This is a genomic window from Sarcina ventriculi, assembly GCF_900456775.1.
GTDB lineage: Bacteria > Bacillota > Clostridia > Clostridiales > Clostridiaceae > Sarcina > Sarcina ventriculi.
Genome location: NZ_UAUL01000001.1, coordinates 57,672 through 288,357, shown reverse-complemented (window position 1 = coordinate 288,357; position 230,686 = coordinate 57,672). Strand labels below are relative to the sequence as shown.

The following is a 230,686-nucleotide window of genomic DNA, read 5'->3' as shown; positions in this document are numbered from 1 at the left end:
TGCGACAGAAGGAACAATTGGTATTAATCCATATATCAAGAAGATAAGATATATTATAATTCCAGATACGGTGTTTTATGAATTTATTCCTTTTGAAGAAATAGATAATGACAATCCAAAAACTTTGTTGATAAATGAATTAAAAGTTGGAGAGAAATATGAGATAGTTATTACTAATTATGCAGGGTTATATAGATATAGATTAGGAGATATAGTTAATGTTGTTAGTTATTATAACGATTCTCCGGAAATTGAATTTGTATGTAGAAAAAATCAAGTATTAAATATGGTGTCTGAAAAAACTAATGAGGAACAATTAACAACTGCCATAAAGAATTCTATGAAAAAATTTAATTTAATGGATTATACAACAATTCCTGATAATTCAATTACACCTGGTAGATATGTTTTTTACTGCGAGTTTAAAGAAAAATTGTCTAAAGAAGAGGTTAATTTATTAGAGAAAAAGTTAGATAAAGAACTTAGAAAGTCAAATTTAGCTTATGATAGAGCTAGGAACAATAAAAAACTAGGAGAAATTAAAATAATAGTTTTAAAAAATGATACTTTTAAGCTTGTAAGTGAAGCTTTATTTAAAAAGGGTGTATCAAAAAATCAAATTAAAATTCCAAGAGTGGTAATTAACAATAAAGATATATTAAATATTTTAAATGAATGCGCTATAAAGTTTTAAAAGTATGCTTTGTTGTATTTATATAAAAAACAATTAAATTAAATGTAATAAATTTTGATTCAAACATAAAAACAAAACATCTATAATAAGATGTTTTGTTTTTATAAATATTATTTTAATTCTAAAGCATTTAATTTGTTAATAAGATACTGTGAGCAAAGTCCTGTAAATGTACCAGAAATTATTGCAGACACCGTAAGGATAGGGAAATAATATATTAAAGATATTGTATTTGTAATTAAAATAGCAACAGTTATTTGTCCGATGTTATGAAATATTGCCGAAATAACGCTGCAAATCCAAATTTGTTTTAATGTTAGAAAATTTCTAATAATCAACATGGATGTATAACAAAATAGTCCTCCAGAAAAACTGTATAAAAGAGTAGACATATTACCAGAGAATATACTTCCAAGAATAATCCTACAAAGAAGTATAAGAAAAGTATCCAATGGCCCAAGAGTAAATATAGCATAAACAGTTATGATGTTTGAAAGACCAAGTTTTATGCCAGGTATGGGGGTTAGTGATGGAAGATTCGCTTCTACAATAAATATTATAAGAGCCATACTAGTTAAAAGAGACATTGTTGTTAGACGTTTAGTATTCAAAAAAATCCCCCCCTTTTTATTGTGACAATGCATCAAACATTTGTGAGTCTTTGGCTGTACTTTCAAGCTTTATTGTAATTTTATGTGGTAAACATACTATAGGAGTTACAGAGTTTGAAATCCAACCTTGATTTACACAAATTTGGTCAGAGCAATCAGCAAAACTGATAGATATTCTACCATTTTCCACAGAAATTACGTTTGTTCCATGCTCAGTTTTTATAGTAAATTCATAAGGTTCTATGACATTTGATAAATTAATTGATTTTATACAGTTCCCATCTTCATAAATATTTGCAATCGTACCTTTAGCAGGTGCTTTGAATATTAAGATACTTGATATTAATGAAATTAAAAAAACAATCCCTATTATAAATATCCAAATTTTTGATTTTTTCATCTATTTATTATATTAGGACAGATATCACTATAACCCTCTAAAAGAGTAATATCATCCTTTATCCCTTCTGTAATATATAATTGATTATCCTTAGTTATAAAGACAGCTTCAAAATTATTATGAGTTTTATAAAAATCAATAGCTTTATCTAAACCTAGAACAAAAAGAGATGTAGATAAGGCATCGCATAAAACACTATCATCACCAATTATTGTAACAGATAAAAGGTCACTTTCAGTTGGTTTTCCGGTTTTAGGATCGATTATATGACCATATACGTTACCTAAGTCATCTGTGAAATATCTCTCATAAGCACCAGATGTTATAACTCCTTTATCTATAACATTAATAGATAGTATATTTGAGTTATTTGTTGGGCTTTTAACAGCTACTTTCCAAGGAGTGTTGTCTAGTTTAGAGCCTAAAGTATGAACATTTCCTCCTAAATTAATTAAGGCAGATTTTACATTGTTTTCTTTTAAAATTTTAATGATTTCACTGCTTGTATAACCTTTAGCAACACTACCTAAATCTATTTCCATATTGTTAGGTATTGTTATTTTATTTTCATCAAAATTAATTTTTGTATAATCTACTGTATTTAGTAAATCATTAATTTCATTGCTATTTAAAACATTATAGTTTCCTGTGGTAAACCCCCAAGCCTTTAAAACAGGGTAAATAGAAATATCTAAAGCACCATTAGTTTCGTTAGATATTTCTATAGCTTTTTTTATAAGCAATGAAGTATCCTTAGATGGAGTTAATTCTTTGTTTGTATTTAGAGTTGAAATCTCACTATTCATATCTGTTACTGAAAAAAGATTTTCAAGTTCTAAAATTCGTTCTTTACATAAATTAAGAATTTCTTCATTAGAATTATAAATAGTAATACTCATAACTGTATCCATTGCAAATACTTGAGTGGATAGTTTTTTTATATCTTTTGAAGCAGATGTAGTTGTTAAAAATGGTGTAATACTTTTATAAACAGTTATAAGCAATAAAATTAGTAAGATAAAAAATACAGTTATTTTTTTAAAGTTAGCCTTTAGCATTTATAAGAGCTGCCTTTACTGCGTTTATTATTCCTTTAGAACTAAATGTTGCGCCAGAAACTGTATCTACATCTGTGTTTTGAGAATTTATAATATTTTCTGTAACACCTGAAATTGCTTCATCTATAAAAGGTTCATCATCTACGTATTTTGTAATTTTTATGTCTGAAATAGTGTTATTAGAAACAGTAACTTCAACGCTAATATTTCCATTATATCCAGAGGCTGTTCCTGTATAAGTTCCATCAACATAAGTAACAGATTGAGAAGAAGGAATTTCTGTTGCAACTTCAGCATCAACATTTTCACTATCTTCATTTAAGATTTTATCCTCAGTAGAGGAGTCTTTCTGTGATAGTGAAGTAGAGCTTTGTATATCTTTATCTATTTTTGGTGTATAAAAAATAGATACGCAAACTAAAGCAAAAACTATAATAGATGCAAAAATTGGTGAAGATGCTTTCTTTTTTGAAACTTTATTTTTTAAAAGTGCTTTTCTAATACGCATTGAAGCATATATTAAAAATACTATACTATAAGCTAAAACGTTGATAATATATTGAGTAATCCCTTTTTTAGCTAAAGGAATTGCTATAATCATTACATGTAAATAAATAAGTCCATAAAAAGGATAAGCTAATTGCTGAAGTTTTTTCCATGATTTAGCTTTCATCTTTTTTCTAACTTTAGGTAAAGAAGTAATCATAAGAGGAAGCATAATTAAAATAAGTAAAATACTTGCAATTGAAGCCATAATCATATTAGTTGACATAGATTTTGGATTTGTAAAAAGTGTAACAAAATGTGTTCTTCCATAAATAATATTATGAGTTAGTGCCAAAATACATCCAATAATGGATAGTTGGGCTCTAATTGGCATTAAAAATTTAATAGCTTTACTACCATTTTTAAGGGCTCCAGTATACATTACCACAACAAAAAATGATGTTGCTAGACTACTTTTTGAAAATAAGGGCAATATATAATTTTTAAGCCATGAAGGTGCATTAGATATGATTCCAGAGTATGTAAGAACAATCAATGATATAGATATTAAAAATGTTATTATATAGCAAAAATTCGAATGTTTTTTAATAAAATTGCGTCCGATAGAAATTAAAAATAAGACGATACATAAAGAAATTAAAAATGACATATTTTCCTCCTTATTAATTAAAGTATAATATCACAAATAAAATAGATATTTGTGATATTAATACTTATTAAGTTTTATTCAGCCATTGTTGTAAATGTTAGTGGTTGATAATCGTTAAGAGTTATTGAAATATTATATTCTGTTCCTTTTTCAAGAGCATTAGAACTTGTATATGTTAATCCAGTTAAATCATCACCATCAACAACAGTTACTGTATTTCGACCAGAGCCAGAAGTTATAGTGATTTTAGAATCCTTAAGTTCATCTTGCCCTATTCCATTAATAGTTATTGTATTATCTTTTATAGTTGCTGTTGTTTCATTTGGGTATGAATCTTTAAAACAAACTAATGCTTCAATATCTTCATAACCATTTGCAATTAAAGTAATTTTATAGTATCCACTGCCAGAACCTTCAAAACGATCAAAATCATAATTTATACCACAATCTATACGATGCCCGTGGTTTGTACTCCACCAAGAATCAGATGAATGTTTGCTTCCATAAGTAGCAACTAAATTAGTATAAGTTTCATCATTGCCATAATATTCATATTTTGCAGTGATAAAATTAGCGCAGTATTCTAAAAACTCAGAATCTGATAATTCTTCACCATTTTTATTTTTTAGATAAACATAAGCTTCAGCATCAGAACCATATTTGGTATTATAAGCGTAATCTGTTTTATCAGTATCAGCGACAACTGTAATTTTAGAAGTTACACTACCAGATGTTTTTCTAGCTCCATAAGTACCGTTAGAATTCATAGTTTTTAATCCATAAGTATCAGATGAAACATTGCTATCTTCAACAAAGCCATTTTCTTTAGCTGAGTCTACCATATCAGATGGTATTGCAACAGGAATATTATTAAATCCTAAAACTTTATACTCTGCGACCTTATATTGAGTAGCTGAATCACCTTCGCCAATAGTAAATATTGAAGATACATCTTCAAATACAACATTATCGTCTACAGGTGCAGTTGTTATTGTACCCTCTGAATCAACTCCATCAAAGGAAGCTTGTACAGTTACAGTTTGTGTATCATTAGAGTCAGTAGTATACTTTGTAGTTTCTTTTCCATTTTCTTCAACAACTTCACTGCTTATAACCTTTTCTCCAGTCACTTCAACTATATATTGAAACTGTTGTCTATATATACCATGTTTTGCTGTCGCACGAGTAACAGCATCAAACATGCCTGCATCATTTACTCCTTCGCTATCTGTTTTATCTGATGATTTACTTAATTCTTCAACAGATTTATCTAGTTCTCCAGCCCAATATTGTGCATAGCTTAAAGGTGCATATCCGTATACATATGTTACATTTTCATCAATTGAAGAATTAGTTGATACATTTGAACTATTATCATCTTTAGCATTATCTGTAGTCCCACATGCAACAAATGATGACATTAAAGCTACTGTCATTATTGTAGATAAAAATAATTTACTTCTTTTTTTCATAATTTTAAAAAACCCCTTAAATATATATTTTTAACCTATTTAGGTTTATATACAATAAAAATAAATAATTGGAAATTAATACTTATAAAAGTATACTATATAAACATCAAATAATCAAGAATCATTTTCAATTGAAATGAAAAATTAATTTAAAGAAGTAATCAATAAATATATATTAAATATCAAACGCCAATATTTATATAAATTATAAATATTACGAATAAAAATTGTGATAAGAAAAATCCATAAGCTTATAGAGCATGTAATATAAATCTTAAATAAAATGATATATACTATTAATTGAAATGAAAGTTTTATAGATACAGTATTTGATAAGTGAATGAATTTAAATAAAAATAATAAAATTTAAGATAAATAAGGAGAATTAGAATGAAAAAGGATTTAGTTATTGTACTTGCACCAGATTCTTTTAAGGAGAGTATGACAGCAAAGGAAGTTTGTGTAGCTATGGAAAGAGGAATAAAAAAGGTAAATTCTAATATTCGATGTATTCATGTTCCTATGGCAGATGGCGGAGAAGGAACTATGCAATCTTTAGTAGATGCAACAGGTGGAGAAGTGTATTCTTTAGAAGTTGTTGGACCACTTGGAAATAAAGTTAAAGCAGAGTATGGGATTTTGGGTAATGGAGAAATTGGAGTATTAGAGATGGCTAGTGCAAGTGGCATACATTTGGTATCGCTTGAAGAAAGAAACCCTCTAATAACTACTACTTATGGAACAGGTGAACTTATAAAAGCTTGTTTAGATAGAGGAGTTAAAAAATTATTAATAGGTATAGGTGGGAGTGCTACAAATGATGGGGGAGTCGGAGTTATACAGGCTCTTGGCGGAAGGTTGTTAGATAAGGATGGTAATGAACTAGGTTTTGGTGGTGGAGAATTAGAAAAGTTAGATAGGATAGATTTAACTAATTTTGATAGACGGTTAAAAGATGTTGTAATAGAGGTAGCTTGTGATGTTAGTAACCCTCTTTGCGGAGAAAATGGAGCTTCTTATATATTTGGCCCCCAAAAAGGAGCAAGCGTTGAAATGATTAAAATTTTAGATAATAATTTAAAGCATTATGCAAAAGTTATCAAAGAACAGTTTGGTAAAGATGTTTTAGAAATTGCAGGAGCTGGAGCAGCAGGAGGACTTGGTGCAGGACTTATGGTATTTTTGAATGGTAATTTAAAAAAAGGTATTGAAATAGTAATTGAATATTCTGGACTTGAAAAAAAGATTAAAAATTGTGATATGGTTTGGACTGGTGAGGGGAGCATAGATTTCCAAACTCAGTATGGCAAAACACCTTTAGGAGTTGCTACGGTTGCTAAAAAATACAATAAACCAGTTGTGGCTTTGGCGGGAAGAGTTGGAGATGATATAGACATTTTGTATGAAAAAGGCATAGATTCAATATTTGGAATTATGAGAGGGGTAACAACTATTGATGAAGCTTTGAAAAATGGAAAAGAAAATATTGAAAGAACTTCTGAAAATATAGTAAGGCTTATGGAAATGTTATAAATTGATAAGTTTGTTTAGAAGTAAATTAAAAACTAGAAATAAGGGATATTTTATTTCTAGTTTTTTTATTAATAAGTTATTTCAGATTGTATTATTTTATAGAAGTAGATTGTGAGTAAAACTGAGTATGTTTATAATGATAGATTATTTTTGAAAAGTTAAACATTATACCTGAGGATAAGTAAATTTGTTCTAAAACACTCATGGCTGGGTCATTAGGGTTTAATTCAAGTAAATTTGCTATATGCTTATCAAGTTTAATTACATTAAAATATCTATCAGAAAATCCCATATTTAAGTTTAAAGCGCTGTTTAAATATTCAAAAATAGATTCTTTTGCGATTTCTTTAGTTAAGTATGGAACAACACTTTTTTTATAATAGGATTCTTCATAGCACATAATTTCATTATTTATATATCTAATTCTTTTAATTTTGTATATTTCATCATTAAGATTACATTCAAGTAATTGAGCTATTTTATTATCTGCTTTTATAATATCAAAATCTAATACTTTTGATGTTATTTTAAATTCTTTTAAGCTACTAGTAAATCCTGCTAGTATATTAAAATCTATATATCCAGTACGGTTTCTTCTTCTAACAAAGATTCCACTTCCTTGAACTTGATAAATAATTCCTTTTAGAACTAAGGATTCTAATGCTTTAACTATAGTACTTTTACTGACCTTATAGTCAAAAGCAAAGTTTTCTACTGTTGGTAATTTTGTTCCTTGAGGCAAGGAATTGCTGTATATATAATTTTCTATTTCTTTTGCTATTTGCTGATATTTAAGCATTTTTACTCCCTTTTAGTTTAAGATATTTGTTTTTTAGTATAGCATAAATAATAACTAAATCCAACTTTAGAAATTGTTTTCAAAAATATATTGACAAATTATACTGGTATAATTATTATATAAATATACAATATAATTATACTAATATATTTAAGGGGGACAGTTATGTCAAAAGCAATTCGTGATTATGATAAGTTAGCGGTGGATATAATAGAGGCGGTTGGAGGAGAAAAAAATATTGTTAAGGCATCAAGATGTGCAACTAGGCTTAGATTAGTATTAAAAGACACACCAAATGATGCTAATAAAAGGGTTTCAGCTCTTACTGGGGTAATAACAGTAGTTGAAAATGGAGGTCAATTTCAGGTTGTTATAGGAACTCATGTGGGTAAGGTTTTTGATAAGGTAGCAAGTGAGTTAAACTTGGAAGATATAGAAGATAATGATGCTCCAAAGTCTAGTATTTTAAATAGAGTAATTGCAACAATGTCGGCAGTATTTGCTCCATTTATTTATATTCTAGCCGCTGCTGGGATATTGCAAGGTGGTTTGATATTAATTAATATGATAAATCCTACATTTCAAACTACTGGGACATATGAAGTTTTAAGTTTTATATCGTGGGCTCCATTTACTTTTTTACCAATATTCATAGCTATTACTGCATCTAAGCATTTTAAGTGTAATACTTTTATTGCAGTAGCTTGTTGTTGTGCACTTGTAAGTCCAACTTGGGGAGAAATTGCAACAAGAATAGCTGGGGGAGAAGCAGTTAAATTTTTAGGTATTAAATTATCAGAAACAACTTACACATCATCAGTGTTACCTCCATTATTTTTAGTATGGATATTATCATATGTTGAAAGATTTGTTGAGAAAAAATTACCAGACGTAGTTAAATCGTTATTTACACCTCTAATATGTATGTTAGTTATGGTTCCTTTTACAATAGTTTTAATAGGACCAGTATCAGACGGGTTAGCTACAGCGATAGCAAATGGATATAATGCTTTATATAGTTTTGCACCTGCAGTTGCAGCGGCAGTTATAGGTGGGCTATGGCAAATTGTAGTTATATTTGGGGTGCATTGGGGTGTTACACCAATGTGTTTAGCTAATTATGATATGTATGGTATGGATACGTTTCAAGCTTTCCAAACAATGGCTGTTATAGCGCAAACAGGTGCAGTAATTGGTGTATTTATAAAGGCTAGAAACAGAGAAACTAAAAGCGTAGCTCTTTCTTCTGGAATTACTGGATTTTTTGGTATAACAGAACCAGCAATATATGGAGTAAACTTAAAACTAAAAAAACCATTTATATGCGGATGTATAGCAGGTGGTATTGGAGCGATAGTAGCATCATTTTTTAATGTAGCTTATTATGCATATGCTGGTCTTCCAGGAGCTTTAACAGTAGTAAATGCTATTAATCCAGAAAACCCAAGTTCAATTATAGGAATGTTGTTAGGTGGTGCAATATCATTATTTGGTGCGATTATACTAGTTCAAGTAATAGGAATTGGAGAAAATGTAAAGGAAATCAAAGAAAATAAAAAAGAAACTATTGAAGTGTCACAAAGCAGTATAATTGGTGGAAAAAAAGAAATAAAAAGCCCTATTGCTGGAAAAGTAATAGAATTATCAAAAGTTGATGATCCAGTATTTTCGTCAGGGGCAATGGGAAATGGAGTAGCAATAAAACCAAGTGATAACAAAGTATATTCACCATTTAATGGAACAGTTCAGTTTATTGCAGATACTAAACATGCAATAGGATTAATTTCAGATGATGGGATAGAAATATTAATTCATGTAGGAATGGATACTGTTAAAATGAATGGAAAAGGATTTGATGTGAAAACAGCAGTAAATTCAAGGGTGAAAGAAGGAGAGCTTTTATTAGAATTTGATATAAAAGCTATAGAGAAAGAAGGTTACCAAATAGTTACTCCAGTTATAATTACAAATAGTGATGCGTATAATCAAAATCTATTAGCTGTGGATATGGATGTGGACAATGGTAAACCAATAATTGATTTAAAAGAATTAAGTGTAAGTATGTAAAAAGATAAGGGGGAAAATTATGAGTAAATTACCGAATGATTTTTTATGGGGTGGAGCATTTGCCGCTCATCAATTTGAAGGGGGCTGGAATGCTGGAGGTAAAGGGCCAAGTGTCGTAGATGTAATGACAGCAGGAGCTCATGGAGTGCCAAGAGAAATTACTGAAAGTGTTATGGAAGATAAGTTTTATCCAAATCATGAAGCTATAGATTTTTATCATAGATACAAAGAAGATATAAAATTGCTTGCTGGAATGGGAATTAAATGTTTAAGAACTTCAATAGCATGGTCTAGAATATTTCCAAAGGGTGATGAACTAGTTCCTAATGAAGAAGGACTTAAATTCTATGATGATTTATTTGATGAATTATTAAAGTATAACATAGAGCCAGTTATTACATTATCTCATTTTGAATTGCCATTGCATTTAGCTAGAGAATATGGTGGCTTTAGGAATCGTAAAGTAGTAGATTTTTTTGAAAGATTTGCAGAAGTATGTTTTAAAAGATATAAAAATAAAGTTAAGTATTGGATGACTTTTAATGAAATAAATAACCAAATGGATACTGAAAATCCACTATTTTTCTGGACAAATTCAGGTGTAACTGTAAAAGAAGGAGAAGATAAAAAAGCTGTTTTATATAAGGTTGCACACAATGAATTATTAGCTAGTGCAAAGGCAGTTATAAAGGGTCATGAAATAAACCCAGAATTTAAAATAGGATGTATGATTTCACATGTACCTATATATCCATATTCATGTAATCCAGATGATATAATGGCGGCAGAAGAAGCAATGCGTCAAAGATTCTTTTTCCCAGATGTCCATGTGCGTGGACATTATCCAAAATATGCGTTAAAAGAATTTGAACGCCAAGGCTATGATATTGGTATAGAAGAAGGCGATTTAGAAATATTAAAGGCTGGAACTGTAGATTATATAGGATTTAGTTATTATATGTCTACTGTTGTAAAAGCAGATGTTAAAAATGATAATGCTGGTGATGTTGTAAATGGAGCATTACAAAATTCAGTAGAAAATCCTTATATAAAAGCTAGTGATTGGGGATGGCCAATAGATCCAGTTGGTTTAAGATATACTTTAAACCGTTTATATGAAAGATATGAGCTTCCTATGTTTATAGTGGAAAATGGATTTGGAGCAATTGATAAAATCGAAGAAGATGGGAAAATTCATGATTCATATCGTATAGATTATTTAGCAAAGCATATAGAAGAAATAAAAAAGGCTGTAAATTATGACGGTGTAGAATTAATGGGATATACTCCATGGGGAATTATAGACTTAGTATCTTTCACAACTGGAGAAATGAAAAAAAGATATGGTATGATTTACGTAGATCGTGATAATGAAGGTAACGGTAGTATGGAGAGACTATGTAAAGATTCATATCTATGGTATAAAGAAGTTATTGATTCAGATGGAGAAAATATATAAGGTGATATTTAAAATATAAAGAAGTAATTAAAGAAACACTTATGTTAATCATAAGTGTTTTTTGCCAAGTTTAAATTATATTGTTTCTAAATTTAAGTTTATATCCAAGTTATATCCGCATCTTTTCTTGGAGTAGTTCTTTTATATGTTACATCAGGGTATCCAAGTACTAAACATGCAATTATTTTTTTATCTTTAATTTTAAGAAGTTCTAATATTTCTTTATTGTCTTTAGCTGCAAGTTGGATAAATCCACTAAAGAAAGTTCCAAGGTTTAAGGCATTAGTCATAAGTTCCATGTTAGATGAAGCTAAAGCGCCATTTATTTCAGTATTAGCTGTAATTATTATAACGGCAGGAGCATTAAACAAGATTCTATCATTTTTTATAGGATCTTCTTTATATAGCTTATAGGAGTTAATCCATAGTTTAGCATATTTTTCTAAATATTTAGTTTCAGGTGTTAAATTAGCTAGTATATATTCACCTTTTTTATTTAAAGCTTCGTAAGTTAAATCTCTAAGTTCGTTAAGTTTGTTAGTTACTATAGTAAAAGAAACATCTTGACTATTAGTTGCAGTTTCTGTAACTCTACCAGCTTCGATAATTTTATGTAGTTTTTCTTTTTCTATTTCTTTATTTTTAAACCTTCTAACACTTCTTCTAAATTTTATAAAGTTTAATAAGTTATCAGCATCTACTGAAAAATTTTCTTTATTGTATTCAATTACATCGTCCATGTTGTAATCATTTGTTGAAACTGCCTTTGTTGGGCATATAGCAATGCAGTGACCGCATTTTATACAAGATTCATTTTTTATATAAGCTTTACTATCTTTTAATAATATGTCACTAACTGGACAATCTTTTATACATTGAGTACATGCAACACATTTTTCTCTATTTACGTTAAACATGATTAAATATCTCCAATCTTAATTTTTTTATAAATTTATTTAAGTTATTATATATATTTATAATTTAATTATACTTATAATAGAAATGAAAAGTCTAATTTATATTATTCATAGAATTATAACCAAAAGTTATAGAAAGAAAATGTTATTAAAAGAGGGAGATTATATTTGTGAATTTACAGCAGTTAGAATATTTAAAAGGGATAGCTGAAACGAAAAGTTTTACTTTAGCAGCTGAATATGCTCATGTAACCCAGCCAGCTTTAAGTAAAGCAATATCTAAATTAGAAGAGGAATTGGGAGTTACTTTAATTAAAAGAGATGGACGAGATATAAATCTTACAGAGTTTGGAGAAATATTTTTAAAACATGGGAAATCTGCTTTAAGTAGTATTAAGGATGGAATAAAGGAGATAGAAGATTTAAAAAAGAAGAATGAAAATAATATTTATATTTCATCGACTCCTTGTATAAGTGCAAGTTTTATACATTTTGTAATAAGTGATTTTTTAAATCTTTATAATGGTACGAAGTTTCAGTTTAGCAATGAGTCTACAAAAAATATATTACATAATTTAAATAATAATAAAATAGATATAGGTTTTTTTGAGTCTATTGAAAATATAGAAGATTTTAGAGAAGTAGAATTTGAAAAAATAAAAAAAGAAAAGTATGTATTGGTTGTGCCTAAGAATCATCATCTTGCAAGCAAGCATGAAGTTTCATTAAAGGATTTGAAAGATGAGTTTTTTATTATGGTTGATGAGTATAAAAATAAGATTGTAAAATATCATGAAAAGATAGGATATATTCCTAAAATATTAGTACAGCCAAAAGAAGCAGGGGTTATAGGAGTATTAGTACTAGTTGCAGCAGGAGCAGGTGTTACAATACTTCCTAATACACAGATGATTAATGTAGATAAAATATCTATATTAAATATAAAAGAAGATATAGGATATAAAACTATTTATATGGGATGGAATAAACATAAAAGTGAAGTAGCCATTGTGAAGAATTTTAAAGAATTTGTAATTAAAAAATATAAATAATACATTTAATAATAGAAAAATAAAATGGTTTAGATAAAATTTTATTGCTATATACATAGAATATTAATAAGTAATATTTGTGGAGCGTTATTAAGTGAATTTAAGTAGAAAAAATATAGTAGCTGATGAAAGTACAAAAGAGAATATAATATTATATCCAGCAATGAAAAATACTATAAATGGAAAAGTTTATGGGTATATTAATAATAAAGGATTGTTTGTTATTAAACCTAGATTTCAAATAGCTTATGATTTTAAATATGATGTAGCAGTAGTTTTAGAAAATAATAAGTTTGGAGTTATTAATACTAATGGAGAATATCTTGTAAAACCAGTTTATGATAGTATAGGAGAGTTTAAGGAAGGAAGGGCTGTATTTAGCTTAAATGGTAATGTAGGAGTTATAGATGATAAAGGTAATGTTATAAGTGAAAAAAAATATGATTTTATAGGTGAATTTAACGATGGATTAGCTCTTATTGCAAAAAGCTATAAAAATGGGGATTATAGATATGGTTATATTAATTTAAAAGGAGAAGAAGTAATTTCGCCCAAATTTATAATGGCTTATCCATTTAAAGATAGAATAGGTTTAGTAAAATTAGATTATACAAATTATGCACTTATTAATGAAAATGGAGAGATTTTAAAAACATATAAACATATATTTCTTTATGGATATAATGATGGGGTTATGGTTTATGCAGATAATTTTCAAGGACCTTATGGATATATAGATAACAAAGGGAAAGAAATAATTAAAGCAAAATATAGTGAAGCATCAGCTTTTAATGATGGTGTTGCAATTGTAAGTTATGATAAAAATTATGAAAAACGTTATGGGGTAATTGATTTAGAAGGAAAATATGTTTTTGAGCCTATATTTAGTAGTATATTAAGTTTGGGTGAGGGAAGAGTGGCTTTAGGCTTACCTATGGGAGAAGATACTTTTATCAATAGAAATATTTATGCCATAGCGAGTACAGATGGAAAAATTCTTACTAATTTTTTATATTTATATGTTGGAATTTATAAGGATGGATTAGCTTGTGCAAGTGATGAAGAGTATAGCTTTTTTATAAATTTAAATGGAGAGAGAAATAAAAATTATCCAAAGGTTAAAGGTAGTGGTCAACTTTTAAAAAAGGAAAATTTAATCTATGCAGATATTGATTATATGCCTTATTATATAGGGAAGTATAATGAAGTAGTATACAAACCAAATGATATTATAAAGTTAGATAATAATTATTCTGTTTTTATGAAAAAATATAAGCCCAATATTAATTATTTAATTTATGTACCCAATATTTTGGAACATGAGAGTAGAAAGTTAGGAAAGATAAATAAAAGATTAGAAGAGGATTCTTATTTTAGCCCTTACAGTGAAAATAAAAATCAAGAAATAACCAAAGATACTATTTTAGAATATAATTATTATGGGACTTTTGATATAAAATTTTTTAAGAAAAATTTTATAAGTATAGAGCTTAATGGTAGTTACTATGTTTTGGGTTCAGCACATCCAATGCCTGTTAGAAAAGCAGAAAATATAAATTTAATAACGGGAAAATTTTATATTTTAGAAGATTTATTTATAAAAAATTCTCCATGGAAAGAATATTTAAATACATTAATTAAATCTATGATAAATTTTGATAAAGAATATAATTATGTATTTAAAGACTCTTTTACAGGAATAGATAACAATCAAAATTTTTATATTGATGAAGATAATCTATATATTTATTTTAAGCCGTATGATATAGCCCCATATTCAGCTGGATTTGTTACTTTTAAAATACCTTTTACACAATTAAATAAAATTATAAATAAAAATAGTGAATTTTATATGTCATTTAATTAAAATTTTTATTGTTAAAATTAAAAAGTCATGAATTGCTCATGACTTTTTGTTTATGAGTTATAAATATCTTCATTTAAGCAGTTTTCAGATTTTGCAACTACCAAAGCTGTTGCGGCATCTCCTATAACGTTTAAAGAAGTTATTAGCATATCTATTGGTCTATTAATAGCTAAAATAAGTGAGTATGCTATTAATGTAGATGGATTATTATATCCCATTCCTGTTAATATTGAAAATAATATAATTGATGAAGAGCCAGGAGCAGATGGCGTACCAATTGATGCAATAAGTGCAAGAGCTGATATTACAATCATATTTTGAAGTGTAATATTATAGCCTGAACTAGATGCTATAAATACAGTAGCTATAACTTGCATTATGGCTGTTCCATTCATGTTTATTGTCATGCCAAGTGGAAGAGTAAATGATGATATATCTTCACTAATACCAAGTTCTTCAACAGAAGTTTTTTGATTTAGAGATAGTGCAGCAGCAGATGATGCAGCTGAAAATCCAAGTAGTGCAACTTTAGACATTTTTCTCATAAATATAAAAGGGTTTAAGCCTGTTTTTACATATATGAATAATGGATATCCAATAAGTAAAAATAAAATGGATGCGATCGCTACAACTAGCATATATGATAATGCAGAGCTTAAGTGGTCTAAACCATATACTGCAAAAGTTCTTGATATAAGAACAAAAACTGCAATAGGGCTAAATTTAGTTATTATAAAGTTCAAAAAAACAGTTATTATGCTATTAATATCTTCAAGCAGTTTTTTTAAAACTAATATTTTATCTCCTAAACAATTTATACAAAGTCCTGTACAAATAGCTAAAACGACTACAGCCAAAACTCTTGAATTGGTTGAAAATATAGCTGTAATATTACTTGGAACAGCATCTATTAGCACAAGAAGTGGATTAGATGAACTAGCAGTTTGAGCTGATGCTACATTCCCACCGATATTTACAGTAAATAATCCTAAAGTATTTGCTATGTAACCAAATATTATGGCTACAATTAATGCAAGAATTGAAGTGGTAAGAAAGTTTAATAGAGTTTTTTTAGATATTCTACCTAACTTTTTAGTATCACTTATATGGCACATGGAAAGTGCTATTGATGAGAAAATCATAGGAACTATTATTAGTTGTAATGAATTTAAAAACAATTGTCCTATTATGTAAAATAGTCCAATAGCATTTTTACCTTCATCTACGCTTATATCTTGAAAAAATATACTATTTATTATATTCCAAACATTAGTGTTACCGCTAGATATTAAATTGCTTTTTAAAATAAGAATTAATATGCCAACAACTACTCCAAGTAGAAGAGAAATAGTCATTTTAAAGCTTAAACTTGTAGTTTTTTCTCTTGAAGTTTTGGATTTAAAAGCTATATTCATAATTACCTCCTTAAATCAGAAATACACTTTAATTATAAAAATATGGTTTAATATATTATTTTACAATATATATTAAAATTTTACAGCAAATTTATAATATATTACAAAATATTCAATGTCAAGATAAGCTATTTTAAATAGATAGTTCCAAATTCTTCACATGTTTAATAAATGTGTTAATAGCGTGAGGAAAATATCTATCTTTTAGATAAGCTAAATAAATATATCTATTTTGTTTTATATTATTTATAGAAATTTGTTTCACATTAAAGTTATTAAGTTGAGGAATTTTTGCAACTACGGCTATTCCAAAGCTTTCAGCTACTAATCCGGCAATGGCATTTTCATCTTCACACTCAAAAATGATTTTAGGGTTTACATTACAATCTTTAAATAGCTTTGATGTAAATTTCCCAAGCCCACTATTTTTGTTGTAGGTAACCAAAGGATAATTTTGAACCTCTTCAATATTAATAGATTTTAATTTAGATAATTTATGATTATTTGGGACAATTAAAACAAGTTCTTGCTTTAATATTGGTTCAAAAATAATCGAAGGTTCTTCTTTCACAAAAGAACAAAAACCTATATCGTATTTTGATGATTTTAAACCTTCCACAACTTCAGTTGTTAATTCTTGTTTGAAAGTAAATGTAACATCTTTATTTTCATCTTTTTCTAAAAAATTTCTAACTGCTTTTGGAATATAATATGAAGATAGTGGCGCAACATAAGCTATATCAATATTTCCTTTTGTATTACTTGTAAACTTTTTAAGCTTTTCTTCACCTAATTCTAGAGTATCTAAAGATTTTTCTACATAATTTAAAAATATTTTTCCATATTTAGTTAATTTAATACATCTACCTTGTTTTTCAAATAATTTTGTACCTAATTCATCTTCAAGAGCAGATATTGAATAACTAAGGCTAGGTTGAGAAATGTGAAGTTCTTTGGCTGCATTTCTAAAGTGTTCAAGTTTAGCTACGGTTTTAAAATAATAAAGTTGATTTAAATTCATTTACGTCATTACCTCCTAAGAACATATTTTTAATATTTATGATATTTTTACTTATTATACTATAAATGATAAGATATATCTATCAAAATTAATAGAAATAAGTATTATATTTATTTGAAAAATAGTTATATAATCTAGCTATAGAAAAGATTAGTAATATTATATTGTAAAAAATGTTAAAAAATTAACATCAAGAATATTATCTAAATGGATAAGGAGATAAAATGATGAAAAAAACTGTTGTAGTTAGAGATTTAATATTAGGTGAAGGAATCCCTAAAGTATGTGTACCACTTGTAGGAAAGACTAGAGAAGATATTATAAATGGTGCAAGAGATTTACAAAGTGTTAATTTAGATTTAGTAGAGTGGCGTGTTGATCATTATGTAGATGTTTTAGATATAGAAAAAGTTAAAGAAACTTTAGTAGAACTTAGAGAAATTTTAGATAATACACCGATCTTATTTACATTTAGAAGTTTAAAAGAAGGTGGAGAAAAGGAAATATCTACTGATTTTTATGCTAAATTAAACAAAGAAATTTCATTAACTAAAAATGTTGATTTAATAGATGTAGAGTTATTTACAGGAGATGAAGTAGTAAAGGAAATAGTTGAATTTGCGCATAGTAATGGGATAAAAGTTGTAATGTCAAATCATGATTTCTTTAAGACTCCAGAAAAAGAAGAGATAGTTAATAGATTATGCAAAATGCAAGACTTAGGAGCAGATTTACCTAAAATAGCTGTTATGCCTCAAAGTACAACAGATGTACTTACTCTTTTATGTGCAACAGATGAAATGGCAACTAAATATGCGAAAACTCCGATAATAACAATGTCTATGGCAGGTCTTGGAGTTATAAGTCGTCTAGCTGGAGAAACTTTTGGTTCAGCTTTAACTTTTGGAGCAGCAAAACAAGCATCAGCACCAGGACAAGTTGCTGTTGATGAATTATATAAAGTATTAAATCTTCTTCATGAAAATAAATAATTAAAAAAGGTTAATTTAAGGGGGAAATAAAAAATGGCAGAAAGAATAACAGGACATACAGAACTTATAGGATTAATAGCAAGACCAATAAGGCATTCAAGTTCACCAGCAATGCATAATGAGGCTTTTGCAAAGTTAGGTTTAGATTATGCTTATTTAGCATTTGAGGTTGGTAATGAAGAGTTAGAGGATACTATTAAAGGATTTAGAGCAATGAAAGTTAGAGGGTGCAATGTGTCTATGCCTAATAAGACAGTTGTTCATAAATATTTAGATGGATTATCAAAGGCTGCGGAACTTTGTGGTGCTGTAAATACAGTAGTAAATGATAATGGGGTTTTAACTGGACATATAACAGATGGAATTGGATACATGAGGGCATTAAAAGATGCTGGTGTTGATGTAATTGGAAAGAAAATGACTATAGTAGGAGCAGGCGGAGCTGCAACTGCAATAGAAATTCAAGCAGCATTAGATGGTGTTAAGGAGATTTCTATCTTTAATATAAAAGATGATTTTTATAAGAGAGCAGAGCAAACAGTAAGAGATATAAATGAAAAAACATCTTGTAAAGCAACTCTTTATGACTTAGCAGATTTAGATAAGCTAAAAGAAGAAATAGCTACAAGTTGTATATTCACAAATGCTACAGGTGTAGGAATGAAGCCATTAGAAGGACAAACATATATACCAGATTCAAGTTTTTTAAGACCTGATTTAATAGTGTCAGATGTTGTATATTCTCCAAGAGAAACTGCACTTTTAAAAATGGCTAAAGAAGTTGGTTGTAAAACTTTAAATGGGTTAGGCATGATGTTATTCCAAGGCGCAGCAGCTTTTGAACTTTGGACAGGAAAAGAAATGCCAATAGAATATATGAAAGAAAAATTAGATATTAAATATTAAAAAATATCTAAAAATTAGGGGTAAATTATGAATACAACAGTAAATACAAAAAAAAGCGCAAGTAAGTACTTTTATTTAACTGCCTTTTGTGTGTATGTAAATTATTTTGTTCATGGTATGGGTGCTTCTATACTTGCACAAAATTCAAGTTCATTACAATCTTTATGGCATACAGATGCAGCTGCTGTACTTTATGTAATATCAGCTATTGGAATTGGGAGGTTTATAGCCCTTCCTTTTTCAGGAGTAATGTCAGATAAATTAGGTAGAAAAAAAACTATTTTAATAGGTATAGCATTTTATATTGCTTTCTTTGGTGGAATATTAGTTACACCTAATGTGCAAATAGCTTTTGCAGTAGCATTGCTTGCAGGAATAGCAAATTCATTTTTAGATTCTGGATGTATTCCAGCTGTGATGGAAATATTAACTGAATCAACAGGGTTAGCTAGTATTTTAACAAAATTATTTATATCAGTTGGACAATATACTCTTCCATTAATAATCGGATTTTTAGTGGGAAACAATATGTATTTTGGATATTCATTTATTTTATGTATAGCAATATTAATTGTAAATTCATTATTTTTATTAAAAATGCCATTTCCACAAATAGAAAATGTAAAGAAATCTTCGGATAAAAAAGATGTCCAAGTTGAGGAAACTGTAAAATCAAATTTCTTTATAGAAGGTATAGCGTTAATTGCGATAGGATTTACATCAACTGCAACATTTCAAATTTTCTTAAATGTTAACAAAACATTTGGTATAGATGTGGTTGGAATGAGTGAAGTTGCAGCAGGTAAAATTCAATCTAACTATGCATTAGGATCAATATGTGCGGTGCTTTTAACAGCAGTACTTGTTAAAAAGTTAATAAAACCAGCTAGATTTTTATTTATATACCCACTTATATCATTAGTAATTTTAATTGCAATGTTTATGTTAAGAACAGAAACAATTTGTATTATAGGAGGATTTATAATAGGATTTTCAGCAGCTGGAGGGGTACTTCAACTTGCAGTATCAACAATGTCAGATTTATTTCCTGTATCTAAAGGAAAAATAACAAGTATGGTAATGATGGCATCTAGTATAGCAACATTTAGTGTTACAGCTATTGCTGGATTTGTTACTCAAACTATGGGAACTGAGTATACTCTTTTATTAGCAGCTATAGTAACAGCAGTTGGAGTTTTACTTTCTATAGTGGTTAATATAAGATACAACCAATTATCAAGATTAAAGAAAAAATAATGAAATTGAAATTTTATTTTAAATCAGTATTGAATCAATAAATTAAACTAAAGGATAATTTTATGGGGGAATTTTTGTAATGAAAAAGTATCAAAATATTTTTAATCCATTAACAGTAAAAAATATGACTATTAAAAATAGAATAGTGATGACACCTATGGGAACTAATTATGGTGAGCAAAATGGTGAAATGAGTTTTCTTCATATGGATTATTATGAGCAACGTGCAAAAGGTGGCGTTGGTTTAATAATAGTTGAAAATGCAAGTGTTGATTCACCACAAGGTTCAAATGGAACAACTCAACTTAGAATTGACCATGATAATTACATTCCAAGATTGTTTAAATTATGTGAAACAGTTCATAGTCATGGAGCATGTATTGCAGTTCAAATAAACCATGCTGGGGCATCAGCTCTTTCATCAAGGATAAATATGCAACCTGTTTCAGCATCTAACTTGCCTTCAAAAAAAGGTGGAGAAATTCCAAGACCTTTACAAAAAGAGGAGATAACAGCTATTGTAAAAAAATATGGTGAAGCGGCTAAAAGAGCCCAAGTAGCTGGTTTTGATGCAGTTGAAATCCATGCAGGACATTCATATTTAATAAGCCAATTTTTATCCCCAACTACTAATAATAGAACTGATGAGTTTGGTGGAAGTAAAGAGAATAGAGCACGTTTTGCAAAAATGGTTATGGATGAAGTTAGAAGTCAAGTTGGACCAATGTTTCCAATAATGATTCGTATAAGTGCTGATGAGCTTGTTGAAGGTGGAAATACTTTAGAAGATACTTTAGAACTTTTAGAATATTTTGCAGAGGAAGCTGATATAATAGACGTTTCAGCTGGTCTTACTGGTTCAATACAGTATCAGATAGATGCCAACTATCTAAAAGATGGATGGAGATCATTTATGGCTAAGGCTGTTAAAGAAAAGTTTAATAAACCAGTTATAACAACAGGAAATATAAGAAATCCTAAAATTGCAGAGAAAATATTAGAAGATGGTGATGCCGATTTAATTGGAATGGGACGTGGACTTATAGCTGAACCAGAATGGGTAAATAAGGTGGAATCAGGAAGAGAAGATGAACTTCGTAAATGTATATCTTGTAATATAGGATGTGCAGGACATCGTATAGGAATAAATAGACCGATACGTTGTACAATAAACCCAGCTATAAATATTGGAGAAGGATATAAAAAGGAAAAAATTAAGAATTCTTGTAATGTAGTAGTAATAGGTGGGGGAACAGCTGGTCTTGAAGCAGCTTGTACTGCTGCAGAAGTTGGATGTACAACATTCTTGATTGAGAAGAAAGATGTTTTAGGAGGATTAGCTCATGAAATATCAAAAATACCAGATAAAAATCGTTTAGCGGATTTTCCAAACTACTTAATAAATAGAGCGAGTAAATTAAATAATCTTTTTGTATTTAAAAATAGAGAAGCTGATATTAAATTTATAGATAGTTTAAATCCTAATATAATAGTAAATGCAACAGGTTCAAATCCTTTACTACCTCCGATAAAAGGGTTAAAGGAAGCTATGGAGAAAGAAAATTCAAAGGTTGCATCTATAAAAGAGATGATTGAAAATATTCCTAATTATCCAGAAGATATGACTGGTAAAAAAGTTGTGGTAATAGGTGGAGGAGCAGTTGGATTAGATGTAGTTGAGTTCTTTGCACCTAGAAATGCTAAAATTAGTATAGTTGAAATGCAACCAGTTATAGGTAAGGATTTAGATCCTGTAACTAAGGTTCAAACTTCTACATTAATAGAAAAGTATGATGTTTTAGAGTTAACTAATACAGCACTTTTAGAAGTTAAAGATAATTTGTTTATTGTAAGACGTGATGGTAAGGAAGAAGAATTAGAATTTGATTATGGTTTTGTATGCCTTGGAATGAGAGCAAATGCACCAGTTTTAGAGAGTTTAAGAGAGAATTTTGATTCTTCTAAAGTTGAAATAGTAAATATCGGAGATAGTGTTCGTGCAAGAAGAATAATAGAAGGTGTACAAGAAGGTAGAAATATATTAAATACATTAAGAAAAAGAAATTATTTATAAATAAAAAGAATCCTAAACTTAGTTTAGGATTCTTTTTTATATAAAGATTTATTGTATAATTCTATAGCAAATTTGAAACAAAAAAATTATTTTATATGTTATATTAAATTAACATAATAATCTTTAAGTAAATTTTTTATAGATTTATTAGGTAAAGTTTCTGTAATAATACCATTAAAATCAACTATATTTGAAAAAATAAAACTAGAACTTGTTTCAAATTTATCATTTAGCATTACTAAAAATAATTCTTTAGAAATACTTATAATTGTTCTTTTTGTTGATGCATCTTCTGATAAATTAGTACTTATACTCCCATCTCTAAGGTCAAATCCTGTGCAACCAATAAAAGCTTTATCACAGCGATATTTTTTGATTTGAGAAATTGCATACGAACCAATGCTCCCACCTACAAAAGGGTTGTAATCTCCACCTATAAATATAAATTTAGCTTTTGAATCTACGGGGATTAATGATGATATTTCGTACATATTCGTTATTAAAGTTATTTTTTTATTATTTTTTACTATTAATTTTGCAATCATGTAAGATATAGTAGAAGAATCTAAAAATATAGTTTCATTATCTTTTATTTCTTTAAATGCTTTTTTCGCAACTATCTCTTTTAAATCAATATTTTTTTCGACACGTTTATTAAAACTTTCACAGCTACTTATAGTATTTTTTATGTTTATTGCTCCGCCATATGTACGTTGTAATAAATTTTCTTTTTCTAAAAATTGTAAATCCTTTCTAATCATACTTTCACTTATATTAAATTCTTTACTTAAATCCTTTACTAGAACTTTTCCGTTTTTTTCAAGAAGATCTAAAATATATTTGTAACGTTCCTCTATAAACATCCATATTCTCCTTAATAATTATTGTTTATTCTCATTATAATATATAATTTGAAATAAATTAAAATACAATTGACAAATGATAATAAAAATAATAAAATGATAATAAAAATAATATAATAATAATAAATAGTAATTAGGGGGATTGTTATGAGGAGAGCTGTATTTTTTGATATAGATGGAACCCTTTTAGATTGTATTAATGGTTTAATAGATATATCGCCAAAGGTTAAGAAGGCTATTAGAGATCTTCAAGAAAATGGGGATTATGTTTTTATTGCCTCAGGGAGACCTTATGCTTTTTTAAACAAAACTATATTAGATTTTGGATTTGATGGCTTTGTTTTATGCAATGGAGCTTATGTAAAAGTAAAGGATGAAGTTATTTATAGTGAAGAAATTGATAAAGAGTTTTTAAGAAAAATGACAACAAAATTTAAAGAGAATAATATTCAATATATTTTAGAGGGACAACCTTATTCATATATAAGTGAAAATAATGATGATTTTATTAATTTTTACAAGAGTATTGGAATTGAGAGCAATTTGATTTTGAATGGTTGTTGTGATATAGAAAATACTAATGTTTATAAAATAGAAGCTTTTTGTTGTGATAAAAATGATAGAAGCGTATGTATGGATTTGGTTAATGCTAATTTGGACTATGGATATTTTAATAGTATAGATGAAAGATTTTTTGAAATTTATTTAAAGAAAAATCACAAAGCAAATGGAATATTAAAAGCATTAGAATATTTAGAAATTCCTCTTGAAAATAGTTATGCATTTGGAGATGGCGATAATGATGTAGAAATGTTTGAAACAGTGGGTTGTGGAATAGCTATGGGAAATGCATCAGATAGAGTTAAAAGTTATGCTAAAGAAATAACAGATACAGTAGCAAATGATGGAGTAGCTTTGGGTATAGAAAAATATATAGGGATTCCTGTATTAAAATAGAGGGTTTTATCTATTATAATGTAATATTTTTATTAAATAAAATTGTCTAAATAGCAGTTTCTATTGAGTTGGAAACTGCTATTATTTTGTTGTTTTATATTATTTTAAAATAGGTGTTAATAAAATCTTTCTATAATATCTTCTTCTTTAATATAATCTATTATTTTTTCAAGTTTTAAAATAGTATGATAAGATTATTTATTATAATTTACAATTGAAACTTTTATACCTGCATTTTGAAATTTATGAACATTTTCAACGGTAATATCCTCATCAGTTATTAGATTAGAAACTTTGTCAATATCACCACTTGAGAAATTAAAATGTCTTCCTATTTTAGAGCTATCAGTAACTACATATACGGAACCAACAGTATGATTAATCATTTCTTTATTAACTAATGTTTCTTGAAGAATTGATGTGCTTATTCCAGAATCGACTTCTATGCCACTAACACCTAGAAAGCATTTTGAAGCAGAAATTTTAGAAATAATATGTGTTGCGAAATCTCCAACCATTGATTGCTTACGTCCATAAACTTGACCACCTGTTAAAACTAAGTCAACATTGGGGGGGAGAGTGACTTTCAATGCTTTACTATTGTTTGTTACAACAACTACATATTTGTTTTCTAAATATTGTAGAATAAGTAATGCTGTAGAACTAGTATTTATAAAAATGGTATCCCCATTATTTATTAAGCTAGCAGCATATTTTGCAATAGCATGTTTTTGCTTTAGTTTATTTTCATTATTTTTTAAATTAGTACTATAGTGCATATTATCTATAGGTGTAGCACCACCATGATATCTTTTAACTAATCCTTCATTTTCTAGTGCTTGTAAATCTCTTCTAATTGTAAGAGGTGATATATTTAGCAAATTTGCTAGTTCTTCATTTTTTATATCTTTATTTGTTTTTAAATATTGCAGTATTTCTTTACGGCGATTATATACTATACTTTTAGATTTTTTCATATTTATTCCTTTCTTAGTAATATTTTCACAAAGATAAGTATATTATACAATAAAGAATCAAAATAAACAATTATATGAATGAATTGAATGTTAATAATAAAAAATTAAATTTTTTAATAAAAGATATTGATTTTTTTGAACATTTAATTTACAATAAAAGTATAAAAAGTAATAAAAAAACAATGAGTTATGCGGGGGAATTATAATGTCACAGATAGAAGATATTACAAGAGAATCATGGATATTAAATACTTTTCCAGGGTGGGGTACGTGGTTAAATGAGGAAATAGAACAAGAAGAAGTAAAGACAGGAACCTTTTCTATGTGGTGGTTAGGTTGTACAGGAATATGGGTTAAATCAGAAGGCTCAACAAACTTGTGTATTGATTTTTGGTGTGGAAGTGGTAAAAAAACTAAAAAAAATCCGTATATAAATCCAGAACATCAAATGGCAAGAATGTGTGGTGGAAAAAAACTTCAACCTAATTTAAGAGTTGCTCCATTTGTGCTAGATCCATTTGGAATTAGAAAAATAGATGCTATATTATCAACTCACGATCATAATGATCATATAGATGTAAACGTTGCTGCAGCAGTTATGCAAAATTGTAGTAATAATGTACCTTTTATAGGACCACAGGCATGTGTTGATAAATGGAGAGAATGGGGAGTACCAAAAGAAAGGTGTATAGTTGTTAAACCAGGTGATGTGATTAAAATTGGAGATATTGAGATAGTAGCTTTGGAAGCATTTGATAGAACTGCACTTATAACAGCACCACCAAATGGCAGTTTAATTGGAACTATGCCGATTGATATGGATACTAAAGCTGTAAATTATTTAATAAAAACTCCTGGTGGTAACTTATATCATAGTGGGGATTCACATTATTCAAATTATTATGCTAAACATGGAAATGATCATAAAGTTGATGTAGCGTTAGGATCATATGGAGAAAATCCAAGGGGAATTACAGATAAAATGACTTCAGTTGATATATTAAGAATGGCAGAGGCTTTAAATACTGAAGTTGTTATTCCGTTTCATCATGATATATGGTCTAATTTTCAAGCTGATACAAATGAAATATTAGCATTATATAATATGAAGAAAAATAGATTACAATATAAATTTAAACCATTTATATGGCAAGTAGGAGGTAAATTTACTTTCCCAACGGATAAAGATAATATGGAATATCATTATCCAAGAGGATTTGATGATTGCTTTGCGACTGATATAAATTTACCATATAAATCATTTTTATAATATAACTACTTATGAGAGCTATAGCTTAGCTCTCATAAAAAAATAATAAAAGGGGAAAAGAAAATGTTAAATGAAATAATAGAAAAAGGAAGATATTCATTTCATAAAGGGTTTAAGAAATGGGAGGATGCAGTAGAGGCTTCTTGTAAACCTTTAATTGATGAAGGGGTTATAGAAAAACAGTATGTTAATTCAATAATAGATAGTGTGAATAAGTATGGACCTTATATTGTAATAGCTCCTAACATATGTATACCTCATGCGCAAGAAGGAGAGGGAGTTAATGAAACAGCTATTTGTTTTATGAGAACTGAGGAAAGTGTTCATTTTAGTGATGATCCAGAGCAAGACGCCAGATTATTTTTTGTATTAGCATCAACTAACAATGAACAGCATATGAGCAATCTAGTAAATATGGTTGCTTTAATAGAAGATTCAAAAGTTGTAGAAAAGTTACTTAGTGCTAATTGCGTAGAAGATTTAAAGTCTATATTATAAATTTTTAATTGATTGTAAATAAAAATATGGGGGAAAAGTAAATGAATTTTTTAATATCAATATGGACATTTTTTGAAGTAAATATATTAACTAACCCTGCTTTTTTTATAGGATTAATAGTTTTTATAGGATATTTATTGCTTAAAAGACCATTATATGATGCATTTGCTGGATTTATAAAGGCAATGGTTGGTTATTTAATATTAAATGTTGCATCTTCTGGATTAGTATCAAATTTTAGACCAATATTGGCTGGATTGAAAGATAGATTTAACTTAACAGCAGCAGTAATAGATCCGTATTTTGGACAAACAGCTGCACAGTCTGCTATAGAAAATGCAGGAAAATCTTTTTCTATGATGATGATAGTTTTACTTGTAGCTTTTATGATAAATATAGTATTAGTTTTGTTTAGAAAGTTTACTAAAATTAGAACTGTATTTATAACAGGTCATATAATGGTTCAGCAATCAGCTACTGCACTATGGATAGTATTTTTTTGCTTCCCCGATTTAGTTAATTCAGCTGTTGTAGCTATGTTAGGCGTATTACTAGGTGTTTATTGGGCTGTATCTGCAAATCTTACAGTAGAAGCTTGTCAAGAGATGACTGAAGGTGGTGGTTTTGCCATAGGACATCAACAAATGTTTGGAGTTTGGTTAACTAATAAAATTGCAGGAAAAGTAGGTAATAAGAAAAAATCAATAGAGGATTTAAATCTTCCAGGCTTTTTATCAATATTTAGCGATAATGTTGTTGCCACAGGAACGTTAATGATGATTTTCTTTGGAACTATAATGTTTATATTGGGAAAAGATTTATTACTTACAATAGATACTAGCTTTAAAGTAGAAACTAATTTTCTATTTTATATAATTGAAAAATCCTTATATTTTGCAGTTTATTTAAGTATTTTACAACTTGGAGTAAGAATGTTTGTGTCTGAACTTACTGAATCTTTTCAAGGAATATCCAATAAAATATTGCCAGGTTCTGTTCCAGCTGTAGATTGTGCAGCAGTGTATGGATTTGGTCATCCAAATGCAGTTACAATTGGATTTTTATTTGGTGCTTTAGGACAATTTATTACTATTATAGGGTTGGTAGTGTTTAAAAGCCCAGTATTGATAATTTCAGGATTCGTACCACTATTTTTTGATAATGCTACATTTGCAGTTTTTGCTAATAAAAAAGGTGGGTTAAAAGCAGCTATAATAATTCCTTTTGTATCAGGAATAATTCAAGTTTTAGGCGGAGCACTTGCGGCTAGTTATTTTGGATTAGCTCAATATGGTGGATGGCATGGAAACTTTGATTTTGCTACATTATGGCCAGTTATAGGTGTTTTAATGAATAATTTCAAATATGTAGGTTTGGCAATAGCAATAGTTGGATTGCTTGCAATACCACAAATACAGTATTTAAAAGATAAAAAGGGATATTTTAAGATAGTTGAAGATTATGATGGATACTTAGGAGATAAGCAAGCTGAACTTGGGAATGTAGTTGAAGCTTTTGATAATTAAAATATAGAATGTGGGGGGATAATTATGAAATTTGAAAAAAAATTCTTAACTAATTTGTTTAGATGCTATGCGACAAGCAGCACTATTGTAGATGGAAAAAGAAATATATTATTAGCAACAGAGGGCGAAGGGGCATGTTATAGCTATACGGGTGATGATTTTAAACAAAATATAGTTTGGGATGGTCCAGGAGGCACTATGTCTATGGTAGCTATTCCGGGTAAAAATGGTGATTTTTTGGCAGTACAAAATTTTTTCCCAACGTTTCAATCGGAAAATGCAACTATAGTTTGGTCAAAGCCTAATGGAGATGGAAGTTGGGAAACAAAAACTTTATTTAAATTACCATATGTTCATAGATTTGATATATTACAAGCAAATGGTAAAAATTATTTTTTGGGGGCAACACTTTGTACTAGTAAGCAGTTTAAAGATGATTGGTCAGATCCAGGGAAAATTTATGTTGGAGAAATACCAGAAGATTTAAGTAATCCTATTGAATTAACTGTTATAAAAGAAGGATTAACAAAAAATCATGGTTATTGTAGAACTGTTTGGAATGGGGTAATGGCAGGGTTAACTACTTCAGAAGAAGGAGTATTTGTAGTAATACCACCTCAAAATGAAAATGAAGAGTGGTCAGTTGAGCAAATAATGAATAAACCAGTAAGTGATATTGCAGTTGTTGATATTGATGAAGATGGAGAGGATGAATTAGTAACAATAGAAGCATTTCATGGTAAGAACTTTATAATAAATAAAAAAATAGATGGAGAATATAAGGAAATTTATAAATATCCTAAGGAAATGGACTTTGGACATGTTGTATGGGGTGGAAAATTAAGGGGGATTCCGACTATAATTGGAGGTTATAGGAGAGTTGAAAAGGAATTATTTATAATTCAATGTGAAGATAAAGAAAACCTTACATTCAAAACTCAGGTTATAGAAGCTGGAATAGGCCCTAGTAATGTAGCGGTAATAAATGAACATGATAGAGATATTATAGTTTCAGCCAATAGAGAGTTAGGAGAAGCAGCTTTATATTTTGTTACAGATTAAAATGAGTATAAATTAAGATTAATAATAGTTTGATGGAGGGGTATGAGTGTTAGAAGAGTTAAAGAAAAAGGTTTATGAAGCAAATATGTTACTTCCAAAGTATAATTTGGTTACATTTACATGGGGAAATGTTTCAGAAATAGATAGAGAGAAGGGACTTATAGTAATTAAACCATCTGGAGTTGAGTACGAAAAAATGAGTGCTGATGATATGGTTGTTGTTGATCTTAATGGAAAGGTAGTAGAGGGAAAGTATAAACCATCATCAGATACGCAAACTCATGTTAAATTATATAATGATTTTTATGATATAGGAGGAATTGTTCATACCCATTCAAGATGGGCAACGATATTTGCTCAATCAGGCAGGGCTATTAAAGCATATGGCACAACGCAAGCTGATTATTTTTATAATGAGATTCCTTGTACAAGGGATATGACAAAATCAGAAATACAATCTAATTATGAATATAATACAGGATCTGTTATAGTCGAATCATTTAAACAATTAAATCCATTACAAGTTCCAGCTGTATTAGTTAAAAATCATGGTCCTTTTGCATGGGGCAAGGATGCTTTAGAAGCTGTTCATAATGCTGTTGTATTAGAAGAAGTAGCTATGATGGCGTGGAATACAGAAATATTGTCAAGATATGAAATAAATTCTATGCCTCAAGAATTAATGGATAAGCATTTTATGAGAAAACATGGTCCTAATGCTTATTATGGACAATAATTTCAAAGGTAGGGATGTTGATATTATGAGAAAATATGCTTTAGGATTATACGAGAAATCAATGCCAAATACTTTAAGTATTGCTGAAAAATTATTGTGTGCTAAAGAATATGGATTTGATTATTTAGAGATAAGTATAGATGAAACTGAAGAAAAACTTTCAAGACTTGATATGAGCAAGGAAGAAAAAAAGTATCTTTTAAATATTATGAATAATTGTGGAATATCAATAAGAACTATGTGTTTAAGTGGTCATAGAAAATATCCTTTAGGAAGTTTAAACGAAGAAATAAGGACAAAAGGAATGGAAATTATGAAAAAAGCGATAGAATTTGCGGATGATTTAGGAATTCGTATAATTCAAATTGCAGGGTATGATGTTTATTATGAGGAGGGAAATGAACAAACAGAAAAATATTTTAAAGAAAATTTAGAAAAATCAGTAGAATTAGCTGCGAAAAAAGGTGTAATACTAGCATTTGAAACTATGGAAACTAAATTTATGAATACAGTAGAAAAAGCTATGAAATATGTAAAAATGATAAATTCTCCGTATTTACAGGTTTATCCTGATTGTGGAAATGTAACTAATGCAGTTATAGAAAAAAATATTAAAGCTAGTGATGATTTTAGGCTAGGTAAAGGTCATTTAGTTGCAGTTCATTTAAAAGAAACAATACCTGGGAAATTTAGAGAAATACCGTTTGGAAAAGGACATGTAGATTTTGAAGATATAATAAAGACTGCTTGGCAGTTAGGGGTAAGAAGGTATACATTAGAATTTTGGTATGTTGGTAATGATGATTGGAGAGAAGTAATACAATTTAATAAAAAATTTATTGAAGAAAAATTTGTGGTTTAAAAGGATTGGTGAATTGATGAACAAGGATAAGTTGGTTTTAATTTCGAAAGAGGTTAGAAAAAATATTATAGAAATGCTTTATGAATCAAAATCAGGACATCCAGGTGGATCATTATCATGTGCTGATATATTAACATATTTGTATTTTGAGAAAATGAAGGTAAATATAGATAATCCAAAAGAAGAAGACAGAGATAGATTTGTTTTAAGTAAAGGACATGCAGCACCCGCATTATATTCCGTTCTTGCTGAGAAAGGATTTTTTGATAAAAAGGAATTAAAAAGTTTAAGGAAAATAGGAGCAAAACTTCAAGGGCATCCAGATGCTAAAAATATACCAGGAGTTGATGTTTCAACAGGATCATTAGGTCAAGGCATATCAAATGCGGTGGGAATGGCATTAGGACTTAAATGTAGAGATAGTCAATCTAAAGTATATGTGATTTTAGGAGATGGTGAAATTCAAGAAGGTCTTGTTTGGGAAGCCTTTATGGCAGCGTCACATTATAAACTAGATAATTTGGTAGCAATATTAGACTATAATGGATTACAAATAGATGGGAAAAACGAAGAGGTAATGAACATAAATCCTATTGATGATAAATTAAAGAGCTTTGGATGGAATGTAGTATCTTGTGATGGACATAATTTTAATGATATTAATGAAGCTTTTAACAAATTTGAGAAGGATAAGCCAACAATAATTATTGCTAAAACTATAAAAGGCAAGGGTGTAAGTTTTATGGAGAATCAAGTTAGCTGGCATGGGCAAGCACCTAGTTTAGAGCAAAAAGAACAGGCATTAAATGATATTTATTGTAAAAGGAGTTAGAGTTATATGGGCAAGGCGACAAGAGAATCTTATGGAATAGCTTTAGTTGAATTAGGGAGAGAAAATAAAAATGTAGTTGTATTAGATGCAGATTTATCTAAATCTACAAAAACAGCAGATTTTAAAAAGGAATTCAATAATAGATTTTTTAATGTAGGAATAGCAGAGCAAAATTTAATGGGGATGTCGGCAGGGTTTGCGAATATAGGATATATACCATTTGCTAGTACATTTGCGGTATTTGCAACAGGAAGAGCTTTTGAAGTGATAAGAAATTCAATATGCTATCCAAAAATGAATGTAAAAATAGCGGCAACACATGCTGGGATAACAGTTGGTGAGGATGGAGGCTCACATCAATCAATAGAAGATATTGCATTAATGACATCTCTTCCGAATATGACGGTAATAGTACCAGCAGATCATAGAGAAGCTATGCAAGCTACAAAAGCAGCAGCTAAAATGGAGGGCCCAGTATATTTAAGATTTGGAAGATGCAATACAGAAGATGTATTTGATGATAGTTATGAATTTGAAATTGGAAAGGGGGTTGAATTAAGGAGTGGAAATGATGTAGCGATAATAGCAACTGGAATAATGGTTCCAAAGGCTATTGAAGCATCTAAAAAGTTAAAATTAAGGGGGATAGAGGCAAGAGTTATAAATATTTCAACTATAAAGCCAATTGATAGAGAAATAATAATTAAAGCGGCTAGAGAAACAAAAGGGATAGTTACAGCAGAGGAACATTCTGTTATAGGAGGTTTAGGAGCTATGGTGTCTAGAGTTGTTTGTGATGAGAGCCCAACAATGGTTAAATTAGTTGGCATTAATGATATGTTTGGTCAATCAGGAACTCCAGATGAATTAATGGAAAAGTATAATTTAACTGTTGATGAAATTATTAATAAAGTTAATGAAATTTTAGATTAATATTTAAATAAAATTTAAGGGGAGTATAATATATGAAAATATTTATAGATACGGCTAATATAGAAGAAATAAGAAGAGCTAATGAATTAGGGGTAATTTGTGGTGTTACAACCAATCCATCCTTAATAGCTAGAGAAGGAAGAGATTTAAAAGAAGTAATAAATGAAATTTGTTCAATAGTAGATGGACCAATAAGTGCAGAAGTTATGGGATTAAAATCGCATGAAATGGTTGAAGAGGGTATAAAACTTTCTCAAATAAATAAAAATATAGTTATAAAAATTCCAATGTGTGAAGAAGGATTAAAAGCAACTAAAGAATTAGCAGCAAAGGGAATTAAAACTAATGTTACGTTAATATTTTCTCCAACACAAGCGTTATTAGCTGCAAAAGCTGGTGCAACATATGTAAGTCCATTTTTAGGAAGACTAGATGATATAGGTAACTCAGGAGTAAATATAATTAAACAAATAGTTGAGATATTTAAAATTCATAAAATAAAAACAGAAATAATATCAGCAAGTGTAAGAATTTCAATGCATGTTTTAGATGTAGCATTAAGTGGATCACATATAGCAACTATTCCTTATAATGTTATTTGCCAAATGATAAAACATCCTTTAACAGATGTTGGTATAGATAAGTTTATTAATGATTATAATAAAGTTTTTAATTGATTTTTAGTACATTAAAATGTTCAAAATTATAATATTAAATAAAAATTATTAAATTATTAAACAATTTCTTGAAATTGTATTATATATAAGGGGGAATTTAAAAATGTTAAAAGTAATTGCTGCATGTGGAAATGGAATGGGGTCAAGCCAAATAATAAAAATGAAAATAGAGAAAGTATTTAAAAAGTTAAACGTACCGGTATCTATTCATCATACTAGTATTGGGGCTGCTAAGAGTGAAGCTTCAAGTTATGATGTAGTATTTTGTTCAGAAGCTTTAAAGAGTAATTTTGCTAGAGCAGAGGCAAATGGCACTATTGTTATAGGGTTAAAAAATCTTTTGTCTGAACAAGAGATAGAAAGTAAAATAAAAGAAAAAGTTATAAAATAGTTTATAAAGTTAATTTAATTATTATAAAAGGAAATTAATTATCTAGTTAAAAGTTATAATTAATTTCCTTTTTAATTTAATAAATTTTATTTAAGCTCAATTACTTTATTTTCTTTTAAAGATTTAGAGGCATCTATTACTCTTTGATTAGAAGAACCTCTATATTTTAACATGATATTTCTATTAGCAATTTGAAATTTACCGTCTATTAAAACATCTACTTCATTTAATAATTCCAATCTTTTAGGGTTATTTATTATTTCTTCAAAAGTATATCCAGACCAAAGCCATATAGGTTTATTAGTTTCTTTTTTTATTCTTCTTAATAGATTTAATAAAGTACCATCTTTAATTTGTTGCATAGGTTCTCCGCCTAAAATATTAACACCTTTAACATGTGGATTTAATGTATATGAAATAAATTCATCTTCTTTTTCTTTAGTAAATTCATTGCCATAACTAAAATTTTGTTGGTCTTTATTAAAACAACCTTCACAATTATGGGTACAACCACTTACAAAAAGAGTAGTCCTAATATCAGGTCCATTAGTAACATCTAATTTTCTAATTTGTGCGTAATTCATTTTATCACCCTTTATATTTTTCTAAAACTAAACCATGTAAAACTTTAGTCTTTTCTCTTGTTGAAATATATGGAGTTTCAGAATTAATAATTTTTTGTATAAACTTATGGCTAACTCCATAGTGTAGTTCAAAATATTCCTTACATAAAAGTACAGAATCAAAAGAGAGTTCCTTACCATTTAGAAAGCCTTTAACTTTTCTAGATACTTGAGAAGAAATTTTTTCTTTGGTTTCTTTTAGGTGCGTTTTTCCTAGCATAGCTTCGCTTTTCTTTTTATTCCATTGTAATATTTGTTCTTCTGTCATATAATCTTTAACGTTTTTACCATACATGGGATTATTTTTACCTTTATACATTCCTTTTTTAGATTCACTCATTTTTTTCTTCGATTCTTCTGAATGAAAGTGACCTTTATTTTTACCTAAACAACTTAATCTCATTTTAGAAGAGTATAAAATCTTTTGTTCTGGAGACATCATAGATACGATATCTCCACCATCACCACCCCAAGTTTGGTTGGTTAATTTATAACCATATTGAAATATATATAAATCAATATACCAGCATTCTATTTGTAAAGCTTCTTTATCTGTAAGATTACTATTTAATATATTAATAGCAATTCCTATTGAATTTTCCTCGCAATATTTTAATATATCGCAAAAATGTTTATTTCTTTTTCTAATGGTAAAACATCTATCATTTTTTCCTTTTCCTATATAGAACGGTTCATTGGTATCTAATCTTATCCATTCATAAACATAGTAGTTTTTCAACTTAGTTCTCCTTAAAGGGCTAAAGGTGTAATACTCTATCACCTATTTCAGCTGTTCTTCCTTTATTCCAGAAATTTGTTCCTATATCCTTCCATACCCTCGGTTTCCCGATATTTAAATAGGGAGTGGACTATACCTTCACATTGAATGTGTTGCTATTATAGTCTCTGAACCTTCTCCATTTTAAAGGAGCTTGGATGCTGATTGCCCAATCTGTATAATTTTTAAACATTCACACTTATTGTTTCCAATTATGTTGTAGTTTATACAGCTCTAAGGGTGTTCCAGCAGTTTAAGCAATTTAACGTGAGCCTATATTGTTAACCCACAAGTTCTTCTCATAACTTGCATTTCATCTTGGTCGCTATTACCACAAGATGGGCAATGCCAAGTTAAATCTTCTTTATCTAATTGAATTTCACCAGTATAACCACATTTATAACATATATCTGGTTTTGTATTAATTTCAGCATATTGTACATTATGATATATAAAGTTTATTATGCTTTCAACAGCTTCAACATTTTTACTCATGTCGGGTACTTCTATATATGAAATGCATCCCCCTAGTGATATATCATGGAATTGAGATTCGAATTTTAATTTTGTAAATGCATCAATTTCTTCACATACATGTACATGATAAGAATTTGTATAGTATAGTCTATCAGTTACATTTTTTATTTTACCAAATCTTGCTGTATCTATTTTGCAAAATCTATATATTAGACTTTCAGCAGGAGTTCCATAAAGACTAAATCCAAGTCCTGTTTTATCTTTCCATTCATTGCATTTATCTGTCATGTATTTCATTACCTTTATGGCAAACTTTTCCCCTTCTCTTGTTGTATGACTAACCCCAAGCATTGCATAAGTTAACTCGCATATTCCAACATATCCAAGAGATAAAGTAGAGTAACCATTTTTAAGCAATTCATCTATTCTTTGTCCTTTTTCAAGTCTAGCTATGGCTCCATATTGCCAATGTATAGGACTCGCATCAGAAGTTATTCCAAGAAGCATTTTATGTCTAGTTAAAAGTGCCTCTTTACATAACTGTAATCTTTCGTCAAATATTTTCCAAAATAAATCCATATCGCCTTTAGCAAGTATTCCGATTTGAGGTAAATTTAGACTAATAACTCCTTGGTTAAATCTACCATACCATTTATAATCCCCATTATTATCTTTCCAAGGTGAAAGATGGCTTCTACATCCCATTGGTGGGAAAGTATTCCCTTCATAATTTTTTCTCATCATTTTAGCACTTTGATAATCAGGAACTAATCTTTTAACAGTACATTTTGCAGCAAGTTTAGTTATATAATCATATTTTCCACCTTCAAGACAATTGTGGCTATCTAAAAGATATACAAGTTTTGGGAATGCTTCTCCTATTTCTTGACCTTTATAATTTTTCATTCCCTCTAATCTTTGTTTTATCATTTCTTCACAAATTAATGCCATTTCCTCTTCGTATGGATGTCCTTGTTCAATTTCTAAATAAATTGTAGAAAATGGAGCTTGACCATTTGTTGTTTGTAATGTTGATAATTGATATCTTATAGTTTGTATGCCATCTTTAAGTTCTTTCATTTTAGCATCTAAAGATAGTTTTTTAGCTAAATTTTCATCACCTAATAATTCTAAATAGTGATTAAAAGCTTTTTCTTCTGTAACTTTAAGATATTTAGCTAAATGTTTAATAGTAATACTTTGTCCACCATATTGATTAGATGAAACTTGTGCTATGATTTGAGTTGCCACGGTACATGCAGTTCCAAAAGATTTAGGTTCTTCTACTAATTTTTCATTAATAACAGTTCCGTTTAAAAACATATCTTCTAAATTAACTAGGCAACAGTTAAACATAGGAGATAAACTATAATCCATATCATGCCAGTGAATAGCTCCTTCATCATGAGCTTGCACTATATATGCAGGAATTAATTTTCTTCTTGAAATATCTTTAGATACCTCACCTGCAATTAAATCTCTTTGAGTTGCTGAAACTACTGGGTTTTTATTAGAATTTTCATTCATTACATCTTCATTTTGTTTATTTAATAAATTTAATATACTTTCATCAGTAGTATTAGTATTTCTCTTAAATTCTTGAACAGCTCTATAACCTTCATAAGCCCTAGCGGTTTCTACTTGACCATAATGAACAAGTCTATCATATACATAACTTTCAATATTATAAATTGTACATGTTTCTTTTTGTTCATTAAAATATTTTTCTGCATCATTTGCTATAAGTTCTGCTATGTTTAATACGTAAATTCCACTACCATTTTTCATAGCTTTTGATATAGCCTCTTTAATTTTCTCCTTATTAAATTCTACTGTACTTCCGTCCCTTTTAATAACTTCCACAAAACCACTCCTAGACTTTATATTTATTTGAATTTTACATATTTAAAATAATATTTAAATATTAAACTAATATTTTTTAAAGACACAGGATATTGTACTATTATTTTTGAGTGCACACAAGATATAGAAGTTTTAAAATTTTAAGATTCTAAGCAATATTCTCACAAAGGCGTTATTTTTCTACCTAAGTTCTTATATTTTTAAAGTTTTTTTTGTTAATATTTATGTGTTATTTTTTGATAATAAGTGCTTATATATATCAATTAATGATTAAAAAAAGTGAATAATTTTAAATTATTTATTATAGTGGCAGGCAGATAAAAGAGGGTTTATAGTTATAAAATGTGGAGAATAATATATGTTGACATCTAAATAAAAGAATGCTATTATTTTGTTCATATAATGAACAGTTTGAATAAAAATAAATAAGGTGAGTTAAATATGATACTTGTAGATAGATGGATAGATATTTCGGAATACTTAAAAGAAAAAAAGTATGCTTCTATGGAAGAACTAATGCAAAAATTTCAGTTATCAAGGTCAACAGTAAGAAGAACTTTGATAGCTATGGAAGAGAGAAATTTATTAAAAAGAGTACGTGGTGGAGCCGAAGTAATAGAAGATGAAGTTCCACTTACAATAGTGGATTGCGAAAATATTTTTAATACTAATAAAGAGGCAAAAATTAAAATTGCCAAAAAAGCAGCGCAGTTGATAGAAAATAATGATGTAATATTTATAGATTCTGGTTCAACATGCTTTTATATGATAGACTATATAGAATCTAAGGGCATTACTGTGGTAACAAATGGAATAGTGCATATACAAAAGTTAATGTCAAAAGGTATAAATACTTATATTTTAGGTGGTTATGCAAAGCCAGAGAAAAATTTAATTATGGGTGAGGATATAATAAATAAGATAAGGGTTATGAATTTTGATAAAGTTTTTTTAGGTACCATGGGAATAGATGCAAGAAGTGGCTTTACAACAATGATGCTTGAAGATGGAGAAGTTAAAAAAGCGATTATAAAGTCTTCAGAGAAGTGTTATATTCTTGCGGATAAATCAAAATTTAATGTGAGAAGGTTTTATACTTATGGTGAATTTAATGAAGCAACAATCATAACTGATTCTAAAATAGAGTTTGAAGACGGGAGAGCGAAAATTATATATTAATAGTTGCTAAAAGCATATAAATAAGAAAAGCTGTGTAGAAAGAAATTTCTATGCAGTTTTTTTATATGATTAAGATATAAAAATTCTTTATTTGAATTTTAAATGGATTATTTATTGACAAAAGTTCAAAAAATAAATAAAATAAAGATGAAGAAAATGGATAAATTAATTAGTGAATAAATGGGAGGGTTTATTTATGAATAATGTTAAGTTTCCAAAAAATTTTTTATGGGGAGGAGCTACTGCTGCAAACCAATTTGAAGGAGCGTATAATGAGGATGGTAAAGGATTATCAATACAAGATATAATGCCAAAAGGAATAACTGGTCCTATAACTGAAATGCCTACAGAAGATAATATGAAATTAATAGGAATTGATTTTTATCATAGATATAAAGAAGACATAAAGCTATTTGCTGAAATGGGATTTAAAACATTTAGGATGTCAATTGCGTGGTCAAGGATATTTCCTAATGGAGATGATATTGAACCAAATGAAAAAGGGTTGGAATTTTATGATAATGTTTTCGATGAATTAGCTAAATATGGAATAGAGCCATTAGTCACATTATCACATTATGAAACTCCGTTAGCGTTGGCAAGGAATTACAATGGATGGACTGATAGAAGACTTATAGGTTTTTTTGAAAGATATGCTAGAACTGTATTTACAAGATATAAAGATAAGGTTAAATATTGGTTAACTTTCAATGAGATTAATTCAGCTCTACATTTTCCACTAATGAGTGCAGGAATATTAACTCCAAAAGAACAATTATCAAAACAAGATTTATATCAAGCAATGCATCATGAATTAGTTGCAAGTGCATTAGCTGTTAAAATTGGGCATGAAATTAATCCAGAATTTAAAATTGGTTGCATGATTTTAGGTGTTCCTAATTATCCTTTAACTGCAAATCCAAGTGATGTAATTAAAGCAATGGAACAAGATAGGGGAACATTGTTTTTTGGGGATGTACATGCTAGAGGAAAATACCCTAAATATATGAATAGGTATTTTAAGGAAAATAACATAGAAATTAAAATGGAGGAAGAAGATACTCAAATACTTAAAAATACAGTAGACTTTGTTTCATTTAGTTATTATATGAGTTCATGTGCAACAGCTGATCCAGAAAAAAATAGAGTTGGAAAAGGAAATCTTATTTCAGGGGTACCAAATCCGTATTTAAAATCTTCAGAATGGGGTTGGCAAATAGATCCTCAAGGATTAAGATATATTCTTAATTTTTATTATGATAGATATCAAAAACCATTATTTATAGTTGAAAATGGGCTTGGGGCAGTAGATAAGCTAATTACTGATGAAAATGGAAATAAGACTGTAAATGATGATTATAGAATTAACTACTTAAATGACCATTTAGTTCAAGTTGCTGAAGCGATTGAAGATGGAGTTGAACTTATGGGATATACTACATGGGGATGTATAGACTTAGTATCTGCATCAACAGCTGAGCTTAAAAAAAGATATGGATTTATTTATGTTGATAGAAATGATGATGGAACTGGAACTTTGGAAAGATATAAGAAAAAGAGTTTTAATTGGTATAAAGAAGTAATTGCTACTAATGGAGGCAGTTTAAATAAGTCTTGATTAGTGGTTTAGTAAGTTTTTGTTATGGTAAAAGGTAATTGTGCTAAATAATTTGGTATAATTACCTTTTTATTTTATAATTTTTAGAAAAATTTGAAAAGTTATTGAAAATTATTATTAATTGGGGTATATTTGTATAGTGAAAATAATAATGATAATTATTATCAACAAGATAGGGGGGATTACTTATGATGATAAATAAAAGGTTAATAAATCTTTGCAATAATTCAAAAAAGTATATAGGATTTACTGTTTTAGCAAATTGGATTTCTGTATTGTGTAATATAGGCATAGTATTTTTAATAGGTGGTTTTATTAATAATGTGTATCTAGGTAACACTTTAAATTTTTCTAATAGCAGTATTATAGAAAGTTTTAAATCTTTTAATATAATTGGTAATATTTCGTTGCTTAGTGGGAGTATTATTATAAGTGTACTTATAATAATTAGATGCATTTGCAATAGCTTATATACTAAATTTTCAAATTTAGCGTCATCTAACGCAAGAATAATTTTAAGAGATAGTTTATACAAGAAACTTTTAAACCTTGGACATTCTTATACATCTTATGAAAGCACATCTGGGATAGTTCAATTAGCAGTTGAGGGGATTGAACAATTAGAAATTTATTTTGGGAAATATTTACCTCAGTTTTTTTATTCTCTTTTAGTTCCTGTAACTTTGTTTATTTTTATGAGTTTTATATCAATAAAAGCTGCTTTAGTTTTCATTTTGTGTGTTCCTTTAATTCCAATATCAATTATAGCAATCATGAAAATAGCAAAAAGAATTTTAAAGGATTATTGGAAATCTTATTCGGATCTTGGTGGAACATTTTTAGAAAATCTTCAAGGGTTAACAACTTTAAAAGTATTTGATGTTGATGAAGATAGACATAAAAAAATGAATGAAGAAGCTGAAAATTTTAGAAAAATTACTATGAAAGTTTTAAGCATGCAACTTAATTCTATTACTATAATGGATTTAGTAGCTTTTGGGGGAGCAGCGCTAGGTACAATAGTTGCCTTAATACAGTTTAAAAATGGGCAGATAATGCCAGGAAGTTTATTTATAATAATTATTTTATCATCAGAATTTTTTATACCACTTAGACTTTTAGGTTCGTATTTTCATATAGCAATGAATGGCATGGCTGCTAGTGATAGAATTTTTAAAATTTTAGATGCTAAAGAGAGAGAAAAAAATATCAATAATGATATAGTTTGGAACAATGAAAATATGAGTGTTAGTTTGAAGAATGTTTCATTTAGTTATGATGGAGAGAGAGAGGTAATAAGCAATATAAATTTAAATATAGAAGATAAAGGTTTAACTGCAATTGTTGGTGAAAGTGGTTCAGGAAAAAGTACTATTGCATCTTTAATATTAAATGAGTACAGGGTAACACAAGGTAATATTTTGCTAAACAATGTGGATTTAGAGGAAATATCAATGGATAAGATATATGATAATATAGCAATAGTTTCGACTAATAGTTATATATTTAATGGAACCATTTTAGACAATTTAATGGTAGCTAATAAAAGCGCTTCAGAAAAAGAGATAGTAAAAGCATTAAAAACAGCTAGGCTGTATGACTTTGTAAATTCTTTAAAGGATGGCTTATTAACTTATGTAGGACAAAGTGGAAGCAATTTATCAGGAGGACAAAAGCAAAGGCTTGCTTTAGCTAGAGCTATCTTGTCTAATAGGGAAATGATTATATTTGACGAAGCTACATCAAATATAGATGTGGAAAGTGAGGAAAATATATGGAAGGCTATTTATGATCTTTCAAAGAAAAAAACAATTCTTGTAATATCTCATAGATTAGCAAACGTAAAAGATGCTAAAAAAATATATGTACTTAATAAAGGAAAACTAGTTGAAGAAGGAAGTCATGATAGTCTTATGCAAAACAAATCATATTATTTTGATATGGTAAATAAACAGGAAGAGTTAGAGAGTATAAGGGAGGTGTGCTAAAAATGAAAAGAAAGTCTGGTCTTCAAATTATGAAAAGACTTATACTAGAACTTAAACCATTAGTTTCAATCATGTTAATAACTATAACTATGGGGATTTTAGGATATTTAGCTGCAATATCTATAGCAAGTTTTGGTGTAATAGCTCTTGGTACAGTTTTAGGAGATGTAACATTTATAACATTTAAAGGTGCGATAGCTATTATGGTGATTTGTGCTGTTTTAAGAGGGTTATTAAGATATGCTGAACAACTTTCAGGGCATTACATAGCATTTAAAATCCTTTATATATTAAGAGATAAAATATTTTTAAAACTTAGAAAATTGGCTCCAGCAAAGCTTGAAGGAAAAGAAAAGGGAAAACTTATATCACTTATAACATCTGATATTGAACTTTTAGAGGTATTTTATGCTCATACAATAGCTCCAATTGCTATAGCTTTAATTACAAACAGTATAATTTCGATAGTTTTATATAGTATAAATCCGTTGTTTGGGATTTTAGCTTTGATATTCTTTTTAATAGTAGGATTTGTTATTCCTTATTTTTCATCTAATTTAGGCAAGGATGCAGGGGTTAAATATAGACAAGTTGTTGGGGATTGTAATAACTACGTTTTAGATTCTTTAAGAGGATTAAAAGAAGTTTTGCAATTTAAAAATGGTGAAGAGAGATTAAAAGAAATTAATAATTCTTCTAGAACAATGAACGAAAGTTTAGATAAAATAAAAAAACATGAAGGTTTAGTTAGGTCTATTACAGATTTAACTATAATGAGTGCAATATTAACTTTTATAGGGGTTTCTTTTTATCAATATTCATTAAATAATATAAGTTTTACATCAATGATTTTAGTAACAGTAATCATTGCGTCATCATTTGGTCCTGTTGTGGCTCTTAGCAATTTATCAAATACACTGCTTCAAACATTTGCATCAGCTCAAAGACTTTTTGATTTAATGGATGAAGAACCACAAGTTGTAGAAGTATTTAAAGGAGAAGAAATTGCTTGTGATTCAATTAGTTATAAAAATGTTGACTTTTCTTATGAAAATAGAGATAAGAGAGTATTTAATAAGGCTTCCATAGAGATAAAAAAAGGTGACAAAATTGCTTTAATTGGAGAAAGTGGGATAGGTAAGAGTACATTTGTTAAGCTTCTTATGAGATTTTGGGACGTAAATAATGGTGATATAAAAATTAATAATAAGAGTATTAAAAATATTAACACAAGTTCTTTAAGAAATTCTCAAACTTTAGTTAGTCAAGAAACTTATCTTTTTAATGAATCTATACTAGATAATATAAAACTTGGAAATAAAAATGCTACTAAGGAAGAGGTTATTGAAGCGGCTAAAAAAGCTTCTATTCATAGCTTTATAGAAACTTTGCCTAATGGTTATGAAACTAGGGTATCAGAACTTGGTGGGAATTTATCAGCAGGAGAAAGACAAAGAATAGGACTTGCTAGGGCATTTTTAAGAAATAGTGAAGTTTTAATTTTAGATGAGCCAACTAGCAATTTAGATACGTTAAACGAAGGTGAAATATTAAAATCTATAAAGGAAAATTGCAAAGATAAAACAATAGTTTTAATATCTCATAGAAAATCAACTACAGCAATATGTGATAAAACTTATAGATTAGAGGATGGAAATTTAGTAATTATTTAAAGAAGATACTTTATTAAAAAGTATAGATATATGGATAATTATATTTTTCAAATGATAATAATAATCATAATTAATTATATAAATTAGAGAGGAGTTTGTATGGGAAGGATTCAAAGAGAAAAAAAGATTATCAAACTTATGATAAATATTTATTGTAGAAAAAAGCATAAGAGTAAAAAGAATGAATTTTGTGATGAATGTAATGAACTTTTAGAGTATGCTCATAAAAGATTAGATTTTTGCAAGTTTGGAGATAATAAATCAACTTGTGGAAAATGTACAATACATTGCTATAAAAAAGATATGCGAGCAAAGATTAAAGAGGTTATGAGATTTTCAGGAATTAGACTTATTATATATAATCCAATAGAGCTTGTTAGGCATATGTTAGATATATAAATTTTTAGTTTATTTGATAAAAGATAATTAAAGATAAAGTTTAAATTAGTGTAAGGAGTTTTTTATATGAATAAAATTAAAAAATATATTTATATAGCAGTAGGATTAATTACATTTTTATTAGGGGCAATAGGAGTAATACTACCTGTTTTACCTACTACACCTTTTTTACTTTTGGCTTCTTTTTGTTTTGCTAAAGGCTCTGAAAGGTTTCATAAATGGTTTACTGAAAGTAAGATTTATAAAAAGCATCTAGAAAGTTTTGTTAAAGAAAAAGCTATGACATTAAAACAGAAGATTACAATTCTTGCTTTTGCAGATTTTATGATGGCTTTTCCGCTTATTTTATTAGATAACTTGCATGTAAAAATACTTTTAGTAGCATTAATATTTTTTAAATTTTATTATTTTATATTTAAAATAAAAACTATAAAACCAGTTAAAGAGGGGGATTTTTAAAATGAAAAAAAATACAATAGCATTAATGATAGCAGCATCTCTTATGGCAGGGTATATGCCGGTAGAAGTTTTTGCCACGGAAAATAATGAGATAGAGAGTTTTAGTAGCGAAAATAAAAAATATGCGCATGGGGTTTATAATGTATCTAATAGTACTTTAAGAGTTGATTCAGATGCTCAGTCATCAGCTAGAAAATACGTAACAGAAGAAAGTAAAATTACTATATCAGAAGATGGTATTAAAGCTAGTTTAGAGTTTACTGAGAAAAACATAATGACTAATATTAGAATTAAAGTAAATGGAGAAGAGGTTTCTTATTCACAAAAAGAAACTGGGGATAAATCAATTGAGGTAGAGTTTAACTTAAATTCTTTAGAAGATAATATTGAAGTTGCAACTGTCATAAATTTAGGTTTTCATGTAATGGATGTTTCGTTTAGAGTGTTATTAGATACTGCAAATATAGATATAGCACCAGATGATAATAATGGAAATATAGGAGATAATGAACAAGATTCTGAAAATACACCAGATGATAGCACTGAAACTCCAGATAATAATCCTAATAACACTCCAAATGATGAAAATAAAAATGAAAATATAGAAAATAACAAGGATAATGATCAAAATAATAATCAAAATAATACTACCCCACCTAATAATGATAATAGTAGCAATAATAAGCCTAATAATAACAATAATAAACCTAGTAGTGGAAATGATATAGGACAAAACAGTAATACATTGGGAAATGGAGTAGGTAATACAGGGGCAAATAATAATTCAAGTAGTATACAAGCTCCAACAGCAACACAAAATACAAATACTGTTATTTATAAAGTCCAAAATGAAATATTGTCAAATAGTCCGATTGGATATAGTGCAGCTAGGGCTGCTGTAAGTAGCACTTCTTATATAGAGGTTATAGATGGTGTAACGTATGTGACTTTAGGATTGTCACAGCTTGATGTTATGACTAATGTAAAAGTTTCTGTTGATGGTACTAATGTAAATTATGAAACTGTTAGAAGTAATAGCTCAAATAATACTAAAGATATAAGATTTAAAGTAGGTAGTGTAAATTCAAAGATAACTCTTTCAGCTTATATAACTATGTCAGATATGAATATATCATTTGGTGTGGATATTTTAGAAAATACTATGCAACAAATAAGCAAGACAGAGGCTAATAAATCTTTGGGAACAGCTAGTACTTTAGCAGTAACATCAACTAATTCTTCAAAAAATAATAATACTAGTAGTACTAGTGGCAATTCATCAAACAACGATTCAAATTCTAAATCATCTACAACAGGCGATAAAACTAGCAAAAGCAAAACGGAGAGTAATAGTGAATTAGAAGAAATAGAAGCAACAGAATATTTTAAAAAGTATACAATAGAAAATGAAGTTGTAAGTGATAGTGCTGTTGGAAAAATGATGGTTAAAAAATATTTAAATAGTACAAGTACTTTAGAGGAGATTGATGGAAAATATTACTTAACTCTAACTTTTGTAGGTACTAGTGCTATGGACAATATAAAAATAATGGTTAATGGTAGAGAAGTAGAATATTCTATGAAAAATATTAGTGATGAGGATAAAGGTACAAGCACTTTTAAGTTCGAAATAGGTAGTGTAAATGATGAAATAAAAATGTCTATGCTTATAGTGCCAATAAACAAAACAATAGAATTTGGAGTATCGCTTTTAGAAGATACTATGACATTAGTAGAAGAGGGTGAGGTAGCTAAAAATGAAGCAGAAGAAGATGAATCAGCAATTCAAACTTTAGCTTCACTAAATACACCTAGCAATGACAATGGAACAAGTGCCTTTAAAACTATTATAATATCAACATTAACAACAATGATAACAACTGGAATATTAGGAGGGTTAGCAGTAATATTCTTGAGAAATAAAAAGAAAAATATAAAAAAATAGTATGAATATTATTTTAACAAAAACTATATTAAAATAGTTGTTCTATTTTAATATAGTTTTTATACTATAATTTTACATATATTAAATTATTATTAAAATAATATATTAAAAACTTTTTTTCCTTAAAAATAAATGTTTTTGACTTTTTTTGAATGAAAACATTGACAATGTAAAAAATGTATTATAAAATAAATACAAGCAGTAGGAAATGCAAACGATTCGCAGATTAAATGTAAAATTAATCATAGTAGGGGTGAGGCTTAATGAATAAGACAATGAATTTTATAAAAAGAGTAATTTTATTTTTTATAGGTATGAGTGTTATACAGTTTGGGGTAGCTATGTTTTTAGAAACTAATATAGGTTCAGATCCATTTACAGTTTTTACACAAGGGTTAGCAAATACACTTGGTAAAACACCTGGACAAGCTAATAGAATAATATTAATTGTATTAATTGTTGCAATACTTTTTATAGAAAGAAAACGTATAAAAATAGGAACTTTAATCTGTGTTGTTGGGGTTGGTCCAATAATAGATTTATCTTCAAAAATTGTATCAATATTTCCAATAGCATCTGCAAACTTCTTTGTTAAAATGTTAATCGTTGTGCTTGGAGTATTTATAATAGCAGCAGGATTTTCATTAGTTTCTGAAAGTGATGTTGGAGTTGCTCCAAATGATATAGTTCCATTTATAATTCAAGATAAAACTAAAGTACAATATAAATATATAAGAATTGCTTTAGATGCAACATTTTTAATAGTTGGATTCTTAATTGGAGGAACAGTTGGAGTTGGAACAATAATTGCAATGCTTGCTATGGGACCATTTATACAATTTTGTTTACCTCATGGCAAAAAAGTTGTTGATTTAATAGTTGGTTCAAATAAAGAAGATAAAGTTGTAGCAGCTTAAAATAAATTAAAAGCTAAGGAGTATCCTTAGCTTTTTTTATATTTTATTATTATTGAAACTTAAAGTTATAAATTATTATAATAAAAGGTAAGATTTTAATTATAATAAAAAGGAAGTTTATAAGATGAAAGTAAGAGTACCAAGTTATTTTGATGATTTTAAGTGTATAGCACAAAAGTGTGAAGATACATGCTGTGCAGGATGGGGAATAGTTATTGATGAGATAACAAATGAGCGTTATAAAAATGTAAATAATGAATTTGGAGAAGTTTTAAAAAGTAAAATAATTAAAGATGAGGACGGAGATGTAGTTTTTCTTTTAGATAATGGAAATTGTTCATTTTTAAATAAACATAATCTATGTGATATTTACTCTAACCTTGGAGAGGATTATCTATGTCATACATGCAAGGAATATCCAAGATATACTGAAGAATTTTTTGACTTAAAGGAAGTTGGAATTTCTTTATCTTGCCCTGAATCTGCAAGAATAATATTAAAATCAGAAGAAAATTTTAATTTTAAATTAAGTGAGAGTACAACAGAAAATATTTTAGAGAGTGATATTGATAAGGATGTTTTTTTGAATTTTTTAAATTGCAGAAGTGTTATTTTTGGTATTTTACAAAAAAAACATTTAGGCTTAGATATTAGAATTTGTATAATACTTAAATTTGTTAAGGAGATTCAAGATAAAATAGATTTAGGAGATATGGCGGAAATAGTAGATGTCATAGAAGAATATAACAATGAGAAGTTTTTAGATAAAATAAAAAAAAGTTTATCTACTTATAAGCAAAAATGTGGTGATAAATATAAAAATATATATGAATATTTCAAAGTTTATAAGGATATTAGACATATAAATGAAAATGATCCACTATGTTTAAACAATGCATTAAAATATTTTAAAGAAAATGAGAATTTACTTACATATAAACATAAAGAATTTGATGATTATTATAAAAAAAGTTTATTTAAATTTGAAAATATTTTAGTTTATTTTATATTTAGATATTTTATGAAAGCAATATTTGATTATGATGTGTCTGCAAAAATAAAATTAGCTATAATAAGTATGTTGATGATTAAAGAATTATCTATTGTAAGATGGATAGAGAAAGGTAACTTTATAGAAGAAGATTTAGTTGATATAGCGCATATGTATTCTAAAGATGTAGAGCATTCTGATGAAAATATAGAAGCATTGCAAGAGGTGTTTGAAACTAGAGACATATTTGATAGTGATGAAATTATAGCTACAATACTTAACTAATTTATAAAACTTAATCAAATAATTTGTAGGGTAAATTAAAGTAGAAAGGAAATTTTATGTATATACAAACAGAGTTAGATTTAACAAGGTTAGATAATATAGAAGAAGAGGTACGGGAGCATAGTGAGGATTTTTTAGAACATAAGCTTATAACAAATGGTGAAGGTGAAAACTTTTTATTAGAATTAAAAGAAGCTTTTAAAACTTGCAAGGGCTTTTATTTTAGTGTAGCTTTTATTAATTTTTCAGGATTACAATTAATTTTAGATGACTTAAAAAATTTAGCAGAAAACAACATTAAGGGTACAATAATAACTTCAACTTATTTAAATTTTACGCAAGTTGGTGCTTTAAAAAAGTTAAAGGAGTTTAATAATATAGATTTAAGAATATTTGTTACTGATGAGAAATTAAGAGGTTTTCATACCAAGGCTTACATATTTGAATATGAAAAAGATTATAAAATATATATTGGTTCATCTAACCTAACTCAAAGTGCTTTAAAGAGTAATGAAGAATGGAATGTAAAAATAATAAGCAAAAAAGATTATGGATTTTCAAAGGATGTAATGGATGCTTATTATAAACTTTATAATGAATGCTATGAAGTCAATGATAATTTTATAAATGATTATGATACTTTTTTAAAGGATATAAAAAAGACTAATATAGAGGAGAGTACAAAAAAACTTTTATTAAAATATGAAAAGATAACACCTAATGTTATGCAGAAGGAAGCTTTAGAGAATTTAAGAAGATTAAGAGAGCATGGAGGGAATAAAAGTCTTGTTATAGCAGCGACGGGTACGGGAAAAACGTATATGTCAGCATTTGATGTGCAGGAATTTAATCCTAGAAAAATGCTTTTTATTGTACATAGAGAGGATATTTTAAGAAAAGCTATTTTAGATTATAAAAAAATAATGCCACATAAAGAATTTGGGTTATTTACAGGAAATATAAAAGAAAATGGAAAAGAATATCTTTTTGCCACTATTCAAAGTATGTCAACTTATTACAATGATTTTAAAGAAGATGAATTTGATTATATAGTTATAGATGAAGCCCATCATAGTGCTTCAGAAACTTATAAGAAAGTTATAGATTACTTTAAGCCTAAATTTTTATTAGGAATTACAGCAACCCCTGAGAGGACAGAAGGAAAAGATATATTTTCCATTTTTGATAATAATATTTCTTTAGAAGTTAGATTGAATGAAGCTTTAGAAAAGAAATTAGTAGTTCCATTCCACTATTTTGGGATAACTGATATAGATTTGATAGATTACACAGGGATAGATATTAATGATATACAAAGGCTTTCAAAACTTCTTGAAATTAATGAAAGAGTAGATTTTATAATAGAAAAAATGAATTTTTATGGCTTTGATGGATATAAGAGAAAGGCTGTTGGATTTTGCGCAAGTGTTGAACATGCAAAGTTTATGGCCAATCAATTTAATAAAAGAGGTATAAAAAGTATAGCATTAACAGGGGGTGATTCAGTTAATAAAAGGCAAGATGAAATTAAAAAATTAGAAGATGATAATAATGGATTAGAAGTTATTTTTACTGTAGATTTATTTAATGAGGGTATTGATATTCCATCTATAAATTTAATTTTAATGTTAAGACCAACTCAATCATCTATAATTTTTATACAACAATTAGGTAGAGGTCTTAGAAAGTACAAAGAAAAAGAATTCTTAACTGTGTTAGATTTCATAGGTAATTATAATAAAGCATTTCAAATTGCTATAGCTTTAAATGGTGCAAAGTATTATGACAAGGAAAGTTTAAAGGCTTCTATAAAAAGCAACTTTTCTAATATAGCAGGGTGCACAAATATTGAAATGGATGAAATAGCTAAGGAAAGAATACTTTCTCAGATAAATAGTGAAAACTTTAATAATATGAAGTATTTAAAAGAAGAGTATAATGAATTTAAAAAGATTAATGGTGGAAAAGTTGTGAATTTTTTAGCTGATTATTTTTTGTTTGAAGGAGCACCTAATCCTTTGAAATTTATAGGCGCTGTTCCTAGTAAGAGTTATCTTGGATTTTTAGAAAAGGTAGAAAAAAATTTTGAAGATACAAAGTTACTAAAAAATGAAAAATTTAAATTTGTTTTAAAAGATATAACAGGGAAGTTACCATTGAAAAGACCTTTTGAATTTTTAATTTTAAGATATCTTATAAAAAATGGTGTATCTACAAGAAATCAACTTAAAAATGATATAGAAAAGTATATAGATTTTATAGATGATAAAACTTTTAATTATACAATAGAGTGTTTAAGAGGAGATTATCATAGTAAAAAGGAAAGTAATTTTAATTTCATAGAAGATTATGGGGATAAAATAATTTTGGCATCTGAAATTAAAGAAGTTGTACAGGATGAGAAGTTTAAGGTGTATATAAATGATTGTATAAATTATGGGTTATTAGCTTATGAAAGAGAGTTTGGAAGGAAAAACTATGGTATGCCATTTTTGAAACTTTATAGTAGATATACAAGAGATGATGTTGTTAGAATGTCTAATGCTACTAAAAAATTTGGTGGATATGGCATGGGTGGTTTAAAGACTAATGGCAATGATTGGTACATGTTTGTAGGGATGGAAAAAGAAGAAGGAATAAAAGAGAGTATAAATCATGAAAATGAATTTATAGGAAGAGATATTTTTGTTTGGCAAAGTTCAAGTTCAACAACTTTAGAATCGGAAATTGGTCAAAAGCTTATAAATAATGTTGAAAAAAACATAAATATGCACTTATTTGTTAGAAAACACAGGCAAATTGATGGAATAATTGAGCCATATATTTATATGGGAATGGTAGATACTGTTTATCATGAAGGAGAAAAACCAATAACTGTACATTTAAAATTAAGAAATAAAGTAGCCACTAGAATATATAATGAATTAAAATAAAAAATAATTATAGAATTTATTAATCTTAAATAATGTTTGTAATTTGTAGATAGTAATTTTTTTAGAGATAAATAACTGTCATAAAATAAAACTGATTTTAAATATATATAATCTGTAGCTTAAATTTTAAAGTCGCCAATTTTGGCGGCTTTATTTTAAATTAAAAAGATATAGGAGGATTAACACTTTTGCTAAAAATATTTAAATATTTAAAATCTAAGGAATGGTTATTTGTATTTTTTAGTGTAATATTTATATTAGTTCAAGTATGGCTTGATTTAAAGCTTCCAGACTATATGTCTGAAATTACAACGCTTGTACAACTAGAAGGTAGTACTATGGAGGATATTTTGACATCAGGAGGGCACATGATGCTATGTGCGTTTGGAAGTTTAATTTCTTGTGCTATTGTAGCCTTTTTTGCATCAAAAGTTGCAGCAGCTTTTTCTATGAGGATTCGTAGTAAAGTTTTTAATAAAGTAGAATCCTTTTCTATGGATGAAATTAATAATTTTTCTACAGCAAGTTTAATTACTCGTTCAACAAACGATATAACTCAAATTCAAATGTTTATAGCTATGGGACTTCAAGTCATTATTAAAGCTCCAATTCTGGCAATTTGGGCAATTATAAAAATATCAGATAAAAATTGGCAGTGGACAACAACAACAGCGGGAGCAGTTATATTTCTTTTAGTTATAAATATTATTATCATAACTTTTGCAATTCCAAAATTCAAAAAAATTCAAGGTTTAACAGATAATTTAAATAATATCACACGTGAAAATTTAACAGGACTTAGAGTAATAAGGGCATATAATGCAGAAAGTTATCAAGAGAAAAAATTTGAAAATGCTAACAATGATTTAACATCTAATAATCTTTTTGCAAATAGGATAATGGCAATTATGAATCCTAGCATGGGACTTGTTATGAATGGCTTAAATCTTGCTGTCTATTGGATTGGAGCTTATTTAATACAAAGAGCAAGCATGCAAGATAAATTATCTTTATTTAGTGATATGGTAGTTTTTTCAGCTTATGCAGTACAAGTTGTTATGGCATTTATGATGTTAACAATTATTTTTATAATACTTCCAAGAGCTACAGTTTGTGCAAAACGAATTAATGAGGTATTAGATACAAAACTTAGTATATTAGATGGACAAAAAGATGTTTCAGATATTTCATTAAGAGGTGAAATCGAATTTAAAAATGTTAGCTTTAAATATAAAGATGCTAAAGAGTATGCTTTAAAAAACATAAGCTTTACAGCGCACAAAGGTGAAATTGTTGCTTTTATTGGTTCGACAGGGAGTGGGAAAAGTACTCTTATAAACCTTATCCCAAGACTTTATGATGCAACGAGTGGGGAAGTTTTAGTTGATGGAATAAATGTTAAAGAATATAGTAAAAAAGATCTTAATAATAAATTAGGTTATGTGCCACAAAGAGCTATTTTGTTTAGTGGGACAGTCTTATCTAATGTAGCTTATGGAATAGATGAAACTGGTGATGAAATTTTAGAAAAAGTGAAAAAATCTATAAGTGTTGCTCAGGGGACAGATTTCATTGAAAATATGAAAAATACTTACAATGGGAATATTGCAGAAGGTGGAACTAATGTATCTGGCGGGCAGAAGCAAAGGCTTAATATTGCAAGAGCTATTTATAAAAATCCTGAGATTTATATATTTGATGATTCGTTTTCAGCTCTTGATTATAAGACAGATAGAAATCTTCGTTTAGAGCTTAAAAAACAAACAGTAGATGCAACTAATATAATTGTTGCACAAAGAATTGGAACCATTAAAAATGCTGATAAAATAATTGTTTTAGATGATGGAGAAATAGTTGGAATGGGTACCCATAAAGAACTTTTAAAGACATGTAAAGTGTATAGAGAAATAGCGTATTCGCAATTGTCTAAGGAGGAGCTTGAGGATGAGTAATGAGATTTTTAAGGGAAGAAATCACAAAATGGTAGGTGGTCCTTCGAAAAGAGGCATTAATAATTTTGAAAAACCAGAAAACTTCTTAAAGAGCTGGAAAAAATTAATTTTGTATTGTAAATTCTGTATACCTCAAATAATAGTTGCCTTTATTTTTGCAATTATAGGTACTATTTTTACTATAGTAGGGCCTAATAAGTTAAGTCAGATAACAGATTTAATAACAGATGGATTAATAAGTGGAATTGATTTAGAAAAAGTTCAGAAAATAGCAGTTTTTCTTTCTGTACTTTATGGCTTAGGTTTTGTGTTTAATTATATTCAAGGATTTATAATGGCAACAGTAACACAGAGGCTTTCAAAAAGTTTAAGGACTGATATTTCAGAAAAGATAAACAGATTGCCTCTTAAGTACTTTGATTCAACGAGTTACGGAGATGTTTTAAGTAGGGTGACAAATGATGTTGACACTATAGGACAAACCATGAATCAAAGTATTGGTGTATTAGTTAGTGAGGTCACATTATTTTTAGGATCTTTATTTATGATGTTAAAAACTAATTTAATTATGACTTTTTCTGCTGTTATTGCAACAATAATAGGTTTTTTATTTATGATACTAATTATTTCAAAATCGCAAAAATATTTTTTGAGACAACAAAAATATTTAGGAAAGATAAATGGACATATAGAGGAAATTTATAGTGGGCATGTTATTGTAAAAGTTTATAATGGTGAGGAAAAAGCAAAAAAAACTTTTGATAAAATAAATGAGAAGTTATATGGAAGTGCTTGGAAATCTCAATTTTTGTCTGGACTTATGATGCCTTTAATGGGGTTTATAGGGAATTTTGCTTACGTAACTGTGTGTGTTGTAGGTGGAACGATGGCTCTTGATAATAAAATTACCTTTGGTGTTATTGTAGCATTTATGATATATGTAAGATTGTTTACAAGACCATTATCTCAAATAGCACAGGCGTTTACTAATATGCAGTCAACAGCAGCGGCAAGTGAGAGAGTATTTGAATTTTTAGATGAGACAGAACTTGAAGATGAGAGTTATAAAACTGAGATTTTGACAAGTTCAAAAGGTGATGTAGAGTTTAAAAATGTGAAATTTGGATATACTCCTGAAAAAATTATAATAAATGATTTTTCAGTTCATGTATCACCAGGTCAAAAAATAGCAATAGTTGGACCAACTGGTGCTGGAAAAACAACTATAGTAAATCTTCTTATGAGGTTTTATGAGGTTAATAGTGGGGAAATAAAGATAGATGGAATTAGCACAAAAAAATTGACAAGAGAAAATGTGCATGATTTTTTTTGTATGGTTTTACAAGATACTTGGCTATTTGAGGGCAGTGTAAAAGAGAATATAGTATATAGCAAAGAGGGGATAAGTGATGATGAAGTAATAAATGCTTGCAAAGCAGTTGGAATTCACCACTTTATAGAATCACTTCCGATGGGGTATGATACTGTTTTAAATGATAAAGTCAATCTTTCAACAGGACAAAAACAACTTATAACAATTGCAAGGGCAATGGTAGAAAAAGCACCTCTTCTTATACTAGATGAAGCTACAAGCTCTGTCGATACTCGTACTGAGGAACTCATTCAAAGAGCTATGGATAAATTAACAGTAGGAAGAACATCTTTTGTTATAGCGCACAGGTTATCTACTATAAGAAATGCGGATTTAATTCTTGTAATGAAAGATGGGGACATTATAGAAAGTGGAAATCATGAAGATCTTTTATCTAAAGGTGGTTTTTATTCAGAACTTTATAATAGTCAGTTTGAAAAAATTTCATAAATTATTAAAAGAAATAAATAAGTTAAAGTAGGATAGCCACCAATTTTAAGGTGGCTATTAAATTATTAATAAATTTTATTAATTAAGAATCATGGATGATGGACCTAGAAGTGTATTTATATCAATATGCTTTAAAGAAATAATAATTTTTTTATTATCATAAGTATTTCCTGGTATATTGCTAAATTTAAAAACAATATTATTCTTTATAGTTTTAAAGAAAATATTACATAAAGCTCCATTAAGATTGTATTTAATAGATTTAGTATCAATTATATAACCTTCAGGAATCTCATAGTTATAAACTATGTTTTTTAATTCTTTAGATCCTATATTTTCAATTTCAATTTTATCTTCTTTAGGTCTTGTAACTACTCTTAGCACTGCTTGATCTATTGTAAGTTTCATATTTTTTAATTCTGCATCTAATTCATTTAAAAATTTTAAGGAATTGTTAGATGAAGAATTTAAAGAATCTAGATTAAATAACATATTAAATTTAAGATTTAATACTTCATTAGGTTGTAAAGTACCTAAATAAAATATATTACAAGTTATATTTTGAGATGTATAGACCTCTCTTGTATAGGTGTTCCTTAGTGATGAAGGAATAAATTTAAAAAAGTCAGTATTACAGATTTTAAATTTAACATTTGTTAATTTAGTGTTTAAGGTATTTTTTATAATTAAATCAGTTAGAATGATATCTTTGTTTTTTATTTTTATATATTCTGTATCGGTGTATACATCACATTTTTTATTATTAACAGAACAATCCAAAATACAAAATTCTATTTCCTTATCTTTGTTTAAGGAGTTTGGCTTTAAAAATATTTCTTTCTTTATATTAATCATAACTCTTCCCTTAAAAATTATTATCATTTATATTATGTTTAAAAAAAATAAATGTGTACTTTTTGAATATGAAATACAAATTGCATCATATGATTAATTATACAACTAGCAAATTAGGAGGAATTTATGAGTATAAAAAATGGTGATGTAATAAATTTAAGCACGTGTGTGTGTGATGATTTATATAACAAAACTATAATAATCAATGAAAATATTAATGAAATTACATTAACTAGTAATGGTGAAATATGTAATTTTAAGATATTTATTAAGAAAAGAAATTCAGATTTAGTAGTAAACATAAATGATTTAGTATTAGATTCTAAAGAGGATATAGCAATAAATTTTGCATCTGGAGAAAAGCATGATTATAAAAATTATTTAGTATTTTCTGGAACAAACAGTATAAGCAGTGGAGGAAATATTTCAATATGTGTAACTAATAATCAAACCTTAGAAATTAAAGGGAAGGAAGATGGCTTTTTAAAATTAAGTGGAGGATGTGGAATACCTACTGTTGGAAGTAGTTTTTATACAGAGGGAGCTGGAAATCTTATATTTTCTGGACAAGGTTTTGTTGAGATTATAAGTGGTAAAAGTGATTATAGATATAAAAATGAAAACATATTAGGTAGTGGATGCGGCATAGGATTTTATAATAAAGATGTGCAAGATGTATCATCTATTATAATATTAGATGATATTAATGTAAAGATAAGCGGAGAAAGTGGAAAGGACGTTGAAAGCATATCTGAGGATAGAACAGCAGATGAAGGTGGTAATGGTATATATATTAAAAATAGTGGGATAATTGAGAAAAAAGGAAATGGACTGTTAGAAATAAATGCTGGTGATGGTGGTTGTTGTATAGGGAATTATAGTAGTGGAGTTTGTGGAAATGGTGGATGTGCTATATGTATGGGAGATGGAACAATTAATATAGATAATAATACTATTTTAAAAGCCGGAAATGGTGGTAATACTCAAGATAAATATGAATTTAGTATGGTAAAAGGGGGGAATGCAGGAAATGTAATTTCGTTAACAGAAAAAGAAATAACTGTAGTATCAAGTATTACAATGGGTGATAATATAAATGTTATTTTAGGAAGTGGAGGAGATTCTGGAAGTTTTATAGACGGAAAAGTTATAAGAGGATTTAATGGTGGGAATAGCGGTAGTATAGTAAATTCTAATGGAAAGGTTAAAGTAAAAGTAGGTAATATAAATATTGTTGAAGGAATAGGTGGAAGAGGCGGAAATATAAATGATATAAATTATAATGGAAAAAATGGTGAATTAATAAAAAAATATTTGGGTGACGATATAGAATTGATAGAGAAAGAAAACGAAACTGAAAAATTACTAAAAGATATAGAAAAGTTACAAAATAAAGAACAAGAAGAAAAAAATGAAATAGAAGAAATGGTAAATAAAGAAGGTAATAGTTTAGATATAGAATATAGAGAAAGTGAAACAATAAAAGATACAGAAAACTTAGAAGAAGTTATGCAGAATGAAGAAAATTCTGCTATAGAGGAAAATATAATAGAGATAAATAAAGAAAGTGGCTATAGCGAAAGTTTAGAAAATATAGATGATGGTAACGAAACTGAAGAAAAAGAAGAAATTAAAGAACAAGATAGTGAAAAAACAAAGAAAAAATCTATTTGGCAAGCTATAAAAAGATTTTTTACAATGAAAGATTAACTGTTATAAAAATAAACTCTATAAATAAAAATTTATATATTATATATTATGGTAGACTATGTTTTAGTAATTTTTTATTAAAAAGTATAAAGCATCATAAATTTATAAATGAAGAATATATTTAATAAAATTAGCAAAGAATTGTTTTGCCTATACCAATAACATTTCCATGATCAATATTAATATATAATGCAAAATTTTTAAGTTTAACTAAAGTAATTGGAATATTAGGATTTGTTGTATCCTGAAATTCTATAGAACCAGTAATAATAAGATAATCTTTTGTACATGTAGTCGTAGAATTTTCGAATTTACAAGGAACATATATGGATATATTATTGAAGGAATCATTAATATCATTTTTTTGAGATTTTCTAATTTCCGTATCTTTAATAGTTATAATAGCTATTTTTGTATTATCAACTAAAGGAACAGGTTGTGTAGTATTTATTATAATAGGATTAGATGTGCAACAACATCCTGTGTAAGCTTTAATTTTATTTTGGTCAGTTTGATAAAATGTAATTCCGTCTGGGGCTGTAATAGTTAAAACATATTGACTATTCTTATATTCTCCACATATAGTATTTAGACATAATTTAGCTTCAAATTTACCATCATTTTCTGATGGGCAAGTTGTTATAGAGCATCCAGAAACTTCTGGAGAATATTGTTTTATTGGTATCGAGGATAAAGTAACATTAATTGAATTAATAAGAGGACTATCAGGAGGATTTGCTTGAGCATAAAATGTTGCAGTATTATTCAATATAGGATATTGAGTAGTAGCACTAGTGCTTAGAAGTTTATCAATATCATACACAGTAGTTGAAAAAGATATTTTTATAAATATAGGATAAAATTTTATCTCATTAATAGGAGTAGTAACACCTAAATAATATCCTAAGTTAGATCCAATTTCAGGATATGGAATAATAACTTTATTGAAATTTGTAATTTTTTCATAATTAATATTATCTCTAGAAAAATATACTTCTACAGCATTACTATTATCTATTTTTAACCCAGCGGATAAATAATCATTAAATTCAAATGTGGAATTTGCTGTTATATCTGATGGGGGGATAGGTGATTCACAAAGTCTAGTTATGGCTTCAAAGGTTAAAACTGAACCGTCAACTACTTGAAGTGTATCACAATCCATAAATAAACCTCCTTTTTAAACAAAAATTTATATGTTATATATTATGCTAGATTATAGCTTTGTGATTTTCATTAAAAACCATAAAGCACTATAAATTACATTTATAGTGCTTTATAAAGAATATTTAATAGAATTAGCAAAGAATAGTTTTACTTACGCCTACAAGATTTCCACAATCAATGTTAACATATAAACCAAAGTTTTTAAGTTCAGCTAAAGTGTTGTCATTATTATCTGTAAATTTCATAGAGCCATTAATAATAAGAGGTTCGTTTGTGCAAGCAGAAGCAGCATTATCAAATTTACAAGGAATATATACTGATATATTGTTATTGCATGAATCATCATTATCATTTTCTAATGCTAAATCAACTTCATTACTTGCAATAGTTATAGTAACTGTTTTATTGTCAGCGCTAATTACAGGAGGGGTAGCCATTTCAATTTTAGTGGATTTGCAACAACATCCTGTGTAAGATTCAACAGCTGCTGGAGGTGTAGATGTAGCATCTTCATAGAAACTAATTCCATCTGGAGCTGTAACATTTAAAACATATTTACCATCTGTATAATCTCCGCATAGAGTATTTAGACATAATTTAGCTTCAAATTTAGCATCATTTTCTGATGGGCAAACTGTTATAGAATACCCAGATACTTCTGGAGAATATTCTTCTACATTTGTATCAGCTAATGTAACAGTAGCAGGTTTGCCTATAGATGCATCAGCATTATCAAGTGCAGTAAAAGTACCTGTATTAGTTAATTTACCAGCATTAGTAGGATCGTCAGCATTTTCTAGAAGTGCATCTAAATCATTTACTGTAGCTTGAAATTTAACTTTTACGGTTATTGGATAATCATTGCCAAGATTAGCTGCAGGTATCTCAACTGTTATAGTATCCTCAGGATTATTAGTGTCACTAATAGTAGCTTGTTCAGTGCTAGAGGTATTATTTATTGTTAAATTTACTTGATCGCTAGTTACTTTTAATCATCCTTGTAAGATATCTCGAAATTGTAAACGATCTAAGTTGGTTATTGAATTACAAATTTGAACTTCAGATTCAAATGTTAGCACTGAGCCGTTAAGAACTTGAATTGTATTATCACATGCCATAAGAAAAGTCTCCTTTTTTAATTAATTTTTGTTAATCAAGATAAGTTTTTATAAATATTGTAAAATAAGTTATATTATTATAGTATGAAAAGTAATAAATTTTGGTACTTTTAAAATGGAATTTTAAGTTAAATTAGTTGCTAAAGGTTTTTAAAAAAATATATATGTAATTTGGATTTAAAATTTAAATGATAAAATCCTTCTAAGATAAATTTTAGAAGGATTAATTTAAAATTTACTTTTCATCCTTTTTATAAGGAAATATAAATCTATTTACTAATGTAGCTACAATAATTCCTATAAATGTTTCAATAATTCTATTTATGGTATATATATAGTTTGGTTCTTGTTTGATTAAAAGAGTATTTGCAAGTAAAACTATACAAGCTATTGTAACAGAGCCGGGTTTTTTTAAAACTTTACATATGTAAATTACAACTATGCATAAAAGAGAAGTAACTATGCATTCAAAATAGTAGTTATTAAATTTAAGAAATAAAAACGTTGATAAAATACCAGCACATCCACCAATTAAGGTTCCTATCATCCTATTTACTCCCATTTTTACAGTGTTTTCATGAGAATCTTTTAAACAAATAACAGCAGCTATACAAGCATAAAAAGGATATTCCATATTTAATAGATGAGGTATTATCATGCATATAAATACTGAAAGAGCTGTTTTTTGAATTCTTGCTCCTACTTTTGGTAATTCAAGTTTCTTGTTCATAATATAAGTTTAACCTTTCTTTGATAAGATTATTTTTATAAATAAACTCTTTTTATTTTAGGCTTAAAAAAATATAATTTCTACACAATAAATGTTAAAATTTTTTTAATATTTTTATAGATATTGACTGAATGAGTAAATATTTATTATAATATTTTTTTGTATATAAATAATAAAAATGTAAACGATTGTTCAAAGATTGTAATTATGTTATTATTAGATATACAGATAATTAATAAATTATAGTATAAAGTTAGGAGAATTGAAATGATTTATACACAAGGTTCTGATAGACAATACCATATAGCAGTAGCACCAGGGGAAGTTGGTAAATATGTGATTATGCCAGGAGATCCAAAAAGATGTGAGAAGATAGCTAAACATTTAGAAAATGCAAAGTTAGTTGCAGATAATAGGGAATTTGTAACTTATACAGGATATTTAGATGGAGAAATGGTGAGTGTAACATCAACAGGAATAGGTGGCCCATCAGCTTCTATTGCGTTAGAAGAATTGGTTAATTGTGGAGCTAATACATTTATAAGAGTTGGTACTTGTGGAGGTATGGATATAAATGTAAAGGGAGGAGATGTTGTTGTTGCCACAGGTTCTATAAGAATGGAGGGAACTACTAGAGAATATGTTCCAATAGAATTTCCAGCAGTGGCAAATTTAGACGTTGTAAATGCTCTTGTAAAGGCAAGCAAAACTTTAAAGAAAAGTTATCATGCAGGAGTGGTTCAAAGTAAAGATTCTTTTTATGGACAACATTCACCAGAAAAAATGCCAATTGGTTATGATTTGATAAATAAATGGGATGCTTGGATTAAGTGTGGATGTTTAGCATCAGAGATGGAAAGTGCATCTTTATTTATAGTTGGAAGTTATTTAAGAGTTAGAGTAGGTTCAGTTTTTTTAGTTGTTGCAAATCAAGAAAGAGAAAAAGCAGGGTTAGAAAACAAACAAGTCCATGATACTGAAGGTGCTATAGAGGTTGCAATTGAAGCAATTAGGAATTTAATTAAAGAAGATAGAGAGAATAGTTAAACTTATTTTAAATTTAGAATAAAAGATTAAGAGGTACTACATTTTTAGTACCTCTTAAAATAAGCATTAAAAGTTAGGTGATTTTTAGTTGTACATGTTATGTGACTGCATATAATTATAGATTTTTTCTCCATGTTCTTGTTCTTCTTTTTGAATATGATTTAAAACTTGCCTTGCATTAGTATCACGCATTTCAAAAATAGTGCTATTATAAGTTGAAGATACGTATTTTTCACCAGCTAAGGAATCTTGGCAGATTATTTTATCTTGTTTAAAGTTAATTTGATTTTTATTATCAACGTTTGCAGAACTTACATTAGTATTTGAATTTTGTTGGTTTTGCTGTTTTTGTTGAGTGTTTAAAGTTGGAACAGTTCCAGTTAGCATTTGGTTGAGAGTTTTTAGATGATCTTCTTCTTTTGACATAAGTTCTTTAAAAAGTTTTTTAAGTTCTGGATCTGAAGCTTCTTCTGAATATTTTTTATATTTTTCTATGCAAAGTTCTTCTCCCGCCTTTTCATCTTGTAACAACATTCTTTCTTTATCATTTAAATTAAGCATAAAAATACCTCCTTAAATATAGTTTTTTCTATAATTTATAAATTATTCAGTATTTAAGTTAAACTTTGTTTTGAATTAATATTATTAATATGAAAACATGAATCTTGTAGCATAGTAATTGGCATAGTAAAATAGAGTGTAATAAAAATAAAGAGGTGATTGGATATGAATAAATACAAAAGAGTTTTTGTTATTGTAATTGATTCATTAGGAATTGGTGAAATGCCAGATTCAAAAGAATATGGGGATATAGATGTAGATACTTTGGGTCATATTGCAAGATCAGTTGAAACTTTTAACATACCTAATATGAGAAAAATGGGGATTTCTAATCTTCATAAAATAGCTCATGTAGAAAAAATAGAAAATCCTTTAGGATATCAAATGAAAATGAGAGAAGCAAGTGTTGGAAAAGATACTATGACTGGCCATTGGGAGATGATGGGACTTCATATTACTAAACCTTTCAAAACATTCACAGAAACTGGATTTCCTCAAGATTTACTAGATGAATTGAGTGCAAAAACTGGTCATAAAATAGTTGGAAATAAAAGTGCAAGTGGAACTGAAATATTAGATGAACTTGGTGAGCATCAAATGAAAACGGGAGATATGATAGTTTATACATCAGCCGATTCAGTTCTTCAAATATGTGGTCATGAGGAAACATTTGGTTTAGATGAATTATATAGATGTTGTGAGATTGCAAGAGAGATAACACTTAAAGATGAATGGAAAGTTGGAAGGGTAATTGCAAGACCATATATAGGAGACAAAAAAGGGAATTTTAAAAGAACAAGTAACAGACATGATTATGCTTTAAAACCTTACGGAGAAACTGCTTTAAATGCATTGAAAGATAAAAATTTTGATGTTATATCTGTTGGAAAGATAAATGATATATTTGATGGAGAAGGTATTACTCAAAGTTATAAATCAAAAAGTTCAGTTCATGGAATGGAGCAAACTTTAGAAATTATGGATAAAGATTTTAATGGGTTATGTTTTGTAAACCTAGTTGACTTTGATGCTCTTTGGGGACATAGAAGAAATCCAAAAGGTTATGCAAAAGAACTTGAAATGTTTGATGTTAATTTAGGTAAAGTTTTAGATAAATTAAATGAGGATGATTTATTAATAGTAACAGCAGATCACGGAAATGATCCAACTTATACAGGAACTGATCATACAAGAGAATATGTACCGTTTTTAGCATATTCACCATCTATGAAAAATCATGGTTTATTAGAAACAAGTAATTCATTTGCAACAATTGGTGCTACTGTAACTGATAATTTTGGGGTTGAAATGCCTAAAAATACAATTGGTGAATCGGTATTAGATAAATTAAAATAATTGTTTTTATAGATTAAAAGTTAAAAAATGGATTGCTATAAATTACAGTAATCCATTTTTTATTTATATTAATTTGTATCTATTTTTATAAGTAATTTTAAATGTTTATTTTATACAATATAGAGCAAACATTTTAGTGGGATTACAAAACTTATCTTTAGAGCCATGGAGTTTATCATTAATATTTGTATAATCACAAGAACATTCAAAGCCTAAAGATGTTAAAAATTCTATATCCCAAAATGGACGATTTTTAAAACTTATTAATAAATCATTTTTTATATTATCACATTCTTTTAAAAGTTTAGAATCTACATTTTTGTGTACATTATCCTTATTTATTTTTTTTGTTTCTTCGTAAAAGGAAGTATTTCCATAATTAGCATCAAAATTCATAAGTATTCCATTAGGTCTAAGCACTCTATACCATTGCGTATAAGCATTTTCTACGTTTGGAAGAGTCCAAGTTAAGTTCCTAGATAATATTACATCAAAAGATTCATTTGGGAAATCTAAATTTTCAGCATCCATTGTTTTAAAGTTTATATTATATCCTAAATTTTTTGATAAATTTTTAGCACTATCTATCATATGTGGACTTAAGTCAATTCCGGTTACATTATGGCCTAAAGATGCCATTAAAATAGCTAAAAAGCCACTCCCCGTTCCTATATCTAAGATATCTAATTTTTTTGTATTATCGAGCTTAGAAGAAATAATATTAAGCCATAAATCTCTTTGTTCGCTATTTAATTCAGATATTCTTAAATTGGTAAAATCTTCACATCTTTTATTCCAATAGTTTTTTATACGTTCTTTTATTTCCATATTTTGACCTCTTAAATATTATTTTTACGATAATCGTAAACAGTGTAGTTGATTTATAGTTTTACATCATGGCTACTTTTCATACTTCTACTATTTAAGTTTATAAATTTAAAGTGTATTTTATGTAAAATTTTTTATATTATAACATATATTTTATAATTATTAAGAGTAATTTAATACAAATATAATGAATTGTGGTAGAATATAGCTTTTAAATATAATATAATAGTTTAAAAGAAACTTTATTAGCTTTTAATTTACATTAAAATTAGATAGCGGTAAATAATAAAGTAGAGCTTAAAGTAAAACTTTAGGGAATATTAAGAATTTTAAGTAATTAAGAAGTATTTATGTATGTTAAGGAGGAGAAAAAATGATTTTTAATTTAAATGATGATTTAAAGAAAATATTATTAATGGGAATAGGTGCAGTTGCAACAACAGCTGAAAAATCAAAAGAAATGGTAGATTCTCTAGTAGAAAAGGGAGAATTAACAGTAGAACAAGGAAAAGTTTTAAATGAAGAATTAAAAAGAAATTTAAACAATGCAAAAGAAGATTTTAATAGAGATAAACAAAATAATGATATAAATAACGATAGTAACATGAAAGATTATATATTTAATAACATAGATAAATTACAAAAAGATGAATTAGCTATTTTAAAGGCTAAGATAATGAAAATGCAGGAAGAGAAAAGTGAGTAACTTAGGAAATAATAAGGATAGATTAAGAGAAATTTTAGGAGTCCTTTCTAGACATAAAATTGTCAAAGGAATGACTCCTGAAAAATTAAGGTTAATAATTGAGGATTTAGGTCCTACATTTGTAAAACTTGGTCAAGTAATGTCTATGAGGTCTGATATGCTACCAGAGGCTTATTGCAAGGAACTTACAAAGTTAAGAGCAGAGGTTAAGCCTATGACTATGGATGAGGTTAGACATGTAATACGCGAAGAATATGATTGTGAAATTGAGAGTTTATGTTTAGAGTTTAGAGAAAAACCTTTAGGGTCAGCGTCTATAGCACAAGCTCATTATGCTGTTTTAAAGGATGGCTCTCCTGTAGTTTTTAAAATTCAAAGACCTAATATACGCGATATAATGTCTAGAGATATTATACTTTTAAGAAAAGCAAGTGCAATGCTTAAAATTGCTATAAAAAATGGAAGCGTATTAGATTTTAATGAAATTTTAGATGAAATGTGGAATGTATCTCAAGAGGAGATGGATTTTTTAATTGAAGCTAAAAATGCTAAGGAATTTTACAAGTTAAATAAAGATATTGTTTATGCTACATGTCCTAAAATTTACACTAAATACACAACATCAAAAGTTCTTGTTATGGAATACATAGATGGTGTACAAATAGACAAGACTAATGAACTTATAAATTTAGGATATGATTTAACAGATATTGCTAATAAACTTTGCGAAAATTACATAAAGCAAATAGTAGATGATGCATTTTTTCATGCAGATCCGCATCCTGGAAATATAAAAATAAAGGGTGGAGAAATTGTATGGATTGATCTTGGTATGGTTGGCAAACTTTCTAATCGTGATAGAGGGCTTATAAAAAATGCTATTATGGCTGTTGCAACAAATGATATAGGAAAGCTTAAAGATGTTGTACTTACATTAGGTGAGGTTAATGGAAGAATAAATCATTCAAAACTTTATGAAGATATAGATATCTTTATGAATAAATATAGCGAAGTTGAGATGTCTGATATTGATTTAGGAATTATATTAGAAGAATTTTTAAGTATTGCAAATAGACATAATATTGGTATTCCAAAGGGTATTACGATGCTTGGGCGTGGACTTATAACTATACAGGGGGTTGTATCTATTTTAGCACCTCAAATAAATATTATAGACATAGTTTCAAATCATGTTGCAAGTGAAGTATTTAAAGAGTTTGATTTAGAAAAAGAAGTTAGAAATGGTGGAAGAACAGCTTATGCTTCAGCTACAAAACTTATAAAATTACCTCAACAATTATCAGAAGTTTTAAAAATAACATCAAAAGGGCATTTAAAGTTAAATTTAGATTTCACAGATGCTGAAGAACCTTTAGGATTGATAGATAAGATGGTAAATAAGCTTGTTATGGGAATTATAATAACAGGGCTTTTGATATCATCTAGTTTAATTTGTACAACAGGGATGACACCTAAACTTTTTGATATACCAGCTTTAGGAGTTTTAGGCTTTATGATAGCTCTAGTTTTAGGGCTTATACTTTTATATAGCCTTTTTAAATCTATTAAACCATATAAATAAAAAGTTGTATCTAAAATAAAATGCAAGTTTCAATAAAAGTATTTATTTTATACTGAAATTTTGTTTTTTTATTTTTTGATGCAACTTTTTTGTTTATCGAGGTCATATTTGACAATAATATACAAAGTTGATATTATCAAGATAATTATAAATATGGAGGAAAGTAGATGCAATTAAAGCAACTTAGATATTTTATAACGGTAGCTGATTGTGGCAGTATTAATAAAGCAGCAGAAAAGCTTTTTACATCTCAATCTAATGTTAGTAAAGTTATAAAGGCTTTTGAAAAGAAAGCTAATGTAGAACTTTTTAATAGGAATAGTAAAGGGGTAAGATTAACTGATAAGGGGTATGAAATATATGATTATGCCAAAAGAGTTTTGGAAAATGTTGATATTATAGAATCTATATCTTGCGAAAAATCAAGTAAGAAGTTAAATATTTCATGTCATCAAAATTATGTGATTTCAAAAGTTTTATGTGATTATTATGAACAATATAAGGAAGAAAATATTAAAATACATTTTTTAGAGGAGAATGTAGAGCAAATAATAGATAATGTTAAAAATTATGTTTCTGAATTTGGAATAGTTTATATTTTGAGCAATCAAAAATGTTGTTTTACTCATAATTTAAATCATAAAAATTTAGAATTTCACATTTTAGATACCCAAAAACTTTGTATATATGTAGGAAAAAATAACCCTCTTTATAATAAAGAGAGTATTACTATTAAAGAGATTTTAAATTTGAAGTTTGTTCAATCAACTAGAGATTTTTTTTCTTTAGAACAATATTTAGAAAATTTTGATATATATAAAAATATTAATAAAAAATCGTTTAGCAATATAATAACAACTAATAGCAATTATATAATGAATTCTCTTATTGCAAATACTGATATTTGTAAATTTGGTTTTAATTTTAAAAATAAAGATTATGAAACATTAAATATTAAAGCTATTGATATTATAGATTGTAGTGATGAAGTGTGTATAGGATATGTTACTAGAAAAAACGAACCATTATCCAATAAAGCTATAAATTTCATAAAAATTTTAAAAAGTGAGATATGTAAATAGTTTAGTTATATCAAAATGGAATAACAATATAGTCAATTTTAATATTACTAATAAAATAAAATAAATGATATAATATGAAATAATTATAAATAAAGTAAACTATTTTTATATTAATTTTAATAGTTTAGGGGGGATAGGGTGCTTTTAAAAAATAAAAAATTAATAGGGATTATTTCAGCATTTATTACAGCTAATATGCTTTTAGTTGGATGTGGAAGTGCTGAAAGCTCAAGCATGGTAGATGACCGTGATGAAAAGATAGTTTATGCAAATTATAGAGATATAAGAGACTTAAACCCACACTTATATAATGGAGAAATGTTTGCACAAAATCTTTTATATGAATCTTTAGTAAAAATTAAAGATGATGGAAGCATTTCACCATGGTTAGCAGAAAGTTATGAAGTATCTGAAGACGGAAAAACTTATGTATTTAAATTAAGAGAAGATGTATATTTTACAGATGGTGCTAAGTTTAATGCTGAGGCTGCTAAATTAAATTTTGATGCGATTTTAGATAATTATGAAAGACATTCTTGGATAGAATCTGTTAGTTTGATGAAAGAAGTTGAAAATTCTGGAAAAGAAAGTGTAGAGGTAACTGGAGAATATGAATTAACAATTCATTTATCAAAATCATATTATCCATTTTTAGTAGAACTTGGAGTAATAAGACCTTTAAGGTTTATTTCACCAAATTGTTTTATAGATGGAACTACTAAAAATGGTGTTACAGATTATATAGGTACTGGCTCATATTATTTATCTGAACACGTTACTGATGAATATGCTATTTTTAAAGTGAATGAAAAATATTGGGGAGATGTTCCAGATATCGAAGAGATAATTGTAAAAGTTATTCCAGATAGTCAAAGTCGTGTTATGGCTCTTGAAAGTGGGGAAATTGATTTGATTTATGGAGCTAATATGATAGATTCAGAAACTTATACTAAATTTCTAAACTTATCAGAATTTAAAACAAAAGTATCAGAGCCAATTTCATCTAGAGTTATGATGATAAATACACAAGATGAAAAATTAGGAGATGTTAGACTTAGGAAAGCATTACAATATGCAACTGACAGAGAAACAATATCAAAATCTATATTTTTAGGAATAGAAGATCCAGCTTATACTCTATTTTCAAGCGAAGTTCCTTATGCAGATATTGGATTAACACCTTATGAATATAATTTAGAAAAGGCTAAAGAGCTTTTAAATGAAGCAGGTTGGGTAGAAGTTAATGGACAAAGTTATAGGCAGAAAGATGGACAAGAATTAGCATTTACTCTTCATTATTCTAGTGATAATGTAACTGATAAAACGATAGCAGAATTTTATAAAGGTGAACTTGCTAAAATAGGAATAAACTTAGAGATAATTGGAGAGGAAGCTCAAGCTTATACTGATAGGGCGAAAAGTGGAAATTTTGATATTATATTTAATGAATCATGGGGAAAACCTTATGATCCACAATCATTTTTAGCTAGTATGAGAGAATCGTCAGTTCATGGAGATTATGAGGCTCAAAAGGGATTAAAAGAAAAAGAACAGATAGATGAGGCGATTTTAAATGCATTAGAGGCTACAACTGAAGAAGAAAGACAAGAATATTATACTTATGTTTTAGAAACTCTTCACGAAGAAGCAGTATATATTCCATTAACTTACGAAACGAATCGTGCAATATATAGTAATAAAATAAAAAATGTTACATTTGGTCAATCTCAATATGAAGTAACTTTTGCGGATATGACAATGGGTGAATAATTTTAATAATAATAAACCGGCTTAGAATTTTTAAACTGGTTTATTAATTATGTAATAAGGAGGTTTAAATGAAAAAATATATAATTAAAAGGTTGTTATTAGTTATTCCGATGCTTTTTGTAATATCCTTTATAGCATTTTTATTAATAAATTTTATGCCATCTGACCCAGCTGAGGTTGCCCTTAGAATAAATGAAATAGTACCAACAGATGAAGCTATTGCATCTATGAGAGTGGAGTTAGGACTTGATAAGCCTTTTTTTATTAGATATTTTAATTGGCTTAATAATTGTTTACATTTAGATTTTGGGGTATCTTATGCAAACACAACTAGAACTGTTCTAAGTGAAATAACAAGGTGCATTCCTTATACAATAAAACTTTCTGTGTTAGCTTTAATTATAGTAGTATGCGTAAGTATACCAATTGGAATTTTTAGTGCTATTTACAAAAATAGTATTTTTGATAAGATTGTTCGCGTATTAATTTTTATGGGAAATTCAATGCCAAGTTATTTGGTAGGCATAATGCTTATTTATTTTTTAGGAGTAAAATTTAAAATGTTTCCGACAAGTGGAGCTAGAAGTTTTAGGCACTTTATATTACCAGCAATTGCATTAAGTTTATCGGAGATTTCAACTTATGCTAGGTTAATAAGGAGCAGTGTTTTAGATAATTTAAATGAAAATTATGTTTTTTATGGAAAGGTTCGAGGATTGAAAAATAAATCCATATTATTTAAGCATGTATTTAAAAATTCATTAAAGTCATGTATGAATGCATTTGGAATGAGTATAGCGTATCTTGTGGCAGGAGCTTTTATAATAGAAAATTTATTTGCAATTCCTGGAATTGGAAGACTTGGTGTATCAGCTATTTTTAATAGGGATTATCCTATAATTCAAGCTTATATTCTTCTTATGGGAGTAATGTTTGTTTTTTGCAATCTTATAGTTGATATAATTCAAGCGTTTATTGACCCAAGAATGAAAAGGGGGCTTATAAAGTAAATGGTAAAAAAGTTTTTAAGAGATAAAGTGGCAATTATGTGCGTTTTAATTATAACTTTTATTATTATTTTAGGGATTTTTGCAAAACAAATAGCTCCAAATGATCCATATATCCAAAATATTGCCCATAGATATGCAGGGAGTTCCATACAATATCCTTTAGGGACAGATGCACTTGGCAGATGCATTTTATCTAGATTAATCTATGGGATACGAACAACACTTTTTATAGCTTTTTTAACAATGATTGGAACTATTTTTGTTGGAAGTTTAGTTGGAATTATTTCAGGTTTCTTTGGAGGCATTATAGATGAAATTTTAATGAGATTTTGTGATATAATGATGTCTTTTCCAAGTCAAGTTATGATTTTAGCTATAGTTGGAATTTTAGGTGTTGGAATTAATAATGTAGTTTTTGCTTATATTATTGTAAAGTGGACATGGTATGCACGCATGATAAGAGGTTTTGTATTAGAACATAGGCATAAAAATTATATGTATTATTCACAAGTAATAAAGAGTAAAAGAAGTTATATTATATTTAAACATATAATTCCTAATATATTATCAGAAATTGCTGTTTTAGCAACATTAGATATGGGATGGGTGATATTAAATATTTCAACACTATCATTTTTAGGGCTTGGAGTACAAGCACCAACACCTGAGTGGGGCTTAATGTTAAGTGATGCTAAAAATGTTATTTCAACTAGACCTGAGCAAATGATTGCACCGGCTGTATTGATTTTTGTGGTTGTGGCTACATTTAATCTTTTGGGAGATTGCTTTAGGGATTTGTTAGATATTAAAGGGGAAAGTTTAGATGTTAAAAGTTAATAATTTGGAAGTTTTTATTAAAAATGGACAAGAATCAAATAAAATTATAAATAATATATCTTTTAATGTTAAGGAAAAGAGATGCTTAGGGATATTGGGTGAATCAGGTAGCGGTAAAAGTATTACTTGTAAAGCTATTTTAGGGCTTTTAAATAAAAATTTTGAAATTAAAGGTGAAGCTATATTTAAAGGGCAGGATATATTAACGTTAAGTGAAAATGAAAAAAGAAAATTAAGAGGAAATGAGATAGCTATGATAGTTCAAAATCCTATGACAGCATTTAATCCTTTATATACGGTTGGAAATCAAGTTATTGAAACATTTATAGAGAATATGAGAATAAGTAAAAAAGAAGCTAGAGATTTAGCTATAAAATCTTTTGAAAAAATGAATTTAAAAAATTCAAAGGAAATATTAAAAAAATATCCTCATGAACTAAGTGGAGGAATGCTTCAAAGAATAATAATAGGTATAACTATTTTCTTAAAACCATATTTAATAATTGCAGATGAACCAACAACGGCTGTTGATAGTTTGAATCAACGGGAAATTATAGAGGAATTTTTAAAAATGAAAAGAGAATTAAATACTTCAATGATTTTTATAACTCATGATTTAGGTGTTTTAAGTAAGGTTGCAGATGATATTATAGTTATGAATAAGGGCGAAATAATAGAATATGGCAGTAAAGAAGAGATAATTTTAAACCCACAAAATGAACATACCAAATTTTTAGTTGATACTAGGCTTAAACTTCTTAGAAAATTTAAACAAATAGTTAATTAAAGGAGAGAGTTCATGTTATTAGAGGTTAAGAATATAGAATTTAGCTATGGTAGAAGAAAATTAAAGAGAAATAATGCTAACATACTTAAGAATGTTTCCTTTAGTTTAAATGAAGGAGAATGCTTAGGATTAATAGGGGAATCTGGGAGTGGAAAGAGTACTTTAGGACGTATAATATTGGGATTAGAAAAGCAACAAAAAGGAACTATAACTTTTAATGGTGTTTTAAATAGGGATGTCTGGCAAAAAGAATTAAATGTAGTGTTTCAAGATTATACCACTTCAGTAAATCCAAGATTTAAAGTTATAGATATAATAAAAGAAACTTTGTTAGAAAAAAAATTAAATAGAGAAGAATTAGAAAAAAAGGTTATAGAAGTTTTAGAACAAGTGGGCCTAAATAAAGATTATTTATATAGATATCCGCACGAACTAAGTGGGGGACAACTTCAAAGAGTATGTATTGCGAGAGCTATTTCACAAAAACCTAAATTTATTTTATTAGATGAGGCTATAAGTTCTTTAGATGTTTCAGTACAAGTACAGGTTTTGGATTTATTAATAGAATTAAAGGAGAAATATAATTTATCTTATCTTTTTATAACTCATGATTTATCAGCAGTAACTTATATATGTGATAAGGTTATGTTTTTAAAAAACGGAGAAATTATAGAAAAAATAGATGATATAAAAGATTTAAAGTATGTAAAAAGCGAGTATTCCAGAGCATTGTTAGATTCAGTAGATGATATAGATTTTTTTGATTATAAAAAAGCTATTAATATTTAAAATTTATGTTGTAATAAATATATGTTACATAAAGATATATAAAAAAATTAATTAGTTATTTGGGAGGAATTTTATGTTAAAATTAGGGGATTTAGTAGCAGATAGAGGAATGAAAAAAGAAGGGTTTGTACAAATTTATGATACAGATTACCGTATGCCTGTAACACTTATTAATGGAGAATTTTCAGGAAAAACTATACTGATAACAAGTGGAGTTCATGGCTGTGAGTATACAGCTATTGAAACAGCTATTGAACTTGCAAAGGAAATAAATCCTAAAAATATAAGCGGTAAAATAATAATAATACATCCTGTAAATGTTAGAGCATTTAAAAAGAAGATAAGTGCAGTTGTTCCTGATGATAATAAAAATTTAAATAGAGAGTTCCCTGGGAATATAGAAGGAACAATAACTGAAAAATTAGCACATTTTATTGAGAATGAATGTCATATTCAATGTGATTTTTACATAGATTTACACGGTGGAGATCTTTATGAAATGGCAACAAACTTTGTTTATTATCCCGGAATTGGGAATAATAATGTTATTGAAGAGTCAAAGAGAGTTGCAGCTCTTTTAAATGTAAATTATATGGTAAAATCAAATGCAAAAACAGGATCTTATAATTATGCGGCAATTAATGGAACACCAAGTATTCTTATTGAAAAAGGTGGAAGAGGACTGTGGAATAATCAAGAAATATATGATTATAAAAATGATATATTTACAATTTTAAAGCATTTTAATGTATTAGATGGACAGATTAAACAAATTAACAAGCCTATAGATATAACGGAGGCTGTTTATTTAGAATCTACTTGTGATGGGTGTTGGTATCCTAAGGTAGAGGCAGGGCAAAAGATAAAAGAAGGTGAACTTTTAGGGGAAGTTAAAGATTTTTTTGGAAATATAATAGCAAAATATTATGCAAAGATGAATGGGGTTATTCTTTACATGACAGTTTCTTTATCAATAGAAAAAGATGAACCATTAATAGCTTATGGTAAATGTTAATTTAAATTAAATATTATAAAAGATTGTATAAAAAATTTTTACACAATCTTTTATTTTTAATTGTTTATATTGATTTTAATATTAGTCTACCTCGACTAATATCCACATTTGGTTCCAGCCACCATTATCTTCCCATTGTATGCTAGATGCACACTCGTCCTTAGAAGAAGCTTTAATGTCTAAAACTTTAGAACTGTTTCTATTTTGTATCTTGTAGTAGTTATCTTCTGTTTTAATAAGTTTCCATTGTTGATTAAGTCCATTATTATTATTAGATTGAATATTAGAAGCACCATTTTGTAAAGAAGATTTAGAAATGTCAAGAACTTTTCCGCTGCCCACATTCATTATTTTATAATATCCATTTCCAGATGATATCAATTTCCATTTTTGACTATTCCAACCGTAATAAGTGTATTGTTCAATAGTTGCTCCACTCTCATGAGAGCCTCCAGACACATTTAAGGCTTTACCACTAATTCTATTGACTATTTTATAAGTACTATTTGTATTTAAATCATTAAATGCAGAGTCTTTAAAAGCATCTAGAGCAGTAGTAAATTTAAGAGTGTTTTTAGAAATTTCTGTACAAGCCCCTAAAGGATATTCATCAGGAAGAACAGAAGAACTTACAGCAGGTTCCCAATAGAATACACCTAATCCACGTCCATTTGGAACATCTGAAACAGCTTTTATAGCTGCTTTTATTAAATTATAAGTTTCAGTAGCTTCGTCTTCAAGACCTCCAATTTCACAAATCATAACATCTTTATTATAACGACTAGACATATCATTTAGGTTGTATATTATATCATTAATGCTATCAGTATATTCAGAACCTTCCCAATAAGGGTAATAAGACATACCAATTACATCATAATTAGTACCAGCATCTTTTAAAGCATCAAAAATATTTCTAAATAGAGAATTGTCATAACCATGAGCTAAATGTAGAATAACTTTTGAAGATGGACTAATATTCTTCACTGCACTATAACCTTCGTTTATAAGTTGTGACCATGAAGTGACATTAGGGGTACTAGATCCATCCCAAATGTATCCATCATCCCATAACATTCCAGAGTTAGTTTCATTTCCTACTTGAACCCATTCAGGATAAATTCCTTCATTAGCTAATGCTGTCATAACTTCAGTTGTATGATTGTATACGTCTTCTTTAAGCTTATTAAAGGTATGGTTTTCCCAAGCTTTTGGCTTGTCTTGATAAGCTGGATCAGCGAAATGGTCGCTGTAATGAAAATCAATCATAATTTTCATATCAAGTTCTTTTGCTCGTTTAGCCATAGCTACAACACTATCTTTGTCAGAATATCCTAAGTAGCATACAGTTCCATCTCTTTTAGTCCAAGTATAATTAGATGGTGGATCAACAAAGACTCTTAATCTAACAGAATCAATTCCTTTATCTTTAAGAATTTTTAATGGATCTTCTGTATTGCCATTATCATTAACCCATTTTATTCCTATGTCTTCTAATTGGCTAACCCATCCAATATCTGCGCCCTTAGCAATATTAGAAGAAGAATAAGTATTAGATGTATTCGCAGCATTTGCTACGACAGAGGTTTTATCGATGCCTATATTAGACACCAAAAGACAGGATAATAAAGATAAAATAAATGGCTTAGAAATTCTTTTAATCATAAATTTCCCCCTAAAATAAAATTTAAATATAAAAAAATCAATATATTTTAGCTTTTTTTAAAGCTAAGTTATCATATGTAAAACAAAATGCGTCTAAAATATATTACAGAAAGATTATAACAATAAAATTAATAAATGTAAATAAAATACATGTTAATTTTTGTTAATTTTAAACATATAAAAAGTAATGATAAAAATACAATTATTAGTAAAAAATAGAAAAATAAAGATAATTAATGAAAAATCAATATAGTTTCAAAATATGGAGATAAAAAGTTTAAAATTGATAAAAATGGAAATTGAAAACAATATATTTGAATATGTATAATATAAATATAAACAAAAGCGAAAAAAAAAGATAAAAAATAAACATAAAATTTACTAAACAAAAATATATTAAAGTATAGAGGTGATAAGACATGCTAAGGGAGCAACGACATGAAATTATATTACAGGCTTTAGACAAATTTGGAATAATAAAAGTGACAGATTTAACAGAAAAGCTTAAAACAACTGAAATGACAATAAGAAGAGATTTAAGATTTTTAGAAGAAAAAGGTCTGTTAATTAGAATTCATGGAGGAGCTAGAAGTTTAGAGGGAGCTAAATTTGAGGAACTTTCACCAAATGAAAAAAGGAATATAAATATTGATAATAAAATTGAAGTTGCTAAAATTGCAGCAAGTTTAGTAAAAAATAATGATAATATTTATATAGGACCAGGAACAACCACAGAGCATATACCTGATTATATTAAATCAAATAATGTAAAAATAATTACTAATTGTCTAAGTATATTTGAAAAATGTAAAGATAATGAGCAATTTGAGGTTATATTAGTTGGAGGTAGGTTAAGGTACAAAACTAATACTTTTGTAGGAAGCTTTGCTAATGAAATTTTAAATAAGATAAGAGTGCAAAGTACGTTTATAGGAGCTAATGGAATATTAAATAATAATATTATGACATCTAATGAGGAAGAAGGAGAAAGTCAAAGGATAATGTTAAACAACTCAATAGAGAGATATTTAGTTTGTGATTATACCAAATTTGAGAAAGAAGATTTTTATACATTATATAAATTAGATGATATAACAGCAATTGTTACAGAATTTGATTTAGATAGTGATTTAAAATATAAGTATTCAAAATATTGCAAAATAATTAATAGTGTAAGAGGGGAGTAATTTATGAAAATATTAATAGGTTCTGATAAATATGGAGTTGATTTAAAAGAACATTTAAAATCATATCTTTTGAGTAAAGGTTATCAAGTTGTAGATAAAACAGAAGACTCTGTTGATTTTGTAGACTCAGCAGACAGAGTATGTAAAGGAATACTTGAAGATGAGGGGGATAGAGCAATACTTATAGATGCTTATGGCGTAGGGTCATTTATAGCTGCAAATAAACATAAAGGTATTATTTGTGCTCAAGTTTCAGATGAGCATTCAGCGTTTATGACAAGAAACCATAATAATACATCTGTGATAACTTTAGGTTCTAAGATATTAGGACAAACTCTTGCAGAAAATATAGTAGATTCATATTTAGAATCTGAATATGCAGGGGGCAGACACCAAATAAGAGTTGATATGTTAAACAAAATGTTATAGGGGGAAGGTTATGAAGATAGCAGTTGCTTGTGACCATATTGTTACAGATAGAAAAAATTATCTAGTGAACTATTTAAGAGAAAAGGGATATGAAGTTATAGATTGTGGAACTTATGATAAGGAAAGAACGCACTATGCTATTTATGGAAAAAAAGCAGCAGAAAAGGTTGTTTCAAAAGAAGCTGATTTAGGTATTGTTCTTTGTGGAACAGGTGTTGGAATAACAGCATCCGCTACAAAAGTTGCTGGAACAAGAACAGTTTTAGCTAGAGATATTTCAACTGTGGCTTATGCTAGAAAACATTTAAATGCTAATATATTAGGATTTGGTGGAAGAATTACTGGGGTTGGTTTAATGGAAAATATGGTAGATGTATTTCTAGATACTAAATTTGAGCCTACAAATGAGGATTTAGAAGTTATTAAGAAATTAGATTCGATTGCAGTTACAAAAGAAGATCAATTTAAAAATGAACACTTTTTTGATGAGTTTTTAGAAAAATGGGATAAGGGAGAATACCATGATTAATATTTATGGGATATTATGATTGTGGTTTTAAATATATAAAGTAAGTTTAAAATAGGGGGAATTAAAAATGACAATGACAATTGAAGAATTAGAATTTACAACATTAGAAATAGTAGCTTATGCAGGTGATGCAAGATCAAAATATATACAAGCTTTAAATTTTGCAAATGAAGGGAAATTTGATGAAGCTGAAAATTTAATTAAGGAAGCTTCTGAGTTTATAGATGAGGCTCATAAAACTCAAACAAAGATGATTCAAATGGAGGCAGCAGGAGAAAAAATACCAATGAGTTTTTTAACAGTACATGCTCAAGATCATTTAATGACTGTTATGCTTTTAAGAGATATGGTTCAAAATTTTATAAATCTATATAAAAAAGTGAATTAATAATAAAAATAAATTAGCTTTGAAAATGAGGATGGATTATTTATTCATCCTCAAATAAAAAAGGGGGATTATTAGGTGGAAAAGTTAATTCAGATAGTTGAGAAGATGAAACCATTTTTTGAAAAGGTTTCAAAAAATCCATATTTAAGAGGAATCAGAGATGGATTTGTAAGTTGTATTCCTGTTGTGTTATTCTCAAGTATTTTTATATTGGTTGCTTGCGTTCCTAATATATTTGGATATTATTGGCCAGCAAATGTTGATGCAGCTTTGTGGAAAGCTTATAACTACTCTATGGGAATATTAGCAATTTTAATGGTTGCAACGATTGCAAAAAGTTTAGCTGAAAATTTTAATGCAAAATTGCCAAAGATAAGACAGATAAATATTGTATCTGTAATGATTGTATCAATAATTTCTTTCTTATTAATAAGTGTTGAATCTATAGATGGCGGATTTTCAAGTACTTATATGGGTACAAAAGGACTTTTAGCTGGGTTTATAGTAGCATTTATAGTTCCTAATATATATAAATTTTGTGTAAAAAATGATATAACTATAAAAATGCCAGATGAAGTTCCTAAAAATATTTCTCAAACATTTGCAGACTTAATTCCACTTGCAATGTCAGTTCTATTTTTCTGGTTATTTGATCTTATATTTGTTAAATTCTCAGGAATGTGTTTTAGTGCATGGATACTTGAAGTATTAAAACCTTTATTTACAGCAGCTGATGGTTATATAGGACTTGCTATAATTTATGGTTCTATGGCAATGTTTTGGTTTGTTGGAATTCATGGACCATCAATTGTTGAGCCAGCAGTAACTGCTATATATATAGCAAATGTTGAAGCTAATTTATTATTATTTCAAAACGGTCAACATGCTACAAATGTATTGACACATGGAACATCTTATTTCGTTGCAACAATTGGAGGAACTGGTGCAACACTAATGTTAACTGTCATGTTTGCTTTTATGGCTAAGTCTAAGCAATTAAAAGCTTTAGGAAAAACATCTATTATTCCTGTTGCTTGTGCTGTAAATGAACCAATATTATTTGGAGCACCTATAGTATTAAATCCGATATTTTTTGTTCCATTTATATTAACTCCAATAGCAAATGTATGGATATTTAAATTTTTTATTGAGAACTTAGGGATGAATGGATTTGTATATACTCTTCCATGGACAACACCAGCACCTATTGGTTTAATATTAGGAACAGGATTTGCAACACTTTCTTTTGTGTTAGCTCCATTGCTACTTGCAGTAGATTTTGTGATGTATTATCCATTTTTTAAAGTTTACGATGCTCAATTAGTTGAAGAAGAGAGAAAAAATAATAATTCAGTTGTAGAAGAAAAGGTAGAGGAAGTAGCAGCTGTTAAGGAAATTAAATTAAGTCCAGAAAATAATGATAAAAATTTAAATGTTTTAGTTCTTTGTGCAAGTGGAGCTACAAGCAGTATGCTTGCAAATGCAATATCTAAAGGCGCTAAAGAAAATAATATTAAATTAGAATCTACAGCAATGGCTTATGGACAACATAAAGAAATAATTTCTGACTTTGATTTAATAATTCTAGCTCCTCAAATGGCATCTATGTATGGTGAACTTCAAAAAGATTGTGAATCAAAGGGTACTAAATCAGCTACAACATCTGGGGTTCAATATGTAAAATTAACAAGAGATTCAATAGGAGCTTTAAATTTTGCACTAGATATTATAAATAGTTAAAAATAGTATTTTGGTAATATTTTTAAATTAATATGGGGTTAAAAGTTAAACTAAAAAATATTTAAAATTTGAGGTAAAAAAGAGAGGGAGTCAGTATGTATAAATTTGACAATGATTTTATTTTTGGAGGAGCAACAGCAGCATATCAAGCAGAGGGAGCAGCAATGGAAGAAGGACGAGGACCTTGTATATGGGATGAGTATTTAAATAGACCTGAAAGTAAATTTAATGGAGATATAGCAAGTGATTTTTACCATAAATATGGAAAAGATTTAAGTTTATCAAAAGAATTTGGATTAAATGGAATTAGAATATCTATTTCATGGAGTAGAGTTATTCCAGATGGTGTGGGTAAAGTAAATGAAAAGGGAATCGAGTTTTATAATAATCTTATAGATGAATGTTTAAAAAATGGGGTAGAGCCTTTTGTAACTCTTCATCATTTTGATACACCTCTTAATCTTTTTAAAAATGGCGATTGGCTAGATAGAGATAACATAAATCATTTTGTAAAATTTGCAAAGATTTGTTTCGATAATTTTGGAGATAGAGTTACAAAGTGGATAACTTTCAATGAGGCTTGGGCTGTTGCTCAAAATGGATATATAGCTGGAAATTTTCCACCTAGTATAAAATATGATGTAGAAAAAGCAATACAATCTATGCATAATATGATGGTGGCTCATTCAAAGGTAGTTGAACTTTATAAATCTATGAATTTAAAGGGTGAAATAGGAATAGTTCATACACTTGAAGGAAAATATCCAATAACAGAATCTGAGGAGGATAAGTTAGCTGCAAAAATAGATTATACAATTTCAAATAAATTTATGTTAGATGCTTGTTTTAAAGGAAAATATGATGATGATACTTTAAACATTATAAAGGATATCCTTGATAAAAATAATGGGGAATTAATAATTTATGAAGGCGATATGGATGTTATAGAAAAAGCTTCTAAAAACATAGATTTTTTAGGTATGAATTATTATTCTAGTCATTTCTTAAAAGCTTATGATGGAGAAAGTAATATCTATCATAATGGTACAGGTGAAAAGGGTACAAGTATTTTTGCTTTAAAGGGAATAGGTGAGAGAGTAAACAATCCAGAAGTTGAAACAACTGATTGGGATTGGCCAATCTATCCTAAAGGACTTTATGATATGTTAGTTAGAATCAAAAATGATTATCCAAATTATAAAAAGGTTTATATTACTGAAAATGGTATGGGATATAAAGATGATTTTGTTGATGGAAAAATAGATGATGCTCCTCGTATTGATTATATAAAAAGACATTTAGAAGCTGTTTTAAAGGCTAAAGATGCAGGGGTTAATGTTAAGGGATATTTTGTATGGTCTCTTATGGATGTTTTATCTTGGAGTAATGGTTTTAATAAAAGATATGGTTTATTTTATGTAGATTTTGATAGTCAAGAAAGATATGCAAAGAAAAGTGCGTATTGGTTTAAAAAGATGTCTGATACTAAGATATTATGTGATGGAGAAGAGATAGAATATTAGGAGGAATTAAAAATGATATTATCTACGAGAGAGATGCTTTTGAAAGCTCAAAAGGAGAAGTATGCAGTACCTGCTTTTAATATTCACAACTTAGAAACTTTACAAGTTGTTGCAGAAACAGCTATGGAGTTAAAATCACCTGTGATAATTGCAGGAACTCCATCGACTATTGAAAATTATGCAGGAGCAGATTATATTAAGGCTATTGCAGAGGTTGCATCAAATAAATATAATATTCCAATAGCAATTCATTTAGATCACTTTGAAGATGTTGAAGCTATAAAAAGGGATATTGATTTAGGTTTTAGGTCATGTATGATAGATGCTTCAAAGTATGATTTTGAAAAAAATATTGAAATTGTAAAAAGTGTTGTAGACTATGCTCATAGGTTTGATACTGTGGTTGAGGCTGAACTTGGAAAATTAGGTGGAAGAGAAGATGATTTAATTGTTGATGAGAAAGATACAATGTACACAAACCCTGATGATGCAGAAGAATTTGTAAGAAGAACAAATGTAGATTCTTTAGCAGTAGCAATAGGAACAGCTCATGGATTGTATAAGGGTGAGCCTAAATTAGATTTTGAAAGACTAAAAGAAATTAGGGAGAGGGTAAATGTTCCATTGGTTTTGCATGGTGCATCAGATGTGCCTGATGATTTAGTAAAAGAGGCTATAAGTCTTGGAATATGTAAAGTAAATGTAGCAACAGATTTAAAAATCCCTTTTGCTGATGCGGTAAAGGAATTTTTCAAAAAAAATCCGACTGAAAATGATCCAAGAAAATATATGACACCAGGTAAAATTGCTATGAAAAAAATAGTACAAAATAAAATAATGGTTTGTGGAAGTAATAATAGGTATTAATAGAATAAGCCACTTTGCTAACATTGAGTAAAGTGGCTTTTGGTATATGAAAAGGTGGGAAAAAATGATATTAGTAATAAATCTTAATGCATCAGTTGACAAAAGGTATGAACTTCAAGATATAAAAAAAGGTACTGTAATGAGGGCTAAAACTGTAGAAAACACACCATGGGGTAAAGGTATACATGTAGCTAATGTTGCTACTATATTAAAAGAGGATTGCTTAGTTACAGGATTTTTAGGGGGAAAAACTGGAGAATTTATAAAAGATAAGCTTAAATGTTACAACATAAAGAATGACTTTGTGGATATAAAAGAGGATACTAGAGAATGTTTGGCTTTTACAACAGATGATTTAATTCAAACTGAAATTTTAGAGCCAGGGCCTAATGTAACTGAAGATGAGAGGCAAAGCTTTTTAAACAAGTATAATTCTCTTATAGATAAAAGTACAATAGTTGTTGCATCAGGTAGTGTACCTAGAAATATAGAAGATAGTTTTTATAAAGAGTTAATAAAAATAGCAAACGCTAAGGGAAAAAAATTTTTATTAGATACAAGTGGAGAATTATTGAAAAAAGGAATAGAAGAGAAACCATATTTTATAAAGCCAAATAAAGATGAGATAGAGTCTTTTACTGGGAGAAGTATAAAGTCAGATGAGGATGTAATTTCAGAAATTAGAAGATTTCAGGAGATTGGAATAAAGTTGGTTGTAATATCATTAGGTGCTGAAGGTTCAATAGCAGGATATGATGGGAAATTTTATAAAACAACTTTCCAAAAGGTTAATGCAGTAAATACTGTGGGCTCAGGTGACTCTTATGTTGCAGGAGTAGCTATTGCTTTAAATAGAGGTTATGATATCAAAAAACTATTAAAATTAGCTTCAGCTTGTGGAACTGCTAACTCTCTTGAGAAGGAAACTGGTTTTGTGAGGGAAGAGATAGTTCTTGATTTAATGAATAAAGTAAATGTAGAAGAGATTGGTTAATAATAGATTTATGAGCATTGAAAGCAATTTGGTGCTCATAAATTTATTTTTTTTTGAATTAGATAAGTAGAGAGATTAGATTTATTTAATGAAAAAGGTTATAATTGTAAAAAAATAATAAAATAAATTATTTTTAAAATCTAGAAAGTAGGTAAAAGTTATGAATAATGATATGTATAAAATATTAGCAAATGGAGTTAAAATGCCGTCTATTGGTTTTGGAACTTATAAATTAATAGATAAAGTAGAAACTATAAATTGTATAAAAGAAGCGATAAAAATAGGGTATAGACAAATTGATGCGGCTTATTTTTATAAAAACGAAGATATAGTGGGAAGAGGAATAAAGGAAAGTGGAATTCAAAGGGAAGAGATATTTTTAGTAAGTAAGCTTTGGAATGATGAGCATGGTTATGAAAATGTTATGAAGGCTTTTAATAGATCACTAAAGAATTTGGGAGTTGATTATCTAGATCTTTATTTAATACATTGGCCTAATAAATTAAATAGTGATACATGGAGAGCATTTGAGGAACTTTATATGCAGGGAAAAGTAAAAGCGATTGGTGTTTGTAATTTTAAACAAGGACATTTAGAAGAACTTAAAAAAACTGCAAAAATAATGCCTATGGTAAATCAAATAGAGATACATCCAGGAAGGTCACAAAAAGATATGGTTAAATATTGTAAAGAAAATAATATTCAGCTTGTAGCATGGGGACCGATAATGAGGGGAAAAATATTTGAAATTCCTCTACTTAATGAGTTAGCAAAAAAATATAATAAAAATGAGGCTCAAATAACTTTAAAATGGCATATTCAAAATGGTATAATACCTATTCCTAAATCATCTAATATAGAAAGAATTAAAGCTAATTTTAATATATTTGATTTTCAAATATCTAATGAAGATATTGAAAAGATAGACCTTTTAAATAGAGATGAAAATATATCAGGAGTTCCTGAAAATACAACTTATTTAGATTTTTAATGGTGTTTTTATTACAATCATATGACGAATAATTTACAAAAATACTATTAAATGGTTTGTAAATTGTTATAAAAAATAATGATTTTCTTTTATATTTTATCTTATTTTTTATAAAAAAATACTAAAAAGCAAATATTTTTATAAAATATAACAAATTATTATTGACAAACAATATGTGTAAATATATCATAGCATATATGGGTAAAATTACATTAAAAGGTCAATAGTATTTATATTGACAAAACATACAAAAAATAAGATAAAGTGAGGGAAAAACATGCAAATAATCATAAGTCTGCTAGGAATAGTTGTATTATTAGGAATAATGTATTTATTGTCCTCTGATAGGAAAAATATTCCTTATAAGACTATAATAAAAGCACTTGTAATTCAGTTTATTATTGCTTTTTTACTTATTAGATTTCCAATTGGACAAGTAATAGTTGAAAAAATTTCAGATGTAGTAACACAAATTTTAAGCTATGGTAGTGAAGGATTAAATTTTGTATTTGGTAGTCTTTCAGATTCATCAATGCCTACTGGAGCTATATTTGGAATTCAAACACTTGGAAACATAATATTTGTATCAGCTTTAGTTTCGGCGTTATATTATTTAGGTGTAATAGGATTTATAGTTAAAATTATAGGAAAAGTTGTAGGTAAAATATTAGGTACAACTGAAGTTGAAAGTTTTGTTGCTGTTGCTAATATGTTTTTAGGACAAACAGAAAGTCCAGTATTGGTTAGTAAGTATTTAGGTAGAATGACTAACAGTGAAATTGTAGTTGTGTTAGTATCTGGAATGGGAAGTATGTCAGCTACAATAATTGGAGGGTATACTGCACTTGGAATACCAATGAAATATTTATTAATAGCAAGTGCACTAGTGCCAATTGGAAGTATTGCAATTGCTAAGATATTACTACCTGAATCAGAAAAGGATATGGTAAAATCTCTTGAAGAGGTTAGTGTTAGTATTGAGAAAGATTCTAATACAAATCTTTTAGGTGCTATAGCAGATGGTGCTATGAGTGGTTTGCAAACAGTTTTAGCCATTGGAGCATCACTAATTGCAATAATTGGATTGGTTGCTTTAGTTAATGGATTTTTAGGTATATTCAATTTGAGCTTAGAACAAATATTCTCTTATATATTTGCACCTCTTGGATTTTTAATGGGTGTAGATAGCAATGAGATTCTTACAGTTGGACAGCTTTTAGGAAGCAAATTGGTATTGAATGAATTTGTTGCATTCCAACAATTAGGCTCAATATTTGCAACTTTAGGAGAGAGAACTCAAATGGTGCTTTCAATTGCTCTTGCAGGTTTTGCTAATATATCAAGTATCGGAATATGTATATCAGGTATTTCGGCACTTTGTCCTGAAAAGAAAAATACTCTTGCAAAATTAGCTTTTAAATCAATGATTGGCGGGTTTGCAGTTAGTATATTAAGTGCTATGATAGTTGGAATAGTATTTTAAAATTAAAATTGTGTTATAAATATTAGGTATGGGACTTATTAAATAAATTTATTTAATAAGTCCCTTTTCCTAATAAATTATATTCTATATAATTGCTAGATTGTATAGTATAATAAAATGTATTAGTATATTAGTATTTTAATTTGTAAATTACTAGGAGGAAATAGAATTGATACTTTATGAAAAATTAAATAAGGAAACTAGCAAAGAGTATGCTTATAGAGTATTAAAAGATAATATAATGTCTTTAGAATTAAAGCCAGGAGATTTATTAAGTGAAACAGAATTGTCTAAAGTTCTTAATTTATCTAGAACTCCTATAAGAGAGGTTATAATGAAATTAAAGTCAGAATATCTGATTGAAGTAAAACCTCAATCAGGAACTTATGTGGCTAAAATAGATTGGAATTTAATAGATGAAGCTATTTTTATGAGATATTTTTTAGAAAAAGAAGTTCTTAAAGAAGCTTGTATTAATTTTAATGAAAATAATTTAATTGATATGGAAAAATGTCTTTTTGCACAACAACTTATAGCAGATAAAGAAAATAATGAATTAGAATTTCATCATTTAGACAATGAATTTCATAGATTATTATTTGAGGGAGTAAATAAAAAAAATATTTGGGAAGCAATAGGGAAAATAAGCACTCATTATAATAGAATGAGATTGTTAAATGAAATAAAGCAAGATAAAAATAAAATAATTAGCGAGCATACGAAATATCTAACAACAATAAAAAATAAAGATATAAATAGTGTAGACAATATTGTATTAGAGCATATAAAAAAATCAGCTGATTCTTGTAAGAAAAAAATACAGTATGAAGAAGGAGGATTATTTTTTAAATAATATTAAATTTGTGTATATTTACGCTATATTTTTAAGCGTTTTAGTGAATAAATAAAGAACAACATGTTCATAATATTTAAAGACATGAAATTAAATTATTTTATGTGTGTTAATTTACTTGAGAAAGGAGAGCTACCTTATAAAGACTTTATAAAGTAGCAAAAAATTATTATGAAAGCACATGTTGATCAAGATACTTGTATAGGTTGTGGATTATGCCCACAAATTTGTTCTGAAGTATTTGAACTAAATGATGATGGGAAAGCTTATGCAAAGGTAGAAAAAGTACCAAGTGATATGGAAAATGCAGCAACAGAAGCTCAAGAAAGTTGTCCTGTTGCAGCTATAACAGTAGATTAAACTTAAAATAGAAATCTGTCTTGTAAATAAAAATAATTAGGATTATATCCTAATTATTTTTATTTTATATTGAATTTAAGACCATTTGTTTATCTTGCAACCCATTTATTAAATATAAAGAGCAGTATATCTTAGGCAATTATGTTTAAAAATTGCAAAGTTATAGATAGTGGTTAATCTAAAATTCGTATTAACAAATTGCTTAAAAAATTCATATATAAATTAAGAGGTGATTATATGTGTGGAATAGTAGGATGGGTAGATTTAAATAATAATATAAAGACTAAACAATATATGGTTGAGAAAATGAGAGATACACTAACTCCAAGAGGACCTGATTCTTATGGAATAAAAGCGACTAATAATGCAGTTTTAGGACATAGAAGACTTGCTATAGTTGATCCCAAAGGGGGACTTCAGCCTATGGTTAAAAATGTAAATAATAAAGAATATACAATTGTTTACAACGGAGAACTTTATAATACTGAAGAGGTAAGAAGTGATTTGGTGTCAAAAGGATATACATTTTCAAGTTATTCAGATACAGAAGTTTTGCTAACTGCTTTTATAGAATATAGAGAGAAATGTGTTGATTATATAAATGGAATTTTTGCTTTTGGTATTTGGGATGAACAAAATAAGGAATTGTTCTTAGCACGGGACCCTCTTGGGGTAAAACCTTTATTTTATTCTATAAAAAATGATTCAATTTTATTTGCATCAGAGATAAAGGCACTTTTAGCGCATCCTATGATAGATTCAGTTGTTGATAAACAGGGAATTTTAGAGCTTATGGCTCTTAGTCCACAAAGAAACTTAGGAAGTGGTATATTTAAAGATATAAAAGAAGTTCCACCAGCTTTTTATATGACTTATAATAACAAAGGAGCACACCTTAAAGAATATTGGGTTTTAGAAGCTAAAGAGCATAAAGATGATGAAAAAACTACAATAAAAAAGCTTAGAGATTTATTAGTAGATGCTATAGAAAGGCAATTAGTAAGTGATGTTCCTGTATGTACATTTTTATCAGGTGGATTAGATTCAAGTTTCATATCTTATGTTGCTGCCAATGCTTTTAAAAGGCAAGGAAAAGCTCCGCTAGATACATTTTCAATAGATTATGTGGATAATGAGAAATATTTTAAAGCGAATTTGTTTCAACCAAATTCAGATCCATATTGGGTTATAAAGATGAAGGATTATATAAAAAGTAATCATCATGGAATAATCTTGGACAATGTAGAGCTTGCAAAGGCTTTAAAAGAAGCTACGATAGCTAGTGATTTGCCCTTAATGGCAGATGTGGATTCGTCTCTTTATCTTTTTGCAAAGGAAATTAAAAAGACAGCAACGGTTGGTCTTTCAGGAGAATGTGCAGATGAGGTATTTTGTGGTTATCCCTGGTATACAAGAGATTACGAAAATATAGATATTTTTCCTTGGGCTGATTCAGTTGCTCATAGAAAAAATATTTTGGCAAAATCAATAAAGGATTTGCCAATAGAGGATTATGTAAAACAAGTTTGTAGTGATAGTTTAGCTAAGGTTCCTAAGTTAAAAGGGGAATCTAAAAAGGATGAAAAAATGAGAGAACTATTTTATTTAAATATAAAATGGTTTATGATAACACTTTTGAATAGGAAAGATAGAATGACTATGTCAAATAGTTTAGAAGTTAGAGTTCCTTTTGCAGATAAAAGACTTGTTCAATATTCTTATAATATACCAGCTGCTATGAAGCTTTTAAATGGACGAGAAAAGGGGCTTTTAAGAGAAGCTACTAGAACTCTTTTGCCAGATGAAATAGTAGATAGAAAGAAGAGTCCATATCCAAAGACTCATCATCCTCTTTATACAGAAACAGTAAAAAATATGTTAAATAATATAATAAAAAATAAAAATGCTAGAATATTAGAGCTTATAGATAAAGATGCTATAGAAAAAATAATAAACACAAATGGAAGTAGTTTCACAAAACCTTGGTTTGGACAACTTATGACAGGACCACAGGTTATGGCATATTTGATACAATTAGATACATGGCTTAATGAATATAATGTTAAATTAGATATATAAAAATAATAGATAGTATTAAATAATAGTTATATATGTTATTTGAATACTATCTTTTAATTTATTTAAAATATTTAATTATTATTAATTTTTAGTTTTGTTTGTACAGAAATATCATATATATTAAACTAATGGATTTCCATCATGATCTGTTGTAATAATGGAATCACAAAGAATAAGTATGCCTTCTATAAACCCCCAGATAGATGTAAGACCTAGAGAACAAATGCTAAGTAAAAGTTGCAAAAGACCAATTCCAAAATATCCTAAGTAAAATCTATGAATACCAAATCCACCTAAAAATATACCAAGAAGCCCTGCTAATACTTTAGATTTCCCTTGAACAGAGGGGTATAATTTTGGGAGCTTAATACCACAATTTGTACAAAAATCAGCTAATTCTTCAGTTTCACACCCGCAGTTTGGACAATATTTATTTCCATGATTTTTTTTGACACCACAATATATACATACAGAAGATTTATCTTGCATTTCTTTACCACAATTTCTGCAAAACATAAAAAACTCTCCTTATAAAATATACTATAAGTATATTAGAGAGTTTTTTACTATGTTACAAATTTAAAGAGATTTAATTTTAAATTTAAGAATACAGTTTAAATAGAAGGCACGCTTACTATTTTAGTTGCTGCTAACTGATTTAAGTTTAGCATTGTTGAAAAATTAATTTTTAATGAAGAACCATCAATTTCAAAAGTGTTTACTTTTATGTTAGTTAAGTTACCAAACTTTAAAATGATATTAGCTTTAGAACTATCAACTGACATAAATGATTTATCACTTAAGTATTTAAATACTAAATCTTTAGGTATTTGTATAAAGCCTATGTTTCCTTTAACATAATGAACAACAGCTTGACCATTTTCTATTTGTGGAGTAAACACAAAATGAACTTCAAATGGAATGTCTAGATAATCAAATGTAGCGTAAACATTAATTTCATTATCAACAATTTTAACTTGTACACCAGTTATTTCTTTTAAAGTCGAGTTTGAAACATTTTGTAAAATTAAGATTATCATATCTGTTAAATTAGTATCTGAAATTTCCCCATCTGAGTTTAAAATTACTTGAGATAATGAAAAACTAGATTTGCTAGGAACAAAGTTTAAAACTGAACTATTTAAATTTACTGATGTATTAACACTAGTTACAGGAACTTTAGGAGCAAAATAGCTTTCGTAAGTAAAAAATAATCCTCCTAGTATGATGACAATTATTATTATAGGGATAATCAATATTTTCCGTTTAAATTTCTTTTTAGACATATAATATGTTCTCCTTATAAATTTTAAGTTTTTTTTTATTATAACATATAAAAAAGACAATTCTATATTCTAGAATTGTCTTTTACATTACTTTTACATTATCTCCACCATCGACTAAAAATTATATTGTTTTTTAGATCTATCAATTGATTAAGATTATTTTTAGGTAATAAAAATATAATAATAATTATTAATAAGACTATTCCTAGCAAGAGGTAAAATGTTTTTTTCATAAGTAGCCTCTAAAAAATATTTTAATTTATTATATTAGAGGGTTATGTAAAATATAACTTTTTTATTTAGTAGTAGGTGTTGAATCTGTTTTAGTAGCATTTGTAGCAGTAGTTGTTGTATTAGCTGATTTATCACTAGTATTGCTAGTTGATGCAGTATTAGAACTAGCTTGCTTATTTGTAGCTACTGTAGTTGAGGCATCAGATTTTGAAGTATCTGAACTTGCGCTATCATTACTTGTAGTGGATTTAGTTGTTGCAGTATTGTTATTTGTGTTAGCGCTTTTAGTACTATTAGTGTTTTGTGCAGATGAATCGTTATTAGATGTATTTGCAGAATTGCTAACATTTTTAGACGTATTATCAGCATTACTTGTTGTATTTTCTGTATTTCCAGTTGGGCTAGAAATGTTTGCACTTTTGTTTGTATTGGTAGTATTTGCAGTTTCTGAGCCAGTAGCTCCTGAGTTAGTAGCTGTTGAATTATTAACAGTTGAAGAATCTATCGAACTACTTACAGTTGTTGTATTATTAGCACTTGTCGCTTTAGTTGAAAATACATCAAATCCAAAATGTAATATAGCAACAATGACTGCTACTAATACTCCTATCATAACTTCTATTAATATTTTTTTCATAATCTATCTCCTATTCAAGCAACTTTAGTCAAATGTATGTCCACTAAGTAAGAATATAATAACTTTATACAAGTATGTCAATACGTAAATAAGAATTATTCACGCAATTTTAAGATATTTAAATTATTAGTATATATTTAATAGATAATACCTTAATTACTTTACAAAACCAAAAAAAATAATGTATTATAATTAAATATAATGTGTAATATTTTATGATTTTTAATTATTTTATACTATTTTATTTAAATCTCAGACATACTTGAGTTTTATATACTTAGGATTAAATATAGGAGTGAAAAATATGTTTTGTGATAATTGTGGAAATGAAGTAGAAAATGGTTCAAATTTTTGTCCAAAATGTGGTGCTAAATTTGAAACTAAAGATCAAAAAACATCTCCAAATGAAATTACAGGAGAATTAGATAGTGAAGAGGTTTTAAGACAAATCCTATTAAGTAAAAGTAATGAGGAAAATAATAAAGAAGATTTACCTCTTAATAAAGGAAAAAAATCTAAAAAGAAGAAAAGGGCAATAATAATTATAATAATTATAGCTATTATAGCAGGGGGAAGTTATGGTGTTATAAATTATACAAAAAAAATAGACACTCAAATATCAAAAGTAAATAGCGATATTAATAGTGGTAACTTAACAAAGGCTAATACAGATTTACAAGCTCTTGAGAATTTAGGAGGGCCGTTTGTTAAAGGAGAGGTTCAAACTTTAACTAAAAATATACAAGATGCTCAAAATTATGCACAAGATATTGAAGAAATTAATAATGCTATAGCAAATAAAGATACAGATAAAGCAACAAGTTTAATAAAGGAACTAGAGGGCAAAGATTTGCCTACAAATATACAGCAAGAATTAGCAAAGTGTACAAGTAATCTTACAACACTTATGACTCAAATAGAAAATGAAAATCTTACAAATGAAAAAGCTAAGATTGAGCAACAATTACAAGATGTAATAGGTTCAATAAGTTCAACAAGTTCAGGATATACTATATCTACAATGACACCAGAAGACTTAACTAATACTTTAAATCACTATTTTACAAATAGTGCAAAAAATACAAAAATCGTAATACTTACAGATGCACAATTAGCAGCTATTAACAACGCAAAAGGAAATACAGATCTTCAAGATCAAATAAAGAGTAACTTACAAACTGATTATAGCGGAGCAACTGATTACATTGTTGGATACAATGCAGGAAATGAAAATAGTGTTCAAAAAACTACAATAACAGTTGATGGGGAACCTACGTATATTGTTAAATATCAAAATATAAATGATATAGGAACAGATAAGTATGAAGTAACTTTTGTGAGTGCATCAGGAACAGTTTATACTGCTGAAGATATATATAATGCAATGAATAGTAATAAGTTATCTTCAGAAGGATATATATTTGGTTACAATGGATTCTTAAAAACTAAGCAAAGTATAGCAAATGATTTTAAAAATAGTGGATATAAGAGCAAGGATGGAATGTTAACATATTCTCCATCATAGTTTTAAAGTTAGATTTTATTTAAATAAAAATAGTATATTAATAAAGAGATTTATTAATATACTATTTTTTTAACACTTTTCAACAAAATATTTAAATAAGTTTAGCATTTTTTCATAGTTTTTAGTCAAAAGCTCAGGATGCCATTGAACTCCTATTATAAGTTCATCTGTTGTACTTTCAATAGCCTCTATAATTCCGTCTTTAGATAGTGCTGATACTTTAAAGTTTGGGGCTAAATCTTTAATTGCTAAATGGTGATAAGAATTTACTAAAGCCTTGTCTCCTAAAATTTCATAAAGAATGCTGTTTTTAAAAATAGATATAGAATGAGATGGAAAGGTTGGTTCACAGTCTTGCTCATGTTTTACATATGAATTGTTTATATAGGATAAGTCTTGATAAAGGGTTCCACCATTAAAGACATTAATAACTTGTATACCTCTACATATTCCTAAAATAGGGATTTGCTTTTTCATGGCTTTTTTAAGAAGGTAAAACTCATATAAATCTCTTTCGTTGCATACATATCCAAGCTTTTCTTTAGGCTCTTCATTAAAATTTAAAGGATTTATATCATACCCCCCAGTTAGAATTAATCCATCTATAATATCTATTTGAGAATCAATAATTGATAAATTATCTGTGTTTGGAAGGACTATAGGAGAAGCGCCAGCATCAATCACTGATTGAATATATTCATGAAACAGTCTTAATTGTTTAAAGCCTTTAAGGGCACCTAGGTCATTTATTACAACATGAGATGATATTCCAATAATTTTTTTCTTCATTTGCTAACACCATTGCTTAAAATTAAAAAATTATAAATTTTAAGTCCTTTCTATAAATTTATATTATAATAATTTTTTAGTATATTTAAAATATAATATAAAAATATTGTTATACTTTAGTATATAATGCTTATTATGAAATTATCACCATTAAAATTTTGAAAGGCAAGATATTTAATAAAAGCTTAAAAGAGTAAATATCAAAGTTTTCATATTTACCCTTTATTAGAATTATTTTTTTCTATTTTCAAACCAATCTATTGTTTTTTCTTTTTGCTCTTTTGTTAAAATAGTATCAACATGACTGTGTAGCCATGCCAAAGTTTTAGTATTAAGATAATTTTTCATTTTTTCTTCTGCTTCGAGCATAACTATTTTTATTGTGCAAGGGCAATCAGTATAGATTTTAGGTAAGTTGTTTTTATCTAAAAGTAAAGTATTTTGTCTTATTTCTGCACATTTAAATATGGGTTCTTTTCCCTCAATAGCTTCAACTACATCTAAAAAAGTTATATTTTCAGGAGTTTTACATAAAGTGTAGCCACCTTTAACGCCAGGAACTGACTTTACTATTTGAGCTTTGCTAAGTTTTGCAAAAACTTTTGCAAGATATGATTCTGATACGCCTTGAAATGTAGCTAAATCTTTAATTCCTACCGTTTCATTTTCTTTAATATCAATCATATATAATAAGCAATGAAGAGCATATTCTATTCCTATTGAAAGTTTCATATGTTCATCTCTCTTTCTTTTAATTTTTGTTATATTAAATATAACATTACAAGAATGTGGGGTAAAGTTAATTTGTTATATTAAATTAAAATTTGACAATATTAAAAATATGTAATAAACTAATTAAAGACAAATGTTATCTACGATAAATAATATCTTTAATTAGTTCATTAATAAAAATTTTAATACATAAGGAGAGATTAAAAATATGTTAACAGAAAAATTTTTTGAAGTTATAAGCCATGAAGGTGTTGTATCTATTATTTCTTGGGGCAAGGGAGAACCACATGTAGCAAATACTTGGAATTCATATCTTACAATAACAAAAGATAATAAAATATTAATTCCAGCAGCTGGAATGGTAAAAACAGAAGCTAATATTAAAGAAAACAATAAAGTTAAAATGACTTTAGGAAGTAAAGAAGTTCAAGGACATTTCACTCAAGGTGCGGGTTTTAGACTTGAAGGGACTGCAAAATTCATATCCTCAGGTGAAGAATATGATATGATGAAAGAAAAATTTCCATTCTTAACTAGGGTTTTAGAAATAACTTTAACTGAAGTTAAACAAACTTTGTAATATTATAATAAATAAAAAACAGGTTTTCATATTAAAATGGAAATCTGTTTTTTATTATTGTTATGTAAATTATGAAGATAATTTTTCCAAATCTAGTATGGCATTATAAATCATATCTTTTGTTAATTCATAAGGAACATGTTTTATATCTTCTGTTTTAATAGCCTTGTCCAAAATTTTAGGAATATCACAATCTTTAACTTCAATATCTTTTAGACATGTTGGAAGACCTATGCTTTTGTTAAATTTGTATATCTTATCACGGTTTTTATAATCTTTAATACATGTAAGCATAACTAAGACGCCATAAGACACCACTTCGCCATGAAGATGATTTTTTTCTATCTCATGTATGGTTGTATATCCATAATATATAGAGTGAGCAAGACAGCTATTATAATTAGGATCAACGAGAACTGAGACTAATCCAGTAGTTATTATTATATTTAATATAACCTCTTCTAATTCTTTTGAAACCCTATTTTCCTTAGCATCATTAAAAGCTTTTTGACCATATTTTAAAAGTGGTTCACAGCAGTTTTTAGCAATACTTACTCCTAGAAGATTAGAATGGGTAAGAACATCACCCTTAGAAGAAAAAGTGCATTCGAATTCTTTAGATAAAGCGTCTCCAATACCAGCCCAAATAAATTTAGTTGGAGCTTCACTTATTATTTTTGTGTTTATAAAGCAGTGAAGAGGAGACCTTTTTGGAAAATAATAATCTTTAAAGGTATGATTTTCGTTATACATTACAGAAATTTTTGTTATAGGAGCACAGTTTGATGCTATTGTGGGAAAAGTAAAAAGTGGTTTATTTAGTTTATCACTTAAAACTTTATTTGTATCAATGCTTCTTCCACCACCAACTGCAAATATCATATCAGCTTCATTTACTTTTTTATTATTTTTAAGTCTTTCAACATTTTCATATGTGGCATCACTACCAAACCATAAAAAATCTAATATTTCTATATTTGAATTTTTAAGTCCATCTAATAAAAGATTTTTAGATTTTTCTATAGCAGTTTCTCCACCGATTACTATTGCTTTTTTACCATAAGATTTACAAATAGCATCTATTTCACTATACACATTATCTCCTATGCTATAACTTGGTAAAAATACATTGTTACTCATAATATTTCCTCCTTAACTCTTCTTTTGTTTTATTTAAAACCTATATTAAGTTTACACCTTTATCCAAAACTTTTCCAATGGAGTCATTAATAATTAAAGTTGCTTTAGAGTCAGCAGAAGTTGAGCTTTTATTAATTAAAACAAGATTCTTACCTCTAAAATAATCAATAAGTCCAGCAGCAGGGTAGACAACAAGAGAAGTACCTCCAATTATTAAAGTATCAGCTTTTTTTATAGCATCTATGGCTCCTCTTATTATATTATCATCTAGTCCTTCTTCATATAAAACTACGTCAGGTTTAACGCTTCCACCACACTTAGTACAAGTAGGAATATCCTTTGATTCTAGAATGAATTTTTCATCATAAAAAGCATGGCACTTTACACAATAATTTCTAAGAACTGAGCCATGAAGTTCAAAAACATTTTTAGAACCAGCTTTTTGATGAAGTCCATCAATATTTTGAGTAACTATGGCTTTAAGTTTTCCTAAACTTTCAAGCTTAGCAAGGGCAATATGTCCTTTATTTGGTTTAGCTTCAGGGTAAATTAATTTTTCTTTATAAAAATTAAAAAATTCTTTTGGATATCTAATATAAAATGAGTGAGATACTAGTTGCTCAGGGGTAAAGGTCATATTAAGTTTTTCATTAAATAAACCGTTTGAGCTTCTAAAGTCAGGTATTCCAGATTCTGTACTCATTCCAGCCCCACCAAAGAAAACTATATTGTTGCTTTCTTTTAAAATTTTAGCTAATTGTTCTATTTTATTATCCATAAAATCATCTCCAAATTATATTTTAATAGTTTTATTATTGCATAATTATATATAAAAATGAAAATTAAATTTTAATACTGTATATTAGAATCAATAATTTCTTTAACTGTTATATGTTCATTTTTAAATCTAGCTTTTGGATTTTTTTCTTTGTCAATTGATGTATTTTGTCTTGGAAACACCTTCACACATGTTTTGTAAAAAATATAATCTGTATTAAAAATGAGAAAAATAATTATAATATTAAGTGTTGACATAGAGTTAACTCTAGGGTGTATTCTGTTATTAACAGTGTTTATTTCTTTTAAATAAACACAATTAACTATCAATTTGAATATATGAAAATAATTTATTTTAATTTGTAGGAGGGAATATATGTTATTAGATTTTAGTTATTACAATCCAACCAAAATACATTTTGGAAAAAATTCTTTAGATATGTTAAAAGATGAGCTTAAAAACTATGGAGAAACTGTTCTTTTAACTTATGGAAGAAATTCTATTAAAAAAATTGGTTTATATGATAATCTTATAAATATTTTAAATGAAAGCGGAAAAAAAGTTGTAGAGTTACCTGGAGTTATGTCAAATCCGACTTATAACAAGGTATTAGAAGGAGCAAAACTTGTTCGTGATAATAATGTTGATCTTATTTTAGCAGTTGGTGGTGGCTCTGTAATAGACTGTGCTAAAGCAATTTCAGTTTCAGCTTACTGTAAAGAAGATGCATTTAAAAAGTATTGGATAAATTTTGAAGAAGTTAGCAATAAAATTGTACCAGTAGGATCAGTTTTAACAATGGTTGGTACAGGTTCAGAAATGAACGGAGGATCTGTTATAACACATGAAGAGTTAAAACTTAAAAATGGTAGAGTTTTCCCAGCGGAAGTATATCCTAAATTCTCTATATTAAACCCAGAATATACATTCTCAGTTCCAGAATATCAAATGATTAGTGGTGTTTTTGATATTATGTCTCATTTAATGGAACAATATTTTTCAGGAACTGATAATAATACAACAGATTATGTAATTGAAGGACTTCTTCGTTCTGTAATTGATAATGCAAGAGTTGCACTTAAAAATCCAAAGGATTATGAAGCAAGAAGTAACATTATGTGGAGTGCAACACTAGCTCTTAATACAATGGCTGGATTATCAAAAACAGAAGACTGGGAAGTTCATATGATAGAACATCAAGTAGGAGCTTATACAGATTGTGCTCATGGTATGGGACTTGCAACAATATCAATTCCTTACTATCGTCATATCTATTCTTATGGTTTAGATAAATTTGTTAGATTTGCAAAAGAAGTATGGAATGTACAAACTGAAGGAAAAACTAAAGATGAAATTGCACAAGAGGGATTTTCATGCTTAGAAGCATTTATTAAGGAATGTGGTATGGTTACTTCTCTTAGAGAACTTGGAGCGACAAAAGAAATGTTGCCACTTATCGCAAATTCTACAATATTATTAGATAGTGGATATAAAAAACTTACTGCAGAAGAAGTTTTAGAAATTTTAGAAAAATGTTATTAAAACAAAAAATAACTTTTAAAGCTTAATAAATCCTCGAAAATTCAAGGTTTTCAAGGATTTATTATATTATATTTTGAACATTTACAGCCATAGGACCTTTTGCACCATCTTCTATATCAAATGTTACATTTTCTCCTTCATGTAAATTTTTATCATGAGTTTTTTCTTTAACTTGTGAGTGATGAACAAAAACATCAGTTCCACCATCACATGATATGAAGCCATATCCTTTTTCGTTGTTGAACCATTTAACTGTTCCAGTTTCTTTAGGCATTATTACACTTCCTTAAAAAATATTTTGCTAACTTATTATTAACAAAAACATGTAATTTTAAACATAAAATCTTTAGTTATACTTATAAAATTATTGTGCTATAATATAAAATTGTTAACAAATAATTAAATATGAGAAGAGGTCTTATAAAAAATGAAAAAGGTTTTACAGTCAGTTCAATGGATGGCATTTATAGTATTAGCTAATGTTGTGTATCCTTTAGCGGTTGGACAAGGTTTTAATTTAACCTCACATGATACTATGATGTTTATTCAAAGAACTATATTTATGTTAGGGGTAGCAGCTATAATTCAGCTATTTTTGGGACATAAATTGTACATAAGTGAAGTTCCATCAGGACTTTGGTTTGGAATATTTTTAATTTATGCTGGAATAGGTCAATCTATTTTTGGCAGTAATGTCGACACTTTAAGAGTTATAACATTTTCTATAATAGCCGCTGGAGTTATTATTATGCTTATAAGCGTATTTGGACTTATGGATAAGCTTTTGGTTTTATTTAGTCCAAGAGTGCTTGCGACGTTTATGATACTTTTAGTAGCAGAACTTTCTATGGACTTTGTAAAAGGGTTATGTGGAATTGGATATTTAGGAAATACTATATCAATTCCTGTTTTAACATGTTCAGTATCGTTAGTAATTTTATCTCTTATACTTAGAAAAGTTAAAAAAATTGCTCCATATTCATTTATGGTAGTTATAATAGTTGGTTGGGCATTATTTTATGTGTTAGGCTTAACTAAGCCTATGGCAAAAGTAGATACATTTTTTCAATTACCAACGCCTTTCCCATTTGGAATGCCAATAGCAAATCTTAGTATGATACCTTCTATAATAGTTGCAGTATTTATTTTAATAAGTACTATGCTTGCTTCAATAAAGGTAATAAAGGCAATTTTAGAAAAACATAATAAAACAACTTATGATGTTAGTATAAAACGTTCAGGTGTTATTATGGGGCTTAATCAAGTTTTAAGTGGTATATTTTTATCAACAGCAGGAATAACTGCAATATCAATATCATCATTTATAGACCAAACAAAATCTACTAAAAAAAATACATTTTTAATAGGTAATATTTTAGTTATAATAGTAAGCTTAATAACACCTATAATGGCATTTTTTACAACACTTCCAACACCAGTAGCATATGCAGCTATTTTTACTATATTTAGCGCTATGTTTGGAACAGCTATAAAAGAACTTGAAAATGTTAAAAATAAAAAAGATATGTATTTTTCTGTCGGCATACCTATATTCGCTGGTATAGGAATAATGGGACTTCCTAAAACAGCTTTTGCAAATATGCCAAGCTCTGTTACAATTCTTTTAAGTAATGGTTTAGTTGTTGGAATTATTTTAGCTTTTATCATAGAAATAATGATACTTATAAAAAATAAAAGAAATAAAGTGCAAAATAGTTAATTAAATGATTAAATTTGTTGTATAATGATTGTATATTTGATTTCTTATTAAGATAAAAACTAATTAGGAGTGTGAGATAAAATGGTAAAACATCTTGTAATGTGGACTTTAAAAGAGAAGAACAATGATACAGCATTAGAGATAAAAAATTCTTTAGAAGGATTAAAGGAAAAATTACCTTACATAAAATTTATAGAGGTTGGAATAAATTTTAATACAACTGATAGCGCTTATGATATTGTTTTAAATTCTGATTTTGAAACTAAGGAAGATTTAAATAAATACCAAGTCAGTGAAGAACATTTAAAGGTTGCAGCTAAGGTTAGAGATGCTGTTTCAAAGCGTGCGGTTGTAGATTATGAATATTAAAAATTAAAGAATAGGCAATTTGCCTATTCTTTTTTTATTTCTACAAAACTATCGTTATATGTTATTTGTCCACCAATATCTGATATATTTGATGATGTTAAAATATTTGGATTACCATGTTTTTCCCACCAACCTACATATATTTTTATAACGTTATTAGGAATTCCATTATCTATTAGTGCTTTGGCTTTAATTTTTCCATTTTTAGTTTTTAGTATTACAATTTCTTTATTTGTTATATTAAATTCTTTGCAAGTATTTTCATTAATAAAAAACTCGCATATGCCTCCCTTGTCAATAAAGTGTTGACTAGATAAACTATCTTTTCCATGGACTGTGATAAGTCTTAATAAGTTTTTAGGGTGATTTTTGCTTTTTAAATAAGTTGGAAGAGGGTGACCACACTCATCTTTAGCTAAAGATGAAAATAACTCATATTTTTTAGAGGGAGTTTTAAAGCTCAAATCTTCCCAAGCCACATCTTTATGAAGAGTAAAACAGTTATCTTTCAAATAATCTAACGTTATATCTTTATTAGAATGTGTTAATGGTTCTATTATCTTTTTTAAATATTCTTTTTTTGAAACTTTAGGATAAGTTTTAATGTTCATAATTTTTGCAAGTTCCATAAAAAAGTTATATTCATCCATAAGACGATGTTTAGGTTCAGTTACCTTTTCATTATATATAATGTAAGGATTGCTCATTGAGCTAAATAAAATATCTTCACTTTCTAAGGTATTAGTACATGGAATAAACAAGTCACATATAGAGGCTGTATCAGTTAAAAACATATCAAAACACACTTTAAATTCTATGGTTTTAAAAGCTTTTTTTAAGCTGTTTATATCAGGAAGTTGATTTAATAGATTGCTTTTTGTTATAACAGCCATTTTAATTGGGGTTTTATACAAATTATTTTCATTAGCAATTGAATCATGAACAACAGTTTGTGCTTCAAAAATACCTTCTTCTTTAAGGTTTAAGCTATTACATTTGTTTATAAAATTAGATATTTTAGAAACTTGGAAAAAATTATTTGTTGCAAAATGTTCACTGTTGTATGGGTCTAAGTTTAAAATCCTTGTAAAGACCTTATTAGCATAATTTATTCCGCCACCACTTTTACCGATTTGACCAGTTATAGCGCCTAAGGCGTTTATACATCTTATTGAATTTCCACCATTTATATATTTTTGAACACCATATCCTATTAGAATCGTAGAAAATTTATTGATATAAATATTTGTAATATTTATGATTTCTTCTAAAGAAATCCCACATTCTTCACATAAATAATCAAGGCTTAATGTGTTTAAGTAATTTTTAAATTCGTTAAAGCCAATAACGTGTTTTTCTATAAAATCTTTATTATAAGCATTGTTTTTTATAATTATTTTAGCCATGGCAAGGGCTAAAGCACCGTCTGTTCCTGGAATGATTTTTATGTATTTATCAGCGAGTTTAGCAGTTTCACTAAAGATTGGATCAATAACTATAATTGGTATATTTTTTTCTTTGGCTTTTTTTATTATATTTAGTGTATGAATTGATGTGTTTGCAGGATTTTTGCCCCATAAAAATATTGACTTGCTATTTAACATATCAGAAAGACTATGGCTTTTTGCATCACCAAAATCATATTTAGTAGCTCTCATACCAGCACTCCAACAAGGACCACCATCTGCTTTATTAACTCCTCCATAGAAGTTAAAGAATATATCTGCTATTGATTTTAGAGAAGATCCACTACCAAACTGATCATAATGTAGAATGGATTTTGAAGAAAAATTTTTTTTATAGTATGTAAGCCTTTCAGCCATTATATTTAGTGCTCTTTCAAAAGAAATTTCTTTAAATTTACCATTTATTTTTAAAAGGGGTGTGTAGATTCTATCTTTATGATTTAATCTCTTTAAATGAGATAGTCCTTTTTCGCATATAAAACCATTTGTATAAGGGTGATTTTTATCACCTTCTATTTTTAAGGTTCCATTATCATTATAAACATTAAATTTACAGCAATCAAAACAATCTAGGGTACACCCATGACTAAATTTTTTCATTTTAAATCCTCCGTAATTATAATTTAAAGTTATTAAATCTAAAAAAAATAAGTATAGATAGATTATTAAAAATAACATATAAAATGTAACATAATTATATCATTAAAACTAGTAGGTAAAAAGAAAAATATAGAGAAAGGTTTTAAGTGTATATATTTTTAATTATTAAGGAAAAATAAAATAGGATTTTTACAGCATATTATTTTTTAGAGAGGAGGTCTTTTTTTGATATATAAAAAAGAGTATAAAGATGTTATTAGTGAATTTAAATCAGAGAAGAGTGGTTTAAGCAATGCCGAAGCTAAAAAAAGACTGGAGCAAAATGGGTTTAATGAACTAAAGGGTAAAGAGGGAGAATCAACCTTAAAGCTTATATTAAATCAATTTAAAGACCCATTGGTAATAATTCTTATAATTGCAGCGATAGTTCAAATATTTTTAAAAGAAGCTGTTGAAGCAATCATAATAATAGCTGTTGTAATTTTAAATGCTATTTTAGGTGTGACACAAACTAAAAAAGCCGAAGGGTCTTTAAATAGCTTAAAAAAATTATCTTCGCCAAGTGCTAAAGTTTTAAGAGATGGAGAAAAAATAGTTATTCCAGCTAGAGAAATTGTAAATGGAGATATTGTTTGTTTAGAGTCTGGGGATTATGTACCAGCAGATGGGCGTGTTATAGAATCTCAATCTCTAAAAAGCGTAGAGGGAATGCTTACAGGTGAGTCAGAACCAGTTTTAAAGGTAACTGATGTTATACATGAGGAATCTTCATTAGGAGATCAAAAAAATATGGTGTTTAGTGGATCAACAATTGTTTATGGGCGTGGTATGTTTATAGTTACAGCAACAGGTATGAATACAGAAGTTGGGAAAATAGCTAATCTCCTAGAAAAAGCAGAATCTAAAGAAACTCCTCTTCAAAAAAAGTTAGATCAATTTAGTAAGAGACTTGGGATTATAATTATGATACTTGCTATTATTATTTTTGGTTTAGAGGTTGGGCGTGCTGTATTTTTTGATAGAGTAGGATTTACAGGAGAACTTATAGTAAATGCTTTTATGTTTTCTATATCGGTTGCAGTAGCTGCAATTCCAGAGGCTTTATCATCTATAGTAACTATTGTTTTGGCATCAGGAACAAATACTATGGCAAAAAGAAAAGCTATTATTAGAAAGCTTCCAGCTGTTGAAACTTTAGGAGCAACGAGTATAATATGTACGGATAAGACAGGAACTTTAACTCAAAATAAAATGACTGTTGTGGATAACTATATAAGTAAAGATGGAGAATATAGTTTTGAAATTAATATAGAAAAAGCGCCTAAAAATGAAACGTATTTCTTGTTAGCAAGTATTCTTTGTAACGATTCAGATATTAATGAAGAAGGGAAAGAGACAGGAGATCCAACGGAAGTTGGTCTTATAAACTTTGTTAAAAATAATAGTATAGATTTTAAGAAAATAAGAGATGAATATAGAAGAAAAGGAGAAATTCCTTTTGATTCAGATAGAAAGATAATGTCAACAGTTAATGAAGTGGATGGAAAAACTATAATGTTTTCTAAAGGTGCACCAGATATTATTTTAAGTAGATGTAAATATGCTTTAGTAAATGGGGAAGTTGTTGATTTAAATGAAAATATTTTAAATGAATATAAAGCTAAAAATGAAGAATTTTCAAATAGAGCTTTGAGGGTTTTAGCTTTTGCAATGAAAGAGATTAATAACGAAAGTTTTGTTCCTGCGCTAGATGATGAATTTGATTTAACATTGATAGGATTAACAGCTATGATAGACCCACCTAGGGAATCAGTTTATGATGCTATAAAAATAGCTAAAAATGCTGGAATAAAAACAATAATGATAACAGGAGATCATAAAACAACAGCAGCTGCGATTGGTAAAGAAATTGGACTTATGGATAATAATGATATAGCTTTAACAGGTCAAGAGTTAGACTCTATGAATGATATAGAACTTAAAAATAAATTAGAAAATATATCTGTGTATGCTAGAGTTTCACCTGAAAACAAAATACGTATAGTAAAAGCATGGCAAGAAAGAGAAAAAATCACTGCTATGACCGGAGATGGTGTAAATGATGCACCAGCTTTAAAGCAAGCAGACATAGGAATTGGTATGGGAAGTGGGACTGATGTTGCAAAAGATGCAGCGTCTATGATTTTAGTTGATGATAACTTTGCAACTATTGTTAAAGCTGTTGAGATAGGTAGGGCTGTTTTTAGCAATATAAAAAAATCTATAACATATCTTTTTGCAGGGAATTTAGGTGCTATAATTTCAATATTATTTGCTGTATTTGTAAACTTACCAAACCCATTTACTGCAATACAACTTCTGTTTATAAATTTAATAAATGATTCATTACCAGCTATTGCTTTGGGTCTTGAACCACCTGAAAAAAATATTATGAATAATAAACCTAGAAATATTAATGATGGTATATTGTCAGGTGGTATTGGGAGAATTGTAATCTTAAGAGGAGTTATAATTGGAGTAGTTACAATTATAGCACAGTATATAGGGCTTAAAGTTTCGTCAGAGCTTGGAACTGCTATGGCATTTTCAACTATTTTACTGGCTAGAATTTTTCAAACAATAGCCGCAAGATCTGATTATTATACTTCAATAGAACTTGGTTTTTTTTCAAATAAATATGTATTTGGAGCAATGGGCATTACATTTATAATATATTTATTAATATTACTTCCAGGAGTTAGAAGTATATTATCTATACCATATGAGTTTAATATAGAAATGTTATTTATATGTTTAGGTTTATCTATATTAGCTATGATAATAATGGAAATAGAAAAACTTATTTTAAGAAAGAAACATTAAGATTTTAAATTAATAATTAATTTTAGACATAGAGAATATTGATTTTAAAAAGCTAAAAAATACTTTATATTATATTTTTTAGCTTTATTTAAAATCAATATTAAATATATTATTTTGAAAGTGTATATCCAAAAATTAGATTCATAGATGTTTCATTATCATCAATAGCAGGTGTGTTTTCAAAGGATATTAAACCATAGCCTCTATCATAAGTTCTTTTTTCTATATAGGTATCATTATAAAATCCATCTATATCAGTTATCGTTGTTTCTAAATTGTATTTAGTATAGGATACATCTGTCATAACTGTTTTAGCTGTATATTCTTTTCCATTATAGATAACTTTTTGACTCCAAGTGTCGTTTTCTTTAGGATCTCCCCACATAACTATATAGTTTTTTATTATAGAATTTAATGAATCTGTGTTAGAGGACATATAGTCATTATTATAAACTCGTTCATAAACCATAGGTGTACCAGCTTCATCTAATTTAAAAATGTAGTTTAAGGAAAATGTTCGTTCTCCTCTAGAATCTTCTCCATATCCATCTTCCATTTTTCCAGAATATTTAATAACTAAGTTACTTTTATCAATTTTCATATTGCTTAGAGTATGTCCATATTCTGCATAACCGTTATAAACTAAGCTATTTTGAGTGGCTATAAAATAATCCTTATAAGAATTAAAAAAGTTTGTAAGTGTAGTATTAGCAGAGTCATCAAAAGAAGGGCCATCTGTTACTTCTTGTGCTGATTGGGTGGTAGAATTATCGTAAACGGTAGAATTAACAGATAAGGCAGAATTATTGTATAGATTGTCAGTTGTAAAAACAAAATAACCTGTTATAAATACTAAAAATAAAGTTGAAATTATAAATAAGCTTCTTTTCATATTATATAAATCTCCTAGAATTGATTATAGTTTCATATAAAAATTTTATGTTTAGTAAAAGATAAATATCCATAAATATTTATATTTTATGAGAGTTTAGATGGGAAATTTACAAACTTGTACTAACTACTTTAAGATGCTATAATATGCTTGAAAATGTTGTTATATTTACGATGTAAATGTTATAATTAAAATAAAACTAGTATAAGGAGCTAAATATGAGAGCAGTATATAAAAATCCAAAAGAACTTGCTACAAAATTAAAAGATGTAGTTGATTTATATTTTGATGATTTAATTACATATGAAAAATTAAAAGAAACTGTGGAAAAAATGATAAAGGCTAATAAGGATAGTATTTATAAAGATGGGTTTATGCCAGTTAAATTAATTAGTGCTTTAGGGGAAGAGAGAAAAGCAGTTATTGATAAAATTGCGAAAGAAATGAATAATTAATAATATAAATAAAAACAAGGCAATATATTGCCTTGTTTTTTTTATAATTTTATTTATAAAAAAATTAATAATTATAAATATATTTAACATTTGTTAATTTATAAAACATATGTGTTGACTGAGGTTGAGAATTTTGATACTATTAATACAAGAAATAGCTTATTATAAACGAGGAGGAGTTTATAAATGAAAATTGATGTGAAACAAATGTCTTTAGATTTACATAAAGAGTATAAGGGTGAAATAAAAGTAGAGGCAATTATTCCAGTTACTAATAAGGAGGAACTTTCTCTAGCATATACGCCTGGGGTTGCAGCACCTTGTTTAGAAATAGCTAAAAATAAAGAAAAGGCTTATGATTATACATTAAAAGGTAGAAGTGTTGCTGTTATATCTAACGGTACAGCTGTTTTAGGGCTTGGAGATATTGGGGCTTTTGGGAGTTTACCAGTAATTGAGGGAAAGGCATTATTACATAAATCTTTTGCAGGAACAGACGCATATCCAATAGCTATAGATGCTACAGATAAGGATGAGATTGTAAATGTAATAAAATCTATATCGCCAGGTTTTGCAGGAATTCATTTAGAGGATATAAAGGCTCCTGAGTGTTTTTATATAGAAGATAAATTAAAAGAAGTATTAGATATACCAGTTTACCATGATGATCAGCATGGAACAGCTATATCGGTTTTAGCAGGGTTTTATAATGGTTTGAGAATAGTTAATAAAAATATAGAAGATATAAAGGTTGTAATAGATGGAGCTGGTGCCTCAGGGATTGCAATAGCAAATCTTTTGCTTTCAGCAGGTGTTAAAGATATAGTTTTATGTGATATAAATGGAGCCTTAATAGAAGGTGATAAATCTTTAAATAAAGCTCAAGAAAAAATAGCTAAATTAACAAATAGAAACTTTGAAGCAGGTTATATTGAGGATTTAATAAAAGGAAAAGATGTATTTGTAGGTGTTTGTGTTGGAAATGTAGTGACAACAGAAATGATAAAAACAATGAATAAAGATTCTATGGTGTTTGCGCTTGCAAATCCTATTCCGGAGATATTACCTAAGTATGCAAAACTTGGAGGGGCTAGAATAACAGCTACAGGAAGAGGGGATTTTAAAAATCAAATGAATAATCTTTTAGTTTTTCCAGGGCTTTTTAAAGGACTATTAGAGGGTAGAATAAAAAATATTAATGACGATATGAAATTAGAAGTTGCAAAAGCTATTGCTTCTTTAGTTAAAGATGATGAATTAAATGAAGAGTATATACTTCCAAGTGTATTTAATAGAGAAGTTGTGCAAGTAGTATCACAGGCTGTTATAAAATTTAAGGATAAGTAAAAAATATATATACAATGTTGAAAGGAAGAAAGTTTTTGGAGTATTGCAATTTTGAAGAGGTTATTATTGAAAACAAAGATGATTTTACTTTAAAATATGTAGAAAAATTTTTAAATGAATATGAATTGGATTTAGATAAAGATTTAGATTATACTTTGGTTTTGTATGATGGTGATAAAATAATAGGCACGGGGTCATTTAAAGAAAACATATTAAAATGTATAGCTGTTTCGGATGAGTTTAAGGGATTTGGAGTATCTAATAAGATAATATCAAATCTTATAAATGAACAATATAGAAGGGGATACACTCACATTTTTGTATATACTAAGCCTAAAAACAGTTTGATTTTTAGAGATTTTGGTTTTTATGATATAGAAAGTGTTGAAGATAAAGTAATTCTTCTTGAGAATAAGAAAAATGGAATTAAAGATTATTGCAATAAATTGATAAAAGAAACTCCTAAAATATATTTTGAAAATATAGCATCTGTTGTAATTAATGCAAATCCTTTTACATTAGGTCATAGATACTTGATAGAAGAGGCGAGTAGAGAAAATGATTTAGTACATGTATTTGTTCTTTGGGAAAACAAATCTTTTTTTTCAAATGTAGATAGATATAATATGGTTGAAAAAGGACTTGCAGATTTAGAAAATGTTATTTTACATAAAGCTAATGATTATATAATATCAAATGCTACATTTCCATCTTATTTTATAAGAGAAAAAAATGAAGTTTTAAAAATACAAGCTATTTTAGATAGTAAAATTTTTTCAAGTTATATTGCAAAATCATTAAATATAACAAAAAGATATGTTGGAGAAGAGCCTTTTTCTAAAAGCACTAATGAATATAATAAAATCATGAAGAGAGTATTAAAAGAATATGGGTTAAATCTTATAGAAATAAAAAGAAAAGAATTTGAAAATGTAGCAATTAGTGCTTCAAAGGTGAGAGAACTTTTTAAACAGCGTTGTTTAGATGAAATTAAAAATTTTGTACCTAAATCAACATATGATTATTTATTTAATTTAAGTAATGTAGATTAGTATAATATTTTATATAAATAAAAATATTAAGGAGGGAAATAAAATGGAAATAAAAAATACTGCAATGGCAGGAACTTTAGAATCAAGTGATATCTCTATAACAATAGAGGCAAATGATAATGGAATAGAAATAAATTTAAAAAGTTCAGTAGAAAAACAATTTGGAAAACAAATAAGAAGGGTTATAGAAGAAACTCTAAAAGAGTTAGGAGTTAAAAATGCTTTGGTTACTGCAAATGATAAAGGAGCATTAGACTGTGTAATAAAAGCAAGAGTTCAAACGGCTGTAATTAGAGCTACAGGGGAAAAGTTTAATTGGGGGGGTGCAAACTAATGAAATTAAGAAGAACAATGATGTATGTTCCGGGAAATAATCCAGGGATGATTAAAGAAGCTCATATATATGGAGCAGATTCAATAATGTTTGACTTAGAGGATTCTGTGTCAATAAATGAAAAAGATAGTGCTAGATTTTTAGTTTATAATGCACTTAAGACAATAGATTATGAGGGAGTAGAAACTGTTGTTAGAATAAATGCTTTGGATTCAGAACTTGGAATTGAGGATTTAGAAGCAATAGTTAGAGCACAACCTGATGTTATAAGACTTCCTAAGACTGAAACTGCTCAAGATATAATTGATGTGGAGAGGGAAATAGCTAGAATAGAAAGAGAAGCTGGAATTCCAGTTGGTAAGACTATGATAATGGCAGCTATTGAAAGCGCTTTAGGAGTTGTAAATGCATATGAAATTGCAAAAGCTAGTGATAGGCTTATGGGAATTGCAATAGGGGCAGAGGATTTTGTAACTAATATGAAAACTACTCGTTCTATGGAAGGAATAGAACTTTTAACTGCAAGAAGTCAAATTTTATTAGCTGCAAGAGCTGCTGGAATTTATGCTTTTGATACAGTTTTTTCAGATGTAAATGATGAAGAGGGATTTAGAAAAGAAACAGAGCTTATAAAACAATTAGGCTTTGATGGAAAATCAGTAATTAATCCAAGACAAGTAGAGCCAGTTCATGAAATATATACACCAACTCAAAAAGAAATAGAAAAATCAATTAGAGTAATAAAAGCTGCACAAGATGCTAAGAAAAGAGGTTCAGGGGTTGTATCATTAAACGGAAAAATGATAGATAAGCCAATAATAGAAAGAGCGGAAAGAGCGTTATCTTTGGCAAAGGCAGCTGGTTTAGATATTAATTTTGGAGGTGAAGATGATGTTAAATAAAATAGGAAGAGAAATACCAAATAAAGTGCAAGGGTTTGGAGAAATTAAGCCATATAATGGACTTTTTGCAGAAGTTAAAATGGGAAATGTATATGGAAGAAAAGTCAAAAGAGTTAAACCAAATGATAGTAAAATGTTAGGAAGTATAGAGGAGGCTATAAAAAAGACAGGTCTTAAAGATGGAATGACAATATCATTTCACCATCATTTTAGAGAAGGCGACTATATTTTAAATATGGTTATAGATGCTATAGCTAAAATGGGAATAAAGAATTTAACATTAGCATCTAGCTCATTAAATAATGTTCATGCGTCATTAGTTAAATATATAAAAGATGGTGTTATAACTAGTATAACAACAAGTGGTTTAAGAGGAACATTAGCTGATGAAATATCAAATGGACTTATGGAAAATCCAGTTATAATAAGGTCTCATGGCGGTAGAGCAAGGGCTATTGAATGTGGAGATATAAAGATAGATGTTGCATTTTTAGGCGTTCCAAGTTGTGATAATTACGGAAATGCTAATGGATATAATGGAAAATCATTTTGTGGTTCTTTAGGATATGCTAAAATTGATGCAAAATATGCTGAAAATGTAGTTTTAATTACAGATAATTTAGTACCGTATCCAAATGTTCCTACAAGTATTAGTCAAACAGACGTAGATTACATAGTTCAAGTAGAAGCGATAGGAAATCCACAAGGTATAGTATCTGGTGCTACAAGATACACTAAAAATCCAAAAGAACTTTTAATAGCTAAATATGCAGCAAAAGTTATAGAAGCTTCTGGATATCTAGTTGATGGATTTTCTATGCAAACAGGTAGTGGAGGAGCAGCTTTAGCTGTTGCAAGGTTTATAAAGCAATCAATGATAGAAAAAAATATAAAAGCAAGTTTTGTATTAGGTGGAGTAACTGGTCAATTAGTAGAGATGTATGAGGAAGGATTAGTCGATAAAATATTAGATGTTCAAAGTTTTGATTTAAGGGCTGCTAAATCAATAAAAGATAATTTAGGACACTGTGAAATAGATGCATCACTGTATGCTAATCCATTTAACAGAGGAAGTGTTGTAAATTTATTAGATTTTGTAATATTAAGTGCACTAGAAGTTGATACAGATTTTAATGTTAATGTTATAACTGGTTCTGATGGAGTTATAAGAGGAGCATCTGGAGGTCATTGTGATACTGCAGCTGGTGCTAAAATGTCTATGATAGTTTGTCCACTTATAAGAGGAAGAATCCCAACAATCGTTGATAAAGTAACAACAGTTATAACACCGGGTGAAACTATTGATGTTGTAGTTACTGATAGAGGAGTTGCTGTAAATCCTTTAAGGCAAGATATAATTCAAAAACTATCTAATACAAATATTCCTATATTTACTATAGAGGAGTTGAAAAATAAAGCAGAAAGTATAACAGGAAAACCTGAAAAAATAGAATTTACCGATAGAGTAGTTGGTTTAGTTGAATATAGGGATGGAACAATAATTGATGTTATAAAACAAGTTAAATAATTAAAATTAGGCTTTTGCAAAATGTAAAAGCCTAATTTTAATTATTCATATCATTTAAGAATATATAACTAAAAGAGTGGAGGATATATGAATAAAGAAGAAATAATATTGTTAAATGAAATTTTGGATGGAAAAGAAAAAAGAGCTTTAATTCAGAGGGAACTTTTAGATAAGTATAAAAAAGTTTTAATATCATGTACCCTTAATATACCTGGCATTTATAAGCTAAATGAATTGTATAAAAAAGCCCATATAATAGAAGTTGTAGCTTTAGAGAAAGAATTATATAATAATGGTATAAGAGTAATTCATAAGAGGGAAAATATAAGCAAAGCTGGATATGAAACATTCTTTGTTGTAGATTGTAATTTAGAAATTGCAAAGAAAATCACAATTTCTATAGAAGAAAATAATAAATTAGGTAGACTTTTTGATTTAGATGTTTTTGATGAAAAGCAAAATCAATTAAGTAGATCTGATTTAGGATATGAAAAAAGAAAATGTTTAATATGTAATAAAGATGCTGTTGTATGCGCTAGAAATAAAACTCATTCGATAGAAGAGGTTTTAGAAAAGATAAATAAATTGATAGAGAGGTACTAATTATGAAGGTTATGGGAACAAGTAATTTTGAATATGAAGATGGTGAGTTGAGTGAAGCTATTTTAGATATAGAGGAAAGGCATAATTTAAGAAAAGAAGAAAAAAACGATACTGAATTTGTAAATAGTATTTTAGAGGTAATGCTTGATTCATATATAAATAAATTTGATGCTAGAAGGGTTCAGATAATGGCTCACTTTAAAGTTATGATGATGCATTTTAAAGAGGATATTAAATATGCTGAGGATGAAAAAAATATAAAAAGAGCTATTGAAAGATATGATAAATCGTTAAAAAAGCAGATTAAAGTTACTGATAACGATTTAACGTTGGTTAGCTTGATGACTGATGTAGAAGAAATTGTAAAAGAGTTTTATGAAACAAGAAATATGGTAGATAAATTATATGATATGGTGATGGAAAAAAGATATTATTTTAAAGCAAAAATATTAGAAAATAGAAATAAAGTTTGCAATCATATAGATGAAGAATTTTCTAAGTTACTTGAGACTGAAAAGGGAAAAGAATTTAAAGATTATATAATAAAAGCTCATAATTTATGTAAGAGTGAATTATTAGATGATAAAAGATTTAATCATATATAGATTAAAATATTTTTATTATGGATTAGATAAAAAATAGATAACATGTTGTAAATAATCAATATAAAAGGTCTAACAAAAAATGTTAGACCTTTTATAAATTTAATTAACAGTTACATTCAAAAGAACCACAATCGGTTGTTTCAGCTGTTCTAGCTTCTGGTTTGTTTTTAGTAACCATTATTTTGTTTAAAGTACAATAGTTATCTTCAGGACAATGATATTTACATTCGTTTACTGTACATCCTATACTTTCATTATGTTTCATTTTAAATCACTCCTCTTTATTAATTAATCAACTAACTATTTGTTACTTGATGCTATTATTATGTGAAGATTATAAATTTTTATTCGTGGAAAAATCATACATATATAAAAGCAAAGATTTACTTATTTAATGACTTTTTGCAACAGTTAATTTTTGTTTTGCAGTTGCTTTTTTTATAAAAAATATAATTATTGATGCAATAATTATTATAATAGTTCCTATTATTGTGCTTGGAGATATTATTGTTCCCATTATTAAAAATACCAATATAGGTACTATTATTGGTTTTATATAAAAGGTAGCAGTTGCTGTAATAGCTGAGGTTTCTTTCATAGCTCCAACAAAGAAGAAAAATCCTAATCCTTTTACGACAATACCAACATAAATCAAAAGAGGTAAACTAGTTAAAGTTATTCCATGTATTATTGGTACACCTGTTATTCCCATAAAAACAAATAGTAAAATTGCACCCCAAAGAAATGAAATAGTATTTGTTACTGATTTACCATATTTATGTACATATTTTGTAGCAAATACATTAAATAAAGCTATGCATATAGCAGCACCTACAGCGCAAAATATTCCTAAAATTTGATTTGGATGAGAATTGGTTTGTGAAAATGGATTTGAAATTATTATTATACCGATTATAGCTAAAGTTATTGATATCCAAGCTTTGGGATTCATTTTTTCTTTTAATATAATTTGAGCAAGTGGTACTGTTATAATGGCATTGGCGCAGATTATGACAGCTACTATGGCGGGATTTGCATAAACTAGCGCTTGTTGTGCTAAAGACATACCAATGGAAACTTGTATTATGCCTAAAAAACCAAAATAAAATATATCTTTTTTGTTTAATTTTAGATGTAATTTTCTTATGTCTTTTATAGCAAAAGGTAAAAGTATTAAAGCGCCTATAAAATAACTAATAGAATTAATTTGCATTGAATTAAGATTCATATTACTTAAGTAACTACCGGATATTTCTTGGGTACTAAAGCAAAGTGCTGCTAAGAATATAAAAATAAAACCAGTGTATTTTTTCATAATGACATCTCCAATCATTTTTAAATATTTGAATATTCTAATAATTAAGTTTATTGTTTAAAGATATATTAATATTTAAGATAAGTGATAAAAATTAAAATATTTTTATGGCTTATTACTTTGTAGTGTTTAAGTAAAACATTTACATTGACTATATGAATAATTATAGCAAGGTGTAATTAAAAAGTCAACAAATGTTAAATAAAATATCAATTGTTAAAAATAAAGGCAAAATAATTTATAAAAATATTTCATTTGATATGAATAAATTAGTGCTAAAATCATTGAAAATAAAAGAAAACAGAAAAAAGAGGTTAAATATAACGTTTTTTAAAATGTTTAAAGATTTAAATTTTTTATTAAAAAATGTGATAAAATATTTCATATGAAAAAATTAATTTTCTTAATTATATATATTTAAATAATAACTATAAAGATTTATAAGATAAAATAAAAAATAGCTATCAAAAATCATTGATAGCTATTAAAATTAATTATTAATCACAAAGTGATAAAATTTTTAATGCTGTATCTTCATCTGTTATTAATACATTTACAAATTTACCTTTTAGCGCTCCAAGTATTGCTTCGGCTTTTAATTTTCCAGAAGCCATGGCTATTCTATATTTAATATTTAATATAGTTTTTAAGTCAACTCCTACAACTTTTTTATTTATATCGGAGTTAATTAATTTTCCATTAATGTCATATGCATGACCATATATACAACCAACAGCGTTTTGTGGTTTTAAGTCATGGACTAGATATTTTGACCAAAGGCTAGAAGCAAATGCAGCTTCTGTTGTTCCAATTCCAGATAAAATTATGTCAGATTTATTTGCTAGAAAAAGTGTATCATGAATCACAGGTTCTTGCAGAAGATAAGCTCTAGCATATTCATTATCTACATAAAGTGGAGCATGTAAATATTTATACCCCCCACCATAACTATTTGCTACTTTTCTTATAAGTTCAGGTGAATCAATTAAAGGATCATCTTTAGCTGCAGAACCTACAAGTTGTAAAACAGTTATTGATTTTTTTCTTTAGGATTTAAATATTTAATCATATTAGCTAAAGTTTTTCCCCATAACACTCCGATTATATAATTATTTTCTATTATAGAATCTAAATACTTAGCACCTATTTTACCAAGAGATGGTATTATTTCATCATAAGGAATTATAGTGGTATTTAGAATAAATATATTTTTTAAATCGAATTTTTTCTTAAATGTTTCTTCAAGATCAAGCATTCTTTTCCTAGGATAATTTATAGAAATTTCAACAACTTGTTTTTCTCTAGCCTCTTGGAGATATTTAGCTATTTTAAAGCGTGTACTAGAAACTTTATTTGCAATTTCACTTTGAGTCATTCCTAGATTATAATACATATTAGATATTTCAGCTAAAAAGGATAATTGTTCTGTTTTATTCATCTTTTCATAATTTTCTATCATAAAAAATTCCTTTCACAGTCAATATTAAATAATAAAAAATTAATATTGGAATCATTTGTGTTTTTGTGTTACAAATGTAATTAAATTATAAATTATTTTTTTTTAGCTTTCAACATTTAAATAATATGTTTAAAAATACTATAAATTTGGGCGTTGTTTTTTAAATAGTTATGGAAGTTTTATATACTTTAAAGTATATAATTAGTGCATTTATTAAAAGTAATCCAGTTGTTATAAAGAATATATTTCTTATTCCAAAATACGCTCCGATTTGTCCACCTAAAATTGCACCTAAAAATGTACCTAAATATTGAAAGGACATATTAACTCCTAAGACTCTAGCTGTTACCTCTTTTTTAGTTGCCCTTTTTATCATTGAATTAATACCAGGAACTATTCCAGCTGTTGCAAAACCTAATATAATACGAAGAATTGTTAATTCAAAGGCATTGCTAACAAAAGCTTGAGGTAAATATATAATAGCAGAGAATATAAGAGATACTAAAATTATTTTTTTTGTACCAATTCTATCTGAGAGTTTTCCAAGGGCAGGTGCTGCTAAGATGCTTCCAAGACCTGTTGCAGAAAATGCTATTCCAGATATTAAAACTACATTGTATGTATTAGTGGTAAGGGTTGATATGTATTGTGTCATCATAGGTTCTATAGAGTATAGAGCTGTTCTTAATATAAAACTTGTTGTAAATAGTGAAATTATAAGAGCAGGTTCAGGAACCATTTTCCATACCTCTTTAAATTTTAAATTGCTTGTTTTAATAACTTCAAATTTTTCTTTAACAAAGACAATTGTAGCAATAAAAGTTATAAATAATAAAATACCTATAACAAAAAAAACATTCCTAATTCCGATAGTATCGGCTAAATATCCACCAACTAAAGGTCCAACAAGAGAGCCAGATACTGTGGCTGTTGATAAAACTCCAAGAGCCCAACCAACATGATTTTTATTAGTTTGAGTGGCTACTAAGGTTATGCATGCTGTAGTATAACCAGAAACTGCACCTTGAAGAGCTCTTAATATAGTTAGCTCATATACATTTTGGGAAAATCCCATCAAAAATATTACAATTGCCATTCCGATACTTGCCCTTAAAAGCATTGGTTTTCTTCCGTGCTTATCAGACATTTTAGCCCACATAGGGGATACAATTGCAGATATCAAAAAAGTAATACCAAAACAGATTCCAGAGAGTATATCAACGTTATGAGCATTTTCTACTCCTAAATCTTTTATATATACAGGTAAAAAAGGAGCTATTTGACTTAGACCAATTGCAGTTATAAAAGCTCCAAACCAACATACAAATAAATTTCTTTTCCATATTTCCATATAATTAAATCTATTCCTTTCTTAAATAATTTAATTTTAAATAGTTTATTAGTAAACACATAAATATAGTATAAAACTAAATAATACATATGTATAATATATGTTTTTATCATATATATAAATAAAATATATGAGTAAAAAATATAAATATTATTTTAAAATTAATGTATACTTTTAAATGGTTGTAAAAAATTATTATTAAGGAGAAGAATATGGATAATGTATTAAGTTTAAATGAAATTTGTTTAGATATAGCATCTTTAGCTGCAAAAGCTATTTTATATGAAGTGTCTTGTTTTCCATCTCCAGGTCTTGTATCACCAGTATCTTCAGGTTCTCATGATGATATGAATTACTATACATTTATAGATAGTACATTTGCAATAACTAAATATTTGGCTCTTTTTGCGAATGAAGGAATGAAGGAAGAGGAGTTATCTAAAATATTTTTAAATATAAAAAAAATAGGTATTAAAGCCGAGAAAGCTATGTTTAATTCTACGAAAAATGTAAATACTCATAAAGGAATGATATTTTTAATAGGGATTTGTATAGCGGCGTCTAGTTATGCAATATGCCATAAAAAAGATTTTTATGATATTCAAAATATAATAAAAAGTATGTGTAAAGGAATAGTTAAAAATGATTTTAAAAATCTAGAAAAAAAGAAAAAAATAACTCATGGAGAAAAATTGTACTTACAATATGGAATAACTGGGATAAGAGGAGAGGTAGAAGATGGAATTCCATTAGCTTTTAACTATGGACTAGATTTATACGAAAATAGTTTATATTTAGAGGAAAATGAAAGACTTGTACATACTCTCATTGGAATAATGCAATTTTGTGATGATTCAACTGTTATACATAGGACTGGAATAGAAGGATTAAACTATGTAAAAATGTATCAAAAGAAATTATGAATTTAGGTGGAATGAAGACTGATTTTGGGAAAAAAATGATAAATAAATTAAATGATGATTTTATAAGTAAAAATATAAGCCCTGGGGGAAGTGCAGATATTTTAGGAGTTACTATATTTTTATACTTTATTAAAAGATATATGAAAAATTTATAGCATAACGAACATTAGAGAGAAAATAATAAATAAAATGTGGTATTTATAAATAACAATATTGAATATTTTATAAAAATATAATATAATTGTTCATGTTTGTAAAAAGAATTAATAAATATAAGGAGTTTATTATGGAAAATAATAACTATAACGTAAAAAGCACGAACTTTTGGACAGCGCTATCAACATTTCAAAAATGGTTTTTAGTTATATTTGGGGTAGCAAGTATTTTTTCTTTTATTAGCCCAATACTTATGGGACAAGGTTGGGATTCGGTTTTTACTCTTTTGGGGATAATTGGTTTTATCTGTTCAATAAGTGGAGTAATAGCATCTATATATCAAGCTAGGGCGGAAATTATACTTTATGCTTTTTTATTAACTAACACTGTTACATATGGATGGGTGTCATGGGAAAATGCTTTATATGGGCAAGTAATTCAAAATATAATATTACTTCTTCCAATACAAATTGCAGGGCTTATTGCTTGGAAGAGAAATTTAGCAAAATCAAAAAATAAAGAAATTCAAATAAAAAAATTTACAGCTAAAAAATGGATAATAACTATAATAGCACTATTTATTTGTTGGGGACTTTATTATCTTTTATTAGTTAATTTGCCAAACATAGCATCAGCAGTATTTGGTGTTACTATCTCACCAGATGCATCACCTGTTATGGATTCATTAACAACAGTTTTAACAGTAATGGCTATGATTTTAACTTCTTTAAGATACATAGAACAATGGTATTTTTGGATTATTTGTAATATAGGAGTTGTATTGTTTATACAAAGTTTATTTGAGACAAGTAATATTACAGCATCTATAATAGTTAGTGATTTTTCAGGAATGATAAATTGGGTACAATACGGGGTTGGAGCAATTTATGGATTCTATCTTTGGAGAAAGATGTATAATAAAAGACAGAGAGGATAATAATTGTAAAATAAAATTTAATTATTTTCTAGTAAATAGTTAAATTAAAAAATAATTACTTGATAATAATTATTTTTTAATTTATAATAGTCATAAAATATTAGTTTTAGGAGGAATAACAATGGAAATAAGAATATGTCCTGCTTGTTCAGGAGTTGATATGGAAAAATTAAAAGCTTTAGTTGGAGAAAATAATGTAGATGATAACTGCATTGCACAATGCGGAGATGAGTTTACAGCATTTATAAATGATGAATTAGTTCAAGCAAATAGTGAAGAAGAATTTTTTGCAATGGTTAAAGAAAGAATGTAGTACATATAAAAAAACGCACCTTAAATTTTAAGGTGTGTTTTTATTTTGTTAATCATAAATTTAGTATAAGATAAATTTCATAACCTGTATCAAATTAGTATTGACTACATATAATAATAGTAGTAAAATAATCGTATAAGATTAATCGTATAAGATTAATAGAAAGGTAATAAGAATGGATATTTTAAAAATAGATAGTCAATTGTGTTTTAAAGTTTATTCAGCATCAAAAAGTATAATAAGATTTTACAATCCATTATTAAAAAAGTTAAATTTAACTTATCCTCAATATTTAGTAATGCTTGTAATTTGGGAAAATGAATCTATATGCTTTAAAAATTTAAGTTGTATTCTTAGAATGAAGACAGGTACATTGACTCCAATAATAAGTAAGCTAGAGAAAAGTGGTTATATAAAAAGAGTAAAGGATGAGGCAGATGATAGAAAAATAAACATTGTTATAACTGATTTAGGAGAAGCTCTTAAAGGGGAAGCGATAAGCATTCCAGATAAAATAGCTTGTTCTTTAAATCTTTCAAATGAAGAGTATATTCATTATATGAAAGAATTTAATGATTTTCTAAATAAATTAGAGAAAATAGAAAAATATTGCGAATAAAGTTTAACTTGAAATAAATATTAAATTTAATAATAGTTATATATAAAAAATGACAAAATAAAATTAATAATTAAAGTTATAGGAGGAAGAATAAATGAGATATGATATTGCAATAGTTGGAAGTGGTCCAGCAGGACTTTCAGCAGCTATAAATGGAAAAATTAGGAATAAAAATATAATAGTTTTTGGAACAAAGGAGTTAAGTGGAAAAGTAAATAAAGCGCCAAAGATTAATAATTATCTTGGACTTCCAGGCTTAGACGGTAAGGCTCTTAAAGAACATTTTACTGAGCATATAGAAAAGATGGGTATAACAATAACAGAAGAGAGAATTAATAATATTTATGCTATGGGTGATTATTTTGCTCTAATGGTTAATGAAAAAATGTACGAAGCATCAACAGTAATTCTTGCTACTGGAGTTGAATTTACAAGACCTATAAAAGGAGAAGAGCAATTTTTAGGAAGAGGAGTTGGATACTGTGCAACTTGTGATGCACCTCTTTATAAAAATAAAATAGTGGCTGTGGTTGGTTATAATCATGAAGCAGCAGAAGAAGCAAATTATGTAAGTGAACTTGCATCGAAAGTTTATTTTGTTCCTATGTATAATGGAGAGAAAGATTTAAATGATAATATAGAAATAATAAAGGAAAAACCAATAGAAGTTGCAGGTGAAAATTTAGTTAATAGGCTTATTTTCAAGGATAAAGAAGTGAAGGTTGATGGAGTATTCTTTTTAAAAGATAGTATAGCACCAAATCAATTAATGCCAGGTCTTGAAGTAGAGGGTGGTCATATAAAGGTTGATAGAACAATGGCTACAAATATTAAAGGGTGTTTTGCAGCAGGAGATATAGTTGGAAAACCATATCAATATATAAAGGGTGCTGGTGAAGGATTAGTTGCAGCTTTAAGTGCAGTTTCTTATTTAGAAAAGTTAAAAAAAAGTAATTAGTTAATAATTTTAATAATAGACTATGCCAAAAGTTTATAAAATATATAATATTTTGGTGTGGTCTGTTATTTTTTATATAAAAATATATTTTTTTGCATAAAAAATTCTTTATTATTTACTAAGTTAAAATTTTATATATAATATATATGTAAGATTAATATAATTGTTTAAAATGTGATAATATTATAATACATAAATAAGTATTAAATTTAAAAAAGAAAGAAGGCTTAAGTTATGGCTACTGTAAAAATATTTAATAAAAAAATTTCTTGGGATGGCTTAAATTTAACTTGTGCAATGGAAAGATATTTAAATACTAATAACCTTGCATTAGAATTATATGATGAAGAAGGGGAATTTTATTTAGTAGCTACTCTTGATTCTAGACAAACACTACCAAAGACAAATAATGCTATAATATATAATGATAAAGAATGTGCAGGAATATTAAATGCATTTACTAAAGTAAATATGGTCAAGGTTGTTGGTAAAATAGATGTAAAACTTATGATTAGAGATTTAGTTGTTGTAAATACTAGACAATTTGCTGAAGTTGATGAAGATGTGTTCTTAGAATTTGCAAAGAGTAGCTATACTGACTTAAATGAATTCTTAAATAGAAATAATGAAAATGTAAATGAAGAAGAAGTTATAGAAGAAGTAACAGAAAATATAGCTAAAGACGATGAAAAGATAGATTTTATGGATGATTTAGAATTAGATAAAAAATTAGAAGCTATTTTAAATGATTTATAAGATAGATAGTAAAATTAAGACTGTAAAATTTTTTGCAGCCTTAATTTTTTACTTAACAAACAGTTAAAACTTTTCTAAATGTATTTTCAAATAATATTTTTTTCATATGAAAATTTTTTAAGAACTCTTTATTGCACCTAAAATTAACATTTAGAACTATTTCATATGGATTAATACATATATCATTAATTTCAAATGAATCATCCTTGTAATAATCAATAGAATCGCAAACTCTTAAAATAGATATAATCTTTAGCAAAGAATCATAACTAAAGTCTTTTGAAATTTTTGCATCGTTAGAAATAAATTTTCTATGACTACAAGCTACTATTGATATAGGCATTGTCAAATCTTTAAAAAGATAATAAAATCTTTTATCTCCTAAAATTATATTTTTTGAATATTTGTGATGGTCTTTGTCATCTATATATTTTCCTATATCATGAAGAAGACTAGAACCTATAAGAATTAATTTTTCATCTTCAGTTAAAGAATAAGGATCTTTTAGTGAATTAAATAGCAACAAAGAAAATTTACAAACTCTAATGTGGTGGTTTATAGTTTTTTCAGAACAATATTCGCTACTTAAGTATAAAACATCCTTAATAGAAAAGTCAGACAATATTTACCTCCTAGTTTATAATTGCTAAGTAATATTTATTAGTATATTACTAGGTTATAATTAATTTATATTTATTATGTACTAAAAAGTAGTCAAATACAATAAGATTTATAATAAAAAGTTATAAGTTTTTATTAAATGCTAAAAATATGTAAATAGAACTTATTTTCATAGGTAAATTACTATGTTATATATAAAAAATATTTATTTTACTTATAATTAAAAAAGATGTATTATAAATATGTAGAAATAAAAGAAATTTAATCATTAATTATAAAAAAATGTAATATTTTTTATTTTGTAGGGGTTTAAATTAGTTTTAGTTACACTAGATCGGATAAATGTTAAATTAGCTTTTATTTAAATAAAAAAAAGTTTTAGTTACATTAAAGAGCGGAAAAGATAAATAGGGATAGATTTTATACATTTTTGTTTAAAATTTATCTCTTTTTATTATGGGTAAAATAAAAAAATCATAATTATTTGTTGAATAAATAAAATATTATTTTTAAAATATATTATATAAGAATTTTTATTATATAATTAATATTGAGAGTTTGGTGCAATTATGAATTTTAGAAGACTAGAAATATTTTATGAAACTGCTAAAAATTTAAGTATGACAGAAGCAAGTAAAAAATTATATATAACTCAACCATCGGTAAGCCAAGCTATTAAAGAATTAGAAGAGGAGATTAATTCGAAGCTTTTTGATAGGATAGGAAAAAAATTATATTTAACTCATGAAGGGGAGATATTTTTAATTTATACAAGAAGAATATTAAATTTATATGAGGAAAGTAATAAAATTTTAAGTGAAATCAATGATGGTGAGAGGGGAAAAATTTATTTAGGGGCAAGTTCTACTATAGGGACTTATATACTTCCAGAGATAATGAATAATTATTGCAATGATTATAAAAATATAGATATATCATTAAAAATAGGAAATACTGAGAGTATTGAGAGTTTGGTTTTAAATAATGAAATTGATTTTGGATTTATAGAGGGGAATTTGAAAAGTGATGAAATTATAAAAACAATTATGTGGGAAGATGAAATTGTTTTTATATGTAATAATAAACACAGGCTTTCCAATTTAGATTTTATAGATAGCAATGAGATTAGAAAAGAGAAACTTATAATAAGAGAAAAGGGAAGTGGTTTGCGTGAAACTGTGGATAATTATTTAATTAATAATCACATAACCCATAATATATTTATGGAACTTGGAAATTCAGAAGCTATTATAAGGACGGTTAAAAATGGTTTGGGAATTGGATGTATTTCTTTAAAGTGTATAGAAAATACTAATTTTGGAGAAAGAATAAAGATATTAAGACTAAAAAATGGTGCTATAAAAAGAAAACTCTATCTTATTGTCCATAAAGATAAATTACTTACTAAAAATATGAAGAATTTTATAGAATATGCTATAAATAATAAATAAATTTAACTTTAATGTTATATAAAAATACATATAAAATTAGTATTATCACATTTATTGATATATAATATGATTTGAAAGATTAATAATAAGCGAGAAAGCAAAAGAGAAAATAAGATTAAGGTAGGATAGTATGATAGAAGAATTAAGGACTTTTATAGCGGTAGTAGAATATGAAAATTTCACAAAGGCAGGTGAAATTTTACATTTATCTCAACCAAGTGTAAGTGTGCATATTAAAAATTTAGAAAAACAATTTAATACAGATCTTATAAGTAGGTCTGTAAAGCAAAAAAACATAGTTATAACAGAAAGTGGGAGAGTTCTTTATAAAAGAGCAAAGGAAATAATAAAGATATTAGAAGATACAAAAAATGAAGTTGAAAATATTTCAAATGTTGTCAATGGACATCTTAGAATCGGGGCTAGTTATACTATAGGAGAATATTTTCTACCAGCTTTCTTAGGGTATTTTGTAAAAAAATATCCTGATGTTAAAATAGAACTTATTATAGATAACACTAGAAAAATATGTGAAAAAGTAAAACATTTTAAAGTAGATATAGGACTTATAGAGGGCAATCCAACATCCTTTGAATTTGAACAAGAACATTTTTTAAGGGATAATTTGGTTTTAATGCTACCTAATGAATATGAACATATAAGGGCAACTAAAGATTACTCATGTCTTCAAAATTTAAATTGGGTAACGAGAGAAGTTGGTTCTGCAACTCGTGAATCTTTAAATATGTTTTTAAATGCAAATAAAATAGTTCCTAAGGGAATAATAACTTTAGGAAGTAGCTTTGCCGTAAAAGAAGCTGTTAAAAATGATTTAGGAATAACATTAATATCTGACTTTGTTGTTAAACATGAAGTGGAATTTGATAAGAGTATAAGCATTATAGAATTAGATGATATATACAAAAGATATTTTTCTTATATATTACCTAAAAAGATAAAATATTCAAATGCCGTAGCCGCATTTAAAGAAGAGCTTAGCAAAAATGCAACATCTTTTAAAAGATAAATTTTAGTAGAATTTTATATATTAAAGTAGTATTATTAAACTTAAAACACGTATGATAATTTCCGAAAGGGGTTGGGATTAAAAATCATGGATAAAATAGTGAGGGTAGGAGTAGATATTGGTTCTACAACTATAAAAATGGTAGTTCTAGATGAAGATAATAAGCTAATTTATAAGACATATAGAAGGCATATGGCTAATATAAGAAATGCTTTTTTAGAATGTTTAAATGATGCTAAGGATTTTATAAAAGATAGTAATATAAAATGTACGATAGCTGGTTCAGGTGGTATGACATTAGCAAATGATTTAGGAATAGAATTTATTCAAGAAGTAATAGCTAGTACTAAAGCTATTAAAGATAATAATCCTGATGCTGATGTTGTAATAGAGCTTGGTGGCGAAGATGCTAAGATAACATATTTACAAGGTGGAGTAGAACAAAGAATGAATGGTACTTGTGCAGGTGGTACGGGGGCATTCATAGATCAAATGGCAACACTTTTAAATATGGATGCTACAAAACTTAATGAAATAGCTAAAGGTTATTCACATATATATCCAATTGCTGCTAGATGTGGAGTTTTCGCTAAAACAGATGTACAACCCTTAATAAATGAAGGTGCAGATAAGGCAGATATTGCAATGTCAATATTTCATGCAGTAGTTGTTCAAACTATAAGCGTATTAGCTTGTGGAAGACCTATAAAAGGAAAGGTTGCATTTTTAGGAGGGCCTTTAACATTTTTATCAGAGCTTAGAAATAGATTTATAGAAGTTTTAAATCTTAAAGAGGAAGATGTTATTTTTCCAAAAAATTCAGAGCTTTATGTGGCTTTAGGTGCAGCATTAAGTTGTGAATCTGAAATTAGTTTTACTTATGAAGATATAATATATAAGTTAAATAATATAGGGGAATTTCAAAGTGAAAAAACAAATACTTTAGATGCTTTATTTAAAAATGAAGAGGAATATAGAGAATTTAAGGAAAGGCATGAAAAAAATAATATAAAGAAGTTAGATATAAAAGCAGCAAATGGAAACTGTTATTTAGGGATAGATGCAGGTTCAACTACAACCAAAGCAGCATTAATAAATGAAAATGGGGAAATTCTTTATTCATACTATGGTGGTAATGAAGGTAACCCTGTAAATACTTCAAAAAATATATTGTTAGACATATATAAAAACTTGCCTGATAAAGCCAAAATAGTAAATAGTGCGGTTACAGGGTATGGAGAAGCGTTATTGAAAGAAGCTTTTTGTATAGATATTGGAGAAATTGAGACGGTAGCTCACTATAAAGCAGCTAAATTCTTCTTAGATGACGTGGATTTTATATTAGATATTGGTGGGCAAGATATGAAATGCTTAAAAATTAAGGATGGAGTAATTCAAAGCATAACTTTAAATGAAGCGTGCTCAGCTGGATGTGGTTCATTTTTACAAGCATTTTCTAAATCTTTAGGATATGAAATAGAAGACTTTGCAAATAAAGCATTGTTTGCAAAAGAACCTGTTGATTTAGGTTCTAAGTGCACAGTATTTATGAATTCAAAAGTAAAGCAAGCACAAAGGGAAGGTTATAGTGTAGAGGATATATCTGCAGGTCTTGCTTATTCTGTAGTTAAAAATACCTTATATAAAGTAATAAAACTTAGAAATCCCGAAGATTTAGGTAAAAATATAGTTGTTCAAGGTGGAACATTTTATAATGAGGCTGTTTTAAGAAGTTTTGAAATCTTATCAGGAAGAAATGTTACAAGACCTAATATTTCAGGACTTATGGGAGCATATGGTGCAGCTCTTTTAGCTAGAGAAAGATTTGAGGATGGATATAAAACTACTCTTTTATCTAATGAAGATGTAAGAAATATAACTTTAAACACTAATATGACTAGGTGTGGACTTTGTTCAAATAATTGCCAATTAACAATAAATAAATTTAATAATAATAAGAGATTTATATCAGGAAATAGGTGTGAAAGACCTTTAGGAAACAAGGAGCACAATAAAGATATACCAAATCTTTATGAGTATAAATATGAAAAATTATTTTCCTATAAACCTTTAGAGAAAGATAAAGCTAAAAGAGGAATTATTGGAATACCGAGGGTTTTAAATATGTATGAAAATTACCCATTTTGGTTTACATTCTTTGATGATTTAGGCTTTAGGGTTATAATATCTGATAATTCATCTAAGGCTCTTTATGAAAAAGGATTAGATTCTATAGCGTCAGAGAGTGCATGTTATCCTGCAAAGCTTGTTCATGGTCATGTAGAAAATTTAATAGAAAAAGGTATTAAAAATATATTCTTGCCTTGCATAATTCATGAAATTAAGGAAATAGAAAATGCAGATAATTGTTTTAATTGTCCTGTTGTAACATCTTATGGTGAAGCTATAAAAAATAATATGGAATCATTAAAAGAACATGATGTGAATTTTATAAATCCATTTTTACCTTTTAGAAATAAGGATAAACTTAAAAAGAGATTAGTTTCAGAACTTAAAATGTTTGATTTATCTAAAGGAGAAGTGTCTAAGGCTGTAGATAAAGCTTGGAATGAGCTACAAAAATGTAAGTTAGACATAAGAAAAAAAGGTGAAGAGGCGTTAAAATATATTGAAGATAATAATATTAAGGGAATTTTATTAGGTGGAAGACCATACCATATAGACCCAGAAATAAATCACGGTATACCAAAAATAATAAATAGCTTAGGAATGGCAGTATTTACGGAAGATTCTGTATCACACTTAGGAAAGGTTCAAGATAAGCTTCAAGTAGTAGATCAATGGGCGTATCATTCAAGACTTTACACATCTTCAACATTTATTTCTAATAGAGATGATATAGAACTTGTGCAATTGACTTCTTTTGGTTGTGGTTTAGATTCAATAACAACAGATCAAGTAAATGATATATTAACTGATAAAGATAAGATTTATACTAATATAAAAATTGATGAAGGAAGCAATTTAGGAGCGGCTAGAATAAGGCTTAGATCATTAAAAGCTGCTATGGATGAAAGAGAGAGAACAAATTTTATAAGACATGAAAAGGAAAAAGAACCTAAAAAGAAATTTGTAAATCCAGGGAAAAATAGAACAATATTAATCCCTCAATTTTCACCTATTCATTTTGAACTTATGAAAGGACTTATGGGCAATTATGGTTATGATATAGTTGTTCTTGATGAATCTAAAAATGCAATAAATGAAGGGTTAAAGCATTTAAATAATGATGTTTGTTATCCTGCAATAGTTGTTATTGGTCAAATATTAGATGCCTTAAAATCAGGTAAATATGATGTTAATAATGTTACAATACTCTTAGCTCAAACAGAAGGTCAATGTAGATTTACAAATTATATAAAACTTTTAGAGAGAGGATTAAAAGATGCTGGGTTTAATGATATTCCTATACTATCTTTTAATATGGCAGGAGCCAAGAAAGAATATGCTTTAGAAGGATTAAATTTAGAATTTCTTACAAAATCCTTAGCGGGTATGATATATGGTGACCTTTTAACAAAAGTATTATATAGGGTTAGACCTTATGAGAAGATAAAAGGAAGTACACAAAAAGCTTATGATAAATGGATGAATATTTGTAAAGAATCTTTTAAGCATCCAATAAAATCACAGTATAAGCATATTATAAGTGGAATAATAAAAGATTTTGAGGCTATTCCAAGAATAAATATTGAAAAGCCAAAAGTTGGGGTAGTTGGTGAGCTTTTAGTTAAGTTAAATCCTGTTGCTAATAATAGAATAGTAAATATGTTAGAAAGTGAAGGAGTAGAAGTTGTATCTAATGATCTTTTATCTATAATGTTATCTTCTAGTTATAATAAGATATTTAATTACAAAAAATTAGATGGAAAATTTATAGATAGTTTAAAAGGTGGTTTTACTATTAAATTCATTGAAAGATATCAAAAGGTATATTTAGATGCATTAAAAAATAGTAAATTATTCTATCCATCTGAAAAAATAGGTGAACTTGCTAAAAAAGCGAGCAGTATAATTTCTTTAGGTAATCAATCAGGAGAAGGTTGGAGGCTTCCAGGAGAGATAATAGAGCTTGCTGATTGGGGAGTTAATAATATAATATGTGTTCAACCATTTGGATGTTTACCAGCTCATTCAAATGCAAGGGGAACTATAAAAGCTTTAAAAGATAAATATAAAAATTTAAATATAGTTCCAATAGAGTATGATCCAGGTTCTAGTGAAGTAAATCAAATAAACAGAATAAAACTTATGTTAGCTAGTGCTTTTAATAAAATATAAATAATTAAAAAAGCTTGATTAAATTCAAGCTTTTTTAATATTTTATTTTACAAATATAAAAAATATTTGATTTATAAATATGTAAAAATATGGTAAAATTAATTTAAATATCTATTATTTGGAGAGAAATTATGAAGAATAATATTAAATTTATATTAAAGATTGCTATAATTTACATGTTTGTAGCTATATTTTGTTCATTTATTTTTTCTAAGTCTTATTATGATATATTTACTTTGGATAATTTGGGTAACATAAGTTATGATGAGTTTTTAAGTATTTTAAAAAATTTATTAAAAGGAATAATATATGGAGGGGTATTATTTATTATTAAAGATTCATATATAGGTAAAGAATATGGATATATTAGAATTTTTTTAGTTATAATGGTTTTAGGAATTATAAACATTAAAAAATTTTCTTTTTATACATTAGATAGCTTTTACAATAATATTTCTGTAGGCTTTAAAATAAAGGGAATTTTAGAGGTGGCGTTAGAGACAATAATTTTTTCATTTTTAGTTGCTATGCCAAAATCACATGATAAAAATAAAAAGGAATGTTTGGTATCAGGTGGACTAACTATTATAAGTTTATTTGTATGTAACATAATAATATATAAGTTATCTAATATTTCTCTGGCTTATAAATTATATAAAGAAGATATTTTTATAATAATAGTATCTGCTATGGCAGTATTTATAGCTACAAAATGGTTCTATAAGACCAAACATAAAAAAAAATATTTAATAATCATAGGTATATATTATTTATTAATAGCACTTATACCGTTTATATATTCAAACATATTTTTATTTTCCTCATTTTATAAGTATGGAATTTCGCTTCTTATAAATTTGATTCCAGTTAATATATTAATTTTGTATAATGCCGTGTCTAAAATATCATAATTTATTTATTGTTTAAATTGAATACAAAATACTGTAAAAGTTATAAAACTTACAATATATTTCTATAAAATTAATTTAATTTTAATAAAATATTAAAAAAATATGATATAATTAAAAATATAGCGAAAATTATTGCGAGTTTAGCTATATGCTTTAAATAATTAATAATTTTGCCTTAAATATTAATTGTTTTTTTATTTAAATTAAATAATTTGTTATAGGAAAATTTTAAAAAGAGAGGTGAAATCGTTAATAAAGTTAAATGCTTTATAGCGAAAGAGTATGAATAGATTACAAGAAGTTTTAGAATATAATAAGAAATTTGTAGAACAAAAAGGATATGAAAAATATATAACATCAAAACATCCAGATAAAAAGATGGTTATTTTAACTTGTATGGATGCTAGACTTACAGATTTGCTTCCAAAAGCTATGAATATAAAAAATGGTGACGCTAAAATAATAAAAAATGCAGGTGCAACGATAGCACACCCTTTTGGTAGTGCTATGAGAAGTATCATAGTTGCAATTTATGAGTTTAATGCTGAAGATGTTTTTATAGTTGCACATAAAGGATGTGGAATGTCTAATTTAGATACATCATTATTTATTAAAACAATTATAAATAGAGGAGTGTCTGAAGAAATAATAGATACTGTATATAATTCAGGAATAAATATAAAAAAGTGGCTTCATGGATTTGACTCAGTTGAGGAGTCAGTAAAGGATAGTGTGGAAGTTGTAAGAAAACATCCACTTATACCTAAAGATGTAAGAGTTCATGGACTTGTTATAGATTCTTCAACTGGTGAACTTGAAGTTATAGTTGATGGAAATAAATAAGGAAGCTTTAAAGCTTCCTTATTTAAATATTTTAAATTTATTCTGCAACGTCTATAAAGGAAAATTTATCAACATTAAATAAGCCTTTATCAGTAATTTTTAAAGATGGGATTACAGGAAGGGATAAAAATGATAGAGTTAAAAAAGGATTAAAGTTTATTTTAGGTGCTATTATATCTATTGCATTGTGCAGATTTTCTAAATCCTTTAAAACTTCATCAACAGGACGTTCTGTTATAAGCCCACCTACTTCTAAAGAAAGAGATGCTAAAATTTTACCATCTTTACAAATAGAAATTCCACCCTGTATATTTTTAAGATTTTCTATAGCTTTTAACATATCCAAATCATTAGTTCCACAAACTATAAGATTATGAGAATCATGAGCTATTGTAGTTGCTATTGCACCAGATTCTATTTTTAATCCATTTATAATTCCAAGTCCAATGTTTCCAGTATTTTTATGCCTTTCTATAACTGCAATTTTTAATAAATCATTATGGATGGATGGTATAAATTCATCTCCTAGGTTTAAATCTTTAATATTTAGTTTTAAATGATTACTTTCTAATTTGTTTGGTATTATTTCGATAACATTTAAAATATTTTTATTTTTAATATTTATTTTAAAATCATTTACGGTTAACTTGCTAAAATTCATAGTACAAGGAAGATTAGAATTTGATGGTTTGTATGAATCTATATTAACTAATTTGTTATCCTTAACTACAAGACGACCATTTTTATAAACTGAATTTATAGAAAATGTATTTAAATCATCTAAAATTAAAAAATCCGCAATATATCCTGGAGCTATAGCCCCTTTATATTTTATATTATAGCATTCACAAGTATTTAATGTTGCCATTTGTATCGCTGTTTCAGGCATAATACCATGGTTTATACACATTTTAATAGAATTATTTATTGTTCCATTTTTTATAATATCATCAATATGTTTATCATCTGTACAAAGACATAATTTTCTACTGTTTAATGCAGATACACTTTTTACAAGTTCATTTAAGTTTTTAGCAACCGTACCCTCTCTTATAAGAACATACATTCCACGTCTTACTTTATCTATAAGTTCTTCACTTGTATGGCTTTCATGATCTGTTAGTATGTTAGCAGTTGCATAAGTATTTATTAAATCTATAGAAAAGCCAGCTGCGTGCCCATCAATTGTTTTATTATTTTCTCTAGCATCCCAAAGTTTTTCTATCATATCTTTTTCGCAATTTAAAACAGAAGGGAAATTCATAACTTCAGCTAATCCTAAAACTTTATTGTTGCAATAATAGGGACTTAAATCTGTGCTATTTAAGACAGCTCCTGAATTTTCAAAAGATGTAGCTGGTACACAAGAGGGTAACATAAAATAAAAATCAAAAGGGAGATTTGAACTTTTTGACAACATAAAATCTATTCCTTTTGTACCAAGTACATTGGCTATTTCATGAGGATCTACTATCATAGATGTCACTCCATGAATTAGTGCTGTTTGATAATATTGATCAGGGGTTAAAAGAGAAGATTCTATATGAGCGTGAGCGTCTATAAGACTTGGACAGATATATTTTCCTGTTCCATCAAGTTCTAATTTTCCGCTATATTCACCAATTCCAACTATATATCCATTAAGTATAGCTACATCTGAAATGAATGTAGAACTTTGAAAGACATCTACAATGTTAATATTTTTAATTACTAAATCGCATGGAATTTTTTTAGCAGAAGCTTTAATTGATTTTACAAAATTTTCCTTATTCATAAAAAACCTACCTTTAAAATATAAATTAATCTTATGGAAATATCCTAAATAATCACACCATTTACGGTGATGTGGTAGAAACGCTTAAACCATATTATTAAGCTTATATAAAGGTTTTATAAACATTATATTAATCATATGGTATAATGTCAAATGATTACTAAGTAATTAGTTCTAATTTATTTTATTAAAAATTCATAAAAATAATAAATTTTTAGAGATATGATTAGCTAATTACTATAAATAAAAATAATGGTAAAAATTTAATGTGCATTTCTTTGTAACTTTTTGTAGTCTAACCATAAAGTTGCTTTGACAAAAATCAACAAAATAATTAATATAATAATATGGATTTGTTTTGAAGAGTTAAGAATGTATCATATAAGATATTTTAAAGCACATATAATATATTACTAAATTTTAAAATCAACAAAGAATTAAAGTATATAACAATGTATTTTATAGGATGCAGTTAACTGACGGAATTTTAATTTTACTTTAAAATATTAAATAATGTATAAATATCGGAGGTTTTTAAATAATGGATAATTTATTTCATATTGGAATAGATATAGGGTCTACTACTGTTAAATTTGTAATTTTAGATACAAATAAAAATATTATTCATAGTAGATATGAAAGGCATTACTCAGACATTAGAAAAACAGTAGCTAAAATTTTAGATTCTTATTATGATGAGTTTAAATTTGCAAGAGTTACTGTATCTATTACAGGATCAGGTGGAATGGCAATTGCAAGTTCACTTGGAATAAAATTTGTTCAAGAGGTGATAGCAGGTACAAAGGCAATAGAAGTATTTTTACCAGAAACAGATGTAGCTATAGAACTTGGCGGAGAGGATGCTAAAATAACTTATTTTCAAGGTGGAATAGAACAAAGAATGAATGGAACATGCGCAGGAGGTACTGGTTCATTCATAGATCAAATGGCTGCCCTTTTACAAACTGATGCTACGGGACTAAATAATTTAGCTAAAAATCATAAAACAATATATCCAATAGCAGCTAGATGTGGGGTTTTTGCAAAAACAGATGTACAACCTCTTTTAAATCAAGGAGCTGCTAAAGAAGACATTGCAGCCTCTGTGCTTCAAGCGGTTGTAATACAAACAATAAGTGGACTTGCATGTGGAAGACCTATAAAAGGAAATGTTGCATTTTTAGGTGGACCACTTCACTTTTTATCAGAACTTAGAAATAGATTTATAGAAACCCTAGAACTTAAAGATGAAGAAATAATATTTCCAAATAATTCAGAAGTTTTTATAGCTCTTGGTGCTTCTTTATACTCAATAGAGGAAACTCCTCTTCAATTTTTAGAGCTTAGAAATAAGATAAAGAATGTTGATGTTTCATCTTTAAGTGAATCTGAAACTCTTAAGCCACTATTTGAAAATGAAGAAGAACTAAAGAAATTCATACAAAGACACGAGAAAAATTCAGTACATAGAAAAGAAATAAGTGAACTTAAAGGGAATGTATTTTTAGGGATAGATGCAGGATCTACAACAACTAAAGTTACATTAATAGATGAAAACTCTAACATAGTATTTACTCATTATGGAAGTAATGGTGGTAGTCCATTAAATTCATCAATGGCTGTTTTAAAAGAATTATATAGTATTTTACCTAAAGGAGTTAAAATAGTTAATTCAGCAGTAACAGGTTATGGTGAAGAACTTTTAAAATCTGGATTAAAGGTAGATATAGGTGAGATAGAAACAGTAGCTCACTATAAAGCAGCTGCACATTTTCAACCAGGTGTAGATTTCATATTAGATATTGGTGGACAAGATATGAAATGTATAAAGATAAAAGACGGTGTTATAGATAGCATTGTGTTAAATGAAGCATGTTCTGCTGGATGCGGTTCATTTTTAGAAACTTTTGCTAAATCATTAGATATGAATATAAAGGATTTTGCACAAAAAGCTCTTTTATCAAAAAGACCAGTTGATTTAGGTTCTAAGTGTACGGTATTTATGAATTCTAGAGTTAAACAAGCTCAAAAGGAAGGAGCCGACGTTAGTGATATATCTGCAGGACTTTCATATTCAGTAGTTAAAAATGCGCTATTTAAAGTTATTAAGGTTAGAAATCCTAAAGAACTTGGGGAAAAAATAGTTGTTCAAGGTGGAACATTTTATAATAATGCAGTTTTAAGAAGTTTTGAACTTTTATCAGGAAGAGAAGTTATAAGACCAGACATAGCGGGAATTATGGGAGCTTTTGGTGCTGCACTTATAGCTAAGGAAAGATATGAAGAAGGATATGTAACAAAACTTTTAGGTGAAAAAGAATTAGAAGATTTTAATGTGAAATCATCAATGACTAGATGTAATATATGTTCAAACCATTGTCTTTTAACTATAAATAAATTTAGCAATGGAGAGCGTCATATATCAGGGAATAGATGTGAAAGGGGCGCAGGAAAGCCAATAAAACATAACCACATTCCAAATCTTTATAAATATAAATATGATAAATTATTTAGCTATGAACCATTAAAGGAAGAAGAAGCAAAAAGAGGTGTAATTGGAATACCAAGAGTTTTAAATATATATGAAAATTATCCATTTTGGTTTACTTTCTTTACAAATCTTGGATTTAGAGTACAGATTTCTGATAAGTCGTCTAAAAAGGTCTATGAACAAGGAATTGATACTATTCCATCAGAATCAGTTTGTTATCCAGGAAAATTAGTACATGGGCATATAATAAATCTTATAGATAAAAATATAAAAAATATCTTTTATCCAAGTATAATTCATGAGAAAAAAGAAAATGAGAATGTAGATAATCATTTTAATTGTCCAATAGTAATATCTTATCCTGAGGTTATAAAGAATAATGTAGATAGAATAAGAGAAGAAAATATAAACTTTATGAAGCCATTTTTACCACTTCATGATAAAAAAAGGCTTAAAGAAAGGCTTTTTGAGGAATTAAGTAGCTTTGATGTTTCTAAGAAAGAAATAAATGAGGCTGTTGATAAAGCATGGAGTGAGCAAGAGAGTTTTAAAGCTGACATAAGGCAAAAGGGTGAGGAAATAATAAAGTATGTTAAGGATAATGGCGTAAAAGGAATAGTTTTAAGTGGAAGACCATATCATATCGACCCAGAAATAAATCATGGTATGGCTGAGCTTATAAATTCTTTAGGAATGGCAGTGTTAACAGAGGATTCTGTCGCACATTTAGGCAGTATAGATACTCCTCTTAGAGTGGTTAATCAATGGGCATATCATTCAAGATTGTATTCAGCCGCTACTTATGTTGCTAAAAATGATGATTTAGAAATAGTTCAATTAAATTCATTTGGATGTGGAATAGATTCAATAACTACAGAACAGGTTCAAGAAATATTAAATAAGCATTCAAAAATTTATACAACTATAAAAATAGATGAAGGAAATAATTTAGGTGCAGCAAAAATAAGGCTTAGATCTTTAAAAGCTGCTATGGAAGAGAGAAAAAATATTAAAAATTCTGCTCAAAAAGCACAAAATGTTACTTATGTTAACAAAAAAGAGTTCACAGAAGAAATGAGAAAAACACATACAATATTGGCTCCACAAATGTCCCCTATACATTTTGAGCTTTTAGAAGAAGCATTTAGATTGTCTGGATATAATATTGTAGTTTTACCTGCAAATGATAAAAAAGTTGTAGATGAAGGTTTAAAATATGTAAATAATGATGCGTGTTATCCTGGAATTATAGTGGTAGGTCAAATAATAAGTGCATTAAAATCAGGAAAATATGATTTAAAAACTACTTCTGTGATTATAAGTCAAACAGGGGGAGCTTGTAGGGCAACTAATTATATAGGTTATTTAAGAAAGGCTATGGAAGACGCAGGATTTTCAGATATTCCAATTATATCTTTAAATGCAAAAGGTATGGAGGAAAATAGTGGATTTAGCTTAACATTGCCTATGCTTCATAAATGTATAATGGGAATTATTTATGGAGACTTGCTTATGAAAGTTTTATATGCTGTAAGACCATATGAAAAAATTAAAGGTTCAGCTAATGTTCTTTATGATAAGTGGATGGAAAAATGTAAAGAATCTTTAAAGAAACCTAATATATTAGTTTACAGAGAAAATATAAAGAGGATAGTTCGTGAATTTGAAGCTTTAGAAGTTACAAATGATATAAAACCAAAGGTTGGAGTTGTTGGAGAAATATTAGTTAAATTTAATCCAATAGCAAATAATGATATTGTAAGTATTATAGAAAAAGAGGGGGCAGAAGCAGTTGTTCCAGACCTTTTAGACTTTTTCTTATATTCAATTTATGGTAGTACTTATGCAAATAGATATTTAGCAGGAAGTAAGAAACAGAAAATATTTGGAAATGTTTTTATATCTTTAGTAGAGCTTTATAGAACGCCTTACAGAAATGCGGTTAAAAATAGTAAATTTATAAGATTGGGTTCAATAAAAGGATTAGCTCATGAAGCTTCTAAGGTGGTTGATCTTGGAAATCAATCTGGTGAAGGATGGCTTTTAACGGGTGAAATGATGGAACTTATAGAAAATGGGGTTGAAAATATAGTTTGTATGCAACCATTTGGTTGTCTTCCAAATCATGTTACTGGAAAAGGTGTTATGAAAGAAATAAAGAGACAAAATAGCAATGCAAATATTGTTGCAGTTGATTATGACCCAGGTTCTAGTGAAGTAAACCAATTAAATAGAATAAAACTTATGTTATCTACAGCTTTTAAAAATCTTAATAAAAGACAAGGAAAAAGCAATGATTTAGACAGTATAGAAGAAAAATCTATAGAAAAAAAAGAAAAAGAAAATAATATTATAGGATAAAAATAAAGGAGCTAAGTCTAAAATTTAGACTTAGCTCCTTTATTTTTATAATAGGATAGATAAGGTGTTATGTAATATTTAAAATTAATATTTAATATATATAATGTACTAAAAATTAGTTTAAACAATTATTTATTAAATTATAATGAAGGGGATTAAGATAAATGGGAAATATTGAATATTTAAAAATAAAAAATTATAGTGATTATAAAAAGTTAGTAGAAAATATAGAAAATTTATGCTCAGATAAAAGACCCTTAGTTGTAATTCCAGAGTTATTATCAAATATTGAAGAGCAGGAAATTGCAATTAATATTGCAAATACTTTGGCATTAAAAGAAAATAAAATTTTAATCATTGATTGTAATTTTAGAAATTTAAATACTTATGAACAATTTGATATATCAAATAATTTTGGTTTGTATGAAGTTTTAGTAGAAGATATAAATGTAGAGGATATTATAGTAAATATTGATAATAATTTAGATATTTTAACGTTTGGAATTAAGAGATTAAATTTGGTAGATTTGTTAACAGCTAATAAATTGAAAAGTATTGTAGTTTATTTGAAAGAATTTTACGATTATATAATTTTGGATATGCCAGAAACATTTACGGAGTATGGGCATATATTAAATGAAATTAAAGATGTTATTTTGCTTGGTAGAGAAAATTAACTTTAGTTAAAAAGAATAGTCATTATTAAAATAGAAAGCTAAGTTCATAGAAGTAAGGTTAAATAGGGATTGTATTGATATAAATAATTAAATATTAATTATTAAAGAAGGGATAAAATGAAAATATCAATTTATATTGCAAATAAAAAGTATAAGTATTTATCTTCTTATAGAAAGGTTCAATATATAGATGATATGGATAGGGAATATGAAACTAAAACAATAACTAGTAATAAGATATTAGAATATATTAATCTTTATGAAATTAATAAAGAACGGCTTTCTTATTATAATAATAAAATTATTCTTCTGTGGATTGGTGAACGCAATGAATTAAATAATTTAAAAAAAATATTACCTAATCTAGATTTGCTAGCGAAAAAACTTAAATATCAAAAGTTAATCTTAAAGGTTATATGTGATGAAAAGTTAGAAATTGGTGTAGATTCTTTAATTATAGAAAATATAAAATTTACTGAAAAAAGCGTTCTTAATGAAATGTTAAAATCTCATATAGCAATAGTTTGTCTAGATGATTTGTATAAGTTAAATGAAAAAATATATATTAATCTAATTCAATATATAGGGGTTGGTCTTCCGATAGTTGTATCTCAAAATAGTATAGCTGAAGATTTTATAAAAAATAATAATGGTTATTTGGCAAAAGAGGAAAGTGATTTTGAAAAATTTATATTATATCTTACAGAAAAGAGTATATGGAAAAATAAATCTAATTTGTCAAGGAAACTTTGGGAAGATGAATTTGATTCGTACGACATTAAAAATATAGTGGAAAGTAAATTTAAATCGTAGTAATAGGTGGTATCAAAATAAAATTATTGATGCCACCTTTGAATTTTAGAATTAAAAATTAAACTCTGGTAAAGCTAAATAAAAACGCTTTGAGGTGAGGTTTGATGAAAAAAATATTCAAAGTAATAATATTTACTATTATCATGGTTTTATTTACAAATATTTCTGTTTTTAGTAAAAATAATTATAATGATTATGATATAATGGTTAAGCAAGATCTTTTATGTCTTATGCTTGCTTATAGTGATTATATAAAAGATGTTTACAAGGATGAACATGGATTTATTTATCTTGTGACTAGGTCTAATAGGAAAATATTATATGATGATAAAAATGTGAAAAGTGATGAAGAAAAGCTAAATAGTCCAGATCTTCAGGATATGTTAGAGGATGTTTATTCGTTAGAAAGTATAGATTGTGTAGTTGAGGATGGGAAAAATCCAGGAAGAATACGGGTATATTCTCTTTTAAATGAGGTTTATGGTTATAGTGAGATAAATGTTGAAAACAATTTAGAAACTATTTTAACTCCTTACGGTCCTATTTCTTTTAATGGACAAAATGGAGCAGCTAGAGCTTTAAAAAGTGCTTTAGAGACAGCAAAATCTTATGAAAAAGAACAAAATTCAAAGATAATACAATTTGTTTTACCTATTATGGGAACTTTTAATTATAGGTATATTCAAGGAACAGGAAGATTAAGTCCACATTCTTTTGGAATTGCTATTGATTTAAATAAAAGTAATAGTGATTACTGGAAATGGGCAAAGAAAGAGGATGCAACAAAAAGAATTGCATCATATCCAAAGGAACTTGTTAAAGCTTTTGAAGATAATGGATTTGTTTGGGGAGGAAAATGGGCAAAATTTGATATATTACATTTTGAATATAGACCAGAAATAATACTAAAAGCAAGATATTTTGGTGAGAATACAAAAAGTTTAGAAAAGCCATGGTATTTAGATGTTCCACTTGATGATAAGACTAATGAAATTATAAATAAAATAGATCAATTATTTTAAGGGGGATTAATGTATAAAGAATTCTTTGAAAATAGAAAAATTATATTATTTTTTGCAGTAATAAGTTGTATTTTATGGGGAAGTGCGTATCCTGCTATAAAAATTGGATATGATATATTCCAAATAGAAACTAGTGATATAGAATCTAAAATACTTTTTGCAGGATATAGATTCGTTTTAGCGGGATTAATGGTTTTAGCTTTAGCTATGTTTTTAAAAAAATCAATATTTAAAATGAATAAAAAACAATTGCTAAGTTTAGTTATTTTAGGATTGACTCAAACGTCTCTTCAGTATGCTTTTTTTTACATAGGACTATCTTATACAACAGGAGTTAGAGGAGCAATTTTAAATGGAACAGGAACATTCTTTAGCATAATAATAGCACATTTTTTATACAAAAATGATAAAATTAGTATTAATAAAATTATTGGATGTATAATTGGATTTATTGGTGTTGTTTTAGTAAATGTTACAGGAAATTCTTTAGGTAGTGGATTTACTTTTAAAGGTGATGGGCTTATAATACTTTCAACATTTATATCGTCAGCTGCAACAATATACGGTAAAAATTTATCTCAAAAACAAGATACATTTATAATAACTGGTTATCAACTTTTTATAGGAGGAGTAGTGTTAACAGTTTGCGGATTTAGTCTTGGAGGAAGTTTGACTAACTTTAATTTACAGTCAATATCTCTTTTAATTTACATGGGATTATTATCAGCAATAGCTTTTTGTCTTTGGACGTTACTTTTAAAATATAATAAAGTTGGCAAAATAGCTGTTTTTAATTTTTTAACACCTGTATTTGGTTCGATATTATCAGCAATATTTCTAAATGAAAACATATTTAACAGCAAAACTATTATAGCTCTTATTCTAGTTTGTATAGGAATATTTTTGGTAAATAGTGAAATGAGCATAGTAAAAAATAATAAAAAAATACAGGTATAGATATACCTAATTTAATGATAATGAAACAAAACGTATCAAATCTTTATTTTGATACGTTTTTTATTTAGTATTCTTCGATTATGGCAAAACCAAACGCTTTAGGTCCTGAATGTATTCCAATTACGGAACTTATAGTTTTTGAATGAATCATATTTGCATTTGGATTTTTAGAAAATGCTTCTTGAAGCATTTTAGCTTCATCTAGCATAGTTCCGCAAGATACTGTAATTGAACATTTTCCTTTAGATAATGCTTTTTCACCGATATTAATTAATTTTTTTATAGCTTGTTTTGTACCGCGAACCTTTGAAATAGAGGAATATTTACCTTCATCATTCATAACTATTATAGGTTTTAAATTTAAAAGCTCTCCGATATTTCCACTTAGTCTTCCTATTCTTCCACCTTTAATTAAGTATTCTAAAGTATCTACTGTAAAATATATATTTGTTTTTTCACGAATTTTTGGAATAAGGTTACAAATCTCTGCAAAACTTTTGCCTTCTTTAATAAGTTTAGCAACCTCTATAACAAAAAGACCATTTGCCATAGACACTAATTTTGTATCAAATATAAAAGATTCAAGCTTTCCTTCAAAACTTTCACAAGCAAGTCTAATGCTATTTATAGTTCCAGAAAGACCAGATGATATAGGCAAAGCTATGACGTGTGTGTATCCTTTTTTCAAAAGTTCATTTAAAAGATTATTTGTATCGGAAACAGAAGGCATAGATGTTGTAGGAAGTTCATTTTCTAAATTTTTATAAACATCTTCAGAAGTTATATCAATGCCCTCAGTATATTCTCTATCTTTATATATAATTTTAAGTCTTAATAAATGTATATCATATTCATTTAAGTAATCTTCAAAAAGTCCACAAGAACTATCTGTAATTAGAGCTATTTTTTCCATAAGTGCCTCCTTAAGGTTAATAAAAAGTAATTTACTTTATTTATCAATAAATACATAATAATATTATAAATACAAAAATGAATAAATGCAACATGTAGTTTTTATAACTATATGATAAAGTTTAAAAATAAAACCATAATTTATTTTATGATTGAATCAATTAATAAATTATGGCAAATATAATTATTATTGCATGCTTTTAGCAACACATTTTAATAACTCTAAACAATTGTTTAGAGTTGTAGTATATTCTATATCAGGATTAAATTCAACAAAATCCATAGATTTAATCATTTTAGTTTTAAATAATGAATCTATTATATATTTAGCTTCGTTCATACATATACCATCTTTCACAGGAGTTCCGGTACCTGGAACCAAGTCAGGATTTGCACAATCTATATCAAAGCTTAAATGAATATTTTTTATATTTAAATCGTAAACTCTATTTAAGAGTTCTTCAATACACCTTTCTATTCCCTTTTCTTTAATTGATTTAGATGTCCAAACATTTAACTTTAGAGAGTTTATAAGTTCAAGTTCACCTTCATCTAAATCTCTAGCACAAAGAATAAATACTTTTTTCGGATCAACTTTTCTTCCTTTGAAGTAAATATCTTGAAGAGATTTATTTCCAACCCCCATAGAAGCTGCAAGTGGCATTCCATGTATGTTACCACTTGGAGATGTCAAATCAGTATTTATATCACCGTGGGCATCTACCCAAATAACTCCAAAATCTCCATTAAAATGTTTAGATACACCTGCTAAAGAGCCAAGTCCTAAAGAATGATCTCCTCCAATTACTAGAGGAAAGTTATTAGCATTTAAGCTATTATAAATAACTTGGGCTAAATTTTCATTTACATCTATAACAGAGGATAAGTACTTCATATTTTTATTATCGGCAAATTTATCACAAGAATCTATATGTTTTACATATAAATTTCCCAAATCATAAATCTTGTTATTATTGTTTTTAAATATATCTATAATGTTGTTCTCTCTTAAAGTATCAGGGCCTTTTTCAACACCTGGGTTATCGCATCCATAAAATAATGGAACGCCAATCATGTTAATGTTCATATTTATGATTCCTCCAAATTAAAATTATTAAAGTCTTGATTTAAAAATATAGAAGTAATTCTAAGTTTGCGACTCTATTTAGATGTAGTTTTGGCTAAATCTAAACTTATAATAAGTAAAAAACGTATTATAATCTTACATAGAGTTTAGTTTAACTAAACTCTATGTAAGATTATAATAAACAAGTAATATATTAAGACATTAAAGTATTGTTGTCAACTATTTAAAAATAATAAATATATTAAATTTAAATAATTTAAAAATTTTCAATTTCCATGATATTTATCACAGAAAATTAATTTAAAAGAATATAAAATAGCAAAGTTAATGATTATATAGTTGATTATTAACTTTTTTAATAATTAATAGTTTAAATTTAAACATAAAATATTAAAATAATTATAAATTAAATGAAAATACTATGTTTATCATATTAGGAGGTCGAAGGTATGAATAGTGAATTAAAAAAAACTTTAATCAATGAAATAGATGAATTTAAAGAAATTGCTTATAAATTTTTAAGTGGTGAAATAAATAGAGCTCAATTTAAAAAAGCATCTGGAAAGATGGGAGTATATTCACATAGGGATGGTAAAAGTTTCATGGTTAGATTAAGGACAACAGCGGGTGTAATTCCTGTTAAAAAGCTAGAATTTATACATAACTTAGCTAAAAAATATGATTTACATAAAATACATATAACAACACGTCAGGCTATACAGCTTCATGGAGTAAATATAGATGATGCTTGTGAAATTTTAAAGGAATCTATAGAATTTGGAATTTGTACAAGAGGTGTTGGAGGAGATAATCCTGGGAATATTGCAATGTCAGCTTTATCTGGAGTAAAGGTTGGAGAAGCTTTTGATATAGTACCTTATGTATTTGCTATAGATGATAATATTAAAAGACAAGTAACAAATTATAATTTACCAAGAAAATTAAAAATAAACTTATCAAACGATACTAAAGATAGGGTACATGTAACAGCTGTTGATTTAGGATTCTTAGCTGTTAAAGATGGTGAGAAGAATAAATTTAAGGTATTTATAGGAGGAGGAATTGGAAGAAATCCAAGAGTTGCTGTAGAACTTGAAAAACTTATAAATCCTGAAGATGTTGTATATCATCTAGAGGCGATAACAAATCTTTTCATGGCTGAAGGAGATTATAATAATCATGGAAAGGCTCGTATAAGGTATATAGTAGAAAGAATGGGTGAAGAGGCATTTACAAAATGTTATATGAAACATCTTAGTGAAGCTTTTGAAAAGTTTGGAGATTCTTTAAAGGTTCATCCTACTATAAAAGAAATCTTAAAAGCTGGAATAAAAACAGATATAAAATCATTTAGATTAACAGAACAAAAGCAAGAAGGACTATATAGTGTCTATGTAAAACCAATAGGTGGACAATTTAAAACTTGTGATATTGAAAAGATATTAAAAGCTATTAAAGAGATGGAAGATGTAGAATTAAGACTAACTAGTACAGAAGGGTATTATATTATAAACCTAAATGGAAAAGAAGCAGAGAAGATGTTAGAACTAACTGAGAGTATGACAGGAAAGACAAGACTTGAAGATTCAGTATCATGCATAGGTGTACCTGTATGTCAAATGGGGGTTATGCCATCTCAAACATTATTAAATGAGATAATAACATATTTTAGAGAGAATAATATAACAGACGATTTACTTCCACGACTTGCTATATCAGGATGTCCAAATTCTTGTTCAATTCATGAACTTGCACCAATTGGTTTTGCAGGAAAATTTAAAAGAGTAAATGGAACTATGCAAAATACCTTTGAACTTCATATTAGAGGAAAATTTGCAATAGGTCAAACTAAGTTTGGAACTTATGTAGGCGATATATTACAAGCTAGAATTCCAGAATATTTAATGGAAATAGCAAAAGAACTTAAAAAAGAAAATATGGAATTTGAACCTTGGTTTATTGCAAATCAAGAAAAATTTCAAACTATAACAAGTAATTATTTAGTTTAATATTAAAAAATGCATCTCAAACTATTTTGTAGTTTGAGATGCATTTTTTTTATAGTATTTAATAGGGAGTGGTTATTATTAATTAACGTGTTAGTTATTAAGTTTTTTAATAATATATATTAAATATATAAATTTTACTGAATATTACAGATATGATATAATAAATTTATAGATAAATTTTTAACAATATGTAAAAATTAAAAGCTAAATTATTTATCGTAGTCAATTTGTTAGGAGGATATACAATATGAATTTGGAATTGAAGGAAACTTTACTTAATGAAATAGAAGAGTTTAGAGAAATAGGACATAAATTTTTAAATGGAGAGTTAAATAAAGCACAATTTAAGAAAGCTTCAGGTAAAATGTGTGTGTATGCTCATAGAGATGGAAGAAGCTTTATGGTTAGATTAAGAACAGTATCAGGGGTTATTTCTGTAAATACTTTAGAATTTATATATGGTTTAGCTAAGAAGTATAATTTAAAAAAAATACATTTTACAACTAGACAAGCTGTTCAACTTCATGGAATAGGAATAGATGCTGCTTGTGATATTTTAAAAGAGGCATTAGAATTTGGAATTTGTAGTAGAGGAGCGGGAGGAGATAATCCAAGAAATGTTGCAATTTCACCTTTATCTGGAGTAAAGGTTGGGGAAGCTTTTGATATAGTACCGTATGCTTTTGCTATAAATGATAATTTTGAAAGACAAATAACAACTTATCATCTGCCAAGAAAATTAAAGGTAGCTGTAGCAAATGAAATAAATGATGAATCTCACGTAACGGCAGTTGATTTAGGGTTTTTAGCTGTTAAAGAAGGCGAGGAGGATAAATTTAAAGTTTTTATAGGCGGAGGGCTTGGAAGAAATCCAAAGGTTGGAGTAGAAGTTGAAGGTCTTATAAACCCTGAAGATGTTGTGTATCATGTAGAAGCTATGACAAGTTTATTTATGGCGGAAGGGGATTATAGTAATCATGGAAAAGCTCGTATAAGATATATTGCAGAAAGAATGGGAAATGAAGAGTTTAAAAATTGTTATAACAAGCACCTTGAAGAAACTTTTAAAAAATTTGGTGATACTTTAAAAATCAATCTTCGTGAAAAAAACATATTAAAAGTTGGTATAAAAACGAGTATAAAATCATTTAGATTAACAGAACAAAAGCAAGACGGATTGTATAGTGTCTATGTAAAACCAATAGGTGGACAATTTAAAACTTCTAATATTGAAAAGATATTAAAAGTTATAAAAGATATGCAAGATGTAGAGTTAAGATTGACTATGACAGAGGGATTTTATGTTATAAATTTAGATGGAGATGAAGTTAAGAGAGTACTGGATTTAACTGACTCTATGTCAGCTAAAACAAGAATTGAAGATTCGGTATCCTGCATTGGTGTTCCAACGTGCCAAATGGGAGCTATGGAATCACAATCGTTGTTAAATGAAATATTAACACATTTCAAGAAAGAAGGTATGACAGAAGATATACTTCCAAGACTTGCTATATCAGGATGTCAAAATTCTTGTACAGTTCATGAACTTATGCCAATTGGTTTTGCAGGAAAAATAAAAAGAATAGATGGTGATATGCAAAATACCTTTGAACTTCATGTTGGTGGTAAGTTAGGTATTGGGAAAACTAAGCTTGGAACTCATGTTGGAGAAATATTACAAGCTAGAATTCCAGAATATTTAATGGAAATAGCAAAAGAGCTTAAAAAAGAAAATATGGAATTTGAACCTTGGTTTATTACAAATCAAGAAAAATTTCAAACTATAACAAGTAGTTATTTGGTTTAATATTAAAAATACATCTAAACTGTATAACATAGTTTAGATGTATTTTTTTATAGAATATAAAATTTGAATAATATAATTGTTTATGGATTTTTTTTCTAGCTTATTAATATAAAATATATTATAATTATACTTAGAAATATATGTTAAAAAAAATTAATATTAAATAAAAAGAAAATCAATTACAGCTAAAAGATTAGTACAAGGAGGAGTATGTATTAATGCTAAATAGGATAACTTGGATAGATAAACTTGAGAAAAGATTTGGAAAGTTTTGTATTAAAAATTTAATGTATTATATAACAATATTAACCGCTTTTGTTTATGTTTTATCTATAATAGATGGAAGTCGAATAATAACAAAATTATATTTAATACCTCAGTTGGTAACACAAGGGGAGATTTGGCGTCTTATATCCTTTATTATAGTACCTCCTAGCACAGGTTTTATATGGATGGTATTTGCTATTTATTTATATTATGTTATAGGTTCAGGGCTTGAAAGGGCTTGGGGAAGTTTTAAATTTAATGTTTATTATTTTTTAGGAATGTTAGTGACTATAATAGTATCATTTTTAACTAAAATGCCAGCTGGTGCATGGTATTTAAATAGTTCTTTATTTTTAGCTTTTGCTATGGTATATCCAGACGTTGAATTTTTATTGTTTTTTATACTGCCTGTAAAGGTAAAATATTTAGGTTATTTAAATGGAATTTTAATAGCTTGGGAATTTGTAACAGCTTCTAGCATGGGTGAAAGATTGCTTGTTATAGCACCTGTAATTAGTTTTCTTATATTCTTTGGGCCATATATTTTTAGTAAGGGTAAAAGGAATGTAAAAAGCAAATCAAGAAAGAGAAGGCATGCGTCTCATTTAAAGGTAGTTAGACCAAGACATATTTGTAGTGTATGTGGAATCACAGATGAAGATGATCCTAAAATGGAATTTAGATATTGTTCTAAATGTAAAGATCATAGATGTTATTGTATAAATCATATAAGAAATCATGAGCATATAGAATAGCTTTATAATTATTTAAAAACTATACAGATTAAAAAATATTAAATTTTAGTCTGTATAGTTTTTTATATTCAAATACCAATATTTACATCAAAAAATATATAAAAAACTGCATATACTATATCTAGTACAGACAGTGGTCTAATATTTAGGATAGGTGTGGTGATTTTAGATGAAGAAAAAGATAGGGATAGTTTTTTATTTTTTAGGAGTAATCGCAGTATTAATATCATTTATGATACCTGTACATATTACTAGTGGAAAAACTATGAATGATAGCGAGGAGAATGAGATTTTTCAAGATAATAGAAGTGATAAAGATTATATTGAAACAGATGGAGAGGCATTAGAAAAAGGAGAGAAAGTTAAAAAAATTGCATATTTAACATTTGATGATGGACCATCTAAAAACACTTCTAAAATATTGAATATATTAAAAAAATACAATGTAAAGGCTACCTTTTTTGTAAATGGTAAACCTATATATAAAGACATGTATATAAGAATGAACAAAGAGGGACATAAAATAGGAAATCATACATACTGTCATGAGTATAATGAAATATATACATCGGTTGAAGATTTTAAAAGTGATGTTAATAAACTTAACAGGCTTTTAATAGAATATGGTATTAAACCTAATTATATGCTTAGGTTTCCTGGTGGTTCTAATAATACAGTAAGTGAAAAGTACGGTGGGAAAATTATTATGGACGAATTAGTTCAAGTTATGAGTGAAGAGGGATATAAGTATTATGATTGGAATGTTACATCTGGAGATGCATCAAAACAATCTTTGAGTAAGGAAGAAATTGTTAAAAATGTGATAAATGGATGTAAAAATAATAATAATGCGGTGATACTTTTTCATGACCTTAATCCTAAATTATCTACAGTAGAAGCTTTGCCAGAAGTGATAGAGTATCTTCTTAGTGAAAATTATGAATTTAGAACATTAAGTAATAATATGGATTCTTGTATACATTTTAAATAATTTATAATCTTTTTAGAGGTTTTTATATTTAATTTAATATAAAAATCTCTATTTTTTTAAAAAATATTTAAAAATGTAAAAATATATGATATATTTAATAAAATATAAAAATGAAAGTTGGGGGAATTATGCAAGAAAATCGATATGGGTTACCTACCGCTATAGCAATGATAGTTGGCATTGTAATTGGTTCTGGTATATTTTTTAAAAGTGATAATATCTTAATAGCTACAAATGGGAGTATAAAACTTGGAATATTAGTATTTATAGTTGCTGCACTTGGAATTATTTTTGGAAGTTTAAGTATTGCAGAGTTAGCTTCAAGAAATTCCGAAGTTGGAGGGGTTATAACTTATGCTGAATATTCTTTGAATAAAGAGTTTGCCTGTGCTTTTGGATGGTTTCATACATTTTTATACTATCCAACAATAATAGTCGTTGTTTCTTGGGTTACTGGAATATATGGATGTATGCTTTTTGGTTTAGAAGAAAGTTTAGAAGTTCAGATACTTATTGGAACAATTATTATGAGTTTAATATTTTTATTTAATATATTGTCATTTAGACTTTCTGGATATTTTCAAAATGCAGCAACTGTGATTAAGATTATACCTCTTATTATAATTGCCATTGTAGGATTGTTTTTTGGGAATCCTCAAAGTATTACAGGTGAACATGTTAATGCTTTTACTCAAACTAAATGGATTAGTGCAATAGCACCAATTGCTTTTTCTTTTGATGGATGGATAGTTTCAACATCGATTGGTCATGAAATAAAGGATTCTAAAAAAAATCTTCCAAAGGCTTTAATTATAGCACCAATATTTATACTTATTATTTATGTTTTATATTTTGTTGGGATAAGTACTTATGTAGGTGTTGAAAATGTAATGGCTCTAGGAGATTCTCATGTAAATGTTGCTGCCAATAGCATTTTTGGGGTTTATGGGGCAAAGCTTATATTAATATTTATCATAATATCAATTATGGGAACTGTGAACGGACTTATTATAGGATATATTAGAATGCCGTATTCATTGGCTATTAGACACATGTTTCCTAAAGCTAAAAGTTTATCTAAAATAAATGATAAATATAAAATGCCTATTTTATCAGTATTTTTGGTAATGGCAATATCTTTATTTTGGATGATAGTTCATTATATAACTGTTAAATTTAATATGCTTCAAAATTCTGATATATCAGAGATATCAATAACTATAAATTATGTGTTATACATTGTGTTTTATATAAAGGTTATAAGAATGGGGATTTCAAAAGAAGTAAAGGGCATATTTAAAGGCTTTATAAATCCATGCCTTGCAATAGTTGGTTCTCTTATAATTTTATTTGGAAGTATTGGAAATAGTTTGTTCTTTGTTTATGCGTTTATTTGCATATTGGTTATTTTAAGTGCTGTAATGTTTTATAAAAAGAATAAAATAAAGGTATAAGTTATTGTTATTGTTAAGTTTAACTTATATAATTATCTTTAGATACTAAAATATCTGAAGGATTTTTAATTGATAAAGGAGAGGAATTTTGGAAAATTTATATGTTTCAGATTTAGATGGAACTCTTTTAAATAATAGACAAGAGATAACTTTATTTTCAAGTGATAATTTAAATAAATTGATAGATAGTGGATTAAATTTCACCATAGCAACTGCTAGAACACCTGCTACTGTAGTTGATATAATAAGTAATCTAAATATTAAATTACCATTGATTCTTATGAATGGTGTTATTATTTATGATAAGGGTAGAGAAGAATATATAGATATAAAGGAAATTGATAATCAAACAGTCTTTAAGGTATTAGATGTTTTGGACAAAGGGTGTAAAAATTATTTGGTATATGCTATAAATCAAAACCATATGTATGTTTATTATAAAGAGTTTTTTAATGAAGCTGAAATTGATTTTTACAATGGAAGAAAAGATAGAAAGTTAAAAACCTTTGTTAAAACTGATGATTATAGAAAGTCTATAAAAAATTCTAAAATAATAAATATTGTTGTTATGGATAAAGAAGAATTAATAGATAAAATAAATAATGAATTAGATGCAATAGGAAATATAACAGTAAATTATTATGAGGATATTTATAATCCATCATGGTATTTTATGGAGATTTATAATTCAACAGCATCTAAAGCTAAAGGTATAGAATTTGTGTCTAATTATTTAAAATCTCAAAATTTAATAACCTTTGGAGATAATTTAAATGATATTCCTATGTTTTTAATATCAGATAGATGTTATGCTATGGAAAATGCAGATAAAAGACTTAAAGAAATATCAACTGGTGTTATAGGAAATAATAATGACGATGCTGTTGTAAAATTTTTATTAGAAGATATAGAAAAATAAATGTATGGAGGCAAATGTTTTGGAAGAAATACTAGAAGTGTTAGAGAAAGATAGTAGATATTCAGTAGAAGAAATAGCTATTATGACTGGAAAAACTAGGGAAGAAGTAGAACAAGCTATAAAAGATTATGAAAATAGTGGGGTAATTGCAGGATATACAACTCTTGTGAATTGGGAAAATACAAATTCAGAGATAGTAACTGCATTAATTCAAGTTAAAATTATACCGCAAAGAGGAGTTGGATTTGATAAGGTTGCAGAGAGGATATATAACTTTAAAGAGGTTAAAGCATGTTATTTAATGTCATCTGGTGGTTTTGATTTAACAGTAATAGTTGAGGGGAAAACAATGAAAGAAGTTTCTATGTTTGTATCTGATAAACTTGCAATTCAAGAATATGTAAATGGAATAGCAACTCATTTTGTTTTGAAAAAGTATAAGGAGCATGGAACTATTTTTAAGGAAAAAGGATTAAAGGATGATAGGGAGGTTCTTATTATATGATATTAGAAGATATGATATTAAAAAATATTAAAGATATGCCTCCATCTGGTATTAGAAAGTATTTTGATTTAGTAAATGAAATGGAGGATGTCATATCATTAGGAGTTGGAGAGCCTGATTTTGTAACTCCTTGGAATGTTAGAGAAGCTGGTATATATTCATTAGAAAAAGGACATACTCATTATTCATCTAACGCTGGGTTTATTGAGCTTAGAGATGAAATTTCTAAATATTTAAAGAGAAGATGTAATTTAGAATATGATCCAAAGGAAGAAATAATTGTAACTGTTGGAGGAAGTGAAGGTATAGACCTTGCAATAAGGGCTTTAATTGGACCTGGAGATGAAATTATAATTCCAGAACCGAGTTTTGTGGCATATAAAGGATGTGCTGCTTTTGCCGGAGGAACTGTTAAGATAATAGACCTTAAAGAAGAGGATGATTTTAAACTTACAAAAGAAGCTTTAGAAAAAGTTATAACTCCTAAAACAAAGGTGTTAGTCTTACCTTTTCCTAATAATCCAACTGGAGCTATAATGACTAGAGATGAACTTAAACCCATTGTTGAATTTTTAAAGGATAAAGATATTATTATATTATCAGATGAAATTTATTCAGAGTTATCTTATGGTAAAAAACATGAATCTATTGCTTCTTTTCCAGAAATAAAAGATAAGGTTATAGTTATAAATGGGTTTTCAAAAGCATATGCCATGACAGGGTGGAGACTTGGATATGCTTGTGGTCATAAAGTTTTAATAGATGCCATGAAAAAAATACATCAATATGCTATAATGTGCGCACCAACTACTGCGCAATTTGCAGCTATTGAGGCTTTGAAAAATAGTGATAAAGATGTAGAAGCTATGGCAAGAGAATATAATAGAAGAAGACGTGTTGTTGTTCAAGGATTTAGGAAAATGGGGCTTGAGTGCTTTGAACCAATGGGAGCTTTATATGTTTTTCCAAATATAAAATCTACAAATATTACATCAGATGAGTTTTGTCAAAGACTTTTAATGGAGAAAAAAGTGTTAACAGTTCCAGGTGATGCTTTTGGTTCATGTGGACAAGGGTTTATAAGATGTTCTTATGCAACATCTATGGAAGATATTGTTGAAGCATTAAAAAGAATTGAGGATTTTGTTAAATCATTAAAAAAATAGAAAAGTATGCTTAAAGCTAATATGAATTAATATTTATTTTTATAAAAATGAACAAATATAAGTACTAGTAATATTAATAATAAAATGTTAGAATTACATTATTGATATAAATATTAAACCATTTTATTTTAGGGGTGGTTAGATGAATTTTGATAAAGATAATATTAACTTAAAGGCAAAAAGAGACCTTATAATAAGGGAAATTTGTAGCATAAAAAAATATAATAACTTCATTATACTTATAGCTGCAACTATAAGTATAGTAATGGCAATGATTTTGCTTGCTACTTTAAATTATAGTTATAATTCAATAAATATTATATCTTTAGTATTAATTGTAGCAATTATAATCATAGGATATATACCCTTTGATTTTGTTATGGGTGGAGTGAGATTTAATAAAAGATTAAATATAATATTAGGTCTTATAAAATCAGATTTAAAATATGTTAATGAATTTACTTATCTTATAAATCATAAAAAAAAGAAATAGAGGTATGAGAAAAACTCATGCCTCTATTTTTTTATAAAGGATAATTTTAATAATTAATCATAATAATACTTTTATATTAATAGCAATAGTATTATTAATAATTATGTTGAAGGAATATAGTATGAAAATACATAAAAAAATTATTATTAAGTTTATAATTTTTTATTTTTTTATAGTAATATTTTTTGCAGTTTTATACACATATTTTTCTAATGATTTTTATTATTCATTTTCAAATAAAGAAATTATTTTTGATAAAAATTATTCTTATATAGAAAATTATTTGGAAAATAGTATCAAAAGCAATTTTAGAAATTATTATAATTCAAATTATTTAGTTTTTTTTAATAACTGCTATGAAGATTTTTTATTTGATGTAAATGATTTAAAAATAAAGGAAACAAGAATAAATAATAAATATTTAGAGAGTGATATATTTATAGTATTAAAAGATAGTAGAAATAATTTAGAATATAATGCTGTAATAACACTTAAAATATTAGAAGAATTGTCAATAAAGCATGAAGATAATATATATAAGCAATGTAAGATAAGTACAAAGAGTAGTAATAAAATTTTAGATGGATTAGATATAGAAAAAATATTTAGAGTGAAATGTTTAGATGAGGTTTTAGATGTTGGAATTATAATAGATGAAAAAATAAATGAAAAATTTAATCAGTATATAATAAATAATGATGGAAATCCTAGTTTGAATAAAAATAGCTTTTTTTATTATATAAAATTTAATTTCCCTAGAATGTTTTATTTAAGTATGGTAACAATAACAACATTAGGTTTTGGAGATATAGTTCCACTTACAAATACAACAAGGATGCTTATAGGTCTTGAATCAACAATAGGAGTGATTATTTTAGGATGGTTTGCAAATAAATCTTTGAAAGGATAAGATGGGCATAAAATTTAGTTTATATAAATTTCATGCCCATCCTTTCTTTAACTTGTTTTGCATAACTTTTTTATTAAATTTAATATGTTTTTGCATGATTCTGATTTATCAAATACTTTGCAAGAATTTTGCATAAATTCTAATCTAGCTTTATCATCGAGCAAGTTTTGTATAACATAAGAACAGTCTTTATCCTTTTCAAGAAGTATAGCCATATTATGATTAACTAAAAATTGAGCGTTTTCTTGTTCTTGCCCAGGAATTGCGTCAAAAAGAACCATAGGTATATTACAAGCTAGTGCCTCTGAAATTGTAAGTCCGCCTGGTTTAGTTATTATAATATCAGAAGAATGCATATATTTATCTACTTCATGTGTAAAGAATATAAGTTCAGTAGGCTTAGAACTGTTTGGAAGTATTTCTTTAAAAGCAGAATAAAGTTTTTCATTTCTTCCCGTTATAACTATTATTTGAAATTCAGTTGGTATTTTTATTATATCGTTATATATATCTAAAATGTTTTTAACACCAAAGCTTCCAGCCATAATGAGAACTGTAGGTAGCTCTTCGTTTAATTTTAGATTTTTTCTTAAATCTTTTTTATCTTTCTGATTAAAAAATACTTCATCTATGGGAATTCCAAAGCTGTGAATAATTTCTTTAGGAACGCCTAGTTTAATCATTTCAGAAGGCATATCATCATTAGCTACTATATATGCATCAACATGTTTATGTATCCATGTTTTATGAGGTGCATAATCTGTCATTATACAAACTAGTGGGATATTTATTTTTTCTTGATTTTTAAGTCTAGACACCATTTCAGTAACAAATGGGTGTGTAGTTACTATCACATTAGGTTTAAAATAGTTTATAAGCCTCATAAGCTTTCTATTAAAAAGAACTATTGGTTTTGTTAGTTTTGATGGTATTTTAGAATCTTTATTAGTCGATGCATATATTTTACCATAAAACCTAGGTGTCTTTGTAGCAAGGTATAAATATCCCTTGCAAACCGTTTTATTGAGTAGTGGATTTATATATTTAAATACATCTACAACTTCTACATTTATATCTTTTTCAGTTTTGGCAATATAAGATTTTAAAGCATTAGATGCTCTCATATGCCCTGCCCCTGTAGAAGCTGATAATATAAGTACGTTCATGACTGATCCTCCTCTTTTAGGTACATAAAAATAAGAGTACTTATTTATTTAAATTTATTATTGACATGATAATTTATTCTAACATAAAAAATAAATTTATGATACAAGGTATTTTACAAATATTTAATATTAATATTTACAAATATTTAATATTATATATTATTATACATTAGTTATATTAAAGAAATATGAAAATAAAGAATTAATATAAAAGGTATTTTTTAAGTATACATAGAATATAAAAATGTAAAATAACAAAATAATAAGTAAAAATATGGTGAGAGAAGTATGGATGTTTTGAGAGAATATGAGTTTGATTTTTATGATAGATCGTTTATGGAGATATTAGATGATTATATTTTTGTGTTAGATAGTAGTGGACAAATTTATTATGTTAATAATATTGTTTTAAAGGAGTTAGAGTGTGATTTAGACAATATAAGTAAAAATAACTTTTTTGAAATATCTTCATTTAGAGAGAAGGATTTTTTAAGGATAAAAAACGAAGTAATATCTAACATATATATAATGTTAGGAAATACTAAACTTTGTTTGAATAATATAAGGGTATTAAAAAAATATTCAGAGGGTAAAGAATATTATATGATACTTGGTAAAAAAGAAAAAAAGATGTTTATGATGGATATGTCACATGAATTGAAAACGCCTATAAATATAATTTTATCGACAATACAACTTTTAAAGAAAAATATAGATGATGGAAATATAACTTATAATAAAAATATAAATATTGTAAGTTATTTAGATTCAATAAAAAAGAATTCATTTAAAATTTTAAATTTAGTAAATACTATAATGGATATTAACAAAATAGAAGAAGGCTATTATAAAGTAAATAGTGAAAAATGTGAGATTGTTAGTGCTGTTGAAGATATAGTTCAATCGGTTATAAGATATGGCGAGTCTAAAAAAATAGAGATAATATTTGATACAAATATTGAGGAAAAGTATGTTTTGTGCGATATAGAAAAAATAGAACTTATTTTATTAAATCTTTTATCAAATGCTATAAAGTATACTAATGAAGGTGGAAAAATTCAAGTTTTTTTAGAGGTGTTTGAAAAAAGTTTTCAATTAACCGTAAGAGATAATGGTATAGGTATAGATGAAAAAAATTTGGATATGATTTTTGATAGATTTTATCAAGGAAACAATCATAGTCATCTTTTGAAAAAATCTAAAGGAAGTGGTGTTGGTTTATTTCTTGTAAAATCTTTGATAAAAATACAAAATGGAACCATAAAATGCAAAAGTAAATTAGGTGAGGGAAGTGAGTTTACTTTTAGTTTACCAATAGTTAAATGTGAGGAAGAAAAAAAGTTTTAGATTCTAATTTTAATCTATGTATAAATGAATATTTTGAAGGATAATTTAAAAATCATAATATATAAATTTATTTTATATATTATGATTTTTTATGTTTTAAAGCAAAATTATTAATATTATTTTGATAAAAATAATGAATATTAATCAAAGCATAATATTAAAAAAATATATTTGTTTTAGTATAATGGTTTTGATATTAAAAAACTTAGGAGGAAAATTCTATGGAATTAAATTTAAAAAGAGATGGGCATGTGCATAGCCCTTATTGCCCACATGGATCTTTGGATACATTCTATATGTATATAGAAAGGGCTTTACTTAATGGGATTAGTGAAATAACATTTACAGAACATATGCCTTTAACATTAAAAAAAGATCCATCACCTAGGAATAATAGCGCTATGGATGAGGAAACTTTAATAAAATATTTAAAAGCTGTAAAAGAGATAAAAGATAAATATAAAGATAAAATAAAAATAAATGTTGGTGTAGAGGTTGATTATATAGAAGGAGAAGAGGAGAACATAAAAAAATTGTTAAATCAATATGGAAAATACATAGATGATTCAATATTATCCGTTCATACTTTAAGATATAAGGGAAAATACTATCCTATTGGCTCTGGTGTGGAGGAATTAAGAAAATTAATTGATGTAGTTGGAGGAATTAATGAATTTTATAATTTATATTATAAAACTATGTTAAAATCTATAACATGTGATTTAGGAGAGTACAAACCTAGAAGAATAGGTCATCCTACTTTGGTTAGAAAATATAAGGAAAGTTTCCCTAAATGTTCTTACAATATAGATATTCTAACAGAAATAATAAAATTACTAAAAGAAAATAAATTGGAAATAGATTTAAATACATCTGGACTTAGAAAAGAAAAATGCAAAGAAGTTTATCCATCTGGGGTATTTATGAAACTTTTATTGGATAATGAAATTCCTATGGTATTAGGTTCAGATTCACATGAATCAAAAGATGTTGGGTTCTACTTTAAAAACATAAATGACTATATAAAAAAATATTTAATTTGTTTTAAGTAAAATAAAATCTATGAATATATAGAAAAAGGTAAAAATATAATGTATAATTATGGTAAATAAAGAATTTAAAGTAATTTAATTGTGAGGGGAATATGGGAGAAAAAAATTGTAAATTGGGGAAAAAGAAAAAAATAGTAGCTTTGTGCATGTTTGTTTTTATAGGGGCTTTAACAACTGGCGCAGTATCTACAACTAATCAAACAAGGGTAGAAGAAGAAGTGGTTTATGATGGCGTATATCTAGAAGATAAAAATCTAGGAAATTTAACTAGGGATGAATTAATAGATGTTTTAAATGAATATTGTCATGAAAAATTACAAGAAAATACTATAAATATAGTTTATCAAGATGTAATAAATGAAAAAATTAATGCCTCAGATGTTGGATTAAGCTATGATGTAAAAGATATAGCTGATGAAATAATTAATATAGGAAAAGAAGGCAATTTAATTAAAAATACATTGGATAGAATTTATATCAAAATAAATAAAAAGGTTATTTCTTTTGACGAAGTTTGTAATGATAAGATTTTAGATGAATATATTGATAATTTGTCATCTTTAATAGATATAGAAAAAGAAGATGCTAGAGTTTCTTTTAATGGTGATGAAATGCTAATATCAAATTCTAGAGAAGGTCTTATCGTTGAGAAAGAAGAATTAAAAAGGCTTATAATAGAAAATTTGAATAATGAAACTTTTGATGAGATAGTGGAAGTACCAGTTAATATTGTAGAGGTTGAGATTGATGAAGATGTTTTTAATAATATGAATGTTTTAGGCACTTATGAAACTACTCTTCCAGATTTAACAAGTGGTAGGACTCAAAATATAAGATTATTTTCAAGTAAATTAAATGAAGTGGTTTTAATGCCTGGAGAAGTTTTATCTGTTGATGAACAAGGTGGAAGTAGGGAAATAAGTGATGGTTATACTGCAGCTCCAGGGTTTATAAATAATGAAGTTGTACCAATAGTTGCAGGAGGAATTTGTCAGGTGGTTACGACTCTTTACAATTCAGTCTTATATTCAGATTTAGAAATTGTGGAAAGAGCACCTCATTCACTTCCTGTAAGTTATGTTTCTTTAGGAAGAGATGCTACTTTAGCAAAAGGAGTAGTGGATTTTAAATTTAAAAACAATTATAGTAATCCAATTGTTGTACAAGCTTATGTAACAGATAATTGTACAATAAAGACTACTATATGGGGAATAAATGAAAATCCTGAAAAATCTATAGAGATAAATGCTGTTAAAACAGGAAATAAATCATCTATAACTTATAAAAATACTTATGAAAGTGGAGTTTTAATAAAATCAGAAGTATTGTCTAAAGATGTATATAATTAATATGAAATAAAAACAAAGAAGTTATATATTAAATAATATATAACTTCTTTGTTTTTAATAAATGTTTACCATTTACCAGGATAAGCTACAAGATACAATTTAACGGTTTGTCTTCCAAAATTTAAGCACGCATTTTCAGAATTCATGTATAAATCTATTTTATTTCCTTTTATAGCTCCACCTGTATCAGAGGCTATTGCATATCCATAGCCAGGAATATAAACTTTTGATCCTAAAGGTATAACATTTGGATCTACTGCTATAGTGCTAATACCATCAGGATTTCTAACAGGTTTAAGTCCCATAGCTGTTAAACCACCACCAGTGTATGCTGTAGCAACCATAGAGTATTCTGCTATATAAGAACCAACTGAACTTGATGAAGAGGTTGTGGAATTTTCAGCATTGTTATTAGATGATGAATTTGAATTACTTGATGCTACGCTAGTGGAACTAGATTCCGTAGCAGTATTATTGCTAGAGCTTGTACTATTTGATGTTTGAGAAGATAGAGATTGTATTTTGTTTTCACCTTCATTTATAGCATTGTTAGCTTTAGTAATAACAGAGTTTGTGCTAAGTTGAGTAACTAATTGCTTTAATGAGTTTACAGCATCTTGTATTTGGCTTATTGAATCACTTGTGTTTATTGTAGAAATAGAATTTGATATTAACTCTTCTTCGTTTGAAGCAATTGTTGAAGCAACTTGTTGTTTTTGTTCATTTAATTCATTTATTTGATTTTGATATTCACTTTGTTTAGTGTTAAGTTCTTCTATACTTGATTTTGTTGAGTCATTTAATTGATTTAATGAATTTTCTTTATTTTGTAATGTTGTTAAATTACTATTTAGTTGTTCTTGTTTAGCATTTAACTCATTTATAAGTTGTTTATCAGCTGAATATATATTAACTACTGCATTCATTCTAGATAAAAATTCACCAAAATTTTTTGACGTAATTAGGTATGTAAGAGCATTTTGAGAACTGTCTAGCATGTAAAGACCTCTGATTCTTTGACCTAATACTTCTTGGTCTTTAGCAATTTGCTCTTTTAATGTATTGATATTGCTTTGAGCTGTTGATATTTCAGCTTTTACATTTTCGATATCGATTGCATTTTGCTTTAGTGTTTCATTTAATTGTTGAATTTCTGTATTTAAATTATCTATGTTTGAACTTAAAGACTTTATTTTGCTATCTAACTCTTGATATTTTGCTTTATTATCGTTTAAGTTTGAGCTAGAAATTGAACTTGCTTGTGTAGTTGTAGTATTAGTAGCACTACTTAATGGTGCTGCCATAACTAAAGTACTAGTGTTAAATAAAATTCCAGATGCAACTAGTACAGATATTAATTTTTTGTTCAAATATATACCTCCCGACTCTTATAAAAAGAAATAAATTATTCATTTTTCCAAGGCCTTTTTTCTCATTATAATATAAAAAAGGAATTAACGCAAATTATACGAAAATATTTAAGAAAAAAATTGAAAAAAAAGGAAGAAAATCAGAAGAATTTATTCAATAATTATTTAAATTTGCAAAAAATATACTTTGCCATAAAGATAAGATATAAAGCGGATTTGAAGGGTTATTATAGGATGATATTACTCTAATATATTTAAAATAAAAATAAAAAATGATAAATAATAAATTTTTTTTTAAACTAATTAAAATTTATAAAGTTTTTTTGGGATTATAACAAATAAAATGAAATATTTTCAAGTATAAAATAAGGAAAAAATATGAAATAAAAAATGAATGAAAAGCTTCATAAATGAAGAGTTTAAAAATATTTTATGCTTAATTGTTTTACAAGAATATGCTTTTTATACTATAATAAATACTTATAATGATTTGACAATAATTAAGTTAAAACCAGAAATTTATTTATGACATAATAAATACATATAATTATGCTAGTATAGTGTATATAAAAATTTAATTTATATTTTATAAACTTAGGATGTGGTTAATTTTATGAATTTTAATATAGTAAGTATAATTTTAGTTTTAATATTTGTGATTCCGATATTTTTAGGATTTATAAAGGGTTTTAATTATAGGAGTGGTAAATATGAGCTTTTTAATTTAGAAAAGGACATTGTTGTTTTAGTAACTATAGTATTAGGTGCTATAAATAGTAATATAATATTAAATATTTTAAATTACATAAAAAGTAATATAGTTTTTTTTAATAATTTAAATGGTTTAGCATATAGAATTTATTATATTATAGGATTTATAATTCTTCTTATAATTTTATATAACATCATAATGCTTTTTATAAGGCTTATAAATCTAATTATATTTGACCCACTATTAAAACTAATAGATAGATTAGGGCAATCTTTAGGTACTGGTTTTACTAGAATTTGCGGTGTAATATTTGCTATTCCAAATTCAATAATAAATATAATAATTGCAGCTTTTATAATAAAAGCTTTATTACTTTTACCTTTACCAACTTATATAATAAATCAAATAGATAATAGTAATATTTATAATTATTTAAATACAAATATAGTAGAGCAAATTACAGATAGCAGTTTAGTTAAAAATTTTCCTAAACTATTAAATAATTCTTTGAAAATAGAAAATGGAAATAATGGAGAATTATCTGATAATAATTCAAATGGCGCTATTACGTATTATAATGGCGTGACATTAGCACAAGCAGTAAAATCATCTCCTGCAATAGATGCAAAAACTCAAGAAATAATTGCTGGAAAAAGAACAGATGAAGCTAAAGCTTATGCAATATATCAATGGGTTGGACAAAATATAACCTATGATAATAAAAAGGCTCAAGAACTTGAAGAAGGTGATGTAAATCTCAAATCAGGTGCTATAGCAGCTTTTGATACAAGAGAAGGAGTTTGTTTTGATTATGCTTCTCTTTATGTAGCAATGGCAAGAGATGCAGGACTTAAAGTAAGGCTTATTACAGGTGAAGGATTTGATGGAACACAATGGGTTAGCCATGCTTGGAATCAAGTATATATTCCATCACAAAATAAATGGATTAATGTTGATTGTACTTTTTATGATGCAGGAAATTTCTTTAATTCCTCAGATTTTAATGAATATCATAAAGATGCAAGTATTGCAGGACAATGGGGTTAATGAGAAAATGAAAAAACTGTATTCTTTGATATTAATTTATTAAAGAATACAGTTTTTTTGTTTATGAATAAATAGGACTTAATATCAGTAAAAGAAAATAAATTTATATTTAATATAAAAATAGTTAAAATTTCTAATGAAAACATTGACAGAAAAATATGGAATTGATATCATATTAATTGATAAAAATAATAAAAAATACAATTAAAGATTATAATATAATATTTATAAATATATGGTATTAATACCATGTAAATAATATATTATAATAGTTTTAGAAATATGGGGTATATAGATTAGGTTACAGCATTTATAATTTAGGGTATAAAAAGAGTTTTTACAATAATGTAGGGGGAATAAGATGAAGGTAACTATTCAAGATATAGCAAATATGACTGGGTTATCAAAAAGTACTATATCTAGATATTTAAATGGGGGTTATGTAAGTAAAAAAAATATAGAAATAATAGGTGATGTTATAAAAAAAACAGGATATCAAACTAATTTCTTTGCAAAAAGATTAAAGAGCAAAAACAGTAAACTTATAGGTATAATAATACCAAGGATAGATTCTTTTACAGCAAGTAAAATATTAAAGGGGATAGTTGGAAAGATAGAAAAAGAGGGGTATCAACCTATAATTTTAACTAGTGATTTAGATATGGAAAAGGAATTAAGTCATATAAACAAATTGTATTTAGAAGGAATGGATGGAATAATAGTTATGTCATTTATTATTTCACAAGAACATGTAAAGCTTGCAAATAAGTTGCCTATTCCAGTTATATTTACTGGACAAGAAAAGTATGGTGTAAATTGTATAACCATAGATGATTATAAAGCTGGGAATATTATGGGGGACTTTGTTAGAGAACAAGGGCATAAAAATATAGTTTATATGGGTGTAAATGAAGATGATATAGCTGTTGGAATAAATAGAAAAAAAGGTTTTTTTGATGCTTTTGATAGTGATTTTACTATAAATTATGTGGAAACAGATTTTAGTTTTAAAAGTGCTTATGAAAATTCATATAAGGCAGTTTATTTTAATCCAAGTATTATAGTTTGTGCTACTGATAATATTGCAATTGGTGTTAATAGATATCTTATGGAGAAACAAATAAAAGTCCCAGAAACTATTTCAATTGCGGGTTTTGGTGGTTATGATATAGCAACCGCTATTTATCCGTCGCTTACAACAGTAAGTTTTGATTATGAATTTTTAGGTTTTGAAGCAGCAGATAGAATGGTTTCATTTATAGAGGAAAAAAGTTTTAAGGAATTAAGAGATGTGCCAATTCAATTAGTAAAGAAGGATAGTGTACGGAAATTATAATAAGTGGTAAAATAAAAAATATAAGGGTGTAAAATATTATGAAATTTAAGGGTATTTTAGATATAAATAAAGATTCAAAAGAATTTTATAAAAAAGAAAAAAACAATGAAAGTTTTAGAAATAATTATCATTTTCAACCACCATTTGGTCTTATAAATGATCCTAATGGATTAAGTTTTTTTAATGGTGAATATAATATATTTTTTCAATGGAATCCATTTACTTGCGAGCATAAATTTAAACATTGGGGGCTTATTAAAACTAAAGATTTTATAAATTATACTATTCCTAAAGTAGTTTTAGCACCGGTGGATTATTATGATAAAAATGGATGTTATTCAGGAAGTGCAATCGAAAGAAATGGAGTATTAGAACTTTTATATACAGGAAATGTTAAAGATGAGAATGGTAATAGATTATCTTATCAATGTGCAGCTATCATGAATAAAGATGGAGATGTAAAAAAATTAGGTGCGGTATTAGATTCTGTTCCTAAGGGATATACTTCTCATTTTAGAGACCCTAAAGTATATTTTAAAAATGGAAAATATTATTTTATAATAGGGGCTCAAACAGACAAATTAAAGGGTAGGGTTTTATTATATTCTTCATTAGATATGAGAAAATGGAGTCTAGAGGGAGAAGTCAAGACTCGTTTAGAAAATTTTGGATATATGTGGGAATGTCCTAATATAGTGACTTTAAAAGATAAGGATGTTTTAATCTTTTCTCCTCAAGGATTAGAGAAAGAGGAATTTAAGTATCAAAACATATATCAATCAGGGTATATTGTAGGAAAATTAAATTATGATACTTTAAAGTTTAATCATGATGAGTTCTGTGAATTAGATATGGGATTTGATTTTTATGCACCTCAAATTTTTGAAGATGATAAAAATAGGATTTTAATGATTGGATGGATGGGTGTACCAGAACAAGATGAGGACAAGCATATAAGTTTAAAGGAAAATTGGATACATTGTTTAACTATTCCAAGAGAATTAGCTTTGAAAAATAATAAAATATATCAACATCCAATAGATGAGATAAAACAATTAAGAGAAAAAATGTTTTTTTGTAGAGATAACTTTGTTGAGGAATCTTTAGAATTTTCTGATATAAATAAAAATTCTTATGAGTTTATTTTAGATTTAAAAGATAGTAGGAATTTAAATTTTAAAATAGAAATGTTTAAAGGTGAAGGAGAACATTTTGATTTATATTTTAATGATGGGATTTGTGTAATAAGTAGAGAAAATATATTGCAGGGACCTCATGGAATTAGAAAATTTATATTAAATAAAAGCAATAATTTAAAATTACATGGATTTATTGATAAATCTGCTGTTGAAATTTATATAAATGATGGAGAATATGTTTTATCATCTAGAGTTTTTGTGAAAATGAATAGCACAGGATTAAAATTAAATGGATTAGGTGAAAAACTTAATATAAATAAGCTAGAAATTTGGACATTGAAGGGAGTAAATTATAATGAATAAAGTATTTTGTATTGGTGAACTTTTAATAGATTTTATAGGCAAAGATATAGGAAAAGGATTAGAAAAGGGAAACAATTTTGAGAAAAAGGCAGGAGGAGCTCCTGCAAATGTTGCAGCTGCTGTATCAAAACTTGGAGGAGAGTCTTACTTTTTAGGTCAAGTAGGAAATGATTCTTTCGGAAAGTATTTAGTTAAAATGCTTAAAGAAGTTAATATAAACACTGATATGACAGTTATGGAAGGACATACAACTTTAGCTTTTGTTGCAATAGATGAAAATGGTGAAAGAAACTTTGAGTTTGTAAGAGGGGGAGATGGAGAATACTCTTTTTCAAGTATAAATACTAATATAATAAAGAATAAAGATATTATTCATTTTGGTTCTGCAACAGGTTTTTTAGATGGTGAGCTTAAAAACACATATTATAAATTATTAAATCATGCTTTAGATAAAAAAGCTTTTGTATCTTTTGACCCTAATTATAGGGATGCGTTAATATTAGAAGATAGATTAGAACAATTTGTGCTTGATTGTAAAAATTTCATTGAAAAAGCAGATTTTATAAAATTAAGCGATGAAGAAATAAAAATAATAACTAAAAAAGAAGATTTAAATGAAGGAGTTTCAGAACTTCATAAAATAGGAGCAAAAGTAGTTGCTATAACTTTAGGTAGTCAAGGAACATTGATAAGTGATGGTCTAAACTCAGTAATAATTCCATCAATAAAAATAAAGCAGGTAGATTCAACAGGAGCTGGAGATGCTTTTGTAGGAGCTGTTTTAAAAAAGGTTAATGAGATAGATAATAAAGATGAAATAAGTTTTGAAAAATGGAAAGAAATAATAGCTTATGCTAATAGAGTAGGGGCTATAACTTGTACTAATTATGGAGCAATAGATTCTATTCCAACAGAAAAAGATTTAGAAGGATAGGTTAAATAAGATTTAAGACAAGCTATAACAATTGTTATTGTTATAGCTTTTTATTTTAAAGAATTTTTATTTGATTTTATAAATAATTCATGAAAATAAAAGAGAAATCTAAAAAAAACAAGATGTTTAAATGTGAACAATTTTATTGAGTAAAACAGGGGTATCTTCATTGTAGAATTTATTTATTGTAAATGTTAGAATAATTTTATATTTGAATTTAGAACAATATAAAGGGAGGGAGTATTATAAGAAACTAGGTTTAAGTTTTAATCTTATAAACTGTATATGAATAATAACATAACAAAAGGGACTATTCTTCTTATTATAAGTGCTTTAGGATATGCTGGAATGAGTACGTTTATAAAGCTATCTGGGGATATTCCTGTAATTCAAAAGGTTTTTTTTAGAAATCTTCCATGTCTATTTTTAGCTATATTTCTTTTAGCTAAAAATAAAGAATCTGTTTTGGGACATAGAGGAAATAGAAAGATATTACTTCTAAGAGGTTGTATTGGGACACTAGGAGCTTTAGCTAACTTTTATGCAGTAGATAAACTTATGCTTCCTAATGCAACTATGTTAAATCAGTTAGGTCCGTTTTTTATAATAATATTTAGCTTTTTGTTTTTAAAAGAAAAAATAAAAAGATTCCAAATTGGAGCTTTGGCAATAGCATTTATTGGTGTTGTTATCATACTTGGACCTGGGTCTACCATGCCTGTATTTCCAGCCTTTATGGCAATTTTGGGAGCCGTTTCAATAGGTATTGCGTTTACATGTATAAGGTATTTAGGAGGGAAAGAAAGTCCTCAAACGGTAGTGTTTTGGTTTGCCATAGTATCAATATCAGTTGGTGCTATATATATGATATTTGACTATACACCAATGACTACAATGCAAACAATATATTTATTATGTGCAGGTATTTGCACAATTTTTGGACAATTTGGTACAACCCTTGCATATAAATATGCAGCTGCTAAAGATATATCTATATTTGGGTATAGCCAAGTTATATTTGCTACAATATTTTCAGTTTTGGTATTTAGTCAGATACCGGGAGAAAACAGTATGATAGGTTATATAATAGTTATTGCAGCTGCAGGAGTGAGTTATTTTTATAATAAAAAAGTGGATAGACAAAAAATATAGAAAATTTATTTTGTACATAAGATGCCTTAAAAGATACTCTTTTAAGGTGTTTTTTATAAATTGAAATTCAAGCTTTAATTGATAATTATCTATATGTATAAAAAATAATGTATTAGCTATATATTTACAAGCCAATATTATAATATAAAAATTGACAAGGATAATATATAGATTATATACTTAATATAGAAAAATATCTATATAAGGAGAAGAAATGGAAAATACATATGAGATAAATGCTAAAATTTTTAAAGCACTTGGAAATTCTAGTAGATTAAAAATAATTAATATGTTATCTCAAGGAGAAATGTGTGCATGCTCTATATTAAGAGAATTTAATTTTACTCAACCAACATTATCACACCATATGAATGTTCTTATGGAATGCAAATTAGTTGTTTGTAGGAAAGATGGTGTATGGAGTTATTATAGTTTAAATATTACAAATGGGAACAAGTTAGTTTTGTTTTTAATGAATATAATTACAGATACTAATGATAGTATAAAGGAGAATTGTTTCTAATGTTTATAATACAAAATCGAAGATAAAATAATTTTAGGAGGATGATTATGTTAAATACAATAAAAGGATTTATAAGTTCAGGCGAACTTTTAAAGGGAGGATTTGGAATAGAGCTAGAATCTTTAAGGATAGATAAAGATGGGATTTTATCTTCAAAAGAACATCCAGATGTTTTTGGTGATAAATTAGAGAATCCATATATAACAACAGATTTTTCTGAAAGTCAAGTTGAGATGATAACACCTGTTATGAAAACCTCTAAAGAAGTTTTTGATGCTTTAAATGTTTTGTATGATATAGTTTCACTAGAAATTGGAGAAGAATATTTATGGCCAGAATCTATGCCAAGCATTATAGGCGAAAACATAAATATAGCTAAATATTCTTCAAATAAGAAGGGGAACGAAGCTAGAAGTTATAGAGAAGGATTAGCTAAGAAATATGGGGTGAAAAAGCAACTTATTTCAGGAATACATTATAACTTTTCATTTAATGAGACTGTTATAAAGAAATTGTATGAAAAAAGAGAAGATAAGAATGTATCTTATAGAGATTTTAAAGATTCGATATATTTAAAGGTTACAAGGAATTATTTAAGATATAGATGGTTTATTGTGTACTTATTAGGTGCATCTCCAATAATACATGAAAGTTATGAAAAAGAAGACTTAAATAAAATTAATAAAATTAATTGTGATATATATGGAGATAAGGAAGCTATATCTTATAGAAATAGTAAATTAGGTTATAAAAATAGCACAAATTTATATGCTGATTATGATAGTGTTAGAGGGTATATAGAGAGCTTAGACAGCTTTGTTTATAATAATTATATATCAAATTATAAGGAGTTTTATAGTCAAATAAGATTAAAAGCTAAGGATAATAGTAACATTAAAGAATCTCTTTTAAAAGATGGTATAAATTATTTAGAAATAAGAAGCATAGACATTAATCCTTTAGAAAGAGTGGGAATAAGCTTAAATGATTTAAAATTTGTACATTTATTCACATTATTTTTGCTTAATGAAGAGGAAAACTCATATAAGTTATGGCAAGAAGAAGCTTTAAAAAATCAATTAGATATAAGTATTTTAGGTTTGGAAGATATAAATCTTTTAAGGAATGGAGAAAGTATTTCTAAAAGACAATGGGCTCATTATATACTAGACAAAATGTCTATTATAAATAGTGATTTTAACTTAAATTTAGATGAAATAATAGAAGAAAAAAAAGAAATGGTTAATGATTATAGAAAAACTTATGCTTACAAAATAAAAGATGAAGTAAGCAAGCAAGGGTTTATGAATTTTAACTTAAATCTTTCAAAAAAATATAAAAAAGAAGCATATAATAACAGATTTAGACTTCAAGGATTTGAGGACTTAGAACTTTCAACTCAAATACTTATGAAAGAAGGTATAAAAAGAGGAATAAAGACAACGGTAGTAGATAGAAATGATAATTTTATATCTCTGGAAAGAGGAGGTAAAAAGGAATATGTAAAACAAGCAACTAAAACTTCTAAAGATAGTTATATAACAGTTTTGATTATGGAAAATAAAGTAGTAACTAAAAAAGTTTTAGCTGAAAATAATATAAAAGTACCAAATGGCAAAGAGTTTACTAATATAGAAGAAGCAAAATTAAATATAGATGATTTTATAGGAAAACCTTCTGTTATTAAGCCAAAATCTACAAATTTTGGTTTAGGGATAAGTATATTCCCAGATGGAGCTTCTAAAAATGATTTGCATGAAGGATTAAAACTTGCTTTTAATAACGATAATACCGTTTTGGTAGAAGAATTTATAAAGGGAAAAGAGTATAGATTTTTAGTTATTGATGATAAAGTTTGTGGTATACTCCATAGAGTTCCTGCTAATTGTATTGGAGATGGGGAAAAGAGTATAAGAGAATTAATAGATATAAAAAATCAAAGTTCTCTAAGAGGTAAAGGTTATAAAAAGCCACTAGAAAAGATAGCTTTAGATGATAATGCGAAGCTATTTTTAAAACAAAGAGGATTGGATTTTGACTATATTCCGAAAAAAGACGAGGTTGTTTATCTAAGGGAAAACTCTAATATAAGTACTGGAGGAGATAGTATAGACTATACTGATTTAATTCCAGAAAAGTTTAAAGAAATAGCTATAAAAGCTGCAAGAGCTGCAAAAGCAAAGATTTGTGGTGTAGATATGATGCTAGAGGATTATAAAAGTGAGGATTCTCCTTATGCTATAATTGAGATTAATTTTAATCCAGCAATTCATATCCATTCATATCCTTACAAGGGAACAGAGAGGAATATAGCAAAAGAAGTTTTGAAACTTTTAAACCTTATATAAGTAAAATTGAAAATTTTTATTGAAGAGGTATTAAAAATAATAATATTATTATTTTTAATACCTTTTTCATGAATTGAAATAAATAATAAAAGGGATAATAAGAATAAAATTTATATAAGTATTATAACTTAACATAGTTAAAAATAAAATTTAGAGGCAATTATTTGATGTATAATTAAAGTAATACAAAATCTAGTGATAGTTATAGGGAGGTGATTTTATGGATCCAAGAACACATGTTATAATTGCCAAAAAAATATATAATGCATTAGATCCACAAAAAAAATCTATTATTAAGAAAAAAAATTTTATATATGGAAATATAAAGCCTGATTTGGTTTCAAAATATAAATTAAGGAAACATTATAGAAAAGAGTCTTATGAAGTAATATTAGAAAAAATAGAAAAATTATCAAAAATAAATAGCTTAGATGAAATACAGAAAAAAAATATTTTTGTAATTTTAGTCAAGAACTTGGAGTTATTTGTCATTTTATATGTGATTTTTTTTGTGTACCACATGATGAGAGATGGGAATTTAAGCATAGCATGTTTATTCATATTGCTTATGAAAAAAAACTAAACTTTATAGCAAAAAAGTATAGTTTTGAAAAAAATATAGATATAAATTTAAATTCTTTCGACGATGTAAAAAACTTTTTAAGTGCTATTTATGAAGATTATAAAAAAGATGAATATTTAGATACTTATAAAAGAGATTTGAAATATTCTTATAATATTTGTTTAATAATTATATCTAAAATATTAGATGAAATGATTTATTACTATAAAGAATAATATAAAAAGTATAATTTGATTAAATTTACATTTTAAGTGTAAGTTTAATTAAATTATAAAAAATAATAAAACTGCATTGATAAAATACATTTTTTGAAAAAAGTTAATGAATTTTATTTGTTATTAAAAAAATAAAAAAAATACTTTACATTTAATATATATATACGTATTATAGTAAAGGAAGAAAAAAATTAAGGAGTGGCAGAGATCATGAATTTTTTCAAAAAATATTCTACTTTTCATAAAATATACTTTATAGTATTCTTTTTTTTCAATATATTCACATTTTGTTTGGGACTATATAATGAAAAATCATTAAGTGCAACGATACTTATTGTTTCGATAGCATCAATTATATCTACTATATCAGGACTTTTTGCAGGAATTTATACAGCAAGGGCAGAAGTTGCGGCTTATGCATGGGGAATAGTAAACAGTTGTTTTTACATATTTATTTCAATTACAAATCATATGTATGCTGAAGTAATACTTTATGTTATATATATGTTACCGATGAACATATATGGATATTTTGCATGGAGAAAAAGTGCAAGACAAACAAAACATGATAATACAACTGAATCAACAATAGAGGTTAGAAGTTTAAGTAAAAAACAAATGGGACTTATAGTGCCAGGAGTGTTAATACTTTGGGGATTATATGCGTTATTTATATATAACCTTCCAAATATATTACAACCAGTATTAGGTTTTAGAATACCTGCTGACCATCTATTTTATATAGATTCATTTACAGCAACTGTAACAATATTTGCAGTTATAGTTTCAACAAAAAGATTTAGAGAAACTTGGTATTTTTGGATACTATCAGATGGTGTAGGAGCAATTCTTTATTTCACATCTTTATTTACTCAAACATCATTTTCAATCAGTTCTTTATCAGGAGCTATGATGTGGATACAATTCTTAACAAATGCCATATATGGTGTTATTGTGTGGAAGAAACTTGATAAAGCTGAACATGGTAAATAATAAATATCAATTTATAAAGGTATGAAATAAGTTTATTTCATACCTTTTAATATATTTAAAAGACTATAAATGTTATTGATATTTTCTATAATTATTAGTATAATTTTATTATTTTTAAGCATTAATATTCACATTAAAAGAAAGATGCATAGAATATTATATATTTTAATCTTATTATTAATTAATATTGTTAAAATAATATAATCTTTAGAAAGGTAAACGTAATTATGGAAAATATATTTAAAAATTTACTTGCTAGTGGAGTAAAATTTTATTATCAAGATCCTAGTATAGAATTTTCAGAGGTTACTAATATAGTTCTTTTGGATGATGAATTTTTAAAAATAGAATTAAATTATAAAGATAAGTATAAAATATCAATAAACAAATTTAAAAATTATCATTCAAAAGACAATATAAATTATTATAATTGGCAAGAAATAAGAGAATTTGATGCACTTTTAAGCGAATACATATATTAATATTAACTTAAAAATCCATTAGTGTAAAACTAATGGATTTTTATTTAAAATTTCATTCTATTATGATAAAATTTTCTTAAGACAAACTTATGATTAAGAGGAGGAGAATATATGAAGACTATTTATAATAATAAAGAAAGTTATAAGAAAGCTTTAGAGGTACCTCTTTCTAAAAAAAATAACTCTGAAAATAAAATTAATAAGGAAATCAATAAAAAAGAAGATATGTTTTTTATTGATGATATTTTTGCAGATGATAAGTTTTATAATTTTAGGAGATTTTGTAGGATTAATAAATATAAAGTGTTAGGTGATTTAAATAGAGATGTTATTAAACAATTTGAATCTACCAAAGGTGTTGGGGTAGGAAAGATAGATGCTATTTTATCTAAATTAAAGGAAATTTATTCAGATAGAGAATATGTATTAAATAAGTTCTATCATTTTAATAATGTAAATATTTCTAATGCTAATCAAGAAATAATTTATGTATTTTGGCAAGATAAGTACAATAAATTTAAAGAATTTTGCAAGGAAAATTCAATAAAATATATAGAACAAATAGATAATAATTTGTTATTTAAGTTTAAAAATATAAAAGGAGTTGGAGAAGGGAAGGTTAGGGATATAGTTTCTATTTTAGAATGTTATGCTATGGATAATGTTAATGGAAATTATGAAGTGTTTGATGTTAAAGATATATATCCATTTGTAAAGGATTTATCGCTTGCAAATTTATGTAATATCTTTGAAATAGAAAACAATGAAAACAATGTTTTAATTAAAGATATACAAGGAAAAAATTTAGAGGATATAAAGAATATAAATAAAGATAATCTGAAAAAATTGTTAAAAAAGATAAATTTATTGAAATCTCCAAATACTATAATAGAAAATTTTCAAATGTCATTAGATGATAGAACGAAGAATATTTTATTTTTAAGATATCATAAGTATAAAACTTTGCAAGATATAGCAAATAAATATGGAATAACAAGAGAAAGAGTTAGACAGATAATATTTATAGCTATAAATAATTTAAAATCTATGATAATAATAGAGAATTTTGTACCTTCCATTAAAATATATACAGGTGATATAAATCATATAAATTATGATAAATTTATAAAAATTGTAGGGAAGGATAAAAGTCATATAATAAATATTTTAATTAAAGAAGAAATAATAAAATTTAATAATATTTATTGTTAAAGTGGGGTGAAAAATGTTTGAATGTGGACTTAGAGGATATAATTTCTAAAGTATATACAAGTAAATATAATAGAGAAAATACATTTAGTGGAGAATTTAAAAATGTATTTTATAGATTTATAGGAGTAGAAAATACTAATAATTACAATAATATTTTAAAAAAGATTCAAAAAAAGGTTAATGAAAATATTGATGTAACGATTGTATTTGATAATTCTATTGATTTGCTTGGAGAAATAGAGCTTATAGAATATATATATAAAGAAATAGAAAATATGGATGTATATAATATTTCTAAAGAGCAGATAAATATTTTAAACAATATAGAAATAAATAATAAGTTTTTAAAGGCTTTAGAATATGTTTGTAATTTATCTATAAATAATGAAAATTTCTTTAGTGAAAGTGTAAGAAATAATTTTATAACAAAACTTATAGTATGGGGATATAGTTATTTAAGAAATATTAATTTTGATAAAGACATAAACCCTAAGTGTATTTATTACGGTGATATCGAAAGACACAGTGTTTATTTTTTAATATTGCTTTATTTGATGGGATTTGATGTGATTTATATAAATCCTTTAAAAGAAGAATTTTTTAATGAAATAGATAGAGATAATTTAAGCAAATGTATAAAGTATTTAAATATATTAAGTGTAGAATCTTTTGATTATACAGCAGCAAAGGGAGAAGATATAGAAAAAACTGAGACTATAACAAAACAAATACAAAAAGATATACAAGACACGCTCTTTTCTGATATAGATATATTTAAGGCATGGCAATTTAGAGGCGGATATACAAAGTCAATACTTTTAGATACTATTTTAGAGGATATATATACTTACTTTAGTGAACCAGCAAAATTAAGAGAGGGATTTAAAGTAGATAAAGATATAAACACTGTAAAAATACCTTGCTTTTTTTATAAGATAGATGGAGAATATAAGGATATATTGAATTATCAGAAACTTGTGAAATATTGTGTTGAAAATTCAGATACACTTTTTTTTAATACAGGCTATATATCAAAGGATGAAAATTTTAATGATGATATGTATAAATTAATGTTTTTAAGATTAGGAGACGGGACTTTTGATATAGATGGAATAAAAAAACTTCCTATATATAAATTTTCAAAATATAGTGAAGAAACTCAAAATTTTTTATTAAAAAAATTTAATGAAACTATTTTAGATAAGAGTTTGTTTACTAAACCGTTAAAGGATACAGAAATTTTAAAATTATTATCCTTAGTATTATCATTAAATGATCTTATAGTAAGGCACATAGATAATTTTGATTTTACATCTAATGTTCCTAAAATAGTTATATATTTAGATGATGAGAATGTAATTTCAGATTCTATGGTTATGATTTTGGCATATATTCATAAAATAGGTTTGGATATAATTATATTTAATCCATCAGGTCTTAGCAATTTAGGTAAAATAATAAGAAATGATAGATTTAATTATATAAGGCTTGAAAAAATGGAATATGAATCAAAATATAAAAAACTTATGTTAACAAAAAATATAAAAGGAAAAGTAGGTGCTATATCTAAATTTTTTAAATTTTAGTGCTTAGAATACAATTTAAGTAATGATTATTATATAATATAATATCAAAAGTAATAATTAATAATAAGGAGATTAATAGATTTATGAATGAAAATGATATATTTAATTTAGAAAATAATAATGGATTTAATGATAAAAATAATAATAATGATTTTAATATGAATAATCAAGGAAGCAATATAAATTATGGAAGTGGACAAAATTACAACCAAGGTAATATGCAAAATACTCAGTATATGAACAACAATAATTATTCAAATTTCAATATGAATCAAAATCAAACAAATGGAAATTTGATGAATATGAATAATATGAAAAATAATGTGGATATCATGAATAATAATATGGTAAGTGACGATTCAATATTTAATCAAATGGATGAATATAAAACGCATTTAAGGTCTTTAAAAGAAGTTCAAGATTTAACTAGTGAAGTTAATGTGGAAAACCCAAACTCAATACTTCAATTTGGTCAAAGAGCAAGTGAAGGAATATCTAAAGTATCAGACGAACTATTAAATTCAATGAAAGCTGTAAAAACTGAGGAAGCAACAGAGATGCTTAGTAGTTTAACAAGAATAATGGATAAGTTTGATGTTAAAGAACTTCAAAACCAAGATGGAAAAGAAGGGAAAATATCTTTCTTTGGTAAAATGTTTAAAAAAGTTCAAACATCAGTAGCAGACCTTTTCCAAAAATATGATACTATGGGTATAGAAGTTGAAAAAGTGTATGTAATTCTTAGGAAATATGAAGGAGAAATAAGAGAATCAAATAATAGACTTAAAAGACTATTTGATGGCAATGTAGAATATTATAAGCTTTTAGAAAAGTATATTGTAGCTGGAGAACTTGCGATTGAAGAGATTGATAATTATATAAATCAGTATAATTTGGCAACTAATATAAATGAAGAAGAAAAACGCATGATGATGCAACGATTAGAACTATCTAAAGAAATGTTATCACAAAGAGTTTATGATTTAAGAGTTGCTGAAAATGTTGCTATACAAGCTGTTCCTGCAATACAAAATATTCAAATGTCAAATTTTAATTTAATGAGAAAGATAAATTCATCATTTATAATAACTCTTCCTATTTTTAAACAATGTCTAGCTCAAGCAATAATTCTTAAAAGACAAGAGATTCAAGCCAAATCAATTAAACAATTAGATGACAAAACAAATGAACTTCTTCAAAGAAACGCAGCTAATACAGCAGCGCAATCAGTAAGAATAGCTAAAATGGCATCATCTAGTTCTATAAATATAGAAACTTTAGAAAAAACTTATAACACTATATTAAAAGGAATAGAAGAAACAAAAGCCATAGAAGAGGCTAACAGGATTCAAAGAAATGAAAATATAGGAAGATTAGAGAATATAAAGAAAGATTTAAAAGGTAAGATAGTTATATAATTGAACAAATTGTAAATAAATATATTTAAAAGATAAAATAATAATAATTTTCATATTATGATTATATTAATCAATATACTATATGTTGACACAAAGCATTAATGTGTTATAATTATACTAATATCATAATATGAAAATTTGACATAAATTAATACTGTGATTTTAGTATTTTTATTAAATTAAGAATTATATTGTTTAGAGAATAATTCATAAGGTATTAAAAGATTTTTTATTAAAAAAGGAGGTCTAAATTATGGCTATAAATTTAGGAAGTGGATTTTCAAATAATAATCAATCAGGAGCATTGAATTTAAAGAAAAATGATATTTTAAATTTAACTAAAAAAGAACCAGGGTTAGAAAAAGTTGTATTAGGTGCAGGATGGGATATATCTTTAAATGGAAGTACTTTCGATTTAGATATATCAGCTTTTTTATTAGGGCAAAATGGAAAAGTAAATAATGTAAATGAAGATGTTATCTATTTTAATAATATGAATGGTCAAGGAATAAAGTTATGCGCAGATAATAGAACTGGCGTTGGCGAAGGTGATGATGAGAGAATAGAGATAGATTTAAGGCAAATAAAAGAGAGTATGTCAAAAATTGTTTTTGTAGTTACAATATTTGAAGCTATGGAAAAAAGACAAACTTTTGGCATGATAGATAATTCATATATAAGACTTTTAGATGAGAAAAATGGTGAAAAAGAAATCTGTAGATTTAATCTAAAGGAAAATGGTTCAACGGCTACAGCAGTGGTATTTGCGGAGCTTTTTAAAGAAAACAATGAGTGGCATTTTAAAGCTTTAGGTGATGGTAAGATTGCAGATTTGAACGGAATATTAAGTTTATATATGTAAAGTTAGATTCTAGGTGTTAGTAAAGGGAGTGAAGTATATGGCATTTAATTTTTTAAAAAAGCTTATAGGGGTTGACTCTCAAGAAGAAAATATTAAATATAGTGATTTAAGGACGAATCCATCTAATCAAAGTGGAAATGATTGTACTGGAGTCTTAAACTTAAAGAAAAATGATGTTTTAGATTTAACTAAAAGAAATCCAAGTTTAAACAATTTAGTATTAGGTGCAGGATGGGATTCTAGTAGAATAGGAGCTAATATCGATTTAGATTTAATAGCTTTTTTATTAGATAGTAATGGAAAGTTAGTAAAATCAGATAAAAATATCGTTTATTATGGATCTAAAAAGGCAAAAGGGATATTTTTAAATGGAGATAATTTAACAGGTGAGGGAGAAGGCGATGATGAAAAAATATTTGTTAATTTATCAGAGATAGTTCCAGAATGTAAAAGAATAGTATTTGCAGTAGTAATATATCAAGGGCATGAGAGAAGACAAAGTTTTAAAATGATAAAGAGATGCTATGTAAGGTTATTAGATGCAAACAATAATGAAAAAGAGATTTGTAGATATAATTTATCAGAAGATGGTAAAAACAATACAGCAATAATATTTGCAGACCTTTATAGAGAAGGGGAAGAATGGAATTTTTCGGCTTTAGGTGAATTAAAGCAAAGCTCTATAAGAAGTTTATACAATTCTTATAAAGGTTAAAGGAGAGAAAAAATTTGAAAAGAGGCCTAAATGATAAAGAAGTTGAAAAAAGCAGAATAAAATATGGACAAAATATAATAGAAGAAGCAAAGCCAGAAACATTTTTAAATAAGTTTTTAGATGCCTTTAAAGATCCAATGATAATGCTTTTAATAGTGATAGCAGTAATACTGGGTGGAATGGCAGCAATAGGACATGCTTCATGGTCAGAACTTGTTGGAATTGGGATATCTATTTTAATAGTTACATTTATTTCGGCAAAAACTGAAGTTGCATCTGATAATGAATATAGAAAATTAAAAAATAGTGCAGAGAAAGAAAAGTGTAAAGTTTATAGAAATGGTCAAGCTATAGAAATAATAGTAGATGATATAGTTGTCGGAGATTGTATAATTTTAGAATCTGGAGATAAAATACCAGCTGATGGTATATTAATTGATGGTGAATTAAAGGTTGATAATTCAGCCTTAAATGGAGAAGCTGAAGAATGTAGAAAAACAGCTTCAATAGATAATAACATTATGTATGAGGAAGAAGTTGCGATAACTGGAGATACATTTGTAGATAAATCATCATTATTTAGAGGAGCAGTAGTTTATAGCGGATATGGTTTAATGAGGGTTAAAAAAATAGGTATGAATACTGTTATGGGTTCTATGGCAAAAGATATGACATCAAAAGAAGTTGATAGCCCATTGAAAGTAAAACTTAAAGATTTAGCCGGAAAGATATCTAAATTTGGCTATATTGGGGCAGTGGTTATTGCTGTAATATTAATATCTCAAAGAGTAATAACAGCAGGTGGAATTAATGCATATTTTGATTTAGGAGCTATGTATATAATAAAAGACCTGTTAGAAACCCTTATGTTATCAGTTACAATTATTGTTATGGCGGTGCCTGAGGGGCTTCCTCTTATGATAGCAATAGTTTTAATGAGAAATACATCAAAAATGCTTCAAAATAATGTCTTAGTTAGAAAGCCAATAGGGATAGAAACAGCTGGTTCATTAAATGTGTTATTTAGTGATAAAACAGGAACTATAACAAAGGGAAAATTAGAAGTAGTTGAATTTTTTGATGGAAATATAGAAGATAGTTACAACGAAAGTAAAGTAATAAAAGAGTTTATGGGACTTTGCATAGGAAAAAATACAGGTGCAATGTTTGATGAAAAAGGTAATGTTATAGGTGGAAACCTTACTGATAAAGCTTTACTTAATTTTTTAACTAAAAAAGAAATGGATAAATATTCAGACATAGTAGTTAAAAAATCTCAAATGTTTAATTCTACTAACAAATATTCAGCTGCCCAATTAAATGGAAAAACAGTTTATAAGGGAGCTCCTGAAAGACTTTTAATAAATGCTAAGAAATGTATAGATAAAAATGGAAATATTGTTAGTATAGATAAGAGTAAAATTAATAAAAAGATAGATTTATTAGCTGATAAGGCTATGAGAGTTTTGGCTTTTGCAATAAGTGAAAAACCTTTGGTTTCGGATACACTTCCAGATGATTTAATTATAGTAGGTTTTGTTGGAATTAGGGATGATGTAAGACCAGAAGCTAGACAGGCTATAAAAGAAGTCCAAAATGCTGGCGTTCAAGTTATAATGATAACTGGTGATAGAAAAGAAACAGCAGTAGCAATAGCTAAAGATAGTTATCTTATCACAAAAGATACACATATTGCTTTAACATCTGAAGAACTTAATAAATTAAGTGATGATGAAGTTAAAGAAATACTTCCAAATCTTAGAGTGATAGCAAGAGCTCTTCCAACAGATAAATCAAGAATGGTAAGAATTACTCAAGAACTTAATTTGGTTTGTGGTATGACAGGTGATGGAGTAAATGATGCGCCTGCATTAAAAAGAGCAGATGTTGGATTTGCAATGGGGTCTGGAACTGATGTGGCAAAAGAGGTAGGAGATATAGTAATTTTAGATGATAATTTTAAATCTATTGAAAGTGCTATACTTTATGGAAGAACAATCTACAATAATATATTAAAATTTATAAAATTCCAGTTAACAATAAATGTTGCAGCTGTTACAGTGTGTGCAATAGCACCTTTATTTGGAATAGAACAACCTCTTACAATAACTCATATACTTTGGATAAATCTTATAATGGATGGATTGGGTGCCATGGCTCTTGGTGCAGAACCTGCGCTTAAAGATTATATGAATGAAAAGCCAAAGTCAAGAACTCAAAGTATTGTATCTAGAAAAATGTTTACTCAAATCCTTTGTGCAGGTGGTTGGGTTGCTTTAATAAGCTTTATCTTTTTGAAAACACCATTGTTTACAAATATATTTAATAATAATTTAGATGTATTATTAACAGGATACTTCTCATTCTTTGTGTTTACAGCAGTATTTAATGGATTTAATGTTAGAAGTGAGGGAATAAATATACTTCAAAACATAAATGAAAATAAAGGGTTTTTAAAAGTTATGGGAGCTATAATTGTAGTTCAAGTAATATTAACATTCGTTGGAGGAGAATTCTTCTCATGTGCGCCTCTTAATTTGGCACAATGGATTACAGTTATAATAATGGCTTTAACTATAATACCGTTTGATATGATAAGAAAGGTTATCTTTAATAAACAAGAAGAAGCTATGAAGGATGCTGATAAAGCGATTATATAAATAAAAGGAAGGTTTAATAACCTTCCTTTTTATTTATATAAAAGTAATTTTAAACAAAAGATATTTATATAAAAAAATAGAGTATAATCTTACGAAGAACTACAAAATTACATAAATAACAAAATCTAAAAATTCTTTAGAAAATATCTTTAAAATTAGCGGTTTTAAAGATGTTTTTTATTATTTAAAACTCATAAGTATACTCTAAACAAAATTCAAAATGAATTGTATCATAGCTTTATATAAAATGCAATATATAAATTAATAAATAAATGGCTAAAAAAATTAATGATAATCTCTTTAGCCATTTATAAAATATGTAATTAATTTTAGCTACTAATTAAATCTTAGTGCCACCATCCAGCTATCATCATAAAGCCTGGAATCCAAGCTGTAACTATACCTTCAAAGATTGCTAAAGCTCCAACGCTTCTTCCTAAGTTTATCTTTAAAACTGTTTCAACCCATCCAGTAAACCATAAAGCTGCCCATAACCACCAGATTATAGCCATAGCTATGTTGTTTATTCCGCCATCTGCCCAAGATAACATACCAGCTGGGATGGCTGTAATTGCAACGAATAAACTATACCAACCATATAATCTTTGGTCTAAATTGAAAATTCCGTTTAATGCAACATAAAGATATGTAAAACCGAATAATAATCCTGTAGCGGCAGCATAAAAATCTGTTCTGCTACCAAGAACTTCTCCACATATTATTACTATAACATTACAAACAACTGATAGACCGCCTGTAAATAAGTTCATTATTGCTTGTGATTTTGGATCTACATGAGATAATCTTGCAATACCATTACTAATAAGTACAATTGCTACGTATAAAAGAACTACTCCTAACATATAGTGTTTCCTCCTTTGTTTTTTTTTATTTTACAATTTTAATTTAATAAATATATGTATGTATATATAATATCAACATATAGATTTTTTGTAAACAATAAAGTGAAATTTTAATTTAATTTAATTTTAAAAAGTATAAAAAAATAGGTAAAAAAGTGTTATTTTATTATAAATTCTAATGTCAAGTAGCATATTTTTAAAATGAAACGTATTCAAATAAGGAAAAATGTAAAAATTTTTTTAAAATTGTTTGAAAATTAGATTATAACATGATATTATTATTGATAAATACGACTGACTTCGACAAAAAATAAAATTTGCCTAGAAGTTTTAAAGATAATATTTAAGGGTTACAAGTTGAATTTTTTGTATAATATTGTCTTTAATGTTGTTATATTTTTTATGTGTGAAATTATAAAAACATATGAAGCTTTGCTAAAAATACTTAGTATAGTTTTATATAAATTATTTAAAAAGGAGGAATAAATAAATGAGATTAACAATGAGAGAGCAAGAAAAGCTTATGATTGTTGTAGCGGCAGAAGTTGCTAGAAGAAGACTTAAAAAGGGATTAAAACTTAATTATCCAGAAGCTGTTGCAATTATAACAGATGAAATAATGGAAGGTGCTAGAGAAGGTAAAACTGTACATACTCTTATGGATGAATGCAGAAATATTTTAACTAGAGATCAAGTTATGGAAGGGGTTCCAGAAATGGTACACACTGTTCAAGTTGAATGTACATTCCCAGATGGAACTAAACTTGTGACTGTTCATGATCCAATACAATAATAGAGAAGGGAGATTTAAGTTATGATACCAGGAGAATACATTTTAGCAAAAGAACCAATTAAATATAATGAAGGTAGAGAAGCCATAGAACTTAGAGTGGTAAATAATGGAGATAGACCAATTCAAGTTGGCTCACATTTTCATTTCTATGAAGTAAATGAAGGATTAGAATTTGATAGAGAAAAAGCTTTTGGAAAGAGATTAGATATTCCATCAGGTACAGCTGTTAGATTTGAACCAGGAGATGATAAAATAGTTAAGATTATAGATATAGCTGGAACTAGAAGAGTTTTTGGTTTAAACAATAAAGTTGATGGATTTTTAGATAAAGGGGGCAGAAAATAATGAGTTTTGAAATAGATAGAAAACGTTATTCAGATCTTTTTGGACCAACTACAGGAGATAAAATAAGACTTGGAGATTCTGAATTATTTATAGAAATAGAAAAAGACTTCACAGTTTATGGAGATGAAAGTAAATTTGGTGGAGGAAAGACTTTAAGAGATGGTATGGGTCAAAACTCTATTGAAACTAGAAATAATCCAAAAGTTGTAGACCTTATATTAACTGGTGCAACAATTGTTGACTACACAGGAATATATAAAGCTGACATTGGTATAAAAGATGGAAAAATAGCTTATATAGGAAAAGGCGGAAATCCAGATGGTATGGATGATGTTGACTTTATAGTAGGAGTTAGTACAGAAGCTTTTGCAGCTGAAGGATTAATAGTAACAGCTGGAGGTCTTGATACTCACGTTCATTACATAAGTCCAGATTTAGTTGAAACAGCACTTCATGGAGGAATAACAACAGTTATAGGTGGAGGAACTGGTCCTAATGATGGAACAAATGCTACAACTGCAACTCCAGGAGCTTGGAACATAGAAAGAATGATAGAAGCTGCTGAAGGTCTTCCAATAAACATGGGATTCTTAGGAAAAGGTAGTGGAGCTAACTTAGAAGTTAATGCAGAGCAAATAGAGGCTGGTGCTTGTGGTCTTAAAATTCATGAAGACTGGGGTGCAACTAGATCTGCGATAGATTATTCACTTCAAGCAGCTGATAAATATGATGTTCAAGTTGCAATTCATACAGATACATTAAATGAAGGTGGATTCGTTGAACATACAATAGAAGCAATTGGTGGAAGAACAATGCATACATTCCATACAGAAGGAGCTGGTGGTGGACATGCTCCTGATATAATGAAGATGGCAGGACAATTAAATATATTACCAGCATCAACAAACCCAACAATGCCATATACAGTAAACACTATAGCAGAACATTTAGATATGCTTATGGTTTGTCACCACTTAGATCCAAAAGTTCCAGAAGATATAGCTTTTGCTGATTCAAGAATTAGAAAACAAACAATTGCGGCAGAAGATATATTACATGATATGGGAATATTCAGTATCATGAGTTCTGATACAATGGCTATGGGAAGAATTGGTGAAGTTGTAACTAGAACATGGCAAAATGCATCAAAAATGAAAGTTCAAAGAGGACCATTAAAAGGTGATTCAGAGTTTAGCGATAACAACAGAGTTAAAAGATATGTTGCTAAATATACTATAAATCCAGCTATAGCACACGGAGTAGATGAATATATAGGTTCAGTTGAAGTAGGTAAAATGGCTGATTTAGTTGTTTGGGATCCAGCATTCTTTGGTGCTAAACCTAAAATGGTAATAAAGGGCGGAGTAGTTAGTCTATCAGCAATGGGAGAAGCTAATGCATCAATTCCAACTTGCCAACCAGTACTTATGAGAAATATGTTTGGAGCTTACGGAAAAGCTAAAGGAAACACTTGTGTAACTTTTGTTTCTAAATACGCTTATGAACATGGAATTAAAGAAAAATTAGGTTTAGAAAACATAGTTTTACCTGTTAAGAATATAAGAAATTTAACTAAAAAAGATATGAAGTTAAATGATGTAATTCCAGAATCATTAGAAGTAGATCCTCAAACTTATGACGTTAAAGTTAATGGTGAAGTAATAAAATGTGAAGCTGCAGAAGAACTTCCAATGACTCAAAGATACTTCTTATTCTAGGATTTAATTATTTATTTTTAGAATAAATTTTATTTAGATAGATAGAGAATTTGTTTCTCTATCTATTATTAAAAATTAGGTATTTATTTGAAAGGAGAATGGTTATGATATTTGAAGAAATATTGGGAAATGTTAAAGAATTAGAAAATAAAGAAAAATTTCATATAGAAAAAGTAATAGTTAAAAGAGATGACTTATTAAAAAGAATCATGAGAGTAACATCAGACCATGGACATGAATATGGAATATCTTTAGAAAAAGGTAAAACTTTAAGCAATGGAGATATTTTATTTAATGATGGACATAATGTTGTTATGGTTCAATTTGAAAGCAATGATATATTAGTAATAAAACCAAAGAGTATAAATGAAATGGGAAAAATAGCTCACGAACTTGGAAATAGACATCTACAAGCGCAATTTGAAGATGATACTATGATTATAGAATATGATAGTCTAGTTGAAGATAAACTAAAACACGATAAAATAGATTATGTAAGAGAAGAAAGAGTATTAGAAAAGGCATTTAGACATGTTGAATTTGAACACAGACACTAAGATATTAAAGGTTTTAAAGATAATACAGTTATGTGATTCGAATTTCCCAGTAGGCTCATTTAACCACTCTTATGGAATGGAAACTTACCTAAGAAAAGATGAAATTAAAAATACAGAAACATTTAGAAATTGGTTAAAAATATATTTAAATAAACAATTTATATATTCAGATGGTCTTTGTATAAGAATATTATATGATATATTAAAAGAGCATGGAAAATTAGAAATAACAAAAGAAATAATAGAACTTGATAGAAAAATAACAGTTCAGAGTATAGCAAAAGAGAGTAGAGATGGAGCAAAGCTTATAGCAGGAAGAATGATAAGAATGTTTATAGACCTTTATGATTTTGAAATACTAAAGGAATATGATAAAAAAATAAAAGAAAAAGAAGCTTTTGGACACCCAGCAATAGTATTTGCCTTAGCTCTTTATAGCTTGGGGTTAAATGTAAAAGAAACGATTTGTTATCATATATATAGTACAATTTCTACTTTGATTCAAAATGCAGTAAGGACCATACCTCTTGGACAAAAAGATGGGCAAATTTTGTTAAAAGAATTTTGTGAAGATACAGAAATTCTTTTTGAAAAAATAGAAAATGCCGATTTAGATTGCTTTGGACTTAATGTTCCAGGGATTGAGTTATCTCAAATAAATCATGAGACGTTAATATTTAGATTGTTTATGTCATAGTATTTTAATTTGTATAAAATATTTTATAGTGTTTATTGAGATAAAACTGCTATTAATACATATAGAAAGAAGGAAAAATTTATGGCAAGACCAGTAGTAATAGGTGTTGGTGGACCAGTTGGAAGCGGAAAAACACTTTTAACTGAAAGACTAACAAGAATGATAAACGATAAATATAGTTGTGCAGTTATAACAAATGATATTTATACTAAAGAAGATGCAAAATTTATGGTGAAAAATTCTATATTACCAGAAGAAAGAATAATGGGTGTAGAGACAGGAGGATGTCCACATACTGCAATTAGAGAAGATGCTTCAATGAATTTTGCAGCAATAGAAGAAATGAAATCAAGATTTTCAGATTTAGATATAATCTTCTTAGAAAGTGGTGGAGATAATTTAGCGGCTACATTTAGTCCGGATTTGGTTGATTTTTCCATATACATAATAGACGTTGCACAAGGTGAAAAGATACCAAGAAAAGCTGGACAAGGTATGATAAAAAGTGATTTATTTATCATAAATAAAATAGATTTAGCACCATATGTAGGGGCAGATTTAGAAGTAATGAGACAAGATACTTTAGCATTTAGAGGGCAAAAAGATTTTATATTTACAAATCTTAAAAATGATTCTGGTGTTTTAGAAGTATTAAACTGGATTAAGAAAAATTGTCTTTTAGAAGGAATATCATAAAATGAGTAACTTAAATGATAATAAATATGCAGGTTTAATTGACTTGGTTTTAGAAAAACAAGGAGATGTTGTTGTATCTCCTAGAAAGTATTTTAATGGAGTGTTTAAGTTATCTCCTAAAATGGAATTAGATGTTGAAAGAATACCTGCATATTTTTTAATGCAATTAGGTGGAGGAATAGTTGAAGGAGAAAGATACAATATAAACGTAGAGCTAAAAGAGAATGTTCGTGCTATAGTAACTACTCAAGCTGCTAGTAAAGTTTATAAATGCGAAAATAGTTATGAATCTTTTCAAGAAACTACTCTAAAACTTGAAGAAAATAGTATTTTAGAATATATAACAGATCCAGTTATTCTTTATAAAGATGCAGTTTATAGACAAGAGAATAATATATATATGACAAAGAGTTCTACTCTTATTTATACAGATGGGATAACATCAGGATGGTCTCCTGATAAAAAAAGGTTCCAATATGAAAAAGCAAAGCTTAAAACTAATATATATATGGATGGAGTTCCTGTATTATTAGATAATATGTTAATAAATCCTAGAGAAGATGATATAGATGGTTTAGGATTTATGGAAGGATATAAAAATTTTGCAACTTTAATAATTTTAGATGATAGAATAGATAAAAATATTATAGAACATTTAAGAGAAGAAATATTAAAGTTAAATTTAGATATAAATTTTGGAATAACAGGACTAGAAGTAAATGGTTTTGTTTTGAGAGTTATAGGAAATTTAACGCAAGATTTAGAAGAAGTAGTGGGGCTTTGCCACAATTACATAAGAAGAAAGGTGTTAAATTCACAAAATTTAACAATTAGAAAGTTATAATTTATTTCCTAAAGTATCATTAAAAAGACTACAAAATAAGTTAATCATAGACTATCTATAAATTAAAAAAATATGAGTAATTTATACAAAAATCTTAAAAGGTATCTTAAGTAGTAAGATAATATTTTATTAGTAAATAATTAATCAATTTAAGATACCTTAAAGTAATTATATTATAGAGTCTTTAAAATTTAGTATAGATATTGATTAACTTTTAGATAGTAAGTATAATGGGTTAGGAGTTACATATTATAAAAAATAAATAAAAAGGAGAAAAAAGAAATGACAGCGATAAACAACGGCGACGTAGCATTTATGGTCATAGCCACAGTACTAGTATTTGTTATGACACCAGGGTTAGCATTTTTCTACGGTGGTCTTGTAGAAAAGAAAAATTCCTTAACAATGATGATGTATTCATTTATTGCAATAGGAGTAGTAACAGTAATGTGGGTATTTGGAGGATTCTCTCTAGTATTTGGTAATGATATTGGAGGAGTTATAGGAAATCCACTTCAATATTTCATGTTAAATGGAGTAGATTTCTCTGTTAACGCTACCTATGGTGCACATATACCATTTTTAATGTTCTTTATGTACCAATTAATGTTCGCAATTATAACTGCGCCACTTATGACTGGAGCTTTTGCAAACAGAATGAATATAGGTGGATGGATAAAAGTATTAATTATTTGGATGATATTAATTTATTTCCCAGTAGCTCACTGGGTATGGGGTAACGGATTCCTAGAAAAAATGGGATTTGTTGATTATGCCGGAGGAACAGTAATACATATAACAGCAGGATTTGGAGCATTGGCTGCAGTATTTTTCTTAGGAAAGAGAGCTGTTAAACCTAAAAAAGGTCCTGGAAACATAGGTTTAGTATCTCTTGGAGGTGCAATCTTATTATTTGGATGGTTTGGATTTAACTCAGGTGGAGCTTTAGCTAGTGGACAAACAGCGGCTATAGCATTTACAAACACTGGAATAGCAGCAGGATTTGCAACAATTGTTTGGGTAATTATATGTTATATTAAAGAAAAACATTTCTCTTTATTAGAAGTTTTAGTTGGAGCTGTTGCAGGATGTGCAACTATAACACCATGTGCAGGTTATGTTACACCTCAAGGTTCGGTTGCTATTGGTATAATAGCTGCAATAATATGTTACTTATGCGTAGCATTTGTAAAGAAGATGAAATGGGACGATGCATTAGATGTTTGGGGAGTTCACGGAATGGGTGGATTTACAGGAACACTTTTAATAGGAATATTTGCAAGTTCAGCAGTTAATGGTGTACAAGCTGGAATACATCAATTCTTAATTCAATTATTTGGTGCTGTTTTAGTTGCAATTTATTCATTTGTAGTAACACTTATAGTATTAAAGATTGCAGATGCAACAGGAACTATAAGAGTAAGTAAAGAAACTCAAGAAATTGGATTAGATAAAGTTCTTTTACATGAAGTATTTTCAGTAGAAGAATAATTTGTAAAAAAAGTCGTGATGAAAGTCATGACTTTTTTTATGTAATTTTAAAGTGAGTTTTTAAGAATAAAAAAAGATACAGAAATTCTGTATCTTTTTATTAATGCCACCATCCAGCTATTATCATAAAACCAGGAATCCAAGCTGTAACTATACCTTCAAATACTGAAAGGTAGCCAACAAATTTACCTAAATTCTTTTTAGCTACAGTTTCAATCCAACCTGTAAGCCATAAAACACCCCACAACCACCAAATAATAGCCATGGATATATTAAAGAATCCTCCATCTAAAAAGCATAATATACCAGCTGGAATAGAGTTAACTGCTACAAATAGACTATACCAACCATATAATCTTTGATCTAAATTAAATATTCCATTTAGTGCAATATAAAGATAAGTAAAACCAAATAATAATCCTGTTGCAGCAGCATAGAATTCTGATGTGCTACCTGAAATTTCTCCAAATACTATAACAATAACATTACAAATAACAGATAAACCACCTGTAAATAAGTTCATTATTGATTGAGATTTGGAATCAATTTTGCAAACTCTTGCAATACCATTACTTATAAGTACAATTGCAACATATAAAAGAATAACTCCTAACATAGAAATATTCCCCCTTTGTACTTTAATATTTTTATAAAAAGCATATAAACTTTTTATATTTAAATAATTAAATTAAAAAATGTAAATAAATTATTAAGAATTTTAATAATAAAGATATTTTAATATAAAAAAGTATAAAGTTCAATAAATTTATGCAATTATTATAGAAAAAAATTAAATATAAATAAAAATATGGATATTTTATTATTAATAAAAATTATGATTTATTTTAATTAAATTATAAATTTAAATATAAAATAAAATAAAGTAAAATATAAGAAAATAACATCAATTCTTAATATTTTCCAATAATTATTATAAATATTATTAAATAATTTAATAATTATTTAATAATAATGTTTATATTCTATAAAATCAAATAAAAGTAAATTTTCATATATAAAAATTAAAAAAATAAATAAATTATAAAAAATAATCTTATAAAAAATACATAAAAAAACAAATATAGAATAAAATACATGGAAAAAATAAAAATGAAATGATAAAATAAATTTGTAGTCAAGGAACAATATTAAATATCTAAATAAATAATTAAAGTAAAAGCAATATATGATCACTGTATTTCCAATAATTAAAAATATACATATGATATTTAATATTGTTTAAGACTTACAAAATTCAATTATAAACATTAGGAGGAGTTAATATGAAAAGAAAATATTCAAAATTTAAAGTAGCAGCAGTACAAGCAGCACCAGTATATTTAGATTTAGAAAAAACAGTAGATAAAGTAGTAAAATTTATAGATGAAGCAGGACAAAATGGAGCAAAATTAGTAGCATTCCCAGAAGGATTTATACCAGGGTATCCATTCTTTGCATTTGTAGGTGGACCAGAATATGCAAAACAATTCTATGTTCAATTATATAAAAATGCAGTAAAAATACCAAGTTACTCAGTACAAAGAATAAGCGAAGCTGCAAGAAGAAATAAGATACATGTATGTGCATCTATGAGTGAATTAGATGGAGGTTCATTATACTTAACTCAACTTTGGTTTAACTCAAATGGAGATATAATAGGAAAACATAGAAAGATGAGAGTAACAAGTGGAGAAAGACTTGTATGGGGTGATGGAGATGCAAGTATGATGCAAGTTCATGAAACTGAAATCGGTAACTTAGGAGGACTTATGTGTTGGGAACACCAAGTACCATTAGACCTTTGCGCTATGAATTATCAAAATGAACAAATCCACGTAGCATCATGGCCAGGATTTTTTGCAGATGAATTATCAAGCAGATATTATGCAATATCAACTCAAACATACGTTGTAATGTGTGCATCATTAATAACAGAAGAAATGAGAAATATAATTTGCTTAAATAAAGAGGCTCATGCAATATTTGATACATTTGTACCAGGACACACTTGCATTTATGCACCAGATGGAGAGCCAATGTGTGATTTAGTTCCAGAAGGTGAAGAAGGAATAGCTTATGCAGAAATCGATTTAGATAAAATAATAGAGTATAAATATTACATAGATCCAGCAGGACATTATTCAAATCCTTGTTTATCAATGAATATGGATATAACTTCAAAGAGAGTACTTAAAAAAATAGGTGAACAAGAAGATTTAACTATATCATATGAAGAAATAAATAAATTTGAAGAATAGATTAATTAAATAGGAGGGATTTCATTATGGAAAGAAAATATTCAAAATTTAAAGTAGCAGCAGTACAAGCAGCGCCAGTATATTTAGATTTAGAAAAAACAGTAGATAAAGTAGTAAAATTTATAGATGAAGCAGGACAAAATGGAGCAAAATTAGTAGCATTCCCAGAAGGATTTATACCAGGATATCCATTCTTTGCATTTTTACAAGGGCCAGAATATGCTAAACAATTCTATGTTCAATTGTATAAAAATGCAGTAAAAATACCAAGTTATTCAGTACAAAGAATAAGCGAAGCTGCAAGAAGAAATAGAATACATGTATGTGCATCTATGAGTGAATTAGACGGAGGTTCATTATATTTAACTCAACTTTGGTTTAATTCAAATGGAGATATAATAGGAAAACATAGAAAGATGAGAGTAACAAGTGCAGAAAGACTTGTATGGGGCGATGGAGATGGCAGCATGATGCAAGTTCATGAAACTGAGATTGGTAGCTTAGGAGGACTTATGTGTTGGGAACACCAAGTACCACTAGATCTTTGTGCAATGAATGGACAAAATGAACAAATTCACGTAGCATCATGGCCAGGATTTTTTGCAGATGAATTATCAAGTAGATATTATGGAGTATCAACTCAAACATATGTTGTAATGTGTGCATCATTAATAACAAAAGAAATGGGAGATATGATGTGTTTAAATGATGAGGCAAGAAGAGTATTTGATACATTTGTACCAGGTCACACTTGCATTTATGCACCAGATGGAGAACCAATGTGTGATTTAGTTCCAGAAGGTGAAGAAGGAATAGCTTATGCAGAAGTAGATTTAGATAAATTACCTGAATATAAATATTACATAGATCCAGCAGGACATTATGGTAATAAGAATTTAACAATGAATTTTGATAGAAGATCAAAGAAAATTGTTAAAATGATAGGTGAAAATGATAATAACGTATTAACTTACGAAGAACTACAAAATATTAAATAATAGAATTTAAAAATTTTTTAGAAAATATCTTTAAAGTTAGCGGCTTTAAGGATGCTTGTTAAAAATACAAACAAAAATATTAATTATTCAATTTAATTTTCATAAGATATATATAATATTAACGCACAATAACACATAATAGTATTAATAAATTCACTAAAATAGTAAATAAAGATAGATATAAAAGGCTATATTAAAATAATTTTAATTTATTTTAATATAGTCTTTTATTTTTTTATAATATAGTAATTAAAACTAAAAAATAAATATAATATATTGATATTAATATTGCAATATTTGGGTTGAAAAGTTAATATTAAATGTAGAGAAAATTTAATAAAGCTATTTAATTGCAATAGTCTATACAAGGGAGCATGAGATGATAAAAAAATTTAATAAAGATAAGCTACCCATAATTTTTATACTTATTTTATCTTTTATTTTAAATATGTCTAATTTAAAGATACAAGGATATGGTAACGAATATTATGTAGCAGGAATAAAAAGTATGTTAACTAGTTTTAAAAACTTTTTCTTTTTATCCTTTGATCCATCAGGATTTGTAAGTCTAAATAAGCCTCCTATTGGTTTATGGATACAGGGTATATTTGGTAAAATTTTTGGAGTAAGTGGTTTTGCTTTAATATTGCCAGAGGCTTTAGCAGGAACCTTATGCGTTTTTATATTATACATTTTAATAAAACGTTATTTTGGTTTTATAGCTGGTATTATGGCAGCACTTATACTTGCTATAACACCTGTATATGTTGCTGTTAGTAGGACAAATGATTTTCAAACAATATTAATTTTATTTATGTTATTATCAATTATGCCGGCTATAAAGGCTACGAAAACAGGGAATATAAAATATTTAATAGTAAGTGTTATAATAGTTGGAATAGCTTTTAATATAAATAGATTAGAAAGTTTTATAATTATACCAGCTATATATTTAACGTACATATTTTCAGAATCAGAAGGAGAAAAAAGAGTAATCGAAAGGTATGTGTGTGGAATTACTTTTATTACTCAAGAGAGAGAAAAGGTGTCTTTAAAAGCTAAAATAAAATGTTTGATTTTAGCAACGATAGTTCTTTTAGTGGTTTCATTAAGTTGGTCTTTTTTAGTAGATTTGGTTCCTGTAAATGCTAGACCATATGTTGGAGATAGCACAACAAATAGTGAGATAGAGCTTGTATTAAATCAACATAATCAAGTTAGTAATAAGATAAATTCAAATATTAACTTAAATTATGATGGTGACAATACCTTAAGTTATAACACATTAAATGAAAATGAGTTTATTAAAAATTATAATGAATGGAATACAATTCATAAAGATAACAAAACTCAATTTGGTATATTTAGACTATTTCAAGATAATAATTTGTCAGATCAGATAGCATGGTTTTTACCTTTAGCTATAATAAGTTTTATAGTGTCTATAATAAATAGAAGGAAAATTATTGCCCTTAAAAGTACTAAGAATATAACAATAATGTTTTTTTCTATATGGTTTGTAACTGAATTTTTATATTTTAGTTTTGTATATAGCAATATTTATGATTTAGCTACTTTAGCTGTACCAACTGCTGCATTATGTGGTATAGGTATTAAAAAAATGATACAAAGTTATAGAAAAAATAAAAGCATGTGGCTTTCTTTATCTTTAGGGTTAACTATTATTGTTCAATATATTATTGTTATTTATTATAGAGAAAATTTATCGTATTTGCTTATACATTTATTTTATTTAGATTTAGGTATCTCAATAATTGCAGTCTTTACTTTATTTAAAATTAGAAACAAGAAATTTACAAACAATAATCTTAAAAATGGATTAATAGTAATATCTATAATTGGATGCTTAATAATACCGTTAATAGGCTCAAGTGCTTCTTTAGTATATAAAACAGATGGAATATTTAAAGGAGCAGGTCTTCAATTATTTGAGAGTAAAACTCAACAAAATGTAAATAATTATATGAAAAATTATGGTGTAGAATTTGGTGGTAGTGAAGATTTAAGTAAATTTATAAATTTCTTAAATGAAAATAAGGGGGAAAATCAAGAATATTTATTAGTTACTCCATCTGCTAGTGTTTATGCACAAAATATTATATTAGATACTGGTGATAAAGTTATGGCTTTAGGAGGAAGAACTGGAAATGATGATATATTAACTCTTTTTGCTTTTAAGCAGTTAGTTAGAGAGGGAAAGGTAAAGTATGTTTTAGTAGGAAATGAAACAAATAGTTTTAATAACGCTAGTATTATGAATTGGGTTAAAAATGTTGGAAAAGTTATTCCAAATAGTCAATGGCAAGATACAAATATAACAGTTGCGAATAATATTTTATATAATGTATTTAAAAATGATAGAAGGGATACATTATATGAAGTAACACCTAATGATGTAAGCTAAAGTTTTACTAAAAGAAAGGGGATATAGCCATTTATCTAAATTTAGATAAATGGCTTAAAAATTATGGAAAATAAGATATTGAATAATAATTTAGAAATTAAAATAAAAGATGTAGAAAGTAATATTAACAGTTATATAAAATGGTTAAATAATAATAAAAAAAATAAAGTGCCTATAACTATATCAAAAGAATATTTAGTTAAGGCTCATTATCATAAAGAAGAAGGTAGAGGCGGATATTTTGCACCAGAAAGTGGAACTAGTGAAGGTCAATTTTTAACGCTTTTAGGACTTTTAGATGTTTATGAAATTACAAAAGACAAAGAGATTTTAAATCTTGCTAAAAATATAGCACAATCAACATTGGTTCATTTATATGGAAATAATGAAATTCCAAATGAAGAGTTTAATGAGGAATATATATATTCACCACATTGGCTTTTTAATGCTAGTAATGATGAATTTTCAAGTGAAATTATTTATTATAATAAAGAAGTTAATTTTGTTAATGGAGTTGGAATCATAAACACAAAATATAAAGCTAAAAGAGTTTTTTCGGTTAGGGAAATGACAGGAAAGCTAGAGTGGGAAAATCCTTTTTCTAAAATTGTGGGCAAAGAATATGAAATTTCAGAGAAAATGATTAAGGATAATAAAATAGTTATAAAACTTTTAGAAAATTATTCTGGTAAATTATTAGTAGTTTATTCTGATTTAGGAGGAGATAAGATACAGCCTTCTGAAAATTATGAAGCATATCCTGTCTGGAGAAAATTATTAAAAGGAGAAACTTCTTGTGCAGTTGATAGCATTTGGTGGAGCTATCAATGTTTTAAAAAGTTATATGAAATATTAGGAGATTTAAAATATAAAAAAATATTAGAAAATATGAAGGGGCTTATAAGATTTATATGTAAAGTAGAAAATTCTAATGATTATATAACAGAAGATTTTGAAAGTGGCAATCCTTTTTCTCAAAAAGGAACTTATACTTATGATAATAGAGAGGGAGAAGTTGTTTTTTTAAGAGATAGTTGTGATGGAGCTATTTTAATAAAAATACCTAAAGGAAATGGAGAAGTTCAATTTGGAAAAAGCGCAATAAACGAGGTGATTCCTTTAGATAGATTTTATAAACTTAAAATTTCAACATTGGTTAAAGGAAAAATAAAAGTTATTTTGACTGATAAAAATGGATATAAAAAGGATAGAAGATGGGAAAAGATAATAGAGACAAAAGGGAATAATATAATAGAAGAATTTTTATTGTATCAAGATGATTTTGTTAATAGTGCTAATAATGAGGAAAAACTTCCCCAAAACATAAATTTAAAGACAATGATAATAAGTACAGAAGATACAAATTATCAAGAAATAAAAATTTTTCATTTAAGAACATTACCTCTTACTAATTATCCATATGCACCATGGATTTTACCTTTTACAATAAATACAATAAATAATAAACTAAATGGACAGATGGGTATGCCTTATGTTGGATATCAAGCACCTTGGTTATGGCAAGAATTAAACGATGAAATTGGAGTTTTAGAGTCTTTAAAGTTTATTAATGATTCTAGAAATGCTTATAAGAAAATAACCAAAAGTAGTAATAATTTTTTTGCACCAGTATTTTTGTGGGATGTATGGAATAGAGAAGACTATGGGGAAAAAAATACATTTGCATTTAATGGACCAGATCCAAATGCAACATGGGGTGGATATCAATATAGAGCGATAGAATGTGTAGCCAAAACACTATATAATGATAATACTTTAATTTTAGCGAGGGAAATAGTAGAAGATTTTTTAACAGATATAGATAGGATTTGGAAAAGCTATAAGGACAACTTGGTAACTGATTTTAGGGAAAGTGGTCAACTTTTAAAAGAGTATTATAGTTCACATGATGTTGCTCTTGTTCTTCGTGCATCTTTGTATGCTTTAAAAAGTGGTGTTGTGGATAAAGAATTGTCAATGCGATTAATAAATAAATGCGTTTTAAGTTTGAATTATAATTTTAATAAAAAAACCATTATAGGGATAAATAAATTATCAGGAACTTGGGCAAAAGATAATAAATGGTATATGTTTTGGGGAGGAGAAATTTTAAGTTCTTTATCTCTTCTTGTAAAATTTTATAGGGAAGAAAGTTTATAATATTTTGATTAAAAAGAATATTAAGAAAAAAATTATGATATAATTATTTATAAAGAAAATATTTACATATAATATAACTTGAATTTGTTTTGGGAGGGATATTTATGGAAAAAACTTTAGTTCTTATAAAACCAGATGGAGTAGAGAGAGGATTAGTTGGTCAAATATTAAGCGTGTATGAGAGAAAATGTCTTAGAATATGCAAAATGAAGCTTATTCAAGCAGATGAAAATTTAGCTAAGAAACATTATGAAGAGCATAAAGATAAGCCATTTTTTAAAGAACTTGTTGATTATTTGGTAAGTGGTAAATTAGTTGCTATGATAATAGAGGGTGAAAGCGCTATATCTATTGTAAGAAAAGAAAACGGGGATAAGGACCCATTAAAAGCAGATTGTGCAACAATAAGAGGTATGTATGCAAATAGCAGAACTAAAAATTTAGTCCATGCATCAGATAGCTTAGAAGCGGCTAAAAGAGAGATATCCCTGTGGTTTCCAGAAGTATAAATAAAATATAAACAAAAATAAGAACTTCTTAGAATTTTAGAAGTTCTTATTTTCTTGAAAGAAAAGTGTGAGTTCAACTCTGCTTTTTAAATTTAATTTATCCAAAATTTTAGTTACATAATTTTTAACAGTACCTTCGGTCAAAAATAATTGTGATGATATTTCTTTGTTGCTAAGTCCCTTAGAGACTAAACTAGCAATATCTACTTCGCGGTTTGTAAGTTTATCAATTAAGTTATCTTGATTTAGGATAACTTTGTTATCTGTTTTTTTGCTATGTAGAAGAAGTGTTGGAAGTTTATTAGCCACATTTCCTGTTAAAAGAAGATTTCCTTTATTAACAGATTTAATTGCACTTACAAGTTCATCACTTTTTGAATCTTTTAATAAGAAACCATAAGCTCCATTTTTAAGGGAATTTAAAATATATTCATCTTCATTAAATGTTGTTAAAACAATCACTTTAATTTGTGGAAAAAGTTCTTTTGCTATTTTAGTAAATTCAACTCCATCTAATACTGGCATTTTAATATCTGTAAGAACAATATCAATACTATCTTTTATAGAGCTGATTAAGTTTAACCCTTCTTTACCATTTTTAGCTTCTCCTATGATACGTATTTCTGTATCATAAAGAGAGAGCATCATTTTTAATCCTTCGCGTATTATTTCTTGATCATCTATTATAAAAACGTTAATCATTGTCATAAGTCCTTTCTTATAATATATAAAAATTTATTTTATAAGAGGTATGGTACATGAAACTTTAAATCCATCTAAAGTATTTTCAACATTAAGTTTGACATTTAATACTTTTAATCTATCCTCCATTCCATTTAAACCGTTAGATTTTATTATATTATTAGGTTTTATTCCATTGTTTAATATAGATAAATAAATTATATTGTCTTTAATAAATAAATCTATAATAAACTGTGAAGCTTTTCCGTGTTTTATCCCATTGGTTATAGATTCTTTTATAGTTTTATATAATGCATCTTTAATTAAAAGAGAAACATTTTCTATATCGTTTGAGATATTAACATTAAAAGAAATATTATTTGATATTGATAAATTTTCAGTTAAAGAGTTAACAGAACTTATAATATTTATATTATTTTTCTTTAAAGAATAAACGGTGCTTCTAAGTTCATCAATGCTATTATCTACTATTATTTTAGTTTTAGATAAAATATTTTTTGATTTCTCAGGCGATATATCTAAGGTTTTATCTAAAACATCAATGTGCATAGATATAGCCATAAGATAATGACCTAAAGAGTCATGAAGTTCTTGAGCAACTCTATTTCGTTCCTTTGATATAGTAAGTTCTTCTATTTTCTTTGAATATTCTTTAAGTTTTAAATTTTGCTCTTTAAGTTCTTGATTTAATATGTAAATATTTTTTTTGTTTTTTCTAACTTTTTTAATTAGCATTACTATTATAAAATAACTAAAGTAACTTATGCTACTTTCAACTATATTTATAATAAAACCTCTACTAATAGTTTTGTTATAAATATTAAAAAGAAAACTATTTATATATGTGTTAGACAATGCTAAAGGTGTGATATAGCTTAAATAGTTTATTATAAATAATATAATTTTTAAAACACCTTTAAAATAAAAGCTTTCAAATAAAATAAAGAATATATAAAATGTTATACTTAAATGATAGTAAGATAAATAACTTAAAATAACTAAAGATAATATTAATGAGATAAATATAGTTATTTTGTTAATATTATTTTTTGATTTCATTATACTTTTTTTATTTATTAATAAATATCTAAAAAATTCATTTAGAATTAGAATAAGTATAATTAAGTGATAAAATAAAAAAATATTTTTATTTAGTTTTGAATAAACATTTAGAGCCATAACTAAAAGTAGTATAGCTCTTAATATAAACATGCGGTGCAATCTATTCATTTTTTCTCCTAAATTTAAATAGTATTAATTTTAGATACTATTTTTAAGTATTTGAAAAGAATAATTATTCTTTTACTTATTATAGCACTTATACTAAATAGTAATAAATAGTTAGTAATCATTAATAAAGTATTTCCGTGAATAAGTCTAGATAAAAATATTTCAGCTCCAAATTTTAAGCAAATTAAAGCTATAAGTATAATTAAATCTATTTTAGAAGCTTTGCAGTATACAGTATGAGTCTTTTTTTCTACTGTAAGTTTATTAAGTTTAGATCTTGCAAAACCTACAACACATCCTAAAATGACTGCAATTGCTATAAAAATTATATTTAATAATCCAGATGTAGAAAAAATATACTCAAAGGTATTTTTAAAAATAAATATGTATAAAATTGGAATAATAAGCTGAGAGGCTACTGTAATCTTGCGCCCTCTATCAGAAATATTTTTTTTATATTGTCTAAAAAATATAAATAATATGATTAAAATTATTATTAAACTTGATGAATTCATAAAAAATCTCCTAACAAAATATAATATACAAAAATTATATATGTTAAGAGATTGAGTGAATAGTTACTAAAGTAATATATTTTTTAATAATTTACTTTAGTTAGTTTAAAATCATCTACTTGGATTTGATGCCAAGGAAGAGAATATCCACCTAAATAAAATACAAATGAAGCATTAGTATCTGTTTTAGATGTATGAGTATATACCCCAGAAATTGTTGTAAATTCATTACCAACAGAGACGGATTCTGTGTGATATCTTCCGTAATCACCTTGATTTTGTTGAAAACCAAAAGAAAGTTTTCTATAAAGTGTAGATTTTATTTTAAAGGAATATTTATAAGTTTTACCTTCTTCTAAAGTTAAATTGTCTTTAATAAGTTGAATATCCCAATCATCATTGCCACTACGTGCTATATCAAAAACGCCTAAACCCCATCTTGAATATATGTCGCATTTAGCTGCATCATTTTGAATAAATGAAGAAAATCCTGATAAATCATTAAATTTAGATTCAAAAATTTCAGATTCGATTTCATAAGGGGTAGTGGTTTTATTTAGAGAATATTTGTCTAATCCTAAATCATAAATTTTAATATAATCTATACTCATAGTTTGAGGAAAGATAGAGTCATCTACATATCCACCCCAGTTTCCTCCGATAGCAAGATTTAAAATGAGATGAAATTCTTTATCAAAAGGCCAAGTTTTATAAGAATCTTTATAATTATAAGAATTCCTATTAAGTTTAAAATAAACGTTATCATCTACGGAGATGTTTATATATTCTGGTGTCCATTCTAAGCCATAAGTGTGATAGGTGCTTGTACAATCATTAACAGGAGTAGAAGAAGTTATTTCAGTTCCTGCTTTAAAGTTATTAAGAGCTGTGTGAAGAGATCCGTGAATTATTCTAGGGTCTTTACCAACATGTTCCATAATATCGATTTCACCACTATTTGGCCATTCTCCATATTCGTTATTAGTAGGTAAAAGCCAAATAGCAGGCCAAGTTCCAGCACCGGAAGGCAATTTAGCTCGTATTTCAAATTTTCCATAAAGGTAACTATTTTTGCTAACAAGTCTTGCTGATGTATATTTGCTTCCTTGATAATCTTCTCTTAAAGCTGTAATATTTAAATTTCCGTTAGATACATTAGCATTATCTAAATCATAAGCTGTATAATATTGTAGTTCATCATTTCCAAATCCCCAGTTTCCAGTATCGTAAGACCATTTATTACTGTCAGGAAGACCAGTATAGTTAAAATTTTCGTTGTAAACTACTGTTTTATTATCATGATCATAGACAGGCGCATTATTTAAAGCTATAAAGTGTATTCCAGGAGCATCAGTATTAAAACTTACAGAATTAGAGTTAGATTCTATATTTCCTAAACATTTAAATGTATTAGTGGATTCATTATAGCTATAGGTTTTTAGTATTTTATTTGCATATTTATTTTGCAGATAATTTATGGTAACTTTTATATTGTTAGAAGCTGTAGAATCACCACAAATTACATTGAAAGCATAAAAGTCAGATGAGTAGCCTTGTTTTTGAAGTTTATACAAGATTTTATTATAGGTTTCATCGCTAATGCTTTGAATTTGCCCAGTAATTCTTGATTTGGTGTTTTTATCAGAACTATCAGAAACAAAGTTATAGTCTGATAATAAAGTGTATGTTTCACTACCTTCTTTTATTATGGCATTAAAAGACAACAAGGAAATGCTTGCTATTAAAAAAAATAATTTTATATTTTTCATAATAAATCCTTTATTTCTATAAAATATATTTTATAGAATAAAAAACTAATAATAAATTAATTATACAATAAAACTAAATAAAGTAAAAGTAAAAATGAAATTTTATTTCGAAAATTGCAAATTTATGATTGATTTTATGTTAAAGTTGTGATAGAATTAGCACATATTTTAAAAGATTTGTAAATTATGTTTTAAATATATTTAAGTTTTCTAGGGTTCCGCAAAGATGAATCTTTGGACAGGTCCGAGAGGAAACGCACATTTATGTGTACACGGAGGGAGAAAAGCCTGGGAGATATTTTAATAATATTTCCTATGGCTTTTTTTTATAGTTTTAATGTAGGAAATATTATTAAAATAATTTTAAATTTTCATTTGTGGAGGAATATATGAAATGGTTATTTTTAATAATTGTTGGTCTTTTTGAAGTGATGTGGGCTATTGAACTTAAATATTCTAAAGGATTTACAAATTTAATACCTAGTATATTAACGATTATAGGATTAATTGCAAGTTTTTATTTTTTATCAATATCAATAAAAAGTTTGCCACTTGGTAGTGCATATGCTATATGGACTGGTATAGGAACAGTAGGAACTGTAATATTTAGCATAATTTTGTTTAAATAAACAGTTAATATAATGCAAATATTTTGTATTATATTAATCGTAGTAGGTATTATTGGTTTGAAAATGCTATCTTCAAACTAAAATACAATGTATAAAAATTAAAAAAAAGGAGAATTTTTATGAAAAAAATAATTATAGAAAATGATTTTTGGGATATATTTCCCGAAGCGAAAATAGGGGTTGTAGTATGTCGAGGTATAAATAACTTTATACAGGATGACAAAAAATATGAAAATATGATTTTAAATGCAGAGAAAGAAGCTATGAATTATCTTGAAAATGCGAATTTTAGTGATAATGAAGTAATAAAGGTTTGGAGAGATGCGTTTAAAAAATTTAAAACAAAAAAAGGTGCAAGAGCATCAATAGAAGCGTTATTAAAGAGAATATATAATGGAAATCATTTAGGAAGAATAAATCCCTTAGTTGATATTTATAATTCTATATCATTAAGTTATGCTCTTCCTTGTGGAGGAGAAGATATAGACAAATTTGTTGGAGATATAAGATTAACTAAAGCTGTTGGAAATGAAAATTTTATTACACTTGGAAGCAATGAAAGCGCACAACCTTATGAAGGAGAAATAGTTTATAAAGATGATAAAGGAGCGATATGCAGATGTTTAAATTGGAGAGAATCAGTAAGAACTATGTTAACTGAAAACACAAAAAACGCAATTTTATGTATGGAATTGGTAGATAGTCAAAGGATAAAAGATTTGAAAAATGCTTTAGAAGAATTAGGAGAAAGAATTAAAGATAATTTAGGTGGAACATATAAAATAGAAATTTTAGATATTAACAATAAAAGTACTGAAATAGAGTAGGGTTAGGAGGAAAAAATGAATAATTTTACATATAAAGATGTTTATATAGAAGAAGGGAAAAAGGTGTTAGAGGTTAATATACTTCCAGAAAAACATTGTAATTTTGATTGTATATTTTGTCCTATTGGAAGATCTAAAAATAAAGTAGATACACAAAAATCATTTGATGAAATTGACATTTCTTTGGCAGAATTAAATAAGAAAATTGACGAAACAAAGGCGGAATTAGTTTTTATAAATTCAAAAGGTGAAGCTTTTATAAATGATAAAATTTTAGATATTATTGATTTTATAAAAAACAAAGGAGTATCTGTAAGACTTCTTTCTAATGGATATTTATTAGGAAGAGAGGAGTTTATAAAAATTGCAAATAAGTGCGATGAAATTGTTGGAGAGATAAAGGTAATAACAGAGGAGGATTTTCAAAAAATCCAACGACCTATTGATGGGTATACTTTAGAAAAATATATTAACAATATGATTTCTTTTAATAAACAATATAAAGGTAGATTTATATTTGAGGTTACTATTATTAAAGGATATAATGATGATGAAGAATCAGTTAAAAAATTGAAAGAGGTAATTAAACAAATATCTCCTGATAAAATAATTGTTGCAAGAATGGATGATGACATTTTTAAAAAGAAACTTGGAATAAGTGATGAAAAATTTAAAGAAATTTCACAAGAATTATTAAAAAAATAAGAATGAGTAATATCAATTAAATTAATGATTAAAAAAGACTAAGTTAATATATTGCTTAGTCTTTCTTTATTATTATTTTAAAATATTAATATATAATTATTAATAGCATTGTATTTATTTTATAATACTAATTTGTCATTGATATTTATAGAATAAAAAAAGGATATAACATAATTTGTTATATCCTTTAAAGCCATTGCTTTTAATTGGTGCCGAAGATGGGAGTCGAACCCATACGATTTGTGGTCGGCGGATTTTGAGTCCGCTGCGTCTGCCATTCCGCCACTTCGGCATTACAAATATATTTTAACATACTTAAATAAATAATGCAAGGAAATATTTATATCAAATTATAAATTTTTTTTGAGAAAAATGATAAATTTTAGATATATAAGATTAAATTATAAAATTTTTTTGAAAATTCAACGAAAAGATGTTGTTACTTTGGTGTTATTTTGTTAGAATATAGAGGTGGGTGTTCAATAAATTACCCACAGGGACTAAAATAGTCCCTGTTTAAAAGAAAATACTGTAGCTACTAAAATAAATTGTGGTTATAATTTATTTTTTAGGGAGGAGAAAACAATATGATGTATTCAAGCGAAGTTCAAGAAATGTGTGTAGTTGCTAAAGGACCAAATCATGGCCCAGCACCAATCCCTGCAGAAGGAAAATGGGTACAAGCTAAAGAAGTTAAAGATATATCAGGCTTAACTCATGGTATAGGATGGTGTGCACCACAACAAGGGGCTTGTAAATTAACTTTAAATGTTAAAGATGGATTAATACAAGAAGCATTAGTTGAAACTATAGGTTGCTCAGGAATGACACACTCAGCTGCAATGGCTTCAGAAATACTACCAGGAAAAACAATATTAGAAGCGTTAAACACAGACTTAGTTTGTGATGCTATAAATACTGCAATGAGGGAATTATTCCTTCAAATAGTTTATGGAAGAACTCAAACTGCTTTCTCAGAAGGTGGACTACCTATAGGAGCAGGTCTTGAAGATTTAGGAAAAGGTCTAAGATCAATGGTTGGTACTATGTACGGAACACTTGAAAAAGGACCTAGATACTTAGAAATGACTGAAGGATATGTTACTGACGTTGCTTTAGATGAAGATAAGCAAATAATCGGATATAAATTCGTAAACATTGGAAAAATGATGGAAAACATCACTAAAGGAATGGATGCTAATGAAGCATTAGAAGCAGCTAAAGGACAATACGGAAGAGTTGCTGACGCTAAAGAATTAATAAATCCAAGACTTAAATAATTAGTTTGTAAAGGAGGAAATTTTATTATGGCATTATTTGAAAGTTATGAAAGAAGAATTGACCAAATCACTCCAGTATTAAATAAATACGGAATGGAAAAAATAGAAGATGCTAAAGAAGTTTGTGCATCTATAGGAATAGATCCTTACAAAATAGTTAAGGAAACTCAACCAATAGCATTTGAAAACGCTGGATGGGCTTACACTTTAGGTGCTGCTATAGCAATAAAGAAAGGCTGCAAAAAGGCTGCTGATGCTGCTGAAGCAATCGGAGAAGGATTACAAGCTTTCTGTATTCCAGGATCAGTTGCAGATGATAGAAAAGTTGGTTTAGGACACGGAAATCTTGGAGCTATGCTTTTAAGAGAAGAAACTAAATGTTTCGCATTCTTAGCAGGACACGAATCTTTCGCTGCTGCTGAAGGAGCTATCAAAATAGCTGAAGCTGCTAACAAAGTAAGAAAAGAACCATTAAGAGTTATATTAAACGGTCTTGGAAAAGATGCTGCATTTATAATCTCAAGAATTAACGGATTCACTTATGTTCAAACTAAATTTGATTACTACACTGGAGAACTTAAAATAGTTAAAGAAACTCCATACTCAAACGGACCAAGAGCTAAGGTTAAATGCTATGGTGCTGACGACGTTAGAGAAGGTGTTGCTATAATGCATCATGAAGGAGTTGACGTATCAATTACTGGTAACTCAACTAACCCAACTAGATTCCAACATCCAGTTGCTGGAACATACAAAAAAGAATGTGTTGAACAAGGTAAGAAATACTTCTCAGTTGCATCAGGTGGTGGTACAGGAAGAACTCTTCACCCAGATAACATGGCTGCAGGTCCAGCTTCTTATGGTATGACAGATACTATGGGAAGAATGCACTCAGATGCACAATTTGCAGGTTCATCATCAGTTCCAGCTCACGTTGAAATGATGGGTCTTATCGGAATGGGTAACAACCCAATGGTAGGAGCTACTGTTGCTGTTGCTGTTGCTGTTGAAGAAGCTTCTAATAAATAGTAATTATTGCGCAAAACATAGCAATTTAAAAATATGTTTTTGTAAAGACTATATACACTGGTATATAGTCTTTTTTATATTAAATATAAAAAAATAAGCAATTTTAAATATTAACTTTATGTTAATAAAATGTTAAATAAATATTAAAATTAATATATTATGTAGATGTATTCAATTGTATATAATATAATTTTAATGGCTTTATTATTTTACATAATTAGGAGGGATAAAAATGGATGGAAAGAAAAAATTTATGATGCGTAGATTGTTTTTTGGAATAATTTTAATAATAATAATTATTATAATAGCATCTTTAATTTATAGTTTTGCACATTCATCAAAAAATTTATCAAAAAATGTTAGCAGTAACACAACAAGTTCAAGTAGTACGACAAACACAAATAGTACAAGCACTACTACTAATGGAAATCAAATAGTTCCAGGAGATAATATAATAGAATCTGCTAAAAGTTATGCAGTTCCTGCAAATGAAGTTGCAGAAATATTAGCAGGTCATTCAAATCTTAAAACAAAAGAAGTATTTTTAACTTTTGATGATGGTCCAAGTAAAAATTCAGAAGAAATATTAAAAATATTAAAAGAAAATGATGTACATGCTACATTTTTCCTTATAGGAAATCAAATAGCTAATAATCCTGAAATGCAACAAGTAGTTAAGGATGAACTTTATCAAGGAAATGCTATAGCAAATCATTCTTATACTCATGATTATAAAATATTATATCCTCATAATGTTTTAAATGTTACTAATACAATGAATGAAATAAATGAAACTAATAAGGTTTTACAAAGTGTTTTAGGTGCAAATTTTGATGCAAGAGTTTTAAGACTTCCAGGTGGTTATATGTCTAGAAGTTATTATAAAGATCCTAACTTAACTGCACTTAATAAGGCTCTTGATGAGGAACATATAACATCTATAGATTGGGATGATGAAACAGGAGATGCTACAACTAGTGGACAAATGTCAACTCAAGCTTTAGTAGATAATGTTATGGATCATATAAAGAACATGAATCAACCAGTAATAATAATGCATGATTCTTCAACTAAAAAAGATACAGTTGAAGCTCTTCCTTCTCTTATAAAGGATCTTAAAGATGCAGGATATAAATTTATGGTTATTGAAAATGCTCCTACTAGTTCATTTGATAATTTATCATATACAACTACAACAGGTTCAAACCAAGGGCAAGGGACTTTAAATTAATAAAATTTTAGAAATGTAAATAAAATTAAATTTTATTTTATTGAAAATATAAAGGACAAGATGTTTATATCTTGTCTTTTATATTTTTATTAGTAAAATCTATATGTAATTTATAGAAATTTTAGAATATAATAATATATTTCAAAGGGGGTATAATAAATAAAAAAGCAAAGGTTAGGAGAGATGAAAAATTTTAGATAATATAAAAAAGTTACGAATGAAATATGACATGTTTATGGGGACTTTAGCTATAATAGTTGTTGTTTTAATTATAAGTGGAATGTTAATATCAATACCAGATAAAATATTAAGAATATTTGAAATAATAGATACAGTAATATGGATTATATTTTGTATAGACTATTTTATAAGATTATTGATAAGCAAAGATAAGATAAAGTTTATGAAAAACAATATTATTGATTTGTTATCAATAATTCCACTTAATTCTCTGTTTAAGACGCTAAGGATAGCGAGATTAGTCAAATTTACGAGAATAATAAATATTTTTAAAGGAACTAGAATGTTAGTTTTAATTAGTAAATTTCAGTATAGAACTAGAGAATTTTTAAGAACAAATAATTTTGCATATGGAGTTTATTTTGTAGCTATTATAATTATTTTAGGCTCTATAGGTATATCGTTAATGGAAGATATTAGTTTTAGCAATGCATTGTGGTGGAGTTTTGTAACTGCCACAACGGTTGGATATGGAGATGTAATTCCTAAAACCTTAGGAGGAAGAATAATAGCTGTTTTTTTAATGATAGTAGGGATTGGTTTTGTAGGGTTATTAACAGCAACAATAGCAACTTTTTTTCTAACAAATAGTAAAAAGCAAAAAAATACATATAAAAATGATATTATTGATAACATTAAAATTAGATTAGATGATTTTGATTCTATAACAAAGGAAGAATTAAAAGATATGTTTAATGTATTAAAAGTTCTTAAAGATAATGAAGAATAGTAAAACCATCGATATGAAGTTTAATATTGGTGGTTTTGTTTTATTGATTGTTTTAAGGTATTGAAAAAATACATACGCATGATATAATATTAATATAATGCAAAAATTCGTATATAATCGATAATATGGTTCGAAAGTTTCTACCTGCTAACCTTAAATATGCAGACTACGAGAATTGCGTAATATAATTATAGTAAATGTATTAGCATCTCAAATTTTTTGGGATGCTTTTTTAGGTTAAATATCAACGCATATTGTATTAAATTTGATTTTAGTTTAGAAAAAAATTCTAAAATGAAGAAAGAAGGGGACATAATTATGAATTTATTAAAGAGGCGCATTTTACAAGAGGGAATTGCATTAAATCAAAATGTATTAAAGGTAGACTCTTTTCTAAATCATCAAGTAGATCCAAAGCTTATGTATGAAATGGGAAAAGCTTTTAAAGATTATTTTGAAAATTGTGGTATAACAAAAGTGGTTACAATTGAAAGCTCTGGAATTGCTCCAGCTGTAATGACAGCAATACAGATGAATATACCTATGATAATTTTAAAAAAGCAAAAATCAAAGATATTAAGTGGAGAGGTATACCAAAAAACAGTTCATTCTTTTACTAAAAATGTAGATTACGAATTAACTTTATCAAAAAAATATATATGTAAAGATGATAAAGTTCTTATAATAGATGACTTTTTAGCTTATGGGGAGGCAGCACTTGGTGCTATATCTGTAATAGAACAAGCAGGAGCAAATGTTTTAGGCATTGGAATTGTAATAGAAAAATCATTTCAACCTGGAAGAAAAATATTAGAAGATAAGGGATACAACATATATTCTTTAGCTAGGATATCCAAGCTTGGGGAAGGGATAATAGAATTTGTAGAAGAATAATTTAAGAAAAGCTAGATTTAAAATTTTTAAATCTAGCTTTTTTAAATTATATACATATGCTTATATATCTTTTAAAATTATTTTTAGCAACTGAGCATTTATCAATTATTTTAAATCCAACATTTTCAATAATTGTATCCATATTTTCAAAAGTTATTATCACTAATCTTTTAGTAGTTATTCTTCTAGCTGTTTTTATAATATTTATTTGTTCTTCTCTTGTTATAGGTGAGAACAATCCATATGGAATGTCTAAGATGCAAACATCAAATGTCTCTTTTATATCATGCATGTTAAAGTTCCTAATTATATCTCTTTTATATCCAAAGAATTCTATATTATCTCTAGCATTTTTTGCAATGGGTTTGCTAAGTTCAAATCCTTTAATATTAAATCCTAAATCAAGTGCTTCTATAACTACTGTTCCAACTCCACAGCAGGGATCTACTAGGCTTAAATTAAAATCATTTTTCATTGCAATATTAACTAAAGCACGAGAGGTTTTTAGGTTAAGAGCATTTGAATAAGAATTTGGTTTTTTATCATGGTTATGCCATAAATAATTGTTTTTCTCGTATATTCCAAATATCCAAGTGTCATGAACTTTTGATATTCCTAAAGTTATTTTAGGGTTGTGTATGTTTGGAAAACCAGTAATTACAAAACCAATATCATGTACGCTTTTTAAACGTTCATTATAGGAAACATCTAAATCTTCTGATTTTATATAGCAAACTTTAAAATCATCAAAGGATAGATTAGCAGATTTGATTTTTTCTATAATAGTGTTAAGAGATTTTTCTTTATATATTATAGATATGCAATGTTTTATAAATGGGCTTCTTGACGGGTTTATGTATTTATCTGAAAAGATATATTTATTTTCATCTAATAATATTTGAGATAATAAAGAGTTTATTTCCATTACACAAAGGTCTTTTTCATTTTTATTGTAATTAACAATATAAAAATAATCAGTGAAATCAATATTTTTTAAATTTTTATTCATCAGTGTCTCCTTAAAATACGTAAAATATATAATATTATAGCATAAATTTTAAAGATGTTTGCTAAGCCACTTTGTTTTATTAACGGGTAGATATTAAAAACATAAAAATATAATATATTTAACAAATTTAAATAATAATGAATATAATACCTATGTATATAATATATATAGGAGATATTCTCATGACAAGTGCAGAATTAAAAAAACAATCAAAATCATTACTTAGCAAAAGATGGGGGAATGCTACAGTTGCAACATTTTTATTTTTAGGGTTAGTACAAATAGTAGCATATATTTTATCTATAGCTTTAATTGAATCACCGGTAGCTAGCGGAATAATAACTTTTGTATTATCAATAGCTTCTATTTATCTTGTTTTATGCTTTGTTAATTATTGTAAAAAAATAAAAAATACAAAAACTAATGTTAAATTTTCTGAATGTTTTGTAGGGTTAAAACCATTTTTGAAATATTTACTTATTACTATTATCTTAGGAATAATAGCAATAATAATAATAACTTCAGCATCTAGTCTTATATTAGTATCATTGTTTACATCAAAGACTGTTGTTATATTAACATCAGTAATTTTAATAGCGTTAGTTTTAGTATTAGTAGCAATGGAGATGTTATTTTTCCCATTGACATATGTTGTGGTATTAAATCCAGAATATACGTTTGTACAACTTATTAAAACATCTGTGAAAATAGGATGGAAAAATTCAGGAGAAATATTATATATCATATTAAGTTTTATAGGTTGGAATATTTTATCAATAATGACTTGTGGAATAGGATATCTTTGGACAATGCCATATATGGAATTAACTTATATTAGTTTTGTAGAAGAAAAAATAAAAGAACTTAAATAATTAATTATAGACTAAAAAGACTTATATTATTTTTAATAATATAAGTCTTTTTATATATATAAATTCTTTAAATCATAAACTTTAAAATTTATACAAATATTTTAGTTGACTAAATTACTTATATTTAATAGTTAAAAAAATTAAAGAAAAAAGTAATATTATATTTCCAGTACAAAGTAACAAAAGATTATTAGAATTTAAAAAAATAATACTTAAAACAAACATTACAAGTCCTATTAAAAGAAATGAAATGCTTAAAGAATGTTTATTAGATACTTTATCATATTTAAGTGAATTTGATTTATTACTTGATGTAATTTCATATGATAGGTATAAAAAAGCAAAAGATAATATTAAATTACAAATAAATATATAAATCATAATATCACCACGTAATTATTAATATACTATATAATAAGCATCTTAACTTATAATGGTTAATATAATAAAATTATATTATACCTAATAAAATTATCGTTTTGTATATGTTAGTTCAACAACACCATCTAAAGGTCTAAGATTTTTAAGTTTTAGTTTAGTTTCGGGTACTCCTGTTTTAAATAATGGAATACCATCACCAAGAATAGTTGGTATTACTGATATTATATATTCATCTATTAAATTTTCTTTTAAGAGTTCTTCAATAATTTCAGCCCCACCAATAATCCAAATATTTTTTCCTTTTTGTTGTTTTAATGTAGAAATTAACGCACATAAATCACCTTTAACAAATTTTACATTAGAATCTTCATCAAAGTTTCTTGTAGTTGCAACAAAACATTGCATTCCATCGTAAATCCACATATTAGGGCTAAGTTCATGGATTATTTGTTCATAAGTTTTGCTCCCCATAATTATTGTATCTACAGTTTTGCAAAATGCAGAATATCCGTTGTCAATATTGGGGTCACTTCCATCGCCAGATAACCAGTCTATAGAACCATCTTTCCTTGCTATGTAACCATCTAAACTAGCTGTTATGTATAAAATTACTTTTCTATTCATTCAATTTGTGGCATAGAAATCATGAAAAATCATGATAAGAAACCACTGCACCATCCTTTCTAAATAAGTTATGTAAATCTTATATTATTCTAACATAAAATAGTAAAAATATCTTTATAAAATTATAATGCATATATTTTATTAATAAAAACATACACATTATTATATATGTTTGATATTTTCTTAGTTATAATAAAGGTAAATATTAAGTAATATTTAATTATATAAATTATTTAATTTAGGAAGATAAAATTTAGTGATGTTAGAGGTATTTGATTTAATAAACCTAAAATATATATATATAGTAATAACTTTAGGGATAATATGTGTAATATGTGTTTTTAAAGAATTTAAAGTAGGAATTATGGCATCTATAACTGGAATTATAATAATAAGTGGAGTTTGGGGAAGTTTAAAATTAGTTGAATATTTAAAAAGTTCTATGGAAAGAGAAGGGATTGATTATAGCATGCTTATAGAAAATATTAAAGCAGTTTTCATGGCGATTGGAATTTTTGTTATAATAACATTTATCTATTGTATTATAATGTTTTTTAAAAATAGTAATAGAAAAAGAATAAATAAGAAGAGGGGAAAGAGGAGATATTTTTAAATGAAAAAAGTTACATAAAATCATAAATTTAATGTAACTTTAATTAAAAGATTATTGTTTATTATTCAATCTATTTATCATAATTTCTTTAGCTTTAAGTTCAAAAGAGTCATCTAAAGATGTTAAAGCTATTTCCTCAGAATATTTTTTGTCTAAAGCTAATTTTAAAAGTCTATCTGCAAGTTCTGGATTTTTTGAAAGTAGAGAACCATGGAAGTATGTGCAAAAAGTATTTTTATAAACACATCCTTCATAACCTGATTGTCCATTATTTCCATATCCATGAACACACTTTCCAAGAGGAGTTAAATTTCCTATATGTGTTCTACCAGAATGATTTTCAAAGCCCACATAAGTTTCATTAAACTTTTCGTTAAATATTACAGTATTTCCTATAAATCTAGTATCACCAGCTTCAGTATATATGTCTAGAATATTTAAGCCTGGTAATTTTTCGCCAGAAGATGTTGTATAATATTTTCCAAGCAATTGATAACCACCACAAATAGCTAATAAAACTCCGTTATTTTCAACATATTCTTTTAATGATTCTTGTTTATTAGCTATTAAATCATCAGAAACTATTTCTTGTTCATAATCTTGGCCACCACCAAAAAATACAACATCATACTCACTTGGAATAAATGGATCTTTTAATGAAACGTTTATTATATTAACCTTTATTCCACGAAGTTCAGCTCTATGTTTTAGCACTAAAATATTACCCATATCACCATATACATTCAATAAATCTGGGTAAAGATGACATATGTTAAGTTCCATATCAATTCTCCTTTAAAACTTAATTACCAAAGTTTCTTTATATAACCTTTTGTATTAAGATATTTTCTAAAATTAATCATGGCTGTATAAGTAGCAAGAACATAAATTTTATTTTCTTTGGCATTTTCTATAGAATTTGTTAGTTCTTCAAATGTATCATTTACTATAAATGTAGACGGATTAAGTCCACAAACCTTTAGTCTAACTGCCATATCGTAAGCTCTCATACCTGATATAAATACTTCTTGTATGTTAAGGTTATGTAACTTTTCAAAGTCTACATCCCATATCCAAGAAACATCTTTTCCATCAGCATAATTATCGTTTAGTAAAAATGCAGCAGAGAAGCTTTCATTTTTATTTAAAATAAGAGTATCTAAAGCTTGATTATATCCAGCTGGATTTTTAACAAGAATTATTTTTACGTCTTTTCCATTTATATTTATAGTTTCTTGTCTACCAAAACTAGATGTTTGAGTTAAGAATGATGCTTCAATGACTTCATCTTTAATATTTAACTCTTTTGCAATAGAATAAGCGCAAAGAGCGTTATATATGTTATATATTCCAGGTTGAGTTATAGAAAATATACTATCGTTAAACTTAACTTTAGAACCATTAGCATTAAGATCTATTATTTCATCCATAGAATAGGTTAACTTTTCTCTTTTAAAGCCGCAATTAGGACAATAAAAATCACCTAAATGATTGTAAGTTATAAAATTATATGAGTAAGGATGTTTACATATTTTACAAAACTTAGCATCTGAATTCATGTCAACAGTTGTACTCTTGTTTGGGCTAACATTGAAACCATAGTAAATTGCTGGATTTTTTACATCTAAACGTCCAAGAAGCGATTCATCTCCGTTTAATATAAGTTTGGTAGTTGGAACATTAACAACTCCCTCTAAAATTTTATTTAAAGTTGTATAAACTTCACCATATCTATCTAGTTGGTCTCTAAATAAATTAGTTATAGTTATGCTCTCAGGTGTTATATGCTTTGTGATAAATTTGACATTAGCTTCATCAACTTCAATTACAGCATATCTTTCTTTTTTATTAAAAAAGCTGTAATTTTCAACAAATGTACTAACTATACCAGGTAACATATTAGCTCCTGTTGCATTTGTAATAACGTCAAATCCATTTTCTTTTAATACATTATACACCATTGACGTTGTAGTAGTTTTTCCATTAGTTCCTGTTATTAAAATGACTTTATAATTATTTGCTACTATTTTTAATATATTTTTGTCAAATTTTAATGCAACCTTACCTGGAAAATTTGTTCCGCCTTTTAAAAGATTTTTAGATAAATATTTGGTTATTTTAGAAGAAATAATGCTAAGAAATGATTTTATATATATTTTAAACACCACCTTATTATCTATATCATTAACAATATATTCCTTATTTTTATCATGCCATTATGTGGGGAAAATTAATCCTTAAATAACCATTATAGCACAGCAAAAGTATAGCATAGAAAGTAAGTAAAATCAAATGCTATAGAATTGTTAATAAGCTATTATAAATGTTAAATTTTATAAATATTTATTTGTAATAATTAAGTTTAAAAGAACATAATACTTTTAATATAGAAATAAATTTTTATTTTAAAAGATAAAGGTGGAGTTATTCTAATAAATATAATCATATGAATAAATTTACGATACTATATGTATTTTTAGAAAGCATAAAATTAATTCTAACTAAAATAAGGAGGAGTTATGTTGACAAATAAAGTTAAAAAAATAGCGTTATTAACAGGTGGTGGAGATTGCTTAGGATTAAATGCAGTTATAAATGCAGTAACTAAAACAGCTATTTTAAAATATAATTATAAAGTTATAGGATATAAATTTGGATATAGAGGTCTTTATAAAAATGATTTTGTCGATTTAACTTTAGAATCAGTATCAGGAATACAACATAAGGGTGGGACTATTCTTTATAGCTCTAACAAAGATAATTTGTTTGATTATCTTATAGAAGAAAATGGAGAAATAATAAGAAAAGATGTTTCTGATATTGCAATAGCTAATTTAAAAAAAGAGGGTGTTGATGCTTTAGTTATAATAGGAGGAGATGGAACACTAACATCAGCTAGAGATTTTGCTAGAAAAGGAATAAATGTTGTAGGTGTTCCAAAAACAATAGATAATGATCTTTTTGCAACTGATATAACCTTTGGCTTTAATAGTGCTGTATCTATTGCTACAGAAGCTTTAGATAGACTTCATACAACTGCAGAATCTCATCATAGAGTTATGATTTTGGAGGTAATGGGAAGGAATTCTGGGTGGATTGCGTTAGAAGCAGGAATTGCAGGTTCAGCGGATGTTATATTAATCCCAGAAATTTCATATGATATAAATAAAATTGTTAATAAAATTAGAGAAAGAGATGAAAGGGGTAAGCCATTTACTATAATAGTAGTAGCAGAGGGAGCAAAACCTAAAGATGGAGAAGTTGTTATATCAAAGATAGTGCCAGATAGCCCAGACCCTATAAGACTTGGTGGAATTGGAAATAAATTAGCAGAAGATTTAGAAAAGCTTATAAAAAATCATGAGATTAGAAGTACTGTTTTAGGACATGTACAAAGAGGGGGAATTACATCTACTTATGATAGGATTCTTTCTGCAAGGTATGGAAGTAAGGCAGTCGAACTTATAGAAAAAAATTTATATGGTAATATGGTTTGCTTAAAAGGAAATGAAATATCTTATGAAAGCCTTGAGAATGTTATAGGAAAAATTAAAGGTGTAAATCCAAGTGGTGAATTGGTGGAAGTTGCAAAAAACATTGGAATATGTCTAGGTGATTAAAAAAGTATGATTTTGTTGAAAAATGTTAGAGGTTTTGTATTTAACGATACAGAACCTTTATAAAAATAAGAAATATACTGATTAATGTTAGAATATAAAAAGAAAAAGGTTGGTGAATGTTTGTGAAAGAAGTAGAAAAATATTTAAAGTCTAGGACAGGAAAGTATGGATTTTTCTTTGAGGATTTATATAGTGGTTATTCTTATGGATATAATGAAAACGTTAAATTAATTTCGGCAGGATGTATGAAATTACCAATAGCAGTAGCTCTTATGAAATGCGAAGAAGAGGGAAATATAGATTATTTACAAAAAATAAAGGTAAATAGTAGTGATAAAGTTTATGGAACTGGAATTATACATGAATTTGGCGAAAAAGAGTATACAGTTTTTGAACTTTTGGTGGCTATGCTAATTCAAAGTGATAATACAGCGGCAAATAAGATAATTGATATGGTGTCTATGGACAAGATTAATGAAACTATAAAGGAATTAGGAATGATTAATACTAAATTAAATAGAAAAACTGCAGATGAAAGAAATTACATTTCGGGTATAGAGAATTATACGTCTGCAAAAGATTTATGTATATTGTGGAAAAACTTATATAATAAAACTTACTTAAATGAAAATAACTCTCAAATGTTAATAGATATTCTAGCAAGGCAGCAAATAAAAAATAAATTGGCTTTGTATATTACAGATGATTATAAGTATGAAATATCTAGTAAAACTGGGGATAAAAAAGGTGTAGAAAATGATACTGCTTTAATACACACAAATAAAGGGGATTTCACATTTACAGTAATGTCATCTGATATTCCTAATTCGGTTTACGGAACTATAACATTAGCTAAAACAGGAAAAATGATTTGGGATAATATAATGAATAAGTGGAGTTGAATTAGATAATATGATAAAAACATGTTAAAATCATTTTGGAAGCTAACTAAAAGGAGAAAATGAGATGAAATACAAAGGAAAATTAAAAAAAAGAACAAAAATAATCATTAGTATTATAGTTGTTATTTGTATTGTTATGGGATTTGGATATTTTTATGTGAGATATGAAGAAAGCAAAATAAGTGCTTTAACCCTATGTAAGGAGCAAATAGATACAGATAGTACTATTTTAAATGAATTTATGACATCTGTTAATAATAATAATCAAGAGGAATATAGTACTTTAACAACTAATGAAATGAATTTAAATAATACATTTAAAAACATTGTTGAAGGTTGTAAGGATAATTTTGGAGAATTTAAATCGGCAACTTATGAAAAGGCAATAAGGTCTGGTGATTATGAAGTATTATTATTTAATTCGGATTTTACTAATAAGAGTAATGTTAAAATAATGTTGTCTTTAAATACTGATGGAAAGATTTCGGGCGTAAATTTTAAATAGAAATGTATTTGTTAAAAATAAAACTTGCTTAGATTAGTGAAAAATATGTCTTATACCATATATGATGTTAAATGCGTTATATATGGTTTTTTTATTTGGTGTTTTAAAATATTTTAAGGAAAATAATTGATATATTTTTACTTAATATTGCAAAGGAAAAAAATGAGTATTAAAATAATATTAATTTGTGCAATAAATGTTAAATTTAATATGTGGAATTAGGAGGTATATTATGGATTATAAATTGTCTAAAATTCAATCAGATGAGCTTTTTTCTAAACTTAAAAAAGATTATTTGATTCTCGCGCCAAAAGTTTTTAAAGGTGAGGGAAGATATAGTGATTTAGATAGTATAAGATATGGGGAAGTAAGTTCTTTTGAGGAAATTGAATTTGAAAGGAAATCTCATTATTCAGCAAAAGAGGTATTGTTACCTATAAATCATATAACTGAAGTTAAATATAATGGACAGTCTATGAAAATTAACAATGATAGTAAAAAAAGATTAATAGTTCTTCGTTCATGTGATATTCATGCGTTAAAGAGAATAGATAATAAATTTTTAAATGATGAGTATTATAGGGCAAGACGTGAAAATGTAAAATTTATGGTTATGGAATGTTCAAAATCTTTTGACACATGTTTTTGTGTAACTATGGGAACAAATCAGACAGAAGATTATTCTTTAGGAATAAGATTTTTAGATGATGGAATTTTAATAAAAAATAAGGATGATGATTTTAATAAGTATTTTGATGATGATATCCCAAAATATAAATTTGATATAAATTTTGTAAAGGAAAATGAAGTAAATGTAAATATTCCAGATATAAAAGAATGGGATAGAGAAACTTTATTGCAAGCGAAATCATTAAGCTTATGGGATGAATATAAAAAGCGTTGTATAGGTTGTGGAAGTTGTAATATGAGTTGTCCAACATGTACTTGTTTAACAACTAATGAAATTAAAAATGAAAATACAGGTGTAACTGAAATTAGAAGGATATGGAGTGGATGTCAGCTTGTTAAATCTGCATCTTTTAAAGATGGGAAAAAAATTTCTGATATAGTTCCAAAGAGGATAAGTCAGAGAGTTTTTGATAAATTTTATATGCCAAAATTAAAGACTTCTAATGAACAAATATGTGTTGGGTGTGGGCGTTGCACGGATAATTGTCCAAGGCTTATAAGTTTTTCAACAACTGTAAATAGATTTAGTCAAGAGTTAGATAAAATATATGTAGAAGAGGGATTAAAGTAAAAGAGATAAGAGGTGAATGAAATGAATAAAGATATAAATGTAGATGAATTACGCTCTAATTGTTATCGTCAATCAAAAATACCTGGAGAATTTATGCTTCAGTTAAGAGCACCAGGTGCTGTTATATCTACTAAATGTGTAGACATAGTTAAAGAAATAGCTGAAAAATATGGGGATGGAGAATTACATATAGGACCTAGGCAAACTCTTAATGTGCCTAAGATAAAATATGAAAATATAGATAAGGTAAATGAGTTAGTAGATGAATATATAAAATTAATTGAATTTGGTGAATGTGGTGTAGAAGAACTTAAGGAGAATAAAGGTGGATATCCAGCTATTGGAGTAAGAAATATAACTGCTTGCATGGGGGGAGACAGTTGTGTAAAGGCTAATATTAAAACTGCAGGGCTTGCTAAAAAAATAGAAAAAATATTATATCCAAGTGATTACAATATAAAAGTGAATATAACTGGATGTCCAAATGATTGTATAAAGGCATCATTAAGTGATTTTGGGATATTTGGTGTTACTCTTCCACAATATAATTATGAAAGATGCGTTGTTTGTGGTGGGTGTGTTAGAGCTTGTGAGAAGCAATCAACAGGTGCTTTAAAAGAAGTGAATGGAAGAATTGAAATTAGCAGAGACTTATGTATAGGTTGCGGGGCATGTACAGATGTATGTCCAACAAGGGCATTTACAAGATTTAAGAAACCTTTATATAGAGTTTCGATTGGAGGAAGGACAAGTAAAAAAGATCCAAGACTTGGAAAAATATTTTTAGAATATGTAGATGAAGAAGCTTTATTGGCAATGTTTAATAATTGGAAAATATTTTCAAGAAAGGTGTTGGGAGATACACCGATTTATCTTCATGGTGGACATTTGATGGATAGAGCGGGTTATAAAATGTTTAAAGAATTAATGCTTAAAGATGTTCCTTTAAATAAAGAGGCGAAAGTTGCCGAAAGATTGAACTGGGCTCCACAAGAATATAAAGCAAATATTAATGTTAAGCATGTATAAAGTAAATATCTAAATAGGAGGAGTGTTATGTTAAAGATAATTATAAATGGAAAAAGAATTAATGTTAGCGCAAACAAAACAATCTTAGAAGTTGCGAAAAAAAATAACATAGATATTGCTACATTGTGTTATTTAAAAGAGTGTGGACATGGTGATGTTTGTGGAGTATGTTTAGTGGAGGTTGAGGGCGAAAGTGAACTGGTTAGAGCTTGTTCTACTAAAGTTAAGGATGGAATGGTTATAAAAACTAAAAGTGAAAGGGTTCAAAAAGAAGTAAGACAAAGAGTTTCAGAACTTTTAGACGAGCATAATTATGATTGTGGACATTGTAAAAGAATTGGAAACTGTGAATTTTTTGAACTTGTAATAAGAGTTGGTGCTAAAAAGCATAAAAAAACTAATGTTATAAATGCTGTAGATTTAAGAAGTAAGTCTATAATTTATGATAAGTCAAAATGCTTAAGGTGTGGTAGATGTATAGAAGAATGCAAAAAAATGTCCGGAACAGAAACTATTAAGTTTAGGGAAATAGATGGAGAACTATTTGTAGGAGCGGAAGAATTAAAATGTTTTGATGATACAGGGTGTATATTGTGTGGACAATGTGTGTCTGTTTGTCCTGTTGATGCTTTGTCAGAAAAGTCTCATTTAGAAAGAGTTAAGGATGCTTTAAACGATAAAAACAAACATGTTTTGGTTGCTATGGCTCCATCTGTTAGAACAGCATTGGGTGAACTTTTGGGTGAAAAAATTGGAACAGATGTTACAGGAAAGGCTTATACAGCTTTAAGAATGCTTGGATTTGATAAAATATTTGATACTAATTTTGGAGCTGATATGACAATTATGGAAGAGGGAACAGAACTATTAGAAAGAATAAAAAACAATGGTCCATTTCCTATGTTTACATCATGTTGCCCAGGTTGGATAAGGCTTGTAGAGAATTATTATCCAGAGTTTTTAGATAATATATCTTCTGCTAAATCTCCAAATCAAATGTTTGGTGCGGCGTCTAAGACTTATTATCCTTTTATATCAAAAATAAGCCCTAAAGATGTATTTACTGTGTCAATAATGCCTTGTGTTGCTAAAAAATATGAAATTGATAGACCAGAAATGGTAAATAGGGGAGAAAAAAATATAGATGCATCTTTAACAACTAGAGAACTTGTAAATCTTATAAAAGAAAATCAAATAGACTTTAAGAACTTGAGTAATGGAGAAGTAGATTTGGCTATGGGAGATTATACTGGTGCTGGAACAATATTTGGAGCTACAGGTGGAGTTATGGAAGCTGCTTTAAGGACTGCTAAAGATTTAGCAGATGGAGTATCTTTAGAAAATGTTGAATACAAAGAAGTTAGAGGCTTAGAAGGAATAAAAGAAGCTACAGTAGAACTTGGAGGAAGAGAATATAATATAGCCGTAATAAATGGTGCAGCAAACTTTTTTAAATTTATGAATGAAGGGATTATAAATTCAAAACAATATCACTTTATAGAAGTTATGGCGTGTGTTGGTGGTTGCGTAAATGGTGGTGGACAACCTCAAGTATCTTCAAAGGTGAGAGATGAAATAAACTTTAGAAAACTTAGAGCATCCGTGTTATATAATCAAGATGCTAATCTTCTACCTTATAGAAAATCTCATAAGAATAAATCGCTTATAAAAATGTATGAAGATTATATAGGGAAGGTAGGGGGAGAAATCGCCCATGAACTTTTCCATGTATCATATAAAAACAATGATTAAATTACGTATTTTATTTTAGTTAAGAAAGTAGGTTTTAATTTTGGATGGTATAATTGTAAGAAGAAATGGGGAAGAAAAGTTTATAGCTAAAGGAAGAGTTAGACCATTTCAACTTAGGCTAGACCCATTTTTAAAGGTTTCTTTTGAAAGAAGAAAAATAGGGAAAAAGATGGTTAAGTGTAAGGTATATAAAAATAGATTTAAAATTTTCAAGAATGAATATATTACAAGTAAGGATGGGGAATATATACAAATACCTAAAAATTACATGGAACTAAAGCCAACTATTTTATCAGAAGCATTATTATATTTATATGTTTTAATACTAGTTGTTATAATAAGTATGGCATATACTTTATTAACACATAGTGGAGAAAATATAATAGTTGTTCTTATAAGTATGATAATTGGATTTCAGATTTTTGGGAGAATGAAAATAGAATATTATAAAGCAAAAAATTAATTGATGTAAGACTATAAAGTTTAAAAGATAAACGATATAGTCTTATTTTTAAGTTAAATATAGATTTCTTCTGTATTCTAAAGGTGTTTTATCATCATTAAGTTTTTTAAAAGCCATGGTAAAATAGCTTTGATTATTAAAGCCAACTTCAACCGCTATATCAAGAAGAGATAATTCTGTATTTTTGAGTAAAACTTTACTTTTTTCAATTCTTAAATTATTTAAAAATTGACTAAATGTCATATTTGTTTCTTTTTTAAATATATTGCAAAAATAACACTTGTTAAGTCCAAGATGCTTTGCAATTGATGTTAAAGTTATGTTTTGTTTATAAGATTTATGCATGTATTCGATAGCACGTCTAGTTGGAAGACTTAAACAGTGATTCTTTTTCAAAATATTATCTTCAATAACCATATCTAGTATTTTGCAAATATAATGAATTGATAGTTCACTTCTAAAAGCTAAATCATTATAACAAGTGTCAATTGTACTATAATTAGAATATTTAAATGGACCTATTAAAAAATAATATAAAGAATTATTTAACAGTTTGCTTTTAAATGCAATCTTTTCCTCAGAATTTAATTGTAATGTTGAGAATTCTAAAGAATCACCTTTTAAGGAGTTTATGTTTTTAGTTAAGTTTTTAAATTCACATGATAATAAAAATTCATTGCATACCCCAATAGATTTAACGAATTCTTTATTAGAATTTAAAGCTACTATAGGTATTTTAGTAATTGAAGAAAAAGTATCTAAAGATTTATATAAAATATTTTCAAAATTATTAGTCATAAAATAAATCCTTTCATCAATAATTGATAATAATTATTATTATCAATTATATTAAAACACAAAATTAATAATAAATAAAGATATTTTAACAGTAAACTAAAATATTTATAATAAATGATATAATTAATATATAAATATTATTTTTAGAGAGGAAAAAGACATGAATTTTTTTGAACTTGTTAATAAAAGGCAAAGTGATAGAGGTTATATAGATAAATTAGTAAGTAGGGATGATATAAAAAAAATAATAGAATGTGCAAGAGTTGCACCATCTGCGTGTAATTCGCAACCATGGACTTTTGTTGTAGTTGATGATAAAGATATCTGTGAAAAGATTGCTAAAAGTGTATATGATCCATTAATTGGAATAAATAAGTTTGCTTTGACAGCTCCTGTGTTTATAGCAATTGTTGCAGAAAAAAGAAATCTAACATCAGGTATTGGAGGGATTGTTAAAGGGGTTGATTATACATCAATTGATATAGGTATTGCTTCTGAACATATTTGTCTAGCAGCAACAGAACTTGGTCTTGGCACATGTATGATGGGATGGTTTAAGGAAAAACATATAAAGGAAGCTTTAAATATACCTAAGGGTAAAGAAATAAAGTTGGTAATTTCTTTAGGGTATGTACAAAATGAAAAAAACAGAAAAAAAGTAAGAAAAAACATTAATGAGATTTTAAAATTTAATAGTTATTAGATTTTAAAATTAATAAATCTTGTTATTCATTATATTTATATAATGAATAACATTAACAATATAAAGCGCAAATAAATGTGTAAATAAAATATATATTTTTCTATTTTCGTAACAATTGGTACGGAATTTTAAATGAAATTAAGATAACATAGTATATGTAATCAGTAGTAAAAATTAATTGCACAGCAATAGATAATAGATTTATAAAAATGCGAAAGGAGATATTAAGCTATGAATGCGATAGAAATAATGAATGATGAACATAAAAATATTACACGTATGCTTAAGGTTGTAAGGGCATGTTGCTATGAGGTTTTAAAAGGTGAAAAAATAAATTATGATGATTTTTACAAAATAGTAGAATTTATAACTGAATATGCTGATAAGCATCATCATAAAAAAGAAGAAGTTACGCTTTTTAATAAAATGGTAGAGCATTTAGGAACAGTTGCACAGAAGCTTGTTCAAAACGGTATGTTAGTAGAACATGATTTAGGAAGATTACATATAACACAATTGAAAGAAGCATTAGAGAATGTTAAAAATGGTGATGAAGAAGCAAAATTAGATGTATTAGCAAATGCAATTTCTTATACACATCTTTTAGAAAGGCATATAGATAAAGAAAATAATGTGGTTTATAAATATGCAGAAAGAGAATTAGACAAGAGTGTATTAGATTTGATAAATAAAGAATGTATAGAGTTTGAAGAAAAAAATAAAGATATAAAAGAAAAATATATATCATTATTAGAAGAGTTAGAAAAAAAGTATAAATAATAAAGGATTTAAGTAAGGAGTGTAAAAATTATGATAAATAAAGATATGACAATAGGGGAAATTATAGAAAACAATTCTAAAGCAGTAGATTTTTTAATGGGACTTGGCATGGGATGTTTAGGATGTCCATCAGCAAGAGTAGAGTCATTAGAACAAGCATGTAGTGTTCATGGATTAAATGTAGAAGAGGTATTAGAAAAATTAAATAATTTATAAACAAAATATTAATACTTTATAGTGTTGTAAAATTTAAAATACTGCATTAGCGATAATGTTGTTAGGTTAAGAAGAAATAAAAAAACATTGATAATTTAATTATCAATGTTTTTTTATTTCTAAACAATTTCTTTAAAATCGGTATCTATTTCCCAACATTCTGCTCCTTCTAAACCAGGAATAGTAGATGGGTCAAATATTGGGTCTTTTATGCCTTGTTTTTTTTGTGAGGTATAATCTTTTAAAGCTGCAAAAGCAAATTTACTCAAAAGAGTTATAGCTATTAAATTTAAAATTGCCATAAATCCCATAGATATGTCTGCAAGAGTCCAAACAATCTCTACACTTGTAACAGAACCGAATAAAATCATTACAATTACTAAAACTCTATATATGTTTAAAAATGATTTGTTATCTTTTATAAATTCTATATTAGATTGTCCATAATAAAAATTACCTACTATGGAACTAAAAGCAAATAAAAGAATGCAAAGTGCTATAAAATAAGTTCCAAATATACCTAAATGAGAAGCTAGAGCATTTTGTGTAAGTTCAATTCCAGTTAGATTACTATTTGCATAAGAACCAGATAGAAGTATTATAAATGCTGTACAGGAACAAATCACTAAAGTATCTGTGAAAACTCCTAAAGTTTGTATTAAACCTTGTTTAGCTGGATGAGATACATCAGCTGTAGCTGCAGCATTTGGAGCACTACCCATACCGGCTTCATTTGAAAATAGACCTCTTTTTACTCCATATAAAACAGTTGCGCCAAAACCTCCTGCTGTTACTTGTTTAAATCCAAAAGCATTTTCAAAGATAAGTTTAAAGACAGATGGAAGTTGAGAAATATTAGTAAGTATAACCCAAAATGCAACTAATATATAAGCTGTTGCAAGTATTGGAACTATAATTTCAGAAACTTTTGCTATCCTTTTAACGCCACCAAATATAATTAAAGATGTTAAAATTGCTATAATTATTCCAATGAATAATTTATTAAAGCCAAAAGCATTATTAAAAGCTGCTGATATTGTATTTGATTGAACTGCATTAAATATAAGCCCAAAACATATTGTTATAAGAATAGCAAAGGCTACGCCAAGCCATCTCTTTTTTAATCCCTTTTCCATATAGTAAGCAGGGCCACCTCTAAAAGAATCTTTATCTTTTACTTTATAAATTTGAGCTAGAGTACTTTCTATAAAGCTAGAGGCAGAACCTATTAAAGCTATAAGCCACATCCAAAATACTGCACCAGGACCTCCAAGGGCAATAGCTATTGCAACACCAGCAATATTACCTGTTCCAACCCTAGAAGCGGTACTTATACAAAAAGCTTGGAAGGATGAAATACTACCTTCTTTTTTATTGCTATTATCTCCTAAAAGTCTAAACATCTCTTTTATATACCGAAATTGAACGAATTTAGTTTTAAAAGAAAAATAAATTCCGACTATAAGTAAAAGTGCTATTAGAATGTATGTCCAAATAAAGTCGTTAACATTTGTAACTATGTTAGTCAATAAATCCATTTTAACCCCTCTCTTCCTTTATAATACAATTAAAGTTATAACTGACTTAATTGTATTATAAATATCAATAAAATGCAAGTAATAATTATTAAAAATTCATTTTATTATACTAAAAGTTAAAAATATGAAAAAAATATAAATAAAAACATTAAATTTATCTTAAACTGGGCAATAATATTTTAAAATAAAAAATGAATGAAATATAGTCAAAAAAATTATGCAAAATGAAATTTTTCTTTCAAAATCATGATAGCGATTGCTAAAAATTATAATAAATGTTAAAATATAAAACAAAATAATTATATATTTTTATATAGTTATTTTACATAAGTTTTAAAGGAGGAATTTTTATATGTTCAAAATTATGTTAATAAAGGTTGGAGGAAGAGAGGAGAATGCTCCAAAAGTACAAGAGATTTTAACTGATTATGGGACTATAATAGAAACAAGACTTGGACTTCATCAAAATGATGGCAATGAGAGTAAAGGACTTATAATATTAAGATTAGAAGCAGATAAAGAAGAAAGTATAAAAGAACTTTACGAAAAATTAGATGCATTGCACAATGTAGTTGTTACAGTTGTTGATATTTAAATTAATTAATATTAGTTGTTTGACAAAAGAAAAAAACTATGATAGTATGAATCCAATAAAAACATACCTTTAAGTAGATTCAGAGAGATCGATAAGGAAGTTATATAATTGAGATTATGCCGTAGATTACATAGATGTAGAGGTTATAACGTCTTCCTTAAGGTAGGAAGACGTTTTTTGTATAACTTTTCTTCTTTAAATTTAACACAGAGAGGTTAAAAAGGAGTGAACAATATGTTAAAAGGAAGACATTTAATAGATCCACAAGATTTTAAAGTGGAAGAACTAGAAGAAATTTTAGATTTAGCAAATAAAATAATAGCAAATCCAAGTAAGTACCAAGATTTATGCAAAGGTAAAATTTTGGCTACTCTTTTCTATGAACCAAGTACAAGAACAAGGCTTTCATTTGAAGCTGCTATGTTAAGACTTGGTGGTCAAGTAATTGGTTTTTCAGAGCCAAATTCAAGTTCTGTTTCAAAAGGAGAAAGTTTAAGTGATACTATTCAAATAGTAAGTGGTTATTCAGATATTATTGCAATAAGACATCCAAAAGAAGGTTCAGCAAAAGAAGCTTCAATTGCGTCTAGTGTTCCAGTTATAAATGCAGGGGATGGAGGACATCAACATCCAACTCAAACATTAACAGATCTTTTAACTATAAAAAATTTAAAAGGTAAATTACATGGAAATACAATAGCATTGTGTGGCGATTTAAAATTTGGAAGAACCGTGCATTCACTTATAAAGGCTTTATCAAGATATGAAAACAATAGATTTATTTTAATATCACCTAAAGAACTAAAATTACCAGATTATATAAAAAAAGATGTTTTAGATAAAAATAATATAGAGTATATAGAGATAGAAAGTCTAGAAGAAGGAATAAAAAATTCTGATATATTATATATGACAAGAATTCAAAAGGAAAGATTTGAAAATCAAGATGAATATGAAAGGCTTAAAGATGTTTATATTCTAAATGAAGAAAAAATGAAATTAGCAAAAATGGATACAATAGTTATGCATCCACTTCCAAGAGTAAATGAAATTGATGTTAAGGTAGATGAAGATAATAGAGCATGTTACTTTAAACAAGCACGTTTTGGGATGTATGTAAGAATGGCATTAATTGTTAAACTTTTAGGAGGTAAGTAAGATGAATTTACTTATTAAAAATGCTAATATAATAGATTTAAGTCATAATTTTTATGGCGATTTATATATAGAAGATGGTTTAATAAAAGAAATAGGGAAAGATTTAGAAAAAAATTGTGAAATAATAGATGCTAAAGGATTAACTTTAATGCCTTCATTTATAGATACTCATGTTCATTTTAGAGATCCTGGTTTTACTCACAAAGAGGATATTGAAACAGGTTCAAAAGCAGCAGTTAGAGGTGGATATACAACAGTTGTTTTAATGCCAAATACAAAGCCAACTTGTAGTTCTTTAGAAACATTTAATTATGTAATAGAGAAGACAAAAGAGATAGGACTTGTAGATGCATATCCAGTTGTGACTATAACTAAAGATTTAAATGGAGAAGATTTAAGTCATCTAGAAAGTTTTATTGGAAATAAAAATGTTAAAGCAATTTCAGATGATGGAAGAGGCGTTAATAATTCTAAAGTTATGTTAGATGCTATGAATATAGCGAAAAAAAATAAATGGATAGTTATGTCGCATGCTGAAAGTGAGGAGTTTTCTAAGATAGATATGAGACTTGCTGAAAATATGATGACTTCAAGGGATGTGGAGCTTGCAAAGTACACAGGATGTAGACTTCATATGGCGCATGTTAGCACGATAGAAGCTATGAAATATATAATAGAGGGAAAAAAATCAGGAGCTAACATAACTTGTGAAGTTACTCCTCACCACATAGGATTAGATAATACAAAAAGTAATTATAGAGTAAATCCTCCTATAAGAGATAAAGAAGATGTAAGATTTTTAATAGATGCTATAAAACTTGGATATGTTGATTGTATAGGAACAGATCACGCTCCTCATACTGATGAAGAAAAGGATAAAGGTTCTCCAGGAATGACTGGAATAGAACTTGCATTTCAGATATGTTATACGGTATTAGTTAAAAACAATGGATTAAGTTTAAATGATTTAAGTAGAATTATGAGTTATAATCCAGGAAAGATTTTAGGTTTAAATACAGGAAAACTTGAAATAGGATTTAATGGAGATTTAGTCTTAGTAGATTTAAATAAAAAGATAAAAATAGATAGAGAAAAACTAGTATCAAAGAGTAAAAACACACCGTTTCATGGAGAAGATGTTTATGGAAATGTAGTTTTAACTATAAAGGGCGGAAAAATAGTATATAAAGGTGAATTTTAGGAGGATTATAAAATGATAGCTGATAAGTTATATGATAGAGTTGAAAAAAATGGAGTAGTTTGTGTAGGATTAGATACTAATTTATCTTATATACCAGAAGAATTTAAAGCTAAATTTACAAATGAAGAGGATATGATTTTTAACTTCAATAAAGAAATAATTGATGCAACATTAGATGTTTCAGCTTGTTTTAAAGTTCAAATAGCTTATTATGAAGCATTGGGTATGAAAGGTCTTACGGCTTATAAAAAAACATTGAAATATTTAAGAGAGAAAGATGCCGTTATAATAGCTGATATAAAAAGAGGGGATATAGCTGCTACGGCTTCAATGTATGCTAAGGCTCATTTTGAGGGAGATTTTGAGAGTGATTTTATAACTCTTAATCCATATATGGGGATGG

At 27.1% G+C, this 230,686-nt stretch carries 209 protein-coding genes, 1 tRNA gene, 2 pseudogenes and 3 riboswitches (2 of these 215 only partly in view); of the genes and pseudogenes, 158 read left to right on the top strand and 54 right to left on the bottom strand.

The window, feature by feature from the left end; translation table 11 throughout:
- Positions 1 to 694, top strand: the end of a protein-coding gene (locus DR020_RS01320; RefSeq protein ID WP_112365055.1) for a GH3 auxin-responsive promoter family protein. The gene continues 983 nt to the left of window position 1, outside the view; the window shows 694 of its 1,677 coding nt (coding positions 984-1,677); its start codon lies beyond the left edge, outside the window; it ends in the stop codon at positions 692 to 694.
- Positions 695 to 804: 110 nt separating this feature from the next.
- Here the strand turns inward: DR020_RS01320 and DR020_RS01315 are convergent, their stop codons facing one another.
- The 5 genes from DR020_RS01315 to DR020_RS01295 form a co-directional block, all read right to left on the bottom strand.
- Positions 805 to 1,305 carry a Gx transporter family protein gene (locus DR020_RS01315; protein WP_207655883.1) on the bottom strand — a complete coding sequence of 167 codons (501 nt, stop codon included), beginning with the start codon at positions 1,303 to 1,305 and terminating at the stop codon, positions 805 to 807.
- Between the two features lie 16 nt (positions 1,306 to 1,321).
- Positions 1,322 to 1,705, bottom strand: coding sequence for a NusG domain II-containing protein (locus DR020_RS01310; protein ID WP_058992962.1), 384 nt, complete (start codon positions 1,703 to 1,705; stop codon positions 1,322 to 1,324).
- The gene (locus DR020_RS01305; protein WP_235865646.1) at positions 1,702 to 2,763 is read right to left on the bottom strand and encodes an FAD:protein FMN transferase; all 1,062 of its coding nucleotides are present in this window, start codon (positions 2,761 to 2,763) and stop codon (positions 1,702 to 1,704) included. Before DR020_RS01305 ends, DR020_RS01310 begins: the two co-directional genes overlap by 4 nt.
- A complete protein-coding gene (locus tag DR020_RS01300; protein WP_112365054.1) occupies positions 2,750 to 3,919 on the bottom strand; it encodes an FMN-binding protein in 1,170 nt (389 codons plus the stop codon). Before DR020_RS01300 ends, DR020_RS01305 begins: the two co-directional genes overlap by 14 nt.
- A 74-nt stretch (positions 3,920 to 3,993) precedes the next feature.
- On the bottom strand, positions 3,994 to 5,391 hold the full coding sequence (locus DR020_RS01295) for a penicillin-binding Tp47 domain A-containing protein (RefSeq protein WP_112365053.1): 1,398 nt from the start codon (positions 5,389 to 5,391) through the stop codon (positions 3,994 to 3,996).
- 390 nt (positions 5,392 to 5,781) lie between these two features.
- Here DR020_RS01295 and DR020_RS01290 point away from each other — a divergent pair, with 390 nt between their 5' ends.
- Positions 5,782 to 6,924 (top strand): glycerate kinase family protein, encoded by a 1,143-nt coding sequence (locus tag DR020_RS01290; RefSeq protein ID WP_112365052.1) that lies wholly within the window; start codon positions 5,782 to 5,784, stop codon positions 6,922 to 6,924.
- Positions 6,925 to 7,015: 91 nt separating this feature from the next.
- On the opposite strand, the gene DR020_RS01285 is transcribed toward DR020_RS01290, so the two are convergent.
- Positions 7,016 to 7,723: a GntR family transcriptional regulator gene (locus DR020_RS01285; protein ID WP_055258529.1), complete on the bottom strand. Its 708-nt coding sequence runs from the start codon at positions 7,721 to 7,723 to the stop codon at positions 7,016 to 7,018.
- 165 nt (positions 7,724 to 7,888) lie between these two features.
- Between DR020_RS01285 and DR020_RS01280 the strand changes: the two genes are divergently transcribed.
- On the top strand, positions 7,889 to 9,790 hold the full coding sequence (locus tag DR020_RS01280) for a beta-glucoside-specific PTS transporter subunit IIABC (protein ID WP_112365051.1): 1,902 nt from the start codon (positions 7,889 to 7,891) through the stop codon (positions 9,788 to 9,790).
- 19 nt (positions 9,791 to 9,809) lie between these two features.
- A complete protein-coding gene (locus DR020_RS01275) occupies positions 9,810 to 11,249 on the top strand; it encodes a 6-phospho-beta-glucosidase (RefSeq protein ID WP_112365050.1) in 1,440 nt (479 codons plus the stop codon).
- A gap of 98 nt (positions 11,250 to 11,347) precedes the next feature.
- Here DR020_RS01275 and DR020_RS01270 read toward each other — a convergent pair whose 3' ends face one another.
- Complete coding sequence (locus DR020_RS01270) at positions 11,348 to 12,166, bottom strand: nitroreductase family protein (protein WP_055258531.1); 819 nt, start codon at positions 12,164 to 12,166, stop codon at positions 11,348 to 11,350.
- Positions 12,167 to 12,336: 170 nt separating this feature from the next.
- On the opposite strand from DR020_RS01270, the gene DR020_RS01265 reads away from it, so the two are divergent.
- Positions 12,337 to 13,218, top strand: a complete 882-nt coding sequence (locus tag DR020_RS01265; RefSeq protein ID WP_112365049.1) for a LysR family transcriptional regulator — start codon at positions 12,337 to 12,339, stop codon at positions 13,216 to 13,218.
- Between the two features lie 94 nt (positions 13,219 to 13,312).
- A complete protein-coding gene (locus tag DR020_RS01260; RefSeq protein ID WP_235865645.1) occupies positions 13,313 to 15,085 on the top strand; it encodes a WG repeat-containing protein in 1,773 nt (590 codons plus the stop codon).
- Positions 15,086 to 15,135: 50 nt separating this feature from the next.
- Here the strand turns inward: DR020_RS01260 and DR020_RS01255 are convergent, their stop codons facing one another.
- Entirely contained in the window at positions 15,136 to 16,500 is a 1,365-nt protein-coding gene (locus DR020_RS01255; RefSeq protein ID WP_058992977.1) for a dicarboxylate/amino acid:cation symporter, read from the bottom strand.
- A 133-nt stretch (positions 16,501 to 16,633) separates the two neighbouring features.
- Positions 16,634 to 17,521 (bottom strand): LysR family transcriptional regulator, encoded by an 888-nt coding sequence (locus DR020_RS01250; RefSeq protein WP_112365048.1) that lies wholly within the window; start codon positions 17,519 to 17,521, stop codon positions 16,634 to 16,636.
- 227 nt (positions 17,522 to 17,748) lie between these two features.
- Here DR020_RS01250 and aroD point away from each other — a divergent pair, with 227 nt between their 5' ends.
- The 4 genes from aroD to DR020_RS01230 all read left to right on the top strand — a co-directional run bounded on the left by aroD (position 17,749) and on the right by DR020_RS01230 (position 22,750).
- Positions 17,749 to 18,513 carry a type I 3-dehydroquinate dehydratase gene (gene aroD, locus DR020_RS01245; RefSeq protein ID WP_112365047.1) on the top strand — a complete coding sequence of 255 codons (765 nt, stop codon included), beginning with the start codon at positions 17,749 to 17,751 and terminating at the stop codon, positions 18,511 to 18,513.
- A gap of 33 nt (positions 18,514 to 18,546) precedes the next feature.
- Positions 18,547 to 19,419, top strand: a complete 873-nt coding sequence (locus DR020_RS01240) for a shikimate dehydrogenase (protein WP_112365046.1) — start codon at positions 18,547 to 18,549, stop codon at positions 19,417 to 19,419.
- Positions 19,420 to 19,446: 27 nt separating this feature from the next.
- A complete protein-coding gene (locus DR020_RS01235) occupies positions 19,447 to 20,676 on the top strand; it encodes an MFS transporter (RefSeq protein ID WP_112365045.1) in 1,230 nt (409 codons plus the stop codon).
- Between the two features lie 79 nt (positions 20,677 to 20,755).
- Complete coding sequence (locus DR020_RS01230) at positions 20,756 to 22,750, top strand: oxidoreductase (RefSeq protein WP_112365044.1); 1,995 nt, start codon at positions 20,756 to 20,758, stop codon at positions 22,748 to 22,750.
- Positions 22,751 to 22,848: 98 nt separating this feature from the next.
- Here DR020_RS01230 and DR020_RS01225 read toward each other — a convergent pair whose 3' ends face one another.
- Entirely contained in the window at positions 22,849 to 23,613 is a 765-nt protein-coding gene (locus DR020_RS01225; protein ID WP_055258544.1) for a DeoR/GlpR family DNA-binding transcription regulator, read from the bottom strand.
- Positions 23,614 to 23,760: 147 nt separating this feature from the next.
- On the opposite strand from DR020_RS01225, the gene DR020_RS01220 reads away from it, so the two are divergent.
- Positions 23,761 to 24,570, top strand: coding sequence for an HAD family hydrolase (locus tag DR020_RS01220; protein ID WP_112365043.1), 810 nt, complete (start codon positions 23,761 to 23,763; stop codon positions 24,568 to 24,570).
- A gap of 194 nt (positions 24,571 to 24,764) precedes the next feature.
- On the opposite strand, the gene DR020_RS01215 is transcribed toward DR020_RS01220, so the two are convergent.
- The gene (locus tag DR020_RS01215; protein WP_112365042.1) at positions 24,765 to 25,547 is read right to left on the bottom strand and encodes a DeoR/GlpR family DNA-binding transcription regulator; all 783 of its coding nucleotides are present in this window, start codon (positions 25,545 to 25,547) and stop codon (positions 24,765 to 24,767) included.
- Between the two features lie 205 nt (positions 25,548 to 25,752).
- Between DR020_RS01215 and ulaG the strand changes: the two genes are divergently transcribed.
- From ulaG to DR020_RS01165, 10 genes are all read left to right on the top strand, one after another.
- Positions 25,753 to 26,817, top strand: coding sequence for an L-ascorbate 6-phosphate lactonase (gene ulaG, locus DR020_RS01210; RefSeq protein ID WP_112365041.1), 1,065 nt, complete (start codon positions 25,753 to 25,755; stop codon positions 26,815 to 26,817).
- A gap of 63 nt (positions 26,818 to 26,880) precedes the next feature.
- The gene (locus tag DR020_RS01205; RefSeq protein ID WP_112365040.1) at positions 26,881 to 27,315 is read left to right on the top strand and encodes a PTS sugar transporter subunit IIA; all 435 of its coding nucleotides are present in this window, start codon (positions 26,881 to 26,883) and stop codon (positions 27,313 to 27,315) included.
- A 41-nt stretch (positions 27,316 to 27,356) separates the two neighbouring features.
- Positions 27,357 to 28,841 carry a PTS ascorbate transporter subunit IIC gene (locus DR020_RS01200; protein WP_112365039.1) on the top strand — a complete coding sequence of 495 codons (1,485 nt, stop codon included), beginning with the start codon at positions 27,357 to 27,359 and terminating at the stop codon, positions 28,839 to 28,841.
- Between the two features lie 24 nt (positions 28,842 to 28,865).
- Positions 28,866 to 29,903: a hypothetical protein gene (locus DR020_RS01195; RefSeq protein WP_112365038.1), complete on the top strand. Its 1,038-nt coding sequence runs from the start codon at positions 28,866 to 28,868 to the stop codon at positions 29,901 to 29,903.
- A 46-nt stretch (positions 29,904 to 29,949) separates the two neighbouring features.
- The gene (gene araD, locus DR020_RS01190) at positions 29,950 to 30,639 is read left to right on the top strand and encodes an L-ribulose-5-phosphate 4-epimerase (RefSeq protein ID WP_112365037.1); all 690 of its coding nucleotides are present in this window, start codon (positions 29,950 to 29,952) and stop codon (positions 30,637 to 30,639) included.
- Between the two features lie 25 nt (positions 30,640 to 30,664).
- The gene (locus DR020_RS01185) at positions 30,665 to 31,501 is read left to right on the top strand and encodes an L-ribulose-5-phosphate 3-epimerase (RefSeq protein ID WP_112365287.1); all 837 of its coding nucleotides are present in this window, start codon (positions 30,665 to 30,667) and stop codon (positions 31,499 to 31,501) included.
- Between the two features lie 16 nt (positions 31,502 to 31,517).
- Positions 31,518 to 32,333 (top strand): transketolase, encoded by an 816-nt coding sequence (locus DR020_RS01180; RefSeq protein ID WP_112365286.1) that lies wholly within the window; start codon positions 31,518 to 31,520, stop codon positions 32,331 to 32,333.
- Between the two features lie 6 nt (positions 32,334 to 32,339).
- Positions 32,340 to 33,266 carry a transketolase family protein gene (locus DR020_RS01175; RefSeq protein WP_112365036.1) on the top strand — a complete coding sequence of 309 codons (927 nt, stop codon included), beginning with the start codon at positions 32,340 to 32,342 and terminating at the stop codon, positions 33,264 to 33,266.
- A 32-nt stretch (positions 33,267 to 33,298) separates the two neighbouring features.
- Positions 33,299 to 33,943 carry a fructose-6-phosphate aldolase gene (gene fsa, locus DR020_RS01170; protein WP_112365035.1) on the top strand — a complete coding sequence of 215 codons (645 nt, stop codon included), beginning with the start codon at positions 33,299 to 33,301 and terminating at the stop codon, positions 33,941 to 33,943.
- A 103-nt stretch (positions 33,944 to 34,046) separates the two neighbouring features.
- Entirely contained in the window at positions 34,047 to 34,334 is a 288-nt protein-coding gene (locus tag DR020_RS01165) for a PTS sugar transporter subunit IIB (protein WP_112365034.1), read from the top strand.
- A gap of 86 nt (positions 34,335 to 34,420) precedes the next feature.
- Here the strand turns inward: DR020_RS01165 and nrdG are convergent, their stop codons facing one another.
- From nrdG to nrdD, 3 genes are all read right to left on the bottom strand, one after another.
- Positions 34,421 to 34,918 (bottom strand): anaerobic ribonucleoside-triphosphate reductase activating protein, encoded by a 498-nt coding sequence (gene nrdG / locus DR020_RS01160; RefSeq protein WP_058992997.1) that lies wholly within the window; start codon positions 34,916 to 34,918, stop codon positions 34,421 to 34,423.
- A gap of 4 nt (positions 34,919 to 34,922) precedes the next feature.
- Positions 34,923 to 35,696 (bottom strand): NUMOD3 domain-containing DNA-binding protein, encoded by a 774-nt coding sequence (locus DR020_RS01155; RefSeq protein ID WP_112365033.1) that lies wholly within the window; start codon positions 35,694 to 35,696, stop codon positions 34,923 to 34,925.
- 312 nt (positions 35,697 to 36,008) lie between these two features.
- The gene (nrdD, locus tag DR020_RS01150; RefSeq protein ID WP_112365032.1) at positions 36,009 to 38,075 is read right to left on the bottom strand and encodes an anaerobic ribonucleoside-triphosphate reductase; all 2,067 of its coding nucleotides are present in this window, start codon (positions 38,073 to 38,075) and stop codon (positions 36,009 to 36,011) included.
- 441 nt (positions 38,076 to 38,516) lie between these two features.
- On the opposite strand from nrdD, the gene DR020_RS01145 reads away from it, so the two are divergent.
- The 12 genes from DR020_RS01145 to DR020_RS01090 all read left to right on the top strand — a co-directional run bounded on the left by DR020_RS01145 (position 38,517) and on the right by DR020_RS01090 (position 56,236).
- On the top strand, positions 38,517 to 39,254 hold the full coding sequence (locus tag DR020_RS01145) for a DeoR/GlpR family DNA-binding transcription regulator (protein WP_112365031.1): 738 nt from the start codon (positions 38,517 to 38,519) through the stop codon (positions 39,252 to 39,254).
- Between the two features lie 196 nt (positions 39,255 to 39,450).
- Positions 39,451 to 40,872, top strand: coding sequence for a glycoside hydrolase family 1 protein (locus DR020_RS01140; RefSeq protein ID WP_112365030.1), 1,422 nt, complete (start codon positions 39,451 to 39,453; stop codon positions 40,870 to 40,872).
- A gap of 188 nt (positions 40,873 to 41,060) precedes the next feature.
- Positions 41,061 to 42,860 (top strand): ABC transporter ATP-binding protein/permease, encoded by a 1,800-nt coding sequence (locus tag DR020_RS01135; RefSeq protein WP_112365029.1) that lies wholly within the window; start codon positions 41,061 to 41,063, stop codon positions 42,858 to 42,860.
- 2 nt (positions 42,861 to 42,862) lie between these two features.
- A complete protein-coding gene (locus tag DR020_RS01130) occupies positions 42,863 to 44,533 on the top strand; it encodes an amino acid ABC transporter ATP-binding/permease protein (RefSeq protein WP_112365028.1) in 1,671 nt (556 codons plus the stop codon).
- Between the two features lie 99 nt (positions 44,534 to 44,632).
- Positions 44,633 to 44,932 (top strand): nitrous oxide-stimulated promoter family protein, encoded by a 300-nt coding sequence (locus tag DR020_RS01125; protein WP_058993008.1) that lies wholly within the window; start codon positions 44,633 to 44,635, stop codon positions 44,930 to 44,932.
- Between the two features lie 66 nt (positions 44,933 to 44,998).
- Positions 44,999 to 45,391, top strand: a complete 393-nt coding sequence (locus DR020_RS01120; RefSeq protein ID WP_112365027.1) for a YbaN family protein — start codon at positions 44,999 to 45,001, stop codon at positions 45,389 to 45,391.
- 1 nt (position 45,392) lies between these two features.
- Positions 45,393 to 47,336 (top strand): NEAT domain-containing protein, encoded by a 1,944-nt coding sequence (locus DR020_RS01115; RefSeq protein WP_112365026.1) that lies wholly within the window; start codon positions 45,393 to 45,395, stop codon positions 47,334 to 47,336.
- A gap of 263 nt (positions 47,337 to 47,599) precedes the next feature.
- A complete protein-coding gene (locus tag DR020_RS01110; protein ID WP_112365025.1) occupies positions 47,600 to 48,253 on the top strand; it encodes a YczE/YyaS/YitT family protein in 654 nt (217 codons plus the stop codon).
- A 124-nt stretch (positions 48,254 to 48,377) separates the two neighbouring features.
- A complete protein-coding gene (gene fliB, locus DR020_RS01105) occupies positions 48,378 to 49,529 on the top strand; it encodes a flagellin lysine-N-methylase (RefSeq protein ID WP_112365024.1) in 1,152 nt (383 codons plus the stop codon).
- Between the two features lie 56 nt (positions 49,530 to 49,585).
- Positions 49,586 to 52,462, top strand: coding sequence for a DUF3427 domain-containing protein (locus tag DR020_RS01100; RefSeq protein ID WP_112365023.1), 2,877 nt, complete (start codon positions 49,586 to 49,588; stop codon positions 52,460 to 52,462).
- Positions 52,463 to 52,650: 188 nt separating this feature from the next.
- On the top strand, positions 52,651 to 54,414 hold the full coding sequence (locus DR020_RS01095; RefSeq protein WP_112365022.1) for an ABC transporter ATP-binding protein: 1,764 nt from the start codon (positions 52,651 to 52,653) through the stop codon (positions 54,412 to 54,414).
- Positions 54,407 to 56,236 (top strand): ABC transporter ATP-binding protein, encoded by a 1,830-nt coding sequence (locus DR020_RS01090; RefSeq protein WP_112365021.1) that lies wholly within the window; start codon positions 54,407 to 54,409, stop codon positions 56,234 to 56,236. The genes DR020_RS01095 and DR020_RS01090 overlap by 8 nt, the downstream gene beginning before the upstream one ends.
- A 78-nt stretch (positions 56,237 to 56,314) precedes the next feature.
- Here the strand turns inward: DR020_RS01090 and DR020_RS01085 are convergent, their stop codons facing one another.
- Entirely contained in the window at positions 56,315 to 57,091 is a 777-nt protein-coding gene (locus DR020_RS01085; protein ID WP_112365020.1) for a hypothetical protein, read from the bottom strand.
- Between the two features lie 126 nt (positions 57,092 to 57,217).
- Here DR020_RS01085 and DR020_RS01080 point away from each other — a divergent pair, with 126 nt between their 5' ends.
- On the top strand, positions 57,218 to 58,801 hold the full coding sequence (locus DR020_RS01080) for a hypothetical protein (protein ID WP_112365019.1): 1,584 nt from the start codon (positions 57,218 to 57,220) through the stop codon (positions 58,799 to 58,801).
- Between the two features lie 130 nt (positions 58,802 to 58,931).
- Here the strand turns inward: DR020_RS01080 and DR020_RS01075 are convergent, their stop codons facing one another.
- Entirely contained in the window at positions 58,932 to 59,966 is a 1,035-nt protein-coding gene (locus tag DR020_RS01075; RefSeq protein ID WP_112365018.1) for a hypothetical protein, read from the bottom strand.
- A 133-nt stretch (positions 59,967 to 60,099) separates the two neighbouring features.
- Positions 60,100 to 60,405, bottom strand: coding sequence for a hypothetical protein (locus tag DR020_RS01070; protein WP_112365017.1), 306 nt, complete (start codon positions 60,403 to 60,405; stop codon positions 60,100 to 60,102).
- Between the two features lie 271 nt (positions 60,406 to 60,676).
- Between DR020_RS01070 and DR020_RS12575 the strand changes: the two genes are divergently transcribed.
- Positions 60,677 to 60,799, top strand: a complete 123-nt coding sequence (locus tag DR020_RS12575) for a hypothetical protein (protein ID WP_265327730.1) — start codon at positions 60,677 to 60,679, stop codon at positions 60,797 to 60,799.
- A gap of 522 nt (positions 60,800 to 61,321) precedes the next feature.
- Here DR020_RS12575 and DR020_RS01065 read toward each other — a convergent pair.
- Complete coding sequence (locus tag DR020_RS01065; protein WP_055258589.1) at positions 61,322 to 61,816, bottom strand: FUSC family protein; 495 nt, start codon at positions 61,814 to 61,816, stop codon at positions 61,322 to 61,324.
- Positions 61,817 to 62,083: 267 nt separating this feature from the next.
- Here DR020_RS01065 and udp point away from each other — a divergent pair, with 267 nt between their 5' ends.
- Entirely contained in the window at positions 62,084 to 62,863 is a 780-nt protein-coding gene (gene udp, locus DR020_RS01060; RefSeq protein WP_112365016.1) for a uridine phosphorylase, read from the top strand.
- 84 nt (positions 62,864 to 62,947) lie between these two features.
- Here udp and DR020_RS01055 read toward each other — a convergent pair whose 3' ends face one another.
- Positions 62,948 to 63,424, bottom strand: coding sequence for a spore coat protein (locus DR020_RS01055; protein WP_112365015.1), 477 nt, complete (start codon positions 63,422 to 63,424; stop codon positions 62,948 to 62,950).
- Between the two features lie 165 nt (positions 63,425 to 63,589).
- Here DR020_RS01055 and DR020_RS01050 point away from each other — a divergent pair, with 165 nt between their 5' ends.
- Positions 63,590 to 64,780, top strand: coding sequence for a phosphopentomutase (locus tag DR020_RS01050; RefSeq protein ID WP_112365014.1), 1,191 nt, complete (start codon positions 63,590 to 63,592; stop codon positions 64,778 to 64,780).
- 105 nt (positions 64,781 to 64,885) lie between these two features.
- Here the strand turns inward: DR020_RS01050 and DR020_RS01045 are convergent, their stop codons facing one another.
- A complete protein-coding gene (locus DR020_RS01045) occupies positions 64,886 to 65,608 on the bottom strand; it encodes a class I SAM-dependent methyltransferase (protein ID WP_112365013.1) in 723 nt (240 codons plus the stop codon).
- 373 nt (positions 65,609 to 65,981) lie between these two features.
- Between DR020_RS01045 and DR020_RS01040 the strand changes: the two genes are divergently transcribed.
- The 9 genes from DR020_RS01040 to DR020_RS01000 all read left to right on the top strand — a co-directional run bounded on the left by DR020_RS01040 (position 65,982) and on the right by DR020_RS01000 (position 75,186).
- Positions 65,982 to 66,314 (top strand): phasin family protein, encoded by a 333-nt coding sequence (locus tag DR020_RS01040; RefSeq protein WP_112365012.1) that lies wholly within the window; start codon positions 65,982 to 65,984, stop codon positions 66,312 to 66,314.
- Positions 66,307 to 67,896: an ABC1 kinase family protein gene (locus tag DR020_RS01035; protein ID WP_055258601.1), complete on the top strand. Its 1,590-nt coding sequence runs from the start codon at positions 66,307 to 66,309 to the stop codon at positions 67,894 to 67,896. Before DR020_RS01040 ends, DR020_RS01035 begins: the two co-directional genes overlap by 8 nt.
- Before the next feature lie 167 nt (positions 67,897 to 68,063).
- Positions 68,064 to 68,978 (top strand): LysR family transcriptional regulator, encoded by a 915-nt coding sequence (locus DR020_RS01030; RefSeq protein WP_112365011.1) that lies wholly within the window; start codon positions 68,064 to 68,066, stop codon positions 68,976 to 68,978.
- A 138-nt stretch (positions 68,979 to 69,116) separates the two neighbouring features.
- Positions 69,117 to 70,748 (top strand): nickel ABC transporter substrate-binding protein, encoded by a 1,632-nt coding sequence (gene nikA, locus DR020_RS01025; RefSeq protein ID WP_112365010.1) that lies wholly within the window; start codon positions 69,117 to 69,119, stop codon positions 70,746 to 70,748.
- Between the two features lie 68 nt (positions 70,749 to 70,816).
- Positions 70,817 to 71,758, top strand: a complete 942-nt coding sequence (opp1B, locus tag DR020_RS01020) for a nickel/cobalt ABC transporter permease (protein WP_112365009.1) — start codon at positions 70,817 to 70,819, stop codon at positions 71,756 to 71,758.
- Positions 71,759 to 72,595, top strand: a complete 837-nt coding sequence (opp1C, locus tag DR020_RS01015; RefSeq protein WP_112365008.1) for a nickel/cobalt ABC transporter permease — start codon at positions 71,759 to 71,761, stop codon at positions 72,593 to 72,595.
- Positions 72,582 to 73,382 carry an ABC transporter ATP-binding protein gene (locus tag DR020_RS01010; RefSeq protein WP_055258610.1) on the top strand — a complete coding sequence of 267 codons (801 nt, stop codon included), beginning with the start codon at positions 72,582 to 72,584 and terminating at the stop codon, positions 73,380 to 73,382. Before opp1C ends, DR020_RS01010 begins: the two co-directional genes overlap by 14 nt.
- Positions 73,383 to 73,394: 12 nt before the next feature.
- Positions 73,395 to 74,171 carry an ABC transporter ATP-binding protein gene (locus tag DR020_RS01005; RefSeq protein ID WP_112365007.1) on the top strand — a complete coding sequence of 259 codons (777 nt, stop codon included), beginning with the start codon at positions 73,395 to 73,397 and terminating at the stop codon, positions 74,169 to 74,171.
- Positions 74,172 to 74,244: 73 nt separating this feature from the next.
- Positions 74,245 to 75,186 (top strand): M14 family metallopeptidase, encoded by a 942-nt coding sequence (locus DR020_RS01000; RefSeq protein ID WP_112365006.1) that lies wholly within the window; start codon positions 74,245 to 74,247, stop codon positions 75,184 to 75,186.
- Positions 75,187 to 75,267: 81 nt separating this feature from the next.
- Here DR020_RS01000 and DR020_RS00995 read toward each other — a convergent pair whose 3' ends face one another.
- Entirely contained in the window at positions 75,268 to 76,851 is a 1,584-nt protein-coding gene (locus DR020_RS00995; protein WP_055258616.1) for a glycosyl hydrolase 53 family protein, read from the bottom strand.
- Positions 76,852 to 77,270: 419 nt separating this feature from the next.
- Between DR020_RS00995 and DR020_RS00990 the strand changes: the two genes are divergently transcribed.
- The 13 genes from DR020_RS00990 to asnB all read left to right on the top strand — a co-directional run bounded on the left by DR020_RS00990 (position 77,271) and on the right by asnB (position 90,274).
- Complete coding sequence (locus tag DR020_RS00990; RefSeq protein WP_112365005.1) at positions 77,271 to 78,038, top strand: DeoR/GlpR family DNA-binding transcription regulator; 768 nt, start codon at positions 77,271 to 77,273, stop codon at positions 78,036 to 78,038.
- Between the two features lie 3 nt (positions 78,039 to 78,041).
- Complete coding sequence (gene lacA, locus DR020_RS00985) at positions 78,042 to 78,467, top strand: galactose-6-phosphate isomerase subunit LacA (RefSeq protein ID WP_055258619.1); 426 nt, start codon at positions 78,042 to 78,044, stop codon at positions 78,465 to 78,467.
- A gap of 10 nt (positions 78,468 to 78,477) precedes the next feature.
- The gene (gene lacB / locus DR020_RS00980; protein WP_112365004.1) at positions 78,478 to 78,996 is read left to right on the top strand and encodes a galactose-6-phosphate isomerase subunit LacB; all 519 of its coding nucleotides are present in this window, start codon (positions 78,478 to 78,480) and stop codon (positions 78,994 to 78,996) included.
- Positions 78,997 to 79,063: 67 nt separating this feature from the next.
- The gene (locus DR020_RS00975) at positions 79,064 to 79,384 is read left to right on the top strand and encodes a PTS lactose/cellobiose transporter subunit IIA (RefSeq protein ID WP_305792278.1); all 321 of its coding nucleotides are present in this window, start codon (positions 79,064 to 79,066) and stop codon (positions 79,382 to 79,384) included.
- Between the two features lie 75 nt (positions 79,385 to 79,459).
- Positions 79,460 to 81,124, top strand: a complete 1,665-nt coding sequence (locus tag DR020_RS00970) for a PTS lactose transporter subunit IIBC (protein ID WP_112365003.1) — start codon at positions 79,460 to 79,462, stop codon at positions 81,122 to 81,124.
- Positions 81,125 to 81,219: 95 nt separating this feature from the next.
- Entirely contained in the window at positions 81,220 to 82,647 is a 1,428-nt protein-coding gene (lacG, locus tag DR020_RS00965; protein ID WP_055258088.1) for a 6-phospho-beta-galactosidase, read from the top strand.
- A gap of 12 nt (positions 82,648 to 82,659) precedes the next feature.
- Entirely contained in the window at positions 82,660 to 83,514 is an 855-nt protein-coding gene (locus DR020_RS00960; protein WP_055258087.1) for a tagatose bisphosphate family class II aldolase, read from the top strand.
- A 64-nt stretch (positions 83,515 to 83,578) separates the two neighbouring features.
- A complete protein-coding gene (locus tag DR020_RS00955; RefSeq protein ID WP_112365002.1) occupies positions 83,579 to 84,508 on the top strand; it encodes a 1-phosphofructokinase family hexose kinase in 930 nt (309 codons plus the stop codon).
- A gap of 160 nt (positions 84,509 to 84,668) precedes the next feature.
- A complete protein-coding gene (locus DR020_RS00950; RefSeq protein WP_055258083.1) occupies positions 84,669 to 85,499 on the top strand; it encodes an aldo/keto reductase in 831 nt (276 codons plus the stop codon).
- Between the two features lie 277 nt (positions 85,500 to 85,776).
- On the top strand, positions 85,777 to 86,982 hold the full coding sequence (locus DR020_RS00945; RefSeq protein WP_112365001.1) for a NupC/NupG family nucleoside CNT transporter: 1,206 nt from the start codon (positions 85,777 to 85,779) through the stop codon (positions 86,980 to 86,982).
- Between the two features lie 169 nt (positions 86,983 to 87,151).
- Positions 87,152 to 87,835: a GntR family transcriptional regulator gene (locus tag DR020_RS00940; protein ID WP_112365000.1), complete on the top strand. Its 684-nt coding sequence runs from the start codon at positions 87,152 to 87,154 to the stop codon at positions 87,833 to 87,835.
- A gap of 171 nt (positions 87,836 to 88,006) precedes the next feature.
- Positions 88,007 to 88,195: a ferredoxin gene (locus DR020_RS00935; protein ID WP_055258076.1), complete on the top strand. Its 189-nt coding sequence runs from the start codon at positions 88,007 to 88,009 to the stop codon at positions 88,193 to 88,195.
- Between the two features lie 237 nt (positions 88,196 to 88,432).
- Entirely contained in the window at positions 88,433 to 90,274 is a 1,842-nt protein-coding gene (gene asnB / locus DR020_RS00930; RefSeq protein WP_058993059.1) for an asparagine synthase (glutamine-hydrolyzing), read from the top strand.
- A gap of 120 nt (positions 90,275 to 90,394) precedes the next feature.
- On the opposite strand, the gene DR020_RS00925 is transcribed toward asnB, so the two are convergent.
- From DR020_RS00925 to DR020_RS00915, 3 genes are all read right to left on the bottom strand, one after another.
- A complete protein-coding gene (locus DR020_RS00925; protein WP_055258073.1) occupies positions 90,395 to 90,790 on the bottom strand; it encodes a TM2 domain-containing protein in 396 nt (131 codons plus the stop codon).
- A 98-nt stretch (positions 90,791 to 90,888) separates the two neighbouring features.
- The gene (locus DR020_RS00920; protein WP_055258071.1) at positions 90,889 to 91,560 is read right to left on the bottom strand and encodes a hypothetical protein; all 672 of its coding nucleotides are present in this window, start codon (positions 91,558 to 91,560) and stop codon (positions 90,889 to 90,891) included.
- Positions 91,561 to 91,855: 295 nt separating this feature from the next.
- Positions 91,856 to 92,431: a hypothetical protein gene (locus DR020_RS00915; RefSeq protein ID WP_112364999.1), complete on the bottom strand. Its 576-nt coding sequence runs from the start codon at positions 92,429 to 92,431 to the stop codon at positions 91,856 to 91,858.
- Positions 92,432 to 92,735: 304 nt separating this feature from the next.
- Between DR020_RS00915 and DR020_RS00910 the strand changes: the two genes are divergently transcribed.
- Positions 92,736 to 93,956, top strand: a complete 1,221-nt coding sequence (locus DR020_RS00910) for a zinc ribbon domain-containing protein (protein ID WP_112364998.1) — start codon at positions 92,736 to 92,738, stop codon at positions 93,954 to 93,956.
- Between the two features lie 69 nt (positions 93,957 to 94,025).
- On the opposite strand, the gene DR020_RS00905 is transcribed toward DR020_RS00910, so the two are convergent.
- The gene (locus tag DR020_RS00905; protein WP_055258065.1) at positions 94,026 to 94,745 is read right to left on the bottom strand and encodes a gamma-glutamyl-gamma-aminobutyrate hydrolase family protein; all 720 of its coding nucleotides are present in this window, start codon (positions 94,743 to 94,745) and stop codon (positions 94,026 to 94,028) included.
- A gap of 231 nt (positions 94,746 to 94,976) precedes the next feature.
- A complete protein-coding gene (locus DR020_RS00900) occupies positions 94,977 to 95,477 on the bottom strand; it encodes an RrF2 family transcriptional regulator (RefSeq protein ID WP_058993065.1) in 501 nt (166 codons plus the stop codon).
- 208 nt (positions 95,478 to 95,685) lie between these two features.
- Between DR020_RS00900 and DR020_RS00895 the strand changes: the two genes are divergently transcribed.
- Complete coding sequence (locus DR020_RS00895) at positions 95,686 to 96,057, top strand: pyridoxamine 5'-phosphate oxidase family protein (protein ID WP_055258061.1); 372 nt, start codon at positions 95,686 to 95,688, stop codon at positions 96,055 to 96,057.
- 69 nt (positions 96,058 to 96,126) lie between these two features.
- Here the strand turns inward: DR020_RS00895 and DR020_RS00890 are convergent, their stop codons facing one another.
- Both DR020_RS00890 and DR020_RS00885 read right to left on the bottom strand, forming a co-directional pair.
- Positions 96,127 to 97,197, bottom strand: a complete 1,071-nt coding sequence (locus tag DR020_RS00890; RefSeq protein WP_408069124.1) for an iron-containing alcohol dehydrogenase family protein — start codon at positions 97,195 to 97,197, stop codon at positions 96,127 to 96,129.
- Positions 97,198 to 97,237: 40 nt separating this feature from the next.
- Positions 97,238 to 97,975, bottom strand: coding sequence for an NAD-dependent protein deacylase (locus DR020_RS00885; protein ID WP_112364996.1), 738 nt, complete (start codon positions 97,973 to 97,975; stop codon positions 97,238 to 97,240).
- Between the two features lie 375 nt (positions 97,976 to 98,350).
- On the opposite strand from DR020_RS00885, the gene DR020_RS00875 reads away from it, so the two are divergent.
- Positions 98,351 to 99,517, top strand: coding sequence for an iron-containing alcohol dehydrogenase (locus tag DR020_RS00875; protein ID WP_112364995.1), 1,167 nt, complete (start codon positions 98,351 to 98,353; stop codon positions 99,515 to 99,517).
- 61 nt (positions 99,518 to 99,578) lie between these two features.
- Here DR020_RS00875 and DR020_RS00870 read toward each other — a convergent pair whose 3' ends face one another.
- Positions 99,579 to 99,791 (bottom strand): cold-shock protein, encoded by a 213-nt coding sequence (locus DR020_RS00870; protein WP_112364994.1) that lies wholly within the window; start codon positions 99,789 to 99,791, stop codon positions 99,579 to 99,581.
- 153 nt (positions 99,792 to 99,944) lie between these two features.
- Here DR020_RS00870 and DR020_RS00865 point away from each other — a divergent pair, with 153 nt between their 5' ends.
- A complete protein-coding gene (locus DR020_RS00865; protein ID WP_112364993.1) occupies positions 99,945 to 101,237 on the top strand; it encodes a purine/pyrimidine permease in 1,293 nt (430 codons plus the stop codon).
- A gap of 81 nt (positions 101,238 to 101,318) precedes the next feature.
- Positions 101,319 to 101,606, top strand: a complete 288-nt coding sequence (locus tag DR020_RS00860; RefSeq protein WP_055258039.1) for a Dabb family protein — start codon at positions 101,319 to 101,321, stop codon at positions 101,604 to 101,606.
- 23 nt (positions 101,607 to 101,629) lie between these two features.
- On the opposite strand, the gene DR020_RS00855 is transcribed toward DR020_RS00860, so the two are convergent.
- A complete protein-coding gene (locus tag DR020_RS00855) occupies positions 101,630 to 103,672 on the bottom strand; it encodes a molybdopterin-dependent oxidoreductase (protein WP_112364992.1) in 2,043 nt (680 codons plus the stop codon).
- Positions 103,673 to 103,897: 225 nt separating this feature from the next.
- On the opposite strand from DR020_RS00855, the gene DR020_RS00850 reads away from it, so the two are divergent.
- Entirely contained in the window at positions 103,898 to 106,534 is a 2,637-nt protein-coding gene (locus DR020_RS00850; protein ID WP_112364991.1) for a cation-translocating P-type ATPase, read from the top strand.
- Positions 106,535 to 106,643: 109 nt separating this feature from the next.
- Here DR020_RS00850 and DR020_RS00845 read toward each other — a convergent pair whose 3' ends face one another.
- The gene (locus DR020_RS00845; protein WP_112364990.1) at positions 106,644 to 107,426 is read right to left on the bottom strand and encodes a hypothetical protein; all 783 of its coding nucleotides are present in this window, start codon (positions 107,424 to 107,426) and stop codon (positions 106,644 to 106,646) included.
- Positions 107,427 to 107,644: 218 nt separating this feature from the next.
- On the opposite strand from DR020_RS00845, the gene DR020_RS00840 reads away from it, so the two are divergent.
- From DR020_RS00840 to DR020_RS00805, 8 genes are all read left to right on the top strand, one after another.
- Complete coding sequence (locus tag DR020_RS00840) at positions 107,645 to 107,881, top strand: TIGR04540 family protein (protein ID WP_055258031.1); 237 nt, start codon at positions 107,645 to 107,647, stop codon at positions 107,879 to 107,881.
- Between the two features lie 192 nt (positions 107,882 to 108,073).
- Positions 108,074 to 109,228 (top strand): NAD(P)-dependent malic enzyme, encoded by a 1,155-nt coding sequence (locus DR020_RS00835; RefSeq protein WP_174208893.1) that lies wholly within the window; start codon positions 108,074 to 108,076, stop codon positions 109,226 to 109,228.
- A 35-nt stretch (positions 109,229 to 109,263) separates the two neighbouring features.
- A complete protein-coding gene (gene citC / locus DR020_RS00830; protein ID WP_112364988.1) occupies positions 109,264 to 110,280 on the top strand; it encodes a [citrate (pro-3S)-lyase] ligase in 1,017 nt (338 codons plus the stop codon).
- A gap of 43 nt (positions 110,281 to 110,323) precedes the next feature.
- Entirely contained in the window at positions 110,324 to 110,614 is a 291-nt protein-coding gene (gene citD / locus DR020_RS00825) for a citrate lyase acyl carrier protein (protein WP_055258028.1), read from the top strand.
- The gene (gene citE / locus DR020_RS00820; RefSeq protein ID WP_055258026.1) at positions 110,614 to 111,516 is read left to right on the top strand and encodes a citrate (pro-3S)-lyase subunit beta; all 903 of its coding nucleotides are present in this window, start codon (positions 110,614 to 110,616) and stop codon (positions 111,514 to 111,516) included. The genes citD and citE overlap by 1 nt, the downstream gene beginning before the upstream one ends.
- Positions 111,503 to 113,044 carry a citrate lyase subunit alpha gene (gene citF / locus DR020_RS00815; RefSeq protein WP_112364987.1) on the top strand — a complete coding sequence of 514 codons (1,542 nt, stop codon included), beginning with the start codon at positions 111,503 to 111,505 and terminating at the stop codon, positions 113,042 to 113,044. The genes citE and citF overlap by 14 nt, the downstream gene beginning before the upstream one ends.
- Positions 113,045 to 113,131: 87 nt before the next feature.
- Positions 113,132 to 113,647 (top strand): citrate lyase holo-[acyl-carrier protein] synthase, encoded by a 516-nt coding sequence (citX, locus tag DR020_RS00810; protein WP_112364986.1) that lies wholly within the window; start codon positions 113,132 to 113,134, stop codon positions 113,645 to 113,647.
- 2 nt (positions 113,648 to 113,649) lie between these two features.
- Entirely contained in the window at positions 113,650 to 114,252 is a 603-nt protein-coding gene (locus tag DR020_RS00805; RefSeq protein WP_055258019.1) for a hypothetical protein, read from the top strand.
- Between the two features lie 103 nt (positions 114,253 to 114,355).
- On the opposite strand, the gene DR020_RS00800 is transcribed toward DR020_RS00805, so the two are convergent.
- From DR020_RS00800 to DR020_RS00780, 4 genes and pseudogenes are all read right to left on the bottom strand, one after another.
- Positions 114,356 to 114,517: a DUF1540 domain-containing protein gene (locus DR020_RS00800; protein WP_070101159.1), complete on the bottom strand. Its 162-nt coding sequence runs from the start codon at positions 114,515 to 114,517 to the stop codon at positions 114,356 to 114,358.
- A 126-nt stretch (positions 114,518 to 114,643) separates the two neighbouring features.
- Positions 114,644 to 115,567, bottom strand: a complete 924-nt coding sequence (locus DR020_RS00795; RefSeq protein WP_112364985.1) for a DMT family transporter — start codon at positions 115,565 to 115,567, stop codon at positions 114,644 to 114,646.
- 497 nt (positions 115,568 to 116,064) lie between these two features.
- Positions 116,065 to 116,822, bottom strand: a pseudogene (locus tag DR020_RS00785) (sugar-binding transcriptional regulator).
- 364 nt (positions 116,823 to 117,186) lie between these two features.
- A complete protein-coding gene (locus DR020_RS00780; RefSeq protein WP_055258013.1) occupies positions 117,187 to 118,377 on the bottom strand; it encodes a multidrug efflux MFS transporter in 1,191 nt (396 codons plus the stop codon).
- 212 nt (positions 118,378 to 118,589) lie between these two features.
- On the opposite strand from DR020_RS00780, the gene DR020_RS00775 reads away from it, so the two are divergent.
- From DR020_RS00775 to DR020_RS12390, 7 genes are all read left to right on the top strand, one after another.
- On the top strand, positions 118,590 to 119,300 hold the full coding sequence (locus DR020_RS00775; RefSeq protein ID WP_265327729.1) for a triphosphoribosyl-dephospho-CoA synthase: 711 nt from the start codon (positions 118,590 to 118,592) through the stop codon (positions 119,298 to 119,300).
- On the top strand, positions 119,297 to 119,455 hold the full coding sequence (locus DR020_RS12570; RefSeq protein WP_265327728.1) for a triphosphoribosyl-dephospho-CoA synthase: 159 nt from the start codon (positions 119,297 to 119,299) through the stop codon (positions 119,453 to 119,455). The genes DR020_RS00775 and DR020_RS12570 overlap by 4 nt, the downstream gene beginning before the upstream one ends.
- Before the next feature lie 131 nt (positions 119,456 to 119,586).
- Entirely contained in the window at positions 119,587 to 120,393 is an 807-nt protein-coding gene (pnuC, locus tag DR020_RS00770; protein WP_055258009.1) for a nicotinamide riboside transporter PnuC, read from the top strand.
- Between the two features lie 121 nt (positions 120,394 to 120,514).
- Entirely contained in the window at positions 120,515 to 120,706 is a 192-nt protein-coding gene (locus DR020_RS00765; protein WP_055258007.1) for a hypothetical protein, read from the top strand.
- 175 nt (positions 120,707 to 120,881) lie between these two features.
- Positions 120,882 to 121,325, top strand: coding sequence for a MarR family winged helix-turn-helix transcriptional regulator (locus DR020_RS00760; RefSeq protein ID WP_112364982.1), 444 nt, complete (start codon positions 120,882 to 120,884; stop codon positions 121,323 to 121,325).
- A 94-nt stretch (positions 121,326 to 121,419) separates the two neighbouring features.
- Positions 121,420 to 122,283, top strand: coding sequence for an NAD(P)/FAD-dependent oxidoreductase (locus DR020_RS00755; RefSeq protein ID WP_055258003.1), 864 nt, complete (start codon positions 121,420 to 121,422; stop codon positions 122,281 to 122,283).
- A 234-nt stretch (positions 122,284 to 122,517) separates the two neighbouring features.
- On the top strand, positions 122,518 to 123,039 hold the full coding sequence (locus DR020_RS12390) for a hypothetical protein (protein WP_070101156.1): 522 nt from the start codon (positions 122,518 to 122,520) through the stop codon (positions 123,037 to 123,039).
- 52 nt (positions 123,040 to 123,091) lie between these two features.
- On the opposite strand, the gene DR020_RS00745 is transcribed toward DR020_RS12390, so the two are convergent.
- A complete protein-coding gene (locus DR020_RS00745; RefSeq protein WP_058993099.1) occupies positions 123,092 to 123,661 on the bottom strand; it encodes an HD domain-containing protein in 570 nt (189 codons plus the stop codon).
- A 568-nt stretch (positions 123,662 to 124,229) separates the two neighbouring features.
- Between DR020_RS00745 and DR020_RS00740 the strand changes: the two genes are divergently transcribed.
- From DR020_RS00740 to DR020_RS00720, 5 genes are all read left to right on the top strand, one after another.
- Positions 124,230 to 125,111, top strand: coding sequence for a LysR family transcriptional regulator (locus tag DR020_RS00740; RefSeq protein ID WP_058993101.1), 882 nt, complete (start codon positions 124,230 to 124,232; stop codon positions 125,109 to 125,111).
- 130 nt (positions 125,112 to 125,241) lie between these two features.
- Positions 125,242 to 126,138: a LysR substrate-binding domain-containing protein gene (locus tag DR020_RS00735; RefSeq protein WP_058993103.1), complete on the top strand. Its 897-nt coding sequence runs from the start codon at positions 125,242 to 125,244 to the stop codon at positions 126,136 to 126,138.
- A gap of 87 nt (positions 126,139 to 126,225) precedes the next feature.
- Positions 126,226 to 130,440: an acyl-CoA dehydratase activase-related protein gene (locus DR020_RS00730; RefSeq protein ID WP_112364981.1), complete on the top strand. Its 4,215-nt coding sequence runs from the start codon at positions 126,226 to 126,228 to the stop codon at positions 130,438 to 130,440.
- A 131-nt stretch (positions 130,441 to 130,571) separates the two neighbouring features.
- A complete protein-coding gene (locus DR020_RS00725; protein WP_112364980.1) occupies positions 130,572 to 131,351 on the top strand; it encodes a hypothetical protein in 780 nt (259 codons plus the stop codon).
- Positions 131,352 to 131,633: 282 nt separating this feature from the next.
- Positions 131,634 to 132,194, top strand: coding sequence for a beta-class carbonic anhydrase (locus tag DR020_RS00720; protein WP_055257991.1), 561 nt, complete (start codon positions 131,634 to 131,636; stop codon positions 132,192 to 132,194).
- Between the two features lie 37 nt (positions 132,195 to 132,231).
- On the opposite strand, the gene ade is transcribed toward DR020_RS00720, so the two are convergent.
- Positions 132,232 to 133,968 carry an adenine deaminase gene (gene ade / locus DR020_RS00715; protein ID WP_112364979.1) on the bottom strand — a complete coding sequence of 579 codons (1,737 nt, stop codon included), beginning with the start codon at positions 133,966 to 133,968 and terminating at the stop codon, positions 132,232 to 132,234.
- 29 nt (positions 133,969 to 133,997) lie between these two features.
- A riboswitch (purine riboswitch) is annotated at positions 133,998 to 134,099 on the bottom strand.
- A gap of 410 nt (positions 134,100 to 134,509) precedes the next feature.
- Between ade and DR020_RS00710 the strand changes: the two genes are divergently transcribed.
- The 5 genes from DR020_RS00710 to DR020_RS00690 all read left to right on the top strand — a co-directional run bounded on the left by DR020_RS00710 (position 134,510) and on the right by DR020_RS00690 (position 142,289).
- Positions 134,510 to 138,820, top strand: a complete 4,311-nt coding sequence (locus tag DR020_RS00710; protein ID WP_112364978.1) for a 2-hydroxyacyl-CoA dehydratase — start codon at positions 134,510 to 134,512, stop codon at positions 138,818 to 138,820.
- A gap of 164 nt (positions 138,821 to 138,984) precedes the next feature.
- Positions 138,985 to 139,497, top strand: coding sequence for a tyrosine-protein kinase family protein (locus DR020_RS00705; protein WP_112364977.1), 513 nt, complete (start codon positions 138,985 to 138,987; stop codon positions 139,495 to 139,497).
- Positions 139,498 to 139,614: 117 nt separating this feature from the next.
- A complete protein-coding gene (locus DR020_RS00700; RefSeq protein WP_112364976.1) occupies positions 139,615 to 140,310 on the top strand; it encodes a hypothetical protein in 696 nt (231 codons plus the stop codon).
- A 104-nt stretch (positions 140,311 to 140,414) separates the two neighbouring features.
- On the top strand, positions 140,415 to 141,332 hold the full coding sequence (locus tag DR020_RS00695) for a M15 family metallopeptidase (RefSeq protein WP_112364975.1): 918 nt from the start codon (positions 140,415 to 140,417) through the stop codon (positions 141,330 to 141,332).
- 9 nt (positions 141,333 to 141,341) lie between these two features.
- Positions 141,342 to 142,289: a DMT family transporter gene (locus DR020_RS00690; RefSeq protein WP_055257981.1), complete on the top strand. Its 948-nt coding sequence runs from the start codon at positions 141,342 to 141,344 to the stop codon at positions 142,287 to 142,289.
- A 64-nt stretch (positions 142,290 to 142,353) separates the two neighbouring features.
- Here DR020_RS00690 and DR020_RS00685 read toward each other — a convergent pair whose 3' ends face one another.
- Complete coding sequence (locus DR020_RS00685) at positions 142,354 to 143,202, bottom strand: DegV family protein (RefSeq protein ID WP_055257979.1); 849 nt, start codon at positions 143,200 to 143,202, stop codon at positions 142,354 to 142,356.
- A gap of 186 nt (positions 143,203 to 143,388) precedes the next feature.
- Entirely contained in the window at positions 143,389 to 144,288 is a 900-nt protein-coding gene (gene rocF, locus DR020_RS00680) for an arginase (protein WP_112364974.1), read from the bottom strand.
- 449 nt (positions 144,289 to 144,737) lie between these two features.
- Here rocF and DR020_RS00675 point away from each other — a divergent pair, with 449 nt between their 5' ends.
- The 10 genes from DR020_RS00675 to DR020_RS00630 all read left to right on the top strand — a co-directional run bounded on the left by DR020_RS00675 (position 144,738) and on the right by DR020_RS00630 (position 155,564).
- The gene (locus DR020_RS00675; RefSeq protein ID WP_112364973.1) at positions 144,738 to 146,297 is read left to right on the top strand and encodes a nitrite/sulfite reductase; all 1,560 of its coding nucleotides are present in this window, start codon (positions 144,738 to 144,740) and stop codon (positions 146,295 to 146,297) included.
- Positions 146,298 to 146,544: 247 nt separating this feature from the next.
- Positions 146,545 to 148,104: a nitrite/sulfite reductase gene (locus DR020_RS00670; protein WP_112364972.1), complete on the top strand. Its 1,560-nt coding sequence runs from the start codon at positions 146,545 to 146,547 to the stop codon at positions 148,102 to 148,104.
- Positions 148,105 to 148,322: 218 nt separating this feature from the next.
- On the top strand, positions 148,323 to 149,126 hold the full coding sequence (locus tag DR020_RS00665; protein WP_058993118.1) for a rhomboid family intramembrane serine protease: 804 nt from the start codon (positions 148,323 to 148,325) through the stop codon (positions 149,124 to 149,126).
- A 169-nt stretch (positions 149,127 to 149,295) separates the two neighbouring features.
- Positions 149,296 to 150,117 (top strand): polysaccharide deacetylase family protein, encoded by an 822-nt coding sequence (locus DR020_RS00660; protein ID WP_112364971.1) that lies wholly within the window; start codon positions 149,296 to 149,298, stop codon positions 150,115 to 150,117.
- A gap of 128 nt (positions 150,118 to 150,245) precedes the next feature.
- Complete coding sequence (locus tag DR020_RS00655; RefSeq protein WP_058993122.1) at positions 150,246 to 151,571, top strand: APC family permease; 1,326 nt, start codon at positions 150,246 to 150,248, stop codon at positions 151,569 to 151,571.
- A gap of 88 nt (positions 151,572 to 151,659) precedes the next feature.
- On the top strand, positions 151,660 to 152,490 hold the full coding sequence (locus tag DR020_RS00650) for an HAD family hydrolase (protein WP_112364970.1): 831 nt from the start codon (positions 151,660 to 151,662) through the stop codon (positions 152,488 to 152,490).
- Between the two features lie 19 nt (positions 152,491 to 152,509).
- A complete protein-coding gene (locus DR020_RS00645; protein ID WP_055257964.1) occupies positions 152,510 to 152,995 on the top strand; it encodes an Lrp/AsnC family transcriptional regulator in 486 nt (161 codons plus the stop codon).
- Positions 152,992 to 154,161 carry a pyridoxal phosphate-dependent aminotransferase gene (locus DR020_RS00640; RefSeq protein WP_112364969.1) on the top strand — a complete coding sequence of 390 codons (1,170 nt, stop codon included), beginning with the start codon at positions 152,992 to 152,994 and terminating at the stop codon, positions 154,159 to 154,161. The genes DR020_RS00645 and DR020_RS00640 overlap by 4 nt, the downstream gene beginning before the upstream one ends.
- 142 nt (positions 154,162 to 154,303) lie before the next feature.
- Positions 154,304 to 154,654 carry a hypothetical protein gene (locus DR020_RS00635; RefSeq protein ID WP_058993127.1) on the top strand — a complete coding sequence of 117 codons (351 nt, stop codon included), beginning with the start codon at positions 154,304 to 154,306 and terminating at the stop codon, positions 154,652 to 154,654.
- Between the two features lie 121 nt (positions 154,655 to 154,775).
- Positions 154,776 to 155,564: a potassium channel family protein gene (locus tag DR020_RS00630; RefSeq protein ID WP_055257958.1), complete on the top strand. Its 789-nt coding sequence runs from the start codon at positions 154,776 to 154,778 to the stop codon at positions 155,562 to 155,564.
- 47 nt (positions 155,565 to 155,611) lie between these two features.
- Here the strand turns inward: DR020_RS00630 and DR020_RS00625 are convergent, their stop codons facing one another.
- Positions 155,612 to 156,730 (bottom strand): MGDG synthase family glycosyltransferase, encoded by a 1,119-nt coding sequence (locus DR020_RS00625; protein WP_112364968.1) that lies wholly within the window; start codon positions 156,728 to 156,730, stop codon positions 155,612 to 155,614.
- 288 nt (positions 156,731 to 157,018) lie between these two features.
- Between DR020_RS00625 and DR020_RS00620 the strand changes: the two genes are divergently transcribed.
- From DR020_RS00620 to DR020_RS00610, 3 genes are all read left to right on the top strand, one after another.
- The gene (locus DR020_RS00620) at positions 157,019 to 158,077 is read left to right on the top strand and encodes a sensor histidine kinase (RefSeq protein ID WP_112364967.1); all 1,059 of its coding nucleotides are present in this window, start codon (positions 157,019 to 157,021) and stop codon (positions 158,075 to 158,077) included.
- A 221-nt stretch (positions 158,078 to 158,298) separates the two neighbouring features.
- Positions 158,299 to 159,129: a histidinol-phosphatase HisJ gene (hisJ, locus tag DR020_RS00615; RefSeq protein ID WP_112364966.1), complete on the top strand. Its 831-nt coding sequence runs from the start codon at positions 158,299 to 158,301 to the stop codon at positions 159,127 to 159,129.
- Between the two features lie 92 nt (positions 159,130 to 159,221).
- Positions 159,222 to 160,478, top strand: coding sequence for a VanW family protein (locus DR020_RS00610; protein ID WP_112364965.1), 1,257 nt, complete (start codon positions 159,222 to 159,224; stop codon positions 160,476 to 160,478).
- A gap of 65 nt (positions 160,479 to 160,543) precedes the next feature.
- Here the strand turns inward: DR020_RS00610 and DR020_RS00605 are convergent, their stop codons facing one another.
- Complete coding sequence (locus DR020_RS00605; RefSeq protein ID WP_112364964.1) at positions 160,544 to 161,848, bottom strand: 3D domain-containing protein; 1,305 nt, start codon at positions 161,846 to 161,848, stop codon at positions 160,544 to 160,546.
- A gap of 613 nt (positions 161,849 to 162,461) precedes the next feature.
- Here DR020_RS00605 and DR020_RS00600 point away from each other — a divergent pair.
- The 17 genes from DR020_RS00600 (at position 162,462) to DR020_RS00520 (ending at position 182,128) form a co-directional block, all read left to right on the top strand.
- Positions 162,462 to 163,607 carry a transglutaminase-like domain-containing protein gene (locus DR020_RS00600; protein WP_055257945.1) on the top strand — a complete coding sequence of 382 codons (1,146 nt, stop codon included), beginning with the start codon at positions 162,462 to 162,464 and terminating at the stop codon, positions 163,605 to 163,607.
- Between the two features lie 361 nt (positions 163,608 to 163,968).
- The gene (locus DR020_RS00595) at positions 163,969 to 164,943 is read left to right on the top strand and encodes a LacI family DNA-binding transcriptional regulator (RefSeq protein WP_112364963.1); all 975 of its coding nucleotides are present in this window, start codon (positions 163,969 to 163,971) and stop codon (positions 164,941 to 164,943) included.
- Positions 164,944 to 164,981: 38 nt separating this feature from the next.
- Positions 164,982 to 166,445 carry a glycoside hydrolase family 32 protein gene (locus DR020_RS00590; RefSeq protein ID WP_112364962.1) on the top strand — a complete coding sequence of 488 codons (1,464 nt, stop codon included), beginning with the start codon at positions 164,982 to 164,984 and terminating at the stop codon, positions 166,443 to 166,445.
- Positions 166,438 to 167,379, top strand: coding sequence for a carbohydrate kinase family protein (locus tag DR020_RS00585; protein ID WP_055257938.1), 942 nt, complete (start codon positions 166,438 to 166,440; stop codon positions 167,377 to 167,379). The genes DR020_RS00590 and DR020_RS00585 overlap by 8 nt, the downstream gene beginning before the upstream one ends.
- A gap of 285 nt (positions 167,380 to 167,664) precedes the next feature.
- The gene (locus DR020_RS00580) at positions 167,665 to 168,531 is read left to right on the top strand and encodes a DMT family transporter (protein ID WP_235804562.1); all 867 of its coding nucleotides are present in this window, start codon (positions 167,665 to 167,667) and stop codon (positions 168,529 to 168,531) included.
- A 214-nt stretch (positions 168,532 to 168,745) separates the two neighbouring features.
- Positions 168,746 to 169,054 (top strand): ArsR/SmtB family transcription factor, encoded by a 309-nt coding sequence (locus DR020_RS00575; RefSeq protein ID WP_055257934.1) that lies wholly within the window; start codon positions 168,746 to 168,748, stop codon positions 169,052 to 169,054.
- Between the two features lie 47 nt (positions 169,055 to 169,101).
- Entirely contained in the window at positions 169,102 to 171,402 is a 2,301-nt protein-coding gene (gene gshAB / locus DR020_RS00570; RefSeq protein ID WP_112364961.1) for a bifunctional glutamate--cysteine ligase GshA/glutathione synthetase GshB, read from the top strand.
- A gap of 220 nt (positions 171,403 to 171,622) precedes the next feature.
- Complete coding sequence (locus DR020_RS12565) at positions 171,623 to 171,985, top strand: zinc dependent phospholipase C family protein (protein WP_112364960.1); 363 nt, start codon at positions 171,623 to 171,625, stop codon at positions 171,983 to 171,985.
- The gene (locus DR020_RS12560) at positions 171,886 to 172,200 is read left to right on the top strand and encodes a zinc dependent phospholipase C family protein (protein ID WP_112364959.1); all 315 of its coding nucleotides are present in this window, start codon (positions 171,886 to 171,888) and stop codon (positions 172,198 to 172,200) included. The genes DR020_RS12565 and DR020_RS12560 overlap by 100 nt, the downstream gene beginning before the upstream one ends.
- Positions 172,201 to 172,410: 210 nt before the next feature.
- Complete coding sequence (pnuC, locus tag DR020_RS00555; RefSeq protein ID WP_055257927.1) at positions 172,411 to 173,193, top strand: nicotinamide riboside transporter PnuC; 783 nt, start codon at positions 172,411 to 172,413, stop codon at positions 173,191 to 173,193.
- Between the two features lie 227 nt (positions 173,194 to 173,420).
- Positions 173,421 to 173,675, top strand: coding sequence for a hypothetical protein (locus DR020_RS00550; RefSeq protein WP_055257924.1), 255 nt, complete (start codon positions 173,421 to 173,423; stop codon positions 173,673 to 173,675).
- Between the two features lie 111 nt (positions 173,676 to 173,786).
- Entirely contained in the window at positions 173,787 to 174,887 is a 1,101-nt protein-coding gene (locus DR020_RS00545) for a sigma factor-like helix-turn-helix DNA-binding protein (RefSeq protein ID WP_112364958.1), read from the top strand.
- Positions 174,888 to 174,910: 23 nt separating this feature from the next.
- A complete protein-coding gene (locus DR020_RS00540; protein WP_235865656.1) occupies positions 174,911 to 176,473 on the top strand; it encodes a YceG family protein in 1,563 nt (520 codons plus the stop codon).
- Positions 176,474 to 176,556: 83 nt separating this feature from the next.
- Entirely contained in the window at positions 176,557 to 177,891 is a 1,335-nt protein-coding gene (locus DR020_RS00535; protein WP_207655882.1) for a toxic anion resistance protein, read from the top strand.
- Positions 177,892 to 178,144: 253 nt separating this feature from the next.
- Positions 178,145 to 178,753 carry a TerD family protein gene (locus DR020_RS00530; protein ID WP_055257916.1) on the top strand — a complete coding sequence of 203 codons (609 nt, stop codon included), beginning with the start codon at positions 178,145 to 178,147 and terminating at the stop codon, positions 178,751 to 178,753.
- Between the two features lie 37 nt (positions 178,754 to 178,790).
- A complete protein-coding gene (locus tag DR020_RS00525; protein WP_082412310.1) occupies positions 178,791 to 179,468 on the top strand; it encodes a TerD family protein in 678 nt (225 codons plus the stop codon).
- Positions 179,469 to 179,482: 14 nt separating this feature from the next.
- Positions 179,483 to 182,128 (top strand): calcium-translocating P-type ATPase, PMCA-type, encoded by a 2,646-nt coding sequence (locus tag DR020_RS00520; RefSeq protein ID WP_112364956.1) that lies wholly within the window; start codon positions 179,483 to 179,485, stop codon positions 182,126 to 182,128.
- A gap of 347 nt (positions 182,129 to 182,475) precedes the next feature.
- Here the strand turns inward: DR020_RS00520 and DR020_RS00515 are convergent, their stop codons facing one another.
- Positions 182,476 to 182,991, bottom strand: a complete 516-nt coding sequence (locus DR020_RS00515) for an AmiS/UreI family transporter (RefSeq protein WP_112364955.1) — start codon at positions 182,989 to 182,991, stop codon at positions 182,476 to 182,478.
- A gap of 490 nt (positions 182,992 to 183,481) precedes the next feature.
- On the opposite strand from DR020_RS00515, the gene DR020_RS00510 reads away from it, so the two are divergent.
- The 8 genes from DR020_RS00510 to DR020_RS00475 all read left to right on the top strand — a co-directional run bounded on the left by DR020_RS00510 (position 183,482) and on the right by DR020_RS00475 (position 190,132).
- Complete coding sequence (locus tag DR020_RS00510; RefSeq protein WP_055257910.1) at positions 183,482 to 183,784, top strand: urease subunit gamma; 303 nt, start codon at positions 183,482 to 183,484, stop codon at positions 183,782 to 183,784.
- A gap of 21 nt (positions 183,785 to 183,805) precedes the next feature.
- Positions 183,806 to 184,129, top strand: coding sequence for an urease subunit beta (gene ureB, locus DR020_RS00505; RefSeq protein WP_055257908.1), 324 nt, complete (start codon positions 183,806 to 183,808; stop codon positions 184,127 to 184,129).
- Positions 184,129 to 185,847, top strand: coding sequence for an urease subunit alpha (ureC, locus tag DR020_RS00500; protein ID WP_055257906.1), 1,719 nt, complete (start codon positions 184,129 to 184,131; stop codon positions 185,845 to 185,847). Before ureB ends, ureC begins: the two co-directional genes overlap by 1 nt.
- 104 nt (positions 185,848 to 185,951) lie before the next feature.
- The gene (locus DR020_RS00495) at positions 185,952 to 186,404 is read left to right on the top strand and encodes an urease accessory protein UreE (RefSeq protein WP_112364954.1); all 453 of its coding nucleotides are present in this window, start codon (positions 185,952 to 185,954) and stop codon (positions 186,402 to 186,404) included.
- Entirely contained in the window at positions 186,379 to 187,101 is a 723-nt protein-coding gene (locus DR020_RS00490) for an urease accessory protein UreF (protein WP_112364953.1), read from the top strand. The genes DR020_RS00495 and DR020_RS00490 overlap by 26 nt, the downstream gene beginning before the upstream one ends.
- A gap of 81 nt (positions 187,102 to 187,182) precedes the next feature.
- Positions 187,183 to 187,797: an urease accessory protein UreG gene (ureG, locus tag DR020_RS00485; protein WP_112364952.1), complete on the top strand. Its 615-nt coding sequence runs from the start codon at positions 187,183 to 187,185 to the stop codon at positions 187,795 to 187,797.
- A gap of 1 nt (position 187,798) precedes the next feature.
- The gene (locus DR020_RS00480) at positions 187,799 to 188,641 is read left to right on the top strand and encodes an urease accessory protein UreD (RefSeq protein ID WP_112364951.1); all 843 of its coding nucleotides are present in this window, start codon (positions 187,799 to 187,801) and stop codon (positions 188,639 to 188,641) included.
- Between the two features lie 282 nt (positions 188,642 to 188,923).
- Positions 188,924 to 190,132, top strand: a complete 1,209-nt coding sequence (locus DR020_RS00475; protein ID WP_207655881.1) for an ammonium transporter — start codon at positions 188,924 to 188,926, stop codon at positions 190,130 to 190,132.
- A gap of 100 nt (positions 190,133 to 190,232) precedes the next feature.
- Here DR020_RS00475 and DR020_RS00470 read toward each other — a convergent pair whose 3' ends face one another.
- Positions 190,233 to 190,748 carry an AmiS/UreI family transporter gene (locus tag DR020_RS00470; RefSeq protein WP_112364950.1) on the bottom strand — a complete coding sequence of 172 codons (516 nt, stop codon included), beginning with the start codon at positions 190,746 to 190,748 and terminating at the stop codon, positions 190,233 to 190,235.
- Between the two features lie 667 nt (positions 190,749 to 191,415).
- On the opposite strand from DR020_RS00470, the gene DR020_RS00465 reads away from it, so the two are divergent.
- The 5 genes from DR020_RS00465 (at position 191,416) to ndk (ending at position 198,482) form a co-directional block, all read left to right on the top strand.
- Positions 191,416 to 192,390, top strand: a complete 975-nt coding sequence (locus tag DR020_RS00465; protein ID WP_055257893.1) for a carbon-nitrogen hydrolase family protein — start codon at positions 191,416 to 191,418, stop codon at positions 192,388 to 192,390.
- 26 nt (positions 192,391 to 192,416) lie between these two features.
- On the top strand, positions 192,417 to 193,388 hold the full coding sequence (locus DR020_RS00460; protein WP_112364949.1) for a carbon-nitrogen hydrolase family protein: 972 nt from the start codon (positions 192,417 to 192,419) through the stop codon (positions 193,386 to 193,388).
- Between the two features lie 379 nt (positions 193,389 to 193,767).
- Positions 193,768 to 195,813, top strand: a complete 2,046-nt coding sequence (locus tag DR020_RS00455; protein WP_112364948.1) for a glycosyltransferase family 39 protein — start codon at positions 193,768 to 193,770, stop codon at positions 195,811 to 195,813.
- A 63-nt stretch (positions 195,814 to 195,876) separates the two neighbouring features.
- Entirely contained in the window at positions 195,877 to 197,973 is a 2,097-nt protein-coding gene (locus tag DR020_RS00450) for a hypothetical protein (RefSeq protein ID WP_160110428.1), read from the top strand.
- A gap of 104 nt (positions 197,974 to 198,077) precedes the next feature.
- Positions 198,078 to 198,482, top strand: coding sequence for a nucleoside-diphosphate kinase (gene ndk / locus DR020_RS00445; protein ID WP_055257884.1), 405 nt, complete (start codon positions 198,078 to 198,080; stop codon positions 198,480 to 198,482).
- Between the two features lie 36 nt (positions 198,483 to 198,518).
- Here ndk and DR020_RS00440 read toward each other — a convergent pair whose 3' ends face one another.
- The 4 genes from DR020_RS00440 to DR020_RS00425 all read right to left on the bottom strand — a co-directional run bounded on the left by DR020_RS00440 (position 198,519) and on the right by DR020_RS00425 (position 202,698).
- Positions 198,519 to 199,184, bottom strand: coding sequence for a response regulator (locus DR020_RS00440; RefSeq protein WP_055257882.1), 666 nt, complete (start codon positions 199,182 to 199,184; stop codon positions 198,519 to 198,521).
- A 33-nt stretch (positions 199,185 to 199,217) separates the two neighbouring features.
- Entirely contained in the window at positions 199,218 to 199,919 is a 702-nt protein-coding gene (locus DR020_RS12215; protein WP_160110427.1) for a sensor histidine kinase, read from the bottom strand.
- 509 nt (positions 199,920 to 200,428) lie between these two features.
- On the bottom strand, positions 200,429 to 200,929 hold the full coding sequence (locus tag DR020_RS00430) for a CcdC protein domain-containing protein (protein ID WP_055257878.1): 501 nt from the start codon (positions 200,927 to 200,929) through the stop codon (positions 200,429 to 200,431).
- Positions 200,930 to 201,012: 83 nt separating this feature from the next.
- The gene (locus tag DR020_RS00425; protein WP_160110426.1) at positions 201,013 to 202,698 is read right to left on the bottom strand and encodes a family 16 glycosylhydrolase; all 1,686 of its coding nucleotides are present in this window, start codon (positions 202,696 to 202,698) and stop codon (positions 201,013 to 201,015) included.
- Between the two features lie 199 nt (positions 202,699 to 202,897).
- A riboswitch (guanidine-I (ykkC/yxkD leader) is annotated at positions 202,898 to 202,995 on the top strand.
- A gap of 92 nt (positions 202,996 to 203,087) precedes the next feature.
- Here DR020_RS00425 and DR020_RS00420 point away from each other — a divergent pair.
- The 3 genes and pseudogenes from DR020_RS00420 to DR020_RS00410 all read left to right on the top strand — a co-directional run bounded on the left by DR020_RS00420 (position 203,088) and on the right by DR020_RS00410 (position 204,859).
- Positions 203,088 to 203,408: pseudogene (locus tag DR020_RS00420) on the top strand (DMT family transporter).
- 38 nt (positions 203,409 to 203,446) lie between these two features.
- Positions 203,447 to 204,154 (top strand): B3/B4 domain-containing protein, encoded by a 708-nt coding sequence (locus DR020_RS00415; protein WP_112364945.1) that lies wholly within the window; start codon positions 203,447 to 203,449, stop codon positions 204,152 to 204,154.
- Positions 204,155 to 204,169: 15 nt separating this feature from the next.
- Entirely contained in the window at positions 204,170 to 204,859 is a 690-nt protein-coding gene (locus DR020_RS00410) for a radical SAM protein (RefSeq protein ID WP_112364944.1), read from the top strand.
- A gap of 207 nt (positions 204,860 to 205,066) precedes the next feature.
- Here the strand turns inward: DR020_RS00410 and DR020_RS00405 are convergent.
- Positions 205,067 to 205,151 (bottom strand) — tRNA-Leu (locus DR020_RS00405).
- A gap of 295 nt (positions 205,152 to 205,446) precedes the next feature.
- Between DR020_RS00405 and DR020_RS00400 the strand changes: the two genes are divergently transcribed.
- The 5 genes from DR020_RS00400 (at position 205,447) to DR020_RS00380 (ending at position 210,263) form a co-directional block, all read left to right on the top strand.
- Complete coding sequence (locus tag DR020_RS00400; protein ID WP_055257870.1) at positions 205,447 to 206,139, top strand: iron-sulfur cluster assembly scaffold protein; 693 nt, start codon at positions 205,447 to 205,449, stop codon at positions 206,137 to 206,139.
- 27 nt (positions 206,140 to 206,166) lie between these two features.
- The gene (locus DR020_RS00395) at positions 206,167 to 207,168 is read left to right on the top strand and encodes a GGGtGRT protein (RefSeq protein WP_055257868.1); all 1,002 of its coding nucleotides are present in this window, start codon (positions 206,167 to 206,169) and stop codon (positions 207,166 to 207,168) included.
- A 232-nt stretch (positions 207,169 to 207,400) separates the two neighbouring features.
- Positions 207,401 to 208,399 (top strand): polysaccharide deacetylase family protein, encoded by a 999-nt coding sequence (locus DR020_RS00390; RefSeq protein WP_112364943.1) that lies wholly within the window; start codon positions 207,401 to 207,403, stop codon positions 208,397 to 208,399.
- Positions 208,400 to 208,616: 217 nt separating this feature from the next.
- A complete protein-coding gene (locus DR020_RS00385) occupies positions 208,617 to 209,369 on the top strand; it encodes a potassium channel family protein (RefSeq protein ID WP_055257864.1) in 753 nt (250 codons plus the stop codon).
- 87 nt (positions 209,370 to 209,456) lie between these two features.
- Positions 209,457 to 209,558, top strand: a riboswitch (purine riboswitch).
- A 129-nt stretch (positions 209,559 to 209,687) separates the two neighbouring features.
- Positions 209,688 to 210,263, top strand: coding sequence for a xanthine phosphoribosyltransferase (locus DR020_RS00380; RefSeq protein ID WP_058993184.1), 576 nt, complete (start codon positions 209,688 to 209,690; stop codon positions 210,261 to 210,263).
- Positions 210,264 to 210,309: 46 nt separating this feature from the next.
- Here DR020_RS00380 and DR020_RS00375 read toward each other — a convergent pair whose 3' ends face one another.
- Entirely contained in the window at positions 210,310 to 211,272 is a 963-nt protein-coding gene (locus DR020_RS00375; RefSeq protein ID WP_112364942.1) for a TRM11 family SAM-dependent methyltransferase, read from the bottom strand.
- A 182-nt stretch (positions 211,273 to 211,454) separates the two neighbouring features.
- On the opposite strand from DR020_RS00375, the gene DR020_RS00370 reads away from it, so the two are divergent.
- Positions 211,455 to 212,144 carry a DUF975 family protein gene (locus DR020_RS00370; protein ID WP_160110425.1) on the top strand — a complete coding sequence of 230 codons (690 nt, stop codon included), beginning with the start codon at positions 211,455 to 211,457 and terminating at the stop codon, positions 212,142 to 212,144.
- 250 nt (positions 212,145 to 212,394) lie between these two features.
- Positions 212,395 to 212,520 (top strand): hypothetical protein, encoded by a 126-nt coding sequence (locus tag DR020_RS12555; protein WP_256437747.1) that lies wholly within the window; start codon positions 212,395 to 212,397, stop codon positions 212,518 to 212,520.
- A gap of 95 nt (positions 212,521 to 212,615) precedes the next feature.
- On the opposite strand, the gene DR020_RS00360 is transcribed toward DR020_RS12555, so the two are convergent.
- Entirely contained in the window at positions 212,616 to 213,149 is a 534-nt protein-coding gene (locus DR020_RS00360; RefSeq protein ID WP_112364940.1) for a dihydrofolate reductase family protein, read from the bottom strand.
- Positions 213,150 to 213,405: 256 nt separating this feature from the next.
- On the opposite strand from DR020_RS00360, the gene DR020_RS00355 reads away from it, so the two are divergent.
- Positions 213,406 to 213,762, top strand: a complete 357-nt coding sequence (locus DR020_RS00355) for a hypothetical protein (RefSeq protein ID WP_055257854.1) — start codon at positions 213,406 to 213,408, stop codon at positions 213,760 to 213,762.
- A gap of 51 nt (positions 213,763 to 213,813) precedes the next feature.
- On the opposite strand, the gene DR020_RS00350 is transcribed toward DR020_RS00355, so the two are convergent.
- Together DR020_RS00350 and DR020_RS00345 are read right to left on the bottom strand one after the other, a co-directional pair.
- Positions 213,814 to 214,545 (bottom strand): type 1 glutamine amidotransferase, encoded by a 732-nt coding sequence (locus DR020_RS00350; protein WP_112364939.1) that lies wholly within the window; start codon positions 214,543 to 214,545, stop codon positions 213,814 to 213,816.
- 23 nt (positions 214,546 to 214,568) lie between these two features.
- Positions 214,569 to 215,927, bottom strand: coding sequence for a Mur ligase family protein (locus DR020_RS00345; protein WP_112365282.1), 1,359 nt, complete (start codon positions 215,925 to 215,927; stop codon positions 214,569 to 214,571).
- Positions 215,928 to 216,281: 354 nt separating this feature from the next.
- Between DR020_RS00345 and DR020_RS00340 the strand changes: the two genes are divergently transcribed.
- The 7 genes from DR020_RS00340 to DR020_RS00310 all read left to right on the top strand — a co-directional run bounded on the left by DR020_RS00340 (position 216,282) and on the right by DR020_RS00310 (position 223,294).
- Complete coding sequence (locus DR020_RS00340; RefSeq protein ID WP_408069123.1) at positions 216,282 to 217,382, top strand: 6-phosphofructokinase; 1,101 nt, start codon at positions 216,282 to 216,284, stop codon at positions 217,380 to 217,382.
- 122 nt (positions 217,383 to 217,504) lie between these two features.
- Positions 217,505 to 218,284: a serine hydrolase gene (locus tag DR020_RS00335; RefSeq protein WP_112364937.1), complete on the top strand. Its 780-nt coding sequence runs from the start codon at positions 217,505 to 217,507 to the stop codon at positions 218,282 to 218,284.
- 64 nt (positions 218,285 to 218,348) lie between these two features.
- Positions 218,349 to 218,789 (top strand): hypothetical protein, encoded by a 441-nt coding sequence (locus tag DR020_RS00330; RefSeq protein ID WP_055257846.1) that lies wholly within the window; start codon positions 218,349 to 218,351, stop codon positions 218,787 to 218,789.
- Positions 218,790 to 219,021: 232 nt separating this feature from the next.
- Positions 219,022 to 220,050 (top strand): 4Fe-4S dicluster domain-containing protein, encoded by a 1,029-nt coding sequence (locus DR020_RS00325; protein ID WP_160110424.1) that lies wholly within the window; start codon positions 219,022 to 219,024, stop codon positions 220,048 to 220,050.
- 21 nt (positions 220,051 to 220,071) lie between these two features.
- Positions 220,072 to 221,079, top strand: coding sequence for a sulfite reductase subunit C (asrC, locus tag DR020_RS00320; RefSeq protein ID WP_055257842.1), 1,008 nt, complete (start codon positions 220,072 to 220,074; stop codon positions 221,077 to 221,079).
- A gap of 27 nt (positions 221,080 to 221,106) precedes the next feature.
- The gene (locus tag DR020_RS00315) at positions 221,107 to 222,831 is read left to right on the top strand and encodes a ferredoxin hydrogenase (RefSeq protein ID WP_112364935.1); all 1,725 of its coding nucleotides are present in this window, start codon (positions 221,107 to 221,109) and stop codon (positions 222,829 to 222,831) included.
- A gap of 40 nt (positions 222,832 to 222,871) precedes the next feature.
- On the top strand, positions 222,872 to 223,294 hold the full coding sequence (locus DR020_RS00310) for a hypothetical protein (protein ID WP_055257837.1): 423 nt from the start codon (positions 222,872 to 222,874) through the stop codon (positions 223,292 to 223,294).
- 48 nt (positions 223,295 to 223,342) lie between these two features.
- On the opposite strand, the gene DR020_RS00305 is transcribed toward DR020_RS00310, so the two are convergent.
- Positions 223,343 to 224,092 (bottom strand): helix-turn-helix domain-containing protein, encoded by a 750-nt coding sequence (locus DR020_RS00305; RefSeq protein ID WP_055257835.1) that lies wholly within the window; start codon positions 224,090 to 224,092, stop codon positions 223,343 to 223,345.
- Positions 224,093 to 224,252: 160 nt separating this feature from the next.
- Between DR020_RS00305 and DR020_RS00300 the strand changes: the two genes are divergently transcribed.
- From DR020_RS00300 to DR020_RS00290, 3 genes are all read left to right on the top strand, one after another.
- Positions 224,253 to 224,795: a nitroreductase family protein gene (locus tag DR020_RS00300; protein ID WP_112364934.1), complete on the top strand. Its 543-nt coding sequence runs from the start codon at positions 224,253 to 224,255 to the stop codon at positions 224,793 to 224,795.
- Positions 224,796 to 225,026: 231 nt separating this feature from the next.
- The gene (locus tag DR020_RS00295; RefSeq protein WP_112364933.1) at positions 225,027 to 225,575 is read left to right on the top strand and encodes a hemerythrin domain-containing protein; all 549 of its coding nucleotides are present in this window, start codon (positions 225,027 to 225,029) and stop codon (positions 225,573 to 225,575) included.
- A gap of 30 nt (positions 225,576 to 225,605) precedes the next feature.
- Positions 225,606 to 225,791: a DUF1858 domain-containing protein gene (locus DR020_RS00290; RefSeq protein WP_055257829.1), complete on the top strand. Its 186-nt coding sequence runs from the start codon at positions 225,606 to 225,608 to the stop codon at positions 225,789 to 225,791.
- A 119-nt stretch (positions 225,792 to 225,910) separates the two neighbouring features.
- Here the strand turns inward: DR020_RS00290 and DR020_RS00285 are convergent, their stop codons facing one another.
- Positions 225,911 to 227,329, bottom strand: a complete 1,419-nt coding sequence (locus tag DR020_RS00285) for an alanine/glycine:cation symporter family protein (protein WP_112364932.1) — start codon at positions 227,327 to 227,329, stop codon at positions 225,911 to 225,913.
- Positions 227,330 to 227,681: 352 nt separating this feature from the next.
- On the opposite strand from DR020_RS00285, the gene DR020_RS00280 reads away from it, so the two are divergent.
- The 4 genes from DR020_RS00280 to pyrF all read left to right on the top strand — a co-directional run.
- Positions 227,682 to 227,924: a hypothetical protein gene (locus DR020_RS00280; protein WP_055257824.1), complete on the top strand. Its 243-nt coding sequence runs from the start codon at positions 227,682 to 227,684 to the stop codon at positions 227,922 to 227,924.
- A gap of 234 nt (positions 227,925 to 228,158) precedes the next feature.
- Positions 228,159 to 229,082 carry an aspartate carbamoyltransferase gene (pyrB, locus tag DR020_RS00275; RefSeq protein ID WP_055257822.1) on the top strand — a complete coding sequence of 308 codons (924 nt, stop codon included), beginning with the start codon at positions 228,159 to 228,161 and terminating at the stop codon, positions 229,080 to 229,082.
- A gap of 1 nt (position 229,083) precedes the next feature.
- Positions 229,084 to 230,283, top strand: a complete 1,200-nt coding sequence (locus DR020_RS00270; protein ID WP_055257820.1) for a dihydroorotase — start codon at positions 229,084 to 229,086, stop codon at positions 230,281 to 230,283.
- A 12-nt stretch (positions 230,284 to 230,295) separates the two neighbouring features.
- Positions 230,296 to 230,686: the beginning of an orotidine-5'-phosphate decarboxylase gene (pyrF, locus tag DR020_RS00265; RefSeq protein WP_055257818.1), read on the top strand. Its footprint extends 479 nt past the window's final position; 391 of the gene's 870 nt are visible here — the first part of the coding sequence; its start codon is at positions 230,296 to 230,298; the stop codon falls past the right edge of the window.

What these genes read in the sequence shown, in the direction of transcription:
- DR020_RS01200 (WP_112365039.1), top strand. Translation starts at nt 27,357, where the DNA reads ATGAATTTTTTAATATCAATATGGACATTTTTTGAAGTAAATATATTA.
- DR020_RS00900 (WP_058993065.1), bottom strand. Translation starts at nt 95,477, where the DNA reads ATGAAACTTTCAATAGGAATAGAATATGCTCTTCATTGCTTATTATAT.
- DR020_RS00695 (WP_112364975.1), top strand. Translation starts at nt 140,415, where the DNA reads ATGAAAAAAATATTCAAAGTAATAATATTTACTATTATCATGGTTTTA.
- DR020_RS00590 (WP_112364962.1), top strand. Translation starts at nt 164,982, where the DNA reads ATGAAATTTAAGGGTATTTTAGATATAAATAAAGATTCAAAAGAATTT.
- DR020_RS00455 (WP_112364948.1), top strand. Translation starts at nt 193,768, where the DNA reads ATGATAAAAAAATTTAATAAAGATAAGCTACCCATAATTTTTATACTT.
- DR020_RS00975 (WP_305792278.1), top strand. Translation starts at nt 79,064, where the DNA reads ATGACAATGACAATTGAAGAATTAGAATTTACAACATTAGAAATAGTA.
- DR020_RS01175 (WP_112365036.1), top strand. Translation starts at nt 32,340, where the DNA reads ATGGGCAAGGCGACAAGAGAATCTTATGGAATAGCTTTAGTTGAATTA.
- DR020_RS00385 (WP_055257864.1), top strand. Translation starts at nt 208,617, where the DNA reads ATGAAATATGACATGTTTATGGGGACTTTAGCTATAATAGTTGTTGTT.
- DR020_RS00690 (WP_055257981.1), top strand. Translation starts at nt 141,342, where the DNA reads ATGTATAAAGAATTCTTTGAAAATAGAAAAATTATATTATTTTTTGCA.
- DR020_RS00855 (WP_112364992.1), bottom strand. Translation starts at nt 103,672, where the DNA reads ATGAAAAAATTTAGTCATGGGTGTACCCTAGATTGTTTTGATTGCTGT.
- DR020_RS00285 (WP_112364932.1), bottom strand. Translation starts at nt 227,329, where the DNA reads ATGGATTTATTGACTAACATAGTTACAAATGTTAACGACTTTATTTGG.
- DR020_RS00525 (WP_082412310.1), top strand. Translation starts at nt 178,791, where the DNA reads ATGGCATTTAATTTTTTAAAAAAGCTTATAGGGGTTGACTCTCAAGAA.
- DR020_RS00665 (WP_058993118.1), top strand. Translation starts at nt 148,323, where the DNA reads ATGCTAAATAGGATAACTTGGATAGATAAACTTGAGAAAAGATTTGGA.
- DR020_RS00740 (WP_058993101.1), top strand. Translation starts at nt 124,230, where the DNA reads ATGAATTTTAGAAGACTAGAAATATTTTATGAAACTGCTAAAAATTTA.
- citD (WP_055258028.1), top strand. Translation starts at nt 110,324, where the DNA reads ATGGAAATAAAAAATACTGCAATGGCAGGAACTTTAGAATCAAGTGAT.
- DR020_RS00430 (WP_055257878.1), bottom strand. Translation starts at nt 200,929, where the DNA reads ATGAATTCATCAAGTTTAATAATAATTTTAATCATATTATTTATATTT.
- DR020_RS00870 (WP_112364994.1), bottom strand. Translation starts at nt 99,791, where the DNA reads ATGCCTAAAGAAACTGGAACAGTTAAATGGTTCAACAACGAAAAAGGA.
- DR020_RS12390 (WP_070101156.1), top strand. Translation starts at nt 122,518, where the DNA reads ATGGCTACTGTAAAAATATTTAATAAAAAAATTTCTTGGGATGGCTTA.
- DR020_RS00800 (WP_070101159.1), bottom strand. Translation starts at nt 114,517, where the DNA reads ATGAAACATAATGAAAGTATAGGATGTACAGTAAACGAATGTAAATAT.
- DR020_RS00735 (WP_058993103.1), top strand. Translation starts at nt 125,242, where the DNA reads ATGATAGAAGAATTAAGGACTTTTATAGCGGTAGTAGAATATGAAAAT.
- DR020_RS12570 (WP_265327728.1), top strand. Translation starts at nt 119,297, where the DNA reads ATGAATTTAGGTGGAATGAAGACTGATTTTGGGAAAAAAATGATAAAT.
- DR020_RS00685 (WP_055257979.1), bottom strand. Translation starts at nt 143,202, where the DNA reads ATGGAAAAAATAGCTCTAATTACAGATAGTTCTTGTGGACTTTTTGAA.
- DR020_RS12565 (WP_112364960.1), top strand. Translation starts at nt 171,623, where the DNA reads ATGGATCCAAGAACACATGTTATAATTGCCAAAAAAATATATAATGCA.
- DR020_RS00795 (WP_112364985.1), bottom strand. Translation starts at nt 115,567, where the DNA reads ATGAAAAAATACACTGGTTTTATTTTTATATTCTTAGCAGCACTTTGC.
- DR020_RS00635 (WP_058993127.1), top strand. Translation starts at nt 154,304, where the DNA reads ATGAATTTTGATAAAGATAATATTAACTTAAAGGCAAAAAGAGACCTT.
- DR020_RS00325 (WP_160110424.1), top strand. Translation starts at nt 219,022, where the DNA reads ATGGATTATAAATTGTCTAAAATTCAATCAGATGAGCTTTTTTCTAAA.
- DR020_RS00410 (WP_112364944.1), top strand. Translation starts at nt 204,170, where the DNA reads ATGAATAATTTTACATATAAAGATGTTTATATAGAAGAAGGGAAAAAG.
- DR020_RS00290 (WP_055257829.1), top strand. Translation starts at nt 225,606, where the DNA reads ATGATAAATAAAGATATGACAATAGGGGAAATTATAGAAAACAATTCT.
- DR020_RS00585 (WP_055257938.1), top strand. Translation starts at nt 166,438, where the DNA reads ATGAATAAAGTATTTTGTATTGGTGAACTTTTAATAGATTTTATAGGC.
- DR020_RS00305 (WP_055257835.1), bottom strand. Translation starts at nt 224,092, where the DNA reads ATGACTAATAATTTTGAAAATATTTTATATAAATCTTTAGATACTTTT.
- DR020_RS00760 (WP_112364982.1), top strand. Translation starts at nt 120,882, where the DNA reads ATGGATATTTTAAAAATAGATAGTCAATTGTGTTTTAAAGTTTATTCA.
- ulaG (WP_112365041.1), top strand. Translation starts at nt 25,753, where the DNA reads ATGTCACAGATAGAAGATATTACAAGAGAATCATGGATATTAAATACT.
- DR020_RS00910 (WP_112364998.1), top strand. Translation starts at nt 92,736, where the DNA reads ATGTTTTGTGATAATTGTGGAAATGAAGTAGAAAATGGTTCAAATTTT.
- DR020_RS00620 (WP_112364967.1), top strand. Translation starts at nt 157,019, where the DNA reads ATGGATGTTTTGAGAGAATATGAGTTTGATTTTTATGATAGATCGTTT.
- lacA (WP_055258619.1), top strand. Translation starts at nt 78,042, where the DNA reads ATGAAAATATTAATAGGTTCTGATAAATATGGAGTTGATTTAAAAGAA.
- DR020_RS00535 (WP_207655882.1), top strand. Translation starts at nt 176,557, where the DNA reads ATGAATGAAAATGATATATTTAATTTAGAAAATAATAATGGATTTAAT.
- DR020_RS01090 (WP_112365021.1), top strand. Translation starts at nt 54,407, where the DNA reads ATGAGTAATGAGATTTTTAAGGGAAGAAATCACAAAATGGTAGGTGGT.
- DR020_RS01010 (WP_055258610.1), top strand. Translation starts at nt 72,582, where the DNA reads ATGTTAAAAGTTAATAATTTGGAAGTTTTTATTAAAAATGGACAAGAA.
- DR020_RS00440 (WP_055257882.1), bottom strand. Translation starts at nt 199,184, where the DNA reads ATGATTAACGTTTTTATAATAGATGATCAAGAAATAATACGCGAAGGA.
- ndk (WP_055257884.1), top strand. Translation starts at nt 198,078, where the DNA reads ATGGAAAAAACTTTAGTTCTTATAAAACCAGATGGAGTAGAGAGAGGA.
- ureB (WP_055257908.1), top strand. Translation starts at nt 183,806, where the DNA reads ATGATACCAGGAGAATACATTTTAGCAAAAGAACCAATTAAATATAAT.
- DR020_RS01055 (WP_112365015.1), bottom strand. Translation starts at nt 63,424, where the DNA reads ATGCTTAATTTAAATGATAAAGAAAGAATGTTGTTACAAGATGAAAAG.
- DR020_RS01100 (WP_112365023.1), top strand. Translation starts at nt 49,586, where the DNA reads ATGTATATACAAACAGAGTTAGATTTAACAAGGTTAGATAATATAGAA.
- DR020_RS00675 (WP_112364973.1), top strand. Translation starts at nt 144,738, where the DNA reads ATGAATAGTGAATTAAAAAAAACTTTAATCAATGAAATAGATGAATTT.
- DR020_RS01270 (WP_055258531.1), bottom strand. Translation starts at nt 12,166, where the DNA reads ATGTTTAACGTAAATAGAGAAAAATGTGTTGCATGTACTCAATGTATA.
- DR020_RS01205 (WP_112365040.1), top strand. Translation starts at nt 26,881, where the DNA reads ATGTTAAATGAAATAATAGAAAAAGGAAGATATTCATTTCATAAAGGG.
- DR020_RS00575 (WP_055257934.1), top strand. Translation starts at nt 168,746, where the DNA reads ATGGAAAATACATATGAGATAAATGCTAAAATTTTTAAAGCACTTGGA.
- DR020_RS01075 (WP_112365018.1), bottom strand. Translation starts at nt 59,966, where the DNA reads ATGGATTGTGATACACTTCAAGTAGTTGACGGTTCAGTTTTAACCTTT.
- DR020_RS00295 (WP_112364933.1), top strand. Translation starts at nt 225,027, where the DNA reads ATGAATGCGATAGAAATAATGAATGATGAACATAAAAATATTACACGT.
- DR020_RS00490 (WP_112364953.1), top strand. Translation starts at nt 186,379, where the DNA reads ATGTTGAATTTGAACACAGACACTAAGATATTAAAGGTTTTAAAGATA.
- DR020_RS01220 (WP_112365043.1), top strand. Translation starts at nt 23,761, where the DNA reads ATGAGGAGAGCTGTATTTTTTGATATAGATGGAACCCTTTTAGATTGT.
- DR020_RS00705 (WP_112364977.1), top strand. Translation starts at nt 138,985, where the DNA reads ATGGGAAATATTGAATATTTAAAAATAAAAAATTATAGTGATTATAAA.
- DR020_RS00625 (WP_112364968.1), bottom strand. Translation starts at nt 156,730, where the DNA reads ATGAACGTACTTATATTATCAGCTTCTACAGGGGCAGGGCATATGAGA.
- DR020_RS00925 (WP_055258073.1), bottom strand. Translation starts at nt 90,790, where the DNA reads ATGTTTTGCAGAAATTGTGGTAAAGAAATGCAAGATAAATCTTCTGTA.
- DR020_RS00545 (WP_112364958.1), top strand. Translation starts at nt 173,787, where the DNA reads ATGAAGACTATTTATAATAATAAAGAAAGTTATAAGAAAGCTTTAGAG.
- DR020_RS00640 (WP_112364969.1), top strand. Translation starts at nt 152,992, where the DNA reads ATGATATTAGAAGATATGATATTAAAAAATATTAAAGATATGCCTCCA.
- DR020_RS00700 (WP_112364976.1), top strand. Translation starts at nt 139,615, where the DNA reads ATGAAAATATCAATTTATATTGCAAATAAAAAGTATAAGTATTTATCT.
- DR020_RS00950 (WP_055258083.1), top strand. Translation starts at nt 84,669, where the DNA reads ATGAATAATGATATGTATAAAATATTAGCAAATGGAGTTAAAATGCCG.
- DR020_RS00860 (WP_055258039.1), top strand. Translation starts at nt 101,319, where the DNA reads ATGGTAAAACATCTTGTAATGTGGACTTTAAAAGAGAAGAACAATGAT.
- DR020_RS00330 (WP_055257846.1), top strand. Translation starts at nt 218,349, where the DNA reads ATGAAATACAAAGGAAAATTAAAAAAAAGAACAAAAATAATCATTAGT.
- DR020_RS01305 (WP_235865646.1), bottom strand. Translation starts at nt 2,763, where the DNA reads ATGCTAAAGGCTAACTTTAAAAAAATAACTGTATTTTTTATCTTACTA.
- DR020_RS00730 (WP_112364981.1), top strand. Translation starts at nt 126,226, where the DNA reads ATGGATAAAATAGTGAGGGTAGGAGTAGATATTGGTTCTACAACTATA.
- pyrB (WP_055257822.1), top strand. Translation starts at nt 228,159, where the DNA reads ATGTTAAAAGGAAGACATTTAATAGATCCACAAGATTTTAAAGTGGAA.
- DR020_RS00350 (WP_112364939.1), bottom strand. Translation starts at nt 214,545, where the DNA reads ATGGAACTTAACATATGTCATCTTTACCCAGATTTATTGAATGTATAT.
- DR020_RS00990 (WP_112365005.1), top strand. Translation starts at nt 77,271, where the DNA reads ATGCTAAGGGAGCAACGACATGAAATTATATTACAGGCTTTAGACAAA.
- DR020_RS00885 (WP_112364996.1), bottom strand. Translation starts at nt 97,975, where the DNA reads ATGGATAATAAAATAGAACAATTAGCTAAAATTTTAAAAGAAAGCAAC.
- citF (WP_112364987.1), top strand. Translation starts at nt 111,503, where the DNA reads ATGATGTTAAATAAAATAGGAAGAGAAATACCAAATAAAGTGCAAGGG.
- DR020_RS01195 (WP_112365038.1), top strand. Translation starts at nt 28,866, where the DNA reads ATGAAATTTGAAAAAAAATTCTTAACTAATTTGTTTAGATGCTATGCG.
- ureG (WP_112364952.1), top strand. Translation starts at nt 187,183, where the DNA reads ATGGCAAGACCAGTAGTAATAGGTGTTGGTGGACCAGTTGGAAGCGGA.
- DR020_RS01050 (WP_112365014.1), top strand. Translation starts at nt 63,590, where the DNA reads ATGAATAAATACAAAAGAGTTTTTGTTATTGTAATTGATTCATTAGGA.
- DR020_RS00945 (WP_112365001.1), top strand. Translation starts at nt 85,777, where the DNA reads ATGCAAATAATCATAAGTCTGCTAGGAATAGTTGTATTATTAGGAATA.
- DR020_RS00460 (WP_112364949.1), top strand. Translation starts at nt 192,417, where the DNA reads ATGGAAAGAAAATATTCAAAATTTAAAGTAGCAGCAGTACAAGCAGCG.
- DR020_RS00280 (WP_055257824.1), top strand. Translation starts at nt 227,682, where the DNA reads ATGTTCAAAATTATGTTAATAAAGGTTGGAGGAAGAGAGGAGAATGCT.
- DR020_RS01185 (WP_112365287.1), top strand. Translation starts at nt 30,665, where the DNA reads ATGAGAAAATATGCTTTAGGATTATACGAGAAATCAATGCCAAATACT.
- DR020_RS01115 (WP_112365026.1), top strand. Translation starts at nt 45,393, where the DNA reads ATGAAAAAAAATACAATAGCATTAATGATAGCAGCATCTCTTATGGCA.
- DR020_RS01005 (WP_112365007.1), top strand. Translation starts at nt 73,395, where the DNA reads ATGTTATTAGAGGTTAAGAATATAGAATTTAGCTATGGTAGAAGAAAA.
- DR020_RS00600 (WP_055257945.1), top strand. Translation starts at nt 162,462, where the DNA reads ATGAATTTTAATATAGTAAGTATAATTTTAGTTTTAATATTTGTGATT.
- pnuC (WP_055257927.1), top strand. Translation starts at nt 172,411, where the DNA reads ATGAATTTTTTCAAAAAATATTCTACTTTTCATAAAATATACTTTATA.
- DR020_RS01230 (WP_112365044.1), top strand. Translation starts at nt 20,756, where the DNA reads ATGAAAAAGTATCAAAATATTTTTAATCCATTAACAGTAAAAAATATG.
- DR020_RS00495 (WP_112364954.1), top strand. Translation starts at nt 185,952, where the DNA reads ATGATATTTGAAGAAATATTGGGAAATGTTAAAGAATTAGAAAATAAA.
- DR020_RS01070 (WP_112365017.1), bottom strand. Translation starts at nt 60,405, where the DNA reads ATGGCTACCCCTCCTGTAATTAGCGCTGACAATAAAACAGTTACTATA.
- DR020_RS01215 (WP_112365042.1), bottom strand. Translation starts at nt 25,547, where the DNA reads ATGAAAAAATCTAAAAGTATAGTATATAATCGCCGTAAAGAAATACTG.
- DR020_RS00905 (WP_055258065.1), bottom strand. Translation starts at nt 94,745, where the DNA reads ATGAAGAAAAAAATTATTGGAATATCATCTCATGTTGTAATAAATGAC.
- DR020_RS01250 (WP_112365048.1), bottom strand. Translation starts at nt 17,521, where the DNA reads ATGAATTTAAATCAACTTTATTATTTTAAAACCGTAGCTAAACTTGAA.
- DR020_RS01285 (WP_055258529.1), bottom strand. Translation starts at nt 7,723, where the DNA reads ATGCTTAAATATCAGCAAATAGCAAAAGAAATAGAAAATTATATATAC.
- DR020_RS00955 (WP_112365002.1), top strand. Translation starts at nt 83,579, where the DNA reads ATGATATTAGTAATAAATCTTAATGCATCAGTTGACAAAAGGTATGAA.
- DR020_RS00425 (WP_160110426.1), bottom strand. Translation starts at nt 202,698, where the DNA reads ATGAAAAATATAAAATTATTTTTTTTAATAGCAAGCATTTCCTTGTTG.
- DR020_RS00515 (WP_112364955.1), bottom strand. Translation starts at nt 182,991, where the DNA reads ATGTTAGGAGTAGTTCTTTTATACGTAGCAATTGTACTTATTAGTAAT.
- DR020_RS00960 (WP_055258087.1), top strand. Translation starts at nt 82,660, where the DNA reads ATGATATTATCTACGAGAGAGATGCTTTTGAAAGCTCAAAAGGAGAAG.
- DR020_RS00935 (WP_055258076.1), top strand. Translation starts at nt 88,007, where the DNA reads ATGAAAGCACATGTTGATCAAGATACTTGTATAGGTTGTGGATTATGC.
- ade (WP_112364979.1), bottom strand. Translation starts at nt 133,968, where the DNA reads ATGAATAAGGAAAATTTTGTAAAATCAATTAAAGCTTCTGCTAAAAAA.
- DR020_RS12555 (WP_256437747.1), top strand. Translation starts at nt 212,395, where the DNA reads ATGCTTAAAGAATGTTTATTAGATACTTTATCATATTTAAGTGAATTT.
- DR020_RS01225 (WP_055258544.1), bottom strand. Translation starts at nt 23,613, where the DNA reads ATGTTTATAGAGGAACGTTACAAATATATTTTAGATCTTCTTGAAAAA.
- DR020_RS00315 (WP_112364935.1), top strand. Translation starts at nt 221,107, where the DNA reads ATGTTAAAGATAATTATAAATGGAAAAAGAATTAATGTTAGCGCAAAC.
- pnuC (WP_055258009.1), top strand. Translation starts at nt 119,587, where the DNA reads ATGGAAAATAATAACTATAACGTAAAAAGCACGAACTTTTGGACAGCG.
- DR020_RS00370 (WP_160110425.1), top strand. Translation starts at nt 211,455, where the DNA reads ATGACAAGTGCAGAATTAAAAAAACAATCAAAATCATTACTTAGCAAA.
- DR020_RS00670 (WP_112364972.1), top strand. Translation starts at nt 146,545, where the DNA reads ATGAATTTGGAATTGAAGGAAACTTTACTTAATGAAATAGAAGAGTTT.
- DR020_RS00890 (WP_408069124.1), bottom strand. Translation starts at nt 97,197, where the DNA reads ATGAGTAACAATGTATTTTTACCAAGTTATAGCATAGGAGATAATGTG.
- DR020_RS01125 (WP_058993008.1), top strand. Translation starts at nt 44,633, where the DNA reads ATGGGAAGGATTCAAAGAGAAAAAAAGATTATCAAACTTATGATAAAT.
- DR020_RS00510 (WP_055257910.1), top strand. Translation starts at nt 183,482, where the DNA reads ATGAGATTAACAATGAGAGAGCAAGAAAAGCTTATGATTGTTGTAGCG.
- hisJ (WP_112364966.1), top strand. Translation starts at nt 158,299, where the DNA reads ATGGAATTAAATTTAAAAAGAGATGGGCATGTGCATAGCCCTTATTGC.
- DR020_RS00395 (WP_055257868.1), top strand. Translation starts at nt 206,167, where the DNA reads ATGGCATTATTTGAAAGTTATGAAAGAAGAATTGACCAAATCACTCCA.
- DR020_RS01045 (WP_112365013.1), bottom strand. Translation starts at nt 65,608, where the DNA reads ATGGAAATAAAAGAACGTATAAAAAACTATTGGAATAAAAGATGTGAA.
- asrC (WP_055257842.1), top strand. Translation starts at nt 220,072, where the DNA reads ATGAATAAAGATATAAATGTAGATGAATTACGCTCTAATTGTTATCGT.
- lacG (WP_055258088.1), top strand. Translation starts at nt 81,220, where the DNA reads ATGTATAAATTTGACAATGATTTTATTTTTGGAGGAGCAACAGCAGCA.
- DR020_RS01080 (WP_112365019.1), top strand. Translation starts at nt 57,218, where the DNA reads ATGAGTATAAAAAATGGTGATGTAATAAATTTAAGCACGTGTGTGTGT.
- fsa (WP_112365035.1), top strand. Translation starts at nt 33,299, where the DNA reads ATGAAAATATTTATAGATACGGCTAATATAGAAGAAATAAGAAGAGCT.
- fliB (WP_112365024.1), top strand. Translation starts at nt 48,378, where the DNA reads ATGAAAGTAAGAGTACCAAGTTATTTTGATGATTTTAAGTGTATAGCA.
- citX (WP_112364986.1), top strand. Translation starts at nt 113,132, where the DNA reads ATGAATAAAGAAGAAATAATATTGTTAAATGAAATTTTGGATGGAAAA.
- lacB (WP_112365004.1), top strand. Translation starts at nt 78,478, where the DNA reads ATGAAGATAGCAGTTGCTTGTGACCATATTGTTACAGATAGAAAAAAT.
- opp1C (WP_112365008.1), top strand. Translation starts at nt 71,759, where the DNA reads ATGGTAAAAAAGTTTTTAAGAGATAAAGTGGCAATTATGTGCGTTTTA.
- DR020_RS00655 (WP_058993122.1), top strand. Translation starts at nt 150,246, where the DNA reads ATGCAAGAAAATCGATATGGGTTACCTACCGCTATAGCAATGATAGTT.
- DR020_RS00920 (WP_055258071.1), bottom strand. Translation starts at nt 91,560, where the DNA reads ATGTCTAAAAAGAAATTTAAACGGAAAATATTGATTATCCCTATAATA.
- DR020_RS00995 (WP_055258616.1), bottom strand. Translation starts at nt 76,851, where the DNA reads ATGATTAAAAGAATTTCTAAGCCATTTATTTTATCTTTATTATCCTGT.
- DR020_RS00375 (WP_112364942.1), bottom strand. Translation starts at nt 211,272, where the DNA reads ATGAATAAAAATTTAAAAAATATTGATTTCACTGATTATTTTTATATT.
- nrdG (WP_058992997.1), bottom strand. Translation starts at nt 34,918, where the DNA reads ATGAATTACGCACAAATTAGAAAATTAGATGTTACTAATGGACCTGAT.
- DR020_RS01040 (WP_112365012.1), top strand. Translation starts at nt 65,982, where the DNA reads ATGATTTTTAATTTAAATGATGATTTAAAGAAAATATTATTAATGGGA.
- DR020_RS01295 (WP_112365053.1), bottom strand. Translation starts at nt 5,391, where the DNA reads ATGAAAAAAAGAAGTAAATTATTTTTATCTACAATAATGACAGTAGCT.
- DR020_RS01180 (WP_112365286.1), top strand. Translation starts at nt 31,518, where the DNA reads ATGAACAAGGATAAGTTGGTTTTAATTTCGAAAGAGGTTAGAAAAAAT.
- DR020_RS01135 (WP_112365029.1), top strand. Translation starts at nt 41,061, where the DNA reads ATGATGATAAATAAAAGGTTAATAAATCTTTGCAATAATTCAAAAAAG.
- DR020_RS01130 (WP_112365028.1), top strand. Translation starts at nt 42,863, where the DNA reads ATGAAAAGAAAGTCTGGTCTTCAAATTATGAAAAGACTTATACTAGAA.
- udp (WP_112365016.1), top strand. Translation starts at nt 62,084, where the DNA reads ATGATTTATACACAAGGTTCTGATAGACAATACCATATAGCAGTAGCA.
- DR020_RS00725 (WP_112364980.1), top strand. Translation starts at nt 130,572, where the DNA reads ATGAAGAATAATATTAAATTTATATTAAAGATTGCTATAATTTACATG.
- DR020_RS00530 (WP_055257916.1), top strand. Translation starts at nt 178,145, where the DNA reads ATGGCTATAAATTTAGGAAGTGGATTTTCAAATAATAATCAATCAGGA.
- DR020_RS01240 (WP_112365046.1), top strand. Translation starts at nt 18,547, where the DNA reads ATGGCAGAAAGAATAACAGGACATACAGAACTTATAGGATTAATAGCA.
- DR020_RS00475 (WP_207655881.1), top strand. Translation starts at nt 188,924, where the DNA reads ATGACAGCGATAAACAACGGCGACGTAGCATTTATGGTCATAGCCACA.
- DR020_RS00875 (WP_112364995.1), top strand. Translation starts at nt 98,351, where the DNA reads ATGTTATTAGATTTTAGTTATTACAATCCAACCAAAATACATTTTGGA.
- DR020_RS00480 (WP_112364951.1), top strand. Translation starts at nt 187,799, where the DNA reads ATGAGTAACTTAAATGATAATAAATATGCAGGTTTAATTGACTTGGTT.
- DR020_RS00895 (WP_055258061.1), top strand. Translation starts at nt 95,686, where the DNA reads ATGTTAACAGAAAAATTTTTTGAAGTTATAAGCCATGAAGGTGTTGTA.
- DR020_RS01280 (WP_112365051.1), top strand. Translation starts at nt 7,889, where the DNA reads ATGTCAAAAGCAATTCGTGATTATGATAAGTTAGCGGTGGATATAATA.
- DR020_RS00380 (WP_058993184.1), top strand. Translation starts at nt 209,688, where the DNA reads ATGAATTTATTAAAGAGGCGCATTTTACAAGAGGGAATTGCATTAAAT.
- DR020_RS01030 (WP_112365011.1), top strand. Translation starts at nt 68,064, where the DNA reads ATGCAATTAAAGCAACTTAGATATTTTATAACGGTAGCTGATTGTGGC.
- DR020_RS01275 (WP_112365050.1), top strand. Translation starts at nt 9,810, where the DNA reads ATGAGTAAATTACCGAATGATTTTTTATGGGGTGGAGCATTTGCCGCT.
- DR020_RS00580 (WP_235804562.1), top strand. Translation starts at nt 167,665, where the DNA reads ATGAATAATAACATAACAAAAGGGACTATTCTTCTTATTATAAGTGCT.
- rocF (WP_112364974.1), bottom strand. Translation starts at nt 144,288, where the DNA reads ATGAACATTAACATGATTGGCGTTCCATTATTTTATGGATGCGATAAC.
- DR020_RS00300 (WP_112364934.1), top strand. Translation starts at nt 224,253, where the DNA reads ATGAATTTTTTTGAACTTGTTAATAAAAGGCAAAGTGATAGAGGTTAT.
- DR020_RS00390 (WP_112364943.1), top strand. Translation starts at nt 207,401, where the DNA reads ATGGATGGAAAGAAAAAATTTATGATGCGTAGATTGTTTTTTGGAATA.
- DR020_RS00450 (WP_160110428.1), top strand. Translation starts at nt 195,877, where the DNA reads ATGGAAAATAAGATATTGAATAATAATTTAGAAATTAAAATAAAAGAT.
- opp1B (WP_112365009.1), top strand. Translation starts at nt 70,817, where the DNA reads ATGAAAAAATATATAATTAAAAGGTTGTTATTAGTTATTCCGATGCTT.
- DR020_RS01300 (WP_112365054.1), bottom strand. Translation starts at nt 3,919, where the DNA reads ATGTCATTTTTAATTTCTTTATGTATCGTCTTATTTTTAATTTCTATC.
- citE (WP_055258026.1), top strand. Translation starts at nt 110,614, where the DNA reads ATGAAATTAAGAAGAACAATGATGTATGTTCCGGGAAATAATCCAGGG.
- DR020_RS01235 (WP_112365045.1), top strand. Translation starts at nt 19,447, where the DNA reads ATGAATACAACAGTAAATACAAAAAAAAGCGCAAGTAAGTACTTTTAT.
- DR020_RS01065 (WP_055258589.1), bottom strand. Translation starts at nt 61,816, where the DNA reads ATGAACAAGAAACTTGAATTACCAAAAGTAGGAGCAAGAATTCAAAAA.
- DR020_RS00915 (WP_112364999.1), bottom strand. Translation starts at nt 92,431, where the DNA reads ATGAAAAAAATATTAATAGAAGTTATGATAGGAGTATTAGTAGCAGTC.
- DR020_RS00775 (WP_265327729.1), top strand. Translation starts at nt 118,590, where the DNA reads ATGGATAATGTATTAAGTTTAAATGAAATTTGTTTAGATATAGCATCT.
- DR020_RS00720 (WP_055257991.1), top strand. Translation starts at nt 131,634, where the DNA reads ATGAATAGATTACAAGAAGTTTTAGAATATAATAAGAAATTTGTAGAA.
- DR020_RS00865 (WP_112364993.1), top strand. Translation starts at nt 99,945, where the DNA reads ATGAAAAAGGTTTTACAGTCAGTTCAATGGATGGCATTTATAGTATTA.
- DR020_RS01165 (WP_112365034.1), top strand. Translation starts at nt 34,047, where the DNA reads ATGTTAAAAGTAATTGCTGCATGTGGAAATGGAATGGGGTCAAGCCAA.
- DR020_RS00400 (WP_055257870.1), top strand. Translation starts at nt 205,447, where the DNA reads ATGATGTATTCAAGCGAAGTTCAAGAAATGTGTGTAGTTGCTAAAGGA.
- DR020_RS00470 (WP_112364950.1), bottom strand. Translation starts at nt 190,748, where the DNA reads ATGTTAGGAGTTATTCTTTTATATGTTGCAATTGTACTTATAAGTAAT.
- DR020_RS01310 (WP_058992962.1), bottom strand. Translation starts at nt 1,705, where the DNA reads ATGAAAAAATCAAAAATTTGGATATTTATAATAGGGATTGTTTTTTTA.
- DR020_RS01290 (WP_112365052.1), top strand. Translation starts at nt 5,782, where the DNA reads ATGAAAAAGGATTTAGTTATTGTACTTGCACCAGATTCTTTTAAGGAG.
- DR020_RS00595 (WP_112364963.1), top strand. Translation starts at nt 163,969, where the DNA reads ATGAAGGTAACTATTCAAGATATAGCAAATATGACTGGGTTATCAAAA.
- DR020_RS00805 (WP_055258019.1), top strand. Translation starts at nt 113,650, where the DNA reads ATGAAGGTTATGGGAACAAGTAATTTTGAATATGAAGATGGTGAGTTG.
- DR020_RS00845 (WP_112364990.1), bottom strand. Translation starts at nt 107,426, where the DNA reads ATGAAAAGAAGCTTATTTATAATTTCAACTTTATTTTTAGTATTTATA.
- DR020_RS00840 (WP_055258031.1), top strand. Translation starts at nt 107,645, where the DNA reads ATGAGAGCAGTATATAAAAATCCAAAAGAACTTGCTACAAAATTAAAA.
- DR020_RS00710 (WP_112364978.1), top strand. Translation starts at nt 134,510, where the DNA reads ATGGATAATTTATTTCATATTGGAATAGATATAGGGTCTACTACTGTT.
- DR020_RS00550 (WP_055257924.1), top strand. Translation starts at nt 173,421, where the DNA reads ATGGAAAATATATTTAAAAATTTACTTGCTAGTGGAGTAAAATTTTAT.
- DR020_RS01255 (WP_058992977.1), bottom strand. Translation starts at nt 16,500, where the DNA reads ATGAATATAGCTTTTAAATCCAAAACTTCAAGAGAAAAAACTACAAGT.
- asnB (WP_058993059.1), top strand. Translation starts at nt 88,433, where the DNA reads ATGTGTGGAATAGTAGGATGGGTAGATTTAAATAATAATATAAAGACT.
- DR020_RS01120 (WP_112365027.1), top strand. Translation starts at nt 44,999, where the DNA reads ATGAATAAAATTAAAAAATATATTTATATAGCAGTAGGATTAATTACA.
- DR020_RS01145 (WP_112365031.1), top strand. Translation starts at nt 38,517, where the DNA reads ATGATACTTGTAGATAGATGGATAGATATTTCGGAATACTTAAAAGAA.
- aroD (WP_112365047.1), top strand. Translation starts at nt 17,749, where the DNA reads ATGAAAAAAACTGTTGTAGTTAGAGATTTAATATTAGGTGAAGGAATC.
- DR020_RS01110 (WP_112365025.1), top strand. Translation starts at nt 47,600, where the DNA reads ATGAATAAGACAATGAATTTTATAAAAAGAGTAATTTTATTTTTTATA.
- DR020_RS00465 (WP_055257893.1), top strand. Translation starts at nt 191,416, where the DNA reads ATGAAAAGAAAATATTCAAAATTTAAAGTAGCAGCAGTACAAGCAGCA.
- gshAB (WP_112364961.1), top strand. Translation starts at nt 169,102, where the DNA reads ATGTTAAATACAATAAAAGGATTTATAAGTTCAGGCGAACTTTTAAAG.
- DR020_RS00610 (WP_112364965.1), top strand. Translation starts at nt 159,222, where the DNA reads ATGGGAGAAAAAAATTGTAAATTGGGGAAAAAGAAAAAAATAGTAGCT.
- DR020_RS00270 (WP_055257820.1), top strand. Translation starts at nt 229,084, where the DNA reads ATGAATTTACTTATTAAAAATGCTAATATAATAGATTTAAGTCATAAT.
- DR020_RS01000 (WP_112365006.1), top strand. Translation starts at nt 74,245, where the DNA reads ATGTTAAAATTAGGGGATTTAGTAGCAGATAGAGGAATGAAAAAAGAA.
- DR020_RS00415 (WP_112364945.1), top strand. Translation starts at nt 203,447, where the DNA reads ATGAAAAAAATAATTATAGAAAATGATTTTTGGGATATATTTCCCGAA.
- DR020_RS00630 (WP_055257958.1), top strand. Translation starts at nt 154,776, where the DNA reads ATGAAAATACATAAAAAAATTATTATTAAGTTTATAATTTTTTATTTT.
- DR020_RS00755 (WP_055258003.1), top strand. Translation starts at nt 121,420, where the DNA reads ATGAGATATGATATTGCAATAGTTGGAAGTGGTCCAGCAGGACTTTCA.
- DR020_RS00780 (WP_055258013.1), bottom strand. Translation starts at nt 118,377, where the DNA reads ATGGAAATATGGAAAAGAAATTTATTTGTATGTTGGTTTGGAGCTTTT.
- DR020_RS12215 (WP_160110427.1), bottom strand. Translation starts at nt 199,919, where the DNA reads ATGCTAATTAAAAAAGTTAGAAAAAACAAAAAAAATATTTACATATTA.
- DR020_RS01140 (WP_112365030.1), top strand. Translation starts at nt 39,451, where the DNA reads ATGAATAATGTTAAGTTTCCAAAAAATTTTTTATGGGGAGGAGCTACT.
- ureC (WP_055257906.1), top strand. Translation starts at nt 184,129, where the DNA reads ATGAGTTTTGAAATAGATAGAAAACGTTATTCAGATCTTTTTGGACCA.
- DR020_RS00360 (WP_112364940.1), bottom strand. Translation starts at nt 213,149, where the DNA reads ATGAATAGAAAAGTAATTTTATACATAACAGCTAGTTTAGATGGTTAC.
- DR020_RS00765 (WP_055258007.1), top strand. Translation starts at nt 120,515, where the DNA reads ATGGAAATAAGAATATGTCCTGCTTGTTCAGGAGTTGATATGGAAAAA.
- DR020_RS00340 (WP_408069123.1), top strand. Translation starts at nt 216,282, where the DNA reads ATGTTGACAAATAAAGTTAAAAAAATAGCGTTATTAACAGGTGGTGGA.
- DR020_RS01085 (WP_112365020.1), bottom strand. Translation starts at nt 57,091, where the DNA reads ATGATTAATATAAAGAAAGAAATATTTTTAAAGCCAAACTCCTTAAAC.
- DR020_RS00660 (WP_112364971.1), top strand. Translation starts at nt 149,296, where the DNA reads ATGAAGAAAAAGATAGGGATAGTTTTTTATTTTTTAGGAGTAATCGCA.